The 230,686-nt window shown below is 38.5% G+C and carries 216 protein-coding genes, 4 pseudogenes, 3 riboswitches and 1 other annotated feature; of the genes and pseudogenes, 176 read left to right on the top strand and 44 right to left on the bottom strand.

Annotated elements, in window-relative coordinates; genetic code table 11:
* The first annotated feature begins 38 nt into the window (after positions 1–38).
* Both AC625_RS16275 and AC625_RS16270 read left to right on the top strand, forming a co-directional pair.
* Positions 39–962, top strand: coding sequence for a PLP-dependent cysteine synthase family protein (locus AC625_RS16275; RefSeq protein WP_049682234.1), 924 nt, complete (start codon positions 39–41; stop codon positions 960–962).
* A 1-nt stretch (position 963) separates the two neighbouring features.
* A complete protein-coding gene (locus AC625_RS16270) occupies positions 964–2,100 on the top strand; it encodes a bifunctional cystathionine gamma-lyase/homocysteine desulfhydrase (RefSeq protein WP_049682233.1) in 1,137 nt (378 codons plus the stop codon).
* Between the two features lie 421 nt (positions 2,101–2,521).
* On the opposite strand, the gene AC625_RS27315 is transcribed toward AC625_RS16270, so the two are convergent.
* Positions 2,522–2,695, bottom strand: a complete 174-nt coding sequence (locus AC625_RS27315; RefSeq protein WP_180320113.1) for a hypothetical protein — start codon at positions 2,693–2,695, stop codon at positions 2,522–2,524.
* 211 nt (positions 2,696–2,906) lie between these two features.
* Here AC625_RS27315 and sigK point away from each other — a divergent pair, with 211 nt between their 5' ends.
* Positions 2,907–3,623, top strand: a complete 717-nt coding sequence (gene sigK, locus AC625_RS16265) for an RNA polymerase sporulation sigma factor SigK (protein WP_049682232.1) — start codon at positions 2,907–2,909, stop codon at positions 3,621–3,623.
* A gap of 241 nt (positions 3,624–3,864) precedes the next feature.
* On the opposite strand, the gene AC625_RS16260 is transcribed toward sigK, so the two are convergent.
* On the bottom strand, positions 3,865–4,212 hold the full coding sequence (locus tag AC625_RS16260) for a hypothetical protein (RefSeq protein ID WP_049682231.1): 348 nt from the start codon (positions 4,210–4,212) through the stop codon (positions 3,865–3,867).
* Between the two features lie 219 nt (positions 4,213–4,431).
* On the opposite strand from AC625_RS16260, the gene AC625_RS16255 reads away from it, so the two are divergent.
* Positions 4,432–6,240, top strand: a complete 1,809-nt coding sequence (locus AC625_RS16255; protein ID WP_049682230.1) for a M3 family oligoendopeptidase — start codon at positions 4,432–4,434, stop codon at positions 6,238–6,240.
* Positions 6,241–6,604: 364 nt separating this feature from the next.
* Here AC625_RS16255 and pssA read toward each other — a convergent pair whose 3' ends face one another.
* Positions 6,605–7,144: a CDP-diacylglycerol--serine O-phosphatidyltransferase gene (gene pssA, locus AC625_RS16250; protein WP_049682229.1), complete on the bottom strand. Its 540-nt coding sequence runs from the start codon at positions 7,142–7,144 to the stop codon at positions 6,605–6,607.
* 115 nt (positions 7,145–7,259) lie between these two features.
* Between pssA and AC625_RS16245 the strand changes: the two genes are divergently transcribed.
* Positions 7,260–8,042 (top strand): phosphatidylserine decarboxylase, encoded by a 783-nt coding sequence (locus AC625_RS16245; protein WP_049682228.1) that lies wholly within the window; start codon positions 7,260–7,262, stop codon positions 8,040–8,042.
* A gap of 132 nt (positions 8,043–8,174) precedes the next feature.
* Here the strand turns inward: AC625_RS16245 and AC625_RS16240 are convergent, their stop codons facing one another.
* Entirely contained in the window at positions 8,175–8,318 is a 144-nt protein-coding gene (locus AC625_RS16240; protein ID WP_049683782.1) for a sporulation histidine kinase inhibitor Sda, read from the bottom strand.
* A 481-nt stretch (positions 8,319–8,799) separates the two neighbouring features.
* Between AC625_RS16240 and AC625_RS16235 the strand changes: the two genes are divergently transcribed.
* The 8 genes from AC625_RS16235 to AC625_RS16200 all read left to right on the top strand — a co-directional run bounded on the left by AC625_RS16235 (position 8,800) and on the right by AC625_RS16200 (position 14,139).
* Complete coding sequence (locus tag AC625_RS16235; RefSeq protein ID WP_049682227.1) at positions 8,800–9,321, top strand: YqeG family HAD IIIA-type phosphatase; 522 nt, start codon at positions 8,800–8,802, stop codon at positions 9,319–9,321.
* The gene (gene yqeH, locus AC625_RS16230) at positions 9,321–10,427 is read left to right on the top strand and encodes a ribosome biogenesis GTPase YqeH (RefSeq protein ID WP_049683781.1); all 1,107 of its coding nucleotides are present in this window, start codon (positions 9,321–9,323) and stop codon (positions 10,425–10,427) included. Before AC625_RS16235 ends, yqeH begins: the two co-directional genes overlap by 1 nt.
* A 248-nt stretch (positions 10,428–10,675) precedes the next feature.
* Positions 10,676–11,509 carry a shikimate dehydrogenase gene (aroE, locus tag AC625_RS16225; RefSeq protein ID WP_049682226.1) on the top strand — a complete coding sequence of 278 codons (834 nt, stop codon included), beginning with the start codon at positions 10,676–10,678 and terminating at the stop codon, positions 11,507–11,509.
* The gene (gene yhbY / locus AC625_RS16220) at positions 11,510–11,800 is read left to right on the top strand and encodes a ribosome assembly RNA-binding protein YhbY (RefSeq protein WP_049682225.1); all 291 of its coding nucleotides are present in this window, start codon (positions 11,510–11,512) and stop codon (positions 11,798–11,800) included.
* 2 nt (positions 11,801–11,802) lie between these two features.
* On the top strand, positions 11,803–12,372 hold the full coding sequence (locus tag AC625_RS16215; protein ID WP_049682224.1) for a nicotinate-nucleotide adenylyltransferase: 570 nt from the start codon (positions 11,803–11,805) through the stop codon (positions 12,370–12,372).
* Complete coding sequence (gene yqeK, locus AC625_RS16210) at positions 12,362–12,916, top strand: bis(5'-nucleosyl)-tetraphosphatase (symmetrical) YqeK (protein WP_049682223.1); 555 nt, start codon at positions 12,362–12,364, stop codon at positions 12,914–12,916. The genes AC625_RS16215 and yqeK overlap by 11 nt, the downstream gene beginning before the upstream one ends.
* A gap of 123 nt (positions 12,917–13,039) precedes the next feature.
* Positions 13,040–13,396, top strand: a complete 357-nt coding sequence (gene rsfS / locus AC625_RS16205; RefSeq protein WP_049682222.1) for a ribosome silencing factor — start codon at positions 13,040–13,042, stop codon at positions 13,394–13,396.
* Positions 13,393–14,139 carry a class I SAM-dependent DNA methyltransferase gene (locus AC625_RS16200; protein WP_049682221.1) on the top strand — a complete coding sequence of 249 codons (747 nt, stop codon included), beginning with the start codon at positions 13,393–13,395 and terminating at the stop codon, positions 14,137–14,139. Before rsfS ends, AC625_RS16200 begins: the two co-directional genes overlap by 4 nt.
* Before the next feature lie 345 nt (positions 14,140–14,484).
* On the opposite strand, the gene comER is transcribed toward AC625_RS16200, so the two are convergent.
* Entirely contained in the window at positions 14,485–15,321 is an 837-nt protein-coding gene (gene comER, locus AC625_RS16195; protein WP_342670997.1) for a late competence protein ComER, read from the bottom strand.
* Between the two features lie 82 nt (positions 15,322–15,403).
* Here comER and AC625_RS16190 point away from each other — a divergent pair, with 82 nt between their 5' ends.
* The 3 genes from AC625_RS16190 (at position 15,404) to AC625_RS16180 (ending at position 19,078) form a co-directional block, all read left to right on the top strand.
* Positions 15,404–16,012, top strand: a complete 609-nt coding sequence (locus AC625_RS16190) for a helix-hairpin-helix domain-containing protein (RefSeq protein WP_053178119.1) — start codon at positions 15,404–15,406, stop codon at positions 16,010–16,012.
* A gap of 75 nt (positions 16,013–16,087) precedes the next feature.
* Entirely contained in the window at positions 16,088–16,663 is a 576-nt protein-coding gene (locus tag AC625_RS16185; RefSeq protein WP_049682219.1) for a ComE operon protein 2, read from the top strand.
* A gap of 108 nt (positions 16,664–16,771) precedes the next feature.
* Positions 16,772–19,078 (top strand): DNA internalization-related competence protein ComEC/Rec2, encoded by a 2,307-nt coding sequence (locus tag AC625_RS16180; RefSeq protein WP_049682218.1) that lies wholly within the window; start codon positions 16,772–16,774, stop codon positions 19,076–19,078.
* 104 nt (positions 19,079–19,182) lie between these two features.
* On the opposite strand, the gene AC625_RS26010 is transcribed toward AC625_RS16180, so the two are convergent.
* Entirely contained in the window at positions 19,183–19,317 is a 135-nt protein-coding gene (locus tag AC625_RS26010) for a YqzM family protein (RefSeq protein WP_049682217.1), read from the bottom strand.
* Positions 19,318–19,867: 550 nt separating this feature from the next.
* On the opposite strand from AC625_RS26010, the gene holA reads away from it, so the two are divergent.
* Positions 19,868–20,881 (top strand): DNA polymerase III subunit delta, encoded by a 1,014-nt coding sequence (gene holA, locus AC625_RS16170; protein WP_049682216.1) that lies wholly within the window; start codon positions 19,868–19,870, stop codon positions 20,879–20,881.
* 124 nt (positions 20,882–21,005) lie between these two features.
* Here the strand turns inward: holA and rpsT are convergent, their stop codons facing one another.
* Positions 21,006–21,272 (bottom strand): 30S ribosomal protein S20, encoded by a 267-nt coding sequence (gene rpsT, locus AC625_RS16165; protein WP_049682215.1) that lies wholly within the window; start codon positions 21,270–21,272, stop codon positions 21,006–21,008.
* Between the two features lie 390 nt (positions 21,273–21,662).
* Between rpsT and gpr the strand changes: the two genes are divergently transcribed.
* The 13 genes from gpr to deoC all read left to right on the top strand — a co-directional run bounded on the left by gpr (position 21,663) and on the right by deoC (position 37,536).
* Entirely contained in the window at positions 21,663–22,781 is a 1,119-nt protein-coding gene (gene gpr, locus AC625_RS16160; protein WP_049682214.1) for a GPR endopeptidase, read from the top strand.
* Between the two features lie 81 nt (positions 22,782–22,862).
* Positions 22,863–24,056: a stage II sporulation protein P gene (gene spoIIP, locus AC625_RS16155; protein ID WP_049682213.1), complete on the top strand. Its 1,194-nt coding sequence runs from the start codon at positions 22,863–22,865 to the stop codon at positions 24,054–24,056.
* Positions 24,057–24,074: 18 nt separating this feature from the next.
* Complete coding sequence (locus AC625_RS16150) at positions 24,075–24,407, top strand: YqxA family protein (protein WP_049682212.1); 333 nt, start codon at positions 24,075–24,077, stop codon at positions 24,405–24,407.
* 476 nt (positions 24,408–24,883) lie between these two features.
* Positions 24,884–26,719 (top strand): translation elongation factor 4, encoded by a 1,836-nt coding sequence (gene lepA / locus AC625_RS16145; protein ID WP_049682211.1) that lies wholly within the window; start codon positions 24,884–24,886, stop codon positions 26,717–26,719.
* Between the two features lie 264 nt (positions 26,720–26,983).
* Positions 26,984–28,123 (top strand): radical SAM family heme chaperone HemW, encoded by a 1,140-nt coding sequence (gene hemW, locus AC625_RS16140; RefSeq protein ID WP_049682210.1) that lies wholly within the window; start codon positions 26,984–26,986, stop codon positions 28,121–28,123.
* Between the two features lie 128 nt (positions 28,124–28,251).
* Positions 28,252–29,283: a heat-inducible transcriptional repressor HrcA gene (gene hrcA, locus AC625_RS16135; RefSeq protein ID WP_049682209.1), complete on the top strand. Its 1,032-nt coding sequence runs from the start codon at positions 28,252–28,254 to the stop codon at positions 29,281–29,283.
* Positions 29,284–29,378: 95 nt separating this feature from the next.
* Entirely contained in the window at positions 29,379–29,975 is a 597-nt protein-coding gene (gene grpE / locus AC625_RS16130) for a nucleotide exchange factor GrpE (RefSeq protein WP_180320112.1), read from the top strand.
* 32 nt (positions 29,976–30,007) lie between these two features.
* The gene (gene dnaK, locus AC625_RS16125) at positions 30,008–31,840 is read left to right on the top strand and encodes a molecular chaperone DnaK (protein ID WP_049682208.1); all 1,833 of its coding nucleotides are present in this window, start codon (positions 30,008–30,010) and stop codon (positions 31,838–31,840) included.
* Positions 31,841–32,194: 354 nt separating this feature from the next.
* Positions 32,195–33,316 (top strand): molecular chaperone DnaJ, encoded by a 1,122-nt coding sequence (gene dnaJ, locus AC625_RS16120; RefSeq protein WP_049682207.1) that lies wholly within the window; start codon positions 32,195–32,197, stop codon positions 33,314–33,316.
* Positions 33,317–33,338: 22 nt separating this feature from the next.
* Complete coding sequence (gene prmA, locus AC625_RS16115; protein ID WP_049682206.1) at positions 33,339–34,280, top strand: 50S ribosomal protein L11 methyltransferase; 942 nt, start codon at positions 33,339–33,341, stop codon at positions 34,278–34,280.
* Between the two features lie 239 nt (positions 34,281–34,519).
* Positions 34,520–35,275, top strand: a complete 756-nt coding sequence (locus tag AC625_RS16110) for a 16S rRNA (uracil(1498)-N(3))-methyltransferase (RefSeq protein WP_049682205.1) — start codon at positions 34,520–34,522, stop codon at positions 35,273–35,275.
* A 5-nt stretch (positions 35,276–35,280) separates the two neighbouring features.
* Positions 35,281–36,633 (top strand): tRNA (N(6)-L-threonylcarbamoyladenosine(37)-C(2))-methylthiotransferase MtaB, encoded by a 1,353-nt coding sequence (gene mtaB, locus AC625_RS16105; protein ID WP_049682204.1) that lies wholly within the window; start codon positions 35,281–35,283, stop codon positions 36,631–36,633.
* A 231-nt stretch (positions 36,634–36,864) separates the two neighbouring features.
* The gene (deoC, locus tag AC625_RS16100) at positions 36,865–37,536 is read left to right on the top strand and encodes a deoxyribose-phosphate aldolase (protein ID WP_049682203.1); all 672 of its coding nucleotides are present in this window, start codon (positions 36,865–36,867) and stop codon (positions 37,534–37,536) included.
* Positions 37,537–37,588: 52 nt separating this feature from the next.
* Here deoC and AC625_RS16095 read toward each other — a convergent pair whose 3' ends face one another.
* A complete protein-coding gene (locus AC625_RS16095; protein ID WP_156187561.1) occupies positions 37,589–38,518 on the bottom strand; it encodes a Na/Pi symporter in 930 nt (309 codons plus the stop codon).
* Between the two features lie 232 nt (positions 38,519–38,750).
* On the opposite strand from AC625_RS16095, the gene rpsU reads away from it, so the two are divergent.
* The 24 genes from rpsU to cccA all read left to right on the top strand — a co-directional run bounded on the left by rpsU (position 38,751) and on the right by cccA (position 61,560).
* Positions 38,751–38,924: a 30S ribosomal protein S21 gene (gene rpsU, locus AC625_RS16090; protein WP_028391853.1), complete on the top strand. Its 174-nt coding sequence runs from the start codon at positions 38,751–38,753 to the stop codon at positions 38,922–38,924.
* Between the two features lie 14 nt (positions 38,925–38,938).
* The gene (locus tag AC625_RS16085; RefSeq protein ID WP_049682201.1) at positions 38,939–39,382 is read left to right on the top strand and encodes a GatB/YqeY domain-containing protein; all 444 of its coding nucleotides are present in this window, start codon (positions 38,939–38,941) and stop codon (positions 39,380–39,382) included.
* A 248-nt stretch (positions 39,383–39,630) separates the two neighbouring features.
* Entirely contained in the window at positions 39,631–40,947 is a 1,317-nt protein-coding gene (locus tag AC625_RS16080) for an NfeD family protein (RefSeq protein WP_049682200.1), read from the top strand.
* Positions 40,948–40,972: 25 nt separating this feature from the next.
* On the top strand, positions 40,973–41,977 hold the full coding sequence (gene floA, locus AC625_RS16075; protein WP_082191139.1) for a flotillin-like protein FloA: 1,005 nt from the start codon (positions 40,973–40,975) through the stop codon (positions 41,975–41,977).
* Positions 41,978–42,000: 23 nt separating this feature from the next.
* On the top strand, positions 42,001–42,510 hold the full coding sequence (locus tag AC625_RS16070) for a hypothetical protein (RefSeq protein WP_049682198.1): 510 nt from the start codon (positions 42,001–42,003) through the stop codon (positions 42,508–42,510).
* Between the two features lie 76 nt (positions 42,511–42,586).
* A complete protein-coding gene (gene yqfC, locus AC625_RS16065; protein WP_028391848.1) occupies positions 42,587–42,871 on the top strand; it encodes a sporulation protein YqfC in 285 nt (94 codons plus the stop codon).
* Positions 42,872–42,887: 16 nt separating this feature from the next.
* Complete coding sequence (gene yqfD / locus AC625_RS16060; protein WP_049682197.1) at positions 42,888–44,075, top strand: sporulation protein YqfD; 1,188 nt, start codon at positions 42,888–42,890, stop codon at positions 44,073–44,075.
* Positions 44,076–44,078: 3 nt separating this feature from the next.
* Complete coding sequence (locus AC625_RS16055) at positions 44,079–45,044, top strand: PhoH family protein (RefSeq protein ID WP_049682196.1); 966 nt, start codon at positions 44,079–44,081, stop codon at positions 45,042–45,044.
* Between the two features lie 511 nt (positions 45,045–45,555).
* Positions 45,556–47,715: an HD family phosphohydrolase gene (locus AC625_RS16050; protein ID WP_049682195.1), complete on the top strand. Its 2,160-nt coding sequence runs from the start codon at positions 45,556–45,558 to the stop codon at positions 47,713–47,715.
* Positions 47,712–48,185: an rRNA maturation RNase YbeY gene (gene ybeY, locus AC625_RS16045; protein ID WP_049682194.1), complete on the top strand. Its 474-nt coding sequence runs from the start codon at positions 47,712–47,714 to the stop codon at positions 48,183–48,185. The genes AC625_RS16050 and ybeY overlap by 4 nt, the downstream gene beginning before the upstream one ends.
* The gene (locus AC625_RS16040) at positions 48,166–48,540 is read left to right on the top strand and encodes a diacylglycerol kinase family protein (protein WP_049682193.1); all 375 of its coding nucleotides are present in this window, start codon (positions 48,166–48,168) and stop codon (positions 48,538–48,540) included. The genes ybeY and AC625_RS16040 overlap by 20 nt, the downstream gene beginning before the upstream one ends.
* 67 nt (positions 48,541–48,607) lie before the next feature.
* Entirely contained in the window at positions 48,608–49,006 is a 399-nt protein-coding gene (locus AC625_RS16035) for a cytidine deaminase (RefSeq protein ID WP_049682192.1), read from the top strand.
* The gene (gene era, locus AC625_RS16030) at positions 48,999–49,928 is read left to right on the top strand and encodes a GTPase Era (protein ID WP_049682191.1); all 930 of its coding nucleotides are present in this window, start codon (positions 48,999–49,001) and stop codon (positions 49,926–49,928) included. The genes AC625_RS16035 and era overlap by 8 nt, the downstream gene beginning before the upstream one ends.
* 97 nt (positions 49,929–50,025) lie before the next feature.
* The gene (locus tag AC625_RS26005) at positions 50,026–50,166 is read left to right on the top strand and encodes a YqzL family protein (RefSeq protein ID WP_082191138.1); all 141 of its coding nucleotides are present in this window, start codon (positions 50,026–50,028) and stop codon (positions 50,164–50,166) included.
* Positions 50,167–50,442: 276 nt separating this feature from the next.
* The gene (recO, locus tag AC625_RS16025) at positions 50,443–51,195 is read left to right on the top strand and encodes a DNA repair protein RecO (RefSeq protein WP_049682190.1); all 753 of its coding nucleotides are present in this window, start codon (positions 50,443–50,445) and stop codon (positions 51,193–51,195) included.
* Between the two features lie 50 nt (positions 51,196–51,245).
* Positions 51,246–51,431 (top strand) — a binding site (T-box leader).
* 264 nt (positions 51,432–51,695) lie between these two features.
* The gene (gene glyQ / locus AC625_RS16020; protein ID WP_049682189.1) at positions 51,696–52,577 is read left to right on the top strand and encodes a glycine--tRNA ligase subunit alpha; all 882 of its coding nucleotides are present in this window, start codon (positions 51,696–51,698) and stop codon (positions 52,575–52,577) included.
* A gap of 3 nt (positions 52,578–52,580) precedes the next feature.
* Positions 52,581–54,650: a glycine--tRNA ligase subunit beta gene (gene glyS / locus AC625_RS16015; protein ID WP_049682188.1), complete on the top strand. Its 2,070-nt coding sequence runs from the start codon at positions 52,581–52,583 to the stop codon at positions 54,648–54,650.
* Positions 54,651–54,918: 268 nt separating this feature from the next.
* Entirely contained in the window at positions 54,919–55,557 is a 639-nt protein-coding gene (gene ccpN / locus AC625_RS16010) for a transcriptional regulator CcpN (protein WP_049682187.1), read from the top strand.
* Between the two features lie 24 nt (positions 55,558–55,581).
* Positions 55,582–56,388 carry a pyruvate, water dikinase regulatory protein gene (locus AC625_RS16005; protein WP_049682186.1) on the top strand — a complete coding sequence of 269 codons (807 nt, stop codon included), beginning with the start codon at positions 55,582–55,584 and terminating at the stop codon, positions 56,386–56,388.
* A 343-nt stretch (positions 56,389–56,731) separates the two neighbouring features.
* The gene (locus tag AC625_RS16000) at positions 56,732–57,235 is read left to right on the top strand and encodes a YaiI/YqxD family protein (protein WP_049682185.1); all 504 of its coding nucleotides are present in this window, start codon (positions 56,732–56,734) and stop codon (positions 57,233–57,235) included.
* 29 nt (positions 57,236–57,264) lie between these two features.
* The gene (dnaG, locus tag AC625_RS15995) at positions 57,265–59,073 is read left to right on the top strand and encodes a DNA primase (protein WP_049682184.1); all 1,809 of its coding nucleotides are present in this window, start codon (positions 57,265–57,267) and stop codon (positions 59,071–59,073) included.
* A gap of 38 nt (positions 59,074–59,111) precedes the next feature.
* The gene (rpoD, locus tag AC625_RS15990) at positions 59,112–60,245 is read left to right on the top strand and encodes an RNA polymerase sigma factor RpoD (RefSeq protein ID WP_028391833.1); all 1,134 of its coding nucleotides are present in this window, start codon (positions 59,112–59,114) and stop codon (positions 60,243–60,245) included.
* A gap of 199 nt (positions 60,246–60,444) precedes the next feature.
* Positions 60,445–60,993: a hypothetical protein gene (locus AC625_RS15985; RefSeq protein ID WP_049682183.1), complete on the top strand. Its 549-nt coding sequence runs from the start codon at positions 60,445–60,447 to the stop codon at positions 60,991–60,993.
* Positions 60,994–61,191: 198 nt separating this feature from the next.
* Entirely contained in the window at positions 61,192–61,560 is a 369-nt protein-coding gene (gene cccA / locus AC625_RS15980) for a cytochrome c550 (RefSeq protein WP_049682182.1), read from the top strand.
* A 278-nt stretch (positions 61,561–61,838) separates the two neighbouring features.
* Here cccA and AC625_RS15975 read toward each other — a convergent pair whose 3' ends face one another.
* Complete coding sequence (locus AC625_RS15975; RefSeq protein ID WP_049682181.1) at positions 61,839–63,104, bottom strand: Nramp family divalent metal transporter; 1,266 nt, start codon at positions 63,102–63,104, stop codon at positions 61,839–61,841.
* A 388-nt stretch (positions 63,105–63,492) separates the two neighbouring features.
* Between AC625_RS15975 and AC625_RS15970 the strand changes: the two genes are divergently transcribed.
* Positions 63,493–64,203 carry a tRNA (adenine(22)-N(1))-methyltransferase gene (locus AC625_RS15970; protein WP_049682180.1) on the top strand — a complete coding sequence of 237 codons (711 nt, stop codon included), beginning with the start codon at positions 63,493–63,495 and terminating at the stop codon, positions 64,201–64,203.
* Positions 64,200–65,321 carry a Nif3-like dinuclear metal center hexameric protein gene (locus tag AC625_RS15965; protein WP_049682179.1) on the top strand — a complete coding sequence of 374 codons (1,122 nt, stop codon included), beginning with the start codon at positions 64,200–64,202 and terminating at the stop codon, positions 65,319–65,321. Before AC625_RS15970 ends, AC625_RS15965 begins: the two co-directional genes overlap by 4 nt.
* A 143-nt stretch (positions 65,322–65,464) precedes the next feature.
* On the opposite strand, the gene AC625_RS15960 is transcribed toward AC625_RS15965, so the two are convergent.
* Together AC625_RS15960 and vrrA are read right to left on the bottom strand one after the other, a co-directional pair.
* The gene (locus tag AC625_RS15960) at positions 65,465–66,409 is read right to left on the bottom strand and encodes a 4-hydroxy-3-methylbut-2-enyl diphosphate reductase (RefSeq protein ID WP_049682178.1); all 945 of its coding nucleotides are present in this window, start codon (positions 66,407–66,409) and stop codon (positions 65,465–65,467) included.
* Positions 66,410–66,726: 317 nt separating this feature from the next.
* Positions 66,727–67,362, bottom strand: coding sequence for a VrrA/YqfQ family protein (gene vrrA / locus AC625_RS25155; RefSeq protein WP_053178116.1), 636 nt, complete (start codon positions 67,360–67,362; stop codon positions 66,727–66,729).
* Positions 67,363–67,621: 259 nt separating this feature from the next.
* Here vrrA and AC625_RS15950 point away from each other — a divergent pair, with 259 nt between their 5' ends.
* Positions 67,622–68,935 carry a DEAD/DEAH box helicase gene (locus tag AC625_RS15950; RefSeq protein ID WP_049682177.1) on the top strand — a complete coding sequence of 438 codons (1,314 nt, stop codon included), beginning with the start codon at positions 67,622–67,624 and terminating at the stop codon, positions 68,933–68,935.
* A gap of 169 nt (positions 68,936–69,104) precedes the next feature.
* On the top strand, positions 69,105–69,998 hold the full coding sequence (locus tag AC625_RS15945) for a deoxyribonuclease IV (protein WP_049682176.1): 894 nt from the start codon (positions 69,105–69,107) through the stop codon (positions 69,996–69,998).
* A 250-nt stretch (positions 69,999–70,248) separates the two neighbouring features.
* Here AC625_RS15945 and AC625_RS15940 read toward each other — a convergent pair whose 3' ends face one another.
* Positions 70,249–70,569: a winged helix-turn-helix transcriptional regulator gene (locus tag AC625_RS15940; protein ID WP_049682175.1), complete on the bottom strand. Its 321-nt coding sequence runs from the start codon at positions 70,567–70,569 to the stop codon at positions 70,249–70,251.
* Between the two features lie 406 nt (positions 70,570–70,975).
* Here AC625_RS15940 and rpiA point away from each other — a divergent pair, with 406 nt between their 5' ends.
* The 6 genes from rpiA to AC625_RS15910 all read left to right on the top strand — a co-directional run bounded on the left by rpiA (position 70,976) and on the right by AC625_RS15910 (position 79,318).
* Entirely contained in the window at positions 70,976–71,647 is a 672-nt protein-coding gene (gene rpiA, locus AC625_RS15935) for a ribose-5-phosphate isomerase RpiA (RefSeq protein WP_049682174.1), read from the top strand.
* 318 nt (positions 71,648–71,965) lie between these two features.
* The gene (gene zwf, locus AC625_RS15930; protein WP_049682173.1) at positions 71,966–73,465 is read left to right on the top strand and encodes a glucose-6-phosphate dehydrogenase; all 1,500 of its coding nucleotides are present in this window, start codon (positions 71,966–71,968) and stop codon (positions 73,463–73,465) included.
* Positions 73,466–73,496: 31 nt separating this feature from the next.
* Positions 73,497–75,491 carry a transketolase gene (tkt, locus tag AC625_RS15925; RefSeq protein ID WP_049682172.1) on the top strand — a complete coding sequence of 665 codons (1,995 nt, stop codon included), beginning with the start codon at positions 73,497–73,499 and terminating at the stop codon, positions 75,489–75,491.
* 129 nt (positions 75,492–75,620) lie between these two features.
* Positions 75,621–76,514 carry a phosphogluconate dehydrogenase (NAD(+)-dependent, decarboxylating) gene (gnd, locus tag AC625_RS15920; RefSeq protein ID WP_049682171.1) on the top strand — a complete coding sequence of 298 codons (894 nt, stop codon included), beginning with the start codon at positions 75,621–75,623 and terminating at the stop codon, positions 76,512–76,514.
* 173 nt (positions 76,515–76,687) lie between these two features.
* Positions 76,688–77,356: a fructose-6-phosphate aldolase gene (fsa, locus tag AC625_RS15915; protein WP_049682170.1), complete on the top strand. Its 669-nt coding sequence runs from the start codon at positions 76,688–76,690 to the stop codon at positions 77,354–77,356.
* Between the two features lie 432 nt (positions 77,357–77,788).
* Complete coding sequence (locus AC625_RS15910; protein ID WP_049682169.1) at positions 77,789–79,318, top strand: DHA2 family efflux MFS transporter permease subunit; 1,530 nt, start codon at positions 77,789–77,791, stop codon at positions 79,316–79,318.
* 270 nt (positions 79,319–79,588) lie between these two features.
* Here the strand turns inward: AC625_RS15910 and AC625_RS15905 are convergent, their stop codons facing one another.
* Complete coding sequence (locus tag AC625_RS15905) at positions 79,589–79,849, bottom strand: DUF2624 family protein (RefSeq protein ID WP_049682168.1); 261 nt, start codon at positions 79,847–79,849, stop codon at positions 79,589–79,591.
* 211 nt (positions 79,850–80,060) lie between these two features.
* Between AC625_RS15905 and AC625_RS15900 the strand changes: the two genes are divergently transcribed.
* The 3 genes from AC625_RS15900 to AC625_RS15890 are packed head-to-tail and all read left to right on the top strand — an operon-like array spanning position 80,061 to position 82,099.
* The gene (locus AC625_RS15900) at positions 80,061–80,810 is read left to right on the top strand and encodes a metal ABC transporter ATP-binding protein (protein ID WP_049683777.1); all 750 of its coding nucleotides are present in this window, start codon (positions 80,061–80,063) and stop codon (positions 80,808–80,810) included.
* Between the two features lie 17 nt (positions 80,811–80,827).
* Positions 80,828–81,667 (top strand): metal ABC transporter permease, encoded by an 840-nt coding sequence (locus AC625_RS15895; protein WP_049682167.1) that lies wholly within the window; start codon positions 80,828–80,830, stop codon positions 81,665–81,667.
* 15 nt (positions 81,668–81,682) lie between these two features.
* Complete coding sequence (locus tag AC625_RS15890) at positions 81,683–82,099, top strand: Fur family transcriptional regulator (RefSeq protein WP_049682166.1); 417 nt, start codon at positions 81,683–81,685, stop codon at positions 82,097–82,099.
* Between the two features lie 32 nt (positions 82,100–82,131).
* Here AC625_RS15890 and AC625_RS15885 read toward each other — a convergent pair whose 3' ends face one another.
* The gene (locus AC625_RS15885; protein ID WP_049682165.1) at positions 82,132–82,704 is read right to left on the bottom strand and encodes a 5' nucleotidase, NT5C type; all 573 of its coding nucleotides are present in this window, start codon (positions 82,702–82,704) and stop codon (positions 82,132–82,134) included.
* A gap of 256 nt (positions 82,705–82,960) precedes the next feature.
* Between AC625_RS15885 and AC625_RS15880 the strand changes: the two genes are divergently transcribed.
* Positions 82,961–83,317 (top strand): DUF4190 domain-containing protein, encoded by a 357-nt coding sequence (locus AC625_RS15880; protein ID WP_049683776.1) that lies wholly within the window; start codon positions 82,961–82,963, stop codon positions 83,315–83,317.
* 63 nt (positions 83,318–83,380) lie between these two features.
* Here the strand turns inward: AC625_RS15880 and ispG are convergent, their stop codons facing one another.
* The 3 genes from ispG to AC625_RS15865 form a co-directional block, all read right to left on the bottom strand.
* Entirely contained in the window at positions 83,381–84,481 is a 1,101-nt protein-coding gene (gene ispG, locus AC625_RS15875; RefSeq protein ID WP_172796861.1) for a flavodoxin-dependent (E)-4-hydroxy-3-methylbut-2-enyl-diphosphate synthase, read from the bottom strand.
* Positions 84,482–84,593: 112 nt separating this feature from the next.
* The gene (locus AC625_RS15870) at positions 84,594–84,917 is read right to left on the bottom strand and encodes a hypothetical protein (protein WP_049682163.1); all 324 of its coding nucleotides are present in this window, start codon (positions 84,915–84,917) and stop codon (positions 84,594–84,596) included.
* Positions 84,918–85,176: 259 nt separating this feature from the next.
* Positions 85,177–85,971: a DUF1189 domain-containing protein gene (locus tag AC625_RS15865; protein ID WP_049682162.1), complete on the bottom strand. Its 795-nt coding sequence runs from the start codon at positions 85,969–85,971 to the stop codon at positions 85,177–85,179.
* A 240-nt stretch (positions 85,972–86,211) separates the two neighbouring features.
* Between AC625_RS15865 and AC625_RS15860 the strand changes: the two genes are divergently transcribed.
* The 8 genes from AC625_RS15860 (at position 86,212) to pstB (ending at position 95,532) form a co-directional block, all read left to right on the top strand.
* Entirely contained in the window at positions 86,212–86,694 is a 483-nt protein-coding gene (locus AC625_RS15860; RefSeq protein WP_049682161.1) for a DUF456 domain-containing protein, read from the top strand.
* Between the two features lie 151 nt (positions 86,695–86,845).
* A complete protein-coding gene (locus tag AC625_RS15855) occupies positions 86,846–87,454 on the top strand; it encodes a superoxide dismutase (RefSeq protein ID WP_049682160.1) in 609 nt (202 codons plus the stop codon).
* A gap of 144 nt (positions 87,455–87,598) precedes the next feature.
* A complete protein-coding gene (locus AC625_RS15850) occupies positions 87,599–88,819 on the top strand; it encodes an MFS transporter (RefSeq protein ID WP_049682159.1) in 1,221 nt (406 codons plus the stop codon).
* A 486-nt stretch (positions 88,820–89,305) separates the two neighbouring features.
* Positions 89,306–91,453, top strand: a complete 2,148-nt coding sequence (locus AC625_RS15845) for a peptidoglycan D,D-transpeptidase FtsI family protein (RefSeq protein WP_049682158.1) — start codon at positions 89,306–89,308, stop codon at positions 91,451–91,453.
* A 350-nt stretch (positions 91,454–91,803) separates the two neighbouring features.
* Positions 91,804–92,769 carry a PstS family phosphate ABC transporter substrate-binding protein gene (locus AC625_RS15840; protein ID WP_049682157.1) on the top strand — a complete coding sequence of 322 codons (966 nt, stop codon included), beginning with the start codon at positions 91,804–91,806 and terminating at the stop codon, positions 92,767–92,769.
* Positions 92,770–92,848: 79 nt separating this feature from the next.
* Positions 92,849–93,814 (top strand): phosphate ABC transporter permease subunit PstC, encoded by a 966-nt coding sequence (pstC, locus tag AC625_RS15835; protein WP_049683775.1) that lies wholly within the window; start codon positions 92,849–92,851, stop codon positions 93,812–93,814.
* On the top strand, positions 93,814–94,695 hold the full coding sequence (gene pstA, locus AC625_RS15830) for a phosphate ABC transporter permease PstA (RefSeq protein ID WP_049682156.1): 882 nt from the start codon (positions 93,814–93,816) through the stop codon (positions 94,693–94,695). Before pstC ends, pstA begins: the two co-directional genes overlap by 1 nt.
* Before the next feature lie 15 nt (positions 94,696–94,710).
* Positions 94,711–95,532 (top strand): phosphate ABC transporter ATP-binding protein PstB, encoded by an 822-nt coding sequence (gene pstB / locus AC625_RS15825; protein ID WP_049682155.1) that lies wholly within the window; start codon positions 94,711–94,713, stop codon positions 95,530–95,532.
* 112 nt (positions 95,533–95,644) lie between these two features.
* On the opposite strand, the gene AC625_RS15820 is transcribed toward pstB, so the two are convergent.
* Together AC625_RS15820 and AC625_RS15815 are read right to left on the bottom strand one after the other, a co-directional pair.
* A complete protein-coding gene (locus AC625_RS15820; RefSeq protein ID WP_049682154.1) occupies positions 95,645–96,112 on the bottom strand; it encodes an endolytic transglycosylase MltG in 468 nt (155 codons plus the stop codon).
* Complete coding sequence (locus AC625_RS15815; protein ID WP_049682153.1) at positions 96,105–96,494, bottom strand: hypothetical protein; 390 nt, start codon at positions 96,492–96,494, stop codon at positions 96,105–96,107. The genes AC625_RS15820 and AC625_RS15815 overlap by 8 nt, the downstream gene beginning before the upstream one ends.
* A 525-nt stretch (positions 96,495–97,019) precedes the next feature.
* Between AC625_RS15815 and AC625_RS15810 the strand changes: the two genes are divergently transcribed.
* From AC625_RS15810 to AC625_RS15790, 5 genes are all read left to right on the top strand, one after another.
* Positions 97,020–97,631: a hypothetical protein gene (locus AC625_RS15810; RefSeq protein WP_180320110.1), complete on the top strand. Its 612-nt coding sequence runs from the start codon at positions 97,020–97,022 to the stop codon at positions 97,629–97,631.
* Positions 97,632–97,745: 114 nt separating this feature from the next.
* A complete protein-coding gene (rpmG, locus tag AC625_RS15805; protein WP_028391797.1) occupies positions 97,746–97,895 on the top strand; it encodes a 50S ribosomal protein L33 in 150 nt (49 codons plus the stop codon).
* 205 nt (positions 97,896–98,100) lie between these two features.
* Entirely contained in the window at positions 98,101–98,670 is a 570-nt protein-coding gene (locus tag AC625_RS15800; RefSeq protein ID WP_049682151.1) for a 5-formyltetrahydrofolate cyclo-ligase, read from the top strand.
* Between the two features lie 212 nt (positions 98,671–98,882).
* Positions 98,883–99,086, top strand: a complete 204-nt coding sequence (locus AC625_RS15795) for a hypothetical protein (protein ID WP_049682150.1) — start codon at positions 98,883–98,885, stop codon at positions 99,084–99,086.
* A gap of 344 nt (positions 99,087–99,430) precedes the next feature.
* Complete coding sequence (locus AC625_RS15790) at positions 99,431–100,978, top strand: rhomboid family intramembrane serine protease (RefSeq protein WP_156187560.1); 1,548 nt, start codon at positions 99,431–99,433, stop codon at positions 100,976–100,978.
* Positions 100,979–101,098: 120 nt separating this feature from the next.
* On the opposite strand, the gene AC625_RS15785 is transcribed toward AC625_RS15790, so the two are convergent.
* Complete coding sequence (locus AC625_RS15785) at positions 101,099–101,962, bottom strand: hypothetical protein (RefSeq protein WP_049682148.1); 864 nt, start codon at positions 101,960–101,962, stop codon at positions 101,099–101,101.
* Positions 101,963–102,143: 181 nt separating this feature from the next.
* Here AC625_RS15785 and AC625_RS15780 point away from each other — a divergent pair, with 181 nt between their 5' ends.
* The 3 genes from AC625_RS15780 (at position 102,144) to AC625_RS15770 (ending at position 104,708) form a co-directional block, all read left to right on the top strand.
* On the top strand, positions 102,144–102,380 hold the full coding sequence (locus AC625_RS15780; protein ID WP_049682147.1) for a YqgQ family protein: 237 nt from the start codon (positions 102,144–102,146) through the stop codon (positions 102,378–102,380).
* Positions 102,373–103,341: an ROK family glucokinase gene (locus AC625_RS15775; protein ID WP_049682146.1), complete on the top strand. Its 969-nt coding sequence runs from the start codon at positions 102,373–102,375 to the stop codon at positions 103,339–103,341. The genes AC625_RS15780 and AC625_RS15775 overlap by 8 nt, the downstream gene beginning before the upstream one ends.
* Before the next feature lie 182 nt (positions 103,342–103,523).
* Positions 103,524–104,708 (top strand): YqgU-like beta propeller domain-containing protein, encoded by a 1,185-nt coding sequence (locus AC625_RS15770; protein WP_049682145.1) that lies wholly within the window; start codon positions 103,524–103,526, stop codon positions 104,706–104,708.
* Positions 104,709–104,758: 50 nt separating this feature from the next.
* Here AC625_RS15770 and AC625_RS26000 read toward each other — a convergent pair whose 3' ends face one another.
* Positions 104,759–104,935 carry a DUF2759 domain-containing protein gene (locus AC625_RS26000; protein WP_049682144.1) on the bottom strand — a complete coding sequence of 59 codons (177 nt, stop codon included), beginning with the start codon at positions 104,933–104,935 and terminating at the stop codon, positions 104,759–104,761.
* A 297-nt stretch (positions 104,936–105,232) separates the two neighbouring features.
* Between AC625_RS26000 and AC625_RS15760 the strand changes: the two genes are divergently transcribed.
* Entirely contained in the window at positions 105,233–105,865 is a 633-nt protein-coding gene (locus AC625_RS15760; RefSeq protein ID WP_049683774.1) for an MBL fold metallo-hydrolase, read from the top strand.
* A 147-nt stretch (positions 105,866–106,012) separates the two neighbouring features.
* Here the strand turns inward: AC625_RS15760 and AC625_RS15755 are convergent, their stop codons facing one another.
* Complete coding sequence (locus AC625_RS15755) at positions 106,013–106,258, bottom strand: DUF2626 domain-containing protein (protein WP_049682143.1); 246 nt, start codon at positions 106,256–106,258, stop codon at positions 106,013–106,015.
* A gap of 550 nt (positions 106,259–106,808) precedes the next feature.
* Here AC625_RS15755 and comGA point away from each other — a divergent pair.
* From comGA to AC625_RS25995, 8 genes are all read left to right on the top strand, one after another.
* Positions 106,809–107,882 carry a competence type IV pilus ATPase ComGA gene (comGA, locus tag AC625_RS15750; RefSeq protein WP_049682142.1) on the top strand — a complete coding sequence of 358 codons (1,074 nt, stop codon included), beginning with the start codon at positions 106,809–106,811 and terminating at the stop codon, positions 107,880–107,882.
* Complete coding sequence (gene comGB / locus AC625_RS15745; protein ID WP_049682141.1) at positions 107,869–108,900, top strand: competence type IV pilus assembly protein ComGB; 1,032 nt, start codon at positions 107,869–107,871, stop codon at positions 108,898–108,900. Before comGA ends, comGB begins: the two co-directional genes overlap by 14 nt.
* A gap of 12 nt (positions 108,901–108,912) precedes the next feature.
* A complete protein-coding gene (gene comGC, locus AC625_RS15740) occupies positions 108,913–109,224 on the top strand; it encodes a competence type IV pilus major pilin ComGC (RefSeq protein ID WP_049682140.1) in 312 nt (103 codons plus the stop codon).
* Complete coding sequence (gene comGD, locus AC625_RS15735; protein WP_049682139.1) at positions 109,217–109,675, top strand: competence type IV pilus minor pilin ComGD; 459 nt, start codon at positions 109,217–109,219, stop codon at positions 109,673–109,675. Before comGC ends, comGD begins: the two co-directional genes overlap by 8 nt.
* Positions 109,662–109,982: a hypothetical protein gene (locus AC625_RS15730; protein ID WP_049682138.1), complete on the top strand. Its 321-nt coding sequence runs from the start codon at positions 109,662–109,664 to the stop codon at positions 109,980–109,982. The genes comGD and AC625_RS15730 overlap by 14 nt, the downstream gene beginning before the upstream one ends.
* Positions 109,954–110,397, top strand: coding sequence for a competence type IV pilus minor pilin ComGF (gene comGF / locus AC625_RS15725; RefSeq protein WP_049682137.1), 444 nt, complete (start codon positions 109,954–109,956; stop codon positions 110,395–110,397). Before AC625_RS15730 ends, comGF begins: the two co-directional genes overlap by 29 nt.
* 2 nt (positions 110,398–110,399) lie before the next feature.
* A complete protein-coding gene (gene comGG / locus AC625_RS15720; RefSeq protein ID WP_049682136.1) occupies positions 110,400–110,783 on the top strand; it encodes a competence type IV pilus minor pilin ComGG in 384 nt (127 codons plus the stop codon).
* 69 nt (positions 110,784–110,852) lie between these two features.
* Complete coding sequence (locus AC625_RS25995; RefSeq protein WP_400623538.1) at positions 110,853–111,035, top strand: YqzE family protein; 183 nt, start codon at positions 110,853–110,855, stop codon at positions 111,033–111,035.
* Positions 111,036–111,177: 142 nt separating this feature from the next.
* On the opposite strand, the gene AC625_RS15715 is transcribed toward AC625_RS25995, so the two are convergent.
* Positions 111,178–111,972 carry a YqhG family protein gene (locus AC625_RS15715; protein WP_049682135.1) on the bottom strand — a complete coding sequence of 265 codons (795 nt, stop codon included), beginning with the start codon at positions 111,970–111,972 and terminating at the stop codon, positions 111,178–111,180.
* A complete protein-coding gene (locus tag AC625_RS15710) occupies positions 111,950–113,635 on the bottom strand; it encodes a DEAD/DEAH box helicase (RefSeq protein ID WP_049682134.1) in 1,686 nt (561 codons plus the stop codon). Before AC625_RS15710 ends, AC625_RS15715 begins: the two co-directional genes overlap by 23 nt.
* A 354-nt stretch (positions 113,636–113,989) precedes the next feature.
* A riboswitch (glycine riboswitch) is annotated at positions 113,990–114,077 on the top strand.
* A 3-nt stretch (positions 114,078–114,080) separates the two neighbouring features.
* Positions 114,081–114,155, top strand: a riboswitch (glycine riboswitch).
* A gap of 189 nt (positions 114,156–114,344) precedes the next feature.
* On the opposite strand from AC625_RS15710, the gene gcvT reads away from it, so the two are divergent.
* The 5 genes and pseudogenes from gcvT (at position 114,345) to AC625_RS15685 (ending at position 120,954) form a co-directional block, all read left to right on the top strand.
* A complete protein-coding gene (gcvT, locus tag AC625_RS15705) occupies positions 114,345–115,451 on the top strand; it encodes a glycine cleavage system aminomethyltransferase GcvT (RefSeq protein WP_049682133.1) in 1,107 nt (368 codons plus the stop codon).
* A gap of 13 nt (positions 115,452–115,464) precedes the next feature.
* Positions 115,465–116,814 carry an aminomethyl-transferring glycine dehydrogenase subunit GcvPA gene (gcvPA, locus tag AC625_RS15700; RefSeq protein WP_049682132.1) on the top strand — a complete coding sequence of 450 codons (1,350 nt, stop codon included), beginning with the start codon at positions 115,465–115,467 and terminating at the stop codon, positions 116,812–116,814.
* A complete protein-coding gene (gene gcvPB / locus AC625_RS15695) occupies positions 116,807–118,264 on the top strand; it encodes an aminomethyl-transferring glycine dehydrogenase subunit GcvPB (RefSeq protein ID WP_049682131.1) in 1,458 nt (485 codons plus the stop codon). The genes gcvPA and gcvPB overlap by 8 nt, the downstream gene beginning before the upstream one ends.
* A gap of 563 nt (positions 118,265–118,827) precedes the next feature.
* The gene (locus AC625_RS15690) at positions 118,828–119,355 is read left to right on the top strand and encodes a GNAT family N-acetyltransferase (RefSeq protein ID WP_049682130.1); all 528 of its coding nucleotides are present in this window, start codon (positions 118,828–118,830) and stop codon (positions 119,353–119,355) included.
* A gap of 443 nt (positions 119,356–119,798) precedes the next feature.
* Positions 119,799–120,954, top strand: a pseudogene (locus AC625_RS15685) (IS110 family RNA-guided transposase).
* A gap of 565 nt (positions 120,955–121,519) precedes the next feature.
* Here AC625_RS15685 and AC625_RS15680 read toward each other — a convergent pair.
* Together AC625_RS15680 and AC625_RS28390 are read right to left on the bottom strand one after the other, a co-directional pair.
* Complete coding sequence (locus AC625_RS15680) at positions 121,520–122,761, bottom strand: MFS transporter (protein ID WP_049682129.1); 1,242 nt, start codon at positions 122,759–122,761, stop codon at positions 121,520–121,522.
* Between the two features lie 401 nt (positions 122,762–123,162).
* A pseudogene (locus AC625_RS28390) lies at positions 123,163–123,297 on the bottom strand (CBS domain-containing protein); the annotation flags it as partial.
* Between the two features lie 312 nt (positions 123,298–123,609).
* Here AC625_RS28390 and AC625_RS15675 point away from each other — a divergent pair.
* The 7 genes and pseudogenes from AC625_RS15675 to AC625_RS15645 all read left to right on the top strand — a co-directional run bounded on the left by AC625_RS15675 (position 123,610) and on the right by AC625_RS15645 (position 132,649).
* Complete coding sequence (locus AC625_RS15675) at positions 123,610–124,041, top strand: MarR family winged helix-turn-helix transcriptional regulator (protein ID WP_049682128.1); 432 nt, start codon at positions 123,610–123,612, stop codon at positions 124,039–124,041.
* Positions 124,042–124,716: 675 nt separating this feature from the next.
* Positions 124,717–125,741 (top strand): annotated as a pseudogene (locus tag AC625_RS15670) (zinc-binding alcohol dehydrogenase family protein).
* An 862-nt stretch (positions 125,742–126,603) separates the two neighbouring features.
* Positions 126,604–128,139 (top strand): gluconokinase, encoded by a 1,536-nt coding sequence (gene gntK, locus AC625_RS15665; protein WP_082191276.1) that lies wholly within the window; start codon positions 126,604–126,606, stop codon positions 128,137–128,139.
* A 49-nt stretch (positions 128,140–128,188) separates the two neighbouring features.
* Positions 128,189–129,538 (top strand): gluconate:H+ symporter, encoded by a 1,350-nt coding sequence (locus AC625_RS15660; RefSeq protein WP_049682127.1) that lies wholly within the window; start codon positions 128,189–128,191, stop codon positions 129,536–129,538.
* A 602-nt stretch (positions 129,539–130,140) separates the two neighbouring features.
* Complete coding sequence (locus AC625_RS15655) at positions 130,141–130,827, top strand: GntR family transcriptional regulator (RefSeq protein ID WP_049682126.1); 687 nt, start codon at positions 130,141–130,143, stop codon at positions 130,825–130,827.
* Positions 130,828–130,864: 37 nt separating this feature from the next.
* Complete coding sequence (locus tag AC625_RS15650; RefSeq protein ID WP_049682125.1) at positions 130,865–131,881, top strand: zinc-dependent alcohol dehydrogenase; 1,017 nt, start codon at positions 130,865–130,867, stop codon at positions 131,879–131,881.
* Positions 131,882–131,899: 18 nt separating this feature from the next.
* Complete coding sequence (locus AC625_RS15645) at positions 131,900–132,649, top strand: SDR family oxidoreductase (RefSeq protein WP_049682124.1); 750 nt, start codon at positions 131,900–131,902, stop codon at positions 132,647–132,649.
* A gap of 467 nt (positions 132,650–133,116) precedes the next feature.
* Here the strand turns inward: AC625_RS15645 and AC625_RS15640 are convergent, their stop codons facing one another.
* Positions 133,117–133,527, bottom strand: coding sequence for a rhodanese-like domain-containing protein (locus tag AC625_RS15640; protein ID WP_049683772.1), 411 nt, complete (start codon positions 133,525–133,527; stop codon positions 133,117–133,119).
* Positions 133,528–133,726: 199 nt separating this feature from the next.
* Here AC625_RS15640 and AC625_RS15635 point away from each other — a divergent pair, with 199 nt between their 5' ends.
* Complete coding sequence (locus AC625_RS15635; RefSeq protein WP_049682123.1) at positions 133,727–134,563, top strand: lipoate--protein ligase family protein; 837 nt, start codon at positions 133,727–133,729, stop codon at positions 134,561–134,563.
* A 160-nt stretch (positions 134,564–134,723) separates the two neighbouring features.
* Positions 134,724–135,040: pseudogene (locus tag AC625_RS25985) on the top strand (altronate dehydratase); the annotation flags it as partial.
* Between the two features lie 191 nt (positions 135,041–135,231).
* On the opposite strand, the gene AC625_RS15630 reads toward AC625_RS25985, so the two are convergent.
* Positions 135,232–136,860 (bottom strand): glycosyltransferase family 2 protein, encoded by a 1,629-nt coding sequence (locus AC625_RS15630; RefSeq protein ID WP_245645021.1) that lies wholly within the window; start codon positions 136,858–136,860, stop codon positions 135,232–135,234.
* Between the two features lie 458 nt (positions 136,861–137,318).
* Here AC625_RS15630 and AC625_RS15625 point away from each other — a divergent pair, with 458 nt between their 5' ends.
* A complete protein-coding gene (locus AC625_RS15625) occupies positions 137,319–138,509 on the top strand; it encodes an MFS transporter (RefSeq protein ID WP_049682122.1) in 1,191 nt (396 codons plus the stop codon).
* A gap of 105 nt (positions 138,510–138,614) precedes the next feature.
* Entirely contained in the window at positions 138,615–139,496 is an 882-nt protein-coding gene (locus tag AC625_RS15620) for a patatin-like phospholipase family protein (protein ID WP_049682121.1), read from the top strand.
* A gap of 300 nt (positions 139,497–139,796) precedes the next feature.
* Here the strand turns inward: AC625_RS15620 and AC625_RS15615 are convergent, their stop codons facing one another.
* Positions 139,797–140,162: an SA1362 family protein gene (locus tag AC625_RS15615; RefSeq protein ID WP_049682120.1), complete on the bottom strand. Its 366-nt coding sequence runs from the start codon at positions 140,160–140,162 to the stop codon at positions 139,797–139,799.
* Positions 140,163–140,259: 97 nt separating this feature from the next.
* Positions 140,260–141,210, bottom strand: a complete 951-nt coding sequence (locus AC625_RS15610) for a DUF1385 domain-containing protein (protein ID WP_049683770.1) — start codon at positions 141,208–141,210, stop codon at positions 140,260–140,262.
* A gap of 491 nt (positions 141,211–141,701) precedes the next feature.
* On the opposite strand from AC625_RS15610, the gene AC625_RS15605 reads away from it, so the two are divergent.
* From AC625_RS15605 to AC625_RS15475, 27 genes are all read left to right on the top strand, one after another.
* Complete coding sequence (locus AC625_RS15605) at positions 141,702–142,217, top strand: YqhR family membrane protein (protein WP_049682119.1); 516 nt, start codon at positions 141,702–141,704, stop codon at positions 142,215–142,217.
* A gap of 106 nt (positions 142,218–142,323) precedes the next feature.
* Complete coding sequence (gene aroQ, locus AC625_RS15600) at positions 142,324–142,767, top strand: type II 3-dehydroquinate dehydratase (RefSeq protein ID WP_049682118.1); 444 nt, start codon at positions 142,324–142,326, stop codon at positions 142,765–142,767.
* Positions 142,768–142,770: 3 nt separating this feature from the next.
* Positions 142,771–143,832 (top strand): M24 family metallopeptidase, encoded by a 1,062-nt coding sequence (locus AC625_RS15595; protein ID WP_049682117.1) that lies wholly within the window; start codon positions 142,771–142,773, stop codon positions 143,830–143,832.
* A gap of 18 nt (positions 143,833–143,850) precedes the next feature.
* Positions 143,851–144,408 (top strand): elongation factor P, encoded by a 558-nt coding sequence (gene efp, locus AC625_RS15590; protein ID WP_049682116.1) that lies wholly within the window; start codon positions 143,851–143,853, stop codon positions 144,406–144,408.
* 296 nt (positions 144,409–144,704) lie between these two features.
* On the top strand, positions 144,705–145,631 hold the full coding sequence (spoIIIAA, locus tag AC625_RS15585) for a stage III sporulation protein AA (protein ID WP_049682115.1): 927 nt from the start codon (positions 144,705–144,707) through the stop codon (positions 145,629–145,631).
* Positions 145,628–146,143: a stage III sporulation protein SpoIIIAB gene (gene spoIIIAB, locus AC625_RS15580; protein WP_049682114.1), complete on the top strand. Its 516-nt coding sequence runs from the start codon at positions 145,628–145,630 to the stop codon at positions 146,141–146,143. The genes spoIIIAA and spoIIIAB overlap by 4 nt, the downstream gene beginning before the upstream one ends.
* Before the next feature lie 19 nt (positions 146,144–146,162).
* Entirely contained in the window at positions 146,163–146,366 is a 204-nt protein-coding gene (gene spoIIIAC / locus AC625_RS15575; protein WP_049682113.1) for a stage III sporulation protein AC, read from the top strand.
* Between the two features lie 12 nt (positions 146,367–146,378).
* A complete protein-coding gene (spoIIIAD, locus tag AC625_RS15570) occupies positions 146,379–146,768 on the top strand; it encodes a stage III sporulation protein AD (RefSeq protein WP_156187559.1) in 390 nt (129 codons plus the stop codon).
* 35 nt (positions 146,769–146,803) lie between these two features.
* Positions 146,804–147,997 (top strand): stage III sporulation protein AE, encoded by a 1,194-nt coding sequence (gene spoIIIAE, locus AC625_RS15565; protein WP_049682111.1) that lies wholly within the window; start codon positions 146,804–146,806, stop codon positions 147,995–147,997.
* 12 nt (positions 147,998–148,009) lie between these two features.
* Positions 148,010–148,621 (top strand): stage III sporulation protein AF, encoded by a 612-nt coding sequence (gene spoIIIAF / locus AC625_RS15560; protein ID WP_049682110.1) that lies wholly within the window; start codon positions 148,010–148,012, stop codon positions 148,619–148,621.
* A 4-nt stretch (positions 148,622–148,625) separates the two neighbouring features.
* Positions 148,626–149,285 (top strand): stage III sporulation protein AG, encoded by a 660-nt coding sequence (spoIIIAG, locus tag AC625_RS15555; RefSeq protein ID WP_049682109.1) that lies wholly within the window; start codon positions 148,626–148,628, stop codon positions 149,283–149,285.
* Between the two features lie 14 nt (positions 149,286–149,299).
* Complete coding sequence (locus AC625_RS15550) at positions 149,300–149,875, top strand: SpoIIIAH-like family protein (protein ID WP_049682108.1); 576 nt, start codon at positions 149,300–149,302, stop codon at positions 149,873–149,875.
* 616 nt (positions 149,876–150,491) lie between these two features.
* On the top strand, positions 150,492–150,983 hold the full coding sequence (gene accB, locus AC625_RS15545) for an acetyl-CoA carboxylase biotin carboxyl carrier protein (protein ID WP_049682107.1): 492 nt from the start codon (positions 150,492–150,494) through the stop codon (positions 150,981–150,983).
* 13 nt (positions 150,984–150,996) lie between these two features.
* A complete protein-coding gene (gene accC, locus AC625_RS15540) occupies positions 150,997–152,349 on the top strand; it encodes an acetyl-CoA carboxylase biotin carboxylase subunit (RefSeq protein ID WP_049682106.1) in 1,353 nt (450 codons plus the stop codon).
* 26 nt (positions 152,350–152,375) lie between these two features.
* Entirely contained in the window at positions 152,376–152,786 is a 411-nt protein-coding gene (locus tag AC625_RS15535) for an Asp23/Gls24 family envelope stress response protein (protein ID WP_049682105.1), read from the top strand.
* A gap of 492 nt (positions 152,787–153,278) precedes the next feature.
* Entirely contained in the window at positions 153,279–153,671 is a 393-nt protein-coding gene (gene nusB, locus AC625_RS15530; protein ID WP_049682104.1) for a transcription antitermination factor NusB, read from the top strand.
* A gap of 114 nt (positions 153,672–153,785) precedes the next feature.
* On the top strand, positions 153,786–154,649 hold the full coding sequence (gene folD / locus AC625_RS15525; RefSeq protein ID WP_049682103.1) for a bifunctional methylenetetrahydrofolate dehydrogenase/methenyltetrahydrofolate cyclohydrolase FolD: 864 nt from the start codon (positions 153,786–153,788) through the stop codon (positions 154,647–154,649).
* A 199-nt stretch (positions 154,650–154,848) separates the two neighbouring features.
* The gene (gene xseA / locus AC625_RS15520) at positions 154,849–156,204 is read left to right on the top strand and encodes an exodeoxyribonuclease VII large subunit (RefSeq protein WP_049682102.1); all 1,356 of its coding nucleotides are present in this window, start codon (positions 154,849–154,851) and stop codon (positions 156,202–156,204) included.
* The gene (locus tag AC625_RS15515; RefSeq protein WP_049682101.1) at positions 156,197–156,427 is read left to right on the top strand and encodes an exodeoxyribonuclease VII small subunit; all 231 of its coding nucleotides are present in this window, start codon (positions 156,197–156,199) and stop codon (positions 156,425–156,427) included. Before xseA ends, AC625_RS15515 begins: the two co-directional genes overlap by 8 nt.
* Before the next feature lie 2 nt (positions 156,428–156,429).
* On the top strand, positions 156,430–157,323 hold the full coding sequence (locus AC625_RS15510; protein WP_049682100.1) for a polyprenyl synthetase family protein: 894 nt from the start codon (positions 156,430–156,432) through the stop codon (positions 157,321–157,323).
* A 378-nt stretch (positions 157,324–157,701) separates the two neighbouring features.
* Positions 157,702–159,594: a 1-deoxy-D-xylulose-5-phosphate synthase gene (dxs, locus tag AC625_RS15505; protein WP_049682099.1), complete on the top strand. Its 1,893-nt coding sequence runs from the start codon at positions 157,702–157,704 to the stop codon at positions 159,592–159,594.
* A 4-nt stretch (positions 159,595–159,598) separates the two neighbouring features.
* Complete coding sequence (locus AC625_RS15500; RefSeq protein ID WP_049682098.1) at positions 159,599–160,438, top strand: TlyA family RNA methyltransferase; 840 nt, start codon at positions 159,599–159,601, stop codon at positions 160,436–160,438.
* A 525-nt stretch (positions 160,439–160,963) separates the two neighbouring features.
* A complete protein-coding gene (gene ahrC / locus AC625_RS15495) occupies positions 160,964–161,413 on the top strand; it encodes a transcriptional regulator AhrC/ArgR (protein ID WP_049682097.1) in 450 nt (149 codons plus the stop codon).
* A gap of 24 nt (positions 161,414–161,437) precedes the next feature.
* Complete coding sequence (recN, locus tag AC625_RS15490; RefSeq protein WP_049682096.1) at positions 161,438–163,159, top strand: DNA repair protein RecN; 1,722 nt, start codon at positions 161,438–161,440, stop codon at positions 163,157–163,159.
* Between the two features lie 274 nt (positions 163,160–163,433).
* Positions 163,434–164,729: a SpoIVB peptidase gene (spoIVB, locus tag AC625_RS15485; RefSeq protein ID WP_049682095.1), complete on the top strand. Its 1,296-nt coding sequence runs from the start codon at positions 163,434–163,436 to the stop codon at positions 164,727–164,729.
* Positions 164,730–165,021: 292 nt separating this feature from the next.
* Positions 165,022–165,828, top strand: a complete 807-nt coding sequence (spo0A, locus tag AC625_RS15480) for a sporulation transcription factor Spo0A (RefSeq protein ID WP_245645020.1) — start codon at positions 165,022–165,024, stop codon at positions 165,826–165,828.
* Positions 165,829–166,578: 750 nt separating this feature from the next.
* A complete protein-coding gene (locus tag AC625_RS15475) occupies positions 166,579–167,313 on the top strand; it encodes a glycerophosphodiester phosphodiesterase (RefSeq protein WP_049682093.1) in 735 nt (244 codons plus the stop codon).
* Between the two features lie 142 nt (positions 167,314–167,455).
* On the opposite strand, the gene AC625_RS15470 is transcribed toward AC625_RS15475, so the two are convergent.
* Positions 167,456–167,689: a DUF2627 domain-containing protein gene (locus tag AC625_RS15470; protein ID WP_049682092.1), complete on the bottom strand. Its 234-nt coding sequence runs from the start codon at positions 167,687–167,689 to the stop codon at positions 167,456–167,458.
* A gap of 203 nt (positions 167,690–167,892) precedes the next feature.
* Between AC625_RS15470 and AC625_RS15465 the strand changes: the two genes are divergently transcribed.
* From AC625_RS15465 to AC625_RS26875, 23 genes are all read left to right on the top strand, one after another.
* Positions 167,893–169,971 (top strand): sigma-54 interaction domain-containing protein, encoded by a 2,079-nt coding sequence (locus tag AC625_RS15465; RefSeq protein ID WP_049682091.1) that lies wholly within the window; start codon positions 167,893–167,895, stop codon positions 169,969–169,971.
* A 343-nt stretch (positions 169,972–170,314) separates the two neighbouring features.
* Complete coding sequence (gene bcd, locus AC625_RS15460; RefSeq protein ID WP_049682090.1) at positions 170,315–171,412, top strand: branched-chain amino acid dehydrogenase; 1,098 nt, start codon at positions 170,315–170,317, stop codon at positions 171,410–171,412.
* 326 nt (positions 171,413–171,738) lie between these two features.
* Entirely contained in the window at positions 171,739–172,851 is a 1,113-nt protein-coding gene (buk, locus tag AC625_RS15455; protein ID WP_156187558.1) for a butyrate kinase, read from the top strand.
* A gap of 17 nt (positions 172,852–172,868) precedes the next feature.
* Positions 172,869–174,290, top strand: a complete 1,422-nt coding sequence (gene lpdA / locus AC625_RS15450; protein ID WP_049682088.1) for a dihydrolipoyl dehydrogenase — start codon at positions 172,869–172,871, stop codon at positions 174,288–174,290.
* Between the two features lie 190 nt (positions 174,291–174,480).
* On the top strand, positions 174,481–175,473 hold the full coding sequence (locus tag AC625_RS15445; RefSeq protein ID WP_049682087.1) for a thiamine pyrophosphate-dependent dehydrogenase E1 component subunit alpha: 993 nt from the start codon (positions 174,481–174,483) through the stop codon (positions 175,471–175,473).
* Between the two features lie 12 nt (positions 175,474–175,485).
* Positions 175,486–176,469 (top strand): alpha-ketoacid dehydrogenase subunit beta, encoded by a 984-nt coding sequence (locus AC625_RS15440; RefSeq protein WP_049682086.1) that lies wholly within the window; start codon positions 175,486–175,488, stop codon positions 176,467–176,469.
* A 29-nt stretch (positions 176,470–176,498) separates the two neighbouring features.
* Positions 176,499–177,773, top strand: a complete 1,275-nt coding sequence (locus AC625_RS15435; protein ID WP_049682085.1) for a dihydrolipoamide acetyltransferase family protein — start codon at positions 176,499–176,501, stop codon at positions 177,771–177,773.
* A gap of 1,024 nt (positions 177,774–178,797) precedes the next feature.
* Positions 178,798–179,745 (top strand): mannose-6-phosphate isomerase, class I, encoded by a 948-nt coding sequence (gene manA, locus AC625_RS15430; RefSeq protein WP_049682084.1) that lies wholly within the window; start codon positions 178,798–178,800, stop codon positions 179,743–179,745.
* A gap of 1,273 nt (positions 179,746–181,018) precedes the next feature.
* A complete protein-coding gene (locus AC625_RS15425) occupies positions 181,019–181,456 on the top strand; it encodes a BrxA/BrxB family bacilliredoxin (protein ID WP_049682083.1) in 438 nt (145 codons plus the stop codon).
* 1,017 nt (positions 181,457–182,473) lie between these two features.
* Positions 182,474–183,886 (top strand): amino acid permease, encoded by a 1,413-nt coding sequence (locus tag AC625_RS15420; RefSeq protein WP_049682082.1) that lies wholly within the window; start codon positions 182,474–182,476, stop codon positions 183,884–183,886.
* Positions 183,887–184,489: 603 nt separating this feature from the next.
* Positions 184,490–185,695, top strand: coding sequence for an iron-containing alcohol dehydrogenase (locus tag AC625_RS15415; RefSeq protein WP_049682081.1), 1,206 nt, complete (start codon positions 184,490–184,492; stop codon positions 185,693–185,695).
* Positions 185,696–186,045: 350 nt separating this feature from the next.
* Positions 186,046–186,201, top strand: coding sequence for a hypothetical protein (locus tag AC625_RS28630; RefSeq protein WP_156187557.1), 156 nt, complete (start codon positions 186,046–186,048; stop codon positions 186,199–186,201).
* Between the two features lie 165 nt (positions 186,202–186,366).
* Entirely contained in the window at positions 186,367–187,698 is a 1,332-nt protein-coding gene (locus tag AC625_RS15410; protein ID WP_245645019.1) for an MFS transporter, read from the top strand.
* 154 nt (positions 187,699–187,852) lie between these two features.
* The gene (gene xsc, locus AC625_RS15405; RefSeq protein WP_049682080.1) at positions 187,853–189,616 is read left to right on the top strand and encodes a sulfoacetaldehyde acetyltransferase; all 1,764 of its coding nucleotides are present in this window, start codon (positions 187,853–187,855) and stop codon (positions 189,614–189,616) included.
* A gap of 204 nt (positions 189,617–189,820) precedes the next feature.
* Complete coding sequence (gene ald / locus AC625_RS15400; protein WP_049682079.1) at positions 189,821–190,954, top strand: alanine dehydrogenase; 1,134 nt, start codon at positions 189,821–189,823, stop codon at positions 190,952–190,954.
* A 55-nt stretch (positions 190,955–191,009) separates the two neighbouring features.
* Positions 191,010–192,368 (top strand): aminotransferase, encoded by a 1,359-nt coding sequence (locus AC625_RS15395; RefSeq protein ID WP_281177247.1) that lies wholly within the window; start codon positions 191,010–191,012, stop codon positions 192,366–192,368.
* Between the two features lie 278 nt (positions 192,369–192,646).
* Entirely contained in the window at positions 192,647–193,624 is a 978-nt protein-coding gene (locus AC625_RS15390) for a YeiH family protein (protein WP_245645105.1), read from the top strand.
* 316 nt (positions 193,625–193,940) lie between these two features.
* Positions 193,941–194,651 carry a GntR family transcriptional regulator gene (locus AC625_RS15385; RefSeq protein ID WP_049682076.1) on the top strand — a complete coding sequence of 237 codons (711 nt, stop codon included), beginning with the start codon at positions 193,941–193,943 and terminating at the stop codon, positions 194,649–194,651.
* A gap of 711 nt (positions 194,652–195,362) precedes the next feature.
* Complete coding sequence (locus AC625_RS15380; RefSeq protein ID WP_049682075.1) at positions 195,363–195,983, top strand: YitT family protein; 621 nt, start codon at positions 195,363–195,365, stop codon at positions 195,981–195,983.
* Positions 195,984–196,478: 495 nt separating this feature from the next.
* On the top strand, positions 196,479–197,240 hold the full coding sequence (locus AC625_RS15375) for a methionine ABC transporter ATP-binding protein (protein WP_053178114.1): 762 nt from the start codon (positions 196,479–196,481) through the stop codon (positions 197,238–197,240).
* A complete protein-coding gene (locus tag AC625_RS15370) occupies positions 197,233–197,895 on the top strand; it encodes a methionine ABC transporter permease (RefSeq protein WP_049682074.1) in 663 nt (220 codons plus the stop codon). Before AC625_RS15375 ends, AC625_RS15370 begins: the two co-directional genes overlap by 8 nt.
* 74 nt (positions 197,896–197,969) lie before the next feature.
* Complete coding sequence (locus AC625_RS15365; protein ID WP_049682073.1) at positions 197,970–198,782, top strand: MetQ/NlpA family ABC transporter substrate-binding protein; 813 nt, start codon at positions 197,970–197,972, stop codon at positions 198,780–198,782.
* Between the two features lie 432 nt (positions 198,783–199,214).
* Positions 199,215–199,382: a hypothetical protein gene (locus tag AC625_RS26875; protein ID WP_156187555.1), complete on the top strand. Its 168-nt coding sequence runs from the start codon at positions 199,215–199,217 to the stop codon at positions 199,380–199,382.
* A gap of 200 nt (positions 199,383–199,582) precedes the next feature.
* Here the strand turns inward: AC625_RS26875 and AC625_RS15360 are convergent, their stop codons facing one another.
* The 3 genes from AC625_RS15360 to AC625_RS15350 form a co-directional block, all read right to left on the bottom strand.
* Positions 199,583–200,488 (bottom strand): AEC family transporter, encoded by a 906-nt coding sequence (locus AC625_RS15360; RefSeq protein WP_049682072.1) that lies wholly within the window; start codon positions 200,486–200,488, stop codon positions 199,583–199,585.
* 215 nt (positions 200,489–200,703) lie between these two features.
* Positions 200,704–201,921: an MFS transporter gene (locus tag AC625_RS15355; protein ID WP_049682071.1), complete on the bottom strand. Its 1,218-nt coding sequence runs from the start codon at positions 201,919–201,921 to the stop codon at positions 200,704–200,706.
* Positions 201,922–202,290: 369 nt separating this feature from the next.
* On the bottom strand, positions 202,291–203,163 hold the full coding sequence (locus AC625_RS15350) for a TetR/AcrR family transcriptional regulator (RefSeq protein ID WP_049682070.1): 873 nt from the start codon (positions 203,161–203,163) through the stop codon (positions 202,291–202,293).
* Positions 203,164–203,602: 439 nt separating this feature from the next.
* Here AC625_RS15350 and AC625_RS15345 point away from each other — a divergent pair, with 439 nt between their 5' ends.
* The 5 genes from AC625_RS15345 to AC625_RS15325 all read left to right on the top strand — a co-directional run bounded on the left by AC625_RS15345 (position 203,603) and on the right by AC625_RS15325 (position 207,566).
* Entirely contained in the window at positions 203,603–204,427 is an 825-nt protein-coding gene (locus AC625_RS15345) for a transporter substrate-binding domain-containing protein (protein WP_049682069.1), read from the top strand.
* A gap of 88 nt (positions 204,428–204,515) precedes the next feature.
* Positions 204,516–205,175, top strand: coding sequence for an amino acid ABC transporter permease (locus AC625_RS15340; protein WP_049682068.1), 660 nt, complete (start codon positions 204,516–204,518; stop codon positions 205,173–205,175).
* Positions 205,168–205,890: an amino acid ABC transporter ATP-binding protein gene (locus AC625_RS15335; protein WP_049682067.1), complete on the top strand. Its 723-nt coding sequence runs from the start codon at positions 205,168–205,170 to the stop codon at positions 205,888–205,890. The genes AC625_RS15340 and AC625_RS15335 overlap by 8 nt, the downstream gene beginning before the upstream one ends.
* A gap of 146 nt (positions 205,891–206,036) precedes the next feature.
* Positions 206,037–207,029, top strand: coding sequence for an aromatic acid exporter family protein (locus tag AC625_RS15330; protein WP_049682066.1), 993 nt, complete (start codon positions 206,037–206,039; stop codon positions 207,027–207,029).
* A 27-nt stretch (positions 207,030–207,056) separates the two neighbouring features.
* Positions 207,057–207,566, top strand: a complete 510-nt coding sequence (locus AC625_RS15325) for a L,D-transpeptidase (RefSeq protein WP_049683767.1) — start codon at positions 207,057–207,059, stop codon at positions 207,564–207,566.
* A gap of 144 nt (positions 207,567–207,710) precedes the next feature.
* Here AC625_RS15325 and prli42 read toward each other — a convergent pair whose 3' ends face one another.
* Positions 207,711–207,809, bottom strand: coding sequence for a stressosome-associated protein Prli42 (gene prli42 / locus AC625_RS26870; protein ID WP_156187554.1), 99 nt, complete (start codon positions 207,807–207,809; stop codon positions 207,711–207,713).
* 185 nt (positions 207,810–207,994) lie between these two features.
* On the opposite strand from prli42, the gene mce reads away from it, so the two are divergent.
* From mce to AC625_RS15305, 4 genes are all read left to right on the top strand, one after another.
* Positions 207,995–208,423, top strand: coding sequence for a methylmalonyl-CoA epimerase (mce, locus tag AC625_RS15320; protein ID WP_049682065.1), 429 nt, complete (start codon positions 207,995–207,997; stop codon positions 208,421–208,423).
* Positions 208,407–209,957 carry an acyl-CoA carboxylase subunit beta gene (locus AC625_RS15315; RefSeq protein WP_049682064.1) on the top strand — a complete coding sequence of 517 codons (1,551 nt, stop codon included), beginning with the start codon at positions 208,407–208,409 and terminating at the stop codon, positions 209,955–209,957. The genes mce and AC625_RS15315 overlap by 17 nt, the downstream gene beginning before the upstream one ends.
* Before the next feature lie 215 nt (positions 209,958–210,172).
* On the top strand, positions 210,173–211,294 hold the full coding sequence (locus AC625_RS15310) for a tripeptidase T (protein WP_049682063.1): 1,122 nt from the start codon (positions 210,173–210,175) through the stop codon (positions 211,292–211,294).
* A gap of 96 nt (positions 211,295–211,390) precedes the next feature.
* Positions 211,391–212,647: a DNA polymerase IV gene (locus AC625_RS15305; RefSeq protein ID WP_049682062.1), complete on the top strand. Its 1,257-nt coding sequence runs from the start codon at positions 211,391–211,393 to the stop codon at positions 212,645–212,647.
* A 210-nt stretch (positions 212,648–212,857) separates the two neighbouring features.
* Here AC625_RS15305 and AC625_RS15300 read toward each other — a convergent pair whose 3' ends face one another.
* The 4 genes from AC625_RS15300 to zwf (AC625_RS15285) all read right to left on the bottom strand — a co-directional run bounded on the left by AC625_RS15300 (position 212,858) and on the right by zwf (AC625_RS15285) (position 215,864).
* Positions 212,858–213,220, bottom strand: a complete 363-nt coding sequence (locus AC625_RS15300) for an ArsR/SmtB family transcription factor (protein ID WP_049682061.1) — start codon at positions 213,218–213,220, stop codon at positions 212,858–212,860.
* Positions 213,220–213,648, bottom strand: a complete 429-nt coding sequence (locus tag AC625_RS15295; protein WP_425415454.1) for an SRPBCC family protein — start codon at positions 213,646–213,648, stop codon at positions 213,220–213,222. The genes AC625_RS15300 and AC625_RS15295 overlap by 1 nt, the downstream gene beginning before the upstream one ends.
* Positions 213,649–213,791: 143 nt before the next feature.
* Positions 213,792–213,965 carry an asparagine synthase gene (locus tag AC625_RS15290; protein ID WP_082191274.1) on the bottom strand — a complete coding sequence of 58 codons (174 nt, stop codon included), beginning with the start codon at positions 213,963–213,965 and terminating at the stop codon, positions 213,792–213,794.
* Between the two features lie 396 nt (positions 213,966–214,361).
* On the bottom strand, positions 214,362–215,864 hold the full coding sequence (gene zwf / locus AC625_RS15285; RefSeq protein ID WP_245645018.1) for a glucose-6-phosphate dehydrogenase: 1,503 nt from the start codon (positions 215,862–215,864) through the stop codon (positions 214,362–214,364).
* 577 nt (positions 215,865–216,441) lie between these two features.
* Here zwf (AC625_RS15285) and rnz point away from each other — a divergent pair.
* The 5 genes from rnz (at position 216,442) to AC625_RS15260 (ending at position 221,328) form a co-directional block, all read left to right on the top strand.
* Positions 216,442–217,380: a ribonuclease Z gene (gene rnz / locus AC625_RS15280; RefSeq protein ID WP_049682058.1), complete on the top strand. Its 939-nt coding sequence runs from the start codon at positions 216,442–216,444 to the stop codon at positions 217,378–217,380.
* 102 nt (positions 217,381–217,482) lie between these two features.
* Entirely contained in the window at positions 217,483–218,301 is an 819-nt protein-coding gene (locus AC625_RS15275; RefSeq protein ID WP_049682057.1) for a squalene/phytoene synthase family protein, read from the top strand.
* 172 nt (positions 218,302–218,473) lie between these two features.
* Positions 218,474–219,487, top strand: coding sequence for an ABC transporter substrate-binding protein (locus tag AC625_RS15270; protein ID WP_049682056.1), 1,014 nt, complete (start codon positions 218,474–218,476; stop codon positions 219,485–219,487).
* Positions 219,488–219,533: 46 nt separating this feature from the next.
* Positions 219,534–220,559, top strand: coding sequence for an ABC transporter permease (locus AC625_RS15265; RefSeq protein ID WP_049682055.1), 1,026 nt, complete (start codon positions 219,534–219,536; stop codon positions 220,557–220,559).
* Complete coding sequence (locus tag AC625_RS15260) at positions 220,534–221,328, top strand: ABC transporter ATP-binding protein (protein ID WP_049682054.1); 795 nt, start codon at positions 220,534–220,536, stop codon at positions 221,326–221,328. The genes AC625_RS15265 and AC625_RS15260 overlap by 26 nt, the downstream gene beginning before the upstream one ends.
* Before the next feature lie 206 nt (positions 221,329–221,534).
* On the opposite strand, the gene AC625_RS15255 is transcribed toward AC625_RS15260, so the two are convergent.
* Genes AC625_RS15255 through tenA form a run of 4 tightly spaced genes read right to left on the bottom strand, consistent with a single transcriptional unit; the run spans position 221,535 to position 225,093 of the window.
* A complete protein-coding gene (locus tag AC625_RS15255; RefSeq protein WP_049682053.1) occupies positions 221,535–222,305 on the bottom strand; it encodes an energy-coupling factor transporter transmembrane component T family protein in 771 nt (256 codons plus the stop codon).
* Positions 222,306–222,317: 12 nt separating this feature from the next.
* Positions 222,318–223,778: an ABC transporter ATP-binding protein gene (locus tag AC625_RS15250; RefSeq protein WP_049682052.1), complete on the bottom strand. Its 1,461-nt coding sequence runs from the start codon at positions 223,776–223,778 to the stop codon at positions 222,318–222,320.
* A 12-nt stretch (positions 223,779–223,790) separates the two neighbouring features.
* Positions 223,791–224,384 (bottom strand): ECF transporter S component, encoded by a 594-nt coding sequence (locus AC625_RS15245; RefSeq protein ID WP_156187553.1) that lies wholly within the window; start codon positions 224,382–224,384, stop codon positions 223,791–223,793.
* A gap of 25 nt (positions 224,385–224,409) precedes the next feature.
* On the bottom strand, positions 224,410–225,093 hold the full coding sequence (gene tenA / locus AC625_RS15240; protein ID WP_049682050.1) for a thiaminase II: 684 nt from the start codon (positions 225,091–225,093) through the stop codon (positions 224,410–224,412).
* 149 nt (positions 225,094–225,242) lie between these two features.
* Positions 225,243–225,399, bottom strand: a riboswitch (TPP riboswitch).
* A 164-nt stretch (positions 225,400–225,563) separates the two neighbouring features.
* Between tenA and AC625_RS15235 the strand changes: the two genes are divergently transcribed.
* The 3 genes from AC625_RS15235 to AC625_RS15225 are packed head-to-tail and all read left to right on the top strand — an operon-like array spanning position 225,564 to position 229,246.
* The gene (locus tag AC625_RS15235) at positions 225,564–227,057 is read left to right on the top strand and encodes a spore germination protein (RefSeq protein ID WP_049682049.1); all 1,494 of its coding nucleotides are present in this window, start codon (positions 225,564–225,566) and stop codon (positions 227,055–227,057) included.
* 36 nt (positions 227,058–227,093) lie between these two features.
* The gene (locus AC625_RS15230; protein WP_049682048.1) at positions 227,094–228,185 is read left to right on the top strand and encodes a GerAB/ArcD/ProY family transporter; all 1,092 of its coding nucleotides are present in this window, start codon (positions 227,094–227,096) and stop codon (positions 228,183–228,185) included.
* Positions 228,182–229,246, top strand: a complete 1,065-nt coding sequence (locus AC625_RS15225; RefSeq protein ID WP_049682047.1) for a Ger(x)C family spore germination protein — start codon at positions 228,182–228,184, stop codon at positions 229,244–229,246. The genes AC625_RS15230 and AC625_RS15225 overlap by 4 nt, the downstream gene beginning before the upstream one ends.
* Positions 229,247–229,857: 611 nt before the next feature.
* Here AC625_RS15225 and AC625_RS15220 read toward each other — a convergent pair.
* Complete coding sequence (locus tag AC625_RS15220; protein WP_049682046.1) at positions 229,858–230,391, bottom strand: MerR family transcriptional regulator; 534 nt, start codon at positions 230,389–230,391, stop codon at positions 229,858–229,860.
* Positions 230,392–230,686: the final 295 nt, after the last annotated feature.

Here is a 230,686-nt window from a genome sequence, read left to right as displayed (position 1 = left end):
TCCTAAAAACATGAGAAATAATAGGAGGGGGAGAAAAAATGGAAGTTTATCGTGGGATTCATGAATTGATCGGTCATACACCGATGTTGGAAATTACCCAATTTTCTTTACCAAAAGGTGTCCGAATTTTTGCAAAGCTTGAGTTTTTTAATCCAGGTGGAAGTGTAAAGGATCGTCTTGGTCGCGAATTACTTGATGCTGCCCTAAAGAGCGGCGAATTAGTTGCAGGTGGTACATTGATTGAACCAACGGCGGGAAACACGGGGATTGGACTGGCATTAGCCGCAATCAACAAAGGCGTTGACGTCATTTTTTGTGTGCCGGAAAAATTCAGTGCAGAGAAACAGGAATTGATGCGTGCCCTAGGCGCAAAGGTTGTGAATACGCCTACTGAAGAAGGGATGATAGGAGCAATCACTAAAGCCAAACAACTGCTAAAAGAGATTCCGAACTCCTATTGTCCACAGCAATTTGCCAATCTGTCCAATCCAGCTGCATATTATAAAACACTAGGCCCAGAAATATGGGGACAGCTTGATGGAAATGTGGACATCTTTGTTGCCGGCGCAGGAACAGGTGGAACATTCATGGGAACGGCCCGTTATTTAAAGGAACAAAATCCACAAGTTAAAACGGTGATTGTTGAACCGGAGGGCTCGATCTTGAATGGTGGTGAATCTGGTCCGCATAAAACAGAAGGAATTGGCATGGAGTTCTTGCCGATTTATATGGATGAAAGCTATTTTCATGAGATTTACACAGTACGTGATGAAGACGCTTTCAGGCTGGTGAAAGAACTAGCCCTTAAAGAAGGTCTGCTAGTCGGCAGTTCATCAGGCTCTGCCTTTTATGCGGCATTGCAGGAAGCGGAAAAAGCAGCTCCAGGAACGAATATTGTCGTTATTTTTCCAGATTCAAGTGAACGTTACTTAAGTAAACAGATTTACCAAGGGGGAGAGTAAGATGAAAAAAAAGACACAGTTAATTCACGGAGGCATTTTTGGAGATGAACAGACAGGAGCCGTTTCTGTTCCCATCTATCAAGTGAGCACATACAAACAAGATGGTCCGGGAAATCATCGTGGTTATGAATATTCACGTACAGGCAATCCGACGCGTCATGCCCTAGAAGAATTAATTAGTGACCTAGAGGAAGGAAAGCGCGGGTTTGCATTCGGTTCCGGGATGGCGGCAATGACTGCGGTTATGATGCTGTTCAATCAAGGGGACCACGTGCTACTCACGGATGATGTATATGGGGGAAGTTACCGTGTCATCACGAAAGTATTAAATCGTTTTGGCTTAGAAGCAACATTCATCAATACAAGTGATCTAGATTCCATTGAAGAAAATATCAAAGAAAATACAAAAGCTTTATTCTTAGAAACGCCAACAAATCCTACTTTGAAAATTACCGATATTGAAGGGGTAGCGAATATCGCGAAGAAACATGGCTTGCTTACGATTGTAGACAATACCTTTAGCACACCGTATTGGCAAAATCCGATTACACTTGGGGCGGATATCGTGCTTCATAGTGCGACCAAGTATATTGGCGGTCATAGTGACGTTGTAGCTGGTCTTGCCATTGTGAATGATGAAAAGCTTGGGGAGGAACTTCATTTTGTTCAAAACTCAACAGGAGGCGTTCTGGGGCCTCAGGATTCATGGTTATTAATTCGCGGCATCAAAACACTCGGGCTTCGTATGGAAGAAACGGAAAAGAATACGAAACAAATCGTTAACTTCCTGCTTGAACATGAAGCAGTATCGAAAGTCTATTACCCAGGTATTGAAAGCCATCCAAACCATGAAATTGCCAAGAAGCAAGCGCGCGGCTTTGGCGGTATGGTATCCTTTGATGTCGGCAGTGCAAAAAAAGCGGCAGATGTACTAAGTAAAGTGAAATATTTTACCCTTGCTGAAAGCCTTGGTGCTGTGGAAAGCTTGATTTCCATTCCAGCCCTTATGACACATGCCTCCATTCCGGCTGATCGGCGAGCTGAATTAAATATTACAGATGGACTTATTCGTATCTCGGTCGGTATTGAAGATGCTGAAGATTTAATTGATGACTTAAAACAGGCTCTGCAAAACTAAATGTATAATGAGGTGCTTAAAAAAACGAGGAGATTTACAATTGGGATTCATTTTTAGCAAACGAATAGTCAAATGAATGTAAAATCCATTCACAATTTTGCCATCGTTTAGATGAAATTTGTTCATAATTGTCACCGTTCTGCTAAAGGAAAACATGGTACTTTTAAATGAGGCAGGTAAAAGGAGTGTATGCCATGTTTTCGACAATAATGATACTAGTAGTCATAACTGTTATTGGGATTGTAATTGCAACAGAAGGAACAGTGGACTCTGATTAAAATTCTTGTAGGGTCTGATCTCACACTAATCCCCGTTTATTGTGTTATTTAGATGTCACACAAACGATAGATAGTAGATGGGAGGTCTGACCCTTACTTTAAAGAAAAGGAGCAAATGCATCGATGCATTTGCTCCTTTTTCATTAACAGACAAGAGGTCCACAACTAACAAACCACCAGAATCCAAAGATTAAGAGAAGAATCAAAAGAACGATAAATAGCGCATAGGCTGGACCTACACTTCCGCATCCAAACCCAGGTCCGTACGGAGGATACGGACCATAATTGTACGGGCCACTTGGAAATCCATACCCCATAAGATCACCTCCAATTAGGATAGAATTTTCCTTTATACTGTATGCTTCATGAAGCCAAGATGTATGGGGGGATGCCCATTATCGAAAACGATGGGACGTCTCATAGTATGGCTGTAACAGAAGTGAAATTAAAGTGTACAGACACAAAGACGTCCCTTCATGCATAATCATTAGATATAGGCGAATGACGAGAAACTCTGGAGGTGTGGAAATGCCGGATATCCTAACTGCATTAGGTTATATGGTTAAAGAGTTTTATTTGCTCGTATCATACGTAAAGAACAATGCTTTCCCTCAGCCGTTATCGGCGAGTGATGAACGCAAATACTTAAAGCTTATGGCCGAGGGAGACGCCCAGGCACGTAATATGTTGATTGAGCATAACTTAAGGCTCGTCGCCCATATTGTCAAAAAATTTGAAAATACGGGTGAAGATACGGAAGACCTTATTTCCATCGGCACGATTGGATTAATCAAAGCAATCGAAAGCTATTCAGATGGAAAAGGAACGAAGCTTGCGACTTATGCGGCACGTTGTATTGAGAATGAAATACTCATGCATTTACGAGCTACGAAGAAAACGAAAAAAGATGTATCGCTTCATGATCCAATTGGCCAGGATAAAGAAGGAAATGAAATTAGTTTAATTGATGTACTGAAGTCTGAGTCAGAAGATGTCATCGATACGATACAGTTGAATATGGAAATTGAAAAGGTGAAAAAATATATCGATATTTTAGATGAACGTGAAAAAGAAGTGATTGTCGGTCGGTTTGGGTTGGATTTAAAAAAGGAAAAGACACAGCGGGAAATTGCCAAAGAACTGAATATTTCAAGAAGCTATGTATCACGAATCGAAAAGCGGGCGTTGATGAAAATGTTTCATGAGTTTTACCGAGCAGAAAAAGAGAAACGACGCGGCGGATAAATGAAGATAAGCTGTTGGTGCTTGTTGGTATTTAGAACATTTGATGTATAACATAAAAAATAAACAGAGCGTGAAGCATTTACTTCACGCTCTGTAGCTCGTTTATTTGGTTTTAAACATTTCAACGATGGCATGGTAGATTTCAGTGCCTTGATAAAGGAATAATCTAGATGCGGTCAATGAAAATAGAGCTATCATAATGAAACGAAATACCATTTCGTCCACTCCCTCTTTTTTTATTTTATCTAATAAAAAATGAAGGAGTTAAAATGAGATAATTCGATCTGTAAAAGACGGGACCGTGTAGGATATGCCGTCGTACGAGCTTAATAAAGGATATGCTGTAGAGAAACATCGTCAGTATGAGTAGAACAACTGCAGCAAGATCTATTAAGCTGAAATCAGGTATAAACTGCATTGCTTCAATCTGAACTTCGGCAGCTACTGTGGTGTCTTCTTCAACCATTTTGAAATGCTTGTGTGTGAAAAGGCTGGGTGCTGTGAGTCCCCCATGGATTTTACTAGCTGCAGAATGTTGAATGCTTCCGAGTAAAATCAAGGCGAGTATGAGTACGGATAATCTTTTCACTGTAACCCACCCCCCTTTTCCTTTTGAATAATAACTATCATACCACGATTTTTCATGAATGCTAGAAAGAAAAATAGACAATTTCCATAAGAAGGTTTAAGTGAATATCGGCACTTTTCACTAAAATATGTCATGTAGTGGCAAAATTCCACCTTTAAGTTAGAATAATTCTGGAAAATTCTCTATAATGGAAGTATCAAAAAGAAGGAGGTTGGGTCTATGGCATATCCGTTAACTTGGGATATAGATGTGTTTTTTAAGGGTGGAAGCGCTTCACAGGAATTCGCCGCTTTTTTGGATCAATTACGAATAGATGTAGGCGAATTTGATACTTTAGTAAGTGGCTGGAAGGTGAAATCTGTAGAACAGGATCAGCATTTGCTTGAAAGTGCTATGGAATTATTTGAACAATCCGGTAAAAAAATGCGTCAAGCAGGAGCGTTTGTTAGCTGCCTAGAGGCGCAAGATGTTAAAGATAAGAAAGCGAATGAATTACGTGGTCAAATAACGAAGCAAAGTGCCATCTTCCAGAATGCATTAACGAAGTTCGATCAGAAACTTGTCGCTCTGGATGAGGAGTTTTTCCAAAACGTACTAAAAAAAGAACCGTTAAAAGAATTAAAATACATACTGAATGAACGTCGTGAGCGTGCGATGGAGAAGCTTTCGGTAGAAGAAGAATCATTAATTAATGCATTGGCAGTGGACGGATATCATGGCTGGAGCCAACTGTATGATACGATTGTCAGTACGATTCACATCCCATTTGAGGAAAATGGGAAAATGAAGCAATTATCTGTAGGGCAGGCAGCTAATAAATTTTCAGATCCTAATCAAGATGTACGCAAGCGCATTTTTGCTGCATGGGAACATGCTTGGGAAGAACATAGCGAGATATTGGCTAAAGCGTTAAACCATCTTGCTGGATTTCGCTTAAGTGTTTACGAAAAGCGAGGCTGGAAAGACGTACATAAAGAACCACTCGAAATAAATCGGATGTCAAAAGAAACATTGGATAGTATGTGGTCCGTGATAGCGGAACATAAAGAGCCGCTTGTCCGATTCCTGAAACGAAAAGCAGAACTGCTCGGTGTCGAAAAATTAAGCTGGTCTGACATGGATGCACCAATTACAACTTCTGCTGAAACGAGTGTCATGAGTTATCAGGAAGGTGCTGAATTTATTCTAAAGCATTTTGGGAAGTTTAGCAGTGAGTTAGAGGGCTTTACGAAAAAAGCGTTTGAAGAAGGATGGATCGAAGCGGAAGATCGTCCGAATAAACGCCCAGGTGGATTTTGCACGGGGTTTCCTGTATCTGGTCAATCCCGGATTTTCATGACGTATTCCGGAACGCCATCTAATATATCAACCTTAGCTCATGAATTGGGACATGCCTTCCATTCATATGCGCTAAAAGATACACATACATTAAACCGCGCGTATGCGATGAATGTTGCGGAAACGGCTTCTACATTTGCTGAAATGATTGTCGCGGATGCTTCCGTAAAAGAAGCAAAGTCTGAGGAGGAACGTATTTCTCTTTTGGAAGACAAAATTCAGCGTACTGTTGCTTTATTAATGAATATTCATGCGCGTTTTCTATTTGAGACACGTTTTTACGAGGAACGAAAACAAGGTATGGTAAGTAGTGCTAAACTGAATGATTTGATGATTGATGCCCAAAAAGAAGCGTATGGAGAGGCATTAAGTGAATATCACCCGACATTCTGGGCATCCAAGCTTCATTTCTATATTACGAGCGTTCCGTTTTATAATTTCCCTTACACATTCGGATATTTATTCTCGCTAGGCATTTATGCGAAAGCGCAAAAAGAAGGGAAAGGGTTTGAAGAGAAGTATATCGCCCTGCTAAAAGATACGGGTTCAATGCGGGTTGAAGAATTGGCAAGCAAACATTTAGGCGTAGACATAGCAAGGCGTGAATTCTGGAAAGATGCTGTTGGTACATGTTTGAAAGATATTGAGGAATTTTTTGAATTGACGGATCCGTTGGTGAAACAAGCATAACAAAGGTAACATAAGAAGGGGCTAACCTCGCATCCTATATACAGTTTAGAGCTATATCGCTAAATTTGAATTGTATATCGGAATTCGGGAGCAGGCCCTTTTGTTCTATGATTAAGAAAGGAAGATTAAGAAAGGAAGTACGTGTTCAAAAAGGAGGATAAAAAGAGCCGAGAAGTTCTGCGAGCGATCGTCTCAAACCTATCGTGTGTATGCAGTAACGTTTTTTACCGAACTTGCACGGGATGTACTGACTTTTGTGTTGCGCGTCATGACGTGCGCGATTTTAACAGAAGGTCATTCATGAGCGATGACACAATTCACAAGCTTTTTTACCGGACTTTTTGAACAACCTCTTAATATTGTTCTAGACTTTTTTAAGTTTAAATGGACTGATCATGAGTAAAGATAATATAATCATGAAGAATAAGAAAAATACGGGCGGGGCGTGCTGAACCACGAGGAAGCTTAATGTCAATAGGCACCCAGCTACCGTAATCGGCAATCCGGTAAAATAGCCATTGTTTTCACTAATATTAAAACGAGCTAGCCTAAAAGCTCCGCAACCAATATAAAAAACAGTGAAGAAACTGCCTGGTGCTCCAAATTCAAAAATGATTCCTTGATATAGAAGTAGGGCTGGAGCAACGCCAAATGAGATAATATCACACATAGAGTCGAGTTGTTTGCCTAACGCCGATTCAATATTAAATTTTCTTGCAATCATTCCATCGAAGCGGTCAGCGAAAGCGGCTAGAAAGATTAAAAGAAGACTAAGGTTCAACTGATTTGTTAAAAGAGCTATAATGGCAAATCCGCCAAGCGATAAATTTAGAAGGGTGATAATATTTGCCGTTTGTGCTTTCAATTTTTTTAACGTAAGATCCAAAGCATGCAGGAAAAACAATTCATTCACTCCCTTCCTGTATTTTTAATAAGTATTGATTATATAATCATATTATTTCTGGTACAATTTATGCAAGAGTAATTTCTATTATTTAACAAACGGTGGTGTGTTGTATTTGTATCAATCTTTATATCGTCTATTTATTGAGTTAACAAATGGAAGAATTACTTCAGGTGCTTTGCGGAAATTTAGTCAATCTACAAAGAGCCGTGCGGTTATTCCTTCTTATGTGAAAATCTTTCAAATTAATCAGCAGGAAAGTGAGCAGAATGTTACAACTTATCCCACTCTTCATGATTTATTTACGCGAAGGCTAAAAAAGGGAGTAAGAGTGATTGATACTGAACCCAATTCTGTCGTTAGTCCTGTGGATGGGGTTTTCAGTGAGTATGGTTTAATCACTGAGGATAAAGCGATTGTGGTCAAAGGAAAAACGTATTCAATCGAGGAAATGCTAGATGACGCAGCTGTTTTCGTGAAGTATGTTGGTGGAAGCTTTGCCGTCCTCTACTTAAGTCCGAGCCATTATCATCGTATTCATGCACCCATATCAGGAGATGTTACGAAACGGTGGATTAAAGGGGAGAAATCCTATCCAGTTAATCGGCTGGGCATGCAATATGGCCGTGCTCCTTTATCCAAGAATTATCGAAATATCACCGAGGTCCAGCATCATTCATCGCATGTAGCCGTTGTAAAGGTAGGTGCGATGTTTGTGAACTCCATCGTCATATCAGACGAAGCTAATCAATTAAAAAAAGGTCAGGAATTTGCTTATTTCAGCTTTGGTTCAACGGTTGTGCTGCTTTTTGAAAAAGGAAGTTTCGAATTACAAGAAGATTTGATTGTTCCAAAAGAAGTGAAGGTTGGAGAACGAATTGGGACGATAATGAGATGAGAAGAGGGCGTCCCGTAACGAAAGGGTCAGCCCCCAACTCTACTATACCTTGCTCATATGAAGTGTAAATGACACAAGAAACTGCGTATAGAGCGTGAGGTCAGACCTTCTTTGAAACATCCTTTGTATCTATTATGCTAACGAACCTCTAATTTTGTGGGTTAACGATCTTCGTTGGATTTCTGTTTCGATTAAAGTGATAAAGTCTGAACCTAACTTCAGTTTTATGGCTTTGAAATAAGCTTCGATTAATAAATCATCTGATAGTTTATTCATTGGCATGCCCTAAGGCAGGTCACCTCCAATTTTTTTCCTAGGAATAAAAATTATTTCACATGCATATAGTGGTAAGTGATCTATGGTATAGTCATACCTTACCAGAAAAGGAAATCGAGAACAATCGTTCTTGTTATCCACAATGGGCGTGGATAAGTTGTGGGTACTTTGTTTATAAATGATTGTTTGGTGTGCGGTTCTAAGGGGATAATGTGTATAACTTTATCCACAATGAAAATAAATGAAGAAATTGTCGAAATGTTTTTAGGAATATACGTAAAATATGAATAGGATGGACGGAAAGTAAATCGTCATGCAATAGAGAAATTCATTAGGTTTGCTGCTTTCCAGAGCTGCTTTTTTATATTATGATGGAACTTTACGGCAAGACTAAAGAAGAGAACGTGATTTCTTTGGAAATATGTAGTGATGGCAAGAAAAAAGTTGAACAGTAATTCAAGAGAGATGATTGAGGTGAATCATGCTTAAATTATTTTTACCAAATGAACATGTGAAAAGCATTTTTGAGATAAAGCCTGAAGACTTGAAGAAAAAAGGCATAAAGGGGATTGTTACAGATTTAGATAATACCCTTGTGGAATGGGACAGGCCTTCTGCCACGCCTAAATTAATTGAGTGGTTCGATTCCATGCGCGATCACGGGATTTTAGTCACCATTGTATCGAATAATAATGAAACGAGAGTGAAATCATTTTCTGATCCCCTTCAGATCCCGTTTATTTCTCTTGCACGTAAGCCGATGAGAAGATCTTTTCGCAGAGCGGTTGAGCAAATGGGAATTAAGCGAGAAGAGGCCGTAGTGATTGGCGATCAGTTGATGACGGATGTGCTGGGCGGAAACAGAGGCGGTTTTCATACGATTCTTGTCGTGCCGGTTGTACAGACAGATGGTTTCTGGACGAAATTTAACCGAAAAATTGAAAGACGGATTTTGGCATTTTTCAGAAGAAAAGGAATGATAGAATGGAACGATCAGAATTAATGCACGAGGAAGAACTAGCTTGTATCGGTTGTGGAGTGAAAGTGCAAATCGAAGACCCGCAAGCTTTGGGATATACGCCTAAGTCAGCTTTGGATAAAGAAATGATTATTTGCCAACGCTGTTTTAAATTGAAACATTATAATGAAGTTCAGGATGTTTCTCTGACAGATGATGATTTTTTAAAAATATTGAATCAAGTAGGTCAAACCGATTCATTAATCGTGAAAATCGTAGATATTTTTGATTTTAATGGCAGTTGGCTACCTGGGTTACATCGCTTTGTCGGGTCTAATGATGTCCTATTGATTGGCAATAAAGTAGACCTGTTACCGAAATCGGTAAAGCATAATCGATTGATTCACTGGATGAAGGAGTCTGCTAGGGAGCTTGGATTAAATCCAGTAGATGTGTTATTGGTAAGTGCTGAGAAAGGTAAGCAAATCCAAGAAGCAGCATCCGCGATCGAACAGTATCGGAATGGAAAAGATGTTTATGTTGTTGGTTGTACAAACGTTGGTAAATCAACATTCATCAATCGACTAATCAAACAAGTGAGCGGAGAGGAAGATGTGATTACAACATCTCACTTCCCTGGAACGACGCTTGATATTATTGAAATTCCGCTGGATGATGAAAAAGCATTGATAGATACACCAGGCATCATTAATCATCATCAAATGGCGCACTATGTCGATAAGCGTGATTTAAAATTCATTACACCGAAAAAAGAAATCAAACCGAAGATTTATCAGCTTAATGAAGAGCAAACATTATTCTTTGGCGGGTTAGCTCGATTGGATTATGTATCAGGTGGTCGCCGTTCTTTCACATGCTATTTGTCCAATGAGTTGAATATCCACCGCACAAAGCTTGAAAAAGCGGATGAATTATATAAAAATCATGCAGGCGAGCTTTTAACTCCTCCGCGCAGAGAAGGTATGGCTGATTTTCCTGAACTGGTCGCTCATGAATTTTCAATCAAAGATGGGAAAATGGACATTGTCTTCTCAGGACTGGGCTGGGTAACAGTTAATGAGCCAGGTGCAAGAGTTGTTGCTCATGTTCCAAAGGGTGTTAATGTAATTTTACGAAAATCATTAATTTAACAAAGGAATTGAAAGGATTTATTCCGTAAAAGTCTGATTGGTGAGATACACAGATGAAAGATTAAAGGATGCTGTGTATTTAGACTGTGATTCATTGAACTTAGTTCGTAGTTTCGCTTTATCTATGCTGCGCGAAGGGATTAGCGACACTAGAACGGGATAACCATCAGTGGGGATGAAGAAAACCCCACTGATTGAAGTTTCACTTTATTTTAGTTAGATAAACTAGAGAGAATGAGGGGAAAAGGATGAAGAAAATCTACGGAGTTATAGGGGACCCGATTGCGCATTCGATATCACCAGCGATTCAAAACGATGCTTTTGCTCATCAAGAACTAGATTGTATTTATCATCCATTCCATATAACGCCAGAAAACTTGAACGATGCGGTAAAAGGAATGAAAGCGATTGGTATTGCAGGCTTTAATATCACCATTCCACATAAAACGACCATTATTCCCTATCTTGACGAGGTAGATGAGCTTGCTGCTACAATTGGTGCAGTCAACACCGTTTCTTATCAAGATGGCAAGTATATAGGGTATAATACAGATGCAATGGGTTTTTATAAGGCGTTATCTGATCAAATCTCAAATCTAACAGAAAAGAAAATCTTAGTAATTGGAGCTGGTGGCGCAGCACGTGCCATCTACTTTACGCTGCTTTCGCACGGTACGGTCTCCGTTGATATAACGAATCGGACTTTAGAAAAGGCGGAAGCGCTAATAGCGGATTGTCCATTTGAGAAACAATCAGCTGCTCTAACGCTCGTACAGGCAGAAGAGAAGCTAGCAGAATATGATGTGATTATTCAAACGACCTCTGCTGGAATGAGTCCCCATCAGGATGCAATGCCATTTAGCATTCGAAATTTATCAGAGGGTTCGTTTGTGAGTGATATTATATATAACCCACTGGAAACAAAGCTGTTAAAAGAAGCAAAGCAAAAAGGTGCTGACGTTCAAAACGGATTGGACATGTTGGTCTATCAGGCTGCTTTAGCTTTTCAAATCTGGACAGGGATTACTCCGGATACAACAAGAATGAAAAACATCATGCGAACGACATTAGGAGGAAAATAAATGCTTACAGGTAAACAAAAACGATTTTTACGTGCAAAGGCACATCATCTTAATCCGATTTTTCAAGTTGGGAAAGGTGGCGTCAATGCCAATCTGATTAAACAGATTGGTGAAGCATTAGAAGTTCGGGAATTAATCAAAGTGAGTGTTCTGCAAAACTGTGATGAAGACCGAGATGATGTTGGTGTTGCTCTATCAAAGGGAGCGCGTGCAGAGCTTGTACAAATCATTGGAAATACGATTGTGTTGTACAAAGAATCTAGAGAAAATAAACAAATCAAGCTGCCTTGAGTATGAAAAAGGTCGGAATCCTTGGCGGTACATTTAACCCGCCACATATTGCCCACCTGATTATTGCGAACGAGGTGCTAGATGCATTAAAACTGGATGAAATCAGATTTATGCCCAATTACACACCGCCGCATAAAATAAAAACAGACGATGTTCCGGATGATGATCGTGTTGCAATGCTTAAGCTTGCGATTGACTCTCACCCGTCATTTTTACTAGAAACGATCGAGTTAGAACGAAAAGGTACGTCTTATACGTTTGATACGATACAAGTCCTCTTAGATCGTGAGCCGAATACAGAATTTTACTTTATCATTGGTGCAGATATGATTGAATATTTACCAAACTGGCATCGAATTGATGAGCTGGTTGAGCTTGTTACCTTTGTTGGCGTCAAGCGGCCAGGGTATGAGGTTTCTACACATTATCCTGTTGAGATAGTAGATATTCCTGAGATGCTTATTTCATCCTCTTTAATCAGGGAACGGGTCAAGCAAAGGAAAACCATTCGTTATTTAGTTCCTGATCAAGTGTGGGAATATATGGAAGGGAATGGGTCGTATGAAACGTGAGGAAGCACTGGAAATCGTAAAGAAACAGCTGACAGAACGAAGATACGTGCATACAGTCGGTGTTATGGAAACGGCGATTGAACTTGCTAGACAGTACGGAGCAGATGTGACAAAAGCTGAACTCGCTGCAATATTTCATGATTATGCGAAATTCCGCCCAATAGAAGAAATGAGGGACATCGTAATCTCTGAGAACATGCCTTCTGAGTTACTTGAATACAGCGATGAGCTGCTTCATGCTCCAGTTGGTGCCTACCTTGTGAAAAAAGAAGTGGGCATCACCGACCCGGAGGTGTTAGCTGCTATTTCTTATCACACTTCAGGTAGGGTGAATATGACGCTACTTGACAAGATTGTCTATTTAGCGGATTATATTGAACCGGGGCGTTCTTTTCCTGGTGTGGAAGAAGTCCGGCAGTTGGCGAAAGAAAGTTTGGATTCGGCGTTACTACAATCCGTATCTAATACTCTTACATTTTTGATAAAAAATAATCAAGCGGTGTATCCGGATACGTTTCATTTTTATAATGATTTAATTTTATAACATAAGTGAGTGTTCAAAAGGAAGCTAAAAAGAGCCGAGAACTTGTGAGGTTAGAGCTTTGATGCAATTCATAAGCTTTTTACTGGCCTTTTTGAACGACCACTATAAGAGGGAGAAGATTTGATGACTGAAAGAGAACTATTAATAACAGCGGCAACGGCTGCTGATGATAAACGCGCAGAGGACATTCTTGCATTAAATATGAAAGGAATCTCTCTGATTGCCGATTATTTTCTAATTTGCCATGGTAATTCTGATAAGCAAGTCCAAGCGATTGCTCGTGAAATGAAAGAAAAGGCTGAAGAAAATGGGATACAAGTAAAGCGTATGGAAGGCTTTGACGAAGCAAAATGGATCCTTGTTGACCTAGGAGATGTAATTGCTCACGTATTCCATCGTGATGAAAGAGGGTACTACAATCTTGAACGTCTATGGGGAGATGCTCCAATCGAGAACTTGCAAAGCGAATTAAGCCAATGAGTTATGAACGCTTCGCCTATGTGTATGATGAACTGATGAAGGATGCTCCTTATGAGAAATGGCTTGAGCTCTTACTAGCAAAAATGACCCAGTACGGCGCGAGTGGCAAAAACGTACTCGATCTTGCATGTGGTACAGGAGAATTTACAGTAGAACTGGCAAAGCTAGGCTTTCATGTTGCAGGAGTGGACTTATCAGAGGAAATGCTTGCGATTGCCAATGAGAAAGCAGCATTACTAGGACGTTCCATTCCGTTTTATCAGCAAAATATGGCTCAGCTTGAGGGGCTTGGCGTTTATGATTGTGTAACCCTTTTTTGTGATTCTTTAAATTATCTTCGTGAGGAAGCAGATGTACAGAAAACATTTGACTCTGTTCATGCTCATCTGAAACAGGATGGCTTGTTTTTATTTGATATCCATTCCACCTATAAAATGGAGCATGTTTTTCAAAACCAAACCTTTGCGATAAGCGATGAAGAGGTTTCGTATATTTGGGAATGTTATGCAGGGGAAGAACCGTATAGCGTCGAACATGATCTAAGCTTCTTTGTCCGAGATCCTGAAAATGGTCTGTATGATCGCTTTGATGAATATCATTATCAACGCACATATCCAGTTTCTTTCTATCAAGAAAAGCTTGCGGAATGCGGTTTTGAAGTACTTGAGCTGTTATCAGACTTAGAGAATGAACCGATTCACGATCAAACCGAGCGGATTCTTTTTGTAGCTAAGAAGAAATAAATGATGAAAAGGGGTCTGACCTCACACTCTATCCACCGTTTAGTGTGTCGTGTACACGTCATATAAACGATTTTAGTAGATGTGGGGTCTGACCCTTTTTTTGTATGAAGGACATGGGGACGGAGCTTCGTGACTTTTTAATATAGTCAATATACTTTGCAGGTATATCTTCTTAATTAAGAAAGTATTTCAAAATCGGGCTCCGCACCGCCACCATTGTGATTAGGCGAGTATAGCGTGCTTAATGATAGATCCTTCATGATAAATGGTGGCGTTTTAACGCCATATTTGTTTTGTAAAAAAATTTAAAAATAAGAAAAGGATTTCTGCATTCTATTGCGAATATTAATAAGGAGTCCTAAATTGTTTTTCCACTTCTTCGATGTCTTCTGTGAACTTCTCGTTTGTTGCTTTGAAAAGCTGCTCGAACATCTCCCCTGTTTCTGCTTCAAGTATTTTTATTCCTTCACCAGTAATTCCACCTTTTACACATACTTTATCTTGTAACGTTGGTAAAGTGTAGATGCCTTTCCTAAGAAGGTCCCCTAAGCCGATTAACATGTTTTCTGTTAAAACACTTGCCGTTTTTTCGTCTATTTTTGTTGTTTGAACAGCCCCGTCGATAAATTTTCTTGCTAAATACGTGAAAAATGCCGGCCCGCAGCTGACAATGTCAGATGCAGCCCGTGTTATTTCATTTTCAATAATCACTGCTTCTGACATGCTATTTGCTAATGCGGTAATGGTTTCTTTCCAAACGCTTTGACATTGGCTTCCGAAGCTGAGTAATGATACACCAGAAAGAGCACGATTTGTAATACTTGGGATGAAGCGGGCGCAAGAACAATCCAATTGAGATTCGAGCTGATCGACTGAGATTGGACTTGTAATCGAGATCACACACTTGTCTTCGTTTATATAAGGCTTGATGGTTTGAAGTACCCGCAAAACCTCCAAAGGCTTTACACAGACAAAGATTGCATCAGCATTTCTTGCTACATCAGCCGCGGTATTCACCACGGTTACGCCTTTATAATGATACTGGATAGCGAGTGCTTTTGTTAGCGTGCGGTTCGTGATGATGAGATCTACTTCTGTGATTGCTTTTGCTTCCAGCCATGATTCAAGTAAAACAGTCCCCATATTTCCCGTTCCGATTACACCGATTTTCAAATGAGCCACCTCCTACTAAACGGAACTTCTCCTAAACTCTATGATACCAATTGCTTGGTTATGACGAAAATTAATATGAAGGGTGATTTCAATGGACTTTCAAGGAAAAAAGAAAATAATTATGGGAATAGCAACAGGAATTACTTTACTACTCGGTTTTGCTTATTATCAAACTTCAAAGCCGGAACCTAAGGCAACGGCAGATATTTTTTCTGATGGGGGCGGTGTATTTGATGAGCCGTTAGAGCCGAAGAATGAGATAGAAAGGGAGGAGATCATTAAAGTAGATGTAAAAGGAGCGGTTAACCGTCCGGGCGTCTATATCGCCGCTGCAGGAGATCGAGTGATTGATCTTATTGCAGATGCTGGTGACTTTACAAAAGAAGCGGATAAAGATCAAGTGAACTTAGCACAAGTTGTAGAAGATCAAATGGTCATTCTTGTGCCAAGAATTGGTGATGAAAGTGGGTTAGCGCCAGTGACATCTTCAGGTGGTTCGTCCGACGGAAAAATCAATCTGAATACGGCTACACAAGCGGAGTTGGAAACATTAACGGGTATTGGCCCATCAAAGGCGCTCAGTATCATCGACTATCGCGAAAAAACCGGAAAGTTTCAGAGTGTGGAAGATTTGAAAAAGATATCAGGAATCGGTGACAAGACGTTTGAAAAATTAAAGGATTCAATAAAGGTAAAATAATCAGCTATTCAAATTGGGGAAGAGAAGGTAAAATGTAGACAATGTCGGAATTTAAGTGAAAAAGGGGAATGTATTTTGAATCGAATAAGTTGGAATCAATATTTTATGGCTCAAAGTCAGTTACTAGCATTAAGAAGCACGTGCACGCGATTAGCCGTTGGTGCAACGATTGTTCGTGATAAACGAATCATTGCTGGTGGATATAATGGTTCAATTGCAGGGGGGACGCACTGCATCGATGATGGCTGCTATGTGATTGATAATCATTGTGTCAGGACGATTCATGCGGAGATGAATGCAGTGTTACAATGTGCCAAGTTCGGTGTACCGACTGAAGGCGCTGAAATATATGTCACACACTTTCCTTGCTTGCAATGCTGCAAATCATTAATACAAGCGGGAATCAAAGCGGTTTATTATGCGGAAAACTATAAAAATCATCCTTACGCTATTGAACTTTTCGACCAGGCTGGTGTTAAAGTAGAACAGGTTTTAACAGAGGAAATGATGGACCTAAAAGGTCAGGAAAAACAAAAGCTTGTTTCTGATTTATTAACCGCACTTTCAGAAGCTGGCAGTTCGATTGACCAGGTGAATGAACTTCAGAAACGGGCAGAACGACTATTTTTATTAAAAACAGATGGAGATTGACTAAAAACATTAAAGGGGCAGACCTCACATCTAATCTAAAGGATATGGGTCATTTTGTGTGAAGCAGCCCCCTTTTTAGTCTTCTTCTTTTAAGTTGAAGGAGGTCTTATGACGAAACAACTCATATTTGCTGCCGTGTCTGCCACATTTGGCGTAACAGCTTTCACTTATTTCGGGTGGGAATGGCTTGTTTGCGCGATCATCTATTATGCTTTCCTTTATTTTCAAATCCCCAGCAAAATCTTAGCTCTTCACCTTATTGTCATTCTGCTATTTTTCCTCAGTGCTACTATTTCTGACAAAAAGAACCGTACGGAATTTTCAGGTATGGAAACAAACTTCATGATTACTTTTACGGATTCAATCGACATTGATGGAGATATGATGAAGGGCTTTGTGACAGCTAACCATAACGAAAAGCTCCAGCTACGGTATAAAATTTCTTCTGAGTCTGAGAAAATAGACCTGCAAAAACATCTAAAAATTGCTTTGTCCTGCCCTATGCAAGGTGTTCTTGAAGTACCTAGTGGGATGCGTAATTTTAATAGTTTTGACTATCAGTTGTATTTAAAAAGACAAGGTATTCATTGGGTTCTTAAAGCGGATTCGATTCAATTTACGAAATGCATGTTAAAAAAACACACTGCAAAGCAAGCTATTCAGGATTTTAGAAATAAGGGGATATCCTATGTAAATGAGCATTTTCCAGAAGAGTCAAGTGGTTATGTGAATGCCCTCCTATTTGGAGATCAGAAGTTGATTGATGAGGAAGAGCTAAAAGACTATCAGCGTTTGGGCATTGTTCACTTGCTAGCTATTTCAGGATTACATGTTAGTTTTTTAACAGGCATGATTTTTTTTCTTGGTATCCGGGTTGGGATAACACGAGAAAAGATGTCTCTTGTCCTACTTCTATTTTTGCCGATGTATATCATCCTCTCCGGTGCAAGCCCTTCTGTTCTACGTGCCTGCTTTATGGCGATGCTTTTCTTTCTACTTTCTTTTTTCAAAAAGCGTATTTCTACTACTGAAACGATTTCCAGTATTTATTTACTCCTTTTATTATATGATCCGAACCATCTCTACAATATTGGCTTTCAGCTTTCCTTTTCTGTTGCTTTTGCCATTATCATGTCGCTAGGGATTTTTGGACGAATTCAAAATCAACTCGTTTTACTCCTTGTTTCCAGTATTCTATGTCAGTTTGCCGCCATTCCGATTTTACTGTTTCACTTTTTTGAGTTTTCATTAATCGGTGTGCTTTTGAATGTGATGTTTATACCAATCTATTCTGTAGTCCTCTTGCCGTCTTCGATTATTGTATTGTTCTTACATCTTCTGATTAACCAGATTGGTGAATTTTTGCTATTTTTTCTAAATAAAAGCTTTATTTTATGTAATGCGATAGCGGGGTTTACAGCGGACTTACCATTTGCTTATATTAGCTTCGGAAAGCCTGCTTTCTTCATGCTTTTGTTGATAGTTGTCGTGGTTCTTGCATTGTTTGCAGTGTGGGATTTGGATGATCACCGAAAAACAAAGATTTTATTTCTTATACTGATTCTCTTGCTTTTATTGCAATATAATATCCAGAAGCTGTCTCCATATGGGGAAGTGACCTTCATTGATATTGGTCAGGGCGATTCGATTTTCATTAAGCTGCCTTTTAACGAGGGAAATTATTTAATTGACACAGGCGGTAGTATCAGCTTTGAACAGGAGGCGTGGAAGCAGAGGCGAAAAGCATATTCAACCGGAGAGGATACTGTGATCCCTTTTTTAAAAAGCAAAGGAATCCATGCCCTCGATCTGCTTATTTTGACCCATCCGGATGCAGATCATATCGGAAGTGCGGATGATATTGTTAAGAATATCAATGTGAAGAAAATTTTAATAGGCGGTGGCAGTGAGGAATTATATAAAAATAAGGAGTTTATACAAACAGCCTTAAAGACGGGGAGTGAGGTTACGTCTGTGAAACGCGGGGATCGCTGGTCAGTGGGAGATGCTGCATTTTACGTTTTGAATCCATATCGGCCAGAGGAAGACATGAATGAATCATCGATTGTTTTGTATGCGGAAATGGGTGGGGGAAGCTGGTTGTTCACTGGTGATTTTGGAGAGCAAGGTGAACAAGAGTTGATTCAGGAATATCCCGGATTAGTCGTTGACATATTAAAGGCTGGTCATCACGGAAGTAAAACATCTTCTTCTGTCGCATTCATCGAGAGTCTGAAGCCGAAAATAGCTGTCATATCAGCTGGAGTGAATAATCGATACGGTCATCCGCATCAACAAGTGTTAGAAACATTAAGTAATTCAGGAATATACGTCTATAGAACAGACCTAAATGGAGCAGTTTCATATCAGTATTATCAAAAACGAAATGGAACCTTTTCCACAGCGCTACCATAGGATGGAGTATATAAGAAAACGAATTGCTTTTACAACAAAAAAAGGAACTGCTAAACGCAGTCCCAGTCTTTGTGCCTGTTTGGAAAGCTGTTATGTAGTGCAGATTAAGAACCAATAACCTGAACGGTTACAGCAATTCCGAAAATAACGGCAAAAAACACAAATGAAGCGATGAATCCTATTGCAGAGTCATTTACATCGTTTGATCTAGGTTGCAAATTTTTTTCAAATTCGTTCATTTATACCCCTCCTATTTCTCTAATAGTATAAGCGATTACATGGGAAAAATCTAGGACACCATTTTCAGAATATGGAATTTAATGAAATTGTTTCAGATATCTTTCATTAGTAATTCGGGATTAGCCGCTAGTAAGAACTGATACGGAGTAATACGTTCTTTTGTAGAAAATCAACTTCCTATACTGACAAGAGTTGTCACAAATAGTTTTGGCTTAAGGGGCTAAAATAAATGTACAAAGCACAGAAAAGCGCTTGACAAATTATCATGTACCAAATACCGCTGAAGAGAAAGTTAAACCCGGGGACTTACTTAACAGCGTTTATATAAAGTGGGGAATTGGTCAACACGAGGCCATTTCCCTAAAGTTCGGGAAAATTTTTAAAAAAAGAAGCATACTCATTCATTGTGTAAGGCTATTTCTCGGAAGCGGTCCTAGTTGCATCCACGCTAATCTCTCTACTTACTTATGTACACTATTAAATAGCTTGTCAAAGTCTCTTGTTATCTATACGATAAGAGGGAGATTACATAAAAAGAGGCGGTATTCCTTGGTAGTAGATGTTTGGAAAAGTATTAAAAAGAAGCAATTTGCGCCAATTTACTTATTAGTTGGAACAGAATCTTATTTGATCAATGAAACGAAGCAGCTTTTAATGCAGCATGCTCTTTTGGGAGATGAAATTGATTTCAATTTCTCACAATATGATCTTGAAGAAACAACGATAGAAACAGCGTTAGAGGATGCAGAAACACTGCCGTTTATTGGTGAGCGTCGACTTGTTTTTGTTCAAAACCCTTTCTTTTTGACAGCTGGTGATAAAAAACAAAAGGTTGAGCATGATGTAAAACGATTGGAAGCATACTTAGCTGATCCTGTACCTTATTCAATTTTAGTAATTGCGGCACCGTATGAGAAACTGGATGAACGGAAGAAAATCACAAAAGAACTGAAACGTAAGGCCGTAGTTGTTGAAGCGAAGAAGTTGAACGAGCATGAGCTAAAAGTGTGGATCAGAGATAGAGCAGCGGTGTCTCACGTTCAAATAGATGAGCAAGCAATTGATTTGTTGCTTGAGTTAGCTGGGACAAATTTAATGATGTTAACGAATGAACTAGATAAAATGGCCATGTATGTAGGTGAAGAAAAAAGAATTGATGCAGCGATTGTAGAAAAATTAGTGGCGAAATCATTAGAACAAAATATTTTCACACTAGTAGATCATTTACTGCAGCGGAAAATTGAAAGAGCCATTATTATTTTACATGACTTGCTGCGCCAAAATGAAGAACCGATTAAAATACTGAGCGTAATGGCTGGGCAAGTACGCCTTCTTTATCAGGTAAAAGAATTGGCAAGACAAGGCTACAGCCAGCAAAAAATCGCTAGTTCCATGAAAATCCACCCGTATCGAGTGAAGTTGGCTCTTGAAAAGACCGGGAAATTCGGTGAAAGTGAATTGATGACGATTATGCATGAGCTCGCTGAAGCGGATTATAAAATGAAGACAGGACAAAGCGATAAAGCAATTACACTTGAACTGTTAATGTTGAAAATGGGCTGATTCTTAAATGATACGAAGCGTTGACTTGGCTTTTGCTGAAAAAGTGAAAAAAGGTGTCCGTATGAACGGACACCTTTTTTGCCTGTAAAAAAACGATCCAGGGGATCGTTCATTCGTTTGTTGATTAAGCGTTTAAAGCATTAAGCCTTTTCGTTAAACGAGATTTTTTACGGGCTGCCGCATTTTTATGGATTAATCCTTTAGATGCAGCTTTGTCTAATTTTTTAGCAGCTATTAAAAGAGCTTCTTTTGCAGTTGCAGCGTTGTCGCCTGCTAGAGCAGCTTCAGCGTTTTTAATAGTTGTACGCATTGTAGATTTTACAGTAGCGTTTTGAACGCGTTTAGAATCGTTTGTTTTCACGCGTTTAATAGCAGATTTAATATTTGGCATTCCGTTCACCTCCTACATTAAGAAATCGAGATTATATGAACTCGACTTATCAGTTCTATACTTAAATAGCACAAGTGATATTTTATCAGAATGCTTCCTATAATGCAATACTCTTCAAGAGGAATAATTGTAGCTAAAAGCAAACTTTATCTCGTTATAGAGTATTGTACCAAAAAAATGAATAATAAAAAAGAAATATTAGCAGAATGGTAATAAGAAAAGCGGAACCTCCTTGGGTAATTACCTAATAAAAGGTAATAGACTCTGGGAAAGCATACGTACGCATATATTTTTTAAAAGAAGCTAGGCGTTAGGTCAAAACACCAAACTTCTTTAAAACAAATATAATTCTTCTTAGGATAACTACCATTACAAATAACGGAGGTCAATATGGAAAAGAATTTGGATTTAAGCCAGTTTTCTATAAGAACGGATCTTGCAGTGGAAGCTACTGCATTAGCAGCAGCTCACAAAGGGGTTTCAAGTGAGAAAAATATTTCAAAAATTGAAGGAGTGATTATCAAAGAAAAAAATAAGAATGATTTAAAAATTTCCCTTGTAGAAGTGACAGAGAAAGGAGCCGAGCAAATTGGTAAGAAAAAGGGAAGTTATTTAACGATTGAAGTGCAAGGAATTCGCCAGCAGGATACAGAAACACAACAAATGGTAGAGAAGGTGTTTGCTTACGAACTGGCGCAATTTTTACAGGCAAGAAATATTTCCAAAGAAAGCAGCTGTCTCGTTGTCGGTCTTGGAAATTGGAATGTGACTCCTGATGCATTAGGACCTGCAGTGGTTGAGAATTTAGTTATTACAAGGCATTTATTCGAATTGCAGCCAGAATCTGTTGAGGAAGGATTTCGGCCAGTGAGTGGAGTTGCTCCTGGTGTTATGGGGATTACTGGGATTGAAACGAGCGATATTATTCAAGGAGTGATTGATAAAAGCAAGCCAGACTTTCTAATTGTCATAGATGCCCTAGCCGCGAGTTCAATTGAGAGAGTGAACTCTACTATTCAGATTACCGATACAGGCATCCATCCAGGCTCTGGTGTTGGGAACAAGCGGAAAGAGTTGAGTCAGGATACGCTTGGTATTCCGGTTATTGCAATTGGCGTTCCGACTGTAGTCGATGCGGTATCGATTACAAGTGATACGATTGATTATATTTTAAAGCATTTTGGGAAAGAGTTGAGAGAGGGAGATCAGCCATCAAGAGCTCTAGCACCAGCAGGCTTTAGCTTTGGCAAAAAGAAGAAGCTGACAGAAGAGGATTTACCGGACGAATCGCATCGGCAAACCTTCCTTGGCATCGTTGGTACATTGCCAGATGACGAGAAGCGAAAGCTTATTTACGAGGTGTTATCGCCCATTGGCCATAATCTAATGGTAACGCCAAAAGAGGTCGATGTGTTTATAGAAGATATGGCGAATCTGATTGCAAATGGGTTAAACGCCGCGCTACATGAGTCCATTAATCAAGACAACACAGGATATTACACAAGGTAGAAAGCATCCTTGTAACTGATAGTTCTACTCTTTCTATTAAAGTCATATTTATATGAGACAAGCAATAGAGAGGGTGGAAAAATGAAAAGAGACCGATCTGGCGGAATAATCACAGTTGTCCATGGATCTACCATTATAAAAGGGTTTTTGTCCGTTCTCGTCATGATGGTTTTGCTATTTTCAATCATTGGGGTTATGACTTCTTTGCGTCCTGAATATCGACTTTCCTCGGAATCTGTGAATGCAATGACCGATCAAATTTCAGGGAAAATGTTGTATTCACTACTAGCAAATGAAAATCATTATTTTTTTTCAGCATTGCCTGAAGGGAAGTCAAGTCCCAAAATCACTCAGCAAGTTTTAAAACTATCAGCCAATATATCATTAGATGATCCGCGTAGCCTTCTTGGTCGTGAGCTTCCTGGTTTTTCAATTTTTGACAGTGAGATTTTGGTAGCGGGTGAAGGGACGAATTATACGAATATGCCATATGAATCCTCGCCACCCAATGATGTTTTGAATGAGGAACGAGAAGCGGCGACACAGAATTTGGGAGGGATAGTAGAACCGACAAAAGAGCCAGTACAAACTCCTGCAATGACGACGGATGGAAAAAAGGTTGTGTATATATACAATTCACATAATAGGGAGTCGTTTTTACCGTACTTAAAAGGTGTCACAAATCCGAATCTAGCCTATCATTCACAAATCAATATCACCAAGCTAGGTTCGAAACTGCTTCAGGATTTAGAAAGTAAAGGAATTGGTTCTTCTCTTGAAAAAACAGATATACAGGCTAATCTTAATAAAAAGGGACTGAGCTATACAAAGTCTTATCAGGAATCACGCTCGATCGCTGTAAGTGCGATGGAAACTAATCGTGATTTAGACTATTTAATTGATATTCATCGTGATTCTAAAAGAAAAAATAATACGACCATTACGATTAATGGGAAACAATACGCCAAAATTGCTTTTGTGATTGGTTCGAATAATCCAAACCCTGAGAAGAATATTGAGTTAGCAACAAAGCTCCATCATGCTATTGAGAAAAAGTATCCTGGATTATCAAGGGGAGTTTTGAAGCAAGGTGGCAAAGGGCAAAATGGCGTCTATAATCAAGATCTCTCTGCAAATGCGATGTTAATTGAAGTGGGTGGCGTTGACAATACATTTGAAGAAATGTATTTAACCATTGATGCTTTTGCCAATGTTTTTAGTGAATTTTACTGGGATGCGAAGGAAGTCAGTGTACCGGTTACGGAGAAAAAATAATAGGGAGGAGTGTCATCCGTGCTTCGATTTTCTTTTAAATGTTTCATAATTGTCCTAGTCTTGTTCTTCGGAGTGTTGCTCGGCATGCAGCAAGCGAATACGGGCATGAAAAAAATGAAAGGCTACGATGACCCTTCCCTCTATAATGCTTTCACGGTTACAGAGTCTGATAAGGGGGACATTCATGCGTCCATTCTTGGAGAAACGGTCACGAGTCATGATTTAGCCAAGAAAAAAGAAAAGCTTGAAGAAATGAAAGCTTATAATTTTTTCTCATCGGTAGGGAGAGGAATAAGTGATGCCGTTTCTAGTGTTTTTAAAAAAGTATTTCAATTGATTTCGGATCTCTAATAAATTGCATTGGAACCAAGTGAAGGTTATTGCCTGAACTTGGTTCTTTTGATACAAGAACGGAAAAAGACGGAGCCAGATGAGAGAATTCGCTAAAAATTAGTCAACCACCAATTCAAATTCCATTGACCCAACCTCCTTTTTCAAGCTTTGCGATCCAAAAATTGAATTTGCGTGCCAAAATAGCATACAATCGCGCCAGAATGGATCCTTTTCGAGCGAGATTTGAGATTTACGCGCCTGAGCGAAATTCGCAAGCTGACCAAGGCGCCTCCGCTTTTCCTACTGTCCAGCTCCAGCGCCTAGCTTGCTGTGAAAAAGATGATCGCCCCAAGAAGGCAAAGAGCGCCTTCGTGGGTCAATCCCTATTTTCTTCGCAAGCTGAGCAAGGCACTTCCGCTTTTCCTTGAATCTTGCTTTTTCTCTTGTTATAATGTAAAACAGTGTATTTGTGTCGAGAAGTAGGAGTGAACGTGATGAATAGAGAAGAAAGATTAAAAAGACAATCTAAAATTAGAAATTTTTCCATCATTGCTCATATAGACCATGGGAAATCGACGTTGGCAGATCGTATTTTGGAAAAGACGAATGCCTTGCAGCAACGTGAAATGAAGAGTCAATTGCTCGATTCGATGGATTTAGAGCGTGAGCGTGGAATCACGATTAAATTGAACGCAGTACAATTAAAGTATAACGCGAGGGATGGAGAAGAGTATATTTTCCATTTAATTGATACACCAGGGCACGTCGATTTTACATACGAAGTTTCCCGAAGCTTAGCAGCGTGTGAAGGTGCTGTGCTTGTTGTCGATGCTGCGCAAGGGATTGAAGCACAGACGCTTGCTAATGTGTATTTGGCATTAGATAATAATCTTGAAATTATTCCTGTTATTAATAAGATTGATTTACCAAGTGCTGATCCTGAACGGGTCAGAAATGAAATTGAGGAAGTAATCGGGCTTGATGCATCAGATGCGGTTCTTGCTTCTGCTAAAGCTGGTATTGGTATTGAGGATATTCTAGAGCAAGTTGTTGAATTAGTTCCAGCACCACAAGGAGATCCAGATGCTCCGCTTAAAGCGCTGATTTTTGACTCCGTATATGATGCCTATCGTGGTGTTGTTGCTTATATCCGTGTTATTGACGGTTCAGTAAAAGTAGGCGATCGAGTAAAAATGATGGCGACAGGCAAGGAGTTCGACGTAACAGAAGTTGGCGTCTTTTCACCGAAATCTCAACTTGTTGATGAGCTGAATATCGGGGATGTAGGCTTTTTATCAGCGGCCATTAAGCATGTGGGCGATACACGAGTTGGGGATACGATTACGAATGCCAAGAATGGTGCGACTGAAGCGCTTCCTGGCTACCGTAAGCTTAATCCAATGGTGTATTGTGGCCTGTATCCAATTGATTCATCGAAATTTAACGATTTGCGTGATGCTCTCGAAAAGCTTGAATTGAATGACTCAGCACTACAATTCGAACCTGAGTCATCACAAGCGCTTGGATTTGGTTTCCGTTGTGGTTTCTTAGGATTGCTTCATATGGAAATCATTCAAGAACGGATTGAACGTGAATTTAAAATTGATTTAATTACGACTGCGCCGAGTGTTATTTACGAGGTCATTATGACAGATGGGACTCAGCTACAAATCGATAACCCGGCTAATATGCCGGAAGCACAAAAAATTGAACATGTTGAAGAGCCTTATGTAAAAGCATCGATGATGGCACCAACGGAATTTGTCGGCACCATTATGGAGCTTTGTCAAAACAAACGCGGAAATTTCATCGACATGCAGTATTTAGATGAAACACGCGTCAGTATCAATTATGAGATACCACTTTCGGAGATTGTGTATGATTTCTTTGATCAATTGAAATCAAATACAAGAGGCTATGCATCTTTTGATTATGAATTAATCGGCTATAAACCATCTAAGCTAGTGAAGATGGATATTTTACTCAATGCAGAGAATGTCGATGCATTAAGCTTTATTGTTCACAATGATTTTGCATATGAACGTGGGAAAGTCATTGTTGAAAAATTAAAGAAGCTGATCCCAAGACAGCAATTTGAAGTGCCAATTCAAGCGGCAATCGGTCAGAAAATTGTTGCTCGTTCTACGATTAGTGCCATGAGGAAAAACGTTCTTGCAAAATGTTATGGTGGTGACATCTCTCGTAAACGTAAACTTCTTGATAAGCAAAAAGAAGGTAAAAAACGGATGAAACAAGTTGGATCTGTTGAAGTGCCTCAAGAAGCATTTATGGCTGTATTAAAAATGGATGACACAACGCCAAAAAAATAAAGTGAGTTTCAAAAAGAGGGTAGGCCATGGTATTTTCGGTGTCTAGCCTCTTTTTGATTTTTTATCCCACATTAACGGAAAGTCAAGATGCCGACTTCAAGCTTATTAGGAACAAAGAAGGTAGGTGGGAGACAAACTGCCCGTAAAAGCCCCACTGATGGGAGTTTCACTTTATACAAAACAAATATGGCGTTAATCACCATTTGCCATGAAGGTCCCATCCTGTAGCACAAAAAAGGATTAATAATAAAGGTTGTGAACAAAATGATAAAAAGCGCTTATATCCATATTCCGTTTTGTGAGCATATTTGCCACTATTGTGATTTCAATAAAGTATTTTTAAAAGGCCAGCCGGTTGATGAATATTTAGCGATGATGAAAAAAGAAATGCAATTACAGCTGGCTAAGTATCCAACTGCGGGGCTTGATACTGTTTTTGTCGGTGGTGGAACTCCGACCTCTTTAGATGAAAAACAGTTAGCCTTTCTTTGTGATTCAATTTCTGAATTGATGCCAATGAATGCAGGAGCTGAATACTCCTTTGAAGCGAATCCTGGTGATCTTTCCCGTGAAAAATTGGACATCATGTTTCGATCAGGTGTAAATCGACTTAGTTTTGGGGTACAGAGCTTTAATGATGAGTTATTAAAGAGAATTGGCCGAACACACCGAGCGAAAGAAGTGTATGAAACCATTGAAAAAGCGCAATCGGTCGGCTTTACGAATATAAGTATTGACTTGATTTATGGACTTCCAGGTCAGACGATGGATGATTTCATAGAAACGCTTGATGCAGCGCTTGCGCTTGATTTGCCGCATTACTCTAGTTATTCGCTGATTGTGGAGCCTAAAACGGTTTTTTATAATTTAATGCAAAAGGGAAAACTAAATTTACCTCCTCAGGATTTAGAAGCGCGCATGTATGAGCGGCTAATGGAAACGATGGAGTATCATGGTCTTCATCAATATGAAATCAGCAATTTTGCTAGACCAGGCCATGAAAGTCGTCATAACTTAACTTATTGGAATAATGATGAGTATTATGGAATCGGCGCTGGTGCCCATGGCTATACAGCAGGTAGCCGTATTGCTAATCATGGGCCTGTGAAGAAATATATGGAACCACTTCTAGATAACGAGCTGCCTGTCCTAGAAAATCATCTTGTTCCCCTTCATGAACAAATGGAAGAGGAAATGTTTTTGGGGCTGAGAAAAACAGAAGGTGTTTCTTACACGAAATTTTTCGATAAATATCGTGTAGAAATGACAGATATTTTTGCAAAACCGCTCGAAAAACATATAGGGAATGGCTTGTTAGAAGAGAAGGACGGGTTTGTGCGATTAACCAAGCGAGGCAAACTACTCGGTAATGAAGTATTCCAGGAATTCATTGGTTTAGAATAAAGATATACTTTCTCTAAAAAAAATGAAGAAAGTTCTAGTGCTAAACCGTTGACATCACTACCGGCATTTGATAATTTATTAGTATATTAGCACTCAAGAGGACAGAGTGCTAACAGGGGGGATCATAGATGATAACGGATCGTCAATTATTAATCCTTCAAGCTATTATCGATGATTTTATTCGAAATGCCCAACCAATTGGATCGCGGAGTTTGTCGAAAAAAGAAGGAATCGCCTTTAGTTCTGCGACAATCCGGAATGAGATGTCGGATTTAGAAGAATTTGGTTTTTTGGAAAAAACACATACCTCGTCGGGGAGAATTCCTTCTGAAAAAGGGTATAGATATTATGTGGACCATTTGTTGGCGCCGCAGAGCTTAAAAACAGATGATCGGCGCATTATTCGCTCGATTTTTGCAGATCGGATCTATGAACTTGAGAAAATTGTTCAAAAATCCGCCAAAATACTCTCAGAGCTAACGAATTACACATCTATCGTTTTAGGCCCAAAAGTCAAAGATAACAAGCTGAAGAAGATTCAAATTATCTCTTTAAGTAGGGAAACGGCGATTGCAATTATTATTACCGACACTGGACATGTTGAGAATAAGGTCATTTCACTTCCGCCATCTTTTGATATGAACGAAATTGAGAAAATGGCAAATATTTTAAATGATCGTCTTGTTGGGGTCCCTCTTGCTGAACTGCGCGATAAGATTTATAAAGAAGTAGCCGTATTACTTAGTCAGCATATCCATAATTATGGTACGTTAGTGACTTCTCTTGCAGAAACGCTGGATATCTCTAACCCGCCCAAATTATTTTTTGGCGGCAAAACGAATATGTTGAAGCAACCTGAGTTTCATGATATTGATAAAGTATCCTCACTGCTATCATTGATTGAACAGGAACAGGGCCTTTATGAAATTATGAAACAAAATCCAGCTGGTATTCACGTGAAAATCGGTAGAGAAAATAACAATGTTTTACTTGAAGATTGCAGTTTGATTACCGCGACATATTCGGTCGGGCAGCAACAAGTAGGGACGATTGCGATTCTTGGACCGACAAGAATGGAATACTCCCGCGTTATTAGTTTGCTGGAATTTTTCTCGAAGGATATGACAGCCCTTTTAACAAAGCTGTATCAAAATTATTAGTAAAGGCAATATTGGAGGAAGTGCAGAATGTTCCGTTCTGCCGTTCTCTAGCATGTCTTACATATATAAAGCACCCATTTTTAGGAGGTGAGATTGTGACAGAAGAGAGAAAAAATGAACAGACAGTGGAACAGCAAGTAAACGAAGAAACTGTTGAAGCTATTTTTGCTGAAGGGGATGTTCAAGTTGAGCAGGTAAGTGAAGAAGAATCTGTCGTAGAACTAGATGAACTTCAAACTGCCACTGCGAAAATTGAAGAACTAGAAGCAAAGATTGAAGAAATGGACAATAAATATTTACGTTTACAAGCTGATTTTGACAATTCAAGACGACGTGCCAAGCTTGATATGGAAGCGGCATTGAAATATAGAGCGCAAAGCCTTGCTGGCGATTTAATTCAGTCTCTAGATAATTTTGAAAGAGCAATGAAAATCGAAAGCGATCATGAAGAAACGAAATCGATGCTTGCTGGAATGGAAATGATCTACAAAGGAATTGTAGAAGCGTTGAAAAAAGAAGGCGTAGAAGCGATTGAGGCTGTTGGAAAAGAATTTGACCCACATATGCATCAAGCTGTAATGCAAGTACAAGCTGATAACGTTGAATCTAATATCGTCGTGGAAGAGTTCCAAAAAGGTTATATCTTGAAGGACAGAGTGGTTCGTCCATCAATGGTAAAAGTAAGTGAATAAGAAATTACATAAATAGTAGGAGGTAAGTGACTATGAGCAAGATTATTGGTATTGACTTAGGTACAACGAACTCATGTGTATCCGTTCTTGAAGGTGGAGAGCCAAAAGTAATTCCGAATCCAGAAGGCAATCGTACAACACCATCCGTTGTTGCTTTCAAAAATGGTGAAAGACAAGTTGGGGAAGTAGCGAAACGTCAAGCAATCACAAACCCTAACACAATTATTTCTGTTAAACGTCATATGGGAACAAATCACAAAGAAACAATTGAAGGTAAAGATTATTCACCTCAAGAAGTTTCAGCAATTATCCTTCAATACTTGAAATCATATGCTGAAGAATACCTTGGCGAAAAAGTAACGAAAGCAGTTATCACGGTTCCTGCATACTTTAATGATGCAGAACGTCAAGCGACAAAAGACGCTGGACAAATCGCTGGTCTTGAAGTAGAGCGTATTATTAACGAACCAACTGCTGCAGCATTAGCTTATGGTTTAGATAAAACTGATCAAGATCAAACGATTCTTGTTTTTGACCTTGGTGGCGGTACGTTCGACGTTTCTGTCATGGAATTGGGAGACGGCGTTTTCGAAGTGAAATCAACTGCTGGAGATAACAAACTTGGTGGAGATGATTTTGACCAAGAAGTTATTGATTACTTAGTAGCGGAATTCAAAAAAGAAAATGGCATTGACCTTGGTAAAGATAAAATGGCATTACAACGATTGAAAGATGCTGCTGAGAAAGCGAAAAAAGATCTTTCTGGTGTTACGTCTACTCAAGTTTCATTGCCATTTATTACGGCTGGAGAAGCAGGTCCGCTTCACTTAGACGTTACATTAACAAGAGCGAAATTTGATGAAATCACAGCTGGACTTGTAGAGCGTACAATGGGACCAACTCGTCAAGCATTGAAAGATTCAGGACTTTCTGCATCTGAAATCGATAAAGTAATTCTTGTTGGTGGTTCAACACGTATACCTGCTGTTGTTGAAGCAATCAAAAAAGAATTAGGTCAAGAACCTTCAAAAGGTGTAAACCCAGATGAAGTAGTAGCAATGGGTGCAGCGATTCAAGGTGGCGTTCTGACTGGAGATGTAAAAGACGTTGTTTTACTTGACGTAACTCCGCTTTCTCTTGGTATCGAAACAATGGGCGGCGTATTTACGAAGTTGATTGAACGTAATACAACAATTCCGACAAGTAAATCTCAAGTATTCTCAACGGCTGCTGATAATCAAACAGCTGTAGATATCCATGTTCTTCAAGGTGAGCGTCCAATGTCTGCGGATAATAAAACGCTTGGCCGCTTCCAATTAAGCGATATTCCACCAGCACCACGTGGAATTCCACAAGTTGAAGTAACGTTTGATATTGACAAAAACGGTATCGTAAACGTTCGCGCGAAAGACCTTGGTACAAACAAAGAACAAGCGATTACAATTAAATCATCTTCAGGTCTATCTGATGAAGAAATCGACCGCATGGTACGTGAAGCGGAAGAAAACGCTGATGCAGATAAACAACGTAAAGAAGAAGTTGAACTTCGCAACGAAGCAGATCAACTCGTTTTCCAAACGGAAAAAACGTTAAAAGACCTTGAAGGTAAAGTAGATGAAGCGGAAGTTGCGAAAGCAAACGAAGCGAAAGACGAACTGAAAGCTGCTATTGAGAAAAACGAATTAGAAGAAATTCGTACGAAAAAAGACGCGCTTAATGAAATCGTTCAAGCATTATCAATGAAGCTTTACGAAGAAGCTGCAAAAGCACAACAAGCTGCTCAAGGTGCAGAGGGCGAAGCACAACCATCAAATGATGATGTAGTGGACGCTGAATTCACAGAAGTAGACGACGATAAAAAATAATAAAACGAGATATGGCGATTGATTAACGAAGAGCCAACTCTCTGAAAAAAAGTCAAAGTCAGGTTATCTTGGCTTTGGCTTTTTTGAGATTCGAAATGAAATGGTTGGTGGGCAAGTAACATGCATGCGTCACCCCCTTTTTCTTAGGCCCACAGAATGTGGGTCATGCCGACGTTGCCGCAGGACGTGCCGATCTTAGTCAGCCTACCTTAAGAGGTGCTTCAACATTTCTTTAAGTTAAATACCTAGTTTTTTGTAGCCAAGGACCGGTGACGGTTTTTCTTATTGCACTATATCTTTGAAGAATGTTAGAATAATCTTTATGTGAAAAAGGATCGGGAGTGAGAAATAGGTATGAGTAAACGAGATTATTATGAGGTGCTTGGGGTTTCCAAAGGAGCATCTAAAGATGAAGTAAAAAAGGCGTATCGTAAGCTTTCTAAACAATATCATCCAGATATTAATAAAGCGGAAGACGCGAATGATAAATTTAAAGAGATTACAGAAGCATATGAAGTTTTAAGCGATGATCAAAAGAAAGCACATTATGACCAATTTGGACATACAGATCCGAATCAAGGTTTTGGTGGGCAGGACTTTGGTGGTTTCGGCGGATTTGAAGACATTTTCAGTACGTTCTTTGGTGGGGGCGGCGGAAGAAGAAGAGATCCGAACGCACCAAGACAAGGATCTGATTTACAATACACGATGACCCTTTCTTTTGAAGAAGCGGTGTTTGGTAAAGAGGCCGTCATCGAGATTCCTCGTGAAGAAACATGTGACACATGTTCTGGTTCAGGAGCTAAACCAGGAACAAAGGTAAATACTTGTTCACATTGTCATGGTACAGGTCAATTGAATGTAGAGCAAAACACAGCGTTTGGTCGCATGGTCAATCGTCGTACTTGTCATCATTGTCAAGGAACTGGGAAAATTATTCCTGAAAAATGTTCAACATGTAGTGGTGCTGGAAAAGTTCAAAAACGTAAAAAGATTGAAGTCAAGGTTCCGGCTGGAATTGATGACGGCCAGCAGCTACGTGTTACAGGGCAAGGAGAACCAGGGTTCAATGGCGGTCCTGCTGGGGACTTGTATGTAGTGTTCCGAGTACGTGAACATGAATTTTTTGAGCGTGAAGGCGATGATATTTATTGTGAAATGCCGATTACATTTGCTCAAGCAGCACTAGGTGATGAAATTGAAGTCCCTACTGTCCATGGAAAAGTGAAGCTGAAAGTTCCGGCTGGCACACAAACAGGTACTCGCTTCCGTCTTAAAGGAAAAGGTGTTCAAAATGTACGTGGCTATGGTCAAGGTGATCAGCATGTAGTTATTTTACTTATAACGCCGAGAAAGCTTACTGAAAAACAAAAGCAATTACTTCGTGAATTCTCTGATATCAGTGGACAGAATGCTCCAGATGAACAGGAAGCTGGATTTTTTGCTAAAGTAAAACGCGCATTTAAAGGTGAATAATTGATTAGGGGAGTTGGTAGAAATGAAATGGTCTGAAATTGCAATCCATACAACGAATGAAGCGGTCGAACCTGTTTCCAATATTCTGCATGAGGCGGGTGCGAGTGGAGTTGTTATTGAAGATCCATTGGAACTGCAAAAGGAACGAGAAAATGTCTTTGGGGAGATCTACCAGCTCAACCCTGCCGATTATCCCGAAGAAGGCGTTGTCGTTAAAGCATATATTCCTGTGAATAGTTTCTTAGGTGAGACAGTTGATGCGATTAAAGAATCCATTAATAATCTTTTAGTGTTTGATATAGATTTAGGGTTAAATGCTATTTCGATTAGTGAAGTGAATGAAGAAGAATGGGCAACTGCTTGGAAGAAATATTATCATCCAGTTAAGATTTCTGAACGTTTTACCATTGTGCCAACATGGGAAGACTATACACCAGTGAACAGTGATGAGCTGATCATTGAATTAGATCCAGGAATGGCTTTTGGAACTGGAACTCATCCGACGACAGTCATGTGTATCCAAGCCTTAGAGCGCACAGTAAAACCTGGTGATGTTGTAGTAGACGTTGGTACGGGTTCTGGCGTTCTAAGTATTGCCTCGGCATTACTTGATGCGAAGAGCGTTCATGGTCTTGATTTAGATGAAGTGGCCGTCCGATCCGCAATCATTAATGTGAAACTTAATAAAGTTCAAGAACGAGTTACTGTTTCGCAAGGGAATTTACTAGATGGCATCAAAGAACAAACAGATGTGGTTGTTGCTAATATTCTAGCTGAAGTCATCCTTCGCTTTACTGATGATGTGGCAAAAGTAGTGAAACCAGGTGGCTATTTCATTTCTTCAGGAATTATTCAACCCAAAAAACAAGAAGTGAAGGATGCCATTATTGCGGCTGGATTTACGATTGAAGAGACGCTGTTAATGGAAGATTGGGTTGCGTTTATTGCGAAAAGAAACGGTTAATGTGAGTAAGGCCTATCCTTTCCGTTAGTACGGGATAAAATGTTGTATACTAAAGAGATAAAGAAGGTGGCAAAAGCAATTGCCACCTGTTTTGTATGAAGGACATGGGTACTTAGTATTCGCGACCTACTAATATAGCCAATCTACTTAGCGGGTGTTGCGTGCTTAAATGATATTTCTTCATAGTAATTGGCGGCGTTTTAACGGCATTTAAGTTTTGTATGAAAGTAGGTGTTTGTTTGCAACGATATTTCTTAGAACGAGATGCGTTTGTAGATGAAGAAACCATACAAATCACAGGAGCAGATTTTCATCATATTACAAGGGTAATGAGGATGAATGTTGGTGATCAGTTGATTTGTGTTAAACCGGATGGACAAGCGGGATTGGCTGAGATTGTAGACGTGACAAGTGAAACTGTTGTAGCTACTGTTGTAAAGTGGCTTAAGGAAGATAAAGAACTACCGATTAAACTTGCAATTGCGAGCGGTCTGCCTAAAGGGGATAAATTAGAGGTAATCGTGCAAAAAGGAACGGAGCTGGGAGCGCATGAGTTTATCCCTTTCATTGCGGCTCGTTCGGTGGTAAAATGGGACGACAAAAAGGCGGGGAAAAAAATCGAACGCCTGCAGAAAATTGCTAAAGAAGCGGCTGAGCAGTCACATCGTACAGTCCGCCCTATTGTAACAGAACCTCTGAACTTAGGAGGTCTCATAAAGTACGCCAATGGGTATGATGTGAAAATGGTCGCATTTGAAGAGGCAGCAAAACAAGGAGAGAAGGGCGCTCTTGTTTCTGCTTTACAAAACATAAAAGCTGGGCAATCCATGCTTTTTGTATTTGGACCAGAAGGTGGCTTATCTGAAGGGGAAGTCACTCAATTAACTGAAGCGGGATTTACCCTCTGTGGTCTTGGACCGAGAATATTACGAACTGAAACAGCACCACTTTACGCATTGGCTGCTGTTTCCTATCAATTAGAATTATTGAGGTGAAGAAGATGGCAACTGTCGCTTTTCATACATTAGGATGTAAAGTAAACCATTATGAAACGGAAGCCATTTGGCAATTATTTAAAAATGATGGCTACGAACGTGTTGAATATGAAACGAACGCGGATGTATATGTAATCAATACATGTACAGTAACAAACACTGGAGATAAAAAAAGTCGCCAAGTAATTCGTCGAGCGATTCGGAAGAACCCGGATGCTGTTATAGCTGTAACAGGCTGTTATGCACAAACGTCACCAGCTGAAATTATGGCCATTCCCGGTGTTGATATTGTAGTTGGTACCCAAGACCGGACGAAGATGCTTGGGTATATCGAGCAATACAAACAAGAACGTCAGCCGATTAACGGCGTTGGGAACATTATGAAATCACGCGTATACGAAGAACTGGATGTACCTGCTTTTACAGATCGCACGCGAGCTTCCTTGAAGATTCAAGAAGGCTGTAATAATTTCTGTACATTTTGTATCATTCCTTGGGCTCGTGGCTTAATGCGTTCCCGTGATCCGAAAGAAGTGCTTAATCAAGCACAGCAACTTGTAGATGCCGGATATAAAGAAATTGTTTTGACTGGTATCCATACAGGTGGCTATGGGGAAGATATGAAAGATTATAATTTAGCGAGATTGCTTCGTGATTTAGAAACGCAAATCGTTGGACTAAAACGAATCAGAATTTCTTCAATTGAGGCAAGTCAAATTACGGATGAAGTTATTGAAGTGTTGGCGAATTCCGAAAAAGTCGTACGTCATTTACACATCCCGATTCAATCTGGTTCTGATACAGTCCTTAAACGAATGAGAAGAAAATATTCGATGGCCTTTTATGCAGATCGTTTAGAGAAACTACGTCAAGCGTTACCAGGTCTTGCGGTTACTTCCGATGTAATTGTCGGATTCCCGGGTGAAACGGAAGAAGAGTTTATGGAAACGTATAATTTTATTAAAGACCATAAATTCTCTGAATTGCACGTTTTCCCATATTCTAAACGTACAGGCACTCCGGCTGCGAGAATGACAGATCAAGTCGATGAAGAAGTGAAAAATGAGCGTGTACACCGCTTAATCTCGCTTTCTGAGCAACTTTCAAAAGAATATGCTTCTCTTTTTGAAGGTGAAGTGCTAGAAGTTATTCCAGAAGATCTTTACAAAGAGGATCCAAAAAGCAGCTTATATGTAGGCTATACAGATAACTATTTAAAAGTCGTCTTCCAAGCTACCGAAGAAATGGTTGGCGAAATTGTGAAAGTGAAAATTACAAAATCAGGTTATCCTTATAATGAAGGACAGTTTGTGACAGTTGTGACAGACTCTAAAGCAACAGCTGAAATTTTAGGGTGATTAAGTGAACAAATAGTTAGCTCATCGTGTAAAAAAAGGGTCAGACCCCGCACTCTAAATCAGGTATGTAATGTGTCATACACTTATCTTATACTGGATTTAGTTGTTGTGGGGTCAGACCCTTCTTTATTTCGAGCGTGTAAGTTTATCGCTCGTCAATTTTGACTAAACATGATATGATGAAGAGGTACGTACAACTAATACACTTAGTTCAGAAGGGAGATTTTATATATGACACAAAATGTAGCAAACTTAATTGATCATACGTTATTAAAAGCAGATGCAACAAAGGCACAAATTAAACAATTATGCGAGGAAGCAAGAGAGCATCACTTCGCTTCAGTGTGCGTTAACCCTACTTGGGTTGCTTATGCGAGCGAATTGCTTGCAGGCTCTGATGTAGTCGTTTGTACAGTGATAGGCTTCCCGTTAGGAGCAAATACTCCTGAGACGAAAGCATTTGAAACGAAGAATGCTATTGAAAATGGTGCAAACGAAGTCGATATGGTCATCAATATCGGCGCATTAAAAGATCAAGACGATGAATTAGTAGAACGAGATATCCGTGCCGTTGTCGAAAGTTCAAAAGGGAAAGCATTATCCAAAGTCATTATCGAAACGTCTTTATTGACAGAGGAAGAAAAAATCCGTGCATGTGAGCTTGCTGTAAAAGCAGGTGCTGATTACGTGAAAACGTCAACTGGCTTCTCAACAGGTGGAGCGACTCCTGAAGATATTGCCCTTATGAGAAAAACAGTAGGTCCAACGATCGGTGTTAAAGCTTCAGGTGGTGTCCGTAATACAGAAGATGCAGTGAAAGTAATCGAAGCAGGAGCAACTAGAATTGGTGCAAGTGCAGGGATTTCGATTGTGAATGGTTTAACGGCTGATTCAGATTATTAATTCGAAAAAAGGCTTTGTTTCAAAACCTCCCATGGTTTTTGAAGCAAAGCTTTTATGTTTTTTTTCTAGTATGAATTCTCGATACGATGCTTGCAAATTGCTTAGAGAATGGCAATACAGCGAGTGATGTGATGACATTAAATAAGACGCTTGCATGGGCAAGCTGCATGTCCTTTGAAGAAGTTAACGCTTGTGCGAATGTTCCTAGATAATGAATCAAGGGTATAAATAGCAAAACTCCTAGAAAATTCAACCAAATATGCGCATACGCCGTAAGTGATGCTTCTTTTCCAGAGCCGATGCTTGCCATCCAACCGGTAATGCATGTCCCGACATTTGATCCGAGCATTATTGCGATCGCAGTTACTAAAGCCATATCTCCCCCTGCCAAAAAACTCATTGTAATGCCGATGGTAGCTGAGCTGGAGTGAATGATAGCTGTGATGATCACACCTGTTAAAATAGCAATGAAAAGATGACGATCCATTTCTGCTAGCAAATGCTTTGTAAATGGATAGTTGGCTAATGAAGAGGAAAGAAATTTAAACCCGCTCATCGCTGCGAAGATTGAGCTAATCCCAATCAAAGCAGTCCCAAGGCTTCTCGTGAGCGTTGATGGAAGTAGCCACAATACAGCCCCGCTAATAACGCCAGGGATAATATAAGAGTTAAGTGAGAAGGTCATAAACTCTGCAGTAAATGTTGAACCAATATTTGTGCCAAGAATAATGCCGATAGTTTGACGGAAGGCAATGCTTCCTGACGAAACGAGTCCGACCGTCATGACCATGACGGCTGAACTACTCTGGAGGATACCTGTAAACAATACGCCTGCTAAGAAGCCTTTCCAAGGGCGATTTGTTATTTTTCCAAGCAGCGTTTTTAATTTTTTTCCAGACAAATTAAATAAGCCGATTCGCAGTACAAACATTCCAGTAAGAAAAATGACAATAAACAATACAAACAGGGCTAAATCCCTCAAGTAGCTCACCTCTGCTAAAGTGTATGGACTAGTTGTGTGGGACATGACCGCTTGGAACAATATGTATAAAAAATAATTTTTCACAAAAAAACTTTAGATATATCGCAGTAAACGACAATTAGTTTTAATTAACCAGTTGACCTGATTAAAGGCATATATTATAATGGTTTAGTACATGTATAACATGTTGACAACTTGAGTTTGTGTGTTGTTTTCGGAGGGAGGGAAAGAGATGTCTAAAACCGTCGTTCGTAAAAACGAATCGCTTGAAGATGCTCTTCGTCGTTTCAAACGTACTGTATCTAAAGCAGGATCGCTTCAGGAAGCTAGGAAGCGTGAATTTTATGAAAAGCCAAGTGTAAAACGTAAGAAAAAGTCTGAAGCTGCAAGAAAACGTAAATTCTAAGAGAGGGTGGAAAGATGAGTCTTCTCGAGCGTTTAAATAATGATATGAAACAAGCGATGAAGAACAAAGAAAAGGACAAACTGTCTGTTATTCGAATGCTTAAATCTTCTCTTCAAAACGAAGAATTGAAAAAGCGTCAAGAATTAACAGATGATGAAGAATTGACAGTGCTCTCTCGCGAATTAAAACAACGCAAAGACTCCCTCCAAGAGTTTGAAAATGCAGGTCGTATCGATCTCGTGGATAAAGTCCGTACCGAAATAGATTACGTTGAGGCATATATGCCGGAGCAACTTTCAGAAGAAGAGATTTCAGAAATTGTAAAAAATACAATTGAAGAAGTCAAAGCATCATCTAAAACAGATATGGGTCGAGTAATGGGAGCACTAATGCCTAAAGTAAAAGGCAAAGCAGATGGTTCTCTTGTAAATAAGTTAGTGCAACAACATCTATCTTAAACTCACACACCCAAAGCCATAGGCATTATGTCTATGGCTTTTTGTTTGTGCGTATGTAAATAGAAGATTTTTTGCTTTCTCCTCATGCAAATACTTTATGAATATTTACATACGTTTGTAAGGGATTATCCTTGATGATTTTAGCTACATAGGCGATACTCAAAATAGCTGTAAAGATTCTGAAACCTTTGGTCAACACATACGTAATAAAGAGGGGAAGCAAAAAATAAGGAAAGGAGGCATCTCCTTTGAGAATTTGGCGTTCCGTAATAATCGGTTTCTTACTATTATTAGTGACAAGCTTGTTGATCGTTCAGCCTAATCAAGCAAAAGCTAAGGGGGGAATTGTTTATCTCGTTCCAATTGAAGATACAGTGGAAGATGGATTGTATGCATTTATTAACCGTGCATTGACAACAGCTGAGGAAAACGGGGCCGAAGTCGTCATTTTTGAAGTAGATACACCAGGGGGAGTAGTTAATTCTGCGACAAAGATTGCAAAACGCATGCAAAATACGTCAGTGGAGACAGTTGCCTATGTGAATAATCGAGCACTTTCGGCAGGCGCGTATATTTCGCTCAATACAGATAAAATATACATGGCTCCGAATGCAACGATGGGATCAGCGGCTGTTATCGATTCAGCAGGAAATGCAGCAGGTCTCAAGGCTCAATCAGCTTGGAGTGCCGCAATGAAAACAGCGGCCGAACAAAATGGGCGAGATCCTATCTATGCCCAAGCGATGGCTGACGCAGATATTAATCTGCCTGAGTATGATGCGGGAAAAGGTAAATTACTAACGTTCACAGCTGAGCAAGCAAGAAAAGCCGGCTATAGTGAAGGGACGGTGCGTACAAAAAGTGAGTTATACAGCATACTTGGTGTAGAAGATGCTGATATCCGGTCGATTGATGAAAGTATCGCCGAAAAAATCGCCCGCTTTCTGACAAATCCATTTGTTATTCCGGTGCTGTTAATCATTGCTGGAGTGGGAATTGTGATGGAGCTATTTACCCCAGGCTTCGGAATCCCGGGTGCTACTGGGCTCATTGCCTTATTGCTCTACTTTTACGGGCATTTTGTAGCGGGACTTGCGGGGTATGAAATTTTAGTTTTATTTATTGCTGGTATTTTATTATGTATCCTCGAATTGTTTGTACCAGGTGGGGTTGTCGGTGCTCTTGGTATGGCTGCGATTATCGTCAGCTTGTTTTTGGCTTCTGACAATCCCATCCAATTAGGAATTTCGCTACTGGTTGCAATAGCGGTATCTATACTTGTGTTTATTCTACTTGTAAAGGTGTTTGGAAAAGAGATGAAATTTTTTAGGAAAATTGTATTAAAAGACTCAACAAGCTCGGAACAAGGATATGTATCAAATGTAAGTAGGATTGAGTTGGTTGGCCTAGAAGGAATCACGATTGTTGATTTAAGACCTTCAGGGACGGCTGAAATTAATGGGGAACGTTTGGATGTTGTTTCAGAAGGAAGCTTTATTTTGAAAAACTCTAAGGTTAAAGTTGTGAAGGCAGAAGGATCACGAATTGTCGTTCGTGAAATCTAGATGATTTTATTTTTATTTTGAAAGGATGAATGATTTGGACGCAAATACTATTTTTATTATTTTGGCTGCGATAGCGATTATTATCGTACTGTCTGTATTTTTTACATTTGTACCCGTTACACTTTGGATTTCAGCATTAGCCGCTGGCGTAAGAGTCAGCATATTTACACTAATTGGGATGAGATTACGTCGAGTGATTCCAAGCCGAGTTGTAAATCCGCTTATTAAAGCACATAAAGCTGGAATAGGTGTAGGAACTAACCAATTGGAAAGTCATTACTTGGCTGGAGGGAATGTGGACCGTGTCGTGAATGCGTTAATCGCTGCTGAACGAGCGAACATCGCTCTTCCTTTTGAAAGAGGTGCGGCGATTGACCTAGCCGGCCGTGATGTATTAGAAGCGGTTCAAATGAGCGTTAATCCAAAGGTTATTGAAACTCCTTATATTGCAGGTGTGGCAATGAACGGGATTGAAGTAAAAGCAAAAGCAAGAATCACAGTGCGTGCCAATATTGAACGCCTTGTCGGGGGGGCTGGTGAAGAAACAATCATCGCCCGTGTTGGTGAAGGGATTGTCGCGACAATTGGTAGCTCAAAAAGCCATACAGATGTACTTGAAAATCCTGATTTGATTTCTCGTACCGTTTTATCAAAAGGCTTAGATGCTGGCACTGCGTTTGAAATTCTCTCGATTGATATTATGGATGTAGATATTGGGAAAAACATTGGTGCGATTTTGCAAACGGATCAAGCGGAAGCAGATAAGAAAATCGCGCAAGCAAAAGCAGAAGAACGTCGTGCGATGGCTGTCGCCGAAGAGCAAGAAATGGTTGCTCGCGTACAGGAAATGAGAGCGAAGGTTGTTGAAGCTGAGGCTGAAGTTCCGCTAGCGATGGCTGATGCGTTAAAATCAGGCAATCTTGGTGTCATGGATTACATGAACATCCGAAACATCGAAGCGGACACGGGAATGCGTGGTTCCATTGGCAAAATGTCAAAAGGTCCTAAGGATCATGACGATACCAAGTAAGGTATTAGGAAGGGAGGCTTATGATGGAATCCCTCTTTGATTTAATCTTCGGCAACATCTGGGTAATCGCCATTATTATTGGGATTGTGTCCAGTATGTTTAAAAAGAAGAAGGAAAAACAAAGTGAACCCAAACGTACCGGGACACCTACTGCGCCTATTAACCAGAAGCCAGTGCGTGAACAAAATCCAAGGTATGAGCGTACAAAAACCATTCGTCAATTTTACGAAGAAGCAAAGAAATCAATGGAGGCTCCTCGTCCGGCTGCTCTTGAAACCGAACACGAAGCAAAACCAGCAACGGAAGTATGGGCGAAGGAGCAAGAACTGAAAAAGCAGGAATCTGAACGTACGCGTAAAATGCAACCTAAAAGCGTTTCAGCTGTGAGGAACGAGATTTCTGATCATAACAGCCCAGTTTATCAAACCAACTTTGAAATCACTCAGCAGAAAGTAATGGATGGTATTATAATGGCTGAAGTGCTTGGTCCTCCAAGAGCCAAGAATAGACCCCGTTTGGGACGTCGATTGTAAGAATAAATGAGAGTAAAATAATGGTGCTAGAACCCCCATTCATTTCATACATTGAGATGAAAGGGGGTTCTTTTTTATGGCACAAAAATGGGGGCAGCGATTTAGAAGGCTTCTTGTTAAAACTATGGATCTGCCGCAAGATGTCATGATGGACCTGCCAAGAATCACGATGATTGGTCAATTACATATTTATATTGAAAATCATAGAGGGTTATTGAACTTTACAGATACAGAAGTCCGGCTTCTTTTAAAAAATGGGCAGCTTCTCGTTAAAGGACGTTCATTCGTGATCAAAACGATTTTGCCCGAAGAAATCATGTTAGAAGGCAAAATTGATCAGGTTTCTTATATAAACGAGTAAGCTTGGGAGGAGAATCATGAAGAATCAATGGACAAACTTGTACACAGGGTTTGTGGAGGTCAAGGCGAGTGGTAAAGGGACGGAGCGGTTAATAAATGAACTGATTAGACAAGGGGTGTCTGTATGGGATATCAGGAGAACGGCTCCTGGTATTCTTGTCTTTTGTATGGATGTGAAGGAAATTTCGAACCTGCGGAAAGCCGTTCGAAAAAATGAGTGTAAAGTTACCTTTGTAAAAGGAAGCGGTGGTCCATTCATCATTAAAAGGTTAATCAAAAATAGCGGATTTGTCTTCGGCTTTTTTGCCTTTTTGATTACGATTTTCGTGCTGTCTAATATGGTTTGGGGAATCGAAGTCCACGAAGCAAGCCCAGATACTGAGCATGCGATTCGGAAAGAATTGGATAAGATGGGGATAAAAAAAGGCAAGCTTCAATTCTTGTTGCTTGATGTGGATGAGATCCAAAAGCAGTTAGGAGATAAAATTGATGTGTTAACATGGGTAGGTGTAGATTTAAAAGGTACAACCTATCACTTCCAGGTTGTTGAAAAAGAGACGCCGGAAGAAGTGAAAACCTATTCTCCACAACATCTTGTCGCTAAGAAAAAAGCCATTATTAAGAAGATGCTTGTTGAAAAAGGCAAGCCCATCGTTAGTATCAATGATTACGTCACAAAAGGGCAGCTGCTCGTATCTGGTCTAATTGGCAAAGAAGATAAGCCGCAAATGGTACCGGCAATTGGCAAGATTATGGGAGAAACATGGTATAAGGCAACGGTTGAAGTTCCTCTAAAAACACATTTTTCTGTGTTTAATGGTGATGAATCAACTAGACACTCTATAGCCATCGGTGGTCTCTCTATTCCAGTTTGGGGATTTAAGAACCCGGATTATCCAGACTACGTAACAGAAACAACGTCTGCGCCTTTCTATTTTTTGCAATGGAAAATGCCAATTTCCTATAAAGCGCAAACGCTAAGAAGTAAAGAAGAGTTGATTAGGGAATATACGAAGAATGAAGCCGTGAAAGAAGCAAGAAAAATGGCAAAGGCGAGCTTAGAAAAAGAACTTCCAGAAGATGCGGAGATTATTAGCGGAAAAATTTTGCACGAAAGCATAGAAAATGGTAAAGTTATACTATCAATACATTATCAGGTTATCGAAAACATTGCGATTGGGCAACCAATTATTCAAGGAGACTAGCGAATGTCAGAAGATATAAAAGCGATTAACGTAAGGCTTGAATCTCCCCATGAAGCGCAAGCGCTGCTTGGTAATGGGGATGTACATATTAAGGTGCTTGAAGAAGAATTGCAGGTTTCCGTAATTACACGCGGAGAAGGCATAACGATTGCGGGCGAACTAGATCGTGCTGCTCTTTGTGAGGATGTTTTACGATCTCTTCTTGCTATTATTCGTAAAGGCATCAATATAAGTGGACGAGATGTGATCTATGCACTCGAACTTGCTAAAAAAGGAACACTTGAGTACTTTGCCGATTTATATGAAGAAGAAATTGGCAAAAATGCGAAAGGTAAATCGATACGTGTCAAAACGCTTGGACAGCGCCATTACATCCATTCGATTAAGAAGCATGATCTTGTTTTTGGTATTGGTCCAGCGGGTACTGGTAAAACATACTTAGCGGTTGTGATGGCCATCAATGCATTGAAAAACGGTCAGGTGAAGCGAATTGTTTTAACTCGTCCAGCAGTAGAAGCTGGTGAAAGTTTAGGTTTTCTTCCAGGTGACTTGAAGGAAAAGGTCGACCCATATTTAAGACCATTGTATGATTCTCTCCACGATATGCTTGGCGTGGAGCAGACACAAAGAATGATGGAACGTGGTACAATCGAGATCGCCCCCCTAGCATATATGAGGGGAAGAACCCTAGATGATGCTTTTGTTATCCTTGATGAAGCGCAAAACACCACTCAAGCCCAAATGAAAATGTTCTTAACAAGACTAGGCTTTGGGTCGAAAATGGTCATAACGGGGGACCGATCACAGATTGATCTTCCAAAAGGAGTGAAGTCTGGTTTAATTGCAGTAGAAGGGGTATTAAAGGAAGTGAAAGGCCTTTCTTTCATCTATCTCGAGCAGAGTGACGTAGTCCGCCATCCATTAGTTGCGAAAATTATCTCCGCCTATGATACGGTAGAAGATCAATAAAGATGTTACATAAGGGTTAGAGCTCGTACTTTATACACGATTTACAGTGTATAGGAGATATGAGTTCTGACCCTTTTTCGTGATAAGTTTTTTTAAAAGGAGTTTAAGTCTTGTTCAATAACCGATACTGGTAAAAAGGAAAAAAAGATGAGTTTTCTTCTGTAATCAGTGATAAGAGGATGAAATGCCGATTGAAAACTGTTATGATTTTACATGATAGATGTTGTTCAATAAGTCCGGTAAAAAAGCTTGCAAATTGCATTAACGCTCATTGAAGACCTTCTGTTAAAATCACACACGTCATGACGTGCAACACAGAAGTCAGTATATCCTATCCTGTGCAAGTCGGGTCTTGACGTATCACTGCAACTGCATATACGCAAGGTTAGAGATACAAGCTTTTAGAACCTTTCGACTCTTTTTATCGTCCTTTTTGAACAAGTACTAATAGACGGATGCCAATTCTTATGTATACATAATTTGATGTGAAACAAAATAGGAGGGGCGATTTTTGAGACTAGTTCAAGAATATGTGCGTAAATTAAGAGAGCTATTAGGAAATAGATTTGTCCGGGTTTTACTGTTTGTACTAATAGGTGTGTATTGCTGCTTTATTATGTTTTCAAATGTAAAACCAGAGAAAATTAATATCCAATTGTTTCAGCCTTCTGAACAAACGATTCGAGCCACGAAAACTGTTGAAGATACATATAAAACTGAACAGGAGAAAGCAGAAGCAACAAAGCAAGTATCAGATGTGTACACGCTAAAAAAAGAATATGCCCAAAATAAAGTCGATTTAATTTCATCTATTTTCGATTCTGCTTTGGAAGTAAAGAAAGAAGCAGAAGAAACGATCAGAAAAGATGAAACCGGAAAAAATATTCCAGTTTCGACGAAAGACCAATTATCCTTACTTAAGGAAAAACTAACAGAAGATGTGAGTCGGGAAATTGGTGATACTGTACTGACATCTCTTGTTAATGCGGACGAAGATGAACTGAACATTACGAAGGACTTGACAATAACAGCTGTCAATAATGTCATGAGCACAAAAATTGCCGCTAATGATGTGGAAAACGCGAAGAAAAAGGCAGAAGAAGAGCTAAGGTATGCTAGTATTAGTTCAGAGCTAAAGTCTGCTTCCTTTTCTTTGGCACGAAATGCGATTATCCAGAATTATTTCTTTGATCGAGAGAAGACAGAGGATCAAAGGCGAAAAGCAATAGAAACTGTTGAACCAGTAAAAATTCTGCAAGGACAAATCATTGTTGAAGAAGGACAACTTGTGGAACGGGAAGTATATAGACAGCTTGAATTAGCAGGTTTTCTTAATAATGAAAATACAATTTATCCGTTTGCTGGATTGTTTCTCCTTGTGTTCATTTCGCTGGCAGGATTTTATTATTACTTTTATCATTCCAATGATCTCGAAATAAGCAAAACCAATCAAATGTTGATTTTTGCCCTCGTGTTTATTTTGAGTATCGGGACGATGAAAATATTCAGTTTACTGGGCGAACTTAAATACGGGGAAATTGGCTATTTTTTTCCGGCTGCACTTGCAGCTATGTTATTAAAAATTTTGCTGAATGAGCGATTTGCCGCGGCGATTATGATTATTCTAGGTGCATTTGGCTCGATTATTTTTAATACGGAGACTCCAGGTAATCTTAACTATACAATTGGGTTATACATATTATTTAGTGGCATTGCCGCAATTGTTGTCATGTCTCGAAAAAACTTCCAAGTAAAAATTTTACAGGCAGGCCTTGTATTATCAGTGATTAATATTTTGCTCGTGTTTGCCATTACGTCTATTACGAATGGCAACTATACGAAGATGGAGTTTATGATTTATTCGCTTGCTGCAATCGTATCTGCATTAGGATCAGCTGTGTTAACAATTGGTTTACTGCCATTTTTTGAAGCTGGTTTTGGCATTCTATCGTCCATTAAATTACTTGAACTTGCTAATCCAAATCATCCTCTTATTCGGAAAATACTGACGGAAGCCCCAGGTACATATCATCATAGTGTGATGGTTGCGAATCTGGCAGAGTCAGCTTGTGAAGCGATTGGGGCGAACGGGTTGCTTGCAAGAGTAGGATGTTATTATCATGATATTGGGAAAACAAAACGGCCACATTTTTTCATAGAAAATCAAATGAATAGTGAGAACCCACATGACAGGTTGCCACCTGAAACGAGTAAGGATATCATTATTGCTCATGCTGTCGATGGAGCAGTGATGCTTAGGAAGCATAAGTTCCCCCAGGAAATTGTTGATATTGCAGAACAGCATCATGGGACGACGTTGCTGAAATTTTTTTACCACAAGGTTTTAAAGGAAGACGAAACAACACTTGAGGGAAGCTATCGTTATCCAGGCCCAAAAGCGCAATCTAAAGAGGTTGCCATTATCGGCATTGCGGATAGTGTCGAGGCTGCTGTTAGATCGATGAATCATCCGACACAGGAGAAAATAGAAGCGCTCGTACGTGCGATCATTACCGACCGCTTGAATGACAATCAATTTGATGAATGCAATATTACGATGCGTGAATTGCATGTAGTAAGAGAGGCTCTTTGTGAGTCCTTACACGGCATCTTCCACTCAAGAATAGAATATCCCGAAATGAATAAAACTGAACAGAAGGTGAATCTATGACGATAGAAATCGATTTTTTGGATGAGACAAATGAAGTGAGCGAAGCGGCAGTTGAACTTGTTGGTAAGGTGATTCAATTTGCTGCTCGTAAAGAAGGAATTGAAGCGGGCAGCGAATTATCTGTTACATTTGTAAGTAATGAACGGATCCGTGAAATCAACTTTGAATATCGCGATAAAGATTATGCAACAGACGTGATTTCCTTTGCGCTGGAGGAAATGGGTGAAGATGAAGTGGAAATAGTCGGTGACAATCTACCGAGAGTGCTAGGGGATATTATCATCTCGATTGAAAAAACAAAAGAGCAAGCTATGGAGTATGGTCATTCTTTCGATAGAGAGCTTGGATTTCTTGCACTGCACGGCTTTTTGCATTTATTAGGCTATGACCATATGAACGAAGCAGATGAAAAGGAAATGTTCTCGCGTCAAACGGACATTCTAGAAGCATATGGGCTTAAAAGAGACTAAGCCAAAGTCACCATTGAATAGGAGTTTTGGTTTCGCTTTTTGCGGCATCATTCAAGCGGTAAAATCAGAACGTAATATGAAGATTCATATGGTTATTGCGCTAATTGTGATCGGATTTGGCTTTTACTTCTCTTTGTCAGGAATCGAATGGCTGTTCATCTTGCTCGCGATTTCAGGTACGATTACTTTAGAAATGGTGAATTCAAGCATTGAAAGGGCCGTCGATTTGGCTACAGATCAAATTCATCCATTGGCAAAAGAAGCAAAAGATTTTGCAGCGGGCGCCGTTTTGATATATGCTATATTCTCTGTCATTATAGGATTCATCATCTTTTTACCGAAAATATTTTCTTAAAAAACCAAGTGGATTTATGCAACTGTAAACCAACTAAATCATCTTTTGATTGAAAGGAAGATAATAAATGGAATTATCTCAACTAATCTCTGAAGCGAAAATTGCGAGGGATAAAGCGTACACACCGTATTCCAAATTTAATGTAGGGGCGGCATTGCTCACAGCTGATGGCAAAGTGTACCATGGTTGTAATATTGAAAATGCTGCTTACTCCATGACCAACTGCGCCGAACGTACAGCCATTTTTAAAGCAGTTTCTGAAGGAGATACGAGATTTTCTGCTATTGCGGTTGTAGCTGACACTAAAAGACCCGTGCCACCATGCGGGGCGTGCAGACAAGTGATTGCTGAATTATGTCCAAAAGATATGAAAGTGGTTTTAACGAACCTAAATGGGGATATACAAGAACTAACAGTAGAAGAATTGCTTCCAGGAGCATTTACACCGGAGGATTTGAATGGATAAATTATTTGAAGATACGCAAGAAAAAGGGTACAAGTCAGGATTTATTTCGATTATTGGTCGACCAAATGTCGGAAAAAGTACCTTCTTGAACCGAGTGATTGGACAAAAGATTGCCATCATGAGCGATAAGCCGCAAACAACAAGAAATAAAGTTCAAGGCGTCCTGACGCAAAATGATTCACAAATGATTTTTATCGATACACCTGGCATTCATAAACCGAAGCATAAGTTAGGCGACTTTATGATGAAGGTTGCAACGAACACGCTAAAAGAAGTTGACCTAATCCTCTTCATGATTAATGCTGTTGAAGGATACGGACGTGGCGATGAATTTATTATTGAGAAATTGAAAAATGTTAAAACACCGGTTTTCCTAGTTGTAAACAAAATTGATCAACTACATCCAGATGAGTTATTCCCGTTGCTTGAAAAATATCAAGCGCTATATCCATTCACAGCTGTTGTGCCGATTTCTGCACTTGAAGGAAATAATGTCGAAACATTAGTCGGACAGATTAAGAAACATCTGCCAGAAGGTCCTCAGTTTTATCCAGCAGATCAAGTGACGGATCACCCTGAGCGCTTCATCATTTCTGAATTAATTCGAGAAAAAGTTCTTCACTTAACACGCGAGGAAATCCCGCATTCTGTTGCCGTTGTGATTGATTCGATTAAGAAGATGGATAATAGTGAAACGATTAATGTTATGGCGACGATTGTAGTTGAGCGAGACTCACAAAAAGGGATCGTCATTGGCAAGCAAGGGAAAATGCTGAAGGAAGTCGGCAGTCGTGCGCGTGTTGATATTGAAAATCTATTAGGTTCCAAAGTATTCCTAGAATTATGGGTGAAAGTTCAAAAAGACTGGCGCAATAAAATGTCTCAGCTCCGTGATTATGGATTTAACGAGGACGAATATTAATTAACAATATTTACTCCTTATGAAAATGGATAGAAGGGTCAAGATACTAATAGGTCAGAAAAAAGAATCATGCTACTCACGAAAGGTGGGCTTTACGATGTTAGAATTTACCTGGGGAATGTTTAGTCAAACCGGTAATATTGATACCTATCTTCTTTTTAAAGAATTAGAGGTGGAAAAATGCGGTCGAGCCGAGGATGACGAAGAGATAGCTGAAATTGATTTTCCTGTTACCTGATGTGCGTCTTGATTTCTAAATATGCATTATTAATAGTTAAAGGCGCCGTGGCTCGAAGGAGTCAGGCGTTCTTTGCGCTTTTTAGAGAGGGGACGGAGCTTCGTCAACTTTAAGATTGTTACCAAGTAAATTGCAAGGTAAACTAGAGTTTGAGTGAAAATCGATAAATTCTAACTATGCTTCGTCATCTTCTTTGTTTTATAAAGCATTCCTTTAAATTAGATTGTGGCGTTTTAACGCCAAATTGTTTTTTTATGATTGGTGGGTGATCGTTGCTTGATACAAAAATGTGAAGGCATTGTCATACGGCGGACAGATTATGGCGAGAATAATAAAATTATTACCCTATACACTCGAGAGTTCGGTAAGATAGGCGTGATGGCAAGAGGAGCCAAAAAGCCTAATAACAGGCTCTCAGCCGTCACTCAGCTATTCTATTACGGATATTTTATCTTCACTCCTTCGAGCGGTCTCGGTAGTCTTCAACAAGGGGAAACAATCGATTCGATGCGCTCAATAAGGGAAGATATTTTTGCAACTGCTTATGCGTCTTATATGGTAGAACTGTTGGATAGGAGTGTGGATGATCGAAAGGCAAATCCGTTTCTGTTTGAGTTGCTTTATCAATCGCTCTATTACATAAATGAAGGCTATGATGCTGAAATTCTCAAGTTCATCTTCGAGATGAAGATGTTGCAGGTGAATGGACTTAGTCCTACGCTTAGTCAATGTGCTAGTTGCGGCAACAGTGAGGGCGAGTTCTCCTTTTCGATACGTGAAGGGGGTTTTCTTTGTCATCGCTGTGTTGGGAAAGATCGTTACCATATGAAGATTTCTCCTATGACCGTTAAATTGTTACGCCTATTTTATTACTTTGATTTATCTCGTCTCGGTAATATTTCTGTGAAAGCTGAGACAAAGAAAGAACTGCAGACGATCATAGACGCCTATTATGATGAATATTCCGGATTGCATTTAAAGTCCAAGAAGTTTTTAAAACAGATGGATTCGATGAAAGAACTATTTTAGAAATATTGACAACCGAGCAACTCTTCGTTAAAATTCAAAACATAATCAAATATAATGCGTTGAAGAAAAGGAGTACTTGATTTTTCTCCATATAAGCGAACCTGGGATGGTGTGAGCCGGGCTATGGATTTTCAAGGAAGGCGTTTCTGAGCATATTAGCTGCATTTGCAGATAAAAGAGGCCGTGTATCTACGCGGCAATTAGGGTGGAACCGCGGGTAAACTCTCGTCCCTATGCTACAGGCATAGGGACGGGAGTTTTTTGCATTTTTGAATGAAGGACATGAGGACTTAGGCTCCACGACTTACTATAATAGTCAGTCTACTATGTAGATATACTTTCTTTATTAAGAAAGTACTCTAAAATCCAGCTCCGCACCCCCACCATTGTGATTAGGGGAGTGTAGCGTCCTACAGGATGATCCTTCATAGTAAATGGTTTTTTAGTTTTAACGCTATAAGAGTTTTGTTAGAAAAAATAACATGTAATGGAGGAGCAGTATGAACATTCAAAATATGATTTTAACGCTGCAAAAGCATTGGTCAGAGCAAGGATGTATTTTAATGCAGGCATACGATGTCGAGAAAGGGGCCGGGACGATGAGTCCATACACATTCCTGCGGGCAATCGGGCCTGAGCCATGGAATGTTGCTTACGTTGAGCCATCAAGGCGTCCTGCAGATGGACGCTATGGTGAGAACCCAAACCGTCTTTATCAGCATCACCAATTCCAGATAATTATGAAACCATCACCAGATAATATTCAGGAACTGTATCTTGACTCCTTAAAAGCACTCGGAATTGACCCGCTTCAACATGATATTCGCTTTGTAGAAGATAACTGGGAAAACCCATCACTTGGGTGTGCCGGATTAGGTTGGGAAGTTTGGTTGAACGGGATGGAAATTACTCAATTTACCTACTTCCAACAAGTCGGTGGATTAGAATGTAAACCAGTATCTGTCGAAATTACTTATGGAATTGAACGGTTGGCGTCGTATATTCAAGAAAAAGAAAATGTCTTTGATCTTGAATGGACAAACGGCTTTACCGTTCGGGATATTTACGGACAGCCGGAATATGAGCATTCAAAATATACTTTTGAAACGTCAAATCTAGAGATGCTATTCCAATTATTTACGATGTATGAAAAAGAAGCGCACGCACAAATGGAAGCCGGACTTGTACACCCAGCTTATGATTATGTGTTGAAATGTTCGCATGTGTTTAACCTGCTGGATGCAAAAGGGGCCATTTCCGTTACGGAAAGAACAGGCTATATTGCACGCTGCCGTAATTTAGCTCGTAAGGTAGCGAAAACTTTCTATGATGAGCGTGAAAAATTAGGCTTCCCAATTTTAAAGCAGAAGGGAGAGAACTAAGCTATGAGTAAGCAAGATTTATTAGTGGAAATTGGATTAGAAGAAATGCCTGCAAGATTTGTTACAGCGTCGATGGAACAATTGTCTGATAAAGTGCAAAAATGGTTAACGAAAAAAGCGATACCTTTTGGAGAGGTCTCTATATTCTCAACACCTCGTCGTTTAGCCTTTTACATCCAAGACGTGGCAACGGCTCAAGCCGATATTGAGGAAGAAGCAAAAGGCCCTGCTAAGAAAATTGCTCAAGATGCAGAAGGAAATTGGTCTAAGGCGGCAATTGGGTTTACAAAAGGTCAAGGAATGACGGTCGAGGATATCTATTTTAAAGAGATTAACGGTGTGGAGTATGTTCATGTTAATAAGTTTATTAAAGGACAGCCGACTCTCCAATTATTAACAGAATTGAAGGAGATTATCATAAGCCTTTCATTTCCGAAAAATATGCGTTGGGCTAATCAGGATCTCCGCTTTGTTCGCCCAATTAAATGGCTCGTTGCACTATTCGGTGGCGAAGTGATTCCATTTGAAATTGCGGGAGTGGAAACAGGTCGCCTGACAAAAGGGCATCGTTTTCTTGGAGAAGCTGTAGAAGTCATCACACCTGATCAATATGAAGAAGCGCTAGAACAACAATTTGTCATGGCAGATCCGAAAAAACGGAAGCAGTTGATTCTCGATCAAATTCATAAGATTGAAGAGGAAAACGGTTGGCAGATTCCTGTTGATGAAGAACTACTTGAAGAGGTTAATAATTTAGTGGAATATCCAACTGCTTTATTTGGGAATTTTGAAGCGGAATTCTTGGAGCTGCCGTCTGAAGTCTTGATTACTTCGATGAAAGAACATCAACGCTATTTCCCTGTTAAAAGTAAAGACGGCAAGTTGCTGCCCCACTTCGTGACTGTTCGTAACGGAAACGCAGAACATCTTGATAATGTTTCAAAAGGGAATGAAAAAGTGCTTCGTGCTCGTTTATCTGACGCTGATTTCTTTTATCGAGAAGATAAGAAAAAAGAGATTGCAACTGCGTTAGAAAAGTTAAAATCCATTGTGTACCACGAAGAAATTGGCACATTGGCTGAAAAAACAGTCCGTGTTCAAAAGCTCACTGGTATTCTTGCAGATCAGGTAGAACTTGGAGAGCAGAAAGAGCTTGCCTTACGTGCAGCGGAAATTGCCAAGTTTGATTTAGTGAGTCATATGGTTTATGAATTCCCTGAATTGCAAGGCTATATGGGAGAGAAATATGCATTATTAAAAGGCGAGCCAAAAGAAGTAGCAGCTGCAATTAATGAGCATTATATGCCTAGACATGCAGAGGACAGTGTTCCGCCATCGCCAATTGGAGCAGTTTTAAGTGTTGCTGAAAAAATTGATACAATCGTTTCGTTCTTTTCGATTGGCGTCATACCTACAGGCTCTCAAGATCCATATGCATTACGCAGGCAAGCTAGCGGCGTTGTTCAAATTTTAACAGAGAAAAAGTGGTCGATATCTCTAGAGAAATTACTCACATACGCTCTAGATGAAATGGAAGCGCACAGTCTTGTTAAACGAGACATTTCTGAAATCTCAGCGGACCTGTTGCAATTCTTTAAAGCACGTGTGAAGCATTTATTAACTGAAAAAGGCATTCGCTATGACTTGATTGATGCACTGCTAACAAACGAGATTGGCAACGTATCAGCCCTAGTAGAGCGGGCTTTAGTGCTTGAAAAAGAAAAAGACGGCTCTGAATTTAAAAAGAATATCGAAGCGTTAAGCCGAGTAATAAATATTGCCAGTAAGTGTGAGCAGAAGCAAATAATCGATCCGTCGCTATTCGAAAATAAAGAAGAAACATTATTGTATGAAAAATACCAAGAGGTCGCTTCTAGATACAGCGAAACAAATGATGAGGAAATTCGCTTCCAATTACTTGTGTCCCTTCAGCCGGAAATTGAGCAATATTTTGAACATACAATGGTTATGGCGGAGCAAGACTCTATTCGCGAAAATCGCTTATCACTCATGAAAGAAATTAGTGAGCTAGCAGAAAGCTTTGCCAGCTTGAATAAAATTTTATCCTTATAATAATTAAAAGATGCACCGGTCATCTATTATGAAATGACGGTGCATCTTTTAAGTCTTTTCTGATTATGATAACCGAATGGTTTACGCCCTTTTTAAGAAAGAAAGGGAATGAAACGTATCTAACAAGTTATCGATTACATGGCAAGTTAAACTAAATAGTGGCGGTTTAAGCCATGTTACATATTGATTTCTGTGCTCTTTTCTTCTAAATGGTATATAATAATGACTAATAGTATAGCTTAATAGGTTTCTCTGCTTAAGCAGTAGGGTGGTGATTAAAATCCAATTAAATAAACGCCAAGAATTGATTGTAGAAATTGTCAAAGAAAATGGACCGATTACCGGAGAACATATTGCAGATAGACTCAATTTGACTCGAGCTACACTTAGGCCGGATTTAGCTATTTTAACGATGGCTGGATTTCTCGATGCAAGGCCAAGGGTAGGTTATTTTTATACAGGTAAATCTAGCACTCAGCTCCTAACCGATAGTTTGAATAATATTTATGTGAAAGACTATCAATCGATTCCAGTCGTTATTAATGAAAGCATATCGGTCTATGATGCCATTGTAACGATGTTTCTTGAGGATGTGGGAACGATGTTTGTTGTCGATAAGCATGCGTTGCTTGTTGGCGTTCTTTCACGTAAAGATTTATTAAGGGCGAGCATCGGAAAGCAGGAGTTGGCTACGGTTCCTGTAAATATTATTATGACAAGAATGCCGAACATAACGATGTGTACAAAGGAAGATTTAATGATCGACGTCGCTAAGAAATTGATTGAAAAGCAGATTGATGCTTTACCGGTCGTGAAAGAAGTTGAAAGTGGATTAGAAGTGGTAGGACGAATCACTAAAACGAATATAGCCAAGGCTTTCGTTGCTTTAGCTGATGAAAGCTATTAGAGACTTTAGGGGGGATGGGAAGAAATGAAAGGTTCGATTATTTTTGTAGTTTCCGATTCAATTGGTGAAACAGCAGAACTTGTCACAAAGGCAGCAGCCAGCCAGTTTTCAGCTAATCATTTTTCAATAAAACGAATTCCGTATATTGAAGATGAACAAGGTGTGGATGAAGTGATTGCCCTTGCAAGTTTAAATCAGGCAATTATTGCGTATACACTCATAAAACCGGATATTCGAGCATATATGAAAGAACAGGCTGAAATGGAAAACGTATTAGCATATGATATCATTGGGCCGCTTATGGACATGCTTCAGCAGCGAGCTGAAACATTGCCACTCAATGAGCCAGGGCTTGTTCGCAAACTTGATGATAACTACTTCAAACGAGTTGAAGCGATTGAATTTGCGGTAAAATATGATGATGGCCGTGACCCGCGTGGCATTCTTCGAGCTGATATTGTTCTTGTTGGTGTCTCAAGAACATCGAAAACACCTTTATCACAATATTTGGCACTTAAGCGTTACAAAGTTGCGAATGTTCCACTTGTTCCTGAAGTTGACCCACCGGAAGAGTTGTATCTCGTTCCTCCAGAACGATGTTTTGGGTTAAAAATCAGTCCTGAAAAACTGAACACGATTCGTAAAGAACGCTTAAAATCGCTTGGGTTAGGTGATCATGCGATTTATGCCAATGTAGAACGGATTAAAGAAGAACTTAAGAATTTTGATAGCATCGTTGCAAACTTGAATTGCCCAATCATTGATGTGACGAATAAAGCGGTGGAAGAAACAGCTAACACCATCATTAATATAATAAATAATCGCAAATAAACGTTTGCCGCTATATCAAATGGCGGCTCCTTTTTATGGTTTAAGAATTTTATTCACAAAAAAAGTAATGAATACGTAGTGGGTTTTGCACCCAATATTCTTCCAACAGATTTTAAACTAATAGAAAAAGAATTCAATCGTGTGATTCCAAGCTTTTTAAGGTGAAATGGTGGCAACTTTTAAACAATTGTACTATAATAAAAAATTGTGAGAAAAACGAAATTTTAGGTTTAGTATTAATTAATACGGAATAAACTATAAATATTAGAATGTCAAGGAATTCATCATGATAAAATTCGACAGATGTTCTTTTCGGCAAAGAATCGAAGGAGAAAAAAGGATTATGCAGAAAGATGTAGAATTAGTACTTATGATGAATGAAAAACCAACGATTTATGTAGATGCTGATGCGTGTCCCGTAAAAAGTGAAACATTGCACTGTGCAAAACCTTTTGATGTTTCGGTTGTTTTTGTCGCTTCATATAAAAATATGATGAATGATCCTGAAGGTGAATGGATCTATGTGGATGCAGACAAAGAAGCAGCTGATCTTCAAATTGTAAATTCCGTAAAAAAAGGTGATATCGTGATTACTGCTGATATCGGATTAGCCGGAACCCTGCTCGCTAAACGAGTTTATGTGCTTTCTCCTCGTGGAAAGGAATATACAGAGGACAAAATTATGTCACTTCTTGATATGCGTTATCAATCTGCCAAACTTCGCAGGCAAGGTAAGCATACAAAAGGACCTAAATCGTTTACAAAGGAAGACAGAAAAGCATATGTTGAAAAACTTATGGAAATTTTGTCGAACTTTGCAGGAAATGACGGATCTGTGTCGAATTAAGAACAAACACCGAATTGTAAGGTGAAAATATGGCGAATGCCCGAATAGAAGATGAAAAATTAAATCAAATCCGAGAAGCTGTGGATATCGTCGATTTAATTGGCGAATACGTCCAGCTAAAAAAACAAGGGCGAAATTATTTCGGCCTTTGTCCGTTTCATGGTGAAAGCACCCCTTCCTTTTCAGTATCAGCTGATAAGCAAATCTTTCATTGTTTTGGCTGTGGAGCAGGTGGCAATGTGTTTACTTTTTTAATGGATATTGAAGGCTACAGCTTTATCGAGGCCGCCAAAAAGGTTGCTGAAAAAGGAAATATCCCATTAGATGTCGAAATAAACCAAGAATCATCTCGCCCTCAGATCCCGGTTGAATCTAAACAGATTATTGAAGCACATGATCTTTTGAAAAAATTCTATCATCATCTCCTTGTCAATACAAAAGAGGGGCAAGACGCATTAGAATATTTACTTCAACGGGGATTTACGGAAGAAGCCATCGAAAAATTCCAAATTGGCTATTCATTGGATTCGTGGGACTTTGTGTATAAATTCCTCACAAAGAGGGGATATGAGCCGGAGCTTTTAGAAAAAGCTGGTTTGACCATTTTACGAGAAAGAGATGGCACCTACTTTGATCGTTTTCGAAATCGAATCATGTTTCCCATTATGGATCATCAAAGTAATACGGTTGCGTTTTCGGGGAGAGCCCTTGGTCAGGATGAGCCGAAATATTTAAACAGTCCCGAAACACCGGTATTTAATAAAAGTCAGGTTTTGTATAATTTTCATACTGCAAGGCCACATATTCGGAAGAAAGAACAAGTTGTCATATTTGAAGGATTTGCTGATTGCATTTCAGCTGTCCGTGCAGGTGTTGAACAATCGGTAGCAACAATGGGAACTTCCTTGACTGAACAGCATATTCAAATGCTTAAGCGGAATACCGACCAGGTTTTGATATGCTATGATTCAGACTCCGCTGGAATGAACGCAGCAAACAGGTCACTAAATATGCTTCTTCAAAGCGGATTTCAAGTGAAGGTAGCCGTCATGCCTGATCAACTTGACCCCGATGACTACATAAAGAAATATGGCGAGAAAAGCTTTAATTCTGAAGTAATAGGGGCCAGTTTGACACATATGGCATTTAAAATGCTTTTCCTTCGTAAAGGAAAAAACTTAAATAATGAAGGAGATCGCATTCAATATATTGAAGATATACTACAGGAGATTTCAAGGCTTGCAAATCCGGTTGAAAGAGATCATTATTTGCGTCAACTTTCTTCTGAATTCTCCCTTTCATTGGATGCGCTAGAGCAGCAACAACGGCAAGTTTTTTTCTCGGAAAAAAAGAAAGGGAATATTACTTCGCCTGCTCCTCCTAAAATGAATTCTTTACAATATGAGCGAAAGCTTAGACCCGCTCATTATAACGCTGAACGAATGATGATTGCCCATATGTTAAAAAGCAGGGAAATCACCGCGAAAATTCAAGCGCTGCTCGGAACGACCGTTTTTCATGTAGATGAACATCAAGCGATTATTACGTACTTATATGCATTTTATGAAGATGGCCACGAGCCTGATGCGAGTTTTTTCTTAACATACCTGCCTGATCAAAACTTGAGAAGAATTGTTTCTGAGATAGAAATGATGTCAGTGAATGAGGAAGTTACCGACAAAGAGCTGACAGATTATCTAAATCAAGTGTTGAAATATGAAAAGATGTTAATGATAAAAGAAAAAGAAGCAGAACGAAAAGAAGCAGAACGCCGCAGTGATCATCTTAAAGCGGCAGAGATTGGTATGGAAATTATTCAATTACGAAAATTATTATAGTTGGTTGAATTGTGTAAGTTTTGGAAGGAGGGGAACAAATGGCTGAAAAATCAGCACGTTCCAAAGAGGTTGACAATAATGATTTGAATCTTGATCAGGTGAAAGAACAATTGCTTGAGTTAGGGAAAAAGAAAGGGTCATTATCCCTTGAAAAGATTGCAGCGCGACTCGGGAGTTTTGAACTAGATTCAGATCATATGGATGAGTTCTACGAATTTTTAGGTGAGCATGGCGTCGAAATTCTTACGGATGGTGAGGAAGAAGACGAGGATGATCCAAATGTTCAAGAATTGGAAAAAGAAGAAGAGTTTGATTTAAACGATTTAAGTGTACCACCAGGGGTGAAAATTAACGACCCTGTTCGCATGTATTTGAAAGAAATCGGCCGAGTGGATTTATTATCTGCCGAAGAAGAAGTATCCCTTGCAGAGCGTATCGAAGAAGGCGATGAAGAAGCAAAACGCCGTTTAGCTGAAGCGAACCTTCGACTAGTAGTAAGTATTGCTAAACGCTATGTAGGCCGAGGAATGCTCTTCTTAGATCTTATCCAAGAAGGAAATATGGGTTTGATTAAAGCTGTCGAGAAGTTTGATTATCGTAAAGGATTCAAATTTAGTACGTACGCCACATGGTGGATCCGCCAAGCCATTACTCGTGCGATTGCCGACCAAGCACGTACGATTCGGATTCCTGTGCATATGGTTGAGACGATCAATAAGTTAATTCGTGTTCAAAGACAATTGCTTCAGGATCTTGGCCGAGAACCTTCTCCAGAAGAAATTGCTGAAGACATGGATTTGACTCCTGAAAAAGTTCGTGAAATCTTGAAAATTGCACAAGAGCCAGTATCACTAGAAACGCCAATTGGGGAAGAAGATGACTCCCATTTAGGTGACTTCATTGAAGATCAAGATGCGACATCACCTTCTGAGCATGCTGCCTACGAGTTATTGAAAGAACAGCTTGAGGATGTTCTGGATACACTAACAGACCGTGAAGAAAACGTACTTCGTCTTCGCTTTGGTCTTGATGATGGTCGTACACGCACACTTGAAGAAGTAGGCAAAGTATTTGGTGTTACGAGAGAACGTATCCGTCAAATCGAAGCGAAGGCACTGCGTAAACTAAGACACCCAAGCCGAAGCAAACGTTTGAAAGACTTCTTAGAATAAGATATCCCTTCATGTAGATTTTTTAAAAACCTAAGGTCTGACCTAACACTCTATATATCGTTTATTGTGTCATCTAAACGATATATAGATGGAGGGTCTGACCTTTATTTTGTTTACTAGCACATAAAGGCGCTCAGGCTAAAGAATGTATGTAATCTACCGATATAGTTAATAAACGATTGCTTTAGGATGTGCGTATATGAACGAGACGCGAAAGAAAGTCATTATCCAAGAAATTATTTACTGGAAAAGGAACAGATTACTGCCAGAACAATATTGTGATTATTTACTCGTGCTTTACAGCGGCGGTGAAGAAGTGAATCCTACCAACTCAACTAGGACAACTTCAAGAAAAAAAGCAAATTATCTTTATGGCATCGTAGTACTCCTTTTATTTTTTACTCTATTTTTGAATTATTTTACTCAATTTGCTGATGGTTTGCAAATGGGTCTGACCTATTTTTTACTTTTTTCTCTAATTATCTGTACCCTATTATTTTATAAGAACAATATTCAATATCAGTTTCCACTTATTGGTTCCACGATTGTATTACTGTTAGCGACGATACAAACTGCTGAGTACATGGCTTCTGGACAAGCAATCGTCCTATATGTACTTTTAATTGTCAATTGTGTGATTTGGTTTGTTTTAGGTAAAAAGTTGAAAATGATATATTTCCTAGTTTCGGGAATATTGGGATTAACAGTAATTTTTTACATCATAGTTAGATTATACATTAATTTTTGAAAATAAAAAATATTCCATTGTTTTTTTCTATAAGTTTATAAATACTTTATCGGAGACAGGATAAATTTGCCTTAAATAAGAAATTATATAAGTTATTCGTGTTTAGGTCTTTTCCTTATTTCTTTTTTCTAGTAAACTAAAGATGCCTGTATATTTATTTATTATGGACAGAATAGTAATACATAGGGAGGTAATTCTATGAAACGCAATCCAGTTATTCCATTTATTCTTATTATGGTGCTTGGAATTGGCTTGATGTTCATGCTTTCTTTCAAGGGGCTTGGTGATGCAAAAAACATCGCTAAGGAAGCAGAAGGCGGTGGCGAAAAGACGGGGGAGCAAGTTGCTGCTTCACCAGAGGAACTGTATAAAACTAAAAGTTGTATTGGGTGTCACGGAGGAAACTATGAAGGTGGAGTGGGTCCTAAATTAGCTGGCGTAGGCGATCATTTATCAGTGGATGAAATCAAAAATGTCATCAAAAATGGTAAAGGCCCAATGCCAGCAGGATTGATTCCAGAAGGTAGTATCGATGCGATGGCGGAATTTATTCATGGTTTGAAATAATGTAAGCGGGTAGCAGCATTTCTATATGGAATGCTGCTGTTTTTTTAGGAATTCTCTCATAAGGCAAGAATTTTGACGGATCCACTTGGGTGAACCATCTCACACGCAGCGAGTTCCGTAAAATAGAACATCGACGAAAGAATGTAATTATACGTCAACTCGAGAATATACGCGTCAAATTGAAAAAGAGCAGATTCCAATAAAATTTGGGCATCTGCTCTTTTGACTATACGTAGTTTCCGGCATGGATGGTTCGTGTAATCGTGTAACAATAAAAGTTATCCAAATAAGGTAGAATACAATAAAAATAAATTGAGACAAATAATTAAGATCGCGACAATCCAAGCGATTATCGTTGTTATTCGGTGGTTTGTAAGATTACCCATAATTTTTTGGTTACTCGTAAACATGATTAATGGCACTAAAGCAAACGCGATTCCAAAAGAAAGGACTACTTGACTCATAACGAGAGCCTTAGATGGGTTAACACCCATCATAATGATTGCTAACGGCGGAATCATCGTAATAATTCGTCTTAAATAGATCGGTACTCTTCTTTTGATAAAACCCTGCATGACGATATCACCCGTCATCGTACCAACAGAAGAACTTGAAAGTCCTGCCGATAATAGGCCAATACCGAAAAATATCGCTACAGAAGGACCGAGTAATACGCTAAATTGATTAAAAGCGACATCTAAATCCTCGACGAATAAACCATTTTTATGAAAAAGCGCCGCAGCTACGATTAACATACTAGCATTGATTGCGCCGGCAATGAGCATAGCAATCATGACATCAACTAACTCAAAACGAAAGATTTTTTTTCGTTCACTATCATTTTTTCCGACTATTCTATTCTGTGTTAAAGCAGAATGTAAATAAATGGCATGTGGCATAACAGTCGCTCCAAGCATCCCAGCAGAAATTAAAATGCTATCTACATTTTCAAATTTAGGTGTAAAGAGTCCTGAAAGAACAGAAGAAGTATCAGGTTGTGCAAAAAAGACTTGAATACCAAATGCAATCACGACAACAAAAATCATTCCTGTAATAACTGCCTCTAATGTACGTACGCCTCTTCTTTGAATTTCTAAAATAGCAAATGAACCGATAGCAGCAATAATTGCAGACGTTATGAGTGGAAGATCAAAAAGTAAATATAGGCCGAGAGCTGCGCCGATAAATTCAGCTAAGTCTGTAGCCATAATAACAATTTCTGCTTGGATCCATAACATGATGGAAGTTTTTTTTGAAAATCGCTCACGGGATACCTCAGCGAGATTTTTTCCTGTCGCGATTCCTAATTTAGCTGACATGGTTTGGATTAATGCAGCCATTAAATTAGAAGCGAAAATGACCCATAGTAATGTGTAACCATATTTCGAACCGGCTGCTATATTTGTAGCATAATTACCAGGGTCAATATATGCGACAGCTGCAATAAAAGCAGGGCCTAAAAAAGGCAGCAATCGTTTCATACCTTTAGCATCTCCACTTAATGAATGAGAAGCAGATTGTGTCAGTCCCTTCGAATTAGCCATGAATTTGGCAACCTCCTTTTTTGGTTTGACCGATAAAGTTTCCTTAAGGAAACTTTATTTGATGGTAACAATTATATTCGCTTAGTGTTAAAAATGTCAAAGATAAATAAATTTATTCCTGTTTCAAGTGCGAAAAGAATTGGTAATGCAAAATATGAAACAGATGTTATTGCATTAATCGAAAAAATATTGACCAAGAGGCGCCCTCTAAAAAAGGGAATACATTCAGATTATAAGTGTATGGTGAGTGCTAAGTTCAGGCCCTAGCTTGCTTGGCTTATGCTATTGCCTGAGTTTTTCTTATAATCGCAGTTCTTATCAATATTTGTTATACTTTATGTACGATGCCAATGTGTTTGGCTTTAAATTGAAAAGAGAGATGATAACTATGAATCATGAAAAACTGTCGATGAGATTAGAACGAGTTGCTACATATATACCAAAAGGGAGCGTGTTGGCTGATATCGGATCAGATCATGCGTATTTGCCCTGTTATGCGGTTCAGAAAGGGATATCCGCAAAAGCAATTGCGGGAGAAGTAGTGGAAGGGCCCTTTCAATCGGCAAAAAAACAAGTGAAGCAGACGGAATTAGAAGATCAAATAGATGTACGGTTAGGAAATGGCCTTGATGTGTTAGTGTCTGATGAGGCAACATGCATCACAATTGCTGGAATGGGTGGTATATTAATTTCTGCCATTCTTGAAAATGGGAAAGATAAGCTTGGTGCCGTAACGAGGCTTGTTCTTCAGCCAAATGTGGGGTCAAATATGGTCCGTCAGTGGCTGCTTGAAAATGATTGGGAATTGGTGAATGAAGAAATTCTTGAAGAGGATGGGAAAATTTACGAAATATTAATTGCTGAACGAGGACTACCTGCCAAGCCATATGCAAATCATGCTGAATCGGCTCTGCTTTTTGGACCATTTTTAATGGAGGAGCGTCATGAAGTATTTTTGAAAAAGTGGAAATTAGAAAAGGAACATTGGCAAAGAATTATCAGAGAGATGGATGAAAAGAGTCAGAATGCTGCAACAAACAGCAAGCGTCAGGAATTAATGAATCAGCTTCAAAAGCTTGAGGAGGTACTTGGGATATGAAAACAGCCAATGGTTACCAAATCATTGAATTATTTGAACAGTTTTCACCTAAGCGATACGCAGCTATGGAAAACGATCCGATCGGCCTCCAAATCGGCAGTTTGAAAAGGCCTGTAACAAAAGTATTGATTGCCCTTGATGTAGTTCCAGAAGTGGTTGATGAAGCAATCGAGGCAGGGGCCGAGCTAATTATTGCGCATCATCCATTTATTTTTCGTCCATTGAAAAAAATTGATATGACGGAAACAAGCGGCCAAGTGATTGAAAAGTTAATTAAGCATGACATCGCGGTCTATGCTGCGCATACAAATTTGGACGTGGCAAAAGGAGGAGTAAATGATTTATTGGCTGATGCATTAGAGTTGCAAAATCCGGAAGTGCTCGTACCTACACATGAAGTGAAGCTGAAGAAACTTGTCGTATATGTTCCAGTGGATACTGCGGATACAGTGAGAGTAGCAATTGGCAAAGCTGGAGCAGGTGCGATTGGCAACTATAGTGATTGTTCGTTTTCGATGGAAGGAACGGGCAGATTTTTACCGCAAGAGGGAAGTAATCCGACGATAGGTTCAAAAGGAATCATCGAAAGTGTTGCTGAGGTACGAATTGAAACGATTTATCCTGAGACGATTGAGCGAAAACTTCTCTCGGCTCTGATCAAGGCACATCCTTATGAAGAGCCTGCTTATGATCTATATGAGCTAGATAACACAGGGGAAGTATTGGGTCTCGGTAGGATTGGTACATTGAAAGAAGAAATGACACTTGAGCAATTCGCGGGCCATGTGAAGAAGACACTCGAGGTTGATACGGTCCGCATGGTAGGAAACCGTCAGACATTGGTAAAAAAAGTCGCAGTTCTAGGTGGAGATGGAAATAAGTATTTCACCCAAGCGATATTCAAAGGTGCCGATGTGTATGTAACGGGTGATATGTATTATCATATCGCGCACGATGCAAAAGCGATGGGATTAAATATTATTGATCCGGGGCATAATGTGGAAAAGGTTATGAAAAAGGGAGTAGCGAACGTCATGGCTGCTCGCTGCGGTGTGCAAGGACTATCTGTTGAATTTATAGCCTCGGAAATTCATACGGATCCATTTACGTTTCTCTAATTAAAATGAGGTTGTCTAAAAAAGGGCCAGACCTTACACTTTATACACCGTTTATTGTGTCATTTACATGTCACATAAACGATATATAGTAGATGTACGGTCTGACCCTTTTGTAATGAGATAGCCTCGTTTTGGTATTTACCTTAAGACTTTTGCTTGATTTTCGGCAAGATTTTATTTAAGGGTACTTTCTTTTCCGTATCCCAAGTCGACTCATCCTCAGGATCATATTTCTCTAAAAATGTGATGACTTCTTTCGTAATGGGTGTTGGGGTGGATGCACCCGAAGTAACACCAACTGTTTTCGCGTCTTTTAACCAGTCTAACTGAAGCTCGGAAAGATCAGCGATTCGATAAGCTCGCGTGTTGGCAATCTCAATGGATACTTGTGCAAGGCGATTGGAGTTATTACTTTTAGGGTCTCCGACAACAATCAGAACGTCAGCTTCACCTGCTTGCTTAGCGACGGCTTCTTGACGAACTTGGGTCGCCATGCAAATTTCTTTGTGCACGTCACAATGTGGATATTTCTCTTTCACTTTGTCCATAATCTCGACAACATCCCATTGACTCATTGTTGTTTGGTTCGTGACAATGATTTTATCGTCTTTCAGTGTCAGCTTCTCTACATCTGCAACCGATTCAACCAAATGGACCATACCTGGTGCAACTCCAAGAGCTCCTTCTGGTTCAGGATGGTTCTTTTTCCCGATATAAATAATTTGGTAGCCAAGAGCTGTTTTCTCCCGAATTAAATCATGGGTGACTGTAACATCCGGACAAGTGGCATCAATGCTTACAAGTCCCTTTTCAGTGGCTAATTTTCTAATTTCAGGAGAGACACCATGAGCAGTGAAAATGACGGTACCACCATCCACTTTCTCAAGAATTTCCTTTCGATTATTTCCGTCAAGCGTAATGATTCCATCCGCCTCAAAAGCATCTGTCACATGTTTATTATGAACAATCATTCCTAGTATATAAATCGGTCGTGGTAATGTTTTATCTAAAGCCGCATTACGAGCGATCACCATAGCATCCACAACGCCATAGCAATAGCCGCGCGGTGATATTTTAATTACTTTCAATGTGGTTCCTCCTTATATGGAAAAAGAAATCCATGTATACAATTAATATTATATAAGAGGTTACGAGATATTACAAAGAATGTTGGTAAGTTAAAAGAGGTTGTTCAAACAAATCGGTAAAAAAGCGTGCGAATGGTATCAAAGCTCATAAATGATTTGCGCGCGTTCTGTTCAAGTCCGATCCTCCCGTATTCCTGTATACGCGAAAGGTTTGAGACGATTGTTCCTCGAACTTCCCGGCTCTTTTTATCCTCCTTTTTGAACACACACTAAAAGCTAAAGTAATGAAAAGAATGCAGAGGGGGTCTGCATTCAAATTAGATATATAATTTAGGGCTCGAATCACCTGATACTGTTCTTTTTTTTCGAGGTTTCTTTTCTTGAACTTCTTCTTCCTTGACAGCTGTGTTCTCTGTTAAAGGGTCGGTGATATTTTCAACAGTTTCCTTTGGTGTTTCTTCAGCTGAATCAGCCGAGCCTGAGTTTTTCAGGGCTTGAAAAATCTTCCACATGGAGGGGATATTCTTAACAATTGGACTGTATTGCTGAATCATCGGCGTCACTTGTTCGGCTGCTTGTAATACCTTTTGTGTGTTAGCTAACATGCCTGAAAGTGCACCTGGATTTTTCAACGTTCCCAGAATTCCACCGGCACCTGCTTGTGCCGCTGCTCCTCTTGTTGCTTGACTAGCTGCAGAAGGTGGGGCGAATGGATTTTTAGAAGATTGGTTTTTATTTTTCCCTAATAGCTTGGATAATAGTCCACCCGACGAAGGTTGTTGTTGTGAACGGTTTCCTTGTCCTTGTCCTTGCCCGAAGCCGGCCCCTGGTCTCATAGTATTTCTAGCCTGTGGAGGGGGAAAGTTAGCCGGCCCAGAAAATCCATTTTGTCCTCTGAAGGATTGCGGATTTCCGTTCCCACGGCCCTGCCCGAACATTCTATTTGGAGGCATATTGTCACTCCTTTCTAATAAATTACCCTCGATGCGTGTTCCATATAAATTATGCATTGGAAGGAAAAAGGTTATCTGTTTTGGGTGACCTATTAAAAAGTGTATGTATAAACTGAATAGTTCATTTCCATTCGACACATCATTATTATGGAATAATATACGTATACTTGCGTATTACACCACTCTTAAACTATAATAAATAGATATGTCAAGGTTCTGATGAAGATTGGAAAGCCTGACGATTTAAAGGAGTTTTTAGATGAAGCAAAACAATTTTGAACGATTTAAGTTGCAAAGCTATATGATAGAGGCCGTGGAGGCATTAGGTTTTGATAAACCGACGGAAATACAGGAACGTGTGATTCCAGCTGTTCTAAAAGGGACAAGTCTAATTGGTCAATCGCAAACAGGTACGGGGAAAACTCATGCGTATTTACTCCCAATTATGAACAAACTTGATAGTACAAAAGAAGAAGTGCAAGCGATTATTGCAGCACCAACACGTGAGCTTGCCACCCAAATTTATAAAGAAGCACTTAAGATAGCTGAGCATTTTCCAGAGGAAGCCCCTCTTGTAGTTCGCTGTTTTATTGGCGGGACTGATAAGCAACGTACAATTGACAAGTTGAAAAACCAACCACAGCTCGTAATTGGTACACCAGGAAGAATTAAAGATTTGGTAGCGGACCAAGCACTTCGCGTTTTCACTGCAAATACACTTGTGGTCGATGAAGCGGACTTAATGCTCGACATGGGCTTCATAGAAGATGTTGACAAATTTGCTTCGAAAATGGCGCAACATCTTCAAATGCTTCTTTTTTCAGCGACCATACCTGAGAAATTAAAGCCATTTATGAAAAAATATATGAATAACCCGAAGCATGTCCAAGTCGATCCAAAACAAGCGGCTGCGGTGAAGATTGAACATGTCCTTGTGCCGTTAAAACATCGGAATAAAACGCAGTTGTTACACGACTTGGCTGTAAAATATAATCCTTACTTAGCGATTATTTTTACAAACACAAAGAAAATGGCAGACACTGTTGCGGATGCTCTTATTGAAAAGGGATTAAAAGTCGGCAGAATTCACGGTGATCTTTCACCGCGTGATCGCAAGAAAATGATGAAGCAAATTAATGACTTGGAATACCAATATATTGTAGCGACAGATTTGGCAGCTCGCGGGATTGATATTGAAGGTGTCTCGCATATCATTAACTATGAGCTTCCGTCAGATCTTGACTTCTATATCCACAGAACAGGGAGAACGGCACGTGCTGGCTATTCTGGAATCGCTGCAACCATCTATGATGTTTCTGACGAAGATGCATTGAATCGACTAGAAAAATTAGGTATCACTTTCCATGATACGGATATCGTAAATGGCGAATGGGCAGAAATTGATACTCGCAATAAACGAAAAAACCGTAAAAAACAAGGAAATGAAATCGACGAAAAAGCAAAGAAAATGGTGAAAAAGCCGAACAAAGTAAAGCCAGGTTATAAAAAGAAAGTTCAACGTGAAGTTGAAAGTTTCAAAAAACGAGAACGTCGCTTACAAAAAAAGAAATAAAGTGAGGCTTCCATCAGTGGGAGGGGTATCTCTCCCACTGATGGTTAGTTGAATCGATCGGGGATGTACAGGCTATTTATCCTTCACCTATTTTATCTTGATTCTCCCACGAAAATTGAAGTGGGGGTATTGCAGCCTGTTAAACCGGGATAAAAGTCAGGGGGATACGATGTTGAAATTAGGATCACATGTCTCGATGAGCGGGAAAGATATGTTGCTTGGAGCGAGCGAGGAAGCTGTTTCTTATGGTTCGAACACGTTTATGATCTATACGGGCGCTCCTCAAAATACGAGACGGAAGAAAATTGAAGAATTGAATATTGAAGCCGGGCAACAACATATGGCAGAACATGGGATTACCGATATTATTGTACATGCCCCGTATATCATCAACATCGGAAACTCGCAAAACCCGGCAACCTTTGAACTAGGTGTGAATTTTTTGCGAAGTGAAATTGAACGCACGGCGGCACTGGGGGCGAAACAAATTGTGCTTCACCCTGGTGCGCATGTAGGTGCTGGAGCGGACGAAGGCATTAAGAAAATTATTGAAGGCTTAAATGAAGTGCTCGTGTCCAATCAAGAGGTGCAAATAGCACTGGAAACAATGGCAGGAAAAGGAACTGAATGCGGTAGAAGCTTTGAAGAACTAGCGATGATATTCAACGGTGTTGCACTTCATGATAAATTGTCGGTTACCCTTGATACATGCCATGTCCACGATGCGGGGTATAATATTATCGAGGATTTTGATGGTGTTTTAAATGAATTCGATAAAATTGTTGGACTTGATCGTTTGAAAGTGTTACACATTAATGACAGTAAAAACGAGTGTGGCATGCGTAAAGACCGCCATGAAAACATTGGCTTTGGCCATATCGGTTTTCGTGCGTTGCGCTATATTGTTCATCATCCACAATTAACGGAGATTCCGAAGATTCTTGAAACACCATTCGTTGGTGAAGATAAGAAAAATAAGAAAGCTCCATACAAATTCGAAATTGAGATGCTAAAGAGCGATTCCTTTGATAGCAGTCTACTTGAAAAAATTGCATTAAGTTAAGAAAAAACAGCGAACGGATTCGCTGTTTTTTTCTTTTTATCGTGAAAGAAGCAGATAGGGGGATTTTAAAGAAACTAAAAAAAGGTGTGAGTTGAATCGAGTGATAAGTATGAGTAGAGTAAAATTAGTTGCACATTCAGTGAATGAATAAATGTCTTGAATGGTCCGACGTTTGTTAAATTAGAATGAAAGTGCATGTTGACAGCTGAAAAAACATCTCCTTATCCGATAAGAAGATGCTGCCCGTTCATTATAGCCATTTTTCAGCCCAATTCTCAAAGTAAGTAAGCGCTTTCGTTAATTCGGTCCCTTTTTTAGTTAAAGAGTATTCAGTCCGAATGGGGCGATCTGCAATCACATTACGAATAACAATGCCGCTATCCTCAAGTTCCTTAATTCGTTCATTTAGGACTCGCTTACTTAAGTTAGGGATGTAAGTAGCGATTTCGCTAAATCTTTTTGGCTCATCCTTTAAAGTGTAGAGAATTAAACCTATCCATTTTTTTCCTAATAAGTGATATGACTGTTCTACTTTTTCACACAGCTTCTCTTCTTGTTTTTCCTCAATCATATTTTCTCACCTCATATCTTTAGTATATTTCAAATCACATAGGGAACAAATAGTAACTAATAATGTTTTTGAACGATAATAAATTATATTCTATGTAATCATATAATAACACATAATACTTTTTAAATGTATGTTTAATGCCATTATTATAGATTTTAGTAAAAATGAGTAACGAAAAAATAGGTTATATAAAATTACTATGTTATTATTAATGTAATTCATATATTCTAATTAATACGACAAATCAAAGATGTTATATCTTTTTATTGTTTCAAACACAAAAATATGCTGGAAAATATATTTGAAAAATGTATAGTGGAGAATGTGCTTTAAAAAACAATACGAAAGTTGATTTCTAAAGTTGGTACAAGGCGTTGCCGAAAACATGATGTTAGGAGCGAGAACGGTGATTGAAAAAAAAATCGTAGGTGAAAAAGCAGTTGAATTTGTAAAAGATGGCATGACTGTGGGGCTTGGTACCGGTTCGACCGTTTATTATACGATTATTAAACTTGGACAATTAATGAAAGAAGGACTTACTATAAAAGGAGTCCCCACTTCCGTCGAAACAGAAAAACTAGCAATTGAATGTGGGATTCCACTCGCTAACATAAAAGAGATTGATCAGATTGATGTAGCGATTGATGGAGCAGACGAAGTGGATTCGCAATTAAATCTAATGAAAGGAGGTGGCGGAGCGCTCTTGAGAGAGAAGATTATCGCTAGAGCTGCAAAGAAATTTATTGTTGTTGCTGATCCAGCTAAAATCGTAAACCATTTAGGAGCGTTTCCCCTCCCGATTGAAGTAGTCCCATTTGGTGTGGAAATGACAAACGAACAGATTCGTTTATTAGGGGCGGAAACGAAAATTCGCTATAGCAATGGCAATCCGTATCAGTCCGATAACGGGAATTATATCATTGACGCTAAGTTTCCCAATATATTAAATCCCGTCACATTAGAACAAAAACTTAATATGATTCCAGGTGTTGTTGAAAATGGCTTGTTTAATCAAATGGCAAATGCTGTGATTACTTTAAACGCTGAAAAGAGTGTCGTGATTAAAAACCGTTCATGAAAAATAGGAAGTCGGCGTTTTTCACGGGCTACTCAAAACGAAACTTTTTGTTAGTGGTTTACAAATAATAATAAATTGATCATGTGGTGCCTATTGTGTATTATTTTAGGTGTTGCTTCGGAAAATAAATTCATGCAACAGCTTGAACTAAGTTCACAAAGTAGACACAAATTACTTGACTATAAATGATCCAAGGTATAACATGGTTATATAAAGTAACTCATGTAATAAAGAGTACCTGGTAAATTTTTCTTGATGAACTATATCCAAGTACAAAGATATCAACCATGTTTTTGTTAATTAAGGGGGAATAAAGGGATGGAGTCCATGACCTTTGTTTTATTCGGATCAACGGGGGATTTGGCGAAGAGGAAAATTTTCCCTGCTTTGTATAATTTATATGCAGAGCAAAAAATGCCTCAAAAAATCTCGATCATCGCTGTAGGAAGGAAAGAGATGTCAGATAGTGATTTACAAGCCTATGTGAAACGATCTTTGCAAACCTTTTCTAGAAGTATAATAGATGATGAAACTAGTTTGGCAGATTTTCTTAATGCTTTTCGCTATAGTCAATTTGATGCGACGAAGATGGAAGACTATCAATCATTACGTGACCTTGTTGAACAGAGAGAAAAGGAATTACATATTCCTGAAAATAGAATGTTTTATCTTTCTGTTGGTCCTGAGTTTTTCGATCTCATTGCTTTGAATATAAAAGAAAGCGGATTAGGTTCTACAAAGGGCTGGAAACGTCTGATTATTGAAAAACCTTTTGGGCATGATTTAGAATCAGCACGCCTCTTAAATGCAAACTTAACGAAAGCGTTTGAGGAAGAAGAAATATATCGAATTGACCATTATCTTGGTAAGCCAATGGTTCAAAACTTAGAAGCTTTAGAATTTGCGAACCCAGTTTTGCAAACGCTTTGGAACAATCAACACATCGCAAATGTACAAATAACTGCGAGTGAAACGGTTGGGGTTGAAGAACGAGCAGGCTATTATGATAAATCAGGTGCACTTAGAGATATGTTTCAAAATCATATGTTACAAATGTTAATGATGACAGCTATGCGAAAGCCAAACCGAATTAGCGCAACTGACATACGGAATGAAAAAAGAAAAGTAATGGAATCTCTTCGACCATTAACAAAAGAAGAGGTCGGATTACACATCATTCGTGGGCAATATACGTCAGGTAAAATGGGTGGAGAGCCGGTGAAAAGTTATCTAGAAGAACCAGGCATTAACCCTACTTCTATGAATGACACCTTCATCGCCGCTGAACTATGGATTGATAATTCATTTTGGAGCGGGGTGCCGTTCTATATTAGAACAGGCAAACGAATGAAAGAAAAGTCTACGCGAATTGTTATTGAATTTAAAGATTCTTCACAAGATCTATATAAGGATCAACATGAACAAGTGGCTCCGAATCTCTTAATCATTGAAATCAATCCAAATGAAAATGTTACATTACAATTAAATAGCAAACACCCAATGACTGGAGAAGTCGAACCGATAAAAGTCAATTTCACTTCCAATAATAAAGATGTACCTGAAGCCTATGAAAGACTCATCTATGATGCTTTTCGTGGTGATTCCACATTCTTTGCCCATTGGAATGAAGTAGAATTGGCTTGGGAATGGGTACAACCTATTATCGACGCCTTTTCTGAAGGCTCTGTGCCGCTCGCACATTATGAGTCCGGATCTTACGGGCCAAAAGAAGCAGATCAATTATTACAAAACACCGGTTTTAAATGGTGGTTAGATGAAGAAACTGTGGACTCGAAAAAGGAAGCTGTACTTGTTTAACAAATAAAAGATCATTCAGGGGGATAATAAAATGACACATAATATTGAAACTTTAGCCGTTAATACGATTCGTACTCTATCAATCGATGCAATAAACAGTGCAAATTCAGGACATCCTGGACTACCTATGGGTGCAGCACCAATGGCGTATGCTTTATGGGCCAATCATTTAGATCATAATCCTGCACACTCAAAATGGTTTAATCGTGATCGTTTCGTCCTATCTGCAGGACATGGCTCAAGTTTATTATATAGCTTGCTTCATTTAACAGGCTATGACGTTTCTATAGAGGATTTAAAAAACTTCCGTAAGCTTAACAGTAAAACACCAGGTCACCCAGAAGTGGGCCATACAGACGGTGTTGAAGCAACAACAGGTCCATTAGGTCAAGGAATTGCAACTTCAGTTGGAATGGCGATGGCAGAAGCACACTTAGCAGCAAAATTTAATCAAAAAGACTTCCCAGTAGTAGATCACTTTACGTATGCACTAGTAGGTGATGGTGACTTAATGGAAGGTGTAGCGTATGAAGCGATGTCTATGGCAGGTCATATGAAACTAGGAAAATTAATTGCTTTATATGATTCAAACGACATTTCTCTAGACGGAGAATTAAACCTTTCATACGGTGAAGATACAAAAAAACGTGCGGAATCTGTTAATTGGCAGTATTTACGTGTCGAAGATGGAAATGATGTTGAAGCAATCACAAAGGCGATTGAAGAAGCAAAACAAAACCTAGATCAACCAACTTTAATCGAAGTTAGAACGATTATTGGTTTCGGTAGCCCGAAAGTTGCTGGAACGAATAAAGCACATGGTAACCCACTTGGTGCAGAAGAAGCGAAAGCGACAAAATTAGCGTATGACTGGAATTATGAAGAAGATTTCTACGTACCTGAAGAAGTAAAAGCTCATTTTGCAGAGTTAAAACAAGCTGGTGGCAAAAAAGAAGAACAATGGAATACATTATTTACAGCTTACCAAGAAGCTTGTCCAGAATTGGCAAGTGAACTTTCTGATGCGATTGATGGAAAAGTGCTAATTGAAGCACAAGACATTTTAACTTTTGACACAGATAAAGACGTTTCAACTCGTGTGGCGAGTGGACAAGCCATTAACCACTTTGTTAAAACAGTTCCATCTATTTTTGGCGGAAGTGCAGATCTTTCAGGTTCGACAATGACGGATATTAAAGGCGAAGCAAAATTTGCTGTTGAATCATTTGCTGGTCGTAATGTGTACTTCGGTGTTCGTGAACACGCAATGGGAGCAGCAGGTAACGGGATGGCTCTTCACGGAGGCGTAAAACCATTTGTTAGTACATTCTTTGTCTTCAATGATTATTTACGTCCATCTATCCGTTTAGCTGCAATATCAAAACTTCCAGTAACATATGTGTTTACACATGATTCCGTTGCGGTAGGAGAAGATGGTCCAACACATGAACCAATCGAACAATTGACGGCTCTTCGTGCGATCCCTGGCCTTACAGTGATCCGTCCAAGTGACGCCAATGAAACAGCAAGTGCATGGGCATATGCATTACAAAACGTGGATGGTCCAGTTGCGTTAGTTCTAAGCCGACAAAACTTGCCTGTGTTTGAAGAAACAAAAGGCAATATTGAGAGTCTTTCTAAAGGTGCATACGTACTAACGGAAACAAATGAAAATCCAGATCTTATTTTAATGGCTACAGGATCTGAAGTATCGCTTGCTGCTAGTGCGAAAGCAGAACTTGAAAAAGAAAATGTATCGGTTCGTGTTGTGGCAATCCCAAGTTGGGAGCTTTTCAATAGCCAATCAAAAGAATACCAACAACAAGTATTACCGGCTTCCGTTACGAAACGTATTGCATTAGAAATGGGTATTTCTCTTGGCTGGGAACGATTTGTCGGCCATGAAGGAAGAATCTTATCGATTGACACATTCGGAGCATCTGGTAGCGGAGCATCTGTATTAGAATACTTTGGCTTTACTACAGAAAATGTTGTGAAAATCTCAAAAGAATTACTAAATGCTTAATCAAGAATTTACACATGATTTATAAATAAACCAGCGCTTTCTAATGGACTGGATGGATTTATTCTTAAAAAAGGAAATTAGAAAGCGCAGGATTTATACATTGCTTGTACTATCTTAGGAGGCGTCATCATGAAAGTCGGATTAATCGGTTTAGGAAAAATGGGATTAAATCTCGGTCAAAATTTATTGGATCACAACCATGAAGTGGTTGCATTTGATGTAAATCCCCAAGCAGTTCAAGAAATGAAAAACTTTGGTGCAACGGGAACATCTAGCTATCAAGAACTTGTTGACAATTTAGACAAACCTAGAGTCCTTTGGATCATGGTTCCTCATTCTGTTGTTGATTTGGTCATCGATGAAGTGAAACCTTTCCTTGAACCTGGAGATATTGTGATTGAAGCTGGTAATTCCCATTATAAGGAATCGATTCGCCGTTACAATTACTTTAAAGAAATTGGGGTAAACTTCTTAGATGCGGGTACTTCTGGTGGAATGGAAGGAGCTCGTAATGGTGCCAATTATATGGTAGGTGGCGATGCCGAAGCGTGGTCGATCGTTGAACCTATTTTCCGTGATACCTCTGTAGAAAATGGCTATATTTTTACAGGTCATGCAGGTGGCGGACATTTTCTAAAAATGGTTCATAATGGTATTGAATACGGAATGATGGCTGCGATCGGTGAAGGTTTCGAAATCCTAGAAAAAAGTGAATTTGACTATGATTATGAAAAAGTCGCGAGAGTTTGGAACAACGGATCGGTTATTCGCTCATGGTTAATGGAATTGACTGAAAATGCCTTCTCGAAAGATGCGAAATTAGACGAAATCAAAGGCATTATGCATTCTTCAGGCGAAGGTAAATGGACGCTCGAAACAGCTTTAGACCTTCAAATGGCGACACCAGTCATTGCGATGTCCTTGTTAATGCGTTATCGCTCATTAGATGAGGATACGTTTACAGGGAAAGTTGTCTCAGCACTCCGCAATGAGTTTGGTGGACATGCTGTAGAGAAGAAGTAAGAAAGCAACAACACAACATCCATGAGGGTCTGCCTTAAAGCCTAACGGTAAACAAGGTTAGATTCTAAAAACTGAATCACCTTATGAAAGTGGCGGTGTGGAGCTGATTTTTTAGAAACCCCGCCCCTTTTCCACAGAAAATAATTTATATGAAAATATGGGGGTAATTTATAATGAAATTTTTTATCGATACTGCGAATCTTGAGGATATTAAAAAAGCGTATAAAGTTGGCGTTCTTTCTGGCGTAACAACAAATCCATCTTTAGTGGCTAAAGAAGGCGTTAAATTTGAAGATCGTATTGAAGAAATTCTACAAGCTGTACCAGTTGTTGAATCTGTATCTGCAGAAGTAACTCCTGCTGCCGTTTCAGCTGAAGAAATGATCGCAGAAGCAGAGGAATTAATTAAAATCAATGGTGGAGATAAAAAGGTAACCATTAAAGTTCCGATGACTTTAGCTGGTTTAGAAACGACTCGTTATCTTGCAGCAAAAGGTGTTAAAGTTAACGTAACTCTTATTTTCACTGTGAACCAAGCGCTTTTAGCAGCTCGTGCAGGTGCTGCTTATGTATCACCATTCTTAGGTCGTTTAGATGATATTTCTGAAGATGGCGTTCAATTAGTAGCGAAAATCGCTGAACTATTCCGCGTTCATCAATTAGATGCACAAATCATTGCCGCTTCAGTTCGTCATCCAGATCACGTAACTCGTGTAGCAATGGCTGGTGCTCATATCGCGACAATTCCTTACAGTGTCATTGAGCAACTTACTAAGCACCCACTTACAGATCAAGGCATTGAGAAATTTGCTGCTGATTGGGAAAAAGCTCCTAAAAACTAATTGTTAATAAATGAAGACCATTTGTATGGTTTTCTATGAGGCGTTAGTTTCTTGTCAAATTACCTGGAAGGAATTATTTCAGGTAATTGTAAAGAAGCTATCGCTTTTTATGTTGAAAAAATGGCTGTAATAAAATGAAGCAAAATGGCACTAACGAAATCGATTTTTAAACCAGCCCATCATTAAAACATATTTTCCTTTGGTATGTATTCGAACATAATCTTCAGCATTTTCTACATCATCTAAGCTACCTGCCTCATACGATATCACCTTGTTGTGAATTTGAGCTATCTGTATAAAAATAACCACATTAGTTTAATCTAATGCTGTCTAAGTTATTTTAGAATTGCAAAATTAGAATCGGTATTATATAATGTGTAATCGGAACATAAGTATAAAAAAATGAACTATGAGTTCATAGGGGGAACATGAATGAATCAATCAATGAAAAAGACTGATCGTCCACCGTACGGGATTCTTGCGGTGCTGATGATTGGTGCTTTTATAGCTTTTTTAAACAATACTTTACTAAATATCGCTTTGCCGTCGATTATGAAAGACTTAGAAGTGGGGACATCGACTGTACAGTGGCTGTCTACAGGTTTTATGTTAGTAAACGGAATTTTGATTCCGACTACGGCTTTTTTAATTCAAAAATATTCTGTACGTAATCTTTTCTTAACAGCCATGCTCTTATTCACGCTTGGTACGATTTTAGCTGGTTTTGCCCACGCATTTCCGCTTTTATTAATTGGTCGAATGGTTCAAGCATCTGGATCAGCCATTATGATGCCATTGTTAATGAATGTCATGTTAACGAGCTTTCCTGTGGAAAAAAGGGGGGCGGCGATGGGAGTATTCGGTTTAGTGTTAATGGGGGCACCAGCCATTGGCCCGACTTTATCAGGCTGGATCATTGAAAACTATGACTGGAGAATGCTTTTCCACTTTGTGACACCTATTGCTTTTATCGTTCTTTTGATCGGCTTTTTCTTGCTTAAAGATAAAAAGGAAAAAGTGGATATCCGTCTTGATCTACTTTCAGTTCTTTTATCAAGTCTGGGCTTTGGTGGGTTGTTATATGGCTTTAGTTCTGCTGGTACGAAAGGCTGGGATAGTCCACTCGTATATGGGACATTAATCATTGGAGTCATTGCATTGGTTACGTTTATTTTACGTCAATTTAAGTTAGAAAGACCAATGCTTGAATTTAGAATTTATAAATATCCAATGTTTGCTTTATCATCAGCCATTTCCATGACGATTACGATGGCTATGTTTTCGGCTATGATCTTGCTCCCTATTTATGTCCAAACGATTCGCGGAATATCGCCAATGGATGCAGGGTTAATGTTGTTGCCAGGGGCGATCTTGATGGCCGTCATGTCACCAATTAATGGGAAGTTATTTGACAAGTTCGGTGGACGTATATTAGCCGTCATTGGTTTAGCGATTACTACAATCACGAGTTATTATTTCAGTAAGTTAACTCTTGATACGTCTTATACGTACTTAATGGTTTTATACTCAGCCCGGATGTTTGGGATGTCAATGGTGATGATGCCAGTTTCGACAAATGGTTTAAACCAATTGCCAGCACGTTACTATCCACACGGGACGGCGATGAACAATACCATGCAGCAAGTATCTGGTGCCATTGGTACGGCATTATTGGTAACGATTATGTCCAATCGCAGCGAAACGCATGCGACTGAAATAGCTGCAAATGCAATGAAGAATATAGTAGGTCAACCATCAGCCGCACAAGCTGTAGAAATGAAACAGCAAATTATGATGCAAGCGATGTTAGAAGGAATTAATGATGCATTCTTAGTAACTGTTGGTATTGCCGGTGTTGCTCTAATTTTAGCTTTCTTTATAAAACGATCCAAACAAGCGGAAGATATAATAGGAAGAAAATCGTCCGATAAAAAGGTTGCAACGAAATTAGCGAAGAATTAATTTTAATACGAGTGATCTCACACTCGTGTCATATAAACTTTATATAGTTGGGGATTTTGGTTTAAAACTAAAGGGTCAGACTAAAAACAGCCATTATAAACGGTACAGTCCCTGCAGTGAAAAAAGGAATAAAGCATGAAGGCCAAAGACAGCCTCCATGCTTTATTCCTTATTTTTTAGCTATGCTCCAAAGACGTGCGAAACCAAGGGTTTACAGGAATGATCCAAAACCCATTTTATCTAAAGTGGTGTTTAACATAGCCAGTTTTTTTAGAAATTTGCAGTGAGTTGGGTAAAAAGCTTTGCAATTTGATTTGCTGTTGAAGGTCCTGCAATTTCTGCAATTTCGTTAAGTACATTTTTTCGCTGGACAGAATCAAAAACATTTATATTTCTCCCGGCTAGTATGCGGCTAATACTGTGCGCATCTTTTTGGGTAAGGCTGACTCCATGCTGACCTGCAATGGATTGCAATTCATGGGCCTGAATTTTATTAATTTTGTGATTGATCATCGTTTCAAATAATTTCACCTATTTGACCTCCTTATTTGTTAACATATAGTTAACATATGACGGAAGTGAACGGAAGTGAACCATACTTTACATTTAGTACAGGCTATTTTATTAGTCAAAAGGCTTAGTTTCTTTACAATTGGCCTTATTTCTTATATACTACTTTAAGTAAATCGTAACGATTCTTATAAAAATAAAATAGGTGATTAAATTGGGAGATAAGAAAGTGATGCCGATTATTAAGGTTGAGGATATTTCCTATAAATATTCAAAAGATCTTGTTTTAGAAGATGTCTCTCTCCAAGTACCTCAGGGGGCCTTTTTAGCGATTGTTGGTCCAAATGGTTCAGGAAAGTCGACATTGCTGAAATTAATTCTCGGCGTATTGAAGATACAAAAAGGGAATATTGAATTATTTGGGCAACCGATTCGTCAGTTTAAAGATTGGCAGAAGATTGGCTTTGTTTCGCAGAAAGCTAATTCATTTAATTCAGGTTTTCCGGCAACGGTATTTGAAGTGGTGCTAAGCGGATTAACGAAAAAAATCGGTTTATTTAAAATTCCACGTAAAGAACATAAAAAGAAAGTGGTCAAAGTGCTAGAGTCTGTCGGCATGCTTAGCTTTAAGGATCGTAATATAGGGGAGTTATCTGGAGGGCAACAGCAAAGGGTATTCATTGCTCGGTCTCTCGTCAGTGAACCAGAATTAATGATTTTGGATGAACCAACAGTAGGTGTTGATCAAAAAAACGTCCAACAATTTTATGAAATTCTTGAGATGATGAATAAACAATTAGGGATTACGCTTATTTTAGTTACTCATGATGTCGCGACTGTAACAGATAAGGTGACGCATGTTGCGTGTATCAATAAAACCCTGCACTTCCATGGAGATGCATGTGAATATAACGAATTAAATGAAGAAGAACTGTCCTCTATATACGGTCATGGGGTTCAGCTACTCAGTCATAATCATTAAGAGGTTGGAGGTCACCCATGATTTCGGGTATTTTGCAGTATGAATTTTTACAAAATGCATTTCTAACAGGCTTGATTATTGGTGCGTTGGCTCCTCTAATCGGCGTTTTCGTAGTGGTACGGAGAATGTCGATGATCGCGGATGCTCTTAGCCATGTCGCCCTAGCAGGAATTGCATTTAGCTTATTATTAGAAAAGAACTTTATTGCATTGGCGGGTCTGAATCCATTGTATATGGGCATGACGTTCTCCGTTGTAGGTTCTTTATTTATTGAAAAGTTGAGAAATGTGTATAAACATTTTAAAGAGCTTGCAATACCGATTATTTTATCGAGTGGAATCGGTTTAAGTGCGATTTTCATTTCGCTTGCAAACGGCTTTAATACGGACTTATATGGCTATTTATTCGGCAGTGTTAGTGCTGTTAGCCGAACAGACTTGCAACTTATTATTATTGTAGCTATCTTTGTTGTCATAACACTAGTCTTATTATATAAAGAGCTTTTTTTATTGTCTTTTGACGAAGAACATGCAAAAGCATCAGGAATTCCTTCAAAAGTCATTCATTTTATTTTCATTGTTATGGTTGCGCTTGTCATTGCTGCGTCGATGCGGATTGTAGGGATTTTGCTCGTTTCTTCCCTAATGACGATACCGGTTGCGGCTAGTCTTCGCTTTGCAAAAGGCTTTAAGCAGATGATGTTTTATTCTGTGATATTCGGTGAGGTTTCAGTCATTTCCGGTCTGTTCTTATCATATTATCTCGACCTTGCACCTGGTGGCACTATCGTCATGCTTACTGTATTAATATTAGTTATCTCGATTCTTATAGGAAAAATCAAAACACGATTTGCGTAAGGAAGGGTGATTCTTATGAACGTAACAACAGCGATGCAATTATTAAAAGATAAAGGCTATAAACATACTGGGAAACGAGAAGAAATGCTTCAATTATTTTCTTCAAGTGATAAATATTTAACTGCGAAGGATGTTCTTGAAAATATGAAATCGGATTATCCAGGGCTTAGCTTTGATACGATTTACCGTAATCTTTCCCTTTTTGTGGACTTAGGGGTATTTGAAACAACAGAATTAGCTGGTGAGAAGCATTTCCGTTTCACTTGTGGCCATCATTCCCACCATCACCACTTTATTTGTTTAACGTGTGGAAAAACGAAGGAGATTGAAACTTGTCCCATGACGGATTTAAATGAAAGTCTACATGATTATGATATCTCTGGTCATAAATTTGAAATTTATGGAAAATGCCCGAGCTGCATTAATTATTAAAAAAACCATCATAGAAGATGGTTTTTTTGCAGCTATAATGAATCTTTTACCCAATTCTCTACCCATTTTTCCGCTTCATGCCAATGGTAAACTCGAATAACGCTGTCAGGAATGGGATCTTGATTGTACGGTGTATCGAATAATAATACTGGGATATTACATTCTTCTGCAATAGCTACAGCATTGTCATGTTTGTCTTCAATAAAAAGATCGACCTCGAATTTCTTCGCAGTCGCTACTTTATCATGTGATCCGATCAATTCAATATGTTTGTATTGTAATTCTTGCTTTGAAAACCAAGATTCTGTTACTTCCAGCATGGCATTATTTCTAGCACTAATAAAGTAAAGCTCATGCGAATTTGCCCATTTATGCAAAACCTCTTTTGCACCGTCTACGAGAATGGATTCAGCATAAATAATGGGTTCATTCTCGATAAACCACTTAGAAAATTCTTCTTCGGGAACATTTACAAAAGGATTGAAGTCATATTGATTAATTTCTTCATATGTGAGTGATAATTGAAAAGCTTTATTTAAATATGGAACAAATGTATCAGGTCTAGTAATTGTTCCATCGATATCAATGCCTAGTCGTTTTCGCAAGCTAGTTATCCTCCTTATCCGATCTTGCTTCAAGTGTACCATTAGTAAATGTAACCATGCAAAGAAATAATTTTCATGAGGTTTTTGACCATAATCACATACACTATAAATGCTCCTAAAAACGAAAGTGAGGGATGCACGTATGGAAGAAGATCGATATTCCAGCATGGATGATGAAAAGAGGAAATCCAAAAAGCTTGAGACAGTGGAGAATCGCTTAGATACAACGGCACTGGATGAGGAAGATCAGGTAGTAATATCAGATATTAATCGCAGTTATGAGACTGTACCAGTAGTGACTGAGCAGAAAGACATCTCTTCCCACCGGTATGATGAAGAAACATCTGCAGAATTTGCTGAGCCAATGGGCAACCGTGCTTACTCAGTAAGAGAGCATGATGATCATGATGGAAAAACAGGAACGGGGTTTGGAGCATTCGCATTGATTGTGTCCATTCTGTCTCTGTTCTTCATGCCAGTAATCTTAGGAATTGTCGGGATTATCCTTGGATTCATTGCTCGCAGGAGAGGGGCTTCAACCCTTGGTGCGTGGGCAATTGGTGTTGGAGTGGTTTCCATTATCGTCGGAATCTTTATCATGCCGTTCTTTTAAAAAGGTAAGATTAGGGGCAAAGAGAAAGGCCTGGATCAATTCCAGGCCTTATCTTTTCATTATTTATTTCGCAGCTTCTGCTTCAGCCCGTTGTTTAGCATAATATTCTTCAGCAATTAGATCGATTTCTTTTTTCAATTCTTCAACCATTGTTTCTTCGGGAACTTTACGGACGGTTTTTCCATGACGGAATAATAGTCCTTCACCACGTGCTCCAGCAATCCCGATATCCGCTTCTTTCGCTTCACCAGGACCGTTTACCGCGCAGCCAAGAACAGAAACTTTAATCGGTGCTTTAATGGTTTGAATATATTCTTCCACCTCATTAGCAATACTAATAAGATCAATTTCAATTCGGCCACAAGTTGGGCAGGAAATCAGTGTTGCCATGTTTGAAGCAAGCCCAAATACTTTCAATAGCTCACGAGCAACTTTGACTTCTTCAACAGGGTCAGCACTTAAAGACACACGCATCGTATTCCCGATACCTTTGCTTAAAATTGCACCAAGTCCTGCTGAACTTTTCACAGTTCCAGAGAATAACGTCCCTGACTCCGTGATTCCAAGATGAAGCGGATAATCAAAAGCTTGAGAAGCTTTGTCATATGCTTCTATGGCTAAGTTTACATCAGATGCTTTCATGGAAACGATGATATCATGAAAATCAAGGTCTTCAAGAATTTTAATATGATGAAGAGCACTTTCTACCATTCCGTCAGCTGTAGGGTAGCCGTATTTCTCAATAATCCGTCTTTCAAGCGACCCAGCGTTTACACCAATTCGAATGGGAATCCCTTTTGCTTTTGCTGCTTTTACAACAGCTTCTACTTTTTCACGACGACCAATATTACCCGGATTGATCCGGATTTTATCTGCTCCGCCTTCTATAGCTAATAAAGCAAGCTTATAATCAAAATGAATGTCTACGACAAGTGGAATGTTAATTTTTTTCTTAATTTCTGGTATTGCTTTCGCCGCACGTTCATCAGGGCAGGCTACACGTACAACTTGGCAACCAGCTTCTTCGAGACGCAGGATTTCCGCAACCGTTGCTTCAACATCATGCGTTTTCGTTGTTGTCATACTTTGTACAATTACTTCGTTATTTCCGCCAATTGTTAAGTTTCCAACTTTAATTGGACGAGTTTTCGTTCGATGTATTATTTCACTCACGTGGAATTCTCTCCTTTAGGAAAAAATCATATTTCGGTACGTCTTAATGACCGCTTTACCTATTGTAACAATCTTATGAGTCTGTTGACAAGGATTGAATCTTTTATTCATTATAGAAGGGAATTTTATACGTATTGCCAATTTGCATGGCTTCAGGCTTAATTCCATTTAAATTCTCAAAATCCGAAATGATGGATTCGATGGAAAGAGGAAGTGTACCTTCCTGCTTTTTGATTAATGATAATAGCGAATCTCCTGCACGTATCTTGATTTCTTTATATGGAATTGGGATAATTTCTGAAACAGGAGTCGAACTAGCCTCAATGGTTCTCACAGTTGATTTAGTAGGAAGCGTTCCTTTTGTCATATCGTAATAAATGATAAAAACGGTAAAACAAATCGATAAGAAGAGCAACATTTTTTTCATGAACGTCCTCCCAGCCTGTCTTTCTTTTATGTATATGTAAATCTATTCGGACTATGCCTAAAATTGGGCAGTCTTTTACCTATGATTTCTAAGTTTCGGGTGTGCAGGCAATCCGATACGAGGCGTAACGTGGACTAAGGAGGATGCATCAAATTCGTTGAGGGAATATCTTGAAGGAGCATTCTGTGAAAGGTTTGCTTATGGAGTATAGAAGATGATGCGTTTAAAAAAGGACATCGATATCGATGTCCCTTCGAAATTATTTAGAGTTAGTAGGTTCGATTCTATCTTGGTTATTCGATACCTCTTTCAGGGTTAAATACAACATGATAATGGTAACGAACCAGTTTATGATTGAACCGTATGGGACAGCCGTTTGAAAAGCAGCCATGATCGTGAAAAAGATCGTCGGCAATGTGATACAGTAAGCTGCAATTCTCCAAAGATGACGATAGGAAAGGCCACGGCCGAGCGAATTATTGAAAAGTAAACCAAACATAGCAAAAATAGATACTTTAATAAACAATAATGCTGACGTAAATAGGAACATTGCTAGAACTAGTATAACAATAGCTACAGGTAAAAGGGATGTAGCAGTGTCTAGCATCTTTTCAATATCTTTGTTTGAGATAGATTGTCCTTCAAGTAAGGAGTAGGGACCTGTTTGAATTTCTCCTCCTGTCGTAAAGACAAATTCATTTTGTAAAAATCCGATAGCGGTTATCGATTCTCGAGCAATTTGCTGGGCAGTGATTTCGCCGCTGTCGTCCATGTAAATTGTCATATTATTCTTCTCGATAATAACAGGTTCTTCACTAGTATCCGTTAGTATTCCATTCTTTATTGTGAAATCAGGCAAATCTTCCGTAAATGTTGACTGAATTGCAGGAATGCTTGCTGAGATTGCCGTACTGAAATAAATGGCAGAGGGAATAATGGAAACGAGAGAAAGGAAGAAGATGAACAAGATTGTTTTTCCGATTCCTTGATTTCTGAAACTTGCGATGTCTTTCGGTGAGTATAAACTTAAAATAAATTGTTTGAAAATATTCATTCTTCACAGCCCTTTTTATGAAATGGTTTCTTTATATCTTTTTCATTTTAGCTAGGTGTCTCGAAGAACACAACAGAAAGTCATTGAAGATTCGTTAGAATGTATTTGAAAGAATGGTTCTTTCAATAATAAACGTATAAGTTTATTACAATGGGTATTGGTATGCTCCATAGTCAAATAAATTTATAATAGAAGATAGCCAAGGACCCGTATTAGTTTTTCTTAGAAAGTAGGATGAAAATGGATGTAATGTATTGGCTCGTAATTGTTATCATGTTTATTATTGGGTTTATTGGTCTCGTTTATCCCATTATCCCAAGCGTGTTGTTTATTTTGGGAGGTATTTTGTTATATGGGGTATTTTACTCCTTTGAGACTTTTAATTGGAGGTTTTGGGCGATCCAAATTTTATTGGTCCTTCTATTATTTTGTGCAGATTATGTAGCTAATTTAGCAGGCGTGAAAAAGTTTGGGGGTTCGAGAGCAGGCATATGGGGAAGTACGATCGGTATCCTAGTCGGTCCGTTTGTTATCCCGTTCTTAGGGATTATCATCGGACCATTCATTGGAGCGGTTATAGCGGAGATGGTTGTACACAAGAAAAATCCGGTCGTAGCTGCAAAAATTGGCTTGGGTTCAGTGTTTGGATTTGTTGGTAGTGTTGTAACCAAAAGCATCATCCAGTTGTTTATGGTGATTTACTTCTTGTTCACTGTTTTATAAATGAAAGTGAGGAAGATTTAGTATATGATGAAGCATAACATTTGAAACGTTACCAAAACTTTGATATTCTAATTGAAACGAGCAGTAGTGTTTGCATGTGCAATTCTACTTCGTCAAAAAAACTAAAGTTACATAGGGAGGAATTTTATTTATGGCATTCGAACTTCCACAATTACCGTACGCATACGATGCGTTAGAACCAAACATTGACAAAGAAACAATGAACATTCACCACACGAAACACCATAACACGTATGTAACAAACTTAAACGCTGCTCTTGAAGGCAATGAAGAACTTTTGAGTAAAAGCGTTGAAGAAGTAATTGCAAACCTTGATGCGGTTCCTGAAGCAAAACGCACGGCTGTACGCAACAATGGTGGCGGACACGCTAACCACTCATTATTCTGGCAAATCATCTCACCAAACGGTGGCGGACAGCCGTCTGGTGAATTAGCGGATGCAATCACTTCTAAATTTGGCAGCTTTGATAGCTTCAAAGAAGAATTCGCTAAAGCAGCAACAACTCGTTTCGGATCTGGCTGGGCTTGGCTTTCAGTAAACAATGGTGAGCTTGAAGTTTCAAGTACGCCTAACCAAGACTCTCCAATTATGGAAGGCAAAACGCCTTTACTTGGTTTAGATGTTTGGGAGCATGCTTACTACTTGAACTACCAAAACCGTCGTCCAGAATACATCAACGCATTCTGGAACGTTGTAAACTGGGATGAAGTAGCTAGTCGGTTCAGCTCAGCAAAATAAGATAGAAACTAAAAAAACAGGGATTCCTCAAAGGAATTCCTGTTTTTTTAGTTTCTGGAGGAAAAATTTTGAAATAACCGCTCCTTTAAATAAATGTCCATGGTTCTTCAAACACTATAAAAGCACTTAAAGGAGAGTTAAAACATGGGCATTATAAAAAAATGGACTGGAGACATGGAGATTAATCGGGATTTACGGATTTTGCTAATTATCGGCGGATTGTACAGCATGAGTATTGCGCTCTCAAATACGTTTGTAAATGTATTTCTGTGGAAGCAGTCTGGAGATTACGTAGATATCGGAATTTATAATTTGGCCGTGGCGATTTTTCAGCCGCTCACATTTGTGTTTGCAGGTAGAATTGCCAAAAAGGTGGACCGAGTTATTGTTTTGCGACTCGGCGTCATATTTTTAGCAGCTTTTTATTTAGCTGTTCTCTTAATTGGCACACAGGCCACTCATTTTCTTATCTTACTTGGTGGATTACTTGGGATAGGGTATGGGTTTTACTGGCTTGCTTTTAACGTGTTGACTTTTGAAATTACAGAACCAGAAACACGTGATTTTTTCAATGGCTTCTTAGGCCTGCTGACTTCTTCAGGAGGTATAATCGGACCTATTTTTGCGGGCTTCATTATATCTAGACTGGAGAAATTTACAGGGTACTCCATCATATTCGGGGTATCGTTGTTATTATTTGCGATAGCGGTTTATTTTAGTTTTTCTTTAGAAAGACGACCAGCTCATGGTAAATATTTATTTCTACGTACACTTAAAGAAAGGAAAAATGATTATAATTGGCGTCAAATATTGTATGCACATTTTTTCCAAGGATTACGCGAAGGAACATTTATGTTTGTCGTCTCGATTTTTGTTTTTATTCAAACGGGAAGTGAACTCGCGCTAGGAAATTTCAGTATGGTGAATTCAATTCTTTCGTTTATCGCTTATTATTTCGCAGCAAGATACATTAAGCAAAAAATTCGGAAGAAATCAATCTTGCTTGGAGGAATTCTTTTATATGTAGGCGTATTTTTGATTGCTTTCAATGTCACGTATGCCAAGCTGCTTATTTACGCGGCGACCATTGCGATTGCTTATCCAATCTTGCTTGTACCGTATATGTCACTGACTTACGATATTATTGGCCGTGCCTGGCAGGCTGCAGAGTTAAGAATTGAATATATTGTAGTGCGGGAACTCTACATTCTGTTCGGGCGGATTGTTTCAATTACCGGTTTTATTATCACAGTTATGTTTTTTGACCCGGTAAAAAGCCTACCTATTTTTTTATTGATGGTCGGAGCCGGACATACAATCATTTATTTATTTGTTAGAAAAATTAATATGGACCGCCCCGCATGATATACGGATGTCTTAAAAGGGGTAGACCTCGCGCATGGATGAAGTGTTACAAACATAAAACGCGAGGTCCGTGCCTATTTATTGGTCACGCATAAGTTTATTCAGATCATATAGGCTAAAATGAAAGATCACCGTAATTATTTTTATTCTAAATCAGCAAAAAAGTATTTCGGAATAATTTTAAACCCTGGATAAAAATATCTTGATCTTTGGTACCGAGTTCTCTTCATTTTTGGCTAAGAGATAAGCCTGGAATCGGACACTTATTTTACTAGTACCTTGCTTTTTACTCCCAATTTATCTATACCCATCGTGATAAACTAATAATTTGAAACCCATTCGTAAAAAACTAGGTAATTCAATCGTTCAATTTATAGAGGAAAAAAATAAGCTGTGCAATTTTCCATTAACAAAACTAGATATTCTCTTTTAAGTTATATAGAATAAGGTAGATTACTATTTTTATAAGAGGATGTGTGGCTTAGCGTGACAAAAGAAAAGAAGAAAAAGACTCATGTTCCTTTGCGATTAAATCTACTTTTCTTCGCTGTTTTTCTATTATTTTCAGTACTAATTCTCCGTCTTGGCCTTGTTCAAATTGTCTATGGAGATGATTATAAAAGAGAAATTGAAAGAACAGAAGAAGTAACAGTGAACAATCCAGTTCCTCGTGGAAAAATGTATGATCGAAATCTAAAGGTGATGGTCGATAATAAGCCGTTGGATGCTATTACTTACACTAGAAGCCAGAGAACAACGGCAAAGGAAATGTTGGAAACGGCAGAAAAACTAGCCAAACTGATTCATAAAGAAACAAATAAAATAACGGAACGAGATAGAAAAGACTTCTGGATTCTAAAACATCCGGATGAAGCGGAAGCGAAGATTACCGCTGCCGACCGAAAAAAGGTCACCGAAGGCGAACTTGAAGAAAAAGATTTATATAAGCTTCAAATTGAAAGAATTACTGAGAAAGAGATCAATTCCTTTACAGATGCTGAACTTGAAGTGCTCGCGATTTATCGTGAATTTTCAAGCGGCTATGCACTAACACCACAAATTGTTAAAAACAAGGACGTAACCGAGGAAGAATTCGCGAGGGTAAGTGAAAATCTTGATTCTTTGCCAGGTGTAAATATTACAACGGACTGGGATCGGACATATGTTTTTGGTAACACGTTGAAATCTGTTCTAGGTAAAGTATCTACCTCAGACGAAGGTTTACCGAGTGAACGTCTTGATTATTTCCTTTCACGCGGTTATAGCCGGAACGACCGAGTAGGGAAAAGCTATATCGAATTACAGTATGAAGACGTGCTTCAAGGAAATAAAGCGAAAGTGAAGAATATAACAGATAAGGGTGGAAATGTAGTTGAATCCCAAGTTGTTTCCGAAGGGCAGCGTGGAAAGGATTTAGTCTTAACCATTGATATGGATCTTCAGCAAGCAATCGAAAATGAAATTGAGAAGCAATTACTACAGGCGAAAAAAGCAGGGAATACGAAATTCCTTGATCGCGCTTTTGTAGTATTAATGGATCCGAAAACGGGTGAAATCCTGACAATGGCTGGGAAGCAATATGTAATCGATAAAGAAACAGGCAAACCAACGATCAATGATTATGCACTAGGTAATATATCGTCTTCCTATACAGTAGGGTCTAGTGTGAAAGGTGCAACGATTTTGACTGGGTATCAAACTGGTGCCATTCAGCCAAATAAGTATTTCTATGATACAACATTAAACATTAAAGGTACGCCCAAAAAAGCATCATATACTAACATGGGGAATATTAATGATTTAACTGCGCTGAAAAAGTCTTCTAACGTATATATGTTTAGAACGGCGATTGCTATAGCTGGTACAGAATATGTACCAGGTAAGGGGCTGAATATTGGATCAAGTGCTTTTGAAACGATGCGAAATTACTATGCCCAATTTGGGTTAGGTTCAAGGACAGGCATTGATTTGCCGAATGAAATGGTTGGGTACAAAGGAACTGATACACTTCCTGGTAAATTGCTCGATTTAGCGATTGGACAGTATGACACCTATACACCAATGCAGCTTGCACAATATGTCTCAACGATTGCCAATGGTGGCTATCGAATGGAGCCGCATATGGTGAAAGAAATTCACGATCCTGTTGATGATAATACAGAACTTGGTGCTGTAGTCAGTGAAATAACCCCAACAGTACTTAATAAGCTAGATATGAAAGATAGCTGGATTAATCGGGTTCAGGATGGCTTTAAATTGGTTGCCATGGAACAAGGTGGAACTGCTTATAAATACTTTGGTCATAAATCTTATACGGTAGCTGCAAAAACAGGTACGGCCCAAGCCTTCTATGATGGACCAAATAAAGATAAATATAAAGATCTCCAAGCAACTATGAGTCTAAGCATGGTTGGCTTTGCACCAGCAGAGAATCCAGAAGTTGCTTTTGCTGTTGTCGTTCCTTGGGCGTATCAAGGTCATTCTAGCAATGGATTGAATGGAAAACTGGCTGAATTTGCTCTAGATACTTATTTCGACTTGAAAAAGACTCGTCAACAAGCCGATGAAACAGATGAAACGACGGAGAATAAGGTTGTGACTGGCAAGGAAATCCAACAAGAGCAGGCAGAATAATGAATAGACGCTTGTAAGAGGATGTCCCAAAAAGGGTCTGACCTCACACTTTATCAAATAGTACATACGCTCCATTTGTGCTGTTTATAGAGTCTGTGAGGTCAGACCCTTTTTTTTGCGTTTCAATTCTAGTGATTATCTTGTCTACATGTATAGGAGATAAAGATGGGGTTATTACTAAAGAAAAGAATTGGTTTTTCTTTCTTATTCGACGCAATTCTTGTTTGATGTTTACAAAATTCGCACAGAGGTTTACGCAAAATTTACAAAGTGTTTAATGTTCGTTAACAGTAAGATAGTAATCTTAGTTTGTAGAAACAAACAATGAATATTTCAGGGGGAATAAGTAAATGAAGAAGTTTAAAGGTTTCGCTATAACAGCAATGTTAACTGGAGTTTTGGCTGTAGCAACAGCATGCGGCTCAGACACTACTAAAGAAAAGAGTACTTCTGGAACTGGGGATACAGCTGCAAAACTTTCTGGTGAAGTTATTATTGATGGTTCATCTACTGTATACCCAATCATGGAAGCTGTTACTGAAGAATACGGAACAGTTCAGCCAGATGTAAGAGTATCTGTCGGTCTTTCCGGAACTGGCGGCGGATTTAAGAAGTTTATTGCGGGAGAAACGGACTTAAGCAATGCTTCACGCCCAGTGAAAGATGAAGAAAAAGCAGAGCTTGATAAAAACGGAATCGAATTTACTGAATTACCATTAGCATATGACGGAATTACAGTTGTTGTTAATCCTCAAAATGATTTTGTTGATCATTTGACAGTTGATGAATTAAAAGCATTATGGATTGATAACGGAAAAACAAAAATGTGGTCTGATATCCGTCCAGAGTGGCCGAAAGAAGAAATTAAATTCTATTCTCCAGGTACAGATTCTGGAACACATGACTATTTCAACGAAGTTATTTTACAGGATGCACCAATGGTTGCAAATGCAACACTTTCAGGAGATCCTAATATCCTTGTTCAAGGTGTGACAGGCGATAAGAACGCAATTGGATACTTCGGTTATGCGTATTATGCTGAAAACAAAGACAAGCTTAAAGATGTAAGCATTGATAATGGAAATGGCCCAGTTGAACCAACTCATGAAACAATTGGCGGGGATTACAAACCACTTTCAAGAACAGTATACACATATGTATCTAATAAAGCAGTAGCTGATAAAGAACAAGTTGCAGACTACACAAAATTTGCAATCGAAAATGCTGGTAAAATGGCCGAAGAAGTTGGTTATATTAGTTTACCTGAAGCAGATTATAAAAAAGATTTAGAAAAACTCGCTGAACTTACAAAATAAGTTTCAGATATAAATGAATAACAAAAAATGAAAAGATGGCGGGTACAACCTGGATAAACCTGCCATCCTTTTGGCTATGATGAAAGGGGTTTTCAGATTGCCACGTGGTAACGATAAAGAATACTCAGTGCAGCAAATGATTATAGAGAAAAGATTAAAGAAAAAGAATCACTTTAATTTTGAAAAATTAATTCCCGGACTACTATTATTGACAGCAGTGCTATCTGTTTTGACAACGATAGGAATTGTGTTCACATTAATATTTGAAACATTTATTTTTTTTGACCGAGTATCCATCATTGAATTTCTCACGAATAAAAAATGGTATCCATTTTCCGCGACAAATGCATCTTTTGGAATAATGCCGCTCGTTGTAGGTACTTTAAAAATAACAGGAATTGCAGCAATAGTCGCAGTCCCTATTGGTTTGGCGACAGCCATTTATTTGAGTGAGTATGCTTCTGAAAAAGCACGTAGAGTCATTAAACCAATATTAGAAGTATTGGCTGGTATCCCTACCATTGTGTATGGATTTTTTGCACTGACATTTGTTACGCCAATATTGAAACAAATGATTCCGAGTCTGGAAACATTTAATGCATTGAGCCCGGGGATTGTAGTGGGAATTATGATTACGCCAATGGTTGCTTCTCTATCTGAAGATGCCATGTCGTCTGTACCACGTTCCATTCGAGAAGGAGCCTTTGCACTAGGCGCAACTAAATTGGAAACGACAATTAAGGTCATTTTACCGGCAGCAGTATCTGGTATTACTGCATCGGTTGTTCTTGCTTTATCACGAGCAATCGGTGAAACGATGATCGTTTCAGTAGCAGGTGGTTCAACTCCGAATGCAAGTTTTGATGTCACATCTTCTATTCAAACGATGACTGCGTATATTGTTCAGGTAAGCACAGGTGATGCTGGGTATCAAACGACCATTTATTATAGTATATATGCAGTAGGAATGACATTGTTCCTCTTTACACTGTTTATGAACTTGTTTGCACAGTTCATCACACGAAAGTTTAAGGAGGAATATTAATGAGTAAGTTAGTAGATAAAGAAATAGTTGCAAAAAAAATGCCGAGTAGAATTATCAGAAATCAAATTTTTAAAGGATTGTTTTTCCTTTCGACATTGTTTGGTTTATTAGTACTCGGGGTATTGTTCTACAGAATTATTACCCAAGGAATTGGCTATATAGATTTGGATTTCTTCCAGAACTTTGCATCAAGAAGACCGGAAAACGCTGGGATTAAAGCTGCTTTCATCGGTACCATCTGGCTTATGGTGGTCGTGGCTCCGGTTTCGTTAATACTAGGTGTCGGCACTGCGATTTATTTAGAAGAATATGCGAAAAAAAATAAATTCACATCTTTCATTAAACTTAATATCTCCAATCTTGCTGGCGTCCCATCGATTGTATTTGGACTACTGGGACTTACCATTTTCGTCAGAGCAATGGCATTAGAACGTTCTGTACTAGCTGCCGGATTAACAATGAGTCTTTTAGTTCTTCCTGTCATTATAGTAGCCTCACAGGAAGCGATCCGTTCTGTTCCGAAAGAACTCCGTGAAGCATCTTTCGCTATGGGAGCAACGAAATGGCAAACTGTTTTAAAAGTCGTATTGCCCGCTTCTATTCCTGGCATCTTAACCGGAGGAATTTTGGCCTTATCAAGAGCGATTGGTGAAACAGCACCGCTTATCGTTATTGGGATTCCGATGTTCGTCGCTTTTTTGCCAAAAACAATCATGGACACATTTACTGTATTACCAATGCAAATCTACAACTGGACATCCCGTCCACAAGCAGAATTTCAGGATTTAGCAGCGGCTGGTATTCTCGTTATGCTTGTTTTATTAATCGTGATGAATTCGATTGCGGTATTCATTCGAAATCATTTCCAGAAAAGATATTAAGGGAGGAAACGGCAGATGAATGTGACATTATTAAAATCCCAAAGTAAACAGATTGAAAATACTCAAACGACACATATTGAAAAACAATTTGTCTATAAAACAACAGATTTGAACCTGTGGTATGGTAGCACACATGCATTAAAAAACATCAACTTGGATTTGCATGAAAATGAAGTTACAGCTATCATAGGACCATCAGGTTGTGGAAAGTCAACGTATATTAAAACGTTAAACCGCATGATTGAAATGGTTCCTGGTGTAAAAACATCCGGTGAAATTCAATACAGAGGTCGTAATATTCTAGATAAATCATACGGAGTGGAAGATTTACGTACTCAAGTAGGAATGGTGTTCCAAAAGCCAAATCCATTTCCAAAGTCTATTTATGAAAATATAGCGTACGGACCCAAAATTCATGGCATCAAAAATAAGAAGGTTCTTGATGAAATTGTTGAAAAAAGTTTACGTGGTGCTGCGATTTGGGATGAAGTGAAGGATCGTCTAAAAGAAAATGCCTATGGGCTTTCAGGTGGACAGCAACAGCGTCTATGTATTGCTCGTTGTCTTGCCATTGAGCCAGATGTCATCTTGATGGATGAACCAACTTCTGCCCTAGACCCAATTTCGACTTTAAAAGTGGAAGAATTAATTCAGGAACTAAAAAATGATTTTAGTATTATCATTGTTACACATAACATGCAGCAAGCTGCACGTATTTCTGACCGTACGGCATTTTTCTTGAGCGGTGAAGTTGTCGAATATCGTGATACAACAACGATTTTTTCAAACCCTACTGACAAACGGACAGAAGACTATATTAGTGGAAGATTTGGTTAAGAAAGGGTCTGACCTCGCACTCTCAATACAGTATAGTGTTAAATGCACTTTTTATACTGTACTGTATTGAATTGTTGCGGGGTCTGACCCTTTTTTTGAGGCGCCCTCTTTCCTATTCAGTAATCATTTTAACAATTTCGGTAAGTTCCATATCAGGCGTTAATGTATATTGTCCAATCTGAATGCGTTTGATTAATTGATTTTCTTTCAAGTATTGGAGAAAAACTACACCATTTTCGAAAATTCCCTCGTTTTCAAGAACCTCTGCTATTTTTTCGGGTGTCATTCCAGATTTCACGATTAATGTATAAGAAACAGAGGAAGGCTTCTCAGCTTGTTTAGGTGTCACTGGTTTCTTAATATCAGTAATGGATTCATTACCTTGTGATTCGCTTGCAATCTCTTTCTTGCTAGTTTCAGCAGACTGGATTATGTATCCATTTTGTTTCACTATAACTTTTGCTTCTTCAAGAGTTATAGTGGTTTTCTTTTCAATGGAAAATGCAAATAAATAGCAACCAACAAGAGTAGAGGTGAATATGATACCAGCTGCAAATGCTCGAATTGTCGATTTATTCATGTTTTGATCCTCGCATTGAAACTTCTTCAATCACTGTGATGACCGTATCCATCGATAAGGTAGATTGTTTGGCTATTTGCTCAAGAGACAGCCCTTGTTTATACAGTGAAAGCACTTGGCTTTTGAGAATTTCGTTGGTCTGTGAAGAAGTGTTGTTTGGTTTATGTGTACTTGGTTTAGGTACTGCATAAGAGAGAGGACTTTCTTGAATAAGTAGTTCTTCTTCCAATATTTTAATTTTCTTTTTAATTTGATACATTTCTTGCATATGATTGATGGTCATTTGTTCCATTTCTTCTAACTTTACAGGATCTTTTTTAACGAAAGAAATCAGTAAAAGAATAATGGAAAACGTAAAAAGACCAATCAGTAGATACTCCATAATTTCACCTCTGTATTTTTTCATGGGCTTTTGTGTTTTCAAAGCGTACTATAGGAAATCTTTTATGTAGATAACTCTTTGAGTCGAAGATGCCGGTCCAAGGACTGCGAAGACATGGGGATGTGGCAATCTTAGCTGTTTGACCTCTTTTCAAGTCGTCTTCCGCTTTTCTTAATTTACCACATTATTTTGCAAAATTGGGCAAGTTTCTGGAACAATGAGCATAATTATAAAAAATAAACCGGTATTTGTCTAATCGGTTACTGAAACGTTGTCGAATTCAAATCAAAAATACTAAAAGATAAGTTTAAGAAAATATTTTATGACTAATTTACCTAGAAGGAAAAGGAGTCATAAAATTCGACAAAATGCGTTTATTGTACGGAATGCTATTCAGTGCTACGATTAGAGTAATTAAAAACTGACTATTCAAACTATTGAACAGACACGCAGCTCGAAGGTTGTAGGTCTTAACTTAAGTACTGATACATTAAAGCGCTTACATTTAATGGAAAGGGGAGAATCATGATGAACACACTATCTGCTTACGAAACATTACCCAAAGGAACTGAGTCACATGGCTTCCGTAAACAATTAAAGGCTGGAATATGGATTGATGGAGAATTTGACTGGTATTCTGAAGAAGAAGTGGCAGTCAATACAGGGGGGCAAATGCGTTCATTAATCCAATCTTTTTCAAAACAACATATATCATTTGTAAGATGCACGATAAAAAATACATCTGCCTTTTTAAAATCACCTAAAATGGTCTTTCATTATGAAAACATGCGTGATCCTCAGAACGTTGCCTTTTATTGTCCAGGAGAAAAGGCCATTTTACACATTGGCAAAAAATCAATCTCTTTGCTTGGCGGGGTGGTAAAAGGAAAGGGAATCTCGCAGTATTGTATTCAAGGAAAAGGGAGCTTGTATCAGTATGGCTGCTTTAAATCACTTAAAGAAGGAATACTTTCCTATTCACCGCTAGCAAAAGGAGAAGTAAGCAGCATTTTTTCCTTGGAACCGGAAATTCAACCTGATGAATGTATTGAAGCAGTCGCTTGGGTCATCCATACAAACACCAAAGAGGAAGCCTTGTTTATGCATGAAAAATTACTTTCTGCTCTGCCCCATTAATAGAAGTATTTTATGATGATATTTCTCAAAAAACAGACTAGCATTTGCATAGAAAAAATGATATTATAGAAAGGTCCTATGTGAAAACGTCAATATGTTTGGAGGGAAATACACATGCGCGTGAATATTACGTTAGCTTGCACTGAATGTGGAGATCGTAACTATATTTCTAAAAAAAATAAACGTAACAATCCAGATCGTCTTGAGCTTAAAAAATACTGCTCAAGAGAAAAACGTTCAACTACACACCGTGAAACAAAGTAAGCAACAGGGTTTTCCCCTGTTGTTTTTTTTATGAAGTAAAATGGTTGGAGCTATGAAAAATGTAGTACGTGTATGAATCATATTGGAACAAGAATGGAATTGGCTGAAAAATCAGAATCGAACATGCTACATTGATACTATCTTATTCAATTATGTTTTGTATCGCTTGTAAAAACATATTTTTTTAAGAAAGGCGGGATTCTATATGGTAGATAATAAGCGAAAAATCCGTGAAGAAATGAAACGAAGATTATCAAGTTTGTCTATTCTTGAGCATACCCAGTTATCTCGTGAAATTGCACAGAAAGTATTTGAGCTAAAGGAATGGGAGCAGGCAGAAACGATTGGTATTACTGTAGCGGTTCATCCAGAGCCTGAAACAAATTTCATTATAGAACAAGCTTGGATCGAAGGAAAACGTGTAGCGGTTCCGAAATGTATTCCAAGCAGTAAAGCATTGGATTTTCGGTATATAGCAAGCTTCTCGGAATTAGAGACGGTTTATTTTGGCTTAAAAGAGCCAGTATTGACGACGGAGCTAGCCCCTAAGGAAGACCTCTCTTTGCTTATTGTACCAGGCTTAGCTTTTACAAGAAAGGGTTATCGATTGGGCTTTGGTGGTGGGTACTATGACCGCTTTCTTACTGATTATAAAGGAAATCTATTTTCACTTGCATTTGAACTTCAGTTAATGGAACACTTGCCTATTGAACCTCATGACATCCCTGTTTCAAAAATTATCACACCGAATCATGTATATAGTGCCGAGAAATAATACTCTGTCAAGGACTTTATTCTACTGATAGTTAATCCCACTATACTATTTTTACATCATTCGCGTATGTTTCGTTAAAATGGATACTACGAACACAAATACATAAACCAAAGTACACAGCTGTTAGAGAAAATTATGCTAGCTATAATACGAGCTGTTAAAATGGGATAAAAAATCCTGATTTCGCCACACTAGGGGTAGGAGGGATTAATATGCTTCGAACAATAGTGAAAATTACTATGATTGGTACGGTTGTATATTTTGGGTATCATTGTCGTTACCGCCTGATGAATCTTGTCTTAGCCAATTCATTTTTGCGTAAATTGCTCGTTTCGGGAACATTCGGATCACGTGCTGTACGTGAGAAGATGTTGCAGGGCCTATTTGGTGAAGGAAATGGTACCAATTATTCGTAAGGTAAATATTGGGTCTGATTCTGTATCTCCTAAGCTTTTAGGAGTGAGGATCGGCCCTTTTTTAGGAGATAAAGTACAATAAGCTTTTAAAATGGATTTTGCCTAGCAAAAGCAGTAAACTCCAGGCTAGAGTCGATCAATTTGATGAGAGAATGACTACTCACTGTATAGCTTTGTTAGTCTATTTCTATGCCTTAGGTTGAGCAAGGAGCTTGCATTTTTTCTAAGGGATTCATTAACAAAAAAACGAAATGAATCATGTATCTTTGTTTGTACAATTACAATTAAATCTACTATAGTGAAGAGGAAGGGTAAGGAAGACTACATAAATTAGCAGTAAGAAAGTGGGGAAAGTATTGGGATTTAAGGAGGATTATCTATATTGGTCAATCGTTAAACAGCTTTCAGTTCAATATCATTATCGAATGGTTACGATATCTGACGATCATCAGGAAATATGGCTTGAAACAGATAAAGACAAGGCGTTTCATATTGTTAGAATCATTCGTCATGATCTTGATTGGGCGAATTGGCTAAAGCGTGATATTGAAAGAGCTTCTCTAATTGGCGAACAAATACGGAGGAAACTCATTAAAAAGCCATTGACTATTTTGAATGTTTATATCACAACATATGAACCTGTGGATGATTATGAATTTATTCACAAGCAAAGGATTGAAAACAAAACGACTGTCACTTCACAAATTGTAAGTACAGCTTCCTATTCTGCCAGAATAAATGAGCTTGAAACCATTTTTACGAAGCCCTTTTCCATTGAGTTGCCACTTGATGAGGAAATCGACGAACAAAAGATTAGTAAGATCAAGCAGGCGGCTCTAGCGGGATCCGTTAAAAAGGCAAAGGAAGAGCAACAGCTTTTCCAAAGAGGAAAACCTATCTTTACATATATTTTTATGGCGATTCAGATCATGATCTTTTTACTAATGGAAATGAATGGTGGAAGCACGAATACAAAAACATTAGTGGATTACGGGGCTAAATATTCACCATATATTATGTCCGGAGAATGGTGGCGCTTTTTTACACCAATTGTTGTACATATTGGCTTTATGCATTTATTGATGAATACCCTGTCTCTCTATTTTATTGGATCGGAAGTTGAACGGCTTTATGGAAATATCCGATTTTTAATCATTTACCTGATTGCAGGCTTTGGCGGATCGTTAGCAAGTTTGATCATCACGCCGTCAGTTTCAGCAGGAGCGAGTGGTGCCATTTTTGGCTGTTTTGGTGCATTATTATTTTTTGGAATGACGTACCCGAAATTATTTTTTAGAACGATGGGCATGAATATCATCATTCTGATTGCTATTAACCTAGGCTATGGCTTTTCAGTGTCAGGTATCGATAATGCCGGGCATATCGGTGGGTTGATAGGCGGCTTCTTGGCTGCCGGTATCGTCCATCTACCTAAACATAAACAAAGTATCAAACAGCTGTTATTTGCGGGTGCTACGATTATCCTCACTTATGGATTACTTCAATACGCCTACAGTGATCGTAATCAATCCGTATATTTTGATAGAACGACAGGGAGTTTGGCCCAAGAATATATGACTGCTGGCAATAGTAACAAAGCATACGAGCTGTTAACAGATAGTATTGATAAAATGGAAAACCATCCATTGTCTTCGTTTATGCTTGGGAATATTGAATTTGAGCGTGGACATTTCCAAGAAGCCTCACATCACTATGAAGAGTCAGTCAAGCAGCAACCAACATTTCATGAAGCGCACTATAATTTAGGTTTATCCTATTATAATTTGCAACGCATTGAGGAAGCGAAGAGGCAGTTTCAAAAAGCAGTTGAGCTGTCTCCAGATCACGAAGAATATCAAAATATATTGAATCAGTTGAATGGAGCGCCATAAAGTGAAACTTCCATCAGCGGTTTTTTTTCACCCCCCCACTGATGGTTAGTTAACCTGTGATAATGTGCCGGTTTAAAAAGGGGTGTAGTTCGAGCGGGTTCTGACTCGCTGCCTGATCTCTTATAACTCTTGGCGAAGCAATATAGGTGTCCTATCATTCGTTTGAAATAGAACGAGCAGCTCGCTTTGGTTTTTGGCAACTAGTACAATTGGGACGGTACTGCCTAATGGATTTAGGGCGCTTGCGCCTTCTTTATTTATTCCTAAAAGATAATTTTTGTATAACCCCTCCCAAAGTTTTCCGATTATTTCTTCTTTCTGTGCCGAAGGAAAACCTTTAAGTAATTCATCGGTCCTGTTCGGCAGGTCAGTTAACGATAAAGCAGTGTAATGATTTTCAAGGATTCCAAACTTCTTCAGGGCGTCTGTAAAAGCTGCTTGAACAATAGATGTAGTGTACTTGTCAAGCGTATGCTGCCATTCCATTTGATCTTTATCGATCGACTCGTGAAATGCTTGAAAGCCTGTTTGGGGAGTGATAATCGCATAAAGATGATCTTTACTCATTTTTTGCACACTAGTATACGTGTTTTCCTTCGGATGCACTTCTCCGTAATGGAAGCTGACACTTTCGAAGAGACCACTATCTTTTTCGGAAAAAGACTTTGTTTGCAATAAGTTCGCTTTATTTTGCTTCCAATCCTTTATTAGCCCTATTAATCGTCCATTTTTATATAATAAAGAAACATCTTGCCGTAAATAAACTGGCTGTGCTAAGGTGGATTCGATTTTCCAATTTACTTGATAGTGTGAGGGATCTTTTTGCTTTGCGTGTAATTTCGTATCAGCTGTATCAAAGTGGAGGACGGGATCTATCGGGAAAAAAATAATGGTTTCCTCAACTGATTTTGATCCGAACGTAAAAAATGCGGCCAATAGAGCTGTTAGTAAAATAATGGCTGTATGCTTCCATTCAATTTTCATTTTGCACCTCCAAAAAAAATCACGGTACTCCATTTTATGAATCAAGATAGACAACTATGAAAAGATAATGAGTTTAAAAAAAATAAAAAACGCTTTCACTTGTAGGTTAATCATGCGTTCGATATACTTTTAATAGGGTATAAATAAAGCGGAGTAAAGCAACTTTAGGAAAGGGACATCCATGAATACAATTTATGATATTAAAACATATTTAAAAAGATTTGGGACATTCATCTATACCGGTGACAGAACTGCAGATCTTGAATTGATGGAAATAGAGATTCGAGAAATTTATAAGTTAGGTATGATGGACACTAAAGAATTTCAGATGGCTATTTTGTTATTAAGGCAGGAGATTCAGGCTGAGAATACGAATAAACATTCAATAAAAAAATTAGAAGGTGACATAAATGGATAAATGGCTAATGGGCGTAGATTTGGGTGGAACTACAACGAAACTTGCAATTATTAATATGCACGGAGAAATTCTTCATAAATGGGAAATTGTTACTGATATTTCAGATAATGGTCAGCGAATCACCACCAATATTGCCAAAGCGATTGATGACAAATTAGCGGAATTAGGAGAGTCTAAGAGTAGATTGCTTGGAATCGGCATGGGGGCACCAGGTCCAGTTAATGCTATAAATGGTTCTATCTATGAAGCTATTAATCTTGGCTGGAACAACTACCCGTTAAAGGATTTACTGGAAACGGAAACTTTACTACCAGCTGTCATTGATAATGATGCGAATATAGCGGCTCTCGGAGAAATGTGGAAAGGTGCTGGGAATGGGGCAAAAGATATCGTCTGTGTGACACTTGGAACTGGCGTTGGTGGTGGAGTCATTGCTAACGGATTAATGGTTCATGGTGTAAGCGGTGCAGGTGGGGAATTGGGGCATATTACAGTAGTTCCAGATGCAGGTGCTCCTTGTAACTGCGGTAAAACCGGCTGTCTTGAAACGGTAGCTTCCGCGACAGGAATTGTTCGTTTAGCCCAAGAAGCTTTGGAAAAAGCAAACGAGCCTTCCTTACTCCAAGAGAAAATAGACGATGGAGAAAGCTTATCATCGAAACTTCTATTCACATGTGCACAAGAGGGAGATGCTATATCACTAAAGGTTATTCAACAGGTTAGCAAGTACTTAGGGCTTGCGTTATCACAGGCAGGTAATATCTTGAATCCGGAAAAAATCGTAATTGGCGGAGGGGTCTCTAAAGCGGGTGATTTACTGCTTAAGCCAGTACGGGAATATTTTGAGCTCTACGCATTTAAGCGTGTTCGCAAATCAACAACAATTAGTTTGGCTACACTTGGAAATGATGCAGGAGTTATCGGAGCTGCATGGCTTGTGAAAAAACATTTTGCTAATTAATTGATTGTGATAAATCATCACAATGAGAGGATGTTCCAAAAGGGTCTAACCCTTTCGTTATGGGACATCCTTTTTATAATCATCCATGATAATAAAAAAATATTTATGTGACAGTTTTTGGGGGCTTTCGTTGATTTTTTGTTTTATAATGAATATCTAAAGCATTCGTAAAAATAGGAGGTGTGGAGGTTGAAAAGTTTTTTAGGGCAGTAGTTCATCTATTACTGCGGCTGGGAGTGCCGGCAATTCGTTTAAACATTCGTTTTGTATTATGTACCATCTCCATTTTCCTTCTCCTAACGGCTTGTGAGGCCACGAAGAATGAAACATTGAAACCAGAAAAAGAATTAGAAAACCCCGTTGTAGTTGAAGACAAGTACGAGATACCTGAATTTCTAATCGACAAACACGAACAGATTGTACAAGTGTATGGCTGGTTGGATTCTTCCACCATTCTTTATTCGTCAAAACTTGATGAAAGTGACCAATTACAGGTGATGAGCTGGAATTTTCAGACGCAGAAAAAAAGCGTTTTTTATCAACCAACCGATGATATTGTGGATGTTAGTATTAGTCCAGATCGATCGTATGTGCTCGTTCATTTAGCTCTATTAGCTAATAAAGCAGCGATTGAAGTTTTGAATCATGATGGTACAAGGGCATTTTCTGTTTCTGTGCCATCCATTGAGTTAGCTTATGAATGGAATATTCATGACCAAGGTGTGCTGTTTCTTTCAAGTTTTTTTGAAGATTGGTCATATCGAACATACATCGTAAATACGAAAGAACAAAAGATTGAAACAATCGAATTTCCACAGCCCTTTGTGAAGTGGGGAAGTAAGGAAGATCTGCTGTATTTAGACTGGAATGAAGATGAGCCTAATTTAAAAGCGCCACTTATCAAGAAGAACCTTCATTCAAATCAGCGGGAAAGTATGATGCTTGACGTTATTTACTTTACTCGAACAGCACATACATTAATGACGATTCAAGATCAAAGTGAGAACTATGATAAAGCTACTTATAGCTTTTTTAATGATAAAAACAAGCTTATTACTAGTTTTTCAGTGCCACATATAAAAAACTTTTCAAATTGGCTGATTCCTTATTTTGAAATGAGAGAAGAAACCTCTCAGTTTATCTCTTTCGTACCAGAAAAAGCGACGAATGTTGATCAATATGATGGGAAATTTTCTTTACGAGTATTCAACTGGAATACAGGAAAAGAAGAAGAAATTCTCACCAAAGCAGAAAATGAACCAATAAGCTGTTCACAGAATGGCCTTTGGTGCCTATATGGGAATCAATTTGAAAAAATCATTAACTTGAAAACTAAAACAGTAAAGCATTTATTTGAGATAAGCTAAGAAAAAGAGGCCGCCGAATAGCAGCCTCTTTAGTCTTGCGATTTAAGTAATCAGTGTACCAGTGTTGGAAAGCCATTGTTAACGACAGTCATAATGGCAAACCAGCCAAATACGACTGTGCTTCCTCCAGCAAACAAAATCGCTAGAATGTTTTTATCTTTAAATGCACGTAGTGTAGCAGCTAGTCCTAATATAGCGACTAGAGCGAAAATAATTACTAATCCCATGTTTTTGCCCCCTTTGTTCTTAATCTTTGTTTACCTATAATGTACCCAAAGATTTGATAACGAACTTTAGAATATGTAATTTTGATTGCATATATTAACATTTTAATGTTTTTTTGGATGTTTGTCGAGGTTTAAAAATGAACCTTCATTGTAAGTTAAATGAATGGTTTTATTTTTTCAAAAATGGTAGGTTTAAAATGTTATGGGTTTCTCGTGAATGTAATAGTAAACAATAAGTCTTAGAAATTGTGTAAAATGATAATAAAGCGTTTTGGAATTAGGATAGGAGTGAAGATGTTGAAGTGGAACCAGATACCTTTAGGACCGTTACAAACAAATTGCTACGTAATGGAGAAAGCAGAAAAATGTGTGATTGTTGATCCAGGCGGAGAAGGCGATAAATTAATACAGTATATCCAGACTAAAAAATGGCAGCCCATTGCGATATTATTAACACACGCTCATTTTGACCATATCGGAGCTGTGGATGTTATTCGAGATTATTATCAGATTCCCGTATACTTACATGAAAAAGAAGCAAAGTGGCTTGTAGATGCAGCCCTAAATGGCTCGCAATCATTTACACCAGGGCATCCAATCAAAATAAAGCCAGCAGATCAAATGATTACAAATGAATTTGACTTAGTGCTGGGCGAGTTCCATTTTACTGTATTGGAAACGCCAGGACATTCTCCAGGAAGTGTTTCTTATTACTTACGAGATGAAGGAATGATTTTCTCAGGTGATGTACTTTTTCAACAAAGCGTAGGCCGCACTGATTTAAGAGGTGGCAATGAACAGCAATTGTTAACAAGCATTCACGAAAAGCTATTAGTTTTGCCGGAGGATACGATCGTATTACCAGGACACGGACCGATTACGAACATTTCCGATGAAATGAATCAAAACCCATTCCTGAATGGGTTTTAAGGGAGAAAATGTGGAAAAAGAGGAGGTCCCAAAGAAAGGGTCTGACCCCACATCTACTATACACTATTTATATGTCATGTAAATGACATTATAAACAGTGTATAGAGTGTGAGGTCAGACCCCTTGCCTCTCTTTACTATGTAGCACTTAATGCGCTGCCCCGCCCGCAGGCAGTAAAAATACTGTGTAGTAGCTGTATCCGACAAAGAAAACGGTTAAATAAGCGCCAAACACATAGATATACATACGCTCTGAAAGTCGAAGATAACTTAAAAGTACAAAAAAAGCAGTTTGCCCGAAGAAAAGTAAAGATAATGCATACATGTCTCCAAGGTAGAAAAAGATTGCCATAACGGCTGTCCAAAAACCTAAAACGCGATACATACGATCCACTCTAATACCCCCTTTAATTCCCATTGATGGTTATCTCTAACGTAATTATAGAATAGTTGCTCACGAACTGTAAAGCCTAGTTTGTAAACACTACCAAATATGTGCCGGTTGACAAGTTTGCAACAGAACGGAATTACTCTGTTGTTGTTCTGTATATGCTTCGAATTTTCGAATTAATCTGCTTAGCATATTGCTCTTTTTTGGCCATCGATATTTTTCTCCAAAAGCAAATACTGTAGTACCTGTGCTAATTATGCGATTCTTCCTACGTTTTCAAGTCATATTCATTATGCCCATTATTATATATGGAAATTCTTATGGTAGTGAAAGAATCAACAAGTCAGTAAAATGTGTAAAGATGGCTCTTAGGGATGTCATTCAAACAAGTCCAATAATCTAAGGTCGGTTAGAAAAATATTTGCCAGATTATTATGGACAGAGACGATATTTTTCACTCGAAAAAAATATTTAAAAAAATTTTATTTTTTTAAAGGATTTTGCCAAAAGGCGTCGAAATGTACAATTATCCAAAATAGGAGGTGAATTGTAATTGAAATCGATTGAAAAGACAGCAGACGATATCCTTTCGCGTGCTGTCCGTCTAGGAGCATCTGATATTCATATTGTTCCTAGAAAAGATGGTCCTCTCATCCAATTCCGTATCGAAAGCAAGCTACATCCCCAGGAAGTGTTAACGAAAGACGAAAGTGATCGCCTCATTTCTCATTTGAAATTTCTTGCTTCGATGGACATTGGTGAAAAAAGACGGCCACAAAGCGGAGCCATCACCCTTGAGTTGGACAACAAATTTATTGGTCTAAGATTATCTACGCTGCCCGCCACTTTTTCCGAAAGCCTTGTGATTCGACTCATTCCTAAGCAAAATATTCTACCTATCGAACAGCTTTCCATCTTCAAGAATACAGCGGATAAACTGTCAGCTCTAGTAAAACACTCTCATGGGATGGTCATTCTAACCGGACCGACCGGAAGCGGCAAAACGACTACCTTATACTCGCTACTTCACCACGCAAAAGCTATGATGAACCGCAATGTCATCACCTTAGAAGACCCCATTGAAAATGAATCAGAACAAGTCCTTCAAGTCCAAATTAATGAAAAAGCCGGCATTACGTATTCTGTAGGCTTGAAAGCTGTGTTACGACACGATCCGGATGTCATTATGGTAGGAGAAATTCGTGACGCAGAAACGGCGGAAATAGCTGTGAGGGCGGCCATGACCGGGCATCTCATACTTACAACAATGCATACTAGGGATGCACAAGGTGCCGTTTACCGACTGCTAGAATTCGGAATCAGTTGGATTGAAATTCAACAAACCTTACTAGCTGTGACGGCTCAAAGATTGTTAGAACTTCAGTGTCCAATCTGCGGGAGAAATGAATGTTACGGCGAGTGTGGTATTCAAAAAAGAAGAAAACGAGCAAGTGCATACGAACTTATTACAGGTAAAGAGTTGTCGGCAGTATTGCAATCGGCCAAAGGTGAAGGGAATGACGTATCTTATCGAAAATTAAGGAATGAAATCGGCAAAGCAGTTGCGTTTGGGTATGTAAATCAAGAGGAATTTACAAGATTGGTGTATGAATATGAAACGAAGTAATTGGAATATGAAGGAACAATCACAATTTCTTCTCAAATTAGGAGAGTTATTAGAATTTGGCTACCCACTTGCCGAGGCCATCCAATTTCTTATGCTTCAACATTCTAAAAAGAAAGAAGCTGATTTACGTCGTTCAATTTCAGAGTTGCGAAGTGGAAATCCCTTTCACAGTGTCTTAACTATGATGAATTTTCATCCTCAATTGGTCCACTTTATTTACTTTTCTGAAGCATACGGCAATCTACCTAAAGCACTTCAGGAAGCAGGACTGTATTGGGGGCAAAGAAATGACGACATCGAGAAATTAAAAAAGATGTTTCTGTATCCGCTTTTCCTCATTTTTTTTGTAACGATTGTATTTTATATGATGAAAACCGTGCTTCTTCCTAAAATTCAACATCTCTTTCAAACGATGAATGCAGAAGAAACGTTGTTGTTACAAATCATTATATCATTCGTAACTTTATTAGACTTGCTTCCCTACCTCCTCGTTTTTGGGATTATCGTATATCTGCTGCTCCACCTATTCTACTTGAAGAAACTCCCACCCTTTAAACGGCAAAGCTTGCTTTTAAGAATCCCCCTCCTTGGTACCTTTATAAAATTGTATGAAACCCATTTTTTTGCAAGTCAATTAAGCGGCCTTCTAGCGGGGGGATTATCCATTAACGAAAGTATTACCCTATTCGAAAAGAGTGGAGTCCAGCCGTTTTATCATGATGTTTGTCAATTAATAAGAAATGAATTAACGGAAGGGAAGCCGCTTGACGCCATATTTCGAGATCTGCCCTATTTTGAGAAAAGGTTAAGTATCATTACTGCAAATGGCCAGAAATCGGGGAGGCTTGAGCAAGAATTATATATGTATAGCCGCTTTATTTTAGATCAAGCCGAAGAGAAGATGAAGTTTATGATGCAGATTATTCAGCCAGCCTTATTTTCACTAATTGGTCTTGTGATTGTTTCCATTTATTTGGCCGTTCTGTTACCAATGTTTTCGCTTATGAAAGGACTTTAAGGAGGAAAAAGAATGAATGAAAAAGGGTTTACACTCATTGAAATGCTCATTGTTTTATTTGTCATTTCTATCCTGTTAATTATTACTATCCCTAACATTTTGAAAAACCAAAATTCGATTCAGTCAAAAGGTTGTGACGCCTATGTGAAAATGGCGCAAAGTCAAGTGCAGGCATATCAAATCGATCATAATGCTCTACCGGCGAGTTTAGATGAATTGGAAAAAGAGAAATATCTTAATAAAGCTTACTGCTCGAAGGAAGGTGATATCACGATGAATGCCGATGGAGAAGTAAGTTTAACGAAAGCAAGTAAAGATGAATAATGAGAATACAATTCCAAGTGACGAACAAGGATTTACACTGTCAGAAATGTTGCTTGTTCTGTCCATTTTTATGTTGATTGTATCGCTTAGTCTCGGCTTTCTCCCAGGCTTTTCAAAAAGTATGGAGAATCGACTTTTCATGAATCAAATGATTGATGATTTGCATTATGTCCAGCATTATGCAATGACTCATAATATGAAGACGACTTTTTCGATTGATTTGAAAAACAAAGAATACTATGGTTCCACCGATTATAAACAGAAAAAACTTGTTCAACGCTCGATTCCAAGTGACATTAAAATCGAAAAAGGGAGTATGAATTTGGAAATTGCCTTTTATCAAAAAGGATCACCCAACTTGTCAGGCACTTGGATCATTCGGACAAAAAGTTCAGTGAATACACTCACCATTTATCTTGGGTCAGGAAGGATGAAAATTGAGAAACTCTAATGGATATATATTTCTTGAAACGATGATTGCTTTTGTGATCTGCCTATTTATCGTAGGCACAATTTTGCCTATTGTTCATGAAATCAAGAATGATCGTGCAAATATAAAAAGTAGATCAGTTGCTCTGCATCTACTTTATGAAACATTGGCTGCTTATCTTGACAGCAATGGAAGATTGTCAACAGAAATATCGGACGAGTACCGTTTCACTTGGACGCTTATAGACGGATCGGCAAAGTTAATGGGCTGTATGGAATATGAAAATGTAGAAGGTTCATATGAAACGGTTTGTGACGCAGTTGAATAATCGAGGATTTACACTCATCGAGATGCTGTTGTCTTTGTCGATCTTTATTCTGATTGCTGGAATGATAGTTCAGCTTTATGTAGTAGTAGGCAAAGAACTTCATCAGGATAAAAGTCTTAATCAAATGGAATGGGAAATTTTTCTGCAACAAGTAAAGGAAGAACTTTGGCTATCAAGCAGCCAGACTATATTGAATGACAACATTTATATGGTTGTAGGAGAAGATATTGTAAGCATTGAAAAATATAATCAAATTTTACGAAGGCGGGTGAATCGTACGGGACATCAAATTATGCTTCAAAACGTCTCTAGTTTTCATTGTAGGCTGGAAGGATATAAAATTGTTATATCCGTAAAAGACTTGGCAGGAAATACGTTTACAAGGGTGCTGCGGCCCTTCGTGACAAGTGGATGAAAATGTTCAGAAATGAACAAGGTGCAGTGTTGCCTGTCACAATGGTTGTAGCTGCGGTTTTAATTATGCTCACTTTTTATAGCATAGAAAAATTCAACCTTGAAAAAATGTTTTACAAAAATGTTGAAGATGGTTTAGTACTTGATCATATTCTGTTGTTGGCCTCTCATAAAGTGCAGAATATGGTCGTCCATGATGATCAAATTGATGAAGGAGTCCTTCACTTTCCCAATGGGACTGTCGAGTATGTAGTGATAAGCAGGGAAGAGCGCTATATTTCGCTGATATTATCCGCACTAACAAAGCAAGGTCTGAGTAGGAAAGTGAATTTCCTTTACGACAAAGAAGAGGGGAAGCTGGTGAAGTGGGGAGAGATATTTACTTAAATGGCTAAAGCGACTTTGGGCGATCTTATGAATAAAAAAGCTGATTCTGTCCATACTGAATAGTAGGTGATGTCTATGTCTACGAACGATTATATTAAATATTTAACGCAGCAACTAGTAAAATACTTTGAAGTTCCAAAATCCGTTCGAAAAGAACAGCGCAAACATAAAAAAGAAAACAGGCCAACATTTCTGAGTCAGTGGTTTGGGATTGTACCTTTCGCAATAACTATGCTTTTGAAAAGAAAATAAACGAAGAGGATGTCCCAAAGGGTCTTGACCTCACACTCTATACACCGTTTATTATGCCGTGTACGCGTCAGATAAACGATATCTAGTAGATGTGGTAGACCCTTTCGGTATGGGACCTCCTTTTTATTTTGTTTCAAGAAGGTTAGATGGCTTGATTAGATAAATAAAACAACCCACCATTGACAATAGAAATGGTGATATTTGGTTCATAGCGATTTTGCAATGCTACCTTTTCGGTATAGTAGCTCTCAGCCTTGTCTTCCATATCTTGATAAAAGTTTTCAAGTAACCGTAGATCATCTTCCCATCGCTCAATCGCTCTTTCAGCCCAAGTATGATCATCACCTTCAAAGGTTCGCCGAATATATGAATCAAGCCTGAGCAGACCGCTTTTCGGTTTGATGAGCGGTGATAAGGTAAATGAGTAGTCTGGAATTTTTGGGGTTACTTGTATGTGTAAAAGCCTTTCATGAAACTGTTCGATGATTTTTCCTGTTATTAAATTTAAGCCTGCAGACAACAAAATATCCTTCTTACGATCACTTTGATAGGAAATTTTTGCATTGATAGAAAGCCATGGATATAAGGGACTTTGTGCATGGCCCTTTTGAACAATCTCCTCATATAGGCGGATAAATCCGGCAAGCTTTTTCGTAGACGCAAAAATTTGATGGAGTCGTTGTGATCCGAAATGGATCAGTTCCCCTTTTACATCAGCTGGTGCTTGCTGTGGATCTGTTATAAGGGTAAGCTGAGATGGGTTGGGAACGCCACCGGTTTTTTCAAGGTAGTGCCAGTAAAAGGGACGGTTCATCAATTCTTTGTCGAGTTCAACTGTTAACTGAATCGTTAAATAGGCAGGGTGATTTTCTAAAATTTCACAATGATTCGCTTTGAAATAGGTGAGCAAGAAATCATGAATTTCCTGTTGCTGCATGAAGATTTTCCTCCTTCATTTCTTGGGCGAATTGAATCATGGAAGAAAGATTATCCATTTTAATTTTCATTTCGCCTTCTGATTTTGATCCTTCTACTACATCCACTAAATACTCTTCAATATTGCCGATATCTAATTTTGTTAAAATATCATCCAACTCGCCAATCACTTTTTCAAATAAATGAATCTTTTCATAGAGAAGTTTCAAAATATGTTCTTCTACTGTATTTTCCGTCGCGAAATTATAAATCATGACATCTTCCGTTTGGCCGAGCCGATGGACCCGTCCAATTCGTTGCTCGAGCCGCATTGGATTCCATGGCAAATCAAAGTTGATTAAATGATGACAAAATTGTAGGTTGATTCCTTCACCGCCAGCTTCTGTAGCAATCAGCACTTGAATCTTATTTTGAAAAAGCTCTTTCATCCAATCTTTTTTACCACGCTTAAACCCGCCGCGAAAAGGCACTGAGCTTATGCCGTTTTGTTGTAAAAACCATTGCAAATAAAGTTGTGTAGCTCGGTATTCTGTGAAAATAATGACTTTATCGTTGATTTTCTGTATTAATTCCAATGCTTTCTCAGCCTTCGAATTGCGCTCAACCAGCTTTGCCGTTTCAAAAAGATTGTTCAACTTTTCAATGAATTCAGGTGCAGGATTTTCATGTTTTTGCGACATGTTTTTCAGAGTATTAAAGACTGCTTCTCTACTGCTGCATGCTTCTCTTTGGAGAGTTAAGCTTGAAAATGCACTTCCGGCTCCTTCCGATAGCGGTTTAAATGTAGATACAGCATCATATAAGGCCTGCTCGGTCGGTGTAAACTTAATAATAATCGTTTCAACATGACGTTTCGTCCACTCGATTCCAGTATCGGCCCGGCGGTTACGAATCATTACCGTATTAACAAGCTCCTTAAGATGTTCGTCTTCATATATGGTACGGCCTTTTCCTTTATATTTTTCGGAAAAAAGAGTAGCATTTCCTAGATGCCCAGGCTTAAGTAGGGAAACAAGATGGAAAATTTCTTCTACCTTATTTTGAATAGGTGTAGCGGTTAGCAGAAGGCAGAACTTCTTTTTCAAACTTTGAACAAATTCATAGTTTTTCGTTTTGTTATTTTTTAATTTATGGGCTTCATCAATAATGATAAGATCGTATTCTTGCTTGAAAATGATGTCTCTATGTGGATTACGCTTTGCTGTATCTATGGATGAAACGATACAATCATAAGAATCCCATACATAGCTTTTTCTCTGGACAACAGCGGGAATATGAAACTTTGTATTCAACTCAAAAGCCCATTGAGAAACAAGTGAAGCAGGAACGAGAATGAGTACCTTTTTCACGAGACCGCGAATCATGTATTCTTTAATGATTAAACCAGCTTCGATTGTTTTTCCTAGACCTACTTCATCAGCTAGGATAGCCTTGCCATTCATATTCTCTACAACTTGTCTTGCGGCTTCGAGCTGATGAGGAAGTGGTGTTAGCTGATTAAGATGATGAGGTGCCTGCAACCCTTCAAATTCAGGGATGGCCAAGTGATTTTCAGCCTGAACTGCAAGTTTATACAGTTCCCAATTCGCCCAAGGACCATCATTCTCCACTTTATCTAAAAATTCTTCTGACCATTCATCGTCAAATGTGATTCGAATTTGCATAAACGTTTCTCCTTTCTAGAAATACAAAGATAATACACGAACGTTTATAAGGTTAATATATATAAAGGTTTGTATTTTGTGGAAAAATGATTGCGATTCAAGCATTATTAATGGTAGTATGAACGTAACGGATTAATTTTGAAATTTTCTATAAATAAATACGAGTTGTTATTTGCAAGACTTTCACTGTTTGATTTACTATAGTGGTAACAGTATTCAATATGTTTCGCGAAAGCAGCCTCGTTTCCTTTGAAATATCAGATTATATAAAGGCGGCAAAGACTGTCTTCGTGGTTCTATCCTTATTTTCTGTTCATTACATAGTATGTTCAAAAAAGACAATATTATAAGCGGATGAAGGCAGGGGGAGAGACTACATTTGTAGCGCCGAAGGAGCAAGCTTAGCAGCGAATCTCTCAGGCAAAAGAACCCTTGTTGGACGCAACTCTGGAGAGTGTCTATTTTAAGACCACCAAAGGGGAAAGCCTTTTTAGGTAAACTTTCAGGTTTCAGGACAGAGAAATAGCTCAAAAGGAGCTTCTCTGTCTTTTTGCTATGGAAAAGGGGCGGGGCTTCGCAAAATCAGCTGCGCATCTCCACCCTCATAAGGTGATACAATTTTTAGAACCTGAACCTTTTTCATCGCTTTAGTTTTAGAGCAGGCGCTCATGGATGTTTTTATGCCCTAAAAAATGTGAGGAGGCGTAGTATGACTGAATTAAAAAGGACGCCATTATTTACGATCTACGCAGATTATGGTGGTAAAACGATTGACTTTGGTGGCTGGGAGCTACCAGTCCAGTTTTCTAGCATTAAAGAAGAACATAAAGCAGTCAGAACAAAGGCAGGCTTGTTCGATGTCTCTCATATGGGAGAGTTTGTTGTAAAAGGTGAGGGAAGCACTGATTTTTTACAAAGAATGATTACGAACGATATTTACAAGCTTGAAGTAGGGCATGCACAATATGCCGCATTGTGCTATGAAAATGGTGGAGTTGTCGATGATTTAATTATTTATAAGAAAGCGGAAGATGACTACTTATTAGTTGTGAACGCTGGCAATATCGAGAAAGATTTCAATTGGTTGTACGATCACTTGATTGGGGATGTCGAACTTACCAATATATCAAAAGAATTAGCTCTGCTTGCTCTTCAAGGCCCAGCTGCTGAAAAAGTCCTTCAGAAATTAGCTGTAAACACGAATTTGAGTGAGATTGACTTTTTTACTTTCGAAGAGAATGTGGAAATAAATGGAGTCTTGGCTCTCGTATCACGCACAGGGTATACAGGGGAAGATGGCTTTGAAATGTATTGTAAAAACGAAGACGCCAAAACACTTTGGAAAGCGATTCTTGAGGCTGGTAAGGACGAAGGCGTTCAGCCAATCGGTCTAGGTGCTCGTGATACGCTCCGGTTCGAGGCTAAGCTTCCGTTATACGGTCAAGAATTGTCACCTGATATTTCGCCGATTGAAGCAGGAATCGGTTTTGCGGTCAAAGTTGACAAAGAGGTTGATTTCATCGGCAAGTCTGTTCTTTCTGAGCAAAAAGAGCATGGTGCACCGCGTAAGCTTGTCGGCATCGAAATGATTGAACGCGGCATACCACGTCATGGCTATTCTGTTTACTATGGTTCTGATTTAATTGGTGAAGTGACAACAGGGACACAATCGCCGACATTGCAGAAAAACGTTGGTCTTGCACTATTGAAAAAAGAGTTTACAGCGATTGGAACAGAGGTTGAAGTTGAAATCCGTTCAAAACGTGTGAAAGCTGTTGTGGCTAAGACGCCATTTTACAAACGACCAAGAGGATAAAGGGGAGAAATTCATGACTAAACATCGCTATTTACCGATGACTGACCAAGATCAAAAGGAAATGTTAGATGCAATTGGAGTTTCTACTATAGATGAGCTATTCAGTGATATTCCAAAGAGTGTTCGTTTTCAAGGTGAATACAAGATTAAACCTGCTAAATCGGAACCAGCTCTTATAAAAGAGCTTACTAAATTGGCTGGGAAAAACGCCGATGCAAAGCGTTATGCTTCTTTTCTAGGTGCTGGTGTATACGATCATTATCAACCAATTATCGTCGATCATGTGATTTCTCGTTCTGAATTTTATACAGCGTATACCCCTTATCAGCCGGAAATTTCTCAAGGTGAGCTTCAAGCAATCTTTGAATTTCAAACGATGATTTGTGAATTGACTGGTATGGATGTTGCCAATTCTTCCATGTATGATGGCGGAACAGCTCTCGCTGAGGCAGCGATGTTAAGCAGCGGGCATACAAAGCGTAAGAAAATCTTGATTTCTAGCACGGTACATCCAGAGTCCCGTGATGTTGTAACGTCATATGCGAAGGGACAGCGAGTTGAAGTAGTGGAAATACCTCATCATGATGGCGTAACCGATTTGGCTGCACTGCAAGAGTTAATCAGCGATGACATTGCAGGAGTCGTCGTTCAATATCCAAATTTCTTTGGGCGTATTGAACCTTTAAAAGATATTGAAAAAATCGTTCATGAACAAAAAGCGATGTTCATTGTTTCAAGTAATCCATTAGCGTTAGGAGCCTTAACTCCTCCAGGAAAACTAGGTGCTGATATCGTAACTGGGGATGCTCAACCATTTGGAATTCCCGCTGCATTTGGCGGACCGCACTGCGGCTATTTTGCAGTAACAAATAAATTAATGCGTAAAGTCCCAGGTAGACTTGTCGGGCAGACTGTTGATGAAGATGGCAAACGTGGCTTCGTTTTAACGCTTCAAGCTCGGGAACAGCATATTCGTCGTGATAAAGCGACTTCCAATATTTGTTCAAACCAAGCGCTAAATGCTCTTGCTGCCTCGGTTGCTATGACAGCACTCGGCAAAAAGGGTGTAAAGGAAATGGCTGTACAAAACATTCAAAAAGCTCATTATGCGAAAAAAGCTTTACAAGCCAAAGGAATTGAAGTCGTATTCGAAGGACCTTCCTTTAACGAATTCGTTATAAAACTTCCAGCATCGTATCGGGAAATTAATGATCGATTGTTTGCCAAAGACATAATTGGCGGCTATCATCTAGGTTTAACTTACCCAGAACTTCAAGATCATATGCTTGTAGCCGTGACAGAATTGAGAACAAAAGAAGAAATTGCTGCATTTGTACAAGAATTGGGGGATAGCCATGAATAACCAGGATCAACCATTAGTTTTTGAAATGAGCACCGAAGGACGCATCGGTTATAGCCTACCGGAAATGGACGTAGAAGCTATCACACTTAAAGAGCTGCTTCCAGCAGACTATATCCGCATTGAAGAAGCGGAATTACCAGAAGTATCTGAGCTTGATATTATGCGTCATTACACGGCTCTTTCGCATCGTAATCACGGTGTGGATTCAGGTTTTTATCCACTTGGTTCTTGTACGATGAAATATAATCCTAAAATAAACGAAAATGTTGCTCGCTTTTCCGGATTCGCCCATATTCACCCGCTTCAAGATGCTAGCACTGTACAAGGTGCGCTTGAGTTAATGTATGACCTTCAAGAACATCTTGTGGAAATTACCGGTATGGATCAAGTCACACTACAACCAGCCGCAGGGGCACATGGTGAGTGGACTGGATTAATGATGATTCGTGCGTACCATGAGGCAAACGGAGGTACGAAACGTACGAAAGTCATTGTCCCAGACTCTGCCCATGGAACGAATCCAGCTTCTGCGACTGTTGCCGGATTTGAAACGATTACAGTCAAATCGGATGAATTCGGTTTGGTTGATCTTGAAGATTTAAAACGCGTAGTAGGTGACGATACAGCTGCATTAATGTTAACGAATCCTAATACATTAGGTTTGTTCGAAGAAAATATTTTGGAAATGGCTAAAGTCGTCCATGATGCAGGTGGTAAACTGTATTATGATGGTGCAAACTTAAATGCTGTACTTTCCAAAGCACGTCCTGGTGATATGGGCTTTGATGTTGTGCATTTAAATCTGCATAAAACGTTTACTGGGCCACATGGCGGCGGCGGCCCTGGTTCTGGACCAGTTGGCGTAAAGCAAGATTTAATCCCATACTTGCCTAAGCCAGTTCTCGTAAAAAAAGATGGGCAATATATGTTTGAAAATGATGTACCTCAATCCATTGGCCGTGTTAAGCCTTTTTACGGCAATTTCGGCATTAATGTTAGAGCCTACACATATATCCGCTCAATGGGGCCAGATGGCTTGAAGGCTGTGACAGAGAATGCGGTTCTAAATGCAAACTATATGATGAGAAGACTCGCTGAGTATTACGATCTTCCGTACGATAAACATTGCAAACATGAATTCGTATTAAGCGGTAGACGCCAAAAGAAACTCGGCGTGCGAACGCTCGATATTGCCAAAAGACTGCTTGATTTCGGTTATCATCCGCCGACCATCTATTTCCCATTGAATGTTGAGGAATGTATGATGATTGAACCGACCGAGACAGAATCAAAAGAAACCTTAGATTCTTTCATTGAGGCGATGATACAAATTGCCAAGGAAACGGAAGAAAACCCAGAAATCGTTCAAGAAGCACCACATACGACAGTAATCAAACGTTTGGATGAAACACTGGCAGCCCGCAAACCAATATTGCGTTATCAATCATAGCAGGAATTAGAATGCAATAAGGAGAAGAAGTCTCTCTTTATTGCATTTTTTTCTGTTTTCTAGAGGTAGATATGAATAGGAATAATAAAGTCATTAAAATTTACTTATAAAAACGTAAAGGAGACACTATTTAAATTGTAGCATCTCCTTTTAAAGTTCTTTAAAAAGATTAAGTTCAGCTTTACTTCTGGAATTAAAACAGATAATAAAGTTGTTTAATTCCTTGCGGAAGCTATCCGTTAGCCATCCATGAAGCGCAAAAATCAGCGCTTCACCACAGAGAATGAAAATGTTCGGAACCGTCAATACTGGTTCTTAATCCAGTTAATCCAATCCATAGATCAATGAATTGTGGCTCTCTCCATTTTTTTAGGCGAATGAGACGGGTCTTTTTTTGTATTGTCTTTTTTCGGAGTTACAGAAGTTTATTTTCATAGTAGTTGAACAAAAGGGCATTTATATTTTTTTATAATACTCTTTTGGATTTGTTATTTGATTTTGTATGAAAAAATGGACAATAATAAAAGAGTATTATACTAAAGAAATAAGGGAGGCTACTAATTATGGAATTTGTCCGAGTGACTGGATCAGATGATGTATTATTTAAGAAAGCATTTGATTTATATGAAGTCAGCTTTCCAGAACACGAACAAAGATTATTTGAAAATCAATTAGCAGCATTAAATAATCCAGAATATCATTGCGAAGTAGTCTTAGAAAAAGGCGTATTTGTTGGCATTATCTTTTATTGGGAAACCGCATATTATTCTTATATTGAACATTTTGCAATTGATCCTGATAAGCGAGGGAATAGCGTAGGGTCTCGTTGTTTAAAAAAGTTTTGTGATATGCACAGCCTTGTAATTTTAGAAATTGATCCTCCGGTAGATCCTATTTCTATTAGACGCAAGAACTTTTATTTGCGACTTGGTTTTAATGGGAGTAATTACCAACATAACCATCCCGCGTATCGAAAACAGAATTTACCTCATGAACTTGTCATCTTAAGCTATCCAAGGAATATTTCGGAAATTGAATATACGGAATTTAATGAGTACTTGAAAAATACGATTATGCAGACTGACTTTTAGTGAAAAGAGCATAGCACAATCAAAAAAGCCTGTATCCCTTAATATTCTGGATCCAGGCAAATTATATTTTAAAGTCTTCTTTCAATTGATTTAATCTAACATTTGACATTTATTGATCCATTTTTTAAATCAACTTTTGCACCCTTTAGTTGAATAACAATTATTTTGAAGCGCCAAAATCAGCGCTTCACCACAGAGAATGAAAAAGGTGAAAAACCGTCAATACTGATTCTACGGCTGGAGAGGAAGGTCGATGAACTATGGTGCGATAGAGCCCATCCGTTAGTCTGACTCCAACGACCATGGTGTACCACTGACTGTCGCTCCCTTACGGGAAGCACACATGGTAGATTAATCCTATTCTGGTTGCTACACCAGCCTCCAATAACGAAAGTCGTAGAAAGGTTGTTTTCAATGATGTAGTCATTGAACGAGCATGTGGTATGAACGTTCATAAAGACAATATTACTGCATGTATTATGACACCAGAAGGAAAGGAGATTCAAACATTTTCGACTAAAACTGTTTTTCTAATACAGTTGGTTGACTGGATTAAACAACATAGATGTACCCATGTTGCCATGGAGAGCACGAGTGTTTACTGGAAACCTATTGTGAATTTACTGGAAGCTGAAGATATTGAGTTTTTAGTTGTGAATGCCCAACATATGAAGGCGGTCTCAGGACGTAAAACGGATGTTAAGGATGCAGACTGGATTGTGAAACTTCTTCGTCATGGACTACTTAAAGCTAGTTTCATTCCAGATAGAAATCAAAGAGAATTGCGTGAACTTATTCGATATCGTAGGAGTATCATTGAAGAGCGTGCTAGGCAACATAATCGGATCTAAAAGGAGAGAACGTTGTTTCAGATGTTATGGGCATTTCAGCTAGAGACATGCTTAACGCTATCGCCGAAGGTGAAGAGGATCCTGGAAAACTAGCAAACTTTGCTCGACGTACAATGAAAAAGATTGAGCTCGCTCTTAAAGGATACATCAATCCACATCAGCGTTTAATGCTAAAAACTATTTTAAAGCACATTGATTTTTTGACTGAACAAATTGAGATGTTAGATCAAGAAGTGGCAAAAAGAGTTAGATCTTATCAAGAAGAGATAGAACGACTAGATTCTATTCCTGGCATAGCTACAAGAATGGATGAGCAAATTCTATCTGAAATCGGTACTAATATTAAAAAACAAATTCCAAGTGCAGCCTATATGTGTTCTTGGGCAGGATTAGTTCCTGGACATAACGAAAGCGCGGCAAAAAGGACATCATCTAAAACAAAAAAAGGAAATAAATATTTAAGGTCGGCATTAACAGAAGCAGCTCAATCTGTTAGAGGATTTAAAACTATCTCGGTGCACTGTATCGGCGTACAGCATCACGAAAAGGTAAGAAACGAGCAGGAATTGTCGTCGCTCATGCAATGTTACGTATCTCTTATTATCTCTTAACTCGTAAAGAAATGTATGTAGACTTAGGCGAAGACTACTTTGATACACAGAGACAGCAATCGATTGTACGGCATTCTCTACGAAGACTCGAAAGTTTAGGATACACCGTTTCATTAAAAGAACCTGAAGCATCTTAATCCAGTCCACTTTGCTACAATAGATCAATGATTTAGGCGCTCTCCCTTTTTTTAAAAAATGAATGAGCTGCGTCTACTTTAGTATTGCCTTTTTCCAAAGTAATAGAAGTTTATTTTCATGGTAGTGGAAGAAGTTAAATTACTTTAATTTGGAAACCAGCAATAGTAACTTAATATTAAAATGCTTATTATCATTATGATTTCAAACTGTTTCCCCTTTGATTTTTCAGCAGAGTTACTTCCACCAAAGAAGAAATACAGTGAGCCAAGAACAAAAATTATATAAGCTAATATTTTTTAAAAAAAGTTTATAGCACCTCCTGATTTCCTTTGTACTAATTTATTCAAAATTCTTATTCTAATGTCCTTCCTACTTAAAGAAACTTGCCCCGTTTAGGTGCAATCCTTCACAATGGAATAACACGACTGATATTTATAAACAACTTTATTGTTAATCAACAATAATAATGCTAGTGAATCAAATCCATTCACATCTCATGGGTTTACCTTAGCAATTCCAATATATACTAAAGGATCTGCATTTGGCAGATCCTCTAAAATAATATTAATGAATGGACTCAACAGAATCAACATGCTTTACATGCTTATAATTGAACCAAATAAACACCACCGAAATAAATACAAACGATGCACCCACAATGAAAGGTACACTTGAGTTGTAAATCTCCGCCAGTTTCCCTGCCATAAACGGGGCAATAGCTCCTCCTATGAAACGCAAGAAGCTGTAAGCAGCAGAGGCTGTTGACCGTTCGACAGGTGCCGCATTCATAACAGCTGTCGTAATTAACGTATTGTTATTCCCTAATAATGAGCCAGAGAAAATTACAGCAGCGATAATTACCCATTGGGTCGACGTCCAGATGCCCATTAAGACCAAGACAATAGCAAACAAGATCAACATCATACACATAGATTTAATTGTTCCAAACCATTGCTGAAGCTTTGGAGCCATGAAAACAGAGGTGATGGCAAGCAGTATACCCCAGCCCAGGAATACAAAGCCTAATCCATGCTCATCTAGCCCCATGACAAAAGGCGCGTAAGCCAACAAAGTGAAGAACCCAAAATTATACAGAGCGGCTGTAATTCCGAAAACTAAGAGAGAGCGATGCTTCAAGGCTCGAAATGGATCCATTAAAGATGTTTTGGATTTTACTGCATTTGTTGGGGTTTTAGATTTTGGCATTAATATAAAAAGCCCAATAAAAGCAATGACCATCAATGTGGCGACCCCAAGAAATGGGCCTCTCCATGACATAGCGCCTAACCAGCCGCCAATTAAGGGTCCAACTGAGATTCCAAGTCCGATCGCTGCTTCATACAGAATGATGGCTTTGGCGGTTCCGCTATTTGAAAGAGACACGATCGCTGCTAAAGACGTAGCAACAAACAGTGCGTTACCAAGGCCCCACCCACCTCGTAGTCCAACGAGTGTCCAGATATCGTTGGAAAACCCTCCGAGCGCTGAAAATAATGCAATGATTACGATACCAGTAAGCAGTGTCCACTTAATGCCAAGTCTTGAAGAAACAGTACCGGTAATCAGCATCGCAACGGCCATAACGGCATTATAGCTGGTGAAAAGTAAAGTTACTTCACTATGTGAGGCATTTAATTGTTCGGCAATTGCTGGCAAAATCGGGTCAACAAGCCCCAGCCCCATGAAGGCAATAATACAAGCGAAAAAGACGGCCCATACAGCCTTGGGCTGTTTAAGAAGACTTTCCTCTTCTTGAATAGTTGGTATTGTGTTAACAGATGAAGCCTTTAGAGTTTTGGATACCATATGCTTCTCCTCTCTTACTTAATATTTTGTTTAACATTCATATTTTTGATTCGAAATAGGAATGTGTTTTTAAAATGTTGCTATAAACTACCGGTAATGATGTATTAATTACTAAATGTGCTGAAGAATTAAAGAATGGTTCTAAAAGTGTGACGGATGACAGCCCCACGGCTTATAAATCTAACTAATACCCGGTTACGCTCAACAGGCAGTTTTTTTATTTATATTTTTCCTAAAATCGCTGCAATATTTTCAATTTATTCATCCCAAGCCACTTTAAAAACCGTTTTCTCGTGCAATTTTCAAGACATTTAAATCGAGTATTTTTTTGTTCTTTCTTCGAACTCTTCATCATCGCCTTTGATCACATTCACAAAAAAGAAGGAGTCGATGATTATATCCTAATGTTTTCTGATGCATCGCATAATATCCCCATTACTACTATAATTAACGATTTCGTTTCCATCGTTAATTACTGGAAGATCGCTGATGCTGTGCTCCATAAATATTTCAATAACTGAGCGTATAATATCATCTTCCTTTAGTACTTTAAATCGGAACCACTAATAAAAACAGTTGTCTGGGATTCGATCTTTAGGAATCATTAATTTTTTCTGACCCTATTACTAAGATGGTTGCATTTATTATTCCTCAGCCTCCTCTTATAAAAAATGGTTTAATAATTGTACTATACAACTATATAATTGTATCACACAACAAATTAGTTGTATAGTACAATTATATTCCGATTCTTCAATGTTGCTATCTGCTTGATTACGGTAATTTGACAAACGCTTCCGGTAGGTTATTATAGTTTTTATAAAAGGCAATTGTGAGGTGGTAAAGCAATGAATGAAAATTCACTAGAAACCATAGAACTTGAAATGGCAGTCTTAATCCGCCGTATTACATCTATTACATCTGATAAAAGAAATGGGATTCTAGATCGGTCTGCTTATCTTTTGTTACTTCAACTTCACGTTCAAGGTTCTTCTGGAGTAAAAGCTTTGGCAGATGAATTTCAATTGGATACTTCCACCGTAAGCAGACAAGCTGCAGGTCTTGAGCAAAAAGGATATGTGGAAAAAGTTCCAGACCCAATGGATGGAAGGGCCTACTTCTACCAAATTACTGATTTCGGAATTAAGGTATTAGTTGAATATAAACAAGGACGATTGGATAGAATAACAAAATTATTGAACGGATGGTCGGATGAGGATTGTGAAAAATTTGGAGATCTGTTGAGAAAATTTAATCAATCCATAGTTGGAAAAAAATAGAGTGAACAATATTGAATTTATAACTGTCGAACTGCATCGGCAGTTTTTTACTTTAAATTAATGTATAGATTGGAATGCCGTTAACATTTTGACATAAAACCCACGAAAATAAACTGATTAGAAAATGAAAACTATAAATAGGTATTTGAATATTCAATTATAAGTTTTTCCAGCAATAGCTAACGAAAAAATTATGATTATCGTTGGAACTTCGAATAATCTTACATTAAATTGTACCGTAACTAAAAGAGGCCAACACTAATAAAAATAGTATTGGTTCTAATTTTTGAAACAACTTTATTATGTTTGAAACGACTTTATTGTAATTTAAAGAACTTTATTATTTGTGAACAAGATATGGGGGGCTTACTCGTTTCTTTACAAAATCGGAACGACTTAACCATGAATTGCTCTGCGCCGTTTTAAAAAAGCCGAGCGAAAAGGAATAAAAACATCGCCGTGTAGTTCTTCTTCATAATTTCTCCAACATTCTTTTTTAAAATGAGTTTTTCTTCAAGTAATAATTATCAATTGACGAAGAAAAACTTAAATGGGATGGGTTTTGAAAGGGTTATCAACTTGAGAAGAAAGTCTTAAGAAATCATTCCATATTATTGTTCATGCACTATGAATATATCTAGCATGTGTAAATTTTTTTTAGTAGGAGAGAAGATAATGAAAGCTGTTATGATTCCGGAAGCACATAAAATTGAAGTATTAGATGTACCTCAACCAGAAATTAAACAAGACAATGAGGTCCTAGTGAAAATTAAAAGAGTAGGTATCTGTGGTTCAGATATGCATATTTACCACGGTACTAATCCTCTCGCTACTTACCCAAGGATTGTTGGACATGAAGTGACTGGTGAGGTTATAGAAATCGGTTCTAATGTTAATGGATTAATAACCATTGGTGACCATGTTGTTGTTGAACCAATTAGCTATTGTGGTACATGTTATGCATGTAGAAGTGGCAGACCAAATGTATGTAAAGAGGTATCGGTTTTCGGTGTCCATGAAGATGGGGGAATGAGAGAAATTGTAGTCCTGCCAGAAAACCAATTGCATAAAGTTGACTCGGAAATTAGTTGGGACGAAGCGGTAATGGCTGAACCATATACAATTGGTGCTCAAGCTACATGGAGAGGGAATGTGAAAGAAGGAAATACTGTATTTATTCAAGGTGCAGGGCCAATCGGTATTTGTGTTTTAAAAATGGCTAAGCTAAATGGGGCAACCGTTATTATTTCAGATATTACGAATAAACGATTGGATTTTGCTAAAGAAAATGGTGCAGACTACACGATAAATCCTACTGAAGTGGACCTAGAAAGTAAAATATATGAAATTACAAACAACGAAGGAGCAAATATTGTTATTGATGCAGTGGCGGTACACCACAAACATTTGAATTAAGTGTTAATGTAGCCTCTGCTGCTGGGAATGTAGTTACATTAGGTTTCAATGAGAAACCGTCTTCAATCGCTCTATTGCCAATTACGAAAAAAGAATTGACAATATCAGGTTCAAGACTTCAAACAAATCAATTTGGTAAAGTTGTACAACTTATCAATGAAAAAAAATTAATGCATGATGGTTTAATTACGCATAAATTTCATATCAGTGAAGCAAAAGAAGCATTTGATTTTGTAGAAAAAAATCCTGAAAAAGTTAGAAAAACTGTCATTATTTTTGACTAAGAAATAAGGAAGCTAAACCTTCTCTAGAGGGTGTCTCATCTCGCACTCTAAATCAGTAAGATGTGTTTCATACACTTATCTTAAACTGCATTTAGTTGTTGCGGGGTCTGACCCTTTGTTCGGGACACCCTCCTCCTTTAATTTTATAACTTATGGTTATACAACACATAAATGTGAATTTCTGCACAAGTCAAGGCTGTTGAAAAAAAGAACAAGTTGGGCGAAGCTTGACCGTTTCGAAACAACTAAAGGATGTGATTTTGCCTATACGGAGGAAGGGGTGGGTAAACAACTTATGGTGAAATAATAATTATCTTAAGAAATTGGCTTGTCTTAGTCCATCAATCTTGGTCACAGGATTAACCCCGTATTTCGTTCAAAGGTTTCTTTGGTATTGGGTGATATTTATAGCTGATCATTTGTAAAAAAATTATGAAATAAAGGGTTTACATTCACAAAAATGTATTATAGTATACTTGTATACAAGTTAGTTTGGAAATGAAATCGTTTTTAGAAAACGTTTTAAAATCGTTAATTGGCAAAAACGAAAAGATGGGTATTATTTCCGTTCTCTTTGGTAGCGTTTCCATATTTTAGAATAATAAAAATTATGTAGAGCAGGATTTAACCGACTATGTAATCTAAACCTAATAAATTACTAATCAAGTGGTTACAATGACAGCTGATGCGGGCATACAAGAAGTTATTAATGAGATGTCGGTTTATTAATGAACTAAGAAGTTTTCAAATAGGAAGCAATTATCAAAAAAATAGAGAATTAGTTATCCAAGAAATTCATTTAAAATAACAAATTACAAAGATTGTTAGGGAAGGCGAGATGAAAATGGACAATAACAAGTATATGCTTGGTGTAGATGTAGGAACAACGAGTACAAAAGCAGTTCTGTTTCGCGAAACAGGTGAAATTATCGCTCAAGAAAACAATGGTTATCAATTATACACACCTAATGTTTCAATAGCAGAACAAGATCCAGAAGAGATTTTTGATGCAGTTGTACGCTCTATTCGTAATGTTATGAATAAATCAAAAATTGATCCAAAAGATCTATCATTTCTTTCTTTTAGTACTGCTATGCATGGGGTCATCGCAATGGATGAATTCGATAAACCTTTAACACGTTGCATAACATGGGCAGATAATCAAAGCGAAGAGTGGGCAAAGAAAATAAAACGTGAACTTAATGGTCATGAAATTTATTTGCGAACTGGGACACCTATTCATCCAATGTCTCCGCTTAGTAAAATTGCCTGGTTAACACATGATCGCCCGGAAATTGCAAGTAAAACAAAAAAATACATAGGGATTAAAGAATACTTATTTCACAAGTTTTTCGGCGAATATGTTGTGGATCATTCCCTAGCTTCATCAATGGGATTATTAAATCTTAAAAAACTTGCCTGGGATGAAGAAGCGTTGGAAGTAGCGGGGATCACAGCTGATAAATTATCAACTCTCGTTTCTACTACCAAAGTTATGACTGGTTGTCATCAGGATCTAGCTCAAGAGCTGGGCATTTTAGAAACGACTCCTTTTGTTCTAGGAGCAAGTGATGGGGTTTTATCTAATATTGGCGTCAATGCAATAAAAGGGGGTGAAGTAGCAATAACCATTGGAACGAGTGGGGCAATTCGTACGGTGATTCCGAAACCACAGACCGATCCTAAAGGCCGAATTTTTTGCTACGCATTAACAGAAAATCACTGGGTAATTGGTGGTCCAGTCAACAACGGTGGTATGATCTTACGTTGGATAAGAGATGAATTTGCTGCAAGTGAAGTTGAAACGGCGAAACGATTAGGGATTGACCCATATGAAGTGCTTACACGTATTGCAAGTCGAGTTAGACCTGGTGCCAATGGTCTTTTATTTCATCCGTTTTTATCGGGGGAACGTGCACCATTATGGAACTCAGATGTTCGTGGCTCCTTCTTCGGGTTAACTTTGAGTCATAAAAAGGAACATATGGTTAGAGCAGCTCTAGAAGGCGTTATTTTTAATCTCTATTCTGTATATTTAGCTTTAGTAGAGGCAATGGATGAGCCTGTTACTAGTATTAAAGCAACAGGTGGATTTGCTAGATCGGATGTTTGGCGTCAAATGATGGCTGATATTTTTGACCAAAAAGTTATCATTCCAGAAAGTTATGAGTCTTCTTGTTTAGGTGCTTGTATCTTAGGTTTATACGGACTTGGTAAAATTGAAGATTTTGATGTAGTCGAACAATTAATTGGTCATACACATGAACATAAACCTAATCCTGATCATGTGAAGGAATACCGTAAATTAATGCCTATATTTATTAATGTTGCTCGTACATTAGAAAAAGAATATGAGCAAATCGCAATGTATCAAAGAAACATAGATGGAGAATTTTAATAAGTCCTGAATTAGTAAAAAATAACATGTGTAGTAGGGAGAAAGAGTTATGCCATTAGTCATTGTCGCATTGGGGATTATTGTTTTACTAGTATTAATCATGAAATTTAATATGAATACATTTATTTCATTAGTTGTCGTTTCATTCTTAATTGCTTTAGCTTTAGGTATGCCAATCAGTGAGATTGTTGCATCCGTTCAACATGGAATGGGGAACACTTTAGGTGGTATCGCCTTAGTTTTTGGACTAGGAGCGATCCTTGGTAAATTCATTGCTGATGCTGGGGGAGCCCAACGTATTGCAATGACATTAATTGATAAGTTTGGTGAGAAGAGAATTCAATGGGCTGTTGTAGCAGCTGGATTCATTCTAGGTATTGCACTGTTCTTTGAAGTAGGTCTCGTCTTATTAATTCCAATTGTTTATCAAATTTCGAAACATTTGAAAATATCGTTTTTATGGTTAGGTATGCCAATGGCGACTGCATTATCAGTTACCCATGCATTCTTACCACCACACCCAGGTCCAACAGTTATTGCTCAAGAATTTGGAGCGAACGTAGGTCTCGTATTAGTTTACGGTTTAATTATTGCGGTTCCAACAGTAATTATTGCGGGTCCTCTATTTACGAAATTTGCAAGAAAATTTGCACCATCGGCTTTTGAAAAAGAACCGATGGGAAGTATGGCTTCCATAGGTAACGCAAAACAATTTAAATTAGAAGATACACCAGGGTTTGGTATCAGTGCTTTCACAGCGTTATTCCCAGTTATTTTGATGGCATTTTCAACAATCGTTACTTTATTTCAAGATGCGTTGAATTTACCAACATTATTTATTGACATTGTCAAAATGATTGGTGCACCAACTACAGTTATGTTGCTTTCTGTATTACTTGCAATGTATACGATGGGTGTAGCACGAAAAATTTCAATGAAACAACTGATGAAATCTGCAGAAGCTTCGATTGCATCAATCGGTATGATGTTGCTCATTCTAGGTGCCGGTGGTTCCCTTAAGCAAGTATTAATCGATGGCGGTGTTGGTGATTATGTAGCAGTTCTTTTTGAAGGTAGTACAATATCACCACTCATTTTAACTTGGCTGATCGCTGCTGTAATCAGACTTGCTCAAGGTTCTGCAACAGTTGCTGCGTTAACAACAGTTGGTTTAGTTATTCCAATGATGACCGGAACAGATGTCAATATGGAATTAATGGTATTAGCAACAGGTGCAGGTAGTATCATTGCATCACACGTAAATGATACTGGTTTCTGGATTGTTAAGGAGTCCTTTGGCTTAACAATGAAAGAGACATTCGCTACTTGGACAGTACTTGAAACACTAATTTCTGTATGTGGTCTTGCGTTTGTTTTAGTTCTTAGTTTATTTGTTTAAGGTAAGACGTCCGTTTTCACTAAGTGTAATCGGTTTATTGAGCAAAAAGGATAGCGCTTAAATTAGCGAATAGTAGGAATAGTGACGACTCTTATCATGTAATCATAAATAGTATGTAAAATAATATTATGGATTACTGTTTAAGTACCTTCATATGAAAGAGTAAACGGAGAAGGTCGTTTTCAAACAGTGGAAACAAAAGTGGATGGGAATTTTGTTCGATGATGAATAAAGGAATTAAATATGTAGTACTCGTTGTTTATAAAAGTGAGAATCTAATACTTTTATAAACTTCATCAATTGAATAAGGGCTATTCTATAATGAAAGGGTCAGACCACACAGCTACTATATTATTGTTGATATGACGTGTACATAACACGATAAAACGGTATATAGAGTGAGAGGTCTGACTTTTTTCTATAAAATGTTTTAATTCTCTAAATAGAATTAGATATTTATTAATGCCAAGTCGTTAGTCGAATATAAAATTCAGAAAATAATTAAAAATCAAAATGAAACTGTTTACAAGTAGTGACATTTATAATAAAATGTACTTGTATACAAGTACACAACTTATTATCGTAGGAGAGTGATCTATATAATGAATTATCCTACATCTTGGTTAACGAGCATGTCGATTGGGGAGAAGATTGCTTGTGAAGTGCGATTAAAAATTATCAGAGGTGATATTGCTGTAGGGTCTGTTTTGTCCGAAAATCACCTGGCAAAAGACTTTGGAGCTAGTCGCTCACCGGTGAGAGATGCATTACGTGTACTCGCAAATGAAGGTTTGATCCGGCTTGAGAGAATGGGCGCAGTTGTATTAGGCTTAAGTAAAAAGGATATTGAAGAGTTGTATGATGTTCGGATTTTAATTGAGACTCATTTACTTAAAACTTTAAGTAAAACAGATCAAACGAGCTTAAGTCAGGAACTATCAAAAGTAATAGATAAGATGACTATGGCGATGGAACACCGGAATCCTATTGATTTTTCTTATCAGGACTTACTTTTTCATGAGTTAATCGTAATTGAATCGAAACATGAACGATTATTGAGGGTATGGTATAGTTTAAAGCCGGTCGTTTTGACTGCACTTCTCGTCGCTACGGCAAAGAGATTTGAAGTGGATTATGATGAGATCCAACTATTAATAGACAAGCATAAATTAATCATTGATGCGCTTCTTTCACAGGATGATCATGTAATCGAACGAACATTACTCGAACATTTCCAGGACACAAGAACAACAGTCTATGATTCTTTAATGAAAGAGGACTTACAATAATAGAAAATGAAAACGCTTAAAGGGAGAGTCGATTAATATGAAAGCTGGTTTGTATCTATCTGAAAAAAACGTACGTGTTGGAGAATCAGCGAAACCTGTCCTTAAGGAAAATGAAGCCCTTATTAAAGTGGCTTATGCCGGTATTTGTGGAACCGATATGATGATTTATTCGGGTAAACATCCACGTGCAAAAGCTCCACTCGCTATGGGGCATGAATTTAGTGGAATGATCGAAGAAATAAATGGGGATTCACCGTTTAATATTGGCGATCGTGTAGTAATCGAACCAACAATCAGCTGTGGGAAATGTGATGCTTGTTTATCGGGGAACTCACATGTTTGTAAAACGTTAAAGTTAATCGGGATTGATTCACATGGAGGGTTTGCCGAATACGTGGCTGTTCCTCTACACCGTTTACATAGAGTACCGAATTCATTATCTGACTCACATGCAGCATTAGCAGAACCAGTTGCAGTAGGCATCCATACTGTCCGGCGTTCTAACATAAAGGTGGGGGATACTGTCGTCGTATTAGGAGCAGGGCCGATTGGCTTATTAATTGCCTTAACGGCGAAATTGGCAGGAGCAGGCAAAATATTTATTTCTGATATTAGCCCATACAGATTAGGGAAGGCGGAAGAAATGGGATTTATCGCTTTAGACGGTAAACAAGTAGATGTAGTCGAGCATGTGAAAGAGGCTACGAATGGTGTAGGTGCTGATGTTGTTTTTGAGGTAGCCGGTACAAGTGTAACAGTTGAACAAATGATTCATGTATGTCGGACACAAGGCCAAATCGTTGTAGTAAGTGTCTTTAAACAACCACCAACCATTGACCTAGCAGCTATGCATTTCCGCGAATTATCTTTGACAACGACTAGATGCTACAGTTCAGCAGATTTTGCAACGGCCGTTCGTATGATGGCTAGTGGACAAATCGATGTAACGCCGCTTATTTCACACGAACTGCCGTTGGAGGAAATTGAAAAAGGGTTTGAATTAATGACCAATCCAGAGGATTCATTAAAAGTTTTATTTCGACCACACGCATAATAATGGAGGGAAAAGAACATGTTTCGATTAGATGGTAAAGTTGCTGCAATTACGGGTGCAACGAGAGGAATTGGAAGAAAAATGGCTCTATCTTTAGCAGAAGCAGGAGCTACAGTAGCCTTACTTCAAAGGAATACGAGTGATGATTCTGTACAAAAAGAGATTGAGGCATTGGGACAAAAAAGCGTAATCATACCGTGTGATTTGGGAAATCAGGCACAAGTGAAAGCGGCGATTCCGACTGTTGTCAAGGAACTTGGTCAAATTGATATTCTAGTCAATAATGCAGGTATTCAACGAAGATCTCCTTCTGTTTCATTCTCTGAAACGGATTGGGATGACGTAATCAATGTGAATTTAAAATGCGTCTGGCTGTTATGCCAGGAAGCCGGTAAATATATGGTACCTCAAGGTAAAGGGAAGATTATTAATATGGCTTCTTTATTATCCTTTCAAGGAGGTTTAACAGTTCCTGCCTATGCCGCAGCGAAAGGCGGAGTAGCACAATTAACGAAAGCATTATCCAATGAATGGGCGAAAGAAAATGTAAATGTCAATGCCATTGTTCCTGGCTATATTGCGACGGATATGAATGAAGCATTATTACAAGATGAAACAAGAAATCGCCAAATTCTTGAGCGAATCCCAGCAGGTCGATGGGGGCAGGCAGAGGATTTTATGGGATCTGTGGTCTTCTTGGCATCTGATGCATCGAATTATATTCACGGTCATTTATTAGTAGTTGATGGCGGTTGGATGGGAAGATAAGTTAAGTCACGTAGAGTGAAATATGACAGTGATGTTGTTTTAGCATTTCTCTTTACTTTTATTGTCTAATCTATCTACTTTGGGGAATGCGTACTCAAATGAACTAGTTTAGGAATGAGATGCTTTCTTACTTGTTTCTAAATTCAAAGAGGATACTCTATAGGTAAATTCATTACAACTCTCAACAATGCAGAAAATAAAGCTGAGTTGAAAAGGACGTCTAAACGTAATCAGGAGATAAACCTGAACTTCCATAAGGAAAAAGGGGTATGATTTAATAAAAATCATATCCTTTTTCAGTGCCTCTCTCTTTACAAGACCACTTTAATCAATCAGCAAAAGTTTAAATTGGAAGGTAAATTGCCGATAGTTATTTGTTATATCTCCACATATCTACTCGAAATGCTATATCACTAGAAATACATCCGCTTTTCTCCATTAAAAAAGAATCCATACAAGATGGATTCTTATTTGCCAGATCTTATTTTTCCAGTCCACTGTTTAAATCCGCCTTTTAATTGGTAGATGTCTGTGTACCCTTTTTTGCGTAATATTTGAGCAGCTTTGGCGCTGCGCATACTGTTTTGGCAGTATAGATAAATGGGCTTGTCCTGACGTAATTCTGTAAGACGTGTCTTAATTTGTGTTAACGGGACGTTTCTTGCACCTAGTATATGACCGCCCTCGTATTCATTCGGTTCGCGAACGTCAAAAAGCTGCGCTTTACGATACCCTTCAATAAAGTCTTCCTGGCTAAGCGGTTTAACCGCACGACGCTGACTGAAAAAATTGAAAAGTGCGTAAGCAAGAAGTGCAATAAGTATAACGAGTGATATAATCCAACTCACGGTAAAACTCCTTTCTAGACTAAGCAACATATAGACATTACTTATTATATAATTGAAACGAGACTTAATCAAAAGATTTTTCCTGAAATGGCAGGAATGTTCGTCAAAGTTGAAATTCTTTTTATCCTTGGTAAATTTTGATACACTACAAACGGTATGAATGAGCAATGTACTTTACGTTATACCTGTAATTTTATAGAAAACGACAAGTAGGCTATGGGAGGATTTTATGGGAAAACAAACGTGGGCATTTATTGATTCAGGAAACAGCGCGCCATCGTTTAATATGGCATTGGATGAAGCGTTGTTGAATTGGCATAGTAATGGAGAAATTCCACCAGTTGTCAGATTTTACGGCTGGAATCCGGCTACTTTATCGATAGGATATTTTCAAAGAGCAGAAAAGGAAATAAACATAGCAGAGGTAAAGAAACAAGGATTAGGCTTTATCCGCAGACCTACAGGGGGGAGGGCTGTTTTACATGAACATGAACTTACATATAGCGTGATTGTGAACGAAGAATATCCAGATATGCCAAAGAATGTGACAGAAGCGTATCGGGTAATCTCAGAAGGTATTCTAATGGGTTTCAGAAATCTTGGGCTAGATGCCTATTTTGCCGTACCGTCAACTGAAAAGGAAAAGGCGGCATTGAAGGAACCTAGAACTTCGGTTTGCTTTGATGCGCCAAGCTGGTATGAGCTTGTCGTTGAAGGCAGAAAAGTAGCAGGGAGTGCCCAAACGAGACAGAAGGGAGTCATACTGCAGCACGGATCGATTTTGCTCGATATGGATGATGAGAAACTATTTAGTCTATTTAAATTCCCAAATGAACGAGTGAAGGAACGGATGATGAGAAGCTTTAAAAATAAAGCCGTTGCCATCAATGACCTACACACAAGAAAAATTGGGTTAGATGAGGCAAAGGATGCTTTTCACAAAGGGTTTGCTGCAGGATTGAATTGTAATCTCGAACCTCTCAACTTGACAAAAGACCAAGAAAATGAAGTATACAGCTTAGCGAAAGAAAAATATGAAGCTGATGAGTGGAATTTTATGAGATAAGACGAAACATAGGAATCAGAAAATTGCCTATGGTCTTTCACAGGTTCACTCGCAATATATTAAATCAATGAATTCTCCATGGGATTCACATGAAGTATATTGGTTTTCTATAACAAAAGGGTTAGACTTCGCAACGACAATATTCAGTTCAAATTAAAGGCCTGGGAATAATCTTGTATCCGTAACTTCATTAGCTTCTTCTGGCGCTCATTTGGTTTTATTTACAACAGGCAGAAGGACTCCTATTGGTGGACCAGTGCCGACCGTAAAATCTCTAGCAATACGACTTTGAGTAATAGAAAGAAAAGCCGGCTCGATTTTGATGCGGGCCGTTTAATAGAGGATTCATCCATGGAAGAACTAAGATTAGAACGATTCCAATATATCATTAACCTTGCTTCAGGAGAGGCAGTTACACATAATGAAAAAAATGGCTATAAAGAGATTTTTATTTTTAAAGATGGTGTTTTCTTATAAGTAAAACTAGCTAACTCCAAAAATCAATAGCTTAGATACTTAACAAAATAAAGTGAACTTCAATCAGTAGGGGTATTCTTCATCCCCGACTGAATTGAAGTTTCACTTTATAAATCGTTCTACCTCAGAACATGCTACGAACAGTAAAACAGACTTACTATTTGATCCAAAATCCGTTCTAAATGATTCTATCAATTGCTATAAAGTTCTTCGAAAGAATGGGCAAGAGCGTACCAATGCTGTGCTTTTATTTCATTTACTTGTTCTGTAAGTATTTTTGACAAAATACTGTCGCTCTCATGGAATTTTGTTATTGGTTGACTATTTTTTAAGTTTTCGACTATTTTAAATAGCATCCTATGGTAGGTTTCTTTAAATTCTCGATATTGTTGTGGGTATTTTTCACATAATTCATTATATTGCGAGACCACATGATGAATTTGGACAAAATTAAGGGGCGCGTGTTCTAATGCTAATGCTAGCACATCGAAGTTAGGGAATTTTTCCATAAATTTATATAAATTACCCATTGCTTCAGGAAAGTTATTTGAAGATGTCGGATGCTCTTGATGATAACAAAATGTTGAGGGATCAATAATGAAGCGGGCACCATCTTTGTAAAAACGATAGCCAAGCTCCCAATCCTCTGCTCCATAACCAAGAAATGATTCATCGAAATATCCAACTTTATCAAGCTGCTCTTTACCGACTGATACATCTCCTGTTAAAAAGGCGATATATGGTATTTTAAAATCACTTAAATCCATTCCAAAATCGTTTAATCCATTAGTTAGCACTTGAGTAAAATACCAGTTTGGAAAGGATAAATCTTTAAAACGATTTTCATCAATGTCTTTTTTAGTAATAAGAGGGAATGACATATTGGAAGTTTGATGATTTTTTTTATATTCCTTATAAGGAAAAATAAAATAAGGATCACGTGGAACAAAGTCATTAATATGTTCCCATTGTTGCCTATTGAAGTTAGAAGTTAAAAAAGTATAGATACCCCGATAGTGCATGGCACCACATACTACTACATTTTTATCATGTACGTGGTGTTTATAATGATTTTCAATGAAATCAGGTTCTGTTAGCATTTCTCCGTCAAGGAAGATAATTACTTCTCCCTCTGAAAGTTTGATACCTAAGTTACGAGCACGCGATCTACCTTGATTTATAGAAGGCCGAACATACTTAAATTTAAAGGGAGGATCGAATTCTTTAGGAATTCTAGGCGTCAGATCATTGGAACAGTCGTCTATTAAGATTACCTCGAATTTAGAGAAATCAAAGGTTTGTTTTAACAAGCAATAAAGCGACAAAGAAACATATTCATACTTATTAAATGAAGGCAAAATAATACTTACTTTTATGCTATTCATTTCTTTATTCTTGACAATCAATTCGTAGTTTTCAATCTGCTGTAAATTTTCTAACGGCTCGTTTTCAACCAGTTGTTTATTTCCGGACAGCTTGTTTTCAACCTGCTGTAAATTTTCTAACGGCTCGTTTTCAACCAGTTGTTTATTTCCGGACGGCTTGTTTTCAACCTGCTGTAAATTTTCTAACGGCTCGTTCTCAACCAGTTGTTTATTTCCAGACGGCTTGTTTTCAACCTGCTGTAAATTTTCTAATGTCTTATTCTCAACCAGTTGCTTTTTTACTAACTTCTTGTTATCACCTTGATGTTTATTTCCTAACGGCTTATATACAACTTGTTGCTCTTTTACTAGTTTCGTGTTTCCACTCGGTTGCTTTTTTACTATCTCATTGTGTATAAATATATTCTTATTTGTTTTTTTTTTGGCATTCCCCATTTTTGATTTTTCCCCCATATCAACTGAATAGTAATATAGAGTATGAATCATTTCTTATTTTGATAATGGACAAATTCATCGGTTTTACAAAATTTTACAAAAACAAATAAAGACTTTGTACAAAATATCTAGATCATGTCAGGCGATTTACTAAAGGAGAACCAGGGGTGTTATAGCTATGCGAAAAGGTACTGGTTTAAATAGAGGATAAATGTGAATGCATTTGGGAATCAGTTTTCGATAAAATCTGTGATATCATTTCTATTTTTATGATATGCACCTAACATGTTGGCACTTCTTAAACAGATGTGCTGCTTTATTGTTTCTTTTTCCCATGAGAAACTTCTGGGAACTCGGATAAAATAGAAGTATTGTTTATTTAGATGAGGTGTCTTTAATTGAAGGAAAACCAGGAGTTCAGTGATAATAATAAAGTTAGCACTTGGTGTGTTGTTAGTATGGCATCTATTCCGCTTGTGATGACATTAGGAAACTCAATGCTCATTCCGGTGTTGCCTATTTTTGAGGAAAAGGTAGGAATTACCTCGTTTCAATCGAGCATGATCATTACGAGTTATTCAGTTGCATCGATTTTTCTTATTCCAGTTGCTGGTTATTTGTCTGATAAAATTGGCAGGAAAAAAGTGATATTGCCGAGTTTGATTTTAGCGTTGATTGGCGGGTTGATTGCCGGTTTTGCTTCATGGAAATTGGAGAATCCATATACGGTGATCATTATCGGTCGGATTCTTCAAGGAATCGGTGCATCAGGAGCCATGCCGATTGTTCTGCCTTTAGTAGGAGATTTATATCAAGCCGATGATGAAAAGACTAGCTCATGTTTAGGAATTATTGAAACCTCAAACACATTCGGAAAGGTACTAAGTCCGATATTAGGCTCACTTTTTGCGGCTTTTCTATGGTTTCTGCCTTTTTTCTCTATCTCCTTTTTTAGCTTCATTTCAATAATGCTTGTCTTTTTCTTTATTAAAAATCCAAAGGAGAAAAAAGAGTCCAGAAAACTAAAAGAGTTTATGGAAAAGACAAAGCAAACCTTTAAAAATGAAGGAACATGGTTGTGTACCATTTTTATCATTGGAGCGTTTGTAATGCTCGTGTTATTCGGTGTCTTATTCTTTCTTTCGGAAAATCTGGAAAAAATTCATCATATAAAAGGTGTGAGAAAAGGCTTTGTGTTAGCGATTCCGCTTTTCCTACTTTGCATTTCTTCGTTTGTAACCGGAAGAACAATCAAAGGGAATATTGCAGTGATGCGGAAAATTGTGATTGTCAGTCTTTTTTTCCTATCCATTAGCGTTGTCTTTGTAGGATATGCACGTGAAAAACTATTCTTGCTTCTTATTGTCACGAGTGTTTTAGGGGTAGCGATCGGAGCCATACTTCCTGCACTGGATGCGATGATTACGGAGAATATAGAGAAAGGTGAGCGAGGGACGATTACGTCTTTCTATAGCTCTTCTCGTTTTATTGGAGTTGCGGCCGGTCCCCCGGCGATGTCGCTGCTAATGAAGGATCACTTGAACATGACGTATATTGTTACAGGAATCTTAAGTATTTGTATTCTTTTACTAGTACTTAAGTTTATCAAGAGTAATCCTGAGAAAGAGGCCGGACCTTCGACTGATTAAAAGAGCCGTCAGATTGAAGTTGCACTTTATTCAAAAGAAACAGTAATAAATCCCTCTCTTCCGGATTAAAAATGTAACAAGACCGGAATATGGGGGAGGACTTCAATGATTATTGATGGTGTGTTTTCCGGTGGTGGAATTAAGGGGTTCGCTTTAGTTGGAGCTGTTCAGGTGATGGAAGAACAAGGTTTTGTCTTTAAACAATCTGCTGGAACGAGCGCAGGGTCAATTATTGCGGCTTTACTGACAGCTGGGTATACGGGAGTGGAAATGCAAGAAATTCTGAATGAAACGAATATTAAAGAATTATTGGATCCACGGAGAATTCTACCTATCCCATTTGTAAAATGGCTGTTGCTTTATCGGAAAATGGGGTTATTTAAAGGGGACGCACTTGAAAAATGGATTGCAGCTAAGCTTGCCGAGCGTGGAATTGTTTCGTTTGGAGATATACCTTATCAATCTTTACGGATTATCGTAAGTGATATTACGAATGGGCAGCTAGCTGTATTGCCAGACGATCTTGATAAATATGGTATGAATCCGCTTGAATTCCCTGTTGCAAAAGCTGTGAGAATGAGCTGTAGCATACCTTATTTTTTTGAGCCAGTCAAATTAAAATGGCTTCAGTCGAGTAGTTTGTTTGTAGATGGCGGAATTTTGAGTAATTTTCCGATGTGGGTATTTGAAACAGAAGAAGGCAAGAAAACTCGCCCGGTCATTGGAATGAATCTAAGAGGGGATGGGCTTAGCAAAAAAGCGGATGAAATCGATAACGCAGTGGAAATGTTTGCAGCACTTTTTAAAACGATGAGAGATGCACACGATTCGCGTTATATATCGAAAAAGGTAGCTAAAAATATTATGTTTATTCCGATGAAAGGGATATCAGCAACTGATTTTCATTTAACCGAAGACAACAAAGAGATATTATTTGAACGAGGGAGAACGTGTGCGGAGCTTTTTTTGAAACACTGGTCGTATTAAGTCCTTATAAAACATCCGTGAGCATCTGATCTAAAACTAAAACGATAAAAAAGGTTTAGGGTCTAAAAATTGCCCCTTTTCCACAGAAAACCTGAATGGCGTTAAAATGCCACCAGTTACTATGTAGGATCTATCATTAAGAACGCTACACTCGCCTAATCACAATGGTGGTGGCGCGAAGCCGGAATTTTGGATGCTTACTTGATAAAATGAGTATACCTGCTAAGTACAATGGCTATATTAGTAAGTCGCGAGGTCCCGTCCTCATGACCTTCGTACAAAAAGAAAAAATCGGACTGCTTAAAATAGCGCCCGATTTTTCTTTTTATTTTTTTTTCCTTCAATGACGGTCAATTGGATATCAGATTTCTTTCTGATACGATTTTTCTTTGTTGAGTTTGTAGACTTTGAAAAACTAGTGACATTGCTTTTACTCTTTGTTTTTTTCTTTGACTTTCTGGCAGCCTTTTTAAAAGCTCTTTGTCCGGCATTACCAGATTTGTCTTTAGTAATCATGCGGTATATGAAAAAGATAGCTCCAGCAATAACAATCATGACGATGATATTTCGCAAAAAACCAACCGGATCATTTACGACTTTTGCAAATAACCCAAAAATCCCCAAGGCGATGATTCCGTAAATTATATAAGACAATGAACGATTCAACAAAGACACCTCCTTAAGAGCATCATGAGCAAATCTGAGTCATTTTAAACGCCCGAAGGAAAATTAATTTCCTTAAGATGGGATAAACTCTTAAGCATTACACAATATCTTGGTCTTTTAAACCTTGCTCAGTACGACTTTCCAATTTCATCAACTCGTTAAAGGAAGCAAGTGCCACTTCAACTTGTGAGTCATCAGGTTCTTTCGTTGTCAGTAATTGTAACCATAATCCAGGATATCCTAAATAACGAAGTACGGGAACATCTCTTAGTTTATTTGTGAGTTGAAGAACTTCGAAAGATATTCCGAGAACAACTGGAATTAAGGCAATTCGACTGACGACCCTAGACCAAAGCGGCTCAGTTGGTACAAACATATAGACAAAGATGCCAACAACGACAGTGAAAAGAATAAAGCTGCTACCACAACGGTAATGAAGCCGTGAAGAAGTTTGAACGTTTTCAACAGTTAAAGGCTTGCCACTTTCGAAGCAGTTGATCACTTTATGCTCTGCACCGTGATATTGAAATACTCTCTTGATAATCGGGGTTAAGGATACAAAATAGATATAGACAAGCAATAGAAGTAGTTTGAAAGCTCCTTCTACTAAAATTTGGGAAGTGTGACTTTGGAAAATTGGTCGAGTTAGTTCAGCTAAAAACATCGGTACTAGCGTGAAAATAAACTTACCAAACAGAAAGGAGATGATTCCGATGGCAGCGACGCCTAGCCACATTGCAAGCTTAGATTCTTTTTTTGACTCTTTCACTTTTCCGGGTTCTTCCGGTGCATCTTCCTCAAATTGCTCGGTTGAAAAGTTTAAGTGCTTAGATCCGGTAGCGCTCGAGTCAATAATCGCTACAATGCCGCGCAGAAACGGAATCTTTTTCAGTCTTTGCAGGAGAGGCTTGCTTTGTCGCGGCAAGTGATAGTAATCAATGGTTGAATCTTTCCGGCGTATGGCTGTTATGGTATGATGTTTGCCGCCAAACATGACACCTTCGACAACGGCCTGACCGCCATATACAGGTTTTTTTGTATCAGACATTGTAGACACCAACTTATCTTTATATTTACTGGTTTTCATCTAGAGGTACTCTCTTATTCATGTATGAGCAGGTTGCTCTGTTTATGAAGCAAAATTGAAAATAAACCTGTGATTGGTTGATAAGATTAAACATCTATTTAAGAAGAAAATCCACGCATTATGAGATTCAATTAATCATACAAAACTAACCAGTTTTTTGCAATAAAGACGTACTAATAATGAAAGAAAAAAGACGCTGAGGTAATACCCTGAAAAATAACGATAGCATTGAATGGACGCTTAACAAACAACCTCTGTAAAAATTGGGCATTTCCTGTATGAGTCCAATTATGAAGTATTCTCCACATTCACGCGTTAACCCAGTTTAACAGGCTGTAATATCCCCCCACTTATAGAAGGTTCACTTTATTTTCCTTATTGAGCAAGCACTTAAAAATGGAGAAATGATTCCATCGCTTATGGGGCATACTAGTAGTGGAGGTGTTATAAGTATGTCGAATGAACCGAAACAAGTTAACGGCGTCGTATACCGTGTATCAATCTTAAAGGATGTTTTTGTTATTGGAATATATGGAGGTTTCCTTTGGTGTGCTGTAGGACTTGTTGCTGTCTTTTTTCATTTCATGGATGTTAGTCCGAAGTTTATTTTGACGTCTTGGTCAGATGCTGCATGGATTCATACTTGGCTTGGGGCAGTAATGACTCTCATTATTTATAGTATTGTATCCATTGTTTTTGCGTACCTGTATTATGCACTTTTTCGAAAAGTGAATCATCTTTCCGTAGGAATCGTGTACGGAGCCCTTTTATGGCTTGTATTTATCCTTATTCTTCACCCGATATTTCCTGATCTGCCTTCTTTTTCAAAAATGACAGCTGATACAGGGATTACAAGTATATGTTTATTTATCTTATATGGTGTATTTGTGGGGTATTCGATTTCTTATGAATATGGGGAACTACAAAGGGCGTTAAATAGAGATAAATCTGAGGTTGGGACGAACTGAAATTTGTAAAAAGTAGTAAGATAATTCGCAATTATGATAGAATGTTGATGGTGAACATTTTTTGGGGAGTACTAAAAGGTAGTCGGAAGCAAGGTGGGAGTGGGACATGGAAAAAATATTGTTAATAAATGGACCTAATCTAAATAGGTTGGGTAAACGAGAACCTAAGCATTATGGAAAAGTGACGCTACGTGATGTGGAGATAAGTGTTCAGGAATTAGCTGATGAGATGGGGCTTGACCTAAGCTGCTATCAGTCTAATCATGAAGGAGAAATTATCGATAAGCTACATTGGGCTGAAGATGCCGGTTTTAAAGGTATTATTATGAATCCTGGAGCATTTACACATTATAGTTACGCCATACGTGATGCAATTGCAGGAATTGATGTTCCAGTTATCGAAGTACATATATCTAATATCCATGCACGGGAAAGTTTCCGTCATGTTTCTGTAACAGCCCCAGTCACAGCTGGGCAAATTGTCGGTTTAGGTGTCAAAGGCTATCTACTTGCCTTAAGAGCCATTGAAACGATAATAAAGGAGAGATAGGAAATGGAGAAACTAGAGAAGTTTCGCTCACAGTTGGTTAAAAAAGGTGTGGACGGCTTTTTAATTACGAGCACATATAATCTGCGCCATATGACGAACTTTACCGGAACGGCCGGTCTTGCTCTGATATCAGGAGATGAAGCGAAATTTATTACAGACTTCCGCTATGTGGAACAAGCAGGTAACCAAGCTGTAGGGTATGAGGTTGTTCAACACAAAGGGACAATTATGGAAGAAGTGGCTATTCAAGCGAAGAAGATGGGGATCAAACAACTTGGTTTCGAACAAGATCATATGACATTTGCGACATTTAAAGCATATGAAGCTTTAGTTAATGCCGAACTTGTACCTATATCAGGGATGATTGAGAATTTACGCTTGATAAAGACTTCTTCAGAGATTAATATATTAAAGGATGCTGCTGCGATTGCAGATACTGCATTTACACATATTGTTGAATTTATTCGTCCAGGGATTTCTGAGCTGGACGTTTCAAATGAACTTGAATTCTTTATGAGAAAACAAGGTGCTACTTCTTCATCCTTTGATATCATCGTGGCTTCTGGGAAAAGATCGGCTCTTCCGCACGGTGTTGCAACAGATAAAATCATTGAAAACGGTGATTTTGTCACGCTTGATTACGGTGCTTATTATAACGGGTATGTATCAGATATTACGCGAACACTTGCAGTTGGGGAACCAGATGCAGAATTAAAGAAAATCTATGATATTGTTTTAGAAGCACAACTACGAGGTATGGCTGGTATTAAACCAGGCATGACTGGAAAAGAAGCGGATGCCCTTACTCGAAACCTCATCGCTGAAAAAGGTTACGGTGAGTATTTTGGACATTCAACGGGTCATGGAATTGGGCTTGAAGTGCATGAAGGACCTGCGCTTTCACTTAAATCCGAAACAATTCTTGAACCAGGAATGGTCGTAACTTGTGAGCCGGGAATATATGTGCCTGGTTTAGGCGGTGTTCGTATTGAAGATGATACGATCATTACAGTGGAAGGCAATGAAGCATTAACACATTCAACAAAAGAATTAATTATTTTATAAGCAAGCAGGAGGAAAAAGATGATCTCAGTTAATGATTTTAAAACAGGCTTAACTATTGAAGTTGATAATGGAATTTGGCAAGTTATGGAATTCCAGCACGTTAAACCAGGGAAAGGTGCTGCATTCGTCCGTTCTAAGTTACGTAATCTTCGTTCTGGCGCTGTTCAAGAAAAAACATTCCGTGCCGGTGAAAAAGTAGCAAAAGCACATATTGAAAACCGTAAAATGCAATATCTTTATGCGAGCGGTGATGTTCATGTTTTCATGGACAACGAATCATATGAACAAATTGAGCTTCCAGAAGCAAATATCGAATATGAGCTCAAATACTTAACGGAAAACATGGAAGTACATGTTATGACTTTTGGAACAGAAACCCTTGGTGTTGAGCTTCCAAAAAACGTAACGCTTGAAGTAGCGGAAACAGAACCAGGAATTAAAGGTGACACATCTTCTGGTGGAACGAAATCAGCCACACTTGAAACGGGCCTAACTGTACAAGTGCCATTTTTCATTAACCAAGGCGACAAATTGATTATTAACACAACTGAAGGATCTTATGTATCTCGTGCATAAGGCTTAATGTGGATGTCCTAAAAGGGTCAGATCACGCACACCGTATACAGTTCATTGAACTGTATATGGTGTTGCGGGATCTGACCCTTTCGTTATGGAACACGTTTTTAATTTTTAAAAAGTGGTGTGTAAGAAAATAAAAGCCTGTGTTCAACGCTAGCTACTTAATCCCACTATGGTCTAATCATCAATATATCGTGTTAGTTGAACAATAGCTTTCTTCTTTTCTTGTCATAAACTCCTTAAGCAAACATACATTTTAACAAATGATTAGCTGCAAATAGGAGGTTTCAGGCATGGATACGGTGTTTACCCTATTGCCGAAGAAATTGGAGGAGCAATTTAGGAAAATTCCACTGTCAATGGCAAATAAAGTCGAAGAACTACGGATTCGAATTGGACGACCTCTTGAAGTGATTATTGAAGGTAGGCCGACCTTTTTACCATATTTGGTTCATGATGAAGACGCAAGGCAGTTACTTCATCACATTAGTAAATATTCTTTATATGCATTAGAAGAGGAATTAAAGCGAGGGTATATCACAGTAAGTGGGGGGCATCGAGTTGGCCTTGCAGGTAAGGTCGTGCTTGAAAATGGTGAGGTAAAAGCGATTAGAGATGTGTCATCCTTTAATATTCGAATTGCGAGACAGAAAATTGGGACGGCAGAGAAATTAATTCCAAGTCTATATACAGACGAATGGCATCATACAATCATCATTGGCGCTCCTCAAACAGGAAAAACCACACTTTTACGTGACATTGCCAGGATTATCTCAACTGGATGCGAAAAGCGAAATATCTTGCCGAAGAAAGTCGGTATCGTGGACGAGCGTTCTGAAATTGCCGGATCAGTTCGAGGTGTACCACAGCTTGATTTTGGACCAAGGGTAGACGTTTTGGATGGATGTCCAAAGGTTGAAGGAATGATGATGCTCATTCGTTCCATGTCACCGGATGTATTAATTGTTGATGAAATCGGTCGCCCTGAGGACACAGCTGCAGTGTTGGAGGCGGTCAATGCGGGGATTAAGCTCATGATCACTGCACATGGACGTACATTAGCTGATTTAAAAAAACGTCCATATATGGCACAAATCCTCGATCAACATATATTTGAACGCTTTATAGAATTAAATCGAAATGACAAATCTGGCTGGGGCTGTACGATCCTTGATGAGACAGGAAATGCACTTCCTAAGATTGGAAGTGTTAAAGAATGATTAAGTTCATCGGTGCAGCTCTCATCGTACTTGCTACCACCTGGGTAGGATATGAATTAGCCCGTGTCTTGAGGCAAAGACCAAGAGAATTACGACAGCTTAAGTCTGCGCTACAGTCGCTGGAATCGGAAATCATGTATGGACAAACACCGTTAACAGAAGCTGCCTATAAGCTTGCTAAGCAATTGCCGAAGCCTCTATCTCATTTTTTTGAAAGTTTCGCTGTCAAGCTGTCAGGCGGTGAGACGACAGTAAAGGCTGCTTGGGAAACCAGTTTAAAACTTGTTTGGAAACAACTTTCCCTAAAGCAAGGTGAATATGAAATACTTGTGCAATTCGGTGAGACACTCGGTCAGCATGATCGTCTTTCTCAGCAAAAACAAATTCAATTGGCTATGATTCATTTGGAAAGAGAAGAAAGTGATGCCCTCGACCGTCAAAATAAGTATGAAAAAATGATGCAGAGTTTCGGTTTTTTATCGGGTGTGTTGATAATCATTTTGCTGTTGTAGCAGGACTGGAGGATCTTAGATGGGCTTAGATGTAGATATCATTTTTAAAATTGCAGGTGTTGGCATTGTCGTAGCATTTCTCCATACCATTTTGGATCAAGTCGGAAAAAAGGAATATGCGCAGTGGGTTACTCTCTTTGGTTTTATCTATATTTTGTTTATGGTGGCCAGCATCGTTGATAATTTATTTCAAAAAATTAAATCTGTGTTTCTTTTCCAGTAGGAGGGATCGGCCATTGAAATCTTAAAAATTGTCGGGATCTCACTTATCGCCACCTTTTTAGCACTTATTGTAAAAGAGCAAAAACCGAATTTTGCCTTTTTGCTTGTCGTCTTTACTGGCTGTACCATTTTTCTAATTCTCGTTGACAAAATATATGAAATAATCACAATGCTCGAGAAGCTCGCCGTAAATGCAAATGTCAATATGGTGTATCTGGAAACCATTTTAAAAATTATCGGGATTGCCTATATCGCCGAATTTGCTGCCCAGATTACAAAAGATGCCGGCCTTGGGTCAATCGCTTCAAAAATTGAGCTAAGCGGAAAAATACTAATTTTAGCCATGGCTATCCCGATTTTGACAGTCATTATCGAAACAATCATTCAATTGATACCGAGCTGACAGGTAGACACCTGCGGCACTCATGAGGTGAATCTATGAAGCAGCGAATTTACTACTTTTCATTCTTGTTCATCGCTCTCTTTTTTATGCACAGTGATACGGTACTTGCCTCAGAAACAAATCAGGAAATGGGTGTTCTTCAATCCGATTTGGTACAAGCTCAGATGGATCGACTTGGAATTGAAGAGCTGCAGGGATTTTGGGATAGTATTGTCACGGAATATGGCGGATTTTTGCCAGAAAGTCAAAAAGGAAGTTTTATGGATTTTGTCAGCGGTGATAAGAAGTTTTCTTTTGCTGAATGGATGAAAGGGATTGGGAAATTTCTTTTTCATGAGCTTCTAGTAAATGGTAAGCTGCTCGGATCGCTCATCTTGTTAACCGTATTCAGTATGTTTTTACAAACACTCCAAAATGCGTTTGAACAAAGCACAGTCAGTAAGGTAGCCTATTCCATCGTCTATTTGGTGTTAATTATCCTCGCACTAAATAGCTTTCATGTAGCCATTCAATATACCCAAGAAACGATTGATACGATGATTGCCTTTCTAATGGCACTACTGCCGTTGCTACTTGCATTGATTGCTAGCTCTGGTGGATTGTTATCAGCAGGATTTTTCCATCCAATTCTTCTATTTTTAATGAACTCAAGTGGAGTATTAATTCAATATGTTGTATTGCCACTGCTTTTTCTTTCTGCCATCTTAAGTGTTGTCAGTACGATGACGGAACAATACAAAGTCACACAGCTTGCCCAGCTTTTGCGCAATTGGGCAATTGGTTTATTAGGTGCCTTTATGACCATCTTTCTCGGCGTTATTTCTGTACAGGGCGTTACCACGGCCGTTGCAGATGGCGTGAGCATTCGGACAGCGAAATTCGTGACAGGAAACTTTATTCCGGTTATCGGCAGGATGTTCACGGATGCGGCTGACACGGTCATCAACGCGTCAGTTCTCCTAAAAAATACTGTTGGGATGGCAGGCGTTATTATTTTGCTCTTTATCATCACGTTTCCAGCATTGAAGATATTAATGCTATCTTTTATTTATAAATTGGCAGCTGCCTTATTACAGCCGCTTGGCGGAGGTCCCGTTATTAAATGTTTGGATATTATTAGTAAAAGCATGATTTATATTTTTGCAGCACTTGCCATTGTATCTATTATGTTCTTCCTCAGTGTTACCGTTATCATCGCTGCTGGTAACATTACTTTGATGGTTCGGTAGGGAGGGAAATCTATGGAATTTATCACGAGCTGGGTTACAAATATTATTGTGTTTGTCCTCCTTGCGACTGTCATTGATATGCTACTTCCGAACTCGGCCATGCAAAAGTATGCGAAAATGGTCATCGGTTTACTGCTGATTGCTGTGATTATCTCGCCGATACTTAAGTTATTTCAAACAGACTTCGATGATCTATTGAAGAGTGCGACGAGTTCAATTGATGAAAAAACAAATCATCAGGTAGAAAATTTAACAGAATTGAAGAAAAAAGAAATACAAGCAGTACAGGGTGCATATATTTTAAAACAAATGGCTGTCGAGATGAGGACAGGGGTGGAAGAGGAGTTGATGGATCAATATAAAATGGAAATTCAGTCATTGAATCTCGAAGTAAAAAACAAAGATCAGCCTAGCCTTCCGGATGATTTACAAAAAATTTCAATCGTCCTGCAAAAGACAAAAGATCAAGCAGCATCGGTTGAAGTAGTTGCTAAAGTAGACATTAACACGAAACAGTCATCGCAGAAATCGTCCAGCGACTTAGATCATATAAGGGCGTTCCTTGCTGCAAAGTGGGCGGTAGACGAAGAAATCATCGAATTTGCCGGAGAAAGGGGTGGCTAATAATTTGAAAAATGATAAAGGCCCGTTATCATGGCTGAAAAACCTTTTTAAGCAAAGTGATGGTGAAGGAGAAAATAAAGAGAAGAAGCCCTCCAAATATGCCTATGTATTGACTGTTCTATTGTTAGGTGTCGGCATTATGATGGTTAGTAATTTGCTAACAAACAAAGCGTCGCAAAAAGAAACTGTCACAACATTTAATCAAACTAGCTCTCAAAGCAAAGAAGTAGAGACGTTTGGCAAGGCAGAAAATCAGTTTACGTCTGTAAGCGACTATGAAAAATACTTGCAGAATGAAATGAAAGGAGCGCTTGAATCGATTGCGGGTGTTGAAGAGGTCAAGGTTGTGATCTATGTAGACGCTTCTGAAAAGAAAGTGTTTGAAAAAAATAACGTAACGCAAAAACAAGTGACAGAAGAGACCGACAAAGAAGGTGGTAAGCGAAAGGTCGAAGATATATCGGATGATTCACAACTCGTTATTCTTAAAAGTGGGGATAAAGAGGGGCCTATCGTTGTTGAGACGAAGAAACCAAATGTATCAGGAGTCCTCGTCGTTGCCAAGGGTGCTGAAAATATACAAATTAAGAAATGGATCATTGAAGCCGTAACTAGAGCATTGGACGTACCGAGCCACCGTGTCTCGGTTATGCCTAAAAAATAAGGGGGATTATTACAATGTTATTAAAAAAACAAACCGTCTGGCTGTTAACGATGTTAAGTTTGGTCGTTGTCCTTTCAGTATATTATTTAACTGGTCCAGATCAGAATGGCACTAATATAGCAACTTCTCAGGAAGAAAAGGACAAACCGAGCACTGAAACAGCAAAACCAAAAGAAGAAACAGCTAAAAAGTCTGAAAAAGAAGTGCCGAATGTTTCCATATCTTCATCTGATGATGAGTTCGAAGCATTACGACTTAATATTGAAGATCAGCGAAGCAAAATAAGTGAGGATTTAACAAATAAAATGGGGGATACAAGTCTTTCGGCAGAAGAAAAAAATCAGGCTGTCGAAGCAAATAACAAGCTTTATGAAACAAATACTACAGAACAGTTGTTAGAATATGAAATCATGCAACTGAATTACCCAGCAGCTTTGGTTCGTATTGACGGAAACAAAGTAGATGTCACGGTTAAAACAGACGAAAAGTTAACGGCAATAGCAGCTGTAGAAATCATGGATATCGTGAATAAAGAAATGGACAATGTAGAAGATGTCGCAGTTGATTATAAATTAGATGAAGGGAAATGATGGAAAAGAGGGTGTCCTAATGGGCACCCTCTTTCGTATATTTTAAGCAACAAATTCAAGTAGAAATCAATAGGAAAGCGTTTCCTTGATAATGAGATATAATTTCACATTTATCGTGAGAAGATGTAAGATAGAAAAAAGGCAAAAGAAAAAGTCACAAGCATTGCTAAAACATTTATTGAATTTACACTACGTATTATCGTATGATATTAGTAGTTGGTCATAATGATTATATTAAGTACAGCCATGTAAAGCGTGGATAAAGGCCAGTTGGTGTTTGTATATTTTCGTTAGAACGCTTGTTTTTTATCCCGCATTAACGGGCAGTAAGCCCCCCACCTCCAGTTTTAGAGAAAACGAAGAAACTTAGATGGGGACAACTGCTCGTAAAAGCCCGATTGGTGAGAGACCATGAAACTTAACGCTTTGCTCTTCAGCGGTTTAGTTGAACCAATCGGGTTCGTACTGTCGATTAATTGAAGCGAAAGCGAAGATCTTAGCGACAGTAGAACGGGACTAACAATCAGTGGAAGAAAACCCTACTGATTGAAGTTTCACTTTATAATCATTCTAAAAAGGAATTTTTTACAATAATAATGAGACAAGGGGTGCCAAGATGTTAAAGGTACAAGAAATTAGAGAGATTATTAAGTTAGTCGACCAATCTAGTATAAATGAATTTATTTTTGAACAAGAAGGAACAAAGATTAAATTGAAAAAGAATACACAGGAACAAGCCGCATCAGTTGTATATCAGGCTACTCCTGCTGTTCAGTCTGTAGTAGCTATGCCAACTACAAATGTTGCACAAGAAGCGCCAAAACAAGTTGAACATGTAACCGACACACAAGCGAGTAATCAAGAAAATTTACATAAAATCACATCACCGATGGTTGGAACATTTTATGCTTCACCATCACCAGAAGAAGGGCCATATGTGAAAATTGGATCAAAAGTAGGTAAGGACTCAATTGTATGTATCGTTGAAGCAATGAAGCTCTTTAATGAAATTGAAGCGGAAGTAAACGGTGAGATCACAGAAATTCTTGTCCAAGACGGCCAATTAGTAGAATACGGTCAACCGTTATTTTTAGTAAAGCCGGAATAAGGAGCTGTTTTCAATGATTGAAAAAGTATTAATTGCAAATCGGGGAGAAATCGCTGTTCGGATAATCCGGGCATGCAAAGAAATGGGGATCGAAACCGTTTCAGTCTTCTCAGAAGCAGATCGTGAAGCGCTTCATGTCCAGCTTGCAGACGAATCGTATTGTATTGGACCGACCGCTTCAAAAGATAGTTATTTAAACGTTACGAATATCATAAGTATTGCAAAGAAAACGGGGTGTGACGCTATTCACCCTGGTTATGGATTTTTAGCGGAAAATGCTGATTTTGCAGAGCTTTGCCGTGATTGCAATGTCATCTTCATCGGACCATCACCTGAAGCTATTTCGAAAATGGGAACGAAGGATGTAGCAAGGGAAACGATGCGAGAAGCGGGTGTACCAATCGTTCCGGGATCTACAGGAATTATTAAAGACTCGGCTGAAGCGATTGCTCTTGTGGAAAAAATCGGGTACCCAGTCATCATTAAAGCTACAGCTGGTGGCGGCGGAAAAGGAATTCGGGTCGCTAAAACAGAAGAAGATTTATTGAATGGGATCAGAATCACTCAGCAAGAAGCGTTGACGGCATTTGGAAATTCTGGCGTATATATTGAAAAATATATTGAAGATTTCCGTCATGTTGAAATCCAGGTGATGGGAGATACACATGGTAATGCTATTCACTTTGGTGAGAGAGATTGTTCGATCCAAAGACGTCTTCAAAAGCTTGTAGAAGAAACGCCATCACCTGCAGTTGACTCAGAGATTCGTGAGGAAATGGGTTCAGCTGCAGTTAAAGCGGCTCTTGCTGTTAATTACTCTGGAGCAGGAACGGTTGAGTTCATCTATGATTACAAGAAACGCCAATTCTATTTTATGGAGATGAATACAAGGATCCAGGTGGAACATACAATCACAGAAATGGTAACCGGTGTTGATTTAATCAAAGAGCAAATCCGTGTAGTATCAGGTGAGAAATTGTCACTAAAACAAGAAGATGTGCAATACAACGGCTGGGCAATCGAATGCAGGATCAATGCTGAAAATCCTGAAAAGAATTTCATGCCTTCAGCTGGGAAAATTCAAATGTATCTTCCGCCAGGCGGCAATGGCGTACGCATTGATTCTGCTGCGTACCCAGGATATGTGATTCCACCATACTATGATTCAATGATTGCGAAGTTAATTGTTCATGCCCCTACACGTGGTGAGGCGATTAACAAGATGAGACGTGCATTAGAGGAATTTGTGATCGAAGGAATCCACACCACTATTCCTTTTCACAGCAAACTTATGCAACATGAACAATTTATTTCTGGGGAATTTAACACAAAATTTCTTGAATTATATGAGGTAATGGATTCATAATGGAAAAATCCAGGAGGTGCTGAAAAATGAGTGAAATGGAACAAATGCTTGAGGTAAACGATACTTACAATGGACTAGGTAAAGTGGAGATTTCTCCTGATGTAATTGAAGTCATTGCCGGTATTGCTGCTAGTGAGGTAGAAGGAGTTGCGCATATGCGTGGAAACTTCACCACTGGAGTTGTCGAAATGCTTGGGAAGAAAAGTCACGGAAAAGGTGTCAAGGTAGATCTTGCAGACGATGGCATTAAGGTAGACTTATATTGTGTCATGAAATTTGGCGTATCGATTCCAAAGGTAGCGCAAGAAGTTCAAGACAATATTCGTCAAGCTCTACTGAACATGACAGCCCTTGAAACTTCCGAAGTGAATATTCATGTTGTAGGGATACAATTTGAAATGGTAAAACAAGAAAGTGAAATTGAGCAAGAAATGTAAGGATAAGAGAAGCCCGGCATTTAGCCGGGTTTTTGCGTGAAAAGAAATCTTTTTACACGAAAGAGTTTAAATCTTTGGGGGATGAGATATACATAGTAAAGAGTAGATTATGCAAATAACGTCAGTAAAAAAAACACCACTGAGGGAAGCTTCACTTTACCCCGGTTTGACAGGCTGTAATATCCCCGTACTAATTGTTGCGAGAGATTAAAGTAGCTAGTTGGAGATAAACAGCCTGTAAAACCCCGATTGGTTCAACTAACCCTAAGTGAAAACCACACTGAGGGAAGTTTCACTTTAACTCCATCTTATTTTCTGTTAGAGTGTTACATATGTGATTTTTTATGATATAAATTAGCACAAGCTCCACCGTGAAAGTAAGCTGCATTTCTTTTTGAAGAAAAACTTAATATTTATGGTGATTTAGTTAATTAATGTTCGTATGTGCTGCCATTTTCATATATAATAGTCGATATAGAAGGAGTCAATTTTATGAAAAGAAGAACTGCCCGTGAAAAAGCCTTACAGGCCATATACCAACTTGAAATTGGTAAGGGAGAAATTCAAGATGCTCTAAACAGTGTTTTGGACGGACATCCGAGTGATGAATATCTTGAACTGTTAGTAAAAGGAACACAAGAAAACAAAGAAGAGATTGATGGAACAATTCGTGCTAATCTCGACAACTGGAAAATTGAACGATTGGCGAATATTGATCGGAACTTGCTTCGAATTGCTGTATACGAAATGATCTACAGTGAACAAGTTCCAGTCAGTGTTGCTATGGATGAAGCAATTGAAATCGCAAAAGTCTTCGGTGATGATCAATCAAGCCGCTTTATCAATGCAGTTCTGTCAAAAGTTAAAACTCAGCTTAATAAATAACCAGTGCATAGAATACATGCTAGGGAAAGACTATTTATTTTCGGGTCAAGCGGCTAAAATCATTCTTACCTTAAGACAGTCGATTTCTTAAGCTAACTTTGGAGGGTGATGAATGTGTCAGGAAAAATTATTGATGGAAAAGAAATTGCTCAAACTGTAAGAACTCAGCTTCGTGAGGAAGTAGGCAAGCTAAGTAGCAATGGAATAGTACCCGGTCTTGCGGTTATACTAGTTGGAGATAATCAAGCTTCGAAAACATATGTATCTAATAAGCAAAAAGCTTGTGCCGAAATTGGTATTCATTCTGTTTTAGTCGAATGTCCAGCGACGTTGTCTCAACAAGAACTACTTGCTAAAATTGATGAGTTGAATCATGATGATACCGTTCATGGAATTTTGGTGCAACTACCTCTTCCAGCTCATATTCAGGAAAAGGATGTTATTGAAGCGATTTCTCCTGAAAAGGATGTAGATGGTTTTCATCCCATTAATATCGGGCGAATGATGACTGGTCAGGATGCGTTTTTGCCATGCACACCATATGGAGTTATGGTCATGCTAGAGCATATTGGCTGTGAAATTGCAGGCAAGCATGTCGTTGTTGTTGGAAGAAGCAATATCGTCGGAAAGCCGTCAGGACAATTATTTCTGAATAAAAGTGCGACGGTTACGTATTGCCATTCTAAAACGAAAGATCTTGCCTATCATACAAAGCAAGCTGATATACTGGTCGTTGCTGTCGGTAAGAGAGATACAATTACGGCTGCTCATGTTAAGGAAGGTGCAGTTGTCATTGACGTTGGAATGAATCGGAATGAAGAAGGTAAGTTATGTGGCGACGTTTCTTTTAACGAAGTAAGAGAAGTTGCCTCATATATCACACCGGTTCCAAAAGGCGTTGGTCCAATGACAATTGCCATGCTTCTAAAAAATACCGTTAAATCAGCCAAGAAAACGATTGCCCTACAAGATGCATAAATAGCAACTTCCATCAGTGGTGAAAACCCTCCCGCTGATGGAAGTTTCACTTTATGAAGAAGCTATCACTTGCTCTATAATGGCAAGTGATAGCTTTTTTGTTTTATAATAAAAGTATAGATAATCAATTCCGAGGTTAAGCGCGAAACTAGTAGGTACACAATACATAGCGCTTGCACTTTTTAATAAGGAGAAAATGATGGAAGAGCAAAGATATTTAAGTGTTTCGGCGTTGACGAAATATATTAAGCGGAAATTTGATGCAGATCCTCATTTGCAAAATGTATACATAAAAGGAGAAATATCGAATTTTAAGCAGCATTCAAGCGGACATATGTATTTTACGATTAAAGATGAAAAAGCAAGAATACTTGCAGTGATGTTTTCTGCCCATAACAAGAGTTTGAAGTTCGTACCTGAAAATGGAATGAAAATCTTGGTGAGAGGCGATATTTCTGTATTCGAGCAAAGCGGGCAATACCAGTTGTATGTCAAGAGCATGTCACCTGATGGAGTAGGGGATTTATATTTAGCCTATGAGCAGCTGAAAAAAAAACTCGAAGCAGCAGGGTTATTTTCTGCCCAGCATAAGCAAACACTTCCGAAATATCCGCATGCAGTTGGTGTCATTACTTCACCAACAGGGGCTGCTTTGCGGGATATTTTGACCACGATTAAAAGAAGATATCCAATTGCTAAAATTATCATATACCCGGCGCTTGTCCAAGGAACAAATGCACCTAAATCAGTCGCTAAAGCAATTTCGGAAGCAAATTCGCGTAAAGAGGTTGAAGTCCTTATCGTCGGGAGGGGGGGAGGCTCCATTGAAGAGCTCTGGGCTTTTAATGAAGAAATTGTCGCAGAATCGATTTATGACTCTGATATCCCGATTATTTCGGCTGTTGGACACGAAACGGATTTCACAATTGCAGATTTTGTAGCAGACTTGCGTGCACCAACACCAACTGGAGCTGCTGAAATGGCCGTCCCACATCTTCAAGAAATTTACGAAAGGCTCTGGAACCAAAAGAATAGGCTGACAAGGACGATTCATGAACAAGTGAATGTTGAACAAACAAAACTGTCACGATTAGCAAAATCTTATGCTTTTCGTTATCCTAAAAAAATGTACGAGCAAAAGGTCGAACAATTGGACCGGGCGACAGAACGACTAAAACGCGAGAGCACTAAATATTTTCAAAAGAAAAACGAGATGCTCGAAAATAAATGGGTCCAATTAAAAAAACAGCATCCAAACCAACAGTTAGCGATTGCTAGGAATCGTTTAACCAATAGTGAAAAGATGTTGAATCGCCTTATGCAGACATCATTAAAAGGGCATACACAAAGGTTTGTCTCAGTTACTGCAACTTTATCTGCCTTAAGCCCGCTTAAAATTATGGAACGGGGCTATGGCCTAATTTTTACTGAAGAAGAAATACTTGTTAAAAGCAGATCACAAGTAACAGTCGGAGATCATATCGATGTGAACATAACCGACGGAATTTTGCATTGTAAAATAGAAAAAATAGAGGAGCGACAAGGAAATGAGTAAAGAAAAAGAGTTAACTTTTGAGCAGGCAATGGAAGAACTTGAGCAAGTTGTCGAAAAATTAGAAGAAGGGGACGTACCACTTGAAGAGGCAATCACCATCTATAAAAAGGGAATGGACCTGTCCAGACTTTGCCATACAAAATTGAAATCGGTTGAAGAACAATTGACGCAAATACTTAGGGAAGATGGCGAACTTGAGGAATTCGCTACAGAGGAGGAATAGTAATGAATGCAACGTCATTTCATACGTTTTCAGAAACATACAAACAACTCATCGAATTGAAGATAATTGAATATGTTGAAGAGCTAAAAGCACCTGATAACTTAAAAGCAGCGATGGCTTACTCCTTGAAAGCGGGTGGAAAAAGAATTCGTCCTTTACTCGTTTTGGCTGTATTGGATGCATTTGCGAAGGATTTGAACGCTGGGGTACCGACTGCGGCTGCCATTGAGATGATTCATACCTATTCTTTAATCCATGATGATCTGCCAGCGATGGACGACGATGATTTACGTCGCGGTAAACCGACCAATCATAAAGTTTTTGGTGAAGCGACGGCAATCCTTGCAGGTGATGCATTACTTACATATAGCTTTCAACTAATTGCGAATACGGAGCATCCTGACGTGACACCTGAAATGAAGCTCAATCTTATCCTTGAAATCGCTAAAGCGGCAGGTGCTGAAGGGATGGTTGGTGGACAAGTAGCCGATATGGAAGGCGAGAACAAACAGCTTTCACTAGAAGAACTCCAATATATTCATGAACATAAAACAGGCAAGTTGTTAATGGCATCTGTTCTTTCAGGAGCGATTTTATCAGGTGCAAGCGCAGAACAAATTCATGCGCTTAAACAATTTTCTTATCATTTAGGGTTAGCTTTTCAAATCCGAGATGATATTTTAGATATCGAAGGCTCTGAAGGAGAAATCGGTAAACCTGTCGGCAGTGATACAGGGAATAACAAGAGCACGTACCCTTCATTGCTTACTCTAACAGGAGCAAAGGTAAGGCTTGCAGAACATATCAAAATGGCGCACAAAGAGTTGGCAAAAACGCAATTGGATACAGTCCTTCTTAATGAAATAACGGATATGATTGCAAAGCGTAAATCCTAATACGACAACAATTGTTAGGAAATCCTATTTGTGTTATACTTTTGTTGTTTAACTGGCTTATCTTATTAAAAATCGGTATAATATGTTGGAACTAAAAGCCGCCGAAATCAGAGGGTATCGGCGGCTATTTTTGAAGAATTTTGCGGAAACTTGCTGAATAATGACAGCCATTATAGTGCGTGTTCAAAAAGGAGGATAAAAAGAGCAGAGAAGTTCGAGGAGCGATCGTCTTGAGGACCGGAGAGACAAAGCGACGAAGAAATTCGACAGCTATTTTTACCGGACTTTTTGAACAACCTCTCATAGTAATTAAATTAGAATTTTCCAGCCATAGGTCTCTGATAAGACCTGGAAATAACAGAAAGTGAGTGATCCAATTTGGATCTTCTATCTATAAAAGACCCATCTTTTTTAAAAGCAATGAATAATGAAGAATTAAAAGAATTAAGTGCCGATATTAGAAAGTTTTTAATAGAGAAATTATCGATTACTGGTGGACACATTGGCCCAAACCTTGGGGTGGTTGAGCTGACCATCGCATTACATAAGGAGTTCAACAGTCCACAGGATAAATTTCTGTGGGATGTTGGACATCAATCTTATGTTCATAAAATCCTGACAGGCCGTGCTTCTCAATTTGATACTCTGAAAAAATACAAAGGACTTTGCGGTTTCCCGAAAATGAACGAAAGTGAGCATGATGTATGGGAAACTGGCCACAGCTCAACTTCTCTTTCTGGTGCAATGGGAATGGCCGCAGCGCGCGATGTGAAGAAGGAAAAAAACTATGTTCTTCCAATTATCGGGGATGGTGCTTTAACGGGTGGTATGGCTCTTGAAGCACTTAACCATATTGGGCATGAAAAGAAAGATATGATTGTTATCTTAAACGATAATGAAATGTCGATCGCGCCAAACGTAGGGGCCTTGCATTCCGTACTAGGAAGACTTCGGACGGCTGGGAAATATAATTGGGCGAAAGATGAGCTTGAATTATTACTGAAGAAAATACCAGCAGTCGGTGGGAAAGTCGCTGCTACAGCTGAGCGTATTAAAGATAGCTTAAAGTATTTGTTGGTTTCAGGGGTATTTTTTGAAGAGCTAGGATTTACTTATTTGGGACCAGTGGATGGCCATAACTTTGATGAGTTATTCGAGAATTTTCGTTATGCTAAAAAAACAAAAGGCCCTGTCCTTTTACACGTGATTACGAAAAAAGGGAAGGGGTATTCTCCAGCAGAATCTGATACAATTGGAAACTGGCATGGAACAGGACCTTATAAAATTGAAACGGGCGATTTTGTTAAAACGGTGACAACAGCTCCTGCTTGGAGTTCACTTGTTAGTGAAACAGTAAGGAAACTCGCGCGAACCGACGAACGAATTGTTGCGATTACGCCTGCTATGCCGGTCGGTTCTAAACTAGAAGGCTTTGCAAGTGAATTTCCGGAACGAATGTATGATGTAGGCATTGCTGAACAACATGCGGCAACCTTTGCAGCAGGACTTGCCACGCAAAAAATGAAACCGTTTCTTGCGATTTATTCTACTTTTTTACAACGCGCCTACGATCAAGTGGTTCATGATATTTGCCGTCAAAACTTAAATGTCTTTTTTGGAATCGATCGAGCAGGCTTAGTCGGGGCAGACGGGGAAACACATCAAGGAGTGTTTGACATCGCCTTTATGCGTCATATTCCGAATATGGTCTTGATGATGCCAAAAGATGAAAATGAAGGCCAGCATATGGTTAATACAGCGATAAAATATGATGATGGTCCGATTGCAATGAGATTTCCACGCGGGAATGGGTATGGTATCCCGATGGACGAACAACTGAAAGAAATTCCGATTGGAACTTGGGATGTGTTGAAAGAGGGTAGAGATGCTTGCATTTTAACATTTGGTACAACGATTCCAATGGCAATGGATGCGGCGGAGTTCTTAGAGAAACAAGGGTATTCGATTAAGGTTGTGAATGCACGCTTTATTAAACCATTAGACAATGACATGATGCATCAATTACTTGAGCAGAAGATGCCGATTTTAACGATTGAAGAAGCCGTTCTTCAAGGCGGATTTGGCAGTGCGGTGATTGAATTTGCTCATGAGCATGGATATCATGGTGCGATTATTGACCGAATGGGTATTCCAGACCGTTTCATTGAACATGGAAGTGTGAATCAATTACTCGCAGAAATCGGCATGACAGTAGAGGACACGGTGCGGAACATCAAACGAATTACACCGAAAAAGCAAAAAAGGGCTTGAATGAATGAAAGCGAAAAAAGAGAGACTTGATATTTTACTTGTTGAATCTGGGTTGGCAGAAACTCGGGAAAAAGCAAAACGAATGATTATGGCGGGCCTTGTTTATGGAAATGAGGAAAGATTAGAGAAGCCGGGTGAAAAGGTTTCAACTGATTTAGTACTCACCATTAAAGGGAAAGTCATGCCTTACGTATCTAGAGGCGGGTTAAAATTAGAAAAAGCATTGAAACAGTTTGAATTATCTGTTGAAGGAAAAGTACTGCTTGATATCGGAGCTTCAACTGGAGGATTCACTGACTGTGCCCTACAAAATGGGGCACAGATGTCTTACGCGCTTGATGTGGGTTACAATCAGCTTGCCTGGAAGCTAAGACAAGATGATCGAGTGAAGGTAATGGAAAGAACGAACTTCCGTTACGTCACACCTGCTGACCTTGATGGGGAAATGCCTAATTTTGCGAGCATTGATGTTTCATTTATCTCGCTTACATTGATATTACCTGTCTTGAAAACATTATTGGTCGCTAATAGTGATGTTGTTGCCCTGGTTAAGCCTCAATTTGAGGCAGGCAAGGATCAAGTAGGTAAAAAAGGAATTGTACGTGATGTGAAAATTCATCGTGAGGTGATGGATAAAATTATTCATTTCGCTCAAGGTGAGGGGTATGATATTCATGATGCTTCTTTTTCTCCGATTAAAGGTGGCGAAGGGAATATTGAATTCCTTTTGCATCTTAAGTGGCAAGGTGAAAAAGATCAAGGAGAGAACTTCTTGAAGCAGTCGGTTGAAGAAATTGTTCAGAATGCTCATCAAGAATTAAAGCAAACGAAAAATGATGAATAAATAGTAGAGCTCCTGATGCAGTATAACTGTTGACGGAGCTTTTTTTACAGATGCTTAGTAAATGGCTAGTTTTGGGATTGATTTATGTAAATTCCGAGCAATATGAAAGAAAACAACCTACTGTTAGCCCACTAATTCGCGAAAAAAGGAGCGCCTCTAGTAACGAAAATTAAGGTTTACGATCTGGAACGATGTTTTTTACACATCAGAACGAGTCCTTTTCGCGCCGGAATCGAGATTTGCACCCCAGAATGAGCATCATTCAATCCAAATCCTTAAAATTACAGCCCAAAAAATTTTGTCGATTAGAAAAGAAGATAAAATAAGAGCTCATTCATTGAAAACATACAAATAACGATTTTTTGTTCATTCGTATGAAACCCCGATTTCACACATATTCAAATAAATGCTGTCGAATGCAAGAAAAAATTGTACAATTTCAAGCAAATCCGCTAACATTATTTATATAATAAATAGTAGCGGTCTAAATTAATTGGACAGCTAACTTAGAGGAGCTTTAAATAAATGAATAAAGGTCAACGACATATAAGGATTCGAGATATCATCACGAATAATGATATAGAAACACAAGATGATTTAGTGGATGCGTTGAAAAATGCTGGCTTTTCTATTACTCAAGCGACGATTTCAAGAGACATTAAGGAACTGCATCTCGTGAAAGTACCGCTAATGGATGGTCGATACAAATACAGTCTACCTGCAGACCAGCGCTTTAATCCACTTCAGAAATTAAAACGAATGCTGATTGATGCATTTGTTCGGATTGATTCGGCGAGCCATTTTCTCGTATTAAAGACCTTGCCGGGTAATGCACAGGCAATTGGCGCCTTAATTGATCATTTAGATTGGGAAGAAATATTAGGTACGATTTGTGGCGATGATACATGCTTAATTATTTGCCGTACTCCAGAAGATACTGAAGAAATTTCTAATCGATTTTTAGATATGCTCTAATGAAGACTGAGAGGTGATGAGAGTTTGTTAACAGAACTTTCTATAAGGAACTTTGCGATTATTGAGGCCCTTTCAGTTTCGTTAGAAAAGGGCTTGACTGTTTTAACAGGGGAAACAGGTGCCGGTAAATCGATTATTATCGATGCGATTCACTTGTTAGTTGGCGGTAGAGGATCTGCAGAGTTTATTAGACATGGGGAAACAAAGGCGGAAATTGAAGGGTTATTTCAAATTGACGACGAACTCCATCCGGTTTATCGAAAAGCTTCGGAATTAGGGATCGAGATAAGCGATGGAATGATCGTGCTGCGCCGAGATATGTCGACAAGTGGCAAAAGTGTTTGTAGGGTAAATGGCAAGCTTGTGACGATTGCGCTGCTGCGTGAAATCGGTAGAACGTTGATCGATATTCATGGCCAGCATGAACATCAAGAACTGATGGATGGGCGTCTTCATCTGCAACTGCTCGATCAATTCGGCGGCGAAAAAATTGCCAAGGCGCTAGGAGAATACCAAAAGCTCTATAAAGAATATGATCATGCGATGAAACAACTTCTAAAATTAAGCCAAAATGAACAACAAATGGTTCATCGTTTGGATTTAATTCAATTTCAATTTGATGAAATTCAGCAAGCGAATTTAAAGTTGAATGAGGATGAAGAGCTGTCTGAAGAAAGAAAGAAAATCAATAACTTTGAAAAAATTCACGAAGCCCTACAAACAAGCTATTTAGCATTATCCGGGGAACAAAAAGGGCTTGATTGGCTATCTGTTGCAATGAATAACCTTGAAGAAGCAGCAGGTCTTGATGAGACCATTAAAACGATTACAGAGCCAGTCTCGAATAGTTATTACGTTCTTGAGGACGCAATATCTGCCATTAGTGAACAGCTTGATGCTCTTGAATATGATCCGGAACGTCTAGATTTTATTGAAAGCCGCTTGAACGAAATTAATCAGCTGAAACGGAAATATGGGAGCACGATTGAAGAGATTGTTGTATACGGTGCCGCAATTGAAGAAGAAATTGAAACACTTTTGAATCGCGAAACCCATATATCTAAGCTTGAGTCACAAATAAAATCAGTAAAGGCTGATTTGTTATTAGAAGCTAAAAATGTAAGTGAATTACGTGAAAAAAATGCTAGACAGCTGACGAAAAAAATACTACAGGAATTAAAAGAACTTCATATGCAAAAAACGGTATTTGAAGCTCATTTTCATCATACAGCCTTTTCGTTTAGTGAAGGGGACTCCTCTACAATTGGACGTAACGGATTGGATGAGATGGAGTTTTATATTAGCACTAATCCTGGAGAACCACTCAAGCCGTTGTCTAAAATTGCTTCAGGAGGAGAATTGTCGCGAATCATGCTTGCATTAAAAAGTATATTTTCCAAACATCAAGGAATCACATCAATTATTTTCGATGAAGTGGACACAGGGGTCAGTGGTAGAGTGGCCCAATCCATTGCTGAAAAGATCTACAAAGTGGCCATTGAATCACAAGTTCTTTGTATTTCTCACTTACCACAGGTCGCTGCAATGGCAGATACCCACCTGTATATAGCAAAAAATATTAAGGCAGGGCGGACGAATACATCTGTTCACCCTTTACAGTATTCGGACAAGGTAAAGGAAATCGGTCGAATGATTTCTGGCGTCGAGATTACCGATTTAACTAAACAGCATGCTGAAGAACTTTTACAACAGACGGAGAAAATTAAACAGACTGCTGGAGTATAGTCTTTATCCCACATTAACGGACAGTATACCTCCTCACCTCAAAGCTTTGAGTGAGGAGGTATAAGCGACACTAGAACGGGACGAAGCATTAGCGGAAGGTCATCGCTAATGGAAGTTTCACTTTATTCGTAATTACTCATTATTTTTCATTGAAAAGCTATCCAAAAACGGATAGCTTTTATTTTTGCCTAGAGTTATAAATGCTTGCTGTGAGGGCTACATTAAAGGTGTAGCCATTTAGGATTTAAAGCAAAAGCGAGGGGAGTGAAAAAGATTGTACAAACAATGGATTAAAAGAATCATCGGTGGAATTCTCCTTGTTTCGCTATTAACAATAGGATTGTATCAACCATTTCGAGAATATATTTCAATTCCTAAAAAAATTGTCCTTTTCGAAGGTGAACAATATAGCATCCGTAATACTTTAGCTGTTCATGCGACGACTCATTCAAATGAAGAAGGGGTAACTATTCAAGATGAACCAGGTTTGCTAACACTTGGTGCAGATAAACCTGGAACGAGCGAGTTACTTTTGAATGTTGCTGGATTCCCAGTCAAGAAAGTGGATGTTCATGTGTTAAAGGATTTTAAGGTGATTCCTGGAGGACAGTCGATTGGTGTAAAATTAAATACGCTCGGAGTATTAGTAGTTGGACACCATCTAGTGGCTACAGGTGAAGGCAAGAAATCACCTGGTGAAGCAGCACACGTTATGATAGGTGATATTATTACCAAAATAAATGGCCAGACAATCAAAAAAATGTCTGATGTAACCCCTTATGTACAACAAGCAGGTGAAAAAGGAGAACCCCTTCAACTTGTGATATCACGTGAGAAAGAAACGATTGAGACAAACCTTTTACCATTAAAAGATAAAAATGAAGGCACATATAAGCTTGGCCTATACATTCGCGACTCAGCCGCTGGAATTGGCACGATGACCTTTTACCACCCTGAAACAAAAAAATATGGCGCACTTGGTCATGTTATTTCAGATATGGATACGAAAAAACCAATTGTTGTAAAAGACGGACAAATTGTTCAATCAACTGTAACATCTATTGAAAAAGGAAGCAACGGAGATCCGGGTGAAAAATTAGCTCGCTTCTCGTCAAATAAAGAAATAATCGGTAATATTAATAGAAATAGTCCATTTGGAATTTTTGGGAAAATGAAAAAAGAAGTCGGAAATGGGATAGCTGATCAACCTTTGCCAATCACTTTATCCCATGAAGTAAAAGAAGGACCAGCAAAGATATTAACTGTGCTAGAAGGGTCAACAGTAGAGGAATTTGATGTCGAGATTGTCAGTACTATACCTCAGAAATTCCCAGCTATTAAAGGAATCGTATTAAAGGTAACTGATAAGAAACTGCTTGAGAAGACTGGTGGGATTGTACAAGGCATGAGTGGTAGCCCTATTATTCAAAATGGAAAACTAGTCGGTGCTGTAACTCATGTTTTCGTAAATGACCCAACAAGTGGCTATGGGGTTCATATTGAATGGATGCTAAACGAGGCAGGTATCGACATATATGAAAAATCTGATCCGCAGGAGAAAGCGAGTTGAAGAAAGGAGCCTTCAGTCTGGGCTTCTTTTCCTGTTTACTAAAAGAAAAGAATGTCAAATATTTTTGTATATCAGTCTGTTTTATTCATGTACTATGTTAGAATGAAAGAAGTAATAAAGAATTTTCGACAAAGCCTATATTACTTAGCGAACATGATCGAAAATAAGAGAATTTACGAGAAAAATATTGATTTTGTATATTTTTTTAAAAAATAAAAGGAATTTAGTTTCCTATGTCGAAAATTTCAATTACAATGTTTTTAGAAATAATAGAAAAATTGACCAATTGTAGTTGAGGAGGAATTCAAGCGTGAAGAAAATTAAGGTATGTGTTGTGGATGATAATAAAGAACTGGTTTCCTTATTGGATGAGTATATTTCTTCTCAAGAAGATATGGAAGTAATTGGTGTAGCTTATAACGGACAAGACTGTTTAAGTCTGCTTGAAAATATCGATCCTGATATTCTTATATTAGATATTATCATGCCTCATCTAGATGGCCTTGCTGTTTTGGAAAAGTTGCGGGAAATGAAGCGTGGTTCTATGCCTAATGTCATAATGTTAACTGCCTTTGGTCAAGAAGATGTAACGAAGAAAGCAGTTGATCTTGGGGCTTCCTATTTCATCCTCAAACCATTTGATATGGAAAACTTAGGTGGCCATATTCGCCAGGTAAGTGGAAAAAGTAATCAAATTACGAATAAGCCTTCTCAATCTGGATATCGCCCAGTTGAATCAAAACCAAGAAATCTTGATGCCAACATCACGAGTATCATCCACGAAATTGGTGTTCCTGCTCATATTAAAGGATATATGTATTTAAGGGAAGCGATTTCGATGGTCTATAACGATATCGAGTTGCTAGGATCTATTACAAAAGTTCTATATCCTGATATTGCTAAGAAATATAATACTACCGCCAGTAGAGTGGAACGTGCAATCCGTCATGCAATTGAAGTTGCTTGGAGTCGTGGTAATATTGAATCTATATCTTCTTTATTTGGCTATACAGTTTCCATGTCAAAAGCAAAACCAACGAACTCGGAATTCATTGCCATGGTAGCGGATAAATTACGATTAGAACATAAGGCTTCTTGAGAGGGTTAGAATGTAGATCTTCTTACCCTTAGAAGCACCCCTGATAATTATAGGCAATTTCGAATTATCGGGATTATCCGATATTGGCGAAGCTGCTTTTTTTTATGAGTGCTGGTCAAATCGTTATACGTATCTGCCATTTCTAAAAACTTCATACGATAAATCGAATGTCCCCTTTTGTTTATTCAATTGAGTTCGGAAGGAATAAATAAAAAGAAATGATTCTCTGCTCCGGAAACGGATATACGATTACTTTGGAATGAACAAAATTTTATCCGAACATTTAAGGCTCAATTAAAGGATGTTAAGGAAGCGTTTTCATTATCGGCGGAAAAAGAGTGGAGATTGACCTTGATCAAATAATTGCCTCATTCGTATCTGATTTGTGCGGAAGAAAATCTCCTATAGTTAATACCCCTATTTTGTCGCTGAGAATCTGACTGGAAATGCATACTGGAAATTATTCGCGAAGCTGTATTGGTGACAGTTATTCAGAAAGAATGTCAATTAATAGAATAAAAGCCGTGAAAGGAAAAGGTATGGTTCTTACCTTTAACAAGCATTAAAGAAAGTATATCTGCCAACGATGGATCATTTTGACGTAGGTGTCCTGTGGGGTGAAAATTCAGCTGGATGAGAAAATATTGTTATAAAAATATAAAACTAGTTGAACACGATGGTAAAAGAGATCTTCTCATGCGGAAACATCGACTTGAATTTTAAATGATTTTAACTTGGGAGGATAGAAACATGACTCAAATTTTTGCTCATAGGGGAGCCGCCGGAACGCACCCCGAGAATACAATGGTTTCCTTTTACGAGGCTTACAGAGTGGGAGCTGATGGGATTGAGTTAGATGTACAACTTTCAAAAGATGGTGAAGTGGTTGTGATTCACGATGAATTATTGGATCGCACAACGAACGGTAAAGGAAATGTGAAAGATCATATGTGGAAAGATCTTCAATCGTTAGATGCGGGATATAAGTTTCAGAAGCAGTTCGCGAGAGCTACGATTCCAAACTTAGAAGAAGTGCTTGCCTGGATTCAAGGTACGAATCTGATTTTAAATATTGAGTTGAAAAATGGCGTTTATCCTTACCGAGGCCTGGAAGAGAAAGTTATCGCTTTAGTGCGGACGTACTCAATGGAAAGTCGAGTCATTTTGTCTTCTTTTAATCATTATAGCCTTGTATACGCATACCGAATCGCCCCAGAGATTGAAACAGCGCCACTCTATCGGGATGGCTTATATATGCCATGGGTATATGCTACATCAATTGGGGCGAAAGCGATTCACCCTTCGATTCATACGGCACCGGATGCAATCGTTGCAGCGTCAATGAAAGAAGGAGTAGCGGTCCGTCCTTATACGATCAATAATGAAGATAAAATGAGACATCTTTTCGAAATTGGAATCAGCGCATTTATCACAGATTTTCCAGAACGAGCAGTAAAGCTACGAAATACGATAGACGTACAGTAACTCTTATATAGTGAAATAGAGGATGTCCCAAAAGAAAAGAATCAGACTGGCAACTACTACATACAGTTTAAATGAAGTGAAAGTATCACTATCAACTGTATGTTAAGTAGATGGGTTAGATCCTTTTGGGACAGCCTCTTTTTCACACTTTAAATCTTGTTTGCACCTTATCTTTCTTCCGGTCGCGATGGAGTACAAATCCTGCGATAAATCCAATCCCGCTAATGGTTAGAAACAGGCCTACTAAAAATTGGACCCAAAGGGCTGGGTATGGGAATTGAGAGATTCCAAACAGCATATCTCTCATTATCTTAATTCCGTAGGCAGCAAGTGCGCCGGGTATGAAAAGGATAAGAAAAGCGATAGCTCGTTTCATAAATAAAAACCCCTCAAAATGAGAACTTTGGAACTTGGCATCATAACTTTATTGAGATGATGTCTTATTTTATATGATAAGGGATGCGTTAGATTTGTCAAGAGACAGGTAATTCATTAAAATAAAGGTGAGTTTGAAAAAAGTTGCGTTTAATAATTGATATACTATGAAAAAAATTGCAGATATAGCCGAGGTGGGTATTTATGCAGCGAGTAATGATCGTTGGGGCGGGACCAGGTGGAACAGCAATTTTGCGAATGCTACATGAAAGTAAAATGTTTTTAGTGGCTTCAGTTGTTGATATCAATGAAAATGCTGAAGGGATGGTTTATGCAAAAAAACTGTCTATTCCAACCGCTACTGATTGGAAGTCTGTAGAAACGGAATCGATGGATGTGATTATCGAAGCAACAGGAAATGAACAGGTTTTTCGAGAAATCAGGCAAGCATCGCAAGGGAACTGTTTGCTGATTACTGGAAGTGTCGCATTTCTAATAATTGAGCTGTTTGAAGAAAAAAAGTTATTAATTGAAAAGCTTGAAAAACAATCGTACGAACATGAACTCATTTTCAATACGATAAATGATGGGATGATCGTGATTGATAAGTATGGTTGTATCATTTTGTTTAACCGTAGTGCAGAGCGAATGATAGAAAGAAGCGAAGAAGACGTAATTGGCATGCATATCCATGAGGTAATCCATAACAGCAGGCTCCCAAAAATTCTTCAGACGAATCGAACCGAAGTAAATAAAGAACAAGTACTTGAAAACGGCTTGAAAATCATTACGACACGAATTCCATTGCTTGATGAACAAAACGAAATAATTGGGGCGTTTGCAGTCTTTAAAGATATTACCGACGCTGTTGATTTAGCAGAGCAAATTACCGACCTTAAGGAAGTTCAGATATTACTTGAAGCCGTTATTCAGTCAAGTAATGACGCTATATCCGTCGTAGATGAGGAAGGGCGGGGACTCATTATAAACCCTGCTTATACGAGAATTACTGGATTAAGCCGTGAAGAAATTATCGGTAAGCCAGCAACAACGGATATTTATGAAGGAGACAGCATGCATATGCGTGTCTTGGAAACGAGAAGATCTGTCAGAGGCGTTAAGATGAGGTTGGGTCCTAAGCGGAAAGAAGTGATTGTCAATGTTGCGCCAGTCATTGTTGATGGTCGTCTTAAAGGGAGCGTCGGGGTAGTACATGATGTAACAGAAATTCAACATTTAACGACTGAATTAACACGAGCCAGGCAAATAATCCGGACCCTGGAAGCGAAATATACCTTTACTGATATTATTGGCGAATCAGAAGAAATGAGTCTGCCAATCGAACAAGCAAAGCTTTGTGCGAAAACGCCGGCGACGGTACTCCTTCGTGGTGAATCTGGAACAGGGAAAGAATTGTTTGCCCATGCGATACATAATGCAAGTGACAGAAAGTATAATAAATTTGTTCGTGTGAACTGTGCCGCAATCTCAGAATCCCTTCTTGAAAGTGAATTATTCGGCTACGATGAAGGGGCTTTTTCTGGGGCGAAACGCGGCGGAAAAAAGGGTTTTTTTGAAGAGGCGAATAACGGCAGTATTTTTCTCGATGAAATTGGTGAATTGAAAGCGAGCACGCAAGCAAAATTATTAAGAGTGCTTCAGGAGAAGGAAATCGTCAGGGTTGGGGGCACAATACCTATTCCAATTAGTGTCCGTGTGATTGCAGCCACCAATATTAATTTGGAAAAAGCCATTTCTAATGGTAGCTTTCGTGAAGATTTGTATTTTAGAATGAACCGGATGCCGATTCATATTTCGCCATTAAGGAATCGAAAGGAAGATATTAAAGAACTTGCTCTCCACTTAATTCACAAAATCAATCAAGAATATGGTCGGACGATTGAAGGAATTAGCCCTAGTGCGATTGAACGATTAAAACAATACGATTGGCCTGGAAATGTAAGAGAACTGGAAAACATTCTTGGACGTACAATTATTTTTATGAAATTAACTGAAACAATCATTGAAGAGCATCATATCCCTGATTTTATCGAATCCTATAAACAAGGCGGTAAAGAGTCACCATTAAAAAAAGATCACTTGCAGACAGAGAATAAACCTCTTAGCGAACAGATGGATCGTTATGAACATCAGATTATTAAGCAAGCTCTAATGAAAAACTCAGGAAATAAAACAAATACAGCAAAAATGTTAGGCGTTTCGGTCCGTAACCTCTATTATAAAATGGAAAAGCATGGACTTGAAAGTTTTGACGCGCAATAATTTTCATGATATGCAAGTATTTGCATATCATTTTAAAGAGATAGTCGTCCGGATATGATTGTTGCGGTCATATAAAGTTGGCATGTATCTTGCATATATATTGTGTTGAAATCAAGGAGAAGGGCAAAATATCAACTTGCTTTTTTTATCTTAGCTTAGTGACAACGATTAATGGTCACAATCCTCAGATAAGGAACATATAAACATAGATGCTGCTATATGAGCTGGAATATAAGCACCTATTGTGTGATCAAGCAGATTCGTTGCAGGCAAGACCTATTCGTTAGTACTTGCCATATATCAACTTCAGATGGGAAAAACCCGTTTATTAGGAGGAACTTTCATGGAAATTTTTACTTATCTAGAGAAATATGATTACGAACAACTTTTATTTTGTCAGGATAAACAATCGGGATTGAAAGCAATTATTGCGATTCATGATACAACACTAGGACCTGCTCTTGGCGGTACAAGAATGTGGACGTACGAATCTGAAGAAGCAGCCATTGAGGACGCTCTAAGACTTGCCAAAGGAATGACTTATAAAAATGCTGCGGCAGGATTAAACCTAGGCGGTGGTAAAACAGTTATTATAGGCGATCCACGAAAAGATAAAAACGATGAAATGTTCAGAGCGTTTGGTCGTTATATACAAGGATTAAATGGTCGTTATATTACAGCTGAAGATGTGGGAACGACAGTGGCTGACATGGATCTGATTCATGAAGAAACCGATTTTGTAACGGGTATTTCACCTGCATTTGGATCATCAGGGAATCCTTCACCAGTAACGGCTTTCGGTGTCTATCAAGGAATGAAAGCAGCAGCGAAGGAGGCTTTTGGCACAGATTCATTGGAAGGAAAAACAGTCGCTGTACAAGGTATTGGAAATGTAGCCTTTACCTTATTGCAATATTTACATGAAGAAGGCGCGAAACTGATTGTAACGGATATTAATAAGGAAGCGGTACAGCGTGCAGTTGAGAAATTTGGTGCTCGTGCTGTCAATACGGATGAGATTTATGGAGTAGAATGCGATATTTATGCACCATGTGCACTTGGTGCTGTTATTAATGATCAAACGATTTCTCAAATTAAAGCAAAAGTCATTGCTGGATCTGCGAATAACCAATTGAAAGACCCACGTCATGGGGACCAAATTCACGAAATGGGGATTGTTTATGCTCCAGATTACGTGATCAATGCAGGTGGAGTCATAAACGTTGCTGATGAATTATACGGCTATAACCGAGAGCGTGCTATGAAAAAAGTAGAGGGTGTCTATAACACGATTGAGAAGGTTATTGAAATCGCAAAACGTGACGGTATTCCGACTTACCTTGCTGCAGACCGCATGGCTGAAGAAAGAATTAAGAGAATGAGAAATTCTAGAAGCCAATTTCTTCAAAACGAAAAACATATATTGAATCGCAGGAAATAATCAGAGAACAGAGATGAGTTAGCTGAAGTACCATGTTTATCCCGGTTTAACAGGCTGTAATACCCCCACCTCAATTTTTGTAAAAAAATAGGTGGGGGTAAACAGACTGTAAATCCTTTGAGTGCCGCAGGTTGCGGGGAAGTTTCACTTTATGTCAGCCTAGATTTGTTTTAAAAGAGTAAGAAATTTTTTTCAATGAGTTTTAGTATCAAGCGAAAACAGCCTAGCCTCTCGAATTAAGATAACATCCAACATCTGTTTACGTTAGAATAACTACTTTTTGTAGCTAAGGACCGGTGACAGTTTTTCTAAGGAGGATCATGATTTTGCCAGTGTCTAGATATCGAATTCTTGTTATTAATCCTGCTGTTACATCGACGAAAGTTGGTGTATATGAAAATAGTCTACCTGTAATGGAACGAACCATTACGCATGATAAGGAAATAATCGCTGAATTTAAAACAATCAATGAGCAAGATCATTTTAGAAAACAGATGATTCTTGCTGCCTTAGATAAAGAAGAAATCAACCTTTCAAAAATGGATGCAGTGTGTGGACGAGGTGGATTATTACGACCTATTGAAGGTGGCACTTATACAGTGAATAAGGCGATGCTTGAAGATTTAAGGAAAGGCTATAATGGACAGCACGTCTCTAATTTAGGGGGAATCATTGCCTATGAAATAGCCAATGGTTTGAATATCCCTGCTTATATTGTCGACCCGGTGGTTGTGGATGAACTTGAACCGATTGCGAGAATATCCGGATTACCTTTGATAGAACGCAAAAGTATATTCCACGCACTAAATCAGAAAGCAGCAGCAAGGAAAGCGGCTTCTGAATTAGGAAAAAGCTATGAAGAGCTGAATGTCATTGTTGTCCATATGGGCGGTGGAGTCACAGTTGGCGTTCATAAAGGTGGTAAAGTAATTGATGTTAATAATGGCCTTGATGGAGAAGGACCTTTTAGCCCAGCGCGTGCTGGGACCGTTCCAATTGGCGACTTTGTAAGACTCTGTTTCTCGGGTGATTATTTCCGTGAAGAAGTAATGAGACAGTTAGTAGGACAAAGCGGACTTGTTGGGTATCTTGGTACCAATAATGCGATTACTGTTGAGAAAATGATAGATAAAGGTGATAAGCATGCAGAGCTGATTTATGAAGCCATGGCTTATCAAATAGCGAAGGAGATTGGTTCAGCTGCGACCGTGCTTTCCGGAAAAGTGGATTGTATTGTTTTAACTGGAGGTCTTGCCTACGGTAGGCGTTTTGTTGACAGTATTTCCAAGAAAGTCAGCTGGATTGCAGATGTAACCGTTCATCCGGGTGAAAATGAATTACAAGCGTTAGCAGAAGGTGCACTAAGAGTACTCGATGGCAGAGAAACTGCGAAGGAGTATTTAGGAAAGCAGCTAAACGCTGTTAATGTGCACAGATGAAATGAAGGAGGGCTATTATGTCCAAAGATTATGATCTCGTCATCCTAGGAGGCGGCACAGGAGGTTACGTCGCAGCAATTCGTGCAGCACAGCTAGGCTTAAAAACGGCTATTGTTGAAAAGGGAAAGCTTGGCGGTACCTGCCTTCACAAAGGATGTATTCCTTCTAAGGCATTATTACGAAGCGCTGAAGTATTTACAGTCGCGAAAAAAAGTGAAGAATTCGGAATAATGACAGGTGAAGTGGAACTAGACTTCTTGAAAGTGCAAGAACGAAAAAACAAAATAGTCGATCAGTTATATCGTGGTGTCCAGCATTTAATGAAACAAGGAAAAATTGATATCTATGAAGGAATCGGTCGTATTCTTGGCCCTTCTATTTTTTCACCTATACCAGGAACGATTTCTGTAGAAATGAATGATGGTTCTGAGAACGAGATGCTGCTTCCGAAAAACGTGATAATCGCAACTGGTTCAAGACCTAGAACGCTTTCAGGTCTTGAAATCGACGGGGAATTTATTCTTACTTCTGATGAAGCCCTTCAACTTGAACAAGTCCCTCAATCTATCATTATTGTTGGTGGAGGAGTGATTGGAATTGAATGGGCTTCAATGCTTCGCGATTTCGGTGCTGATGTTACAGTGATTGAATATGCTGATCGAATTATCCCAACTGAAGATTATGAAGTTTCTAAAGAAATGCAGCGCCTGTTAATGAAAAAAGGTGTAAAGATCATTACAGGAGCAAAAGTATTACCGGAAACGTTCAGTAAATCAGAGACAGTATCCATTTCTGCAGAAATCAATGGTGAAACAAAGGAATTTTTGGCTGAAAAAATCCTAGTGTCCGTAGGTAGAGCGGCAAATGTTGAAGGGATTGGAATAGAGAATACGGAAATTAGCGTGGATAAAGGCTTCATTAAAACGAATTCATACTATCAAACAAAAGAATCGCATATTTATGCCATTGGTGATTGTATTGGCGGTTTGCAGCTTGCCCATGTAGCTAGTCATGAGGGAATAACGGCTGTAGAACATATTAAGGGGGAAAATCCAGCGCCGATTGACTATTCCCTTATATCCAAGTGTATCTATTCAAGTCCAGAGGCTGCTAGTGTCGGCTATACAGAAACAGATGCAAAGGAAAAAGGATTCGAAATTAAAATTGGCAAATTTCCTTTTAAAGCAATTGGAAAAGCACTTGTCTATGGAGAATCTGATGGATTTGTCAAAATTATTGCAGACAAAGCAACGAATGATATTCTCGGTGTGCATATGATTGGACCACATGTAACAGATATGATCACTGAAGCTGGATTGGCTCGTGTTCTTGATGCGACACCTTGGGAAGTCGCGAAAACGATTCATCCACATCCTACTTTATCAGAGGCGATTGGCGAAGCGGCTTTAGCTGTAGACGGCTTAGCCCTTCACTTATAATGATTTGATAAAATAAAATAAATCTTTAAAATATGAGTTTTAATGTCTAGCTAAAGTAGCCACACCCCTCGAGGTTACAAGCCAAACAATTCGATGGGAAAGGTGACCACTACCCATTCGATCTGCTTGTCCTGTACTAACCTTTAGGGTACTCAAGGCGCTATCGCTTTTCTAATAAGGAGGTAAAATAATGATTGAAAATCGTCATAAAGAGTTAGGGCTTAGTGATGAAAAGGTACTTGAAATGTATAAGGTGATGTTGTTATCACGGCGTATTGATGAGCGAATGTGGCTTCTAAATCGTTCAGGTAAAATTCCTTTTGTTGTATCATGTCAAGGACAGGAAGCAGCCCAGGTTGGTGCAGCATTTGCTCTCGATCGTGAAAATGATTATATTTTGCCCTATTATCGAGATGTTGGTGTGGTACTAACGTTCGGAATGACAGCAAAAGATTTAATGTTATCTGCCTTTGCTAAGGCAGAAGATCCAAACTCGGCCGGCCGACAAATGCCAGGGCATTTCGGACAGAAGAAAAATCGAATTGTAACTGGTTCATCACCAGTTACAACCCAAGTTCCACATGCTGTTGGAATTGCTTTAGCTGGTAAGATGGAAGGCAAAGATTTCGTTACGTTTACAACCTTTGGCGAAGGTTCTTCCAATCAAGGTGATTTCCATGAAGGAGCGAACTTCGCAGGTGTACATAAACTTCCGGTTATTTTCATGTGTGAAAATAATAAGTATGCCATTTCTGTACCAATCGAAAAGCAGCTCGCTTGCGAAAATGTCTCAGATCGTGCTATTGGCTATGGAATGCCAGGGGTTACTGTCGACGGAAATGATCCATTAGCGGTATATCGTGTCGTTAAAGAAGCAGCCGATCGATGCCATAGAGGAGAAGGACCTACCCTTGTTGAGGCAGTTTCATATCGGTTAACTCCCCATTCAAGTGACGATGATGATAGCAGTTACCGTACTTCAGATGAAGTGGCCCAGGCCAAAACGAAAGATGCAATCATCACGTTTGGGGCTTATTTAAAGGAAATCGGCCTATTAAATGACGAACTTGAGAAGCAAATGAACGATGATATTATGAAAACGATCAACGAAGCAACTGATTATGCGGAACATGCACCATATGCAAAAGCAGAAAGTACACTAGACTACGTATACGAAAAGTAAGGGGGAAATGGGATGCCGGTAATTTCATATATTGATGCTGTTACAACAGCAATACGTGAAGAGATGGAGCGTGATTCACGCGTATTCGTCCTGGGAGAAGATGTTGGGAAAAAAGGCGGCGTATTTAAAGCAACAAATGGTTTATATGATCAATTTGGTGAAGAACGAGTGATCGATACTCCACTTGCTGAATCGGCTATAGCAGGTGTTGGAATCGGTGCGGCTATGTACGGAATGCGACCGATTGCTGAAATGCAGTTTGCTGATTTCATTTTGCCTGCAGTCAATCAAATTATTTCCGAAGCGGCAAAAATTCGCTATCGTTCTAATAATGATTGGGATTGTCCAATCGTTATCCGTGCCCCTTATGGCGGCGGTGTTCACGGAGCACTTTATCATTCACAATCTGTGGAGGCCATATTTGCTAATCAGCCTGGATTAAAAATTGTCATGCCATCGACGCCTTATGATGTGAAAGGTTTATTAAAAGCAGCAATCAGGGATAATGACCCAGTTCTTTTCTTCGAACATAAACGTGCGTACCGTCTTATCAAGGGAGAAGTCCCTGATGATGACTATGTATTGCCAATCGGAAAAGCAGATGTGAAACGGCAAGGTGAAGATATTACAGTGATTACATACGGACTTTGCGTTCATTTTGCCCTTCAAGCTGCTGAAAAATTAGCAAGTGATGGAATCTCAGTACACGTACTGGACTTACGAACTGTTTATCCGTTAGATAAAGAAGCCATTATAGAAGCTGCTGCTAAAACAGGTAAAGTTCTGCTCATTACTGAGGACACGAAAGAAGGAAGCATCATAAGTGAAGTTAGCGCCATTATTGCAGAAAACTGTTTATTTGACCTTGATGCACCGATTATGCGACTCGCAGGTCCAGATACTCCAGCGATGCCATATGCTCCAACGATGGAAAAATATTTTATGGTCAATCCGGATAAAGTAGAAAAAGCAATGAGAGAGCTTGCTGAATATTAAATGACATCAGTAAGGAGGGTAAAGACTATATGACAATTGAGCAAATGAAAATGCCCCAGCTGGGTGAAAGTGTGACAGAAGGCACAATCAGTAAATGGCTAGTTAAGCCAGGTGATACTGTAAGCAAATATGAGGCTATTGCCGAAGTGATGACTGATAAAGTGAACGCGGAAATCCCATCTTCTTTTACAGGTGTGATTAAAGAATTAAAGGCTGCTGAAGATGAAACATTAGCGGTTGGTGAAGTAATCTGTTCAATAGAAGTTGAAGGTAGCGAAACAGACGAATCACGAGCAAATGAAAACATCCATAGTGGTGTTAAAAATGAGGGCATAACACAAGTAGTGGCTACTGATGTTAGTATTTCAAAAGCCCGATATTCTCCAGCTGTTTTAAAAATATCACAAGAAAATGGCATTGATTTGCAGCAAGTTAAAGGAACTGGAAAAGAAGGTCGTATTACGAGGAAAGACCTATTAAAGCTGATTGAATCAGGTAATATCCCTAAAGTAAAATCAGCTTCCAATCAGGTGACAGCTCCTGCGGCAGATTTCATGCAAGAGCAGCCTAAAACGACGCAAGTAAAAGCAGTTCAACCGATTGCAGGAGACATTGAAATTCCTGTCACAGGTGTCAGAAAAGCTATTGCGGCAAATATGCAAAAAAGTAAGCACGAGGCACCGCACGCTTGGATGATGGTCGAAGTGGACGCAACAAATCTAGTTCGCTATCGTGATTCAATAAAGCAAAAGTTTAAGCAAACAGAAGGTTATAATTTAACGTACTTCGCATTTTTCGTAAAAGCGGTAGCGCAAAGCTTAAAGGAATTCCCTGAAATCAACTCAATGTGGGCAGGAGATAAAATTATTCAGAAAAAAGATATTAATATCTCCATAGCTGTTGCGACAGATAAGGCTCTATTCGTACCCGTTATTAAACATGCTGATGAAAAAACAATCAAAGGCATTGCCCGGGAAATTACAGAGCTTGCTCAAAAAGTTAGAACAGGTACGATTAAATCAGATGAAATGCAAGATGGTACGTTCACAGTCAATAATACTGGATCATTTGGTTCAATTCAGTCAATGGGTATTATCAACTATCCGCAGGCTGCGATCCTTCAGGTTGAATCAATCGTTAAACGTCCTGTTATTATTGATGGAATGATTGCCGTTCGAGATATGGTTAACCTTTGTTTATCAATGGATCATCGTATCCTCGATGGTCTCGTTTGCGGCAAATTCCTTGCACGGGTGAAAGAAATTATTGAAACGATGACACCGGAAAATACACAAATTTATTAATGAAAAAAGTCGGTTCAAGGAATTCTTGAACCGACTTTTTTTCCATTTATAAGCATCTGATTTCTAATTAAGGGCGAAAAGGATTTTGAATACATCTTTGTTATCGGCCATTTTAATCGCTTTTTTCCAATAAGGCAAAGGCCAATTTAATGAGATGAATGGAGTGACATTCACCATCTTCATCGCCAATGACCTAAGAGCGCGTTCCCATGAGGTAGGTTCCGAAGCAGCCCCATTTATGATGTTGTTCTGCGGGATTCAGTCTTTTAATCCCTGTAATCAATTATCATAACGTTATCACAAAAAAAATAGAAACAAGTGTTCTTTTTCTGTTTTGATCAAATATCAACATAGTTCACTAACATCCTTTTAAAAAACTAAAAATAGGTATTTTGAAAATTTTTCTATGTACTCTGAGTTTTAATCGTGTCTTAGGTGTAACGCTCTTTTTAGTAAATGCCTATTAAAAGTACGTCTGAAGTATTTTTCGATATATCGTGAATTTTGAAAATATGCTTCAAAACCCGAAAGATATAACCTCAACTATCTACAGAAATGTGTAGAATAGCTCCTCGATAGATAACTTATCCTTTCTATTTGACAACTAGGCTAATGACTTTTCTAAAGCAGCTCTCGTTTTCTAACTTTGCCCCATACCTAATCTTTGCTCATCCAAATTAGCGAGCATTACTCCCCTTACAAAAGTAAGAAATATAATCTATTTTTAGCTTCCAAAAATCACGAAAAGTTGGCTTTCACATCACTAAGTTGACTCGATTCTTCACTACTCACCGCATTGATAATATACGTTCAATTATTCGAAATTTCATTGAGTTAATCTGTTCGGCATATTTTTGCTCTCCACTTTGAACAAGTCATAATCTAAAAAATCCACCCACCTAGAAAATATGGATAAATTTTAGATTAGATGGAAAAAGCTTATCACTATCCCTAGGATTGTTGACTATTAACTTGCTGAAACATATCGTTAATGGGAAGAACAAATGGAAGAAGGAGATTGTACATGAAAACTGCTATTTTTTTGCTTCCAGTTTTTCAAGAAAGAATTTGGGGTGGAAAAAAGCTTGAAACAGAATTTCAATATGATATCGAATCTGATTTGACTGGAGAGTGCTGGGCTGTCTCTGCACATCCTAATGGTCAAAGCATAGTAAATAATGGACCATATAGAGGCAAGTCACTTAGTAAACTTTGGTCAGATAATTCAGAATTATTCGGGAATGTCAAGAGTGAAGTATTTCCATTACTAACAAAAATTTTAGATGCAAATAATGACCTTTCTGTTCAAGTGCATCCTCATGATGAATATGCAAAAAAAAATGAAAATGGAGAACTAGGTAAAACGGAATGTTGGTATGTAATTAACTGTGAAGAAAATGCTGAAATAATCTTTGGGCATAGAGCGACTTCAACAGAGCAGTTTGTTGAGTTGATTAATAACGGAGAATGGGATAGCCTACTGCGTCGTGTGAAAGTAAAACCAGGTGATTTCTTCTATGTACCAAGTGGCACAATCCATGCATTATGCTCAGGCGTTCTTATCTTAGAGACGCAACAAAGCTCAGACACAACATACCGTGTATATGACTATGAGCGTGTTGACAAACAAGGTAACAAGAGAGACTTACATATTAATAAGTCAATTGATGTCACAACTATCCCACATAGTGATATTTCTGTCATACCTACTACAGAAGAAATCGGTGGCGGCACAATTACAACATTCGTTCAGAGTGAGTATTTCTCAGTCTACAAATGGGATATTGAGAGGGTAGCTACTTTTACACAAGATAAACCCTTTTTAATAGGCAGCGTTATAAGTGGAACGGGTGTAATCATGACAGAAGAAGGTAGCTATTCATTCGAAAAGGGGAGTCATTTTATCTTACCAAATGGCTTGGGGGAATTCCACATAAAAGGGTCAGCGGAAATGATTATTTCTCATCCGTAAGGTGCACATAATCCTTTGTTGATTTCTTTGTGAGCATGTACAATCTAAATCAACAAGGCGGTAATCTAAATATCGACTAATATTATCAATGCTAGTTCTGAGAGGTAATTTCTTTAGGAGAAACAATAACACCTTTCGGATAGCGGCTATACCAGTGTTCAGCTTTCAAAATAATAAAGAACACCTTGATTGGCTTAATGCCTTTCAAGGTGTTCTTTATTATTGCGTGGATGGCGTTTTCTTTTTCAAAAATTAACGCAAAATATTAAACCTTAATTTATTTGTTTTCGTCAACGCATAACTTAGTTTTTTAAGCAACAGCGTCTTCATTTTTTACCTTTTTTTCATGTCCTTGTTTAGCGGGAAAGGACGTTATAGGTGATACGTATGAATAAATCTAACAGATTAGTTAACTAACTTTACTAATCTATCAGTGATTGGTCTGTTTAATTATGAATATTCGATTTCATTAAAGGTTATAAATTACTAGTGCAACAAGGTGGATATTTATTATTACTCATAAAGAAAAGGATAAACACTATTCTATAGTTTTATCTTACAGCGGTATCATAACTTATGATTCTTAGACAAACTTATTCTTTTCTTAAGTTAGATATGTTAGAATATTACGGTTTTGGGTTATTATCGAAGGGAGACAGCTTTCTTAACTTATTTATAATAAGAAACAGTATTCAAAATCAAGAGAGCGTTTTCGTTATGGCCTTTGGTATGTGCTTTTCCATAACTGATGGAGGGGGACTCCAGAATTGTGGAATATGATTCAGCAATTTGAAGAACTCACGAAAACATTAGGCGTATTTCAGGAAAGACGGAGGTCACAAGCGAAGGAATGGTAAGAAACATTAATGAATGATCAGCTTCGACTGTTGTTTTTATGGGAATCAAAAAATAAAAACAAGCTAAGTTATCGCTGGTGATAAAACGGTAACAAACAGTTCAGGCTGCATTTCAAGCTTTTTTAGGAAGAGAATCTCATTTCTCACAATAAAAAAACGGATAGCGGAGATCTGCTATCTAAACAGGGAGTAAGGGATGATTCTAGATTACTTGTACGTTTTCCCGTCTGAAACAGCTTGAAACCACTTTTTTATAAAGTTTTGATATACACTCGAACCCCTAACGAAGACCTTCTCCAAAGCTTTGCTTGCCCGTCTCATGCTAGTCTTTTGTTCTGAGTAGGTAAAAAGATTGAAACACTACCTTGCACTTGTTATGATGGAAGAGAAGATGAATAATGGAAGGGGAATGAAATATGAGCATGGATTTTAATTTTTTTATGAATGATGTTGTCAGCCAGGCACGTAGTGAAATCAAGGCTGCTGGATATACAGAACTAAAATCACCTGAAGAGGTGGAAGAGGCGTTTACCAAAAAGGGCACGACGCTAGTCATGATTAATTCAGTCTGCGGATGTGCAGGCGGAATTGCAAGACCGGCAGCTGCTCATTCAGTTCATTTTGACAAACGTCCTGACCATCTAGTTACTGTTTTCGCCGGACAAGATAAAGCAGCAACGGAAAAAGCACGTGATTATTTTGAAGGCTATCCACCATCATCTCCTTCCTTTGCTCTATTGAAAGACGGGGAATTCCTTACAATGGTAGAACGTCATGAAATTGAAGGGCATGATCCAATGTCTGTCGTAAATAAGCTGCAAGGCTACTTTGATCAATATTGTGAAGAAGTTTAATATTTTATGAAAAGACTCGTTTATCGGGTCTTTTTTTGAAAGCTAGTGTATTTGTAAATGAATTTTGGTAAGAGAAGGCAGCCTATCCCTCAAGGTTTTTATGTTTGTCGGATTGCAAAGGATTTGTTAGATCTTTGTTGAAGTTTCAGTTTGCGTCAGACCGATGTTGCAACAGTTCGTAGGCCCTGCTTCTGATTTCAATCATTTAGAGTAACCAACATATCATCTATTGTTGTATCGGGGTAATTTTCCGAAAAAAATTGATCAATGGTTAGTTCTAAATTCTTCATTAAAATTTTGTTTCATTAAAATGGACAACCCCTCTTTAGGTCACATTTAATTTAATCTTCTCTACAAGTCTACTAGCACCCTCATTGGCAAAGCACTTATAAAGGAAATGAATGGAGTATCCAATCCATTTAATTTAGAGAAGCAGGGAGGGGCTTCAGAATATAAACTACAAGATTTAGTTTTTACCCTAATACATGTAGTTTACCAAAGTAAATTGGACGAGCCAGGGTTGAATAATAGAGTCATGATGTTGGAAGAGATTGTGACACACTAGAACTGAATAATTACCTAAATTTTCTAAAAATATTATTGACTTTAAAAAAATGAGAGTGTAATATACTTAGAAAGTGGTACTAACATCATGACGTAACGATCTTAATTTTGCTCAGATGTTCAAAATAAACTCAAGTGGAGGAGGAAATAGGACAACATAAGGTAAAGAGAGCTCTATGCGTCGTACTATATTTCTTGATAATCGATGCAATTCATTAAAAAGCAATAAGATGGATATGATCTGTCATTGTGTACTCGAAAAATATTGATCGAATACTAAGCATGAAAGGCAATAAGAAAAATGGAATGATTGTTAGAAATAGTTATGGTTTCAAAAGTAAGTAAATAAATATAAAATTAATGATTATGTAATGCGATGTGAGCTTAAGTGCCTAATTAATGTAAACGCTTACTTAACGGTAATTCCAAAAAATACTGAAAGTTGGTGGAAGTTTGGAACATCAACAGGAAGAATTAAAACCTGGACTTAAACAAAGACATTTAACAATGATATCTTTGAGTGGAGTCATTGGTGCTGGTTTATTCGTAGGAAGTGGTATTATCATTAGCCAAACTGGTCCCGGAGCTATTTTGTCTTACGCATTTGCAGGCTTAATTGTTGTTTTAGTGATGAGGATGCTTGGGGAAATGGCTACAGTAAACCCCAATACGGGATCCTTTGCTGTATATGCAAGAGAAGGGATTGGTGAGTGGGCAGGCTTTGCGACAGGTTGGTTATATTGGTTTTTTTGGGTGATTGTCATTGCACTTGAAGCAACAGCAGGAGCAGCAATCATACACGAGTGGCTTCCTTCGGTTCCAGTCTGGTTAATAAGCCTTACATTAATTATTCTATTAACACTTACAAATATTTTTTCCGTTAAATCATTTGGTGAATTTGAGTATTGGTTTTCTATTATTAAAATAGGTAGTATTATTGTCTTTTTAAGCCTAGGAGTAGCAGTGATTCTAGGGGTAATACCAACTATTGAGTCGCCAGGTGCTACTAATCTTATGAACATCGGCGGTTTTATACCTAATGGGATAGGTTCAGTGCTTGTTGGTATAGCGATTGTTTTTCATGCTTTCGTGGGAGTTGAGATTCCCGCCATTGCGGCTGGAGAGACTAGCGATCCAGTGAAGTCCGTAAGAGGTGCATTAAATAGTGTGGTGTGGCGAATTCTCATTTTTTATATCGGTTCAATCGCTGTAGTCGTGACTCTTTTACCCTGGAATTCAGCATCCTTGCTAAAAAGTCCATTTGTTGCTGTTCTTGAAATACTAGGAATTCCTTATGCTGCTCTGATCATGAATATAGTTGTATTGACGGCGTTGCTTTCCTGTCTGAATTCAGGACTTTACACAAGCTCCCGTATGCTATTTTCTCTTGCACAAAAGGGCGATGCTCCCAGACTGATCTCAAAGGTAAGCAAGAACGGGGTCCCTGTTTTTGCTGTAATAGCGAGTACATCAGTTGCCTTTATCAGCACAATTTTTAGTTATACTTCTCCTGACAAAATATTTTTCTTTTTAGTCAATTCTTCTGGCGGGATTGGAATTCTTGTCTATTTAGCTATTGCGATTTCTCATCTGCGCTTAAGAAAAAGAATGGAAAAAGAGAATCCCGAAATTTTCAAAATTAAGATGTGGTTCTTTCCATATTTAACGTATGCAACCATCATCGCTATGCTTTCCGTTTTACTATTAATGGCTTTTATTGATTCACAACGTCCACAGTTTATTTTCACAATGCTATTTGGCGCTATCGTTATTTTTTCTTATTTTGTCATTCGACGAAAAAAAGAAAAATATATAGAGAAAGAAATAAATTTGGTTTCTAATCCTCCAAATTCTGAGAAGTTCTAATTGAATTAGATTGCTACACGATTCGAAATGTAAAATAGGTAAAACTAAGAAGCCTTCACGATCGCCAATCTTACTACTTCATTGAACTAACTCCTTCAGACACACTACTTCATCACAATTAATACTGTACAAGACAATCAAAAAAACACAGCATGCCATAGGTCTGTTTTACAAAATAAAAACTGGAATGAAAAAAGGAGTTTTTACGCCAATCATTTGAGGGTGTACGTGTTTCATAAGAGGGGAGCCATACACTTAAACTTTTCATTTATTTGTAGTCGTCAGACCAATTTTACTGCTCGGATGTAATAAGGTTCTTTAATATTACACAAGCGTAAGAGGACTTGTTAGAAATTTAAGACAACAAGGATAAAAATAGGCTCGACAACGGATTTGAGTTTCTACCGAGTTATATCAAGGGCTCATTAAGATTTTCTATGTGCAAAAGTTGAGTAAAGAAACAATATTTAGACATTATTTGTATTCAAACTTTTGTGTGGTTTTTGCATAAGTAAATCAATAGTGATATAAATCCTAAACTTTTGAGATGGATAAAACACTAGGTGACTTTCATCCAAAAGAAATAAGAAATGGGGGAGTAAAATGGCTGTACTTGATTTGCCACGGAATATTTTGATTGAAAATGGTGCCATTAATAATTTGGATAAAATCGTAGCTTCAAAAGGTGGTAGAAAAATATTTATACTCATGGATTCTTTCTTAGCTAAATCTCCTATAAACCTTCATCAAAAAGTAAAAAAGATCTTGATGAATAGCGGTTTGGAAAGCAAGGTGTTCACAGACTTTTCAGGAGAACCAACAACAAAAAATGTGGATGATGCCCTATTTCAATTAAATGCCTTTCAGGGTGACTGTGTCATTGGGATAGGGGGTGGTAGTGCTATTGATTTGGCAAAAGCATTGTCTGTTTTCGGTAAAAATAAGGATATGGAATGGGATACCATAACGCAATATCAAAAGTTAGATCGACTGCCATTGTTTGCCGTGCCTACAACATCAGGAACTGGTTCAGAAGTGACAAAAGTTATGGTGATTACCAATCTTGACACAAATATAAAAATGAATCCTAGTCATCCCAACCTTGTCCCAGATGTGGCAATTCTAGACCCAGAATTAACTTTAAGTCTTCCACCCAGTTTTACGGTTTACACAGGGCTTGATGCTTTGTCCCATGCTATTGAAGGATTTTTATCGAACAAAGCGTCAATAATGACCAATCTATTTTCCCTTGAGGCGATTAAAAAAGTGGGTAATGCACTCCCAAAAGTTTATGAAAATGGCGCTGATATTGAATCAAGAAGAGATATGATATTGGCCAGCTGTTATGCAGGTATCGCTTTTTCGAATGCATCCACAAATTTAGCACATGCAACTGGAAGAGCGTTAGGTGCTCGTTTTCACATCCCTCATGGTCTAAGTGTAGCTTTACTCATGCCTTTTGTCATGAGATTCAGTCTAGATTCCTGCAGGGAACAGTTTGCAGAAATAGCAATGGCTTTAGGTGCAAACCCTTCTTTGGGCAAAAATGATCGGGCATTATACGTAATTAGAACCCTTGAAGACTTTAATGAACGGTTTGGAATATGGCAAGACGGACTTAAATATATGGATTCCCAACAGTTAATTGATGAAATTCCAACTTTGGTTATTGACTCGTTATCAGGTAATGGCATCGCCACTAATAGGAAAGTTCCAACTGAGCATGACATTCAGGTGATTTATTACTTATTAGCTGAAAAACTATCTAAAACTGATTCGCAAACTGATCCAGAAGTTATTAATAAATAAACGAATCCCAAAAGAGAAAATTAGAAGGAGGAATTAAACGAATAAATTGGTAATGGTACTACAAACGATTAAAATGACATCAACGAAGTGAAGCAATTGTTGAAATTTTGTATGAAGGACATGGGGACGGGGCTTCGCAACTTATTAATTTGGCCAATCTACTTAGAAGGTATACTTATTTTATTGGAAAACATCCCGACATCCGGCTCCGCACCATTGTGATTAGGTGGGTGTAGCGTGCTACAGGATTAATCCTTCATGGAAAATGGTGGCGTTTTAACGCCATACAGGTTTTGTATGTAGAGGGATCAATCAAATTTATGGAATTTTAGATTTCATGTTCCGCTTTTATGAAAATGCTCGATCTTATCCCCACTGCAACAATTAAATGCATCCCTGTCAAGCATGAACTAAATGCAGCTCACATGGGAGATGGTTGCATACGCGTGAAGGGGAAAGCTGAAGTAGTTCCCAAATATGCCAATATGAATTTTAGAAACTGGTAAATAAACGTTATATTTCTGGATAGGAGGTCAACCACCTGGTTGGCCCTTCTCCATCTTAGGATATATCAAAATTGTAATTAGAACCGCTTACAAATATAGTGTTCATATATTGTTGAAATTCTAATCTCTTATTTGATTAAATCACGATGTCAGGGAGGGAAAATATTGAAAAAAGTAAAGGGAAATATGCTCTCACGTGCGGTAGGTGCTAGTCTCATTGGCTCTACGATCGAATGGTATGATTTCTTTTTATACGGTGTAGTGGCTGGAATTGTATTTAATAAACTATACTTTCCTGCTGAGGACCCGATTGTATCTACCTTGTTAGCCTATATCACCTTCGCAGTAGGATTTGTGGCTCGTCCAATAGGTGGGATTATATTTGGCCATTTCGGCGACAAAATTGGTCGAAAAAGCATGTTGATATTGACCTTAAGTATTATGGGCGGAAGTACGGTATTAATTGCTGTTATCCCCACTTATAACCAAATTGGCATTTGGGCTCCTATCTGTTTGCTTTTTTTGCGTATCCTGCAAGGGATTGGGCTTGGTGGTGAATGGGGTGGAGCTGTATTAATGACCTTTGAGCATGCTCCCCATAAAAAAAGAGGTTTATATGCAAGCTTTCCACAAATTGGACTGTCGATTGGTCTTTTGCTTTCATCAGGTGTAGTAGGACTTCTTTCTTCCACGTTATCTGATAGCCAGTTCATGGCATGGGGATGGCGTATTGCCTTCGGACTAAGTGCCATATTGATATTCCTAGGTTTATGGATTCGCCTAAATGTTTCGGAATCACCGGAGTTTCAAAAAATTAAAGAACGAAATAAAGAATCAAATATGCCTATAAAGGACATGTGGAAAAATAATACTGGTAATGTCCTAGCTGGAATGGGCGCACGTTTTATAGACGGTGTTTTCTTTAATGTCATGGGTGTGTTTTCTATCACCTATTTAACAAGCTCCCTTGATTTGTCACGCACAGATGCTTTACTTGGCGTTTCTGCAGCAGCGTTTGTTATGTGCTTTTTCATTCCTCTATTCGGCCATGTATCTGACCGTGTCGGAAGAACTCGCACCTATTTGATTGGTAGTCTAGTAACAGGGTTTTCAGCGCTTCCTGCTTTTTGGATAATGTCGAACAGTGGTGGTAACATTCTTTTGATCTGGTTGTCAATCATCATCCCTTTTGGAATCTTTTATGCTTCAATCTATGGTCCTGAAGCTGCTTTATTTGCAGAGTTATTTGATGCGCCGGTTAGGTATACTGGAATGTCTTTTGTTTATCAATTTTCAGGAATTTTTGCAAGTGGACTAACGCCAATCATTGCTACAGCATTGTTGGGTTATAATAATGGCTCTCCTGTCTTACTCACTATATATGTTCTATTTGCCGGTGTAGTAAGTGCAATTTCAGTCTGGTGGATCGGTAAGAAAAAAGTTAAAGTAACCCAAAATCAAAATATAAAATCAGAAATAAATACAAGAAAGGCATAGTTTTCAGGGTACTGGACATTTTAATTTATTTAATAATATAAATTTTCAAATTATTTGTTGACTATTTTAGAGAGAGGTAGTAATATAAAAATCATAACTGGTACGGACGTTCTAACGTCATTATCAGAAATAAATCGAGTTAGGAGAATGTTCAATGGCCGAAACAAAAACGTTAAGAGGAACGAAGGTAAAAATGACACCAAGTGAAGCAATTGTTGAGACATTAGTCGCAGAAGGGGTCAAACATATTTCCGGAATTTTAGGTTCTGCTTTTATGGATATGCTTGATTTATTGCCAACAGCTGGTATTCGTTTTATTGGAGTTCGTCATGAACAAAGTGCCGCGCATATGGAAGATGCCTATTGCCGGGTTTCGGGCGTTGCTGGAGTTGTGATCGGCCAAAACGGACCTGGAATGACCAATATGGTGACATCAGTAGCAGCGGCCAATCAGGCTCATACTCCTATGGTCGTAATCTCTCCTTCTGCAGGAACACCTACTGTCGGGTGGGATGGATTTCAAGAATGTGATCAGGTTTCCGTTTTCAAAGCCATCACGAAAGAAACAGTGAGAGTGACTCATCCAGGCCGAGTAGCCGATTGTCTACGAACTGCTTTTCGAATTGCTTATGCTGAAAGAGGTCCTGTTTTATTCGATATACCGCGTGATTACTTCTATGGTGAAGTGGAGGATCAAATTCTCAAACCTCATCAATATCGAGTTGATTCACGAGGATGTGGTTCATCTGAATCCTTAGACCGAGCAGCGGAAATTTTAGCTAATGCTGAGTATCCTGTCATTATTTCTGGTAGAGGTACAGTTGATTCGGATGGAATTGAAGAAATTAGGAACATCGCAGAACATTTAACAGCTCCTGTGGCTGTATCCTATATGCATAATGATGCATTCCCAGCTGATCATCCGTTAGCGGTCGGGCCGATCGGATATATGGGATCAAAAGCTGCTATGAATACGTTAAAGCAAGCCGATGTTATTTTAGCGGTTGGTACAAGATTATCCGTATTTGGTACATTACCGTGCTATGACATAGATTATTTCCCTAAAGATGCACAAATTATTCAAATTGATATCAATCCAAGACAAATTGCCAGAACTCATCCAGTGGAAGTTGGTATTATCGGTGATGCCCGCGAAGCTAGTCGAGAAATCATGAAGCGGTTAAAAGATATTAAACCTAACCCTAAACAAGAAAAACTGCGTTTAGGAGAAATTACTCATGAAAAACAAAAATGGGAACAAGAACTAGTAGATCTTGCTATGATAGATGGCACACCAATTAATCCCCGTCGTGCGCTATTAGAATTAACAAAAGTATTACCTGAGAACGCGATCGTTACAACTGACATAGGTAATGTATCATCTACTGCAAACGCTTACTTAAAGTTCAATCGAAGCCGTAGACATATCGCTGCCCTTACTTTTGGGAACACTGGTTTTGCCTATCCATCGGCTCTTGGTGCCAAATTAGCAGAGCCAAATGCTCCTGTTATCGCCATCGTTGGAGATGGAGCATGGGGCATGAGTTTACATGAAGTAAGTACAGCAGTTGAAGAAAATATTCCTGTCATTGCTTGCGTCTTTAATAATAATGCATGGTGTGCAGAGAAGAAGAACCAGGTAGATTTCTATAATAACCGTTTTGTCGGGGCAGATATCCAAAATCCTGATTTTGCTGAAGTGGCCCGTTCTATGGGTGCGGTCGGAATTAGAGTGGAAACACCTGAAGAATTAGGACCCGTCATAGAAGAAGCGATAAAATTAAATAAACCTACTGTCATTGATATTCAGGTTGATGGTACACAATTAGCGCCTCCGTTTAGGAAAGATGCGTTAAAAATGCCTACTCGATTATTAGCTAAATACTCGCACTTAGATCATAAAAATTGGGATAAATAATTGTTAAAGAGAAAGTCCTAACTAATTAGGCTCGATCTCTTCATACATTCAGTTTGAGTGATTGAGTCTAATATAGACAATCAAGATAGAGGGCATGAGATTGGATTTTTGTGAGACGTTATGAAAATGTTTGATTCACCTGGTTATGTATGAGCAGAACATTCCGAAATTTATCTTCTATTAAAATAGAAAAGAGTGATAGAGATGATTATAGGTGTTCCGAAAGAAATTAAAGATAGTGAGAATCGCGTAGGTATGACTCCTGCAGGTGTAACCACGTTCAAAAATAGTGGGCATGAGATTTGGATTGAAAAAGGTGCCGGATTAAACAGTGGATTTTCAGATCAAGAGTATATCCAATCAGGAGCTAAAATTGTAGAATCAGCAAAGCAAACTTGGTTAGCTGATATGATCATTAAAGTCAAAGAACCTCTAGCAGCGGAATATCAATTTTTTCGTGATGGATTAATTCTCTATACGTATCTCCATTTAGCGGCAGAGCCAGAATTAACGCAAGCCCTAATAGATCATAATGTAGTAGCGATTGCTTATGAAACCATTCAATTAGAAAATGGATCCCTACCATTGTTGACACCGATGAGCGAAGTAGCGGGACGTATGTCCATTCAGATTGGTGCACAATTTTTAGAAAAACCAAAGGGGGGTAAAGGGATCTTAATGGGTGGTGTGCCGGGTGTATCTCCCGCTGAGGTTGTGATTATTGGCGGTGGGATTGTTGGTACGAATGCAGCTAAGATGGCACTAGGATTAGGGGCAAGTGTCACCTTGATTGATATTAATGCTAATCGTCTCCGTCAATTGGATGACCAATTTCAAGGGCGATTAAAAACATTGGTGTCCAACAGCTTTAACATAGCCCAAGCGGTGCAAAAAGCCGATTTGCTTGTAGGTGCTGTTCTTATTCCGGGAGCACGTGCCCCACGTCTAGTAACGGAAGATATGGTCAAAGACATGCAGACGGGCTCCGTTATTGTTGATGTAGCTGTTGACCAAGGGGGTTCGATTGAAACCATTGATCGAATTACGACACATAATAATCCAACATATGTAAAGCATGGTGTTGTCCATTATGCAGTTGCTAACATGCCAGGTGCTGTTTCTCGTACTTCTACGATCGCCTTAACGAATGCAACCGTACCTTATGGAGTAGAAATTGCAACGAAAGGTTACAAGCAAGCTGCCCTTCATAATAAAGCCTTAGCTAAAGGATTTAATGTTGTCAATGGAAAGGTAACATATGAAGCAGTGGCCATTGCTCATGGTCATGATTACCACTCACTTGAATCTATTTTAGTCAAAGTTCCTATTACGCTGTAGAAACCGACATGGTTTTTATGCCATGTATCCCACTAAATATAAGGAGGGCTCTATATTGAAAGTAGAAACTGAAACGAAAGACCTCGTCCAAATGGATAAAGATCATTTATGGCATGCGATGCATCGGTATAATGAAAAAGCAAGTCCTATGATTGCTGCGGAAGGGAAAGGCTCTTGGTTTACCGATACAAAAGGTGATCAATATTTGGATGGAGTATCTGGATTATGGTGCTTGAATCTAGGGCATGGCAGACAAGAAATTGCTCAAGCAGCTTATGAACAAATGATGAATTTATCATATTTCCCACTTACCTTAAGCCATAAACCTGCTATTGAACTATCTTCTAAAATAAGTGAACTTCTAAAAGGATCCTATACGACTTTTTTCTCAAACAGTGGATCTGAAGCGAATGAAACGGCTTTTAAGATTGCTCGGCAATACCATTCTCAAAATGGCAACCCGGGAAAATATAAATTTATTTCCAGATATCGTGCTTATCATGGGAATACTTTTGCTGCCCTAAGCGCAACCGCTCAGGCAAATCGAAGAGTAAAGTATGATCCAGCCGTTCCGGGCTTTCTCCATGTGCCACCACCTTATAGTTATCGAAGCCCATTTGGAGAAAATGTTGAGAATTCTGATTTGTTAGCAGCAGAATATATAGACCAGGTTATTAATTTTGAAGGTTCAGAAACGGTAGCAGGCGTTATTCTTGAACCATTCATTTCCGGAGGGGGAGTACTGATCCCTTCCAAGGAATACCTGACAAGAGTAGCAGAAATTTGTAAGAAGCATGATGTTCTTTTGATAGTAGATGAAGTGGTTTCAGGTTTTGGCAGAACAGGGAAAATGTTTGGATTTATGCACTCTGAAGGGGTTCAACCTGACATTGTAACAATGGCGAAAGGATTAACAAGTGGTTATCTACCGTTGGGAGCAACGGCTGTAAACTCGAAGATTTACGAAAATTTTAAGGAGAACGGAAAATTAAATCATTTTAGACATGTTTCAACTTACGGAGGTCATCCTGCATCATGTGCAGTTGCCCTGAAGAATATTGAAATAATCGAAAATGAAGAGATTGTCAAACGGGTATCTGAACTTAGTGAATCTACCTTAAGTGAACTCTATGAATTAACAGCGCTTAATAAAGTTGGAGAAGTGCGTGGAATTGGGTTTTTATATGGAATTGAATTAGTGGAGGATAAAAAATCAAAAACACCTGTTTCTGACGAGTTTATGGGAAGTGTTATCGGGGCTTGTAAAGAAAAGGGTCTGATTATTGGTCGAAATGGTGATACAGTTCCTGGCTATGGGAATGTATTAATCATTGCTCCCCCACTCTCTTCCACAGTTGAAGATTTGCACTTTGTTATAGAAACTGTAAAGGCTGTATTGCATGAACTGTGCTAATAAATAAGAACGAGAGATTATTGTTAATCCGGTTGAGTCGATTAAATATCCCAATTGTTCACGATTAAAATAAATGGGCATGAGTAGTCTGGGTATTTTGACAACCATGCCCGTTTTTTATTTCAAAGCTGATCCAGCTAGTGTTAATACTAGGATGTAGCAAGGGGGGAGAATGGCAAATGGAATTAGAAAAATATAAACCTCTTGAGGAAACGAGTGAGGTTTCCAAAGTCGAAAATTCAAAATTACCTGTTCAAGAAAAGAAATCAAGATTACTTATGTGGGTGAGTGGTATTGCCTTTACATTTTTTATCGCGCTCTTAGGTTTCGGGCTGTCGAAAATTACAGGATTTGACCGAATAGGGCCGCTTGCATGCTCTATTATTATTGCGGTGATGTATCGACAAATCGCAGGGTATCCGGAGAAATTCCGTCCGGGTATCGAATTTTCAGCTAAAAAGCTTCTCCGTTTTGCCATCATTTTATATGGACTGAAATTAAACATTGACGTAATTTTTAATCAAGGCTTGCCTTTGTTGATTCGTGACATAGGCACAGTGGTTTTTGCTATTATAGTAATGGTTCTGATTGCAAAATGGTTAAAAGCAGATGCTTCAATTTCCCTTCTTCTCGCTGTAGGAACCGGGGTGTGCGGTGCAGCTGCTATCGCGGCGATATCTCCTATTGTGAAAGCAAAGGAAGAAGATACCGCCATCGGAGTGGGGATCATCGCTTTAATGGGGACACTTTTTTCCATTATTTATACCCTACTACGCCCGATCCTTCCAATGACCGCTGTAGATTATGGCATATGGTCGGGAGTCAGCCTTCATGAAATCGCTCATGTCGCGTTGGCAGGTGCTCCAGCGGGTGAGGATGCACTTGCTATTGCGTTACTGGCTAAACTTGGACGCGTCTTCTTACTAATCCCATTATGCTTCATATTTATGTATTGGATGAAAAGACGCTCGTCGGAAAAAACAGGTCTAGATGCAAAAATTGCTTTCCCATGGTTCCTCATTGGATTTATTATCATGAGCTTAATTGGCAGTTATGTGCTAGGCAAGCATATCCCGGTTTCTCAAATGGTAATGGCAGGTGTTTCTAATACGACGACCTTTATTTTGACAATGGCTATGATTGGACTCGGTCTTAATGTTAGTTTTCAGGCACTTCGTACAAAAGCCATGCGTCCTCTTTTGGCAATGACCATTACCTCATTGCTCCTTTCTGTAATCACGTACTTACTTATCTAAAGAAGAGTAAATAGGAGTTCTTTTAAAGTGGAGCAAGGGTTCCTTCTTAGTTGCCTATTAAATAAATTTCTTATAGAAATTACTGATTGAAGCACAGACTTTTCGTGGTGATTGCCCTATCTTTGTTAGATAAAACGTAATGCTATACTTAATAGTAGAAAAAGGGAGTAATAAACTTAAGAATTTGTGAACGCCGCCCAATTAAGGAATGCTTGATTGTTAAAAAACAGTTTGTTTGAATATTACTAAAACTTAGTCTATAATGTGGTAACTGATACGAACATCACAATGTCTTTTTAGACTTGGAGGAATTTTTATGGAGTTAGACTTTAACAATCCAATTCCATTACATGCTCAATTAAAAAATATATTAGAAGATCAAATTTTACAAGGGTATTATAAGGACAAAATCCCAAGTGAAAGAGAACTCATGGATATGTATTCTGTTAGTAGGAGCACTGTAAGAGAAGCGGTTTCTATTTTAGTTCGCGAGGGAATATTAGAGAAAAGGCATGGTAAGGGAACATTCGTATCTCTAAAACCGGTACAAGAATGGCTTAAAATGATTAGTTTTACTGAGACTACTAAAAATATGGGGATAAAATTATTAAACCATGGACCTGTAATAACTCCTGAAAATATTGCCGATGCAAATGGATTTGAAGATGAGTCTTACCATATTAAGAGGCTACGATTACAGGATGATATACCAATCGCAATCGAATTACATTATTATCCGATAGAACTTGGACAAAAGATTGCAGAATATGATTTAAGTACGACTGTTTTATATGATGCTCTCGAAGGGGACCTTAACATTAACTTTTGTGAAGCAGAACAAATTATAACATGCGGCTATCCTACAATGGAAGATGCTGAACATTTAGCTGTATCCGATACAATGTGCTTGTTAATTACAGAGCGTATGATCTTTGATTCTGATGGCAACATGGTGGAATATTATAAAGGACTCTTTCGATCAGATATGTACTCATTCGCTATGAAAATGTCTCGGAAGAACAACTAACAATCTAAAAACCAGTAAACGTATTACCGGCCACATTAAATAATCCAAGTCTTCTATGTTCGTAGAGAGGCTTGGATTATTTGCTTCCTAAAATCTGTGGTTTGTCCTGTTCCAAGAGTCCAATGTGGGTTAAGCCTTTTTGGATCGAAAAATAGAAATCTTTTTAAAGCTAGAATGAATGCTCATGGTAATGCTTTTTTACACCATTAGTCTTATCGTTTAAAATGAAAAACTGCCCCAAATGATCTTCCGCCAACAAAGTATTGCTTTACATTCATTGGTTTGCTTCCACATTCTAGCATAGACTGCACAGAGAAGTGTAAAATTAATAATTGTAAAGAAAACTACTGCTGCCAATATTCCGTCTATCCATCATTTGGTAATTCTCGTACTTCTTTTAATCAAAAGCGTCTTACTTCTAATATTCTAAAAAGAGGAAACACATACTACAGCTTTAAACGGGAAAAAGTCCAACTATAAGATTACCAAGCTAACGAGCTAGCAGATTTATCTAACCCTTCTTACATTTTTCTAAGCATCTTTATTTGGGGCGTAAAAAGTAACTTAAACGAGCCGAAAGATTTACAGTTACAGTTAAATTGCGTTCCTACCAGTTCTTAGTTCAAATAAATTTATTTATCCAAGAGAAAGTTTCAAACATCTAATTTTGAAGCTTTTTCTTTTAACTTAAATTGGAAGGAGGTATATGTAATGAGAGATATAATAAAGATCATTGCGGGAAATATTTCGATGACTTTTGCTTATGCTTATTTAATCGTGCCAAATGAAATTATTAATGGTGGTGTGACAAGCTCCGCGTTACTATTACATGCTATATCTGGCTATAGCATTGCCATGCTAGCCAATTTTGTAACAGGACTTTTATTAATCATCTGTTTAATTTTTCTAGGAAAAGAATACTTTTTTAAATCGATAGTAAGTAGCCTTTGTTATATGTTGTTTTTTAACCTTTTTTATTCACTGAATATAAGCATAGATGTAAACATCGTGATAGTGATTATCATTTCATCGATTTTGATCGCATTTGGATACTATTTATGTATAACAGCAAATGCATCCACTGTTGGGTTTGATGTTATAGCTCTAATTTTAAATCATAAAAATAAAAAGGTAGATATAGCAGTGACAATAAGAATTATTAACCTTATTGTCTTATTATTTGGTCTGTTCGTTTACGGTTATCATTCGATTATTAAGGGAGTTGCTTATACGTTACTCTTTTCGTATCTATTAAAGAAAATGCTAAATAGAAAACAGAAGAGCGAAAAGATAGAAAAAGAGACTGGGGAGGGAATCACAAATTTAAAGTGAAGAATGGGTATCTGCCTCGTCGACACCCACGGCTTTTGTGAAGGTAAATCACCGGGGGCGTATACTCATTTTTGCCATTGGTATTTAAATGAGTGAATGATAAGAAACGGAAGCGAAAACATTGAAATACGGAGAAGAAGAACTCGAAATTGTAAATGTTCAAAAGCATCAGCGAAATAGCTTCAGAAATTTTTTGCGATATTCATTGAGGGAATAAAGCCAGATGGCTTTTAAAGTGTTATGAACGGATTATGAATTTGGGAATTTACAATATTGAAGATACGTATTTCAAGAAAGTGGATTGGACATTGAATTCATTCAAGCACAATGCAGAACAGAAAAAGAATGATCTTTGTATAAAATTTCCGTTTTGCAGAGGAGTGCTGAAGGAAATATGAGGGGAGTGACATCTTATCTAACAAAGGCTATAATAATTATTTGGATAGGAACCATACATAGGAACAAAGGGTAGAGTAATAGAAAGGAATGTGCACGGTGATATCTTTACATAATGTAAGTAAAAGCTATCAGCAGCACCAATCAATTTTGCAAGCAGTGCACTCGGTTTCGCTAAACATAGATAAAGGCGAAATTCACGGTGTGATTGGTGCGAGTGGTGCTGGTAAATCAACACTGCTTCGTTTAATGAATGTGCTTGAAACTCCAGATCAAGGAATAGTTGTAGTCAATAATCAAACGTTAACGACGCTATCAAACCGTAAACTTCGTGAAGCAAGGCGATCGATTGGCATGATTTTTCAGCATTTTAATCTGGTTGCGAACAAGACAGTATTTGCTAATGTTGCAGTACCACTTGAACTAGCTGGCTATTCAAAAAAGGCTAAGGGAGATCGAGTTAAAGAATGCTTGGAATTTGTCGGGCTTCGAGATAAAGCCCATCAATATCCAGCACAGTTAAGCGGCGGACAAAAGCAGCGGGTAGCCATTGCAAGAGCTCTTGCAAACCGACCAGCTGTTTTGTTATGCGATGAACCTACTTCTGCCTTGGATCCACAGACAACAGCAGGGATTCTGGACGTATTGCAGACAGTGAACAAAGAATTGGGTGTAACGATTGTCATCGTCAGCCATGAGATGGACGTCGTGAAAAGTATTTGCGATAAAGTCACGGTTATGGAAAGTGGAGAAATACTTGAAACAGTTTCAATTGAATCCCAAGCGTACATCATTCCTAAAAATGATCCAAAATGGTTTCTGCAGCAATTAACAGAAAAAGAGAGGAATTCGAATGCCTGAAATCATTTTAAAGTATCAAGCTGAAATCTGGCAGTCGATTGGTGAAACATTTGTGATGGTTGGGATATCCATCTTTGCAGCTCTTTTGGTCGGATTACCGATTGGAACTTTGCTATATCTTTGTCGAAAAGGACAAATGCTTGAAAATCGAGCCTTATATTCCAGCTTGAATATATTTGTTAATATTGTTCGCTCGTTCCCGTTTTTATTGCTCGTCGTATTTTTAATTCCTTTTACAAGGTTTATTGTTGGAACAGCAATCGGGACAATGGCCGCTACGGTCCCTCTCTCTATAATGGCTATCGCCTATTATTCAAGATTAGTGGAACAGGCCCTTCTCGAAGTTCCACGTGGTATCATTGAATCGGCTGTTTCCATGGGAGCTTCAGTCCCAGAAATTATCTTTAAGTTTTTGTTCGTAGAGGCACGTTCAAGTCTGCTACTCGGATTAACAACGTCAACGATTAGTTTTATATCCTATTCAACCGTAATGGGTATTGTCGGCGGAGGCGGAGTTGGTGATTTTGCGATTCGATATGGCTATCAGCGCTTTGAAACTGAGTTAATGATTTATATGATTATTATTATGATTTTCTTTGTACAAATGATTCAGTATACTGGAACGACCATCGCCAAAAAACTGGACAAACGATAAAGTAAAACCTCCATCAGTGGGGTATTACAACCTGTTAAACCAGGAGAAAATAACAGATTGAGAGGTAATCAACTATGAAAAAAATCATCACGCTTTTAGTACTAACCATGTTTGTATTGGCCGGCTGTAGCGACAAAGCCAAACCTGCCCCTGGAGAAAAGAAAGTAGTCAATTTAAAAGTTGCCACATTGATTCCGCCTATGACGGATATGTTGGAAATTGTAAAGCCTTTGATGAAAGAAGAAGGAATTAATCTGGACATCGTAGTGCTTGGCGATAATGTGCAACCGAATAATGCCCTTGCCAACAAGGAAGTCGACGTAAACTTTTTCCAGCATGTTCCTTTTATGGAACAGTATAATGAAAGCAATGGCACGGATTTAGTTCTTGTAAAGCCTATTTATCATGCCATTTTTGGTGCTTATTCAAAACGTTATAAAAGCATGGAAGAGCTGCCAGAAGGTGCAACAATCGCTATTCCGAATGATTCGGTAAATACTGCTCGTTCACTCATTATGTTTGCCGATCAAGGTATCATAAAGTTGAAAGAAGGCGTAGGGCTTAAAGCGACCCAGGCTGATATAGTGGAAAATAAGAAAAACTACAAGTTTGAAGAAGTAGACTTGCTCATGCTTGCTAGGATGATGGATGATGCTGATCTCGTGACCTTGTACCCGTCCTATGCTGCTCCGCTTGGCTTAACGCCAAGTAAGGATGCTTTATTGACAGAAACTGTGGACTCAGAATTTGCGATCTCTTTAATTGCTCGTTCTGACAATGCTGAATCAAAAGCTATCCAGACATTAGCTGAAAAATTGACCGGACCTGAAGTCAAGAAATTTTTAGAGGAAGATTACGCAGAAACGGCTTTACCTGCATTTGAATAATTCTGACTATCAATTTGAATAAAACTAATTATTCAATTGAAAAGAGGCTGTCCCATAAGGGCCTGACCTCGCACTCTAAATCAGTATGTAGTGTTTCATACACTAATCTTGTACTGTATTTAGTTGTTGCGGGGTCTGGCCCTTTGCTGTTGAGACACCCCTTTTGTTGAAACCAATCTATCCGGCAATAAAATTCACAAATTGTTCATAGCTTTTTGTAAGCGCTTATATTATAATTAGGATATCGATATAACATTTTACTTTAATCGATTAGAAAAAAGAAAAAGTTCCCCTTTAATGAAAGTAGAAGGGGAGAAAAAATATTTTTGTCAATCAATGTAAACGCATACATTATTTTTATGAAAATAACATAAACTTTTACAGTGTAATTAAAACTTTATTAATAAACTAGACATCAAAGGAGGCTACATCATGAAAGATTATATTTTTATCTTGGATAATCAAATAGAAGCAGAAGAAATAATTATAGAAGCCAGTGGAATGATGGATGCATTTATGAAGGCTAAGGAGTTGCAAAGAAAGAAGAAAATCGATAAAAAGTCAAATGTGAACTTACTATTTAAAGGAATTAGTTATTAAATTAAAAGATGTATTCTATGATTTGAAAGTAGATTACAGTAGAGGATTTACTTCGAATAACGAGGCGACAAATTTTGGAATGCTTTCCAAGATTTGTCGCCGTAAGTTTAGGCTGTATCAATCTATTTACTATTCTTGTGATTCTAGCTTGTTACTCCCAATAATATTAGAACTGTAAGAATATCTTCATCGTTTTCAACTTAAAGAATAAAGTTAGCGAAGAGATATAATATGATAATACTAATTACAATACAAATATTTGATAGTGTGCCAATTAAGCGATGAGTAGAATATTTAAATTCATGAGCAAAGGGCAAAACGGATAGACCAACCGGTAGTAATAATCCAATTAAGATCGTGTATCGAAACATTTGATTGAAAGGAAGTAAAAAGTAAAACGCTAAGCCAACTATAAGCCCGAAACCATATCGGAAAAGGACGTACTTAATGGTAGGTCTCAAATATTGTTTTTCAAAATTAAAGTTTAAATATAAACCCAATAGTAGTAAAGATAAGGGCAAGTTAGCTTTAGATATAATCGTAGCTATATCAATGAATCCACCCGGAAAATGGATATTGCTGAAACTTAAAGTGCCCGCAATGATATACGTCATTAAAGGAACAGATTTGCTGAGTTTTTTTACAATTCCAATCGGTTTAAGGACTAGTCCCTTCTCTGAATAATAGCTTCCCGCTATATAAGAAAGTCCAAAGACAATTAGGGAATTTCCTATATCAAACATTCCGAAATAAATTAGACCTATCGGACCCCAAATTGCTTCAACGAGGGGGAAGGCAAATAAGCCTACATTATATCCTGTAGCCATCATCATTAAAGTTCCTTTAAGCACCCTCTCTTCTTTTTTGAATACAAAGAAAGCGAGAAAAAGAGAAATAAAGCCAATCAAAAACGCTATTACAGGTAACAGGATTAATGAAGGCTCAATTTTGACCGAATTAAGTGAAACGATAACTAGAGCTGGTAGGGTGATATTAAAAATAATTCTAGAAATGGTTTCCCCATCTTTTTCTTTTAATAGATTAATACGTTTTAATAGATATCCAATGCATATGATGACTATTATATAAAGAAATTGTTGATTCATACCGTATGATCCCCTCTGAATGTAGTTAAGAAAAATATATCACACTATCATATCTTTGTATTTATATACCTAAAGATGTTGAAAAGATTTTTTACTGTAAAATAATGATTTTCATGTAAATTATTGAGTGTAATCTTTTTATCTATTAAAAAAATCACCTAAATCTCTAGCCTTATGGCGAGACTTGGGTGATTTTTTCTAATGGAGCCATTCTTTTATCTAGTTGAGCCTGTATGATTTGCTGTTGTTACCTGTTGCTTCTTTTTCTCGCCACTTGCCCATTTGATGCAAATAAGCAATGTTACGAAGATAATGGCTGCGCCAAATATATACGGCAGACCCATGTCTACATCAAATAATGCGCCAGCGAGTGCAGGGCCGACCATGTTGCCGATACTCATATATGCATTATTCATACCAGCTGCAAAACCTTGTTCGCTTCCAGCCATTTTTGATATGGTCGTATTGATGGCGGGCCGAATCAAGGATGTCGCGATAAAGAAAAAGGTGGATACAAATAATACAGAGACAAAACCAGTTGCAAACAAAAGACTGATTAAGGAAATCGCCGTCACGACAAGCATCGAATTCATAACGCGTACTTCACCAAATCGATTAAGCACTCGATCGAGAACAAACGCTTGAACGATGACTCCAATTAAACCGCCAACGACCATTAACATTGATATATCAAATGGACTGAACCCAAACTTCACATCTGTAAACAAACTGATGGTTGACTGATAATTCGACAAACCGAATGAAAGAGTAAACATCATGAGTAGAAGGATGAAATACGGTTTTTTTACGGAAACAGCTAATTGATTGATCAATGAAGTTCGTTTTGCTGGTTGTTCAGATTTGGTTGAACGGGCTGGTTCTTTCAAGAAAAAGAGGGACAAAATGACGGCAATAGCGGCAACAGCTCCCGCAATGTAAAATGGCGCTTTCACTCCAAAAGCCGCTAAAAAGCCCCCAATACCAGGTCCGACAACAAATCCTAGTGACATCGAAGCTCCGAGACGCCCCATTCCTTTAGCACGGTTTTCTGTAGTTGTAATATCTGCTACAAAGGCCATCATGGATGGAATTAAAAAGGCTGCACCGATCCCGCCAATCGCCCGTGAAATAAAAAGCAGTACGAGTTGTTGAGAAAAAGCAAAGATAAATTGTGATAATGAAAAAAGAATTAAACCGAACACAATGATTTTCTTTCTACCAAATCGGTCAGACAAATCCCCGGCAATCGGTGAAAAGATAAATTGTGCCAAAGCAAAAGTAGCAATCAAAAAGCCAAAGGTTTTCCCACCAGCTCCAAAATCATGAATAATCGTTGGCATGATTGGAATAACGAGCCCTATCCCGGTCATGACGATAAACATATTGGCCATTAATATGAGAAGGGGGAACTGTTGTAATTTTTTTCTTGACATTTATTAACCCGCTTTCTTTATACGTTCTAATTTTATCCTGGTTTACCAGGCTGTAATACGCCACTTCAATTTTTATTTAGAGAATGAAGAAAAAATAGGTGGGGGATAAACAGCCTAATCTAGCTGCGGCTCCTAGCCCGTCTGAGGTTATCAAACTACGCCCCGGAGTATTACAAAGCTTATGCTTGTCGGACTATCATGGGACGTAAGCAACGTAGTAGACGTTACTTATAGCAAAATCCCCGATTGGTGTGATTCATTGAACCTTAGTTCGTCATGTCGCTTTATCGAAGCGGCAGCTTACGATTTAGAGACACGACGAACGGGACACCATTAGCGAGATTTCCCCCACTGATGGTTAGTTTCACTTTATTTAATAAGTGTAGTGATCGGCATTTGTTTAATCGTTTTTTCCAATTCAGACGCAAGTTCCACAAGACCGCTGTTTTCTTTTAAATTGTGGATCATTCCTGATAAAACCGCTACACGCGGTTTTATTTCTAACAGTTCCTTTTCCAGAATTTCCACAGATTCAAAAATAATATCTTCTGCTTGCATATTTAATGAGGCAATCGTTTCTTTCATTTTCCGAACGATGTAAAGAGGATGAGTGGTTTCTTGTGGCTGTGCTTGCAAAGGAGGAGTCATAAAAAACGGATTAGGTTTTTCCTCAATGAATGTGCGTACGATTGCGTTAAGCTGTAAAAACAGAAAACGAGCAAGTTCATTAGGGTCACACGTTTTTCCCTCTTCAACAATGCCGCGCACGTAGGTAATCAACATGCCTTTTAGCGTAGCCGTTAAATCTGTCGCATACGCTGCTGCATCTTTCCCAAAAACCGACACGATTCCTTTTTCTGTTTTCCGGAGTAGTTTGGTATGTTCTTGATGCACGAATTGATTGAGTGATGGGTCCTCAAGCCCTCTAACCTCATTCATTTGCATTTGGAAAAACTCGTGAAATTCGCAATAATGACGGAGGCGAATAGCAATTTCCCGGATAAAGGCTTCCTCGACTGAATCAACGTTCGTTTCTGCTGCAGCCATTTGCTGGCCTAGCATTTGATAATAATACGAAAAAATATCGGATAAGAGTTCTTCTTTCGATTTGAAATGGGTATATAAGCTTCCTTTTGAGACTCCGCATACATCAGCAATTTGCTGCATGGACGTTTGGTGGAAGCTTGTTTTCGAAAAAAGTTTCATAGCAGCGATTAATATTTTTCGTTTCTTTTCGTTCATCCCGAACCTCCATAAACCGATTGGTTTTTGAATTGACCAATTGGTCATCTCTTTATAAATTCTACCACAGGTCTCGAACACTTTCACGTAAAAAATTTCGTATAGCGAAATTTTTAATATCCAAACATATTCGCAATACAAAGCATCCAAACATGCAATAGTATTTCAGTGTATAGGGAGAGGCTTTTCTAGTTTTTTGTATTGAATATGAATGTAAGAGAGATAATACATATTGAAATAACAAAGAAGGGATTAGTAAAATCATTCATCAGATTTTGATCAGATCTATTATTATAAATGCTATTGCATAAATATAAAAATGTGTTAAAATACATTAAAGTGTATGAATATTAAAAGATATAATAATATTTTCCTATAATGAATGTATTAAATCTTGATAGGGAAAAGTCAATTCATGATGGTATCGGAGGAGTATAGAATGAAGAATAGTAAACAACTTATGCTTATGTTTGCCATGATTATGATGATCGGCATTTTAGCCGCATGTGGCACATCCAATAATGATGATTCAGCAAGCAATAAAGAATCAGCAAATGGTGATGGAAAAAAAGTATTAATGATGGGAACATCAGCGGATTATCCGCCATTTGAATATGTTGAGACGGCAAAGAGTGATGATATCATTGGCTTTGATATAGATGTGGCTAGAGCTATTACTGAAAAACTTGGCTATGAATTCAAAGTGAAGGATATCGACTTTAATGGACTTGTGCCTTCTTTAGAAAACGGTACAGTAGATTTTGTTCTTTCGGGGATGTCTCCTACTGCAGATCGTAAAAAAACAGTGGATTTCAGTGATATTTATTACAAATCGAACCATATGATTGTAACGAAAGCAGATGGGGAAATCAAAGATGTTAAAGATCTGAATGGTGCTACAGTAGGTGTTCAATTAGCGTCCATCCAAGAAGGAATTGCCAAGGATCTTAAAAAAGACGGCATAGACCTTACGATTGAAAACCGTAATCGAATTCCAGATATCGTGCAAGAAATTAAAGCTGGCCGTTTTGATGCAGCCATTATTGAAGATACAGTCGCAAAAGGCTATTTAGCTGACAATTCAGATCTTGCTGGGTATGTGATTGACGGAAAAACAAAAACAGAAGAAGCAGGTTCAGCGATTGCTTTCCAAAAAGATAGTGAACTAACTGAAAAATTTAATACTGAACTGAAAAAAATGATGGAAAACGGTGAAATGGAAAAACTTATATTAAAATGGTTTAGTGGCGAAACAGCTAAATAATTGAAGAAAACGTTCAGAAGGGTGCGTGTTCTCTTTTGAACGTTTTTCCGCGCTTTCCTGTTTAATGATCAAAGAGAGGATGAATGGTTTGAACTTGGATTTTGAAAGAATTATGCCCTCCCTACCTTATATTTTAGAGGGAATTCCTATGACGTTAAAAGTCGTTGCTGTAGCAGCGGTAATCGGGATTGTTTTGGGAATCGTGTTGTCGTTAATGAAAATTAGCCGCATGAAGCCATTGAAATGGATTGCGGACTTTTATACTTCTATTTTCCGCGGCACACCGCTTGTGCTCCAGCTTATGTTAATTTATTTTGGATCTCCACAATTGTTCGGCGTACAAATTGATGCTTTTGAAGCAGCTTTCTTGTCATTCGGTTTAAATTCAGCTGCTTATATTTCAGAAGTGATTCGCGGTGGAATTAATGCTGTTGATAAGGGACAAAGAGAGGCGGCACTTGCGCTAGGTGTTCCCTATTCGAGTATGATGTTAAGCATTATTCTGCCTCAGGCGTTCAAAAATATTTTACCAGCCTTAATGAACGAATTTATTACGTTAACAAAAGAATCAGCAATTGTCACAACTATTGGACTAGCAGATATCATGCGCCGTTCTTATATTGTCGGTGGCGAAACATATAAATTTTTCGAGCCGATTTTATTTGCTGGGTTGATATATTATGTGATGGTCATGATTTTAACTGTGATTGGCAAATTGGTTGAAGGGAGAATGAAACGCAGTGATTAAAGTAGACAACCTCCACAAAAGTTATGGAAAACTGGACGTCCTTAAAGGAATCAACACAAGTATTAAAGAAGGCGAAGTAGTCGCAGTTATTGGTCCTTCAGGGTCAGGGAAATCCACATTTCTTCGCTGTTTGAATTTACTCGAACAGCCAACTTCTGGGCGAATTTGGATAAAAGAAACGGATATTACCGATAAGAAAGCAAACATCATGAAAGTCCGGGAAAATGTTGGAATGGTGTTTCAACATTTTCATTTGTTCCCACATAAAACAGTTCTGGATAATTTAACCTATGCACCGATGAAGGTGAAAGGTCTTTCCAAACAAGAGGCACAAAAACAAGGACGGGAACTACTAAAAAAAGTGGGCCTAGCAGATAAAGAAAAGCAGTATCCTAATAAATTATCTGGGGGGCAAAAACAGCGTGTTGCAATTGCTAGAGCACTTGCAATGAACCCTGATGTTATGCTGTTTGATGAGCCTACTTCTGCACTCGATCCAGAAATGGTTAAAGAAGTGTTAGCTGTTATGAAAGATCTTGTTCATACAGGAATGACGATGGTCATTGTCACACATGAAATGGGCTTCGCGCGTGAAGTAGCTGACCGAATTCTTTTCCTTGATGGAGGAAACCTCGTCGAAGATGCACCGCCAAGTGAGTTCTTTTCAAGCCCGAAAAGTCAGCGTGCGCAAGAATTTTTGGAAAAAGTTTTATAAGACTAAAAAAGACAACTAGCAGTTGTCTTTTTTTTGCGGAAAAATGTGAATACTAGAATTATGGTAGTCAATAGCACTTTCACTATAAATTGGCTGCATTTGTTGGTAAGATGGGTACTATCATAAGAAAATTAGGTGATATCATTATGTTTAAAATTGGATATCGGACATTGAAAACGGCAGCTGGCACGACGCTTGCCATTTTTCTAGCACAATTAGCGGGGTTGGATAGTTTTCCATCTGCAGGAATTATCACAATCCTATGTACGAAGGTAACGAAAAAGAAATCTCTTGGGGCCGCCTATTCACGATTCATAGCCTGTTTAATTGCGATGGTCTATTCCACCATCCTGTTTGAACTAATTGGCTATAATCCAGTTATCATTGGCATTATTTTATTACTTTTGATACCAACAACGGTTGCCTTGAAAGTAAATGAAGGCATCGTAACAAGTGGCGTTATTATCCTCCATCTATATACAGCTGAGCATATTACGCTGGATCTCTGGCTGAATGAATTAGGAATTATCATAATTGGAATTGGCTCAGCCTTATTGATGAACTGGTATATGCCGAGTCTTGAGAATAAATTAATCGATTACCAGCAAAAAATTGAGGAGAATTTCAGCAAAATTCTTATGGAGTTAGTGAATTATTTGCATACCAACGAAAGTGAATGGGATGGGAAAGAAATTACTGAGACAACAAAATTACTAGCGGAAGCAAAGACGTTAGCATTTCGTGATGTAGAAAATCATTTTTTGCGTGAAGATGACGTCTATTATCATTATTTTAAAATGAGGGAAAAGCAATTTGAAATTATTGAGCGCATTTTGCTGCTCGCTACGAATATTCCGTCAAAAGTAAAGCAAAGCAAGATGTTAGGGGAATTTCTCATCGAGCTAAGCAACAACGTCCATCCACAAAATACCGCGATTATTTATTTACAAAAACTTGATGAGATGGAACAGATTTTTAAAAAAATGGAGCTTCCTGTGACCCGAGAAGAGTTTGAATCGAGAGCAGCGTTATTACAGTTAATGAAGGAAATCGAGCAGTATTTGCAACTTAAGCATTCATTTAAAGGTCTACCAGAACCAAAAAAACAGCATGAAAAGTTGAAGGTGGGTGAAAACTAACGGAAAATGAATGGAAGGTTTGATCAAATGAAGATACTACTTTCCTTAATCCTTACAAGTATATTGTTGCCCTTTGTCCCGATGTCCGCTTCAGCTGTTGTTGGAGAACCCTTTGTCATCGTGAATAAAGCAACCAACAAGGTGGCATTCATTGATGATAATAAAGTTCAGAATGTCTACCCAGCTGGCACGGGAAGAAGCAACGAGCTTACTCCAGAAGGATTATTTACCGTTAAAGTGAAGGCTGTTAATCCGTATTTCCGAAAAAAGAACATCCCTGGAGGTGATCCTAGAAATCCACTTGGAACGAGGTGGATTGGCTTTGATGCATTAGGAACCGATGGGAGAATTTATGGACTTCATGGTACGAATAATCAAGCTTCTGTTGGGAAATATATCTCGAATGGGTGCGTCCGTTTGAGAAAAGCCGATATCGAACATTTATACGAGCGTGTACCAATTGGAACAAAGGTTTTTGTCACTCATTCACCAAAAGACTTTGCAACATTGGCTAAAGAGCAAGGAGCAATGAAATGAGAACGGCGAAGCACCACCAAAAAAAGAGATTGTTTAAAAAGCGAAAGGGTTAGCCCCCACATCAATTAATTATCATTTATTGACGAGTATCTAATAAACGATAATTAAAGTGTGGGGGGCTAACCCTTTTTGGGCGATCTCTTTTTATTGTAGGAGGAAGGCAATGCCAGAAAGTAGGCTTGTCAACAACATGGAAATAATCATTAAATAAACAACGATTTTTCTCGTTTTCTTGTTTTTCATTTTAATCTCTCCTCATTGTAAGGAGTTTGGAATTCCTTACAGCATACGTATATATACAGTTTAACTCGTCCATAGTAGAATCTCAAGAGTATATTGTTGATAACCGATTTAAAGAATATTAGTAGGATTGGCTTTAATTAACAGAATATTATCATTATTCAACAATAGTAAACTGGGGGCTTTTTATGATAAAGAAGATTGACCATATAGGTATAGCTGTCACATCGATAGCGGAAGCGTTGCCGTTGTATACGAATATATTTAAATTGGAGCTGGAAGGAATTGAAATAGTCGAGAATCAAGGAGTCAAGGTAGCATTTGTAAATGCTGGCAATACAAAGTTGGAATTATTGGAAGCACTATCTAAGGATAGCCCAATAGCCCGATTTATTGAAAAACGAGGCGAAGGCATTCATCACATAGCTTTTAATGTGGGAAACATTTCCTCTCGAATTGAAGATATTAAAAATGCTGGCTTACATATGATTGATAAGACAGCAATAATTGGTGCTCATCACGCTCAGATTGCTTTTCTTCACCCAAAATCAGGTGGCGGCGTTCTTTATGAGTTGTGTGAGAATTACGAGGAGGAGGAAAATGACAGACATTTATGAACATATCAATAAGTTGTATGACCGACGATGGGAAGTAGAGCTTGGTGGTGGAGATGAGCGAATTATTAAGCAGCATGAAAAAGGCAAGTTAACTGCAAGAGAACGAATTCATCTTTTGGTTGACAAAGGGAGTTTCGTTGAACTCAATCCATTTATCGAGCACCGCTGTGTTGATTTTGGTCTAGACAAAACTAAAGGACTTGGAGAAGGCGTTGTAACAGGATATGGAAAAGTGAACGGACGTCCGATTTATTTATTTTCTCAAGACTTCACAGTGTTCGGCGGTGCGCTCGGAGAAATGCATGCAAAGAAAATAGCAAATGTAATGGATCTAGCTGCGAAAAATGGTGCGCCGTTTGTCGGACTGAATGACTCCGGTGGCGCTCGAATTCAAGAGGGGGTTGCCTCACTAGATGGCTATGGACAGATCTTTTATCGGAATACGATTTATTCGGGTGTAATTCCACAAATCTCGGTTATGATGGGCCCATGTGCTGGGGGAGCAGTTTATTCACCAGCTATAACCGATTTCATTTTTATGGTAAAAGATACGAGCCAAATGTTCATTACAGGACCAAAAGTGGTTGAAACGGTGACTGGAGAAAAGATTAGTGCAGAAGATCTAGGTGGTGCAATTGTACATACTAGTATTAGCGGAAACGCCCATTTTCAAGCTCAAACAGAAAAAGAAGTATTGGAAATGGTGCGTCAGCTACTCATGTATTTACCGCAAAATAATGATGAAAAACCACCACACTATGCAGCTGATGAAAAAGATGATTACCGACCAAAACTTACAGAAATTATTCCTTTTAATACTTTACGTCCATATGATGTTTCTAAAGTAATTGGTGAAGTCGTAGATACGGATTCATTCATGGAAATCCAAAAAGATTTTGCGGAAAATATTGTCATAGGATTAGCAAGAATGAAGGGTGAAGTGGTTGGACTAGTCTGCAATCAGCCCAAAGTATTGGCTGGCGGACTTGATATCGATTCTTCAGACAAAGCAGCACGGTTTATTCGTTTTTGCGATTCGTTCAACATTCCACTGATTACCTTTGAAGATGTGTCTGGTTTTTTTCCGGGCGTTAAGCAGGAGCATGGAGGAATCATTCGTCATGGCGCAAAAATCCTTTATGCTTATTCAGAAGCCACAGTTCCAAAGCTGACGGTCATTCTCCGTAAAGCATATGGGGGTGCTTATGTAGCATTAAATAGTAAATCAATTGGTGCAGATCTTGTATTTGCCTGGCCAAATGCTGAAATCGCTGTCATGGGGCCTCAAGGAGCTGCGAATATTATTTTTGCAAAAGAAATTGAAAATAGTGATAACCCAGAGCAGACGCGCGCACAGAAAATTACAGAATATCGCGAGAAATTCGCGAATCCGTATGTAGCAGCGAGTAAGGGAATGGTCGATGATGTCATTGATCCCCGAGAAACACGGATTAAATTACTTCAATCTCTAGAGATGCTGCGTAACAAAAAAGAATCTAGACCTTTAAAAAAACATGGGAATATTCCTTTATAAAAGTGAAAATCGTTAAATGAAACATGATATCTTGCGGGTACCGAACGATTAGCGATATACTAGGAATGTTGAAGTAGTTAAACTACTTCAAAAGGGGACTGTTCTCCCCAAACTGGTGGATTATTGCCTGTGATAATGTGAAGATCCCTCATCGGAATTTTTCCGATCAGGAAATGGACCTTATCAGGTATATACATATTGGAGGTTTTGTTGAAATGGTTAATGAAGAACGCATTGTAAAGGAATTCCTTGAATTGGTCCAAATCGATTCGGAAACTAAGTTTGAAACGGAAATTGCAAAAGTTTTAAAAGAAAAATTCACGGCTCTAGGTGTGGATGTATTTGAGGATGATACCGCAGCAGTTACAGGCCATGGAGCAGGCAACTTGATATGCACGCTGAAAGGAACGAAGGAAGGAGTGGATACGATTTACTTCACTTCACATATGGATACGGTCGTTCCTGGGAATGGGATTAAGCCGTCCATTAAAGACGGCTATATCGTCTCTGATGGTACAACGATTCTTGGAGCAGACGATAAAGCGGGTCTTGCAGCGATGCTTGAAACTCTTCGTGTATTAAAAGAGGAAAACATTCCGCATGGTACGATTGAATTCATTATCACGGTAGGTGAGGAATCAGGTCTTGTTGGTGCGAAAGCCTTAGACCGTTCACTTGTTACAGCTAAATACGGGTATGCACTAGATAGTGATGAAAAGGTTGGGAATATTATTGTAGCTGCTCCAACTCAAGCAAAAATCTTTACAAAAATGTACGGCAAAACAGCTCACGCTGGCGTTGCCCCTGAAAAAGGAATTTCTGCCATTACGATGGCAGCAAAAGCGATTGCGAAAATGCCGCTTGGCAGAATCGATGAAGAAACAACAGCAAATATCGGCTATTTCAGAGGTGGACAGCAAACAAATATTGTTTGTGACTTTGTTGAAATATTGGCTGAAGCTCGCTCTTTAATACCAGAAAAAATGGAAACTCAAGTTGAGAAAATGAAACAAGCGTTTGAATCCGTTGCATCTGAAATGGGTGGAAGAGCTGAAGTTGAAGTAACAGTTATGTACCCTGGCTTTAAATATGGCGATGGCGATCATGTTGTTGAAGTAGCCAAGAAAGCCGCAGCTAAAATCAATCGCCCATCAAAGCTTCTTCAAAGCGGCGGTGGAAGTGATGCAAACGTCATTGCTGGCTTCGGTATTCCAACAGTAAACCTTGCTGTCGGCTATGAAGACATCCATACAACCAATGAAAAAATTCCTGTTGAAGAGTTAACAAAATTAACAGAAATGGTCCTAGCTATTATCGAAGAAGTTGCAGGAGAATAACTAAGCGAACATATGACTGGAATCTGTAGTAACCCCTCAGATTCCGGTTTTTTGTTGGGAAATAATCTGGGAAATGGGGTCTGACCCCAATAAGGGGTGATCGAGATGTATCCGAAAAAAGGAAAAGTGATACTCCATGTGGATATGAATAGTTTTTTTGCATCTGTAGAGATGGCGTATGATACTGGACTGAAGGGGAAGCCGCTTGCAATCGCTGGGAATGTGGAGGAGCGCCGAGGGATTATTATCACGTGTAGTTATGAAGCAAGGAAATTTGGTGTGAAAACGACGATGCCGATTTGGCAAGGGAAAAAGCTGTGCCCTGAACTTATTGTATTAAAGCCTAACTTTGATCGATACCGGAAAACTTCCATTGCCATCTTTGAACTAATGAGACAATATACAGACCTGGTAGAACCGGTCTCAATTGATGAAGGATATCTAGATATCACAGGTTGCGCGGAACTAGGTTCTCCAATTGAAATTGCCAATCGTATTCAAAAGCGGATTTTTGAGACGATGGATTTGCCTTGTAGTATCGGAATCGCCCCGAATAAATTTCTAGCTAAAACTGCTTCAGATATGAAGAAACCGATGGGCATCACGATTCTCAGAAAACGAGATGTTCCGTTGATACTTTGGCCTCTTGAGGTTGGTGAAATGCATGGGATCGGCAAGAAAACAGCAGAGAAGCTTAATAGTATCGGAATCGAAACAATCGGCGATCTTGCTAAAGCTCATGATGTAACACTCAGGCAAATTCTCGGTATTAACGGTCTAAAATTAAAGGAACGGGCTACAGGAATAGACGGGAGAGCAGTCGATCCTGAATCTATATTTGATCATAAAAGCATTGGCAACTCGACGACTTTGCCAAAGGATATAACGAATCAGAAAGAATTAATCGATATATTAGAGCAGCTTTCAACAAAAGTAGCTCTTCGGTTGAAAAATAAAAAATTAGTAGGGCAAAAAATTGGCGTAACCATTCGCTATAAAGACCGCCGGACGATAACAAGAAGTAGAACTGTTGAAAATCATTTTTTCGAGAAAGCTGATATTCATCGCCTTGCAGTCGAACTGTTTAAAAAGCATTGGAATGGAGAGAAAGTTCGTCTGCTTGGGGTGACAGCTTTCGAAGTAATGGATAAGGAAGCTGCCTATAAACAACTAGATTTATTTTCTTATGAAAAAGATGCGGAAAAAGAATCACTTTACTACGCTATGGAAAAACTGCAAAGTAAATATGGCAAGGAAATCATTAAAAAAGGGGTCGAGGTAGCTGAAAAGAAAGGGCAAGCTGAGACAAGTTTTAGTAAGGATTTTCTTGATAACTTGCGCTTAAAGGAATAAGGAGCGGGATGAGTAAAAGACACAGCTTTCATAAAAAATGTCTATCGACAAAAATGCAATTTAGTTTAGAACCATTTACATAGAGAACACCGTCTGAACAATTCCAGACGGTGTTAAACTAGTTGTTGAACAGTAATTATGAAGGTAATTAAACAGTAATTATGAAGGTAATTAATAACGATGAATTTAACATCCAACTAGGCTTTCTTGCTATTTATCTGAATCTGTTTTAATGACTTTAATATCCATTTCTTTCTCGTTTTCAACAATATGCTTAAGCATGGATAATTTATTATGCCAAAATTGCTCGAAATATGAAAGCCATTGTTTTAATTCATCCAAGGATTCGGGTTGCAAGCGAAAACGTTTTTCTCTTCCTACTTTTCGTCCACTAACTAGTTCTGCTTCTGAAAGAATATGAAGATGTTTTGCGATAGCTGTGCGAGTCATTGGGAAATGCCCAGTTATCTCTAAAATAGATAATTCTTTATCAGCGAGTAATCGGAGTATATCTCTCCGTGTTGGATCAGCAATAGCTTGAAATACATCATGCTTTTGTAAGGAAGTAGACACTAGTTCATAACAATCTTTCTCAATTTATCAAGAATACCTGTCCAACCTTGATTCATTGATTCACGAATAACGGAACTTTTCGCGTTAGGTTTCGGAAGGATATAATCAGGGCTTTTCCATCCGCCGTGAATAAGAGTAAACTCCGTCTTACCTTCTATCTCTTTTAAAATAAATGAAACGACCCATCCATCTTCATCCCATGTAAAAGAAAGTCGATTAGGCGGATCTAATTCAATGACTTTGCAGGGGGAAGGACCGAACGGTGATTGCAAATGGAATTCCTGTCCAACTTGCGCTTGAAAATCATTGGGCATGAACCATGAGGCAATTCCTTCTGAAGTTGAAACTGTATCCCACACTTTTTGTATAGGTGCATCAAAAACGACTGTTTGCTGAATATCTTGTAATGTAACCTGATTATTTTCCACTAAAATAAATCTCCTTTTTTGCATATAATATAAAACCAAATGGTTTTGTGTTTTTTTTTTAGAGTATATAACACCTATTGGTTTCATGTCAATACAATGAAACTAAAAAGGACAAACCTACTGTCGGTTTGTCCTTTCCTTTGTTAATGGCGATGCTCTACTAGATCAATAACACCGAGAACGATATGTGCTAGTCCGAATCCAAATAATGTATTTGCTACCATTTTGTTGGATTTACGTTTTTGTTTCATTGCATACCCTGTTGCCGTTACCGCTGTGCCTAGCGCGGTAGGAATTAAGCCCTCTCGAATATCGATCATGTTATCCCTCCACACAAGAAAAATTTGATGATACTTCCATCATCAATAGTTTTACCTTTTGGATAGTCACTAATCAGGTAAAAACAGGAGTAAGTACCTAGTGCGAAATAGGGATTTTGGAATTTGAAAATTTTGGTGTATATCAGATAATGTAATCACTATAGAAAATATAGTAGGGAAGTAGAAAGAGCAGGTTAGATCATTCAAGGAGGGCCAAATAAAATGAACATTATCTGGATTTTTGGAGCGCTATTTTTATTTTTCATTGCCTTGGAATCAGGAATCGCTTATTGGCTTAGCTTAGGAAAAGCTGAGTATGTGGAACGAGAACAACATAAATGAACAAGGCTGATTCTTAAGTGAAAAGAAGTCAGCCTTGTTTTTTTATCTGTTTTAATTATCGATTTCTAGATTTTCAATTGGCCACCAGAAATGGCCGTCTTTTTCCAGAAGATTATCGGCACATTTGGGACCTGCACTTCCGGCAACATAATTCGGGAAGGTTTCATCTTTCGTGTGTTCCCATACTTCTGAAATGATGTCAACGAATTTCCAAGATAGTGCGACCTCATCCCAATGGGTGAAATTGGTGGCATCTCCACGCATACTGTCGAATAATAATTTCTCGTAGGCTTCAGGCGTATTCATTCGGTCAATGCTCGTATTGGAGAAGGAAAGTCTAACTGGCTTCGTTTGCATTTGGTTGCCGTTTTTCTTAGCGTTTAAGAGCAATGTGATTCCTTCTTCTGGCTGGATATGGATGACAAGCAAGTTAGGATGGACATTTTCTTCTGGTTCCTTGCTATAGTATAAATTCATCGGAATATCTTTGAATTGGACAACAATTTTCGTTGATTTCACATCCATGCGTTTTCCAGTTCGAATATAGAATGGCACACCTGCCCAACGGAAATTATCAATGAGTAATTTACCTGCCACATATGTTTCGGTATTGGATTCAGAGTCAACAGAAGGCTCATTTCGGTAAGCAGGAAGTAAGGAATTCGAAACAGTGCCTTCATCATATTGGCCACGGACAAAGAAAGCCTCAACATCTTCTTTTTTCATCGGGCGTAATGACCGAAATGCACGTGCTTTCTCACTGCGAATTTCTTCATCAGTCAATTTAATTGGCGGTTCCATTGCAAGCAACGCAACCATTTGCATTAAATGATTTTGGACCATATCGCGAAGCGCTCCACTGGTTTCGTAGTATCGACCCCGTTCTTCAACTCCAAGCGTCTCACTGGAAGTTACTTGGATATTGGATATGTATTGGTTATTCCAAAGCGGTTCAAACATTGCGTTCGCAAAGCGAATCACTTCAATGTTTTGGACCATTTCTTTTCCAAGGTAATGATCAATTCGATAGATTTCATCTTCAGAAAAGGCTGTGCGAATTTGTACATTAAGTTCTTGAGCTGATTCAAAGCTAGTACCAAATGGTTTTTCAATCACGAGTCGTTTGTAACCTGTCGTATCCGTTAAGCCCTGTGCTTTCACCTGCTCAGCAATTGTACCAAAGAATTCTGGGGCCATAGCTAAATAAAAAATGCGATTTCCGTTCAAATCATATTGTTCATCCAACTTATCCGCAATGTTTTTTAATTCGATGTAGGATTCTGAACTACTCACATCATGGGAGTGGTAAGAAAAATGTGAGACGAAGTCATCGACGTTTTCATGGCTGTCAGCAAAAGTCTGAACAGAATCTTTAACATTTTCTTGAAATTCAGCGTTTGTTAATGGTCTTCTAGCTACACCAATCACAGCGAATTTCTCAATATTTTTTTTTTGAAACAATCGATAAATAGACGGAAACAGTTTCCGTTTGGCCAAATCTCCAGTGGCCCCAAAAAGGATGATTAATGCGGTCGGTTTATTCGTTACATTCACTTGCATAACCTCACTTTTCATAGTAATAACAGTATTTTTTGTTCATGTATTTAACTATAAAGATACATGGGAATAAACGCAATATTCTTTCACTTTATCTCTTTAAGAGGATGTTCAAAAGGTTCGGTAAAAAAGCTTGCGAATTTCTTCGTCGCTCATTAAATAACTTCTGTTAAATTCGCACACAACCTGTGCAAGTCCGGTCCTCAACGTTGCTGCATATGCGAAAGGTTTGAGACAATCGCTCGCAAAACTTCTTGGTTCTTTTTGAACACGCACTTTAAGGGTACCCATAACTTGACTGTAGTATTTATCTCGGTTAAATAGGCTGTAAATCCCCGATTGGTTCAACTAACCATCGGTGCAAAAACCACACTGAAGGAAGTTTCACTTTATCCCGGTTTAACAGTCTGTAATATCCCCACTAATTCTTACGTGGGATTAAAATAGCTAGGGTGATAAACAGCCTGTAAAACCCCGATTGGTTCAACTAACCATCAGTGCAAAAACCACACTGATGGAAGTTTCACTTTATGTTATAATATACGAAGGAAAATGATGCATCGGGGGTAATGTTTTGGATTTTGTTTTTTTAGGGACAGGTGCAGGTGTTCCTGCAAAGGCTAGAAATGTTTCGGCAATCGCACTTGAATTGCTAGAAGAGCGAGGGGTGGTCTGGTTATTTGATTGCGGGGAAGCTACCCAGCATCAAATATTAAAAACATCAGTTAAACCACGCCGAATTGAGAAAATTTTTATTACGCATTTACATGGTGACCACATATTCGGTTTGCCTGGACTGCTGAGCAGTCGCTCTTTTCAAGGAGGAACTGAAGACTTAACTGTTTACGGCCCTAAAGGGATCAGAGACTATATTCAAACAAGTCTTTCCGTAAGCGGCACTCATCTTAAATATTCTCTATCCGTCGTGGAAATAGAAGAAGGTATCATCTTTGAGGATGGGCAATTTACGGTTTCCGCCTTAGCGTTAGATCATGGAATCCTTTCTTTCGGTTATCGGATTGTAGAAAAGGACAGACCAGGTACTTTGCTTGTTGATAAGCTGAGAGATGAAGGTGTACCACCGGGCCCTATCTTTAAAGCTATTAAAAATGGGGAAAATGTTACATTGGAAGATGGACGAGTTTTATATGGAGCTGATTATCTTAGTGAACCAAATAAAGGAAGGATCCTAGCGATACTCGGTGACACGAGGACATGTGAACAGACTATTTTGCTTGCGAAAAATGCGGACTATCTCGTTCATGAAGCAACTTTTTCAAGGGATGAAGGGGAAATGGCATTTGATTATTTTCACAGTACGACCGCCCAAGCTGCAAATACAGCAAAACTTGCAGGGGCCCGGCAGTTAATTTTGACACATATTAGTGCCAGATATATGGGGGAAGACATCGCTGAACTGCAAAACGAAGCATGTGAAATTTTCCCCAACACCGTGATTGCCGAAGACTTACTGCAAGTAAAGATTCCTTTGTATGTAGAGAAACAAGGGTAGGGGCGTCTCAAGCAAAGGGTCAGACCCTTATGAGACACCCTCCTCTTTGTATGGTATGATAAGATAACGAAAAAGAGAGTTGTACATAAAGGAGCTTTAAGTATGAGCGAAGAAAAAGATTTACAAAAGAAGGCCCACGATTTCTTAGTGCAAACGAGTCGAACCTTTGTCATTCCAATTAGCCAGCTTCCTTCAGGACTGCAGGAAACTGTGGGCGCAGCATATTTATGCATGCGCGCAATCGATGAAATTGAGGACCATCCTGTGCTTCCGGCAAAGACAAAAAGCAAGCTATTGATGGAAATCAGCAACTTATTAAGAATGGGCTACAATCGTGAGAAACTGATGAAAGTTCTCCTTCCCTATGAAGCTTCACTACCGGACGTTACATTATTTCTAAATGATTGGATCACGCTTTGTCCTGAAACTGTCGTTGATAAGGTACTTGATGCTACGGCTGAAATGGCAGAAGGAATGGCTAAATGGGTCGAATTGGACTGGCAGATTCGTAATGAAGCGGATTTGAATGAATATACCTATTATGTGGCTGGCCTTGTGGGGACGATGTTATCAGACCTTTGGGAATGGCATGATGGTACAGAAACAGACAAAGAACTTGCCATCGCATTTGGTCGTGGACTTCAAACCGTGAACATTCTTAGAAACAAAGCAGAAGACGCAGAAAGAGGCGTTAACTTTTTCCCTGATGGCTGGGAGTTTGTAGACATGCTTCAGTTTACTGAACAGAATTTGCAACGCGCTAATTTATATTTGGCAGATATTCAAACGACATCCATCCGTCACTTCTGTGAAATTCCATTAGCATTTGCTCATGCTACTGTCACGGCGTTAAAGGATGGCAAAGAAAAAATTAATCGAGAAACTGTTACCGACATTGTAACAAAAATTGTTGGCAATTAATGATTATTGAACCGTTCAAGAAAGTGAAAATCACTTTTTTGAACGGTTTTTTGATTGTTTTTTTAAAATATTATTGGAAAAATTAGAATTGTATTGTAATTGGTCTAGGTATTTGGTTATAATTTATTTCAACAAAGCGTAAAAGCGATAAAGGAAATAGGGGGATATATTCATGAGAAACACATGGCTTAAAACAGCAGCGGTCGGTCTAACAGCAACCGTATTATTAGCAGGGTGTGGAAGTAGTAATACTAGTAGTTCGAGTGGTTCTGAAGATGCGTCTAGTGGAAAAACATATCAAATTGGTGTCTCTCAAATCGTCCAGCATGCTTCTCTTGATGAAGCTTACAAAGGGTTTCAGGAAGCATTGAAAGATAAAGGAATCGATGCGAAATATGACGAGCAAAATGCACAAGGAGATCCAAATAACTCATTAACAATTGCGCAAAATTTCGTAGGAAAAAATGTAGATTTGATATTTGCTAATTCTACGCCAAGTGCAATGGGAGCATTGACTGCGACGAAGGACAGTAACAAGGATATCCCAATTGTCTTTACTTCTGTAACTGATCCAGTAGCAGCTGAACTAGTTGAATCACTTGAAGCGCCAGGAGGAAACGTTACTGGTACGACAGATACACATCCTGATGCAATAGCAAATTCAGTGAAATTTATTGCAGAAGAACTTGGAGCAAAAACGATTGGAACGGTCTACAACTCTGGAGAACAAAATTCAATCGTTCAGATTAATATGTTAAAGGCAGAAGCAGACAAACATGGAATTAAAGTAGTTGAAGCTTCTGCTGCGACGTCCGCTGATGTGAAACAGGCCACTGAATCACTTGTTGGAAAAGCAGATGCCTTCTTTATCGTCACAGATAACACAGTTGTATCAGCCCTTGAAGCGGTGATCATGGTTGCCAATGAAAAGAAAATCCCGCTGTTTGTCGGAGAATTGGATTCCGTTGCCCGCGGTGGATTTGCGGCATATGGCTTCAGCTACCACGATATCGGGTATGAAGCAGGGGAGATGGCTGCGGACATTCTATTAAACGGAACAAAGCCTTCCGAGCTTCCGGTTCAATATCCGCAAAATCTTAAACTTGTCATAAACGAAAAGGCAGCGAAGGAAATGGGTATCGAATTGAAGGAAGAATGGAAATCAGAAGCGGAATTTATTAAATAAAAACAAAAAACATCTAAGGATAAGCTTCTAAGAAAGGGATGAAAGGATGCCTACAGCAATCTTTAGTTCATTTGAATCGGGACTGATTTATGCCATCATGGCTCTCGGCGTATATTTAACATTTCGGATTCTTGATTTCCCAGATTTAACGGTCGACGGTAGCTTTGTAACGGGAGCAGCTGTCACGGCAATTATGCTTGTAAATGGCTACTCACCGCTTATCTCAACGGGAGCAGCCTTACTAGCTGGTTTTGCAGCTGGTTCGATTACAGGTCTCCTTCATACAAAAGGGAAAATCAATCCGCTGCTTTCTGGGATATTGATGATGATTGCCTTATACTCCATTAATTTACGGATTATGGGAAAATCCAATATTCCGTTATTTTCGGAATCAACAATCATTACGAGTGTAAAGGATTTTTGGGTAAAGACGGGATTGGATTCCTTTTTAAATAAAGGAATGGAAGTGATCGGTCTTGGAAACTCTACTCCAAGCACATGGGCGATTATTTTTATAATGTTAGTGATTTCACTTGCCATAAAATTTGCCTTATCACTGTTCTTAAAAACAGAAATCGGGCTTGCCATCCGCGCCACTGGTGATAACCAAGCGATGGTGAAAAGCTTTTCTACCAATACCGATAACATGAAGGTGCTCGGACTTGCAGTTAGTAATGCGCTAGTCGCTTTCTCTGGTTCGCTTATCGCACAGTACAATGGATTTAGCGATATTGGCATGGGGATTGGCATGATTGTCATCGGGCTTGCTTCTGTTATTATCGGTGAAGCTATTTTCGGGGCAAAAACCATTGCACGAGCTACGCTTGCTGTTATAGGCGGTGCGATTGTATATCGACTTGTCGTTGCACTCGCGCTTCAGGTTCAATTCCTACAAACTGGGGATGTGAAATTAATTACCGCAGCGATTGTCATCGGTGCATTAATCATTCCGCAGTTAAAGGATAAGCAAAAAGAAAAAAGCATGAAGAAGAAACGTTTGAAAGAATTGCAAATCCAGCAAACATTGGTGAAGGGGGCAAAAGAGGTTGCTACAGCTAAATCAGATATATAAAGTGTTTAACCAAGGAACTCCAGATGAAAAGTTAGCGCTAAAATCTCTTGAGCTTACTCTTGCCAAAGGTGAATTCGTAACAGTCATCGGTAGTAATGGTGCTGGTAAGTCGACACTAATGAATATGATTTCCGGAAAGCTAACTCCTGATGCAGGTGCAGTGATCATTGATGGTAAAGACGTTTCACCTGTCGATGAGAATGTACGTTCCAAAATGATTGGCCGTGTTTTCCAAGACCCAATGGCTGGAACTGCTCCACATATGACGATTGAAGAAAACATGGCAATCGCTTATGGCAGAACGCATAAAAGGGGCTTGAGATTCGGTGTCACGAAAAGTCGTCGTAGCTATTATAAAGAAACGCTTGAGACACTTCACCTCGGTTTAGAAAACCGGATGAATGCGAAAGTAGGCATGCTCTCAGGTGGTGAACGGCAGGCATTATCATTATTGATGGCGACCTTCACGAATCCGAAAATTTTACTTCTTGATGAACATACAGCAGCCCTCGACCCATCACGTGCTGAACTTGTTACTAACCTTACAAAGGAGATTGTAAGTCAAAACAATCTAACAACATTAATGGTCACGCATAATATGCAACAAGCCCTTGATCTTGGCACTTCCTTAATTATGATGGATAAAGGCCAAATCATCTTTGAAGCAAGAGGCGAAGAAAAGAAAAAGTTAACCGTAGAGAAGCTTCTTCATGAATTCCAACGAATCAAAGGTGAAAAAATGCTGAATGATCGAGCGGTATTGATTTAAATAAGATGAATGCCATTATGACATGTTTTAGGAACATGTAGAATGACGAAAATAGAAGCAGTGAGATGTTCATGAAACCTCACTGCTTTTTCATGGAGATGTGGGTCGAGTATCTCAAGTGTTTAGTTGGATGTATGTGACCGATAAGTCCAACTCTAACATACCTTAAATAAGATGGTAGTGTAAATAAGCGAGCCGATGAAATATCAAACCCCTTTAATCGCTCCATAATACCCTGCCAGAAGTAGAGTGACAAAATATAAAATGAATACAATATCATATTTAGAAAAGCCGATTTCGTAATAATATGTACGGTTCCTCGTATCGGAAAAGCGCTTTGCTTCCATGGCTACAGCGATTCGGTGCGCGCGCCGGATACTCCCTGATAACATCGGGATGGAATAAGCTTTCATTTTTAAAAAAACGGACCGTATTCCTGTTTGTCTGACCACACCTCGCACTCTCATAGCATTTTGAATCGTTTGAAATTCCTCCAACATGATCGGAATTAATCTTAAGGCTGCCATAAAGCTATAAGCATATTTAGGATTGAGTTTGACTTGTTGCATTAAAGAATAAAACAGATAGACGGGTCTTGTAGTTAAGGCAAAGGTTAATCCTAGTATTGCAAATAGCAAGGCACGAAAACCAACAAGAAGTCCTCTAAAAAAACTTTCTTCGGTAATATGAATGAGCCCCCACTTAAACCAAGTCGTGTTTCCTTGTCCAAAAAAAATCAACGAAGAAGAAGTCGATAAAAATACAACAAAAAAAGGGATGAAAAGTAATAAAATTCGTTTGGTCGGCTGTCCTGTAAAACACAAAAATAAAATCAATACGATAACCGTAAAGTTCATCATAAATAGTAAATTATGAACCAATAACACAATTATACACAACATAATTAATACGAATAACTTAAGGCTTGGATTAATCCGATGTAGCCATGTTTCTTTACTCGAAAAATCTAATTGCATGATGTTCCTCCATTACACGGATACTAATTCAGTCTTCATATTCATACTTTGTATTTCATCGCTGATCACTTTCCCAGCCTCGATGGTCCAAATTCTTGTTGCAAAGTTGTTTATAATCTGTTCATCATGGGTAATCATGATAATCGTCGTACCTTTCAGTCTGAGTTCTTCAATCCATTCAAGTAACGCAAAGGTGTTTTTGGAATCTTGCCCAAAGGTAGGCTCGTCTAGAAGAATAAGTTTTTGTTCCTTTACAATTGATGCAGCTACACTTAAACGGCGCTTCTGCCCCATTGATAATTGATAAGGGTGTTTATCCCAATGGTCTACTAGCTGGAACCATTCTAGAAGTTCTTCGACTTTTATTTCTATTTCTCGGGAATCCACTTTGTCTACTTTTAATGAGTAGGCGATTTCTTCATAGACTGAATTTGCGACAAATTGAAATTCTGGATTTTGAAACACAAATGTCATGAAATCTGTTTGTTTTTTAACTTTTTTAATAGCGATCCCTACTAACTCACAATGTCCTGTTGTTTTGATAAATTGCATGAAAGCATGTAAAAGTGTGCTCTTACCAGCACCGTTTTCTCCTTTTATAACAATCCATTCTCCTGAATAGGCTTGCAAATCATCCACTAGTATTTTTTCTTCCTTTTGCCTAAATCCTTTAAAGTTTTGCACTTCTAATACTTTCTCCTTTTTTTCAAAAGGCTTCCTCGATCGAAGGAGGGGGGTGGTATCTAGATATTCTTCCCAAACACCTGGAAACCAGATTCCTTGTTCCCTCATTTCATTTTTATACGTTGATAAGATTTTTTCTTTTGGTCCATCGGCTATAATCTGTCCAGCTTCATTAAAAAGAATGATTCGTTCAATGAATTCTAGGACATGATCAATTTTATGCTCCACAATAATGACTGTTTTTTCTTGTCCGACTTCTTTTAATACATTCCAAATCTCTTTTGTTCCTTTAGGATCAAGCATTGCCGTTGGTTCATCTAAAAATAATACATCTGGTTTAAGGGCCAAGATCGATGCTATCGCTAAGCGCTGTTTCATTCCTCCAGATAGTGTTTGAATGCTAGTATGAATATCTGGTAAATGTAAGCCAACTTGCTGTAAGTGATGATGAATTCGATCAATCATTTGTTGTTTTGGAACGTTAATATTTTCGAGGACGAAGGCAATTTCTTCATCAACAAATGGCATACAAAACTGACTATCTGGGTCTTGAAAAACATAGCCCCAAGAAGTGGGACTTACTAGTTCTTCAGCTTTCATAGGAACTTCAATGGAATGAGGAATTAAGCCACTTAAAACTTGTAAAAGCGTCGACTTCCCGCAACCTGATGGCCCAAGAAGGAGAACTTTTTCCCCTTTGTAAAAGGTAGAAGATAAGTCCTTAAATAACAAGGACGTATCTCCAGGGAATTTCAATCGTAATTTTTCAACATGTGCAATTCGTTCCATAGTTATCAACCCTTACTTTTGGTCCAGTTCAGCATAATCTTTACTTGACGCTGGACGAACAAGATTTGTTACGCCTGTAGCTTCTAAAACTTTCACTAAATAGTAAGCACACACACCAGCAAAGAGAATAGACCCGAGAAATCTAGCAATCATAAATAATGTTAAATTCCAAGCAACAAGATCGCCGATTTCTCCATAGGCGAAATCCATAAGGACCGACCCTAAGCATGCAGCGATAGCCGACAAGATAGCTACTGAAATATGAAATCGCTTATATTTGAAAGCCATAAAGACAAGCTCTGCAAACAATCCTTGGACAACGCCATAAAGAAGCACGGTCAGCCCCCATGGTGAACCTAACAGAAATTCACCGGAAGCTGCTGCGATTTCGGCAAGCAATGCAACGCCAGGTTTACGGATGATAAAAAAGGCAACATTAGCCGCAATAAACCACATGCCATACATAAATTGGTCGGCATGTAAGCCGATTGGTTTTAGAGCATAATATACGGAACCCCAAAGAATATAGACAATGCCAAATGCAATGGCAATTACAATCGTCACTAATATGTCTGTCAATTTTAATCCTTTTGTCATGTTATGAATCTCCTTTTTTAGAATTGGCTAATTATTATACTTCTAGTACTTCTTTTTGAACCGGCCACGTTTCTAACCGATACGCCATTTCCCAAAAAGAGTATTCATATTGACTACTAAGGATGAAATGCTCTTTCATTCGTAGTTTATCTTCCTCAGTCACTTTGTTAGCAATTTCATCGATTCTCTTAATCTGTTCGTCTACCAATGTCCGGAACCAATCGCCCCCATATGCAGCAATCCATTCTTGATAAATCGGTTCTTCTGGTGTACACCCTTTTAATCTTTCACCAATTTCATAATACAACCAGTAACATGGCAGGATCGCCGCAATTACGTCACCTAAATGTCCTGAATAGGCAGCACGATACATATGTGACGTATAGGCATAAGCAGTAGGTGCAGGTTTAAAATTCTCCTTTTCCTCTTCAGTAATACCTAATCGTTTAGAGAAATTGTCATGGAGCAATAGCTCAGCTTCATACGTTCCTTGTGCATGGCTGGCAAGTCGACTCGTTGTGTATAAATCTGTTGCTTTTACTGCCCCTAAAGCTTGTACTCTAGCAAAATGAGATAAATAATAAGCATCTTGCATCACATAGTAGCGAAAACAGGCGAGTGGGAGTGTCCCATCTCCAATTCCTTTAACAAACGGGTGGTGAAAGCTTGCTTCCCAGATGTGATCAACGTCTTTACGAATTTCCTTTGAAAATGTCATATGATTTGCCCTCCATATTTTCTGTTATTAGTAGGTGAGACATAGATAGATCTAAAAAATTGTCCAGTATCCTTTATAAAAAATAAAAAACCACTTCCTTTTTTAGCATAAGAAAGTGGTTTTGATTGGCTACAAAATAGGTGTCCTTAGTATAGACGCCTCCACTTCCCTACGCTGGTATAATCCAGATCAGGTTCTAAGGGTCTTAAAGTCACACTCTAATCTCAGCCTTTTCGGTAAATAAGAAGCTTCAAATTTCTTGGTCAGCTTCCATTTTCCATTAAAGAGGCACCCCTAGTGGTAATAATTGTTTATTTAATTGTCATTTGTCTAAATACTATCATGAAATGTATAATTGTCAATCTTTTTCGAAAAATCAGAATCTGTAATTGCTACTCAAAAATCCAACTCATAATTTATCCAATAATGGTAACCATAAAAATAATGTTAGAAATGATGGTGATGAATCGATGAAAAGTTGGTTTCAAAATAAAAGAGCACAAGGGGATACAAAACAAGAGAACTGGATACAAACATTAGCGAAATCAGAAGACTTAAAACAAACCTTTTATAACAATCAAAAAACAAATATCCGTTTTAGTCTAACATTTTTAACCACCTTAGTTGATGAAAAAATCATTGAGCAAAGTATTCTTACATCTTTATTAGATAATGATTTTCATTCGATTGATGATCTAAAGAGAATCGTTCCAATTGGTGATATTCAAACCTGTAATGACCCTTCGAAAATTGAAGAAAATCTATGTAACGGCTATGTACTTGTGACCATTGAAACGGAGGAACAGTATTTTGGTTTTATCGCTGCCAAAAAGGAAATAGGCCGTGGTATTACATCACCCGAAGTAGAGATATCCGTTATTGGCCCAAAAGAAGCCTTTGTGGAATCGATTGCGACAAATTTAAACTTAATTAGGCGAAGATTGCCCGTGAAAGAATTAATCATAGAAGAATTTACGATTGGCAGTCTCTCTAAAACAAAAATTGCTTTCTTACATATGGAAGGAATTACAAATCAGGAGAATGTAAATACAGTTAGGCAGCGTTTGAAAGATGTTGAATTTGATGCAGTAACTGACAGTTCATATATCGTGCAAATCATATCAGATAATTCAAATTCACCATTTCCTCAGTTACTAGATACGGAAAGACCAGACAGAGTCGCAGCGGTTTTAGCTGAAGGGATGATCGCCATTTGTGTAGACGGTTCACCGCAAGTTTTGCTCACGCCGACTACTTTAGTTGATTTTTTCAGTTCATTCGAGGATTATTATTTAAATTGGATAATCGCTTCCTTTTTTAGATTACTTCGGGTGAGTGCTGTTACTTTTTCGATCATGGTAACTCCCCTCTATGTGGCAGTACTTACTTATCATTATGAAATTATTCCCCATGATTTATTAAGTACATTAATTACATCAAGGAGGATTGTTCCCCTTCCACCAGTTTTGGAAGCTATAATTTTGGAATTGACGATTGAATTGTTAAGGGAAGCGGGGGCGAGGCTGCCGACCAAGGTTGGGCAGACAATTGGTATCGTCGGAGGTATCGTGATTGGAACTGCATCGGTTGAAGCAGGCTTGACGAGTAACGTTCTCCTTATTCTCGTTGCACTGGCAGCTCTTGCTTCCTTTACGACACCTATTTATAAGATGAGTAATACCATCCGTTTACTTCGTTTCCCTTTTTTGTTTTTTGCATACCTATGGGGATTGGTTGGCATTGTATTTTGTTTATGTATTTTATTAACCCACCTAATCCGCCTTACCTCCCTTGGTAGGCCGTTTTTAGAGCCTTTTTATCCAACAAGATGGACAGATTTACAGGATTCCTTAATCAGGTTTCCGTTCAAAGAGCGGGCTATGCGTCCACAATACTTACGAACAGAAAAACCTTATCGCTATAGTAAGAAAAAAGCAAGTATCAAGAAGGATATCGATGAATGAATATAACAATAAGGAAAAAGAGGAGGTGTACCAATTATGCACGAGCAAACTATTCCTGATCGACTGAAAATTTCCCCTTACTTAATTTTTTATGCGATTATGTCCATGCAAATCGGGCTGGGTGCTATGGACTTTCAGCGTCTAATTGCCAAATATGCTGGCTACGACGCCTGGATTTCTATCTTGTTTGTAGGTGCATGCCTTCATATTATTCTCTGGATGATGTATAAAATTGTTGAAACCGTTAATGGAGATATCGTGACGGCCCATATGTATGTTGCCGGAAATTACCTTGGAAAGGTATTAAGTTTTCCTTTTATTCTCTATTTTCTCGTGCATTCTTTGGCTACTCTTCGTACCTTCATTGAAATCATCCAAGTTTGGATATTTCCTGACTTGAGCATTTTCTGGTTCACACTAGGCTTTATGCTACTTTGCATGTATATTGTCTTTGGCGGCTTGCGAACAGTCGTTGGAATCTCCTTCTTTGGATTAGTCTTGCCTGCTTACTTATTGCTTACCTTTGGTTTTAATTTACCGTATTCGAACTTTGGAAGTATCTTGCCTATTTTGGACCACTCCGTAAAAGATTTGCTAAAGAGTTCCTTTCATATGTCACTTTCCTTTATCGGCATTGAAATCGTGTTGTTTCTATACCCCTTTATTAAGGAGCCACAAAAGTCTAAAAAATGGGCCCATTTAGCGATACTTACGACCACACTCCTATATGCAGTTTTTGCAATTATGACTTTTGCCTATTTCTCGGAAGGGCAATTGCAAAAGGCAATTTGGCCAACGCTGATGATGTGGAAGATTTTGAAACTATCCTTTGTAGAGCGCTTCGAATTTATCGGCATTGCAAACTGGAATTTAATTATTCTTCCCAATGTTTGTTTCTCAATCTGGATTGGCTCTAGGCTAGTGAAAAAAATTTTTAATATCAAGCAGAAAAAAGGGGTGTATCTGTTCATTATCACCCATATGGCTATCATCACTTTCATTCATACACGGAAAGAAATTAGTCTGTTAAATAGCATGATGGCGAAAATAGGATTTGCTTTTATAATGCTGTACATTCCTTTATTATTCATTGCCGTCCAGATTGCAAAGAAGGTGAAGCGAAAATGAAAAGGCTTTTCTTATGTGTATTCTTACTATTTCTAATGTCGGGATGTGTTGAAAAAAAAATCATTGATGATATTAGTATCATCCTTGCTGTCGGGTTTGACCAATCAGATGATAAACAAATGATTGGCACGTTCCTCACTGACAATTTCATGGCTGATAAAAGTATCACGAATCAAGTGTTTACATCTAAAGCCTCCTTAAGAAGAGATCTTGTAATAAAAGCGAATCGACAAGTATCACAACCGCTTGTCACCGGTGGTTTGGGGGTAACAGTGATAGGGGAGGAGCTCGGAAAGCGTGGAATTGAGGATATCTTAGATGTTTATCAAAGAGATGTGTCCATTGGGGCCAGAAACTTTTTTGTAGTCTCGGAAGGATCTGCTCAGAAAACTTTGCAAGGTCAATATGGAACCGAAGGAAGCGGGACTTATTTATATAATCTTCTGAATAACCATATCAAAATGAAGGATTTACCTGAAACAAATCTCCACTTGTTATTACATGATTATTATCAAAAGGGAAAAGATATTTATCTTCCTAGACTCAAACAAATAAGCAATAATCAAGTCGAAATAAGCGGGGTTAGCCTGTTTAAAAAGGATAAAGTAGTAGACGTTATTCCTAGCGAAAAAATGTTTTTTTTCAGGCTGTTAGTAGACAAGCATGGCAAGGGCAATTTTTCAGTCCCAAAGAAAAGAAACGAGAGGGCTTCCATCAGAGGTTTCCATTCCAAGCATGAATTTAAAATATCTAAAAAAAACCCTTCCGAGGTTACTGTTCAGATTAATATTAAGGGAGCCATCCAAGAATATACAAGTAAGAAGCTAGGACAAAAAGTAGTAAAGGAAATCCAGAAGGATTTAGAAAAAAAAGTGGAAAGTGAATGCTTAAAGCTAGTAAAGAACTTTCAAAAAAAGGACATTGATCCTATGGGATTAGGAGCATTTTATAAAAGCAGGAATCGGGGGTTTGACTTCAAAAAATGGGAGGGGGATTATAAAAATCTGAACGTTAAAATAGTCTGCCATGTCCTAATTGAGGAAACAGGCATTAGCAGGTAAGGTAATCAATAGGGCACCCATAGTCCGTTAATCTAAGATAAAGAATCAGGCACAACTGTGCGTTATTTGCAAGAAAGTTTACGTTTATTAAAATGAGTTTTCTATCCTTTAGGCAGATCAAGACACTTGCGCTTTTGACATGAACATAACTAGCTTTTCAGTGTCTTGTATCTTGTAACTTGTATAGTTGGCAGAAGAGTTTTCGTTTGCCCGAAAACTAATGTTGAAGTAAAAAAAGGGCTCAACACCAAAGTCTGTTTTTGACCTAAAAACAACTTTGCCCATGAAGTCCAACTTGTTATAAATAAAGGAATTTATTAAGGTTGTTACAATGAGCAAAACATATGACAGTTCCGTCAAGTACATGCTTTGGTGAAGAACCAAAAAAAGCACGATGAATGAATTTGAGGATACGTGTACAAATGCGCAACATAACTAGCAGTCGACTAAAATAATCTCATCGTAGTTTATGATGTGCAAATTTGCGGAAAGTCCTTCATTTCTTGAAGTTATATGGCTGTATCCAAAGAGAAATCTTTACGAAAATGCTGGAGTCTTCTCCACTTTGAAGTCTTAAAAAAATAGAGCAGGAGATTCTGCTCGTAGCTTGATTAGCCGAATAAAAGTTGGAAAATGTGCCGCTTTTTTTGCTTATTCGGTGCTTTTTTTCCGTCAAAGACAAGTGGTTTACTAGATAAAGCCATTTCGGTTTCGTGATTTTTCCCCGTCTCCAGTACTTCAATTCGTTTAGCCATGCGATCAATTTGTTTGTTTAGCTCTTCAATTTCTTTGCGATGTTGTAGCAGCTGGTAAGAGGCTACACTATCAGCTTTATCATCGAGTCGTCTTTCTAACTCCTGAACGGTTGTCAGAAGCTTTTCTATGACATCGTGATGTTCAAGAGGTTGAACAGTTGGTTTGACTGCTCCTTTTCGACTCTTTTTCTTTCCCAACTCAACTTGTTGAAGCACTAAACCATCGTTTAACTGCTGTTGGATTTGTTTCAATTGCTGTATGTTTTCGTCCGTGAATAAATAGTGGCCATGTGAATTACGCTCAATCTTCATATTGCATGCTGTGACCCAACGTTGTACTGTACTTTGAGAAATTCCTAATTCATTTGCAACTGCGCCCGAATTTTTCATTAAAAATCCCTCCCTATGACTATACAATTCTTCTTTTATAATTGTTTTCCTTTCCAGATGACAAAACAAGTTCCAATTCGGCAAAGAAAGTGGATTTGCTACTTATTTTTTAGAAGATGTCGATTTTGCTTTGAAGAAAATTAACCTTAGGAAGGAGGAGTTTGAGTAATAAAAAGCGTATTGAACGATAGGATACACGATCAAGCAGTTTGAGTTACCAGACAAAAACAGGTATGTCAATCGATGAGTAAAGTTTGCTCAGAAAACTCAGCCCATAATAAACTGTGTGGTTATA

The sequence above is a fragment of the Peribacillus loiseleuriae genome (assembly GCF_001183985.1).
Classification (GTDB): domain Bacteria; phylum Bacillota; class Bacilli; order Bacillales; family DSM-1321; genus Peribacillus; species Peribacillus loiseleuriae.
This window is presented reverse-complemented; position numbering and strand designations above follow the sequence as displayed.

What these genes read in the sequence shown, in the direction of transcription:
- AC625_RS16275 (WP_049682234.1), top strand. Translation starts at nt 39, where the DNA reads ATGGAAGTTTATCGTGGGATTCATGAATTGATCGGTCATACACCGATG.
- AC625_RS16270 (WP_049682233.1), top strand. Translation starts at nt 964, where the DNA reads ATGAAAAAAAAGACACAGTTAATTCACGGAGGCATTTTTGGAGATGAA.
- AC625_RS27315 (WP_180320113.1), bottom strand. Translation starts at nt 2,695, where the DNA reads ATGGGGTATGGATTTCCAAGTGGCCCGTACAATTATGGTCCGTATCCT.
- sigK (WP_049682232.1), top strand. Translation starts at nt 2,907, where the DNA reads ATGCCGGATATCCTAACTGCATTAGGTTATATGGTTAAAGAGTTTTAT.
- AC625_RS16255 (WP_049682230.1), top strand. Translation starts at nt 4,432, where the DNA reads ATGGCATATCCGTTAACTTGGGATATAGATGTGTTTTTTAAGGGTGGA.
- AC625_RS16240 (WP_049683782.1), bottom strand. Translation starts at nt 8,318, where the DNA reads ATGAATAAACTATCAGATGATTTATTAATCGAAGCTTATTTCAAAGCC.
- AC625_RS16235 (WP_049682227.1), top strand. Translation starts at nt 8,800, where the DNA reads ATGCTTAAATTATTTTTACCAAATGAACATGTGAAAAGCATTTTTGAG.
- yqeH (WP_049683781.1), top strand. Translation starts at nt 9,321, where the DNA reads ATGCACGAGGAAGAACTAGCTTGTATCGGTTGTGGAGTGAAAGTGCAA.
- aroE (WP_049682226.1), top strand. Translation starts at nt 10,676, where the DNA reads ATGAAGAAAATCTACGGAGTTATAGGGGACCCGATTGCGCATTCGATA.
- yhbY (WP_049682225.1), top strand. Translation starts at nt 11,510, where the DNA reads ATGCTTACAGGTAAACAAAAACGATTTTTACGTGCAAAGGCACATCAT.
- AC625_RS16215 (WP_049682224.1), top strand. Translation starts at nt 11,803, where the DNA reads ATGAAAAAGGTCGGAATCCTTGGCGGTACATTTAACCCGCCACATATT.
- yqeK (WP_049682223.1), top strand. Translation starts at nt 12,362, where the DNA reads ATGAAACGTGAGGAAGCACTGGAAATCGTAAAGAAACAGCTGACAGAA.
- rsfS (WP_049682222.1), top strand. Translation starts at nt 13,040, where the DNA reads ATGACTGAAAGAGAACTATTAATAACAGCGGCAACGGCTGCTGATGAT.
- AC625_RS16200 (WP_049682221.1), top strand. Translation starts at nt 13,393, where the DNA reads ATGAGTTATGAACGCTTCGCCTATGTGTATGATGAACTGATGAAGGAT.
- AC625_RS16190 (WP_053178119.1), top strand. Translation starts at nt 15,404, where the DNA reads ATGGACTTTCAAGGAAAAAAGAAAATAATTATGGGAATAGCAACAGGA.
- AC625_RS16180 (WP_049682218.1), top strand. Translation starts at nt 16,772, where the DNA reads ATGACGAAACAACTCATATTTGCTGCCGTGTCTGCCACATTTGGCGTA.
- AC625_RS26010 (WP_049682217.1), bottom strand. Translation starts at nt 19,317, where the DNA reads ATGAACGAATTTGAAAAAAATTTGCAACCTAGATCAAACGATGTAAAT.
- rpsT (WP_049682215.1), bottom strand. Translation starts at nt 21,272, where the DNA reads ATGCCAAATATTAAATCTGCTATTAAACGCGTGAAAACAAACGATTCT.
- gpr (WP_049682214.1), top strand. Translation starts at nt 21,663, where the DNA reads ATGGAAAAGAATTTGGATTTAAGCCAGTTTTCTATAAGAACGGATCTT.
- spoIIP (WP_049682213.1), top strand. Translation starts at nt 22,863, where the DNA reads ATGAAAAGAGACCGATCTGGCGGAATAATCACAGTTGTCCATGGATCT.
- lepA (WP_049682211.1), top strand. Translation starts at nt 24,884, where the DNA reads ATGAATAGAGAAGAAAGATTAAAAAGACAATCTAAAATTAGAAATTTT.
- hemW (WP_049682210.1), top strand. Translation starts at nt 26,984, where the DNA reads ATGATAAAAAGCGCTTATATCCATATTCCGTTTTGTGAGCATATTTGC.
- hrcA (WP_049682209.1), top strand. Translation starts at nt 28,252, where the DNA reads ATGATAACGGATCGTCAATTATTAATCCTTCAAGCTATTATCGATGAT.
- dnaK (WP_049682208.1), top strand. Translation starts at nt 30,008, where the DNA reads ATGAGCAAGATTATTGGTATTGACTTAGGTACAACGAACTCATGTGTA.
- dnaJ (WP_049682207.1), top strand. Translation starts at nt 32,195, where the DNA reads ATGAGTAAACGAGATTATTATGAGGTGCTTGGGGTTTCCAAAGGAGCA.
- prmA (WP_049682206.1), top strand. Translation starts at nt 33,339, where the DNA reads ATGAAATGGTCTGAAATTGCAATCCATACAACGAATGAAGCGGTCGAA.
- mtaB (WP_049682204.1), top strand. Translation starts at nt 35,281, where the DNA reads ATGGCAACTGTCGCTTTTCATACATTAGGATGTAAAGTAAACCATTAT.
- deoC (WP_049682203.1), top strand. Translation starts at nt 36,865, where the DNA reads ATGACACAAAATGTAGCAAACTTAATTGATCATACGTTATTAAAAGCA.
- rpsU (WP_028391853.1), top strand. Translation starts at nt 38,751, where the DNA reads ATGTCTAAAACCGTCGTTCGTAAAAACGAATCGCTTGAAGATGCTCTT.
- AC625_RS16085 (WP_049682201.1), top strand. Translation starts at nt 38,939, where the DNA reads ATGAGTCTTCTCGAGCGTTTAAATAATGATATGAAACAAGCGATGAAG.
- floA (WP_082191139.1), top strand. Translation starts at nt 40,973, where the DNA reads ATGAATGATTTGGACGCAAATACTATTTTTATTATTTTGGCTGCGATA.
- AC625_RS16070 (WP_049682198.1), top strand. Translation starts at nt 42,001, where the DNA reads ATGGAATCCCTCTTTGATTTAATCTTCGGCAACATCTGGGTAATCGCC.
- yqfC (WP_028391848.1), top strand. Translation starts at nt 42,587, where the DNA reads ATGGCACAAAAATGGGGGCAGCGATTTAGAAGGCTTCTTGTTAAAACT.
- yqfD (WP_049682197.1), top strand. Translation starts at nt 42,888, where the DNA reads ATGAAGAATCAATGGACAAACTTGTACACAGGGTTTGTGGAGGTCAAG.
- AC625_RS16055 (WP_049682196.1), top strand. Translation starts at nt 44,079, where the DNA reads ATGTCAGAAGATATAAAAGCGATTAACGTAAGGCTTGAATCTCCCCAT.
- ybeY (WP_049682194.1), top strand. Translation starts at nt 47,712, where the DNA reads ATGACGATAGAAATCGATTTTTTGGATGAGACAAATGAAGTGAGCGAA.
- AC625_RS16040 (WP_049682193.1), top strand. Translation starts at nt 48,166, where the DNA reads ATGGGCTTAAAAGAGACTAAGCCAAAGTCACCATTGAATAGGAGTTTT.
- AC625_RS16035 (WP_049682192.1), top strand. Translation starts at nt 48,608, where the DNA reads ATGGAATTATCTCAACTAATCTCTGAAGCGAAAATTGCGAGGGATAAA.
- era (WP_049682191.1), top strand. Translation starts at nt 48,999, where the DNA reads ATGGATAAATTATTTGAAGATACGCAAGAAAAAGGGTACAAGTCAGGA.
- AC625_RS26005 (WP_082191138.1), top strand. Translation starts at nt 50,026, where the DNA reads ATGTTAGAATTTACCTGGGGAATGTTTAGTCAAACCGGTAATATTGAT.
- glyQ (WP_049682189.1), top strand. Translation starts at nt 51,696, where the DNA reads ATGAACATTCAAAATATGATTTTAACGCTGCAAAAGCATTGGTCAGAG.
- glyS (WP_049682188.1), top strand. Translation starts at nt 52,581, where the DNA reads ATGAGTAAGCAAGATTTATTAGTGGAAATTGGATTAGAAGAAATGCCT.
- AC625_RS16005 (WP_049682186.1), top strand. Translation starts at nt 55,582, where the DNA reads ATGAAAGGTTCGATTATTTTTGTAGTTTCCGATTCAATTGGTGAAACA.
- AC625_RS16000 (WP_049682185.1), top strand. Translation starts at nt 56,732, where the DNA reads ATGCAGAAAGATGTAGAATTAGTACTTATGATGAATGAAAAACCAACG.
- dnaG (WP_049682184.1), top strand. Translation starts at nt 57,265, where the DNA reads ATGGCGAATGCCCGAATAGAAGATGAAAAATTAAATCAAATCCGAGAA.
- rpoD (WP_028391833.1), top strand. Translation starts at nt 59,112, where the DNA reads ATGGCTGAAAAATCAGCACGTTCCAAAGAGGTTGACAATAATGATTTG.
- AC625_RS15985 (WP_049682183.1), top strand. Translation starts at nt 60,445, where the DNA reads ATGAACGAGACGCGAAAGAAAGTCATTATCCAAGAAATTATTTACTGG.
- cccA (WP_049682182.1), top strand. Translation starts at nt 61,192, where the DNA reads ATGAAACGCAATCCAGTTATTCCATTTATTCTTATTATGGTGCTTGGA.
- AC625_RS15975 (WP_049682181.1), bottom strand. Translation starts at nt 63,104, where the DNA reads ATGGCTAATTCGAAGGGACTGACACAATCTGCTTCTCATTCATTAAGT.
- AC625_RS15970 (WP_049682180.1), top strand. Translation starts at nt 63,493, where the DNA reads ATGAATCATGAAAAACTGTCGATGAGATTAGAACGAGTTGCTACATAT.
- AC625_RS15965 (WP_049682179.1), top strand. Translation starts at nt 64,200, where the DNA reads ATGAAAACAGCCAATGGTTACCAAATCATTGAATTATTTGAACAGTTT.
- vrrA (WP_053178116.1), bottom strand. Translation starts at nt 67,362, where the DNA reads ATGCCTCCAAATAGAATGTTCGGGCAGGGCCGTGGGAACGGAAATCCG.
- AC625_RS15950 (WP_049682177.1), top strand. Translation starts at nt 67,622, where the DNA reads ATGAAGCAAAACAATTTTGAACGATTTAAGTTGCAAAGCTATATGATA.
- AC625_RS15945 (WP_049682176.1), top strand. Translation starts at nt 69,105, where the DNA reads ATGTTGAAATTAGGATCACATGTCTCGATGAGCGGGAAAGATATGTTG.
- AC625_RS15940 (WP_049682175.1), bottom strand. Translation starts at nt 70,569, where the DNA reads ATGATTGAGGAAAAACAAGAAGAGAAGCTGTGTGAAAAAGTAGAACAG.
- zwf (WP_049682173.1), top strand. Translation starts at nt 71,966, where the DNA reads ATGGAGTCCATGACCTTTGTTTTATTCGGATCAACGGGGGATTTGGCG.
- tkt (WP_049682172.1), top strand. Translation starts at nt 73,497, where the DNA reads ATGACACATAATATTGAAACTTTAGCCGTTAATACGATTCGTACTCTA.
- gnd (WP_049682171.1), top strand. Translation starts at nt 75,621, where the DNA reads ATGAAAGTCGGATTAATCGGTTTAGGAAAAATGGGATTAAATCTCGGT.
- fsa (WP_049682170.1), top strand. Translation starts at nt 76,688, where the DNA reads ATGAAATTTTTTATCGATACTGCGAATCTTGAGGATATTAAAAAAGCG.
- AC625_RS15910 (WP_049682169.1), top strand. Translation starts at nt 77,789, where the DNA reads ATGAATCAATCAATGAAAAAGACTGATCGTCCACCGTACGGGATTCTT.
- AC625_RS15900 (WP_049683777.1), top strand. Translation starts at nt 80,061, where the DNA reads ATGCCGATTATTAAGGTTGAGGATATTTCCTATAAATATTCAAAAGAT.
- AC625_RS15895 (WP_049682167.1), top strand. Translation starts at nt 80,828, where the DNA reads ATGATTTCGGGTATTTTGCAGTATGAATTTTTACAAAATGCATTTCTA.
- AC625_RS15890 (WP_049682166.1), top strand. Translation starts at nt 81,683, where the DNA reads ATGAACGTAACAACAGCGATGCAATTATTAAAAGATAAAGGCTATAAA.
- AC625_RS15870 (WP_049682163.1), bottom strand. Translation starts at nt 84,917, where the DNA reads ATGAAAAAAATGTTGCTCTTCTTATCGATTTGTTTTACCGTTTTTATC.
- AC625_RS15865 (WP_049682162.1), bottom strand. Translation starts at nt 85,971, where the DNA reads ATGAATATTTTCAAACAATTTATTTTAAGTTTATACTCACCGAAAGAC.
- AC625_RS15860 (WP_049682161.1), top strand. Translation starts at nt 86,212, where the DNA reads ATGGATGTAATGTATTGGCTCGTAATTGTTATCATGTTTATTATTGGG.
- AC625_RS15855 (WP_049682160.1), top strand. Translation starts at nt 86,846, where the DNA reads ATGGCATTCGAACTTCCACAATTACCGTACGCATACGATGCGTTAGAA.
- AC625_RS15850 (WP_049682159.1), top strand. Translation starts at nt 87,599, where the DNA reads ATGGGCATTATAAAAAAATGGACTGGAGACATGGAGATTAATCGGGAT.
- AC625_RS15840 (WP_049682157.1), top strand. Translation starts at nt 91,804, where the DNA reads ATGAAGAAGTTTAAAGGTTTCGCTATAACAGCAATGTTAACTGGAGTT.
- pstC (WP_049683775.1), top strand. Translation starts at nt 92,849, where the DNA reads ATGAAAGGGGTTTTCAGATTGCCACGTGGTAACGATAAAGAATACTCA.
- pstA (WP_049682156.1), top strand. Translation starts at nt 93,814, where the DNA reads ATGAGTAAGTTAGTAGATAAAGAAATAGTTGCAAAAAAAATGCCGAGT.
- pstB (WP_049682155.1), top strand. Translation starts at nt 94,711, where the DNA reads ATGAATGTGACATTATTAAAATCCCAAAGTAAACAGATTGAAAATACT.
- AC625_RS15820 (WP_049682154.1), bottom strand. Translation starts at nt 96,112, where the DNA reads ATGAATAAATCGACAATTCGAGCATTTGCAGCTGGTATCATATTCACC.
- AC625_RS15815 (WP_049682153.1), bottom strand. Translation starts at nt 96,494, where the DNA reads ATGGAGTATCTACTGATTGGTCTTTTTACGTTTTCCATTATTCTTTTA.
- AC625_RS15810 (WP_180320110.1), top strand. Translation starts at nt 97,020, where the DNA reads ATGATGAACACACTATCTGCTTACGAAACATTACCCAAAGGAACTGAG.
- rpmG (WP_028391797.1), top strand. Translation starts at nt 97,746, where the DNA reads ATGCGCGTGAATATTACGTTAGCTTGCACTGAATGTGGAGATCGTAAC.
- AC625_RS15800 (WP_049682151.1), top strand. Translation starts at nt 98,101, where the DNA reads ATGGTAGATAATAAGCGAAAAATCCGTGAAGAAATGAAACGAAGATTA.
- AC625_RS15795 (WP_049682150.1), top strand. Translation starts at nt 98,883, where the DNA reads ATGCTTCGAACAATAGTGAAAATTACTATGATTGGTACGGTTGTATAT.
- AC625_RS15785 (WP_049682148.1), bottom strand. Translation starts at nt 101,962, where the DNA reads ATGAAAATTGAATGGAAGCATACAGCCATTATTTTACTAACAGCTCTA.
- AC625_RS15780 (WP_049682147.1), top strand. Translation starts at nt 102,144, where the DNA reads ATGAATACAATTTATGATATTAAAACATATTTAAAAAGATTTGGGACA.
- AC625_RS15775 (WP_049682146.1), top strand. Translation starts at nt 102,373, where the DNA reads ATGGATAAATGGCTAATGGGCGTAGATTTGGGTGGAACTACAACGAAA.
- AC625_RS26000 (WP_049682144.1), bottom strand. Translation starts at nt 104,935, where the DNA reads ATGGGATTAGTAATTATTTTCGCTCTAGTCGCTATATTAGGACTAGCT.
- comGB (WP_049682141.1), top strand. Translation starts at nt 107,869, where the DNA reads ATGAAACGAAGTAATTGGAATATGAAGGAACAATCACAATTTCTTCTC.
- comGC (WP_049682140.1), top strand. Translation starts at nt 108,913, where the DNA reads ATGAATGAAAAAGGGTTTACACTCATTGAAATGCTCATTGTTTTATTT.
- comGD (WP_049682139.1), top strand. Translation starts at nt 109,217, where the DNA reads ATGAATAATGAGAATACAATTCCAAGTGACGAACAAGGATTTACACTG.
- comGF (WP_049682137.1), top strand. Translation starts at nt 109,954, where the DNA reads ATGAAACGGTTTGTGACGCAGTTGAATAATCGAGGATTTACACTCATC.
- comGG (WP_049682136.1), top strand. Translation starts at nt 110,400, where the DNA reads ATGTTCAGAAATGAACAAGGTGCAGTGTTGCCTGTCACAATGGTTGTA.
- AC625_RS25995 (WP_400623538.1), top strand. Translation starts at nt 110,853, where the DNA reads ATGTCTATGTCTACGAACGATTATATTAAATATTTAACGCAGCAACTA.
- AC625_RS15715 (WP_049682135.1), bottom strand. Translation starts at nt 111,972, where the DNA reads ATGCAGCAACAGGAAATTCATGATTTCTTGCTCACCTATTTCAAAGCG.
- AC625_RS15710 (WP_049682134.1), bottom strand. Translation starts at nt 113,635, where the DNA reads ATGCAAATTCGAATCACATTTGACGATGAATGGTCAGAAGAATTTTTA.
- gcvT (WP_049682133.1), top strand. Translation starts at nt 114,345, where the DNA reads ATGACTGAATTAAAAAGGACGCCATTATTTACGATCTACGCAGATTAT.
- gcvPA (WP_049682132.1), top strand. Translation starts at nt 115,465, where the DNA reads ATGACTAAACATCGCTATTTACCGATGACTGACCAAGATCAAAAGGAA.
- gcvPB (WP_049682131.1), top strand. Translation starts at nt 116,807, where the DNA reads ATGAATAACCAGGATCAACCATTAGTTTTTGAAATGAGCACCGAAGGA.
- AC625_RS15690 (WP_049682130.1), top strand. Translation starts at nt 118,828, where the DNA reads ATGGAATTTGTCCGAGTGACTGGATCAGATGATGTATTATTTAAGAAA.
- AC625_RS15680 (WP_049682129.1), bottom strand. Translation starts at nt 122,761, where the DNA reads ATGGTATCCAAAACTCTAAAGGCTTCATCTGTTAACACAATACCAACT.
- AC625_RS15675 (WP_049682128.1), top strand. Translation starts at nt 123,610, where the DNA reads ATGAATGAAAATTCACTAGAAACCATAGAACTTGAAATGGCAGTCTTA.
- gntK (WP_082191276.1), top strand. Translation starts at nt 126,604, where the DNA reads ATGCTTGGTGTAGATGTAGGAACAACGAGTACAAAAGCAGTTCTGTTT.
- AC625_RS15660 (WP_049682127.1), top strand. Translation starts at nt 128,189, where the DNA reads ATGCCATTAGTCATTGTCGCATTGGGGATTATTGTTTTACTAGTATTA.
- AC625_RS15655 (WP_049682126.1), top strand. Translation starts at nt 130,141, where the DNA reads ATGAATTATCCTACATCTTGGTTAACGAGCATGTCGATTGGGGAGAAG.
- AC625_RS15650 (WP_049682125.1), top strand. Translation starts at nt 130,865, where the DNA reads ATGAAAGCTGGTTTGTATCTATCTGAAAAAAACGTACGTGTTGGAGAA.
- AC625_RS15645 (WP_049682124.1), top strand. Translation starts at nt 131,900, where the DNA reads ATGTTTCGATTAGATGGTAAAGTTGCTGCAATTACGGGTGCAACGAGA.
- AC625_RS15640 (WP_049683772.1), bottom strand. Translation starts at nt 133,527, where the DNA reads ATGTTGCTTAGTCTAGAAAGGAGTTTTACCGTGAGTTGGATTATATCA.
- AC625_RS15635 (WP_049682123.1), top strand. Translation starts at nt 133,727, where the DNA reads ATGGGAAAACAAACGTGGGCATTTATTGATTCAGGAAACAGCGCGCCA.
- AC625_RS15630 (WP_245645021.1), bottom strand. Translation starts at nt 136,860, where the DNA reads ATGGGGAATGCCAAAAAAAAAACAAATAAGAATATATTTATACACAAT.
- AC625_RS15625 (WP_049682122.1), top strand. Translation starts at nt 137,319, where the DNA reads ATGGCATCTATTCCGCTTGTGATGACATTAGGAAACTCAATGCTCATT.
- AC625_RS15620 (WP_049682121.1), top strand. Translation starts at nt 138,615, where the DNA reads ATGATTATTGATGGTGTGTTTTCCGGTGGTGGAATTAAGGGGTTCGCT.
- AC625_RS15610 (WP_049683770.1), bottom strand. Translation starts at nt 141,210, where the DNA reads ATGTCTGATACAAAAAAACCTGTATATGGCGGTCAGGCCGTTGTCGAA.
- AC625_RS15605 (WP_049682119.1), top strand. Translation starts at nt 141,702, where the DNA reads ATGTCGAATGAACCGAAACAAGTTAACGGCGTCGTATACCGTGTATCA.
- aroQ (WP_049682118.1), top strand. Translation starts at nt 142,324, where the DNA reads ATGGAAAAAATATTGTTAATAAATGGACCTAATCTAAATAGGTTGGGT.
- AC625_RS15595 (WP_049682117.1), top strand. Translation starts at nt 142,771, where the DNA reads ATGGAGAAACTAGAGAAGTTTCGCTCACAGTTGGTTAAAAAAGGTGTG.
- efp (WP_049682116.1), top strand. Translation starts at nt 143,851, where the DNA reads ATGATCTCAGTTAATGATTTTAAAACAGGCTTAACTATTGAAGTTGAT.
- spoIIIAA (WP_049682115.1), top strand. Translation starts at nt 144,705, where the DNA reads ATGGATACGGTGTTTACCCTATTGCCGAAGAAATTGGAGGAGCAATTT.
- spoIIIAB (WP_049682114.1), top strand. Translation starts at nt 145,628, where the DNA reads ATGATTAAGTTCATCGGTGCAGCTCTCATCGTACTTGCTACCACCTGG.
- spoIIIAC (WP_049682113.1), top strand. Translation starts at nt 146,163, where the DNA reads ATGGGCTTAGATGTAGATATCATTTTTAAAATTGCAGGTGTTGGCATT.
- spoIIIAE (WP_049682111.1), top strand. Translation starts at nt 146,804, where the DNA reads ATGAAGCAGCGAATTTACTACTTTTCATTCTTGTTCATCGCTCTCTTT.
- spoIIIAF (WP_049682110.1), top strand. Translation starts at nt 148,010, where the DNA reads ATGGAATTTATCACGAGCTGGGTTACAAATATTATTGTGTTTGTCCTC.
- AC625_RS15550 (WP_049682108.1), top strand. Translation starts at nt 149,300, where the DNA reads ATGTTATTAAAAAAACAAACCGTCTGGCTGTTAACGATGTTAAGTTTG.
- accB (WP_049682107.1), top strand. Translation starts at nt 150,492, where the DNA reads ATGTTAAAGGTACAAGAAATTAGAGAGATTATTAAGTTAGTCGACCAA.
- accC (WP_049682106.1), top strand. Translation starts at nt 150,997, where the DNA reads ATGATTGAAAAAGTATTAATTGCAAATCGGGGAGAAATCGCTGTTCGG.
- AC625_RS15535 (WP_049682105.1), top strand. Translation starts at nt 152,376, where the DNA reads ATGAGTGAAATGGAACAAATGCTTGAGGTAAACGATACTTACAATGGA.
- nusB (WP_049682104.1), top strand. Translation starts at nt 153,279, where the DNA reads ATGAAAAGAAGAACTGCCCGTGAAAAAGCCTTACAGGCCATATACCAA.
- xseA (WP_049682102.1), top strand. Translation starts at nt 154,849, where the DNA reads ATGGAAGAGCAAAGATATTTAAGTGTTTCGGCGTTGACGAAATATATT.
- AC625_RS15515 (WP_049682101.1), top strand. Translation starts at nt 156,197, where the DNA reads ATGAGTAAAGAAAAAGAGTTAACTTTTGAGCAGGCAATGGAAGAACTT.
- AC625_RS15510 (WP_049682100.1), top strand. Translation starts at nt 156,430, where the DNA reads ATGAATGCAACGTCATTTCATACGTTTTCAGAAACATACAAACAACTC.
- AC625_RS15500 (WP_049682098.1), top strand. Translation starts at nt 159,599, where the DNA reads ATGAAAGCGAAAAAAGAGAGACTTGATATTTTACTTGTTGAATCTGGG.
- ahrC (WP_049682097.1), top strand. Translation starts at nt 160,964, where the DNA reads ATGAATAAAGGTCAACGACATATAAGGATTCGAGATATCATCACGAAT.
- AC625_RS15475 (WP_049682093.1), top strand. Translation starts at nt 166,579, where the DNA reads ATGACTCAAATTTTTGCTCATAGGGGAGCCGCCGGAACGCACCCCGAG.
- AC625_RS15470 (WP_049682092.1), bottom strand. Translation starts at nt 167,689, where the DNA reads ATGAAACGAGCTATCGCTTTTCTTATCCTTTTCATACCCGGCGCACTT.
- AC625_RS15465 (WP_049682091.1), top strand. Translation starts at nt 167,893, where the DNA reads ATGCAGCGAGTAATGATCGTTGGGGCGGGACCAGGTGGAACAGCAATT.
- bcd (WP_049682090.1), top strand. Translation starts at nt 170,315, where the DNA reads ATGGAAATTTTTACTTATCTAGAGAAATATGATTACGAACAACTTTTA.
- lpdA (WP_049682088.1), top strand. Translation starts at nt 172,869, where the DNA reads ATGTCCAAAGATTATGATCTCGTCATCCTAGGAGGCGGCACAGGAGGT.
- AC625_RS15445 (WP_049682087.1), top strand. Translation starts at nt 174,481, where the DNA reads ATGATTGAAAATCGTCATAAAGAGTTAGGGCTTAGTGATGAAAAGGTA.
- AC625_RS15440 (WP_049682086.1), top strand. Translation starts at nt 175,486, where the DNA reads ATGCCGGTAATTTCATATATTGATGCTGTTACAACAGCAATACGTGAA.
- AC625_RS15435 (WP_049682085.1), top strand. Translation starts at nt 176,499, where the DNA reads ATGACAATTGAGCAAATGAAAATGCCCCAGCTGGGTGAAAGTGTGACA.
- manA (WP_049682084.1), top strand. Translation starts at nt 178,798, where the DNA reads ATGAAAACTGCTATTTTTTTGCTTCCAGTTTTTCAAGAAAGAATTTGG.
- AC625_RS15425 (WP_049682083.1), top strand. Translation starts at nt 181,019, where the DNA reads ATGAGCATGGATTTTAATTTTTTTATGAATGATGTTGTCAGCCAGGCA.
- AC625_RS15415 (WP_049682081.1), top strand. Translation starts at nt 184,490, where the DNA reads ATGGCTGTACTTGATTTGCCACGGAATATTTTGATTGAAAATGGTGCC.
- AC625_RS28630 (WP_156187557.1), top strand. Translation starts at nt 186,046, where the DNA reads ATGAAAATGCTCGATCTTATCCCCACTGCAACAATTAAATGCATCCCT.
- xsc (WP_049682080.1), top strand. Translation starts at nt 187,853, where the DNA reads ATGGCCGAAACAAAAACGTTAAGAGGAACGAAGGTAAAAATGACACCA.
- ald (WP_049682079.1), top strand. Translation starts at nt 189,821, where the DNA reads ATGATTATAGGTGTTCCGAAAGAAATTAAAGATAGTGAGAATCGCGTA.
- AC625_RS15390 (WP_245645105.1), top strand. Translation starts at nt 192,647, where the DNA reads ATGTGGGTGAGTGGTATTGCCTTTACATTTTTTATCGCGCTCTTAGGT.
- AC625_RS15385 (WP_049682076.1), top strand. Translation starts at nt 193,941, where the DNA reads ATGGAGTTAGACTTTAACAATCCAATTCCATTACATGCTCAATTAAAA.
- AC625_RS15380 (WP_049682075.1), top strand. Translation starts at nt 195,363, where the DNA reads ATGAGAGATATAATAAAGATCATTGCGGGAAATATTTCGATGACTTTT.
- AC625_RS15370 (WP_049682074.1), top strand. Translation starts at nt 197,233, where the DNA reads ATGCCTGAAATCATTTTAAAGTATCAAGCTGAAATCTGGCAGTCGATT.
- AC625_RS15365 (WP_049682073.1), top strand. Translation starts at nt 197,970, where the DNA reads ATGAAAAAAATCATCACGCTTTTAGTACTAACCATGTTTGTATTGGCC.
- AC625_RS26875 (WP_156187555.1), top strand. Translation starts at nt 199,215, where the DNA reads ATGAAAGATTATATTTTTATCTTGGATAATCAAATAGAAGCAGAAGAA.
- AC625_RS15360 (WP_049682072.1), bottom strand. Translation starts at nt 200,488, where the DNA reads ATGAATCAACAATTTCTTTATATAATAGTCATCATATGCATTGGATAT.
- AC625_RS15355 (WP_049682071.1), bottom strand. Translation starts at nt 201,921, where the DNA reads ATGTCAAGAAAAAAATTACAACAGTTCCCCCTTCTCATATTAATGGCC.
- AC625_RS15350 (WP_049682070.1), bottom strand. Translation starts at nt 203,163, where the DNA reads ATGAACGAAAAGAAACGAAAAATATTAATCGCTGCTATGAAACTTTTT.
- AC625_RS15345 (WP_049682069.1), top strand. Translation starts at nt 203,603, where the DNA reads ATGAAGAATAGTAAACAACTTATGCTTATGTTTGCCATGATTATGATG.
- AC625_RS15330 (WP_049682066.1), top strand. Translation starts at nt 206,037, where the DNA reads ATGTTTAAAATTGGATATCGGACATTGAAAACGGCAGCTGGCACGACG.
- AC625_RS15325 (WP_049683767.1), top strand. Translation starts at nt 207,057, where the DNA reads ATGAAGATACTACTTTCCTTAATCCTTACAAGTATATTGTTGCCCTTT.
- prli42 (WP_156187554.1), bottom strand. Translation starts at nt 207,809, where the DNA reads ATGAAAAACAAGAAAACGAGAAAAATCGTTGTTTATTTAATGATTATT.
- mce (WP_049682065.1), top strand. Translation starts at nt 207,995, where the DNA reads ATGATAAAGAAGATTGACCATATAGGTATAGCTGTCACATCGATAGCG.
- AC625_RS15315 (WP_049682064.1), top strand. Translation starts at nt 208,407, where the DNA reads ATGACAGACATTTATGAACATATCAATAAGTTGTATGACCGACGATGG.
- AC625_RS15310 (WP_049682063.1), top strand. Translation starts at nt 210,173, where the DNA reads ATGGTTAATGAAGAACGCATTGTAAAGGAATTCCTTGAATTGGTCCAA.
- AC625_RS15275 (WP_049682057.1), top strand. Translation starts at nt 217,483, where the DNA reads ATGAGCGAAGAAAAAGATTTACAAAAGAAGGCCCACGATTTCTTAGTG.
- AC625_RS15270 (WP_049682056.1), top strand. Translation starts at nt 218,474, where the DNA reads ATGAGAAACACATGGCTTAAAACAGCAGCGGTCGGTCTAACAGCAACC.
- AC625_RS15265 (WP_049682055.1), top strand. Translation starts at nt 219,534, where the DNA reads ATGCCTACAGCAATCTTTAGTTCATTTGAATCGGGACTGATTTATGCC.
- AC625_RS15255 (WP_049682053.1), bottom strand. Translation starts at nt 222,305, where the DNA reads ATGCAATTAGATTTTTCGAGTAAAGAAACATGGCTACATCGGATTAAT.
- AC625_RS15250 (WP_049682052.1), bottom strand. Translation starts at nt 223,778, where the DNA reads ATGGAACGAATTGCACATGTTGAAAAATTACGATTGAAATTCCCTGGA.
- tenA (WP_049682050.1), bottom strand. Translation starts at nt 225,093, where the DNA reads ATGACATTTTCAAAGGAAATTCGTAAAGACGTTGATCACATCTGGGAA.
- AC625_RS15235 (WP_049682049.1), top strand. Translation starts at nt 225,564, where the DNA reads ATGAAAAGTTGGTTTCAAAATAAAAGAGCACAAGGGGATACAAAACAA.
- AC625_RS15230 (WP_049682048.1), top strand. Translation starts at nt 227,094, where the DNA reads ATGCACGAGCAAACTATTCCTGATCGACTGAAAATTTCCCCTTACTTA.
- AC625_RS15225 (WP_049682047.1), top strand. Translation starts at nt 228,182, where the DNA reads ATGAAAAGGCTTTTCTTATGTGTATTCTTACTATTTCTAATGTCGGGA.
- AC625_RS15220 (WP_049682046.1), bottom strand. Translation starts at nt 230,391, where the DNA reads ATGAAAAATTCGGGCGCAGTTGCAAATGAATTAGGAATTTCTCAAAGT.